General features: G+C 66.8%; 220 protein-coding genes, 5 tRNA genes and 3 pseudogenes (2 of these 228 cut by a window edge). 80 read left to right on the top strand and 148 right to left on the bottom strand.

Annotated elements, in window-relative coordinates:
• The 4 genes from VX037_RS08145 to cobC form a co-directional block, all read right to left on the bottom strand.
• Positions 1-111 carry the beginning of a bifunctional RNase H/acid phosphatase gene (locus tag VX037_RS08145; RefSeq protein ID WP_328713821.1) on the bottom strand. Its footprint begins 558 nt before the window's first position, so 111 of the gene's 669 nt are visible here — the first part of the coding sequence; the start codon lies at positions 109-111; its stop codon lies beyond the left edge, outside the window.
• Between the two features lie 3 nt (positions 112-114).
• Entirely contained in the window at positions 115-852 is a 738-nt protein-coding gene (locus VX037_RS08140; RefSeq protein WP_328713819.1) for a zinc ribbon domain-containing protein, read from the bottom strand.
• Between the two features lie 161 nt (positions 853-1013).
• Positions 1014-2132, bottom strand: a complete 1119-nt coding sequence (locus VX037_RS08135) for a Nif3-like dinuclear metal center hexameric protein (protein WP_328713817.1) — start codon at positions 2130-2132, stop codon at positions 1014-1016.
• Positions 2108-3184, bottom strand: coding sequence for an Rv2231c family pyridoxal phosphate-dependent protein CobC (gene cobC / locus VX037_RS08130; protein WP_328713815.1), 1077 nt, complete (start codon positions 3182-3184; stop codon positions 2108-2110). The genes VX037_RS08135 and cobC overlap by 25 nt, the downstream gene beginning before the upstream one ends.
• A 30-nt stretch (positions 3185-3214) precedes the next feature.
• Here cobC and VX037_RS08125 point away from each other — a divergent pair, with 30 nt between their 5' ends.
• Both VX037_RS08125 and VX037_RS08120 read left to right on the top strand, forming a co-directional pair.
• The gene (locus VX037_RS08125; RefSeq protein WP_235722729.1) at positions 3215-3931 is read left to right on the top strand and encodes an HAD hydrolase-like protein; all 717 of its coding nucleotides are present in this window, start codon (positions 3215-3217) and stop codon (positions 3929-3931) included.
• Positions 3924-4403 (top strand): low molecular weight protein-tyrosine-phosphatase, encoded by a 480-nt coding sequence (locus tag VX037_RS08120; protein ID WP_287016933.1) that lies wholly within the window; start codon positions 3924-3926, stop codon positions 4401-4403. The genes VX037_RS08125 and VX037_RS08120 overlap by 8 nt, the downstream gene beginning before the upstream one ends.
• A gap of 8 nt (positions 4404-4411) precedes the next feature.
• On the opposite strand, the pseudogene VX037_RS08115 reads toward VX037_RS08120, so the two are convergent.
• Positions 4412-4947, bottom strand: a pseudogene (locus VX037_RS08115) (putative zinc-binding metallopeptidase); the annotation flags it as partial.
• A 103-nt stretch (positions 4948-5050) separates the two neighbouring features.
• Between VX037_RS08115 and VX037_RS08110 the strand changes: the two are divergent.
• Positions 5051-6016 carry an SURF1 family cytochrome oxidase biogenesis protein gene (locus tag VX037_RS08110; protein WP_287016934.1) on the top strand — a complete coding sequence of 322 codons (966 nt, stop codon included), beginning with the start codon at positions 5051-5053 and terminating at the stop codon, positions 6014-6016.
• On the opposite strand, the gene VX037_RS08105 is transcribed toward VX037_RS08110, so the two are convergent.
• The gene (locus VX037_RS08105) at positions 5994-6968 is read right to left on the bottom strand and encodes a cobalamin biosynthesis protein (RefSeq protein WP_328713813.1); all 975 of its coding nucleotides are present in this window, start codon (positions 6966-6968) and stop codon (positions 5994-5996) included. The two genes, VX037_RS08110 and VX037_RS08105, sit on opposite strands and share 23 nt — an antisense overlap.
• 60 nt (positions 6969-7028) lie before the next feature.
• Here VX037_RS08105 and VX037_RS08100 point away from each other — a divergent pair, with 60 nt between their 5' ends.
• A complete protein-coding gene (locus tag VX037_RS08100) occupies positions 7029-7844 on the top strand; it encodes a spermidine synthase (protein ID WP_328713812.1) in 816 nt (271 codons plus the stop codon).
• A 127-nt stretch (positions 7845-7971) separates the two neighbouring features.
• On the opposite strand, the gene VX037_RS08095 is transcribed toward VX037_RS08100, so the two are convergent.
• Both VX037_RS08095 and VX037_RS08090 read right to left on the bottom strand, forming a co-directional pair.
• On the bottom strand, positions 7972-8796 hold the full coding sequence (locus tag VX037_RS08095; protein WP_287016937.1) for a maleylpyruvate isomerase family mycothiol-dependent enzyme: 825 nt from the start codon (positions 8794-8796) through the stop codon (positions 7972-7974).
• 90 nt (positions 8797-8886) lie between these two features.
• Positions 8887-10221 carry a family 1 glycosylhydrolase gene (locus VX037_RS08090; RefSeq protein WP_372474974.1) on the bottom strand — a complete coding sequence of 445 codons (1335 nt, stop codon included), beginning with the start codon at positions 10219-10221 and terminating at the stop codon, positions 8887-8889.
• Positions 10222-10317: 96 nt separating this feature from the next.
• Here VX037_RS08090 and VX037_RS08085 point away from each other — a divergent pair, with 96 nt between their 5' ends.
• Together VX037_RS08085 and VX037_RS08080 are read left to right on the top strand one after the other, a co-directional pair.
• The gene (locus tag VX037_RS08085) at positions 10318-11334 is read left to right on the top strand and encodes an alpha/beta hydrolase family esterase (RefSeq protein WP_235722723.1); all 1017 of its coding nucleotides are present in this window, start codon (positions 10318-10320) and stop codon (positions 11332-11334) included.
• A gap of 50 nt (positions 11335-11384) precedes the next feature.
• The gene (locus tag VX037_RS08080) at positions 11385-12263 is read left to right on the top strand and encodes an aldo/keto reductase (RefSeq protein WP_328713811.1); all 879 of its coding nucleotides are present in this window, start codon (positions 11385-11387) and stop codon (positions 12261-12263) included.
• Positions 12264-12274: 11 nt separating this feature from the next.
• Here VX037_RS08080 and VX037_RS08075 read toward each other — a convergent pair whose 3' ends face one another.
• Complete coding sequence (locus VX037_RS08075; protein ID WP_328713809.1) at positions 12275-13045, bottom strand: IclR family transcriptional regulator; 771 nt, start codon at positions 13043-13045, stop codon at positions 12275-12277.
• Positions 13046-13215: 170 nt separating this feature from the next.
• On the opposite strand from VX037_RS08075, the gene VX037_RS08070 reads away from it, so the two are divergent.
• On the top strand, positions 13216-13980 hold the full coding sequence (locus VX037_RS08070; protein WP_287016784.1) for a CoA transferase subunit A: 765 nt from the start codon (positions 13216-13218) through the stop codon (positions 13978-13980).
• On the top strand, positions 13980-14636 hold the full coding sequence (locus VX037_RS08065) for a 3-oxoacid CoA-transferase subunit B (protein ID WP_287016783.1): 657 nt from the start codon (positions 13980-13982) through the stop codon (positions 14634-14636). Before VX037_RS08070 ends, VX037_RS08065 begins: the two co-directional genes overlap by 1 nt.
• A 37-nt stretch (positions 14637-14673) precedes the next feature.
• Here VX037_RS08065 and VX037_RS08060 read toward each other — a convergent pair whose 3' ends face one another.
• The gene (locus VX037_RS08060; protein ID WP_287016782.1) at positions 14674-14931 is read right to left on the bottom strand and encodes a hypothetical protein; all 258 of its coding nucleotides are present in this window, start codon (positions 14929-14931) and stop codon (positions 14674-14676) included.
• 289 nt (positions 14932-15220) lie between these two features.
• Here VX037_RS08060 and VX037_RS08055 point away from each other — a divergent pair, with 289 nt between their 5' ends.
• The 3 genes from VX037_RS08055 to VX037_RS08045 all read left to right on the top strand — a co-directional run bounded on the left by VX037_RS08055 (position 15221) and on the right by VX037_RS08045 (position 18335).
• On the top strand, positions 15221-16207 hold the full coding sequence (locus tag VX037_RS08055; RefSeq protein ID WP_266062915.1) for a helix-turn-helix transcriptional regulator: 987 nt from the start codon (positions 15221-15223) through the stop codon (positions 16205-16207).
• Entirely contained in the window at positions 16204-16998 is a 795-nt protein-coding gene (locus VX037_RS08050; protein ID WP_235722715.1) for a putative protein N(5)-glutamine methyltransferase, read from the top strand. The genes VX037_RS08055 and VX037_RS08050 overlap by 4 nt, the downstream gene beginning before the upstream one ends.
• 344 nt (positions 16999-17342) lie before the next feature.
• Positions 17343-18335, top strand: a complete 993-nt coding sequence (locus tag VX037_RS08045) for a GmrSD restriction endonuclease domain-containing protein (RefSeq protein ID WP_328713807.1) — start codon at positions 17343-17345, stop codon at positions 18333-18335.
• A gap of 72 nt (positions 18336-18407) precedes the next feature.
• Here the strand turns inward: VX037_RS08045 and VX037_RS08040 are convergent, their stop codons facing one another.
• The 5 genes from VX037_RS08040 to VX037_RS08020 form a co-directional block, all read right to left on the bottom strand.
• The gene (locus VX037_RS08040) at positions 18408-18530 is read right to left on the bottom strand and encodes a hypothetical protein (RefSeq protein WP_328713805.1); all 123 of its coding nucleotides are present in this window, start codon (positions 18528-18530) and stop codon (positions 18408-18410) included.
• Between the two features lie 86 nt (positions 18531-18616).
• A tRNA-Val gene (locus tag VX037_RS08035) sits at positions 18617-18691 on the bottom strand.
• 87 nt (positions 18692-18778) lie between these two features.
• On the bottom strand, positions 18779-19297 hold the full coding sequence (locus VX037_RS08030; RefSeq protein WP_235722713.1) for a peroxiredoxin: 519 nt from the start codon (positions 19295-19297) through the stop codon (positions 18779-18781).
• Complete coding sequence (locus tag VX037_RS08025) at positions 19294-19725, bottom strand: DUF3052 domain-containing protein (protein WP_160901083.1); 432 nt, start codon at positions 19723-19725, stop codon at positions 19294-19296. Before VX037_RS08025 ends, VX037_RS08030 begins: the two co-directional genes overlap by 4 nt.
• Positions 19726-19833: 108 nt before the next feature.
• Positions 19834-20451 carry a hypothetical protein gene (locus VX037_RS08020; protein ID WP_235722794.1) on the bottom strand — a complete coding sequence of 206 codons (618 nt, stop codon included), beginning with the start codon at positions 20449-20451 and terminating at the stop codon, positions 19834-19836.
• Positions 20452-20707: 256 nt separating this feature from the next.
• Between VX037_RS08020 and aceE the strand changes: the two genes are divergently transcribed.
• The 6 genes from aceE (at position 20708) to VX037_RS07990 (ending at position 29190) form a co-directional block, all read left to right on the top strand.
• Positions 20708-23524, top strand: coding sequence for a pyruvate dehydrogenase (acetyl-transferring), homodimeric type (gene aceE / locus VX037_RS08015; protein ID WP_235722712.1), 2817 nt, complete (start codon positions 20708-20710; stop codon positions 23522-23524).
• Between the two features lie 71 nt (positions 23525-23595).
• Entirely contained in the window at positions 23596-24867 is a 1272-nt protein-coding gene (locus VX037_RS08010; RefSeq protein WP_235722710.1) for a PucR family transcriptional regulator, read from the top strand.
• A 195-nt stretch (positions 24868-25062) separates the two neighbouring features.
• On the top strand, positions 25063-25971 hold the full coding sequence (locus tag VX037_RS08005) for an ACP S-malonyltransferase (RefSeq protein ID WP_266062908.1): 909 nt from the start codon (positions 25063-25065) through the stop codon (positions 25969-25971).
• A 168-nt stretch (positions 25972-26139) separates the two neighbouring features.
• Entirely contained in the window at positions 26140-26442 is a 303-nt protein-coding gene (acpM, locus tag VX037_RS08000) for a meromycolate extension acyl carrier protein AcpM (RefSeq protein ID WP_160901079.1), read from the top strand.
• Positions 26442-27713, top strand: a complete 1272-nt coding sequence (locus VX037_RS07995; protein WP_328713803.1) for a KasA/KasB family beta-ketoacyl-ACP synthase — start codon at positions 26442-26444, stop codon at positions 27711-27713. Before acpM ends, VX037_RS07995 begins: the two co-directional genes overlap by 1 nt.
• Before the next feature lie 25 nt (positions 27714-27738).
• Positions 27739-29190, top strand: coding sequence for an acyl-CoA carboxylase subunit beta (locus VX037_RS07990; protein WP_287016778.1), 1452 nt, complete (start codon positions 27739-27741; stop codon positions 29188-29190).
• A 153-nt stretch (positions 29191-29343) separates the two neighbouring features.
• Here the strand turns inward: VX037_RS07990 and VX037_RS07985 are convergent, their stop codons facing one another.
• The 5 genes from VX037_RS07985 to VX037_RS07965 form a co-directional block, all read right to left on the bottom strand.
• Positions 29344-29862: a DUF3145 domain-containing protein gene (locus VX037_RS07985; RefSeq protein WP_235722705.1), complete on the bottom strand. Its 519-nt coding sequence runs from the start codon at positions 29860-29862 to the stop codon at positions 29344-29346.
• A gap of 126 nt (positions 29863-29988) precedes the next feature.
• Positions 29989-30813 (bottom strand): serine hydrolase domain-containing protein, encoded by an 825-nt coding sequence (locus tag VX037_RS07980; protein WP_287016777.1) that lies wholly within the window; start codon positions 30811-30813, stop codon positions 29989-29991.
• Between the two features lie 37 nt (positions 30814-30850).
• Positions 30851-31981 carry an NDMA-dependent alcohol dehydrogenase gene (locus VX037_RS07975; RefSeq protein WP_235722701.1) on the bottom strand — a complete coding sequence of 377 codons (1131 nt, stop codon included), beginning with the start codon at positions 31979-31981 and terminating at the stop codon, positions 30851-30853.
• Between the two features lie 216 nt (positions 31982-32197).
• Positions 32198-33802 (bottom strand): fatty-acid--CoA ligase FadD5, encoded by a 1605-nt coding sequence (fadD5, locus tag VX037_RS07970; protein ID WP_287016776.1) that lies wholly within the window; start codon positions 33800-33802, stop codon positions 32198-32200.
• Between the two features lie 98 nt (positions 33803-33900).
• The gene (locus tag VX037_RS07965; protein ID WP_235722699.1) at positions 33901-34713 is read right to left on the bottom strand and encodes an enoyl-CoA hydratase-related protein; all 813 of its coding nucleotides are present in this window, start codon (positions 34711-34713) and stop codon (positions 33901-33903) included.
• Between the two features lie 196 nt (positions 34714-34909).
• Here VX037_RS07965 and VX037_RS07960 point away from each other — a divergent pair, with 196 nt between their 5' ends.
• Positions 34910-36148: a TetR/AcrR family transcriptional regulator gene (locus VX037_RS07960; protein WP_287016775.1), complete on the top strand. Its 1239-nt coding sequence runs from the start codon at positions 34910-34912 to the stop codon at positions 36146-36148.
• Here the strand turns inward: VX037_RS07960 and VX037_RS07955 are convergent.
• Positions 36122-36928 (bottom strand): hypothetical protein, encoded by an 807-nt coding sequence (locus VX037_RS07955; RefSeq protein ID WP_287016774.1) that lies wholly within the window; start codon positions 36926-36928, stop codon positions 36122-36124. The two genes, VX037_RS07960 and VX037_RS07955, sit on opposite strands and share 27 nt — an antisense overlap.
• Positions 36929-37058: 130 nt before the next feature.
• Here VX037_RS07955 and VX037_RS07950 point away from each other — a divergent pair, with 130 nt between their 5' ends.
• The 3 genes from VX037_RS07950 (at position 37059) to VX037_RS07940 (ending at position 39891) form a co-directional block, all read left to right on the top strand.
• Positions 37059-38198: an acyl-CoA dehydrogenase family protein gene (locus VX037_RS07950; RefSeq protein WP_235722696.1), complete on the top strand. Its 1140-nt coding sequence runs from the start codon at positions 37059-37061 to the stop codon at positions 38196-38198.
• Positions 38155-38889 (top strand): GntR family transcriptional regulator, encoded by a 735-nt coding sequence (locus VX037_RS07945; RefSeq protein WP_235722695.1) that lies wholly within the window; start codon positions 38155-38157, stop codon positions 38887-38889. The genes VX037_RS07950 and VX037_RS07945 overlap by 44 nt, the downstream gene beginning before the upstream one ends.
• Before the next feature lie 222 nt (positions 38890-39111).
• Positions 39112-39891 carry a potassium channel family protein gene (locus VX037_RS07940; RefSeq protein WP_372474973.1) on the top strand — a complete coding sequence of 260 codons (780 nt, stop codon included), beginning with the start codon at positions 39112-39114 and terminating at the stop codon, positions 39889-39891.
• A 63-nt stretch (positions 39892-39954) separates the two neighbouring features.
• On the opposite strand, the gene VX037_RS07935 is transcribed toward VX037_RS07940, so the two are convergent.
• The 5 genes and pseudogenes from VX037_RS07935 to VX037_RS07915 all read right to left on the bottom strand — a co-directional run bounded on the left by VX037_RS07935 (position 39955) and on the right by VX037_RS07915 (position 44541).
• Positions 39955-40027: transfer RNA gene (locus VX037_RS07935), tRNA-Asn, on the bottom strand.
• Positions 40028-40138: 111 nt separating this feature from the next.
• Complete coding sequence (locus tag VX037_RS07930) at positions 40139-41737, bottom strand: regulator (RefSeq protein ID WP_287016773.1); 1599 nt, start codon at positions 41735-41737, stop codon at positions 40139-40141.
• Positions 41738-41777: 40 nt separating this feature from the next.
• Positions 41778-42500 carry a cysteine hydrolase family protein gene (locus VX037_RS07925; protein ID WP_287016772.1) on the bottom strand — a complete coding sequence of 241 codons (723 nt, stop codon included), beginning with the start codon at positions 42498-42500 and terminating at the stop codon, positions 41778-41780.
• A gap of 13 nt (positions 42501-42513) precedes the next feature.
• Positions 42514-43749: pseudogene (locus VX037_RS07920) on the bottom strand (amidase family protein); the annotation flags it as partial.
• A gap of 109 nt (positions 43750-43858) precedes the next feature.
• A pseudogene (locus tag VX037_RS07915) lies at positions 43859-44541 on the bottom strand (GntR family transcriptional regulator).
• Positions 44542-44683: 142 nt separating this feature from the next.
• On the opposite strand from VX037_RS07915, the gene VX037_RS07910 reads away from it, so the two are divergent.
• Positions 44684-44760: transfer RNA gene (locus tag VX037_RS07910), tRNA-Ile, on the top strand.
• 447 nt (positions 44761-45207) lie between these two features.
• Positions 45208-46593: a cutinase family protein gene (locus tag VX037_RS07905; protein ID WP_287016771.1), complete on the top strand. Its 1386-nt coding sequence runs from the start codon at positions 45208-45210 to the stop codon at positions 46591-46593.
• 301 nt (positions 46594-46894) lie between these two features.
• Here VX037_RS07905 and dnaG read toward each other — a convergent pair whose 3' ends face one another.
• From dnaG to VX037_RS07885, 4 genes are all read right to left on the bottom strand, one after another.
• Positions 46895-48826 carry a DNA primase gene (gene dnaG, locus VX037_RS07900; RefSeq protein WP_266062896.1) on the bottom strand — a complete coding sequence of 644 codons (1932 nt, stop codon included), beginning with the start codon at positions 48824-48826 and terminating at the stop codon, positions 46895-46897.
• A gap of 50 nt (positions 48827-48876) precedes the next feature.
• Complete coding sequence (locus tag VX037_RS07895; protein WP_372512447.1) at positions 48877-50160, bottom strand: deoxyguanosinetriphosphate triphosphohydrolase; 1284 nt, start codon at positions 50158-50160, stop codon at positions 48877-48879.
• Positions 50161-50170: 10 nt separating this feature from the next.
• Entirely contained in the window at positions 50171-50617 is a 447-nt protein-coding gene (locus tag VX037_RS07890) for a cold-shock protein (RefSeq protein WP_266062894.1), read from the bottom strand.
• A 120-nt stretch (positions 50618-50737) separates the two neighbouring features.
• Positions 50738-52126 (bottom strand): glycine--tRNA ligase, encoded by a 1389-nt coding sequence (locus VX037_RS07885; protein ID WP_266062893.1) that lies wholly within the window; start codon positions 52124-52126, stop codon positions 50738-50740.
• Positions 52127-52298: 172 nt separating this feature from the next.
• On the opposite strand from VX037_RS07885, the gene VX037_RS07880 reads away from it, so the two are divergent.
• Together VX037_RS07880 and VX037_RS07875 are read left to right on the top strand one after the other, a co-directional pair.
• A complete protein-coding gene (locus VX037_RS07880) occupies positions 52299-52676 on the top strand; it encodes an ArsR/SmtB family transcription factor (RefSeq protein ID WP_235722685.1) in 378 nt (125 codons plus the stop codon).
• The gene (locus VX037_RS07875; RefSeq protein WP_266062892.1) at positions 52673-53089 is read left to right on the top strand and encodes a Fur family transcriptional regulator; all 417 of its coding nucleotides are present in this window, start codon (positions 52673-52675) and stop codon (positions 53087-53089) included. Before VX037_RS07880 ends, VX037_RS07875 begins: the two co-directional genes overlap by 4 nt.
• On the opposite strand, the gene VX037_RS07870 is transcribed toward VX037_RS07875, so the two are convergent.
• The 13 genes from VX037_RS07870 to hrcA all read right to left on the bottom strand — a co-directional run bounded on the left by VX037_RS07870 (position 53086) and on the right by hrcA (position 66043).
• Positions 53086-53496, bottom strand: a complete 411-nt coding sequence (locus VX037_RS07870) for a hypothetical protein (RefSeq protein ID WP_266062891.1) — start codon at positions 53494-53496, stop codon at positions 53086-53088. The two genes, VX037_RS07875 and VX037_RS07870, sit on opposite strands and share 4 nt — an antisense overlap.
• On the bottom strand, positions 53493-54323 hold the full coding sequence (locus tag VX037_RS07865) for an isoprenyl transferase (RefSeq protein WP_235722682.1): 831 nt from the start codon (positions 54321-54323) through the stop codon (positions 53493-53495). The genes VX037_RS07870 and VX037_RS07865 overlap by 4 nt, the downstream gene beginning before the upstream one ends.
• Before the next feature lie 13 nt (positions 54324-54336).
• Positions 54337-55095: a DNA repair protein RecO gene (recO, locus tag VX037_RS07860; protein WP_235722681.1), complete on the bottom strand. Its 759-nt coding sequence runs from the start codon at positions 55093-55095 to the stop codon at positions 54337-54339.
• A gap of 48 nt (positions 55096-55143) precedes the next feature.
• Positions 55144-56631, bottom strand: a complete 1488-nt coding sequence (locus tag VX037_RS07855; protein WP_287016770.1) for a YhgE/Pip domain-containing protein — start codon at positions 56629-56631, stop codon at positions 55144-55146.
• A 3-nt stretch (positions 56632-56634) separates the two neighbouring features.
• Entirely contained in the window at positions 56635-57558 is a 924-nt protein-coding gene (era, locus tag VX037_RS07850; RefSeq protein ID WP_287016769.1) for a GTPase Era, read from the bottom strand.
• The gene (locus VX037_RS07845; RefSeq protein WP_235722677.1) at positions 57558-57914 is read right to left on the bottom strand and encodes a cytidine deaminase; all 357 of its coding nucleotides are present in this window, start codon (positions 57912-57914) and stop codon (positions 57558-57560) included. Before VX037_RS07845 ends, era begins: the two co-directional genes overlap by 1 nt.
• A complete protein-coding gene (locus VX037_RS07840; protein ID WP_266062888.1) occupies positions 57911-59341 on the bottom strand; it encodes a hemolysin family protein in 1431 nt (476 codons plus the stop codon). The genes VX037_RS07845 and VX037_RS07840 overlap by 4 nt, the downstream gene beginning before the upstream one ends.
• Positions 59342-59343: 2 nt before the next feature.
• Positions 59344-59910: an rRNA maturation RNase YbeY gene (ybeY, locus tag VX037_RS07835; RefSeq protein WP_235722675.1), complete on the bottom strand. Its 567-nt coding sequence runs from the start codon at positions 59908-59910 to the stop codon at positions 59344-59346.
• Positions 59907-62072, bottom strand: a complete 2166-nt coding sequence (locus VX037_RS07830) for a PhoH family protein (RefSeq protein ID WP_235722674.1) — start codon at positions 62070-62072, stop codon at positions 59907-59909. Before VX037_RS07830 ends, ybeY begins: the two co-directional genes overlap by 4 nt.
• A gap of 124 nt (positions 62073-62196) precedes the next feature.
• Positions 62197-62946 (bottom strand): alpha/beta hydrolase family protein, encoded by a 750-nt coding sequence (locus VX037_RS07825; protein ID WP_235722673.1) that lies wholly within the window; start codon positions 62944-62946, stop codon positions 62197-62199.
• A 26-nt stretch (positions 62947-62972) separates the two neighbouring features.
• Positions 62973-63725 carry a 16S rRNA (uracil(1498)-N(3))-methyltransferase gene (locus VX037_RS07820; protein WP_235722672.1) on the bottom strand — a complete coding sequence of 251 codons (753 nt, stop codon included), beginning with the start codon at positions 63723-63725 and terminating at the stop codon, positions 62973-62975.
• Between the two features lie 29 nt (positions 63726-63754).
• Entirely contained in the window at positions 63755-64921 is a 1167-nt protein-coding gene (gene dnaJ, locus VX037_RS07815; protein ID WP_235722671.1) for a molecular chaperone DnaJ, read from the bottom strand.
• Positions 64922-65008: 87 nt separating this feature from the next.
• A complete protein-coding gene (gene hrcA, locus VX037_RS07810; protein ID WP_235722670.1) occupies positions 65009-66043 on the bottom strand; it encodes a heat-inducible transcriptional repressor HrcA in 1035 nt (344 codons plus the stop codon).
• A 131-nt stretch (positions 66044-66174) separates the two neighbouring features.
• On the opposite strand from hrcA, the gene VX037_RS07805 reads away from it, so the two are divergent.
• Positions 66175-66624 (top strand): type II toxin-antitoxin system VapB family antitoxin, encoded by a 450-nt coding sequence (locus tag VX037_RS07805; protein ID WP_287016768.1) that lies wholly within the window; start codon positions 66175-66177, stop codon positions 66622-66624.
• Positions 66625-66631: 7 nt separating this feature from the next.
• Here the strand turns inward: VX037_RS07805 and hemW are convergent, their stop codons facing one another.
• A complete protein-coding gene (hemW, locus tag VX037_RS07800; protein WP_287016767.1) occupies positions 66632-67843 on the bottom strand; it encodes a radical SAM family heme chaperone HemW in 1212 nt (403 codons plus the stop codon).
• 426 nt (positions 67844-68269) lie between these two features.
• Here hemW and VX037_RS07795 point away from each other — a divergent pair, with 426 nt between their 5' ends.
• Genes VX037_RS07795 through VX037_RS07775 form a run of 5 tightly spaced genes read left to right on the top strand, consistent with a single transcriptional unit; the run spans position 68270 to position 73817 of the window.
• On the top strand, positions 68270-70015 hold the full coding sequence (locus VX037_RS07795) for a nitrite/sulfite reductase (RefSeq protein WP_235722667.1): 1746 nt from the start codon (positions 68270-68272) through the stop codon (positions 70013-70015).
• Positions 70012-70764: a phosphoadenylyl-sulfate reductase gene (locus VX037_RS07790; protein ID WP_235722666.1), complete on the top strand. Its 753-nt coding sequence runs from the start codon at positions 70012-70014 to the stop codon at positions 70762-70764. Before VX037_RS07795 ends, VX037_RS07790 begins: the two co-directional genes overlap by 4 nt.
• Entirely contained in the window at positions 70746-71720 is a 975-nt protein-coding gene (cysD, locus tag VX037_RS07785) for a sulfate adenylyltransferase subunit CysD (protein WP_372474971.1), read from the top strand. Before VX037_RS07790 ends, cysD begins: the two co-directional genes overlap by 19 nt.
• A gap of 1 nt (position 71721) precedes the next feature.
• Complete coding sequence (locus tag VX037_RS07780) at positions 71722-73026, top strand: sulfate adenylyltransferase subunit 1 (protein ID WP_235722664.1); 1305 nt, start codon at positions 71722-71724, stop codon at positions 73024-73026.
• Between the two features lie 23 nt (positions 73027-73049).
• Positions 73050-73817, top strand: a complete 768-nt coding sequence (locus VX037_RS07775) for a sirohydrochlorin chelatase (protein ID WP_235722663.1) — start codon at positions 73050-73052, stop codon at positions 73815-73817.
• Here VX037_RS07775 and VX037_RS07770 read toward each other — a convergent pair.
• From VX037_RS07770 to VX037_RS07750, 5 genes are all read right to left on the bottom strand, one after another.
• Positions 73775-74770 (bottom strand): sulfate/molybdate ABC transporter ATP-binding protein, encoded by a 996-nt coding sequence (locus VX037_RS07770; RefSeq protein ID WP_235722662.1) that lies wholly within the window; start codon positions 74768-74770, stop codon positions 73775-73777. The genes VX037_RS07775 and VX037_RS07770 overlap by 43 nt on opposite strands.
• A gap of 1 nt (position 74771) precedes the next feature.
• Positions 74772-75698, bottom strand: a complete 927-nt coding sequence (cysW, locus tag VX037_RS07765) for a sulfate ABC transporter permease subunit CysW (RefSeq protein WP_287016766.1) — start codon at positions 75696-75698, stop codon at positions 74772-74774.
• Positions 75695-76459, bottom strand: a complete 765-nt coding sequence (gene cysT / locus VX037_RS07760) for a sulfate ABC transporter permease subunit CysT (protein WP_287016765.1) — start codon at positions 76457-76459, stop codon at positions 75695-75697. Before cysT ends, cysW begins: the two co-directional genes overlap by 4 nt.
• Before the next feature lie 18 nt (positions 76460-76477).
• Positions 76478-77557: a sulfate ABC transporter substrate-binding protein gene (locus tag VX037_RS07755; RefSeq protein WP_287016795.1), complete on the bottom strand. Its 1080-nt coding sequence runs from the start codon at positions 77555-77557 to the stop codon at positions 76478-76480.
• Positions 77558-77785: 228 nt separating this feature from the next.
• Positions 77786-77983: a hypothetical protein gene (locus VX037_RS07750; RefSeq protein WP_235722659.1), complete on the bottom strand. Its 198-nt coding sequence runs from the start codon at positions 77981-77983 to the stop codon at positions 77786-77788.
• Positions 77984-78115: 132 nt separating this feature from the next.
• On the opposite strand from VX037_RS07750, the gene VX037_RS07745 reads away from it, so the two are divergent.
• A complete protein-coding gene (locus VX037_RS07745) occupies positions 78116-80146 on the top strand; it encodes a glycoside hydrolase family 15 protein (RefSeq protein ID WP_266062875.1) in 2031 nt (676 codons plus the stop codon).
• 7 nt (positions 80147-80153) lie between these two features.
• Here VX037_RS07745 and VX037_RS07740 read toward each other — a convergent pair whose 3' ends face one another.
• Genes VX037_RS07740 through lepA form a run of 3 tightly spaced genes read right to left on the bottom strand, consistent with a single transcriptional unit; the run spans position 80154 to position 85067 of the window.
• The gene (locus tag VX037_RS07740; protein ID WP_287016763.1) at positions 80154-81077 is read right to left on the bottom strand and encodes a cation diffusion facilitator family transporter; all 924 of its coding nucleotides are present in this window, start codon (positions 81075-81077) and stop codon (positions 80154-80156) included.
• A gap of 8 nt (positions 81078-81085) precedes the next feature.
• On the bottom strand, positions 81086-83131 hold the full coding sequence (locus VX037_RS07735) for a M3 family metallopeptidase (protein WP_328713801.1): 2046 nt from the start codon (positions 83129-83131) through the stop codon (positions 81086-81088).
• A gap of 4 nt (positions 83132-83135) precedes the next feature.
• Positions 83136-85067, bottom strand: coding sequence for a translation elongation factor 4 (gene lepA / locus VX037_RS07730; RefSeq protein WP_287016761.1), 1932 nt, complete (start codon positions 85065-85067; stop codon positions 83136-83138).
• A 46-nt stretch (positions 85068-85113) separates the two neighbouring features.
• On the opposite strand from lepA, the gene VX037_RS07725 reads away from it, so the two are divergent.
• Both VX037_RS07725 and VX037_RS07720 read left to right on the top strand, forming a co-directional pair.
• Complete coding sequence (locus VX037_RS07725; RefSeq protein ID WP_266062870.1) at positions 85114-85776, top strand: alpha/beta hydrolase family protein; 663 nt, start codon at positions 85114-85116, stop codon at positions 85774-85776.
• A gap of 6 nt (positions 85777-85782) precedes the next feature.
• Positions 85783-86187, top strand: a complete 405-nt coding sequence (locus VX037_RS07720; protein ID WP_235722653.1) for a type II toxin-antitoxin system PemK/MazF family toxin — start codon at positions 85783-85785, stop codon at positions 86185-86187.
• A gap of 3 nt (positions 86188-86190) precedes the next feature.
• Here VX037_RS07720 and VX037_RS07715 read toward each other — a convergent pair whose 3' ends face one another.
• The 4 genes from VX037_RS07715 to VX037_RS07700 all read right to left on the bottom strand — a co-directional run bounded on the left by VX037_RS07715 (position 86191) and on the right by VX037_RS07700 (position 91021).
• Positions 86191-87039: a transglutaminase family protein gene (locus VX037_RS07715; protein ID WP_235722652.1), complete on the bottom strand. Its 849-nt coding sequence runs from the start codon at positions 87037-87039 to the stop codon at positions 86191-86193.
• Positions 87036-88019 carry an alpha-E domain-containing protein gene (locus VX037_RS07710; protein WP_235722651.1) on the bottom strand — a complete coding sequence of 328 codons (984 nt, stop codon included), beginning with the start codon at positions 88017-88019 and terminating at the stop codon, positions 87036-87038. Before VX037_RS07710 ends, VX037_RS07715 begins: the two co-directional genes overlap by 4 nt.
• On the bottom strand, positions 88019-89824 hold the full coding sequence (locus VX037_RS07705; protein ID WP_235722650.1) for a circularly permuted type 2 ATP-grasp protein: 1806 nt from the start codon (positions 89822-89824) through the stop codon (positions 88019-88021). The genes VX037_RS07710 and VX037_RS07705 overlap by 1 nt, the downstream gene beginning before the upstream one ends.
• A gap of 66 nt (positions 89825-89890) precedes the next feature.
• Positions 89891-91021: a sulfotransferase family protein gene (locus tag VX037_RS07700; RefSeq protein ID WP_287016758.1), complete on the bottom strand. Its 1131-nt coding sequence runs from the start codon at positions 91019-91021 to the stop codon at positions 89891-89893.
• Positions 91022-91182: 161 nt separating this feature from the next.
• Here VX037_RS07700 and rpsT point away from each other — a divergent pair, with 161 nt between their 5' ends.
• The gene (rpsT, locus tag VX037_RS07695; protein WP_235722648.1) at positions 91183-91443 is read left to right on the top strand and encodes a 30S ribosomal protein S20; all 261 of its coding nucleotides are present in this window, start codon (positions 91183-91185) and stop codon (positions 91441-91443) included.
• Positions 91444-91487: 44 nt separating this feature from the next.
• Here the strand turns inward: rpsT and holA are convergent, their stop codons facing one another.
• The 11 genes from holA to VX037_RS07640 all read right to left on the bottom strand — a co-directional run bounded on the left by holA (position 91488) and on the right by VX037_RS07640 (position 102212).
• Positions 91488-92465 carry a DNA polymerase III subunit delta gene (gene holA / locus VX037_RS07690; protein ID WP_328713799.1) on the bottom strand — a complete coding sequence of 326 codons (978 nt, stop codon included), beginning with the start codon at positions 92463-92465 and terminating at the stop codon, positions 91488-91490.
• Complete coding sequence (locus tag VX037_RS07685; RefSeq protein ID WP_328713797.1) at positions 92458-93972, bottom strand: ComEC/Rec2 family competence protein; 1515 nt, start codon at positions 93970-93972, stop codon at positions 92458-92460. The genes holA and VX037_RS07685 overlap by 8 nt, the downstream gene beginning before the upstream one ends.
• Positions 93969-94973 carry a helix-hairpin-helix domain-containing protein gene (locus VX037_RS07680; protein ID WP_328713795.1) on the bottom strand — a complete coding sequence of 335 codons (1005 nt, stop codon included), beginning with the start codon at positions 94971-94973 and terminating at the stop codon, positions 93969-93971. The genes VX037_RS07685 and VX037_RS07680 overlap by 4 nt, the downstream gene beginning before the upstream one ends.
• 104 nt (positions 94974-95077) lie before the next feature.
• Entirely contained in the window at positions 95078-95926 is an 849-nt protein-coding gene (locus VX037_RS07675) for a DegV family protein (RefSeq protein WP_328713793.1), read from the bottom strand.
• Positions 95927-95935: 9 nt separating this feature from the next.
• Positions 95936-96697: a diglucosylglycerate octanoyltransferase gene (gene octT, locus VX037_RS07670; RefSeq protein ID WP_287016754.1), complete on the bottom strand. Its 762-nt coding sequence runs from the start codon at positions 96695-96697 to the stop codon at positions 95936-95938.
• A complete protein-coding gene (locus tag VX037_RS07665) occupies positions 96694-97407 on the bottom strand; it encodes a histidine phosphatase family protein (RefSeq protein WP_287016753.1) in 714 nt (237 codons plus the stop codon). Before VX037_RS07665 ends, octT begins: the two co-directional genes overlap by 4 nt.
• Positions 97404-97766 (bottom strand): ribosome silencing factor, encoded by a 363-nt coding sequence (gene rsfS / locus VX037_RS07660; protein ID WP_160901019.1) that lies wholly within the window; start codon positions 97764-97766, stop codon positions 97404-97406. Before rsfS ends, VX037_RS07665 begins: the two co-directional genes overlap by 4 nt.
• 61 nt (positions 97767-97827) lie before the next feature.
• Positions 97828-98532 carry a nicotinate-nucleotide adenylyltransferase gene (gene nadD / locus VX037_RS07655; protein WP_235722637.1) on the bottom strand — a complete coding sequence of 235 codons (705 nt, stop codon included), beginning with the start codon at positions 98530-98532 and terminating at the stop codon, positions 97828-97830.
• 52 nt (positions 98533-98584) lie between these two features.
• Positions 98585-100015 carry a vWA domain-containing protein gene (locus tag VX037_RS07650; RefSeq protein WP_266062864.1) on the bottom strand — a complete coding sequence of 477 codons (1431 nt, stop codon included), beginning with the start codon at positions 100013-100015 and terminating at the stop codon, positions 98585-98587.
• Positions 100015-100935, bottom strand: a complete 921-nt coding sequence (locus VX037_RS07645; protein ID WP_287016752.1) for an AAA family ATPase — start codon at positions 100933-100935, stop codon at positions 100015-100017. The genes VX037_RS07650 and VX037_RS07645 overlap by 1 nt, the downstream gene beginning before the upstream one ends.
• Positions 100935-102212: a glutamate-5-semialdehyde dehydrogenase gene (locus tag VX037_RS07640; RefSeq protein WP_287016751.1), complete on the bottom strand. Its 1278-nt coding sequence runs from the start codon at positions 102210-102212 to the stop codon at positions 100935-100937. Before VX037_RS07640 ends, VX037_RS07645 begins: the two co-directional genes overlap by 1 nt.
• Before the next feature lie 227 nt (positions 102213-102439).
• On the opposite strand from VX037_RS07640, the gene VX037_RS07635 reads away from it, so the two are divergent.
• The gene (locus VX037_RS07635) at positions 102440-103714 is read left to right on the top strand and encodes an HNH endonuclease (protein WP_328713791.1); all 1275 of its coding nucleotides are present in this window, start codon (positions 102440-102442) and stop codon (positions 103712-103714) included.
• A gap of 12 nt (positions 103715-103726) precedes the next feature.
• A complete protein-coding gene (locus tag VX037_RS07630) occupies positions 103727-104872 on the top strand; it encodes an MFS transporter (protein ID WP_328713789.1) in 1146 nt (381 codons plus the stop codon).
• Here the strand turns inward: VX037_RS07630 and VX037_RS07625 are convergent.
• Genes VX037_RS07625 through VX037_RS07615 form a run of 3 tightly spaced genes read right to left on the bottom strand, consistent with a single transcriptional unit; the run spans position 104852 to position 109532 of the window.
• Entirely contained in the window at positions 104852-105565 is a 714-nt protein-coding gene (locus tag VX037_RS07625; protein ID WP_287016750.1) for an HNH endonuclease family protein, read from the bottom strand. The genes VX037_RS07630 and VX037_RS07625 overlap by 21 nt on opposite strands.
• Before the next feature lie 41 nt (positions 105566-105606).
• Positions 105607-107865 (bottom strand): ATP-dependent DNA helicase RecG, encoded by a 2259-nt coding sequence (recG, locus tag VX037_RS07620; RefSeq protein WP_287016792.1) that lies wholly within the window; start codon positions 107863-107865, stop codon positions 105607-105609.
• Positions 107865-109532 (bottom strand): DAK2 domain-containing protein, encoded by a 1668-nt coding sequence (locus tag VX037_RS07615; RefSeq protein WP_235722627.1) that lies wholly within the window; start codon positions 109530-109532, stop codon positions 107865-107867. The genes recG and VX037_RS07615 overlap by 1 nt, the downstream gene beginning before the upstream one ends.
• A gap of 240 nt (positions 109533-109772) precedes the next feature.
• Here VX037_RS07615 and rpmB point away from each other — a divergent pair, with 240 nt between their 5' ends.
• Together rpmB and VX037_RS07605 are read left to right on the top strand one after the other, a co-directional pair.
• Positions 109773-109964 (top strand): 50S ribosomal protein L28, encoded by a 192-nt coding sequence (gene rpmB / locus VX037_RS07610; RefSeq protein WP_124706538.1) that lies wholly within the window; start codon positions 109773-109775, stop codon positions 109962-109964.
• 124 nt (positions 109965-110088) lie between these two features.
• A complete protein-coding gene (locus VX037_RS07605; RefSeq protein ID WP_235722625.1) occupies positions 110089-110904 on the top strand; it encodes an enoyl-CoA hydratase/isomerase family protein in 816 nt (271 codons plus the stop codon).
• Between the two features lie 4 nt (positions 110905-110908).
• On the opposite strand, the gene VX037_RS07600 is transcribed toward VX037_RS07605, so the two are convergent.
• The 3 genes from VX037_RS07600 to thiL are packed head-to-tail and all read right to left on the bottom strand — an operon-like array spanning position 110909 to position 113210.
• Positions 110909-111625, bottom strand: coding sequence for a uracil-DNA glycosylase (locus VX037_RS07600; protein WP_235722624.1), 717 nt, complete (start codon positions 111623-111625; stop codon positions 110909-110911).
• Complete coding sequence (locus tag VX037_RS07595; RefSeq protein ID WP_235722622.1) at positions 111622-112143, bottom strand: gamma carbonic anhydrase family protein; 522 nt, start codon at positions 112141-112143, stop codon at positions 111622-111624. The genes VX037_RS07600 and VX037_RS07595 overlap by 4 nt, the downstream gene beginning before the upstream one ends.
• Positions 112144-112187: 44 nt before the next feature.
• The gene (gene thiL / locus VX037_RS07590; protein ID WP_328713787.1) at positions 112188-113210 is read right to left on the bottom strand and encodes a thiamine-phosphate kinase; all 1023 of its coding nucleotides are present in this window, start codon (positions 113208-113210) and stop codon (positions 112188-112190) included.
• A 94-nt stretch (positions 113211-113304) separates the two neighbouring features.
• On the opposite strand from thiL, the gene VX037_RS07585 reads away from it, so the two are divergent.
• Both VX037_RS07585 and VX037_RS07580 read left to right on the top strand, forming a co-directional pair.
• Entirely contained in the window at positions 113305-113550 is a 246-nt protein-coding gene (locus VX037_RS07585) for an Lrp/AsnC ligand binding domain-containing protein (RefSeq protein WP_235722618.1), read from the top strand.
• 33 nt (positions 113551-113583) lie between these two features.
• Positions 113584-114144, top strand: coding sequence for a DUF3515 domain-containing protein (locus VX037_RS07580; RefSeq protein ID WP_266061683.1), 561 nt, complete (start codon positions 113584-113586; stop codon positions 114142-114144).
• Positions 114145-114189: 45 nt separating this feature from the next.
• Here VX037_RS07580 and VX037_RS07575 read toward each other — a convergent pair whose 3' ends face one another.
• Positions 114190-115194, bottom strand: coding sequence for an NAD(P)H-dependent glycerol-3-phosphate dehydrogenase (locus VX037_RS07575; RefSeq protein ID WP_266061817.1), 1005 nt, complete (start codon positions 115192-115194; stop codon positions 114190-114192).
• 118 nt (positions 115195-115312) lie between these two features.
• Here VX037_RS07575 and cofC point away from each other — a divergent pair, with 118 nt between their 5' ends.
• The 3 genes from cofC to VX037_RS07560 are packed head-to-tail and all read left to right on the top strand — an operon-like array spanning position 115313 to position 119238.
• Positions 115313-116098: a 2-phospho-L-lactate guanylyltransferase gene (cofC, locus tag VX037_RS07570; protein ID WP_328713785.1), complete on the top strand. Its 786-nt coding sequence runs from the start codon at positions 115313-115315 to the stop codon at positions 116096-116098.
• A gap of 7 nt (positions 116099-116105) precedes the next feature.
• Positions 116106-118289, top strand: coding sequence for an RNA degradosome polyphosphate kinase (locus VX037_RS07565; protein ID WP_328713783.1), 2184 nt, complete (start codon positions 116106-116108; stop codon positions 118287-118289).
• Between the two features lie 37 nt (positions 118290-118326).
• Entirely contained in the window at positions 118327-119238 is a 912-nt protein-coding gene (locus VX037_RS07560) for an NUDIX hydrolase (protein ID WP_328713781.1), read from the top strand.
• Between the two features lie 88 nt (positions 119239-119326).
• Here VX037_RS07560 and VX037_RS07555 read toward each other — a convergent pair whose 3' ends face one another.
• From VX037_RS07555 to leuC, 3 genes are all read right to left on the bottom strand, one after another.
• Positions 119327-119917: an HU family DNA-binding protein gene (locus tag VX037_RS07555; protein ID WP_328713780.1), complete on the bottom strand. Its 591-nt coding sequence runs from the start codon at positions 119915-119917 to the stop codon at positions 119327-119329.
• A 173-nt stretch (positions 119918-120090) separates the two neighbouring features.
• Entirely contained in the window at positions 120091-120684 is a 594-nt protein-coding gene (leuD, locus tag VX037_RS07550; protein WP_328713779.1) for a 3-isopropylmalate dehydratase small subunit, read from the bottom strand.
• Between the two features lie 42 nt (positions 120685-120726).
• Positions 120727-122163, bottom strand: a complete 1437-nt coding sequence (gene leuC, locus VX037_RS07545; protein ID WP_287016745.1) for a 3-isopropylmalate dehydratase large subunit — start codon at positions 122161-122163, stop codon at positions 120727-120729.
• 58 nt (positions 122164-122221) lie between these two features.
• On the opposite strand from leuC, the gene VX037_RS07540 reads away from it, so the two are divergent.
• Positions 122222-122959: an IclR family transcriptional regulator gene (locus VX037_RS07540; protein WP_235722605.1), complete on the top strand. Its 738-nt coding sequence runs from the start codon at positions 122222-122224 to the stop codon at positions 122957-122959.
• A 34-nt stretch (positions 122960-122993) separates the two neighbouring features.
• A complete protein-coding gene (locus tag VX037_RS07535; RefSeq protein ID WP_328713778.1) occupies positions 122994-123497 on the top strand; it encodes a PPOX class F420-dependent oxidoreductase in 504 nt (167 codons plus the stop codon).
• A 57-nt stretch (positions 123498-123554) separates the two neighbouring features.
• Here VX037_RS07535 and VX037_RS07530 read toward each other — a convergent pair.
• From VX037_RS07530 to VX037_RS07510, 5 genes are all read right to left on the bottom strand, one after another.
• Positions 123555-123627, bottom strand: a tRNA-Glu gene (locus VX037_RS07530).
• A gap of 68 nt (positions 123628-123695) precedes the next feature.
• Positions 123696-123767: transfer RNA gene (locus VX037_RS07525), tRNA-Gln, on the bottom strand.
• Positions 123768-123866: 99 nt separating this feature from the next.
• The gene (gltX, locus tag VX037_RS07520; RefSeq protein ID WP_328713776.1) at positions 123867-125342 is read right to left on the bottom strand and encodes a glutamate--tRNA ligase; all 1476 of its coding nucleotides are present in this window, start codon (positions 125340-125342) and stop codon (positions 123867-123869) included.
• Between the two features lie 22 nt (positions 125343-125364).
• Positions 125365-126186, bottom strand: a complete 822-nt coding sequence (locus VX037_RS07515) for an alpha/beta fold hydrolase (protein ID WP_328713774.1) — start codon at positions 126184-126186, stop codon at positions 125365-125367.
• Positions 126183-126956 carry a fumarylacetoacetate hydrolase family protein gene (locus tag VX037_RS07510; protein WP_328713772.1) on the bottom strand — a complete coding sequence of 258 codons (774 nt, stop codon included), beginning with the start codon at positions 126954-126956 and terminating at the stop codon, positions 126183-126185. Before VX037_RS07510 ends, VX037_RS07515 begins: the two co-directional genes overlap by 4 nt.
• 111 nt (positions 126957-127067) lie before the next feature.
• Between VX037_RS07510 and VX037_RS07505 the strand changes: the two genes are divergently transcribed.
• Complete coding sequence (locus tag VX037_RS07505) at positions 127068-128300, top strand: MFS transporter (RefSeq protein ID WP_328713770.1); 1233 nt, start codon at positions 127068-127070, stop codon at positions 128298-128300.
• On the opposite strand, the gene VX037_RS07500 is transcribed toward VX037_RS07505, so the two are convergent.
• The 4 genes from VX037_RS07500 to serA all read right to left on the bottom strand — a co-directional run bounded on the left by VX037_RS07500 (position 128257) and on the right by serA (position 132343).
• A complete protein-coding gene (locus VX037_RS07500) occupies positions 128257-129258 on the bottom strand; it encodes a hypothetical protein (RefSeq protein WP_328713768.1) in 1002 nt (333 codons plus the stop codon). The two genes, VX037_RS07505 and VX037_RS07500, sit on opposite strands and share 44 nt — an antisense overlap.
• On the bottom strand, positions 129255-129608 hold the full coding sequence (locus tag VX037_RS07495; RefSeq protein ID WP_287016741.1) for a GntR family transcriptional regulator: 354 nt from the start codon (positions 129606-129608) through the stop codon (positions 129255-129257). The genes VX037_RS07500 and VX037_RS07495 overlap by 4 nt, the downstream gene beginning before the upstream one ends.
• Before the next feature lie 132 nt (positions 129609-129740).
• A complete protein-coding gene (locus tag VX037_RS07490; RefSeq protein ID WP_328713765.1) occupies positions 129741-130751 on the bottom strand; it encodes a 3-isopropylmalate dehydrogenase in 1011 nt (336 codons plus the stop codon).
• Entirely contained in the window at positions 130748-132343 is a 1596-nt protein-coding gene (serA, locus tag VX037_RS07485; protein WP_235722587.1) for a phosphoglycerate dehydrogenase, read from the bottom strand. The genes VX037_RS07490 and serA overlap by 4 nt, the downstream gene beginning before the upstream one ends.
• 313 nt (positions 132344-132656) lie before the next feature.
• On the opposite strand from serA, the gene VX037_RS07480 reads away from it, so the two are divergent.
• Positions 132657-133322 (top strand): S1 family peptidase, encoded by a 666-nt coding sequence (locus VX037_RS07480; RefSeq protein WP_235722585.1) that lies wholly within the window; start codon positions 132657-132659, stop codon positions 133320-133322.
• 80 nt (positions 133323-133402) lie between these two features.
• Here the strand turns inward: VX037_RS07480 and VX037_RS07475 are convergent, their stop codons facing one another.
• The 7 genes from VX037_RS07475 to VX037_RS07445 form a co-directional block, all read right to left on the bottom strand.
• The gene (locus VX037_RS07475; RefSeq protein WP_160900992.1) at positions 133403-133786 is read right to left on the bottom strand and encodes a hypothetical protein; all 384 of its coding nucleotides are present in this window, start codon (positions 133784-133786) and stop codon (positions 133403-133405) included.
• Positions 133779-134564 carry a hypothetical protein gene (locus VX037_RS07470; RefSeq protein WP_328713763.1) on the bottom strand — a complete coding sequence of 262 codons (786 nt, stop codon included), beginning with the start codon at positions 134562-134564 and terminating at the stop codon, positions 133779-133781. Before VX037_RS07470 ends, VX037_RS07475 begins: the two co-directional genes overlap by 8 nt.
• Before the next feature lie 20 nt (positions 134565-134584).
• On the bottom strand, positions 134585-135889 hold the full coding sequence (locus VX037_RS07465) for a hypothetical protein (protein ID WP_160900990.1): 1305 nt from the start codon (positions 135887-135889) through the stop codon (positions 134585-134587).
• Positions 135886-136188 carry a type VII secretion target gene (locus VX037_RS07460; RefSeq protein ID WP_160900989.1) on the bottom strand — a complete coding sequence of 101 codons (303 nt, stop codon included), beginning with the start codon at positions 136186-136188 and terminating at the stop codon, positions 135886-135888. The genes VX037_RS07465 and VX037_RS07460 overlap by 4 nt, the downstream gene beginning before the upstream one ends.
• A 188-nt stretch (positions 136189-136376) precedes the next feature.
• Positions 136377-137390: a ketol-acid reductoisomerase gene (gene ilvC, locus VX037_RS07455; protein WP_235722584.1), complete on the bottom strand. Its 1014-nt coding sequence runs from the start codon at positions 137388-137390 to the stop codon at positions 136377-136379.
• A 42-nt stretch (positions 137391-137432) separates the two neighbouring features.
• Positions 137433-137936: an acetolactate synthase small subunit gene (ilvN, locus tag VX037_RS07450; RefSeq protein WP_235722582.1), complete on the bottom strand. Its 504-nt coding sequence runs from the start codon at positions 137934-137936 to the stop codon at positions 137433-137435.
• Positions 137933-139891 (bottom strand): acetolactate synthase large subunit, encoded by a 1959-nt coding sequence (locus VX037_RS07445; RefSeq protein ID WP_328713762.1) that lies wholly within the window; start codon positions 139889-139891, stop codon positions 137933-137935. Before VX037_RS07445 ends, ilvN begins: the two co-directional genes overlap by 4 nt.
• Positions 139892-140163: 272 nt before the next feature.
• Here VX037_RS07445 and VX037_RS07440 point away from each other — a divergent pair, with 272 nt between their 5' ends.
• Positions 140164-140601 (top strand): PH domain-containing protein, encoded by a 438-nt coding sequence (locus VX037_RS07440; RefSeq protein ID WP_235722573.1) that lies wholly within the window; start codon positions 140164-140166, stop codon positions 140599-140601.
• A 127-nt stretch (positions 140602-140728) separates the two neighbouring features.
• Positions 140729-142573 (top strand): dihydroxy-acid dehydratase, encoded by a 1845-nt coding sequence (gene ilvD, locus VX037_RS07435; protein WP_235722571.1) that lies wholly within the window; start codon positions 140729-140731, stop codon positions 142571-142573.
• A gap of 18 nt (positions 142574-142591) precedes the next feature.
• On the opposite strand, the gene VX037_RS07430 is transcribed toward ilvD, so the two are convergent.
• Positions 142592-143824, bottom strand: coding sequence for a DoxX family protein (locus VX037_RS07430; protein ID WP_328713761.1), 1233 nt, complete (start codon positions 143822-143824; stop codon positions 142592-142594).
• Between the two features lie 160 nt (positions 143825-143984).
• Between VX037_RS07430 and VX037_RS07425 the strand changes: the two genes are divergently transcribed.
• Complete coding sequence (locus tag VX037_RS07425; RefSeq protein WP_235722788.1) at positions 143985-145085, top strand: PQQ-dependent sugar dehydrogenase; 1101 nt, start codon at positions 143985-143987, stop codon at positions 145083-145085.
• A gap of 64 nt (positions 145086-145149) precedes the next feature.
• On the opposite strand, the gene gatB is transcribed toward VX037_RS07425, so the two are convergent.
• The gene (gatB, locus tag VX037_RS07420; protein ID WP_235722563.1) at positions 145150-146652 is read right to left on the bottom strand and encodes an Asp-tRNA(Asn)/Glu-tRNA(Gln) amidotransferase subunit GatB; all 1503 of its coding nucleotides are present in this window, start codon (positions 146650-146652) and stop codon (positions 145150-145152) included.
• Between the two features lie 145 nt (positions 146653-146797).
• On the opposite strand from gatB, the gene VX037_RS07415 reads away from it, so the two are divergent.
• The gene (locus tag VX037_RS07415; RefSeq protein WP_235722561.1) at positions 146798-147061 is read left to right on the top strand and encodes a PspC domain-containing protein; all 264 of its coding nucleotides are present in this window, start codon (positions 146798-146800) and stop codon (positions 147059-147061) included.
• Between the two features lie 9 nt (positions 147062-147070).
• Here the strand turns inward: VX037_RS07415 and VX037_RS07410 are convergent, their stop codons facing one another.
• The 3 genes from VX037_RS07410 to VX037_RS07400 all read right to left on the bottom strand — a co-directional run bounded on the left by VX037_RS07410 (position 147071) and on the right by VX037_RS07400 (position 150159).
• A complete protein-coding gene (locus VX037_RS07410; protein WP_235722560.1) occupies positions 147071-148105 on the bottom strand; it encodes a 6-phosphofructokinase in 1035 nt (344 codons plus the stop codon).
• A gap of 121 nt (positions 148106-148226) precedes the next feature.
• Positions 148227-148883, bottom strand: a complete 657-nt coding sequence (locus tag VX037_RS07405) for a response regulator (RefSeq protein WP_235722558.1) — start codon at positions 148881-148883, stop codon at positions 148227-148229.
• 10 nt (positions 148884-148893) lie between these two features.
• A complete protein-coding gene (locus VX037_RS07400; RefSeq protein ID WP_328713759.1) occupies positions 148894-150159 on the bottom strand; it encodes a sensor histidine kinase in 1266 nt (421 codons plus the stop codon).
• Positions 150160-150339: 180 nt separating this feature from the next.
• On the opposite strand from VX037_RS07400, the gene VX037_RS07395 reads away from it, so the two are divergent.
• Both VX037_RS07395 and VX037_RS07390 read left to right on the top strand, forming a co-directional pair.
• Positions 150340-150984 (top strand): hypothetical protein, encoded by a 645-nt coding sequence (locus VX037_RS07395; protein ID WP_287016737.1) that lies wholly within the window; start codon positions 150340-150342, stop codon positions 150982-150984.
• Positions 150981-152171 carry an alpha/beta-hydrolase family protein gene (locus tag VX037_RS07390; protein ID WP_328713756.1) on the top strand — a complete coding sequence of 397 codons (1191 nt, stop codon included), beginning with the start codon at positions 150981-150983 and terminating at the stop codon, positions 152169-152171. The genes VX037_RS07395 and VX037_RS07390 overlap by 4 nt, the downstream gene beginning before the upstream one ends.
• A 4-nt stretch (positions 152172-152175) precedes the next feature.
• On the opposite strand, the gene gatA is transcribed toward VX037_RS07390, so the two are convergent.
• The 3 genes from gatA to VX037_RS07375 all read right to left on the bottom strand — a co-directional run bounded on the left by gatA (position 152176) and on the right by VX037_RS07375 (position 154643).
• On the bottom strand, positions 152176-153663 hold the full coding sequence (gene gatA, locus VX037_RS07385) for an Asp-tRNA(Asn)/Glu-tRNA(Gln) amidotransferase subunit GatA (RefSeq protein ID WP_287016735.1): 1488 nt from the start codon (positions 153661-153663) through the stop codon (positions 152176-152178).
• Positions 153660-153974: an Asp-tRNA(Asn)/Glu-tRNA(Gln) amidotransferase subunit GatC gene (gatC, locus tag VX037_RS07380; RefSeq protein WP_235722549.1), complete on the bottom strand. Its 315-nt coding sequence runs from the start codon at positions 153972-153974 to the stop codon at positions 153660-153662. The genes gatA and gatC overlap by 4 nt, the downstream gene beginning before the upstream one ends.
• A 78-nt stretch (positions 153975-154052) precedes the next feature.
• Complete coding sequence (locus VX037_RS07375) at positions 154053-154643, bottom strand: antibiotic biosynthesis monooxygenase (protein ID WP_235722547.1); 591 nt, start codon at positions 154641-154643, stop codon at positions 154053-154055.
• Between the two features lie 140 nt (positions 154644-154783).
• On the opposite strand from VX037_RS07375, the gene VX037_RS07370 reads away from it, so the two are divergent.
• Complete coding sequence (locus tag VX037_RS07370; protein WP_287016734.1) at positions 154784-155452, top strand: amino acid-binding protein; 669 nt, start codon at positions 154784-154786, stop codon at positions 155450-155452.
• A gap of 1 nt (position 155453) precedes the next feature.
• Here the strand turns inward: VX037_RS07370 and ligA are convergent, their stop codons facing one another.
• Entirely contained in the window at positions 155454-157532 is a 2079-nt protein-coding gene (ligA, locus tag VX037_RS07365) for an NAD-dependent DNA ligase LigA (RefSeq protein ID WP_328713755.1), read from the bottom strand.
• 61 nt (positions 157533-157593) lie between these two features.
• On the opposite strand from ligA, the gene VX037_RS07360 reads away from it, so the two are divergent.
• Complete coding sequence (locus tag VX037_RS07360) at positions 157594-157980, top strand: MmcQ/YjbR family DNA-binding protein (protein ID WP_235722536.1); 387 nt, start codon at positions 157594-157596, stop codon at positions 157978-157980.
• A 46-nt stretch (positions 157981-158026) separates the two neighbouring features.
• Here the strand turns inward: VX037_RS07360 and VX037_RS07355 are convergent, their stop codons facing one another.
• From VX037_RS07355 to VX037_RS07320, 8 genes are all read right to left on the bottom strand, one after another.
• The gene (locus VX037_RS07355; RefSeq protein ID WP_328713753.1) at positions 158027-159049 is read right to left on the bottom strand and encodes a vitamin-B12 independent methionine synthase; all 1023 of its coding nucleotides are present in this window, start codon (positions 159047-159049) and stop codon (positions 158027-158029) included.
• Complete coding sequence (gene mnmA, locus VX037_RS07350; protein ID WP_328713750.1) at positions 159046-160191, bottom strand: tRNA 2-thiouridine(34) synthase MnmA; 1146 nt, start codon at positions 160189-160191, stop codon at positions 159046-159048. Before mnmA ends, VX037_RS07355 begins: the two co-directional genes overlap by 4 nt.
• Positions 160191-161399 (bottom strand): cysteine desulfurase family protein, encoded by a 1209-nt coding sequence (locus VX037_RS07345; protein WP_328713748.1) that lies wholly within the window; start codon positions 161397-161399, stop codon positions 160191-160193. The genes mnmA and VX037_RS07345 overlap by 1 nt, the downstream gene beginning before the upstream one ends.
• A 132-nt stretch (positions 161400-161531) precedes the next feature.
• Positions 161532-162617 (bottom strand): NAD(P)-dependent alcohol dehydrogenase, encoded by a 1086-nt coding sequence (locus VX037_RS07340; protein ID WP_287016731.1) that lies wholly within the window; start codon positions 162615-162617, stop codon positions 161532-161534.
• A 6-nt stretch (positions 162618-162623) separates the two neighbouring features.
• A complete protein-coding gene (locus tag VX037_RS07335) occupies positions 162624-163109 on the bottom strand; it encodes a DUF4334 domain-containing protein (protein ID WP_235722530.1) in 486 nt (161 codons plus the stop codon).
• Between the two features lie 92 nt (positions 163110-163201).
• A complete protein-coding gene (locus VX037_RS07330) occupies positions 163202-164083 on the bottom strand; it encodes a lysophospholipid acyltransferase family protein (protein ID WP_328713746.1) in 882 nt (293 codons plus the stop codon).
• Between the two features lie 178 nt (positions 164084-164261).
• Positions 164262-165218: an electron transfer flavoprotein subunit alpha/FixB family protein gene (locus tag VX037_RS07325; RefSeq protein WP_235722527.1), complete on the bottom strand. Its 957-nt coding sequence runs from the start codon at positions 165216-165218 to the stop codon at positions 164262-164264.
• A 58-nt stretch (positions 165219-165276) separates the two neighbouring features.
• Positions 165277-166062 (bottom strand): electron transfer flavoprotein subunit beta/FixA family protein, encoded by a 786-nt coding sequence (locus VX037_RS07320; protein ID WP_287016729.1) that lies wholly within the window; start codon positions 166060-166062, stop codon positions 165277-165279.
• Between the two features lie 198 nt (positions 166063-166260).
• Between VX037_RS07320 and VX037_RS07315 the strand changes: the two genes are divergently transcribed.
• Genes VX037_RS07315 through VX037_RS07300 form a run of 4 tightly spaced genes read left to right on the top strand, consistent with a single transcriptional unit; the run spans position 166261 to position 170616 of the window.
• The gene (locus VX037_RS07315) at positions 166261-167028 is read left to right on the top strand and encodes a class I SAM-dependent methyltransferase (protein WP_328713744.1); all 768 of its coding nucleotides are present in this window, start codon (positions 166261-166263) and stop codon (positions 167026-167028) included.
• 17 nt (positions 167029-167045) lie between these two features.
• Positions 167046-168620 carry a glycoside hydrolase family 57 protein gene (locus tag VX037_RS07310; protein WP_328713837.1) on the top strand — a complete coding sequence of 525 codons (1575 nt, stop codon included), beginning with the start codon at positions 167046-167048 and terminating at the stop codon, positions 168618-168620.
• A 19-nt stretch (positions 168621-168639) separates the two neighbouring features.
• Positions 168640-169941: a glycosyltransferase family 4 protein gene (locus VX037_RS07305; RefSeq protein WP_266061720.1), complete on the top strand. Its 1302-nt coding sequence runs from the start codon at positions 168640-168642 to the stop codon at positions 169939-169941.
• A gap of 9 nt (positions 169942-169950) precedes the next feature.
• Complete coding sequence (locus VX037_RS07300) at positions 169951-170616, top strand: AIM24 family protein (RefSeq protein ID WP_235722520.1); 666 nt, start codon at positions 169951-169953, stop codon at positions 170614-170616.
• A gap of 17 nt (positions 170617-170633) precedes the next feature.
• On the opposite strand, the gene VX037_RS07295 is transcribed toward VX037_RS07300, so the two are convergent.
• Complete coding sequence (locus tag VX037_RS07295; RefSeq protein ID WP_235722518.1) at positions 170634-171380, bottom strand: acyltransferase; 747 nt, start codon at positions 171378-171380, stop codon at positions 170634-170636.
• 97 nt (positions 171381-171477) lie between these two features.
• On the opposite strand from VX037_RS07295, the gene VX037_RS07290 reads away from it, so the two are divergent.
• Positions 171478-172833 (top strand): outer membrane protein assembly factor BamB family protein, encoded by a 1356-nt coding sequence (locus tag VX037_RS07290; RefSeq protein ID WP_235722516.1) that lies wholly within the window; start codon positions 171478-171480, stop codon positions 172831-172833.
• Positions 172834-172877: 44 nt separating this feature from the next.
• Here the strand turns inward: VX037_RS07290 and VX037_RS07285 are convergent, their stop codons facing one another.
• Positions 172878-174101 carry a class I SAM-dependent methyltransferase gene (locus tag VX037_RS07285; protein ID WP_235722514.1) on the bottom strand — a complete coding sequence of 408 codons (1224 nt, stop codon included), beginning with the start codon at positions 174099-174101 and terminating at the stop codon, positions 172878-172880.
• Between the two features lie 68 nt (positions 174102-174169).
• Here VX037_RS07285 and VX037_RS07280 point away from each other — a divergent pair, with 68 nt between their 5' ends.
• The gene (locus VX037_RS07280; RefSeq protein WP_235722513.1) at positions 174170-174529 is read left to right on the top strand and encodes a hypothetical protein; all 360 of its coding nucleotides are present in this window, start codon (positions 174170-174172) and stop codon (positions 174527-174529) included.
• A 69-nt stretch (positions 174530-174598) separates the two neighbouring features.
• Here the strand turns inward: VX037_RS07280 and VX037_RS07275 are convergent, their stop codons facing one another.
• On the bottom strand, positions 174599-175576 hold the full coding sequence (locus VX037_RS07275) for a class I SAM-dependent methyltransferase (protein WP_287016727.1): 978 nt from the start codon (positions 175574-175576) through the stop codon (positions 174599-174601).
• Between the two features lie 40 nt (positions 175577-175616).
• Positions 175617-176405, bottom strand: a complete 789-nt coding sequence (locus VX037_RS07270) for an enoyl-CoA hydratase/isomerase family protein (protein ID WP_235722509.1) — start codon at positions 176403-176405, stop codon at positions 175617-175619.
• Between the two features lie 57 nt (positions 176406-176462).
• Here VX037_RS07270 and ligD point away from each other — a divergent pair, with 57 nt between their 5' ends.
• Positions 176463-177446 (top strand): non-homologous end-joining DNA ligase, encoded by a 984-nt coding sequence (ligD, locus tag VX037_RS07265; RefSeq protein WP_287016726.1) that lies wholly within the window; start codon positions 176463-176465, stop codon positions 177444-177446.
• Between the two features lie 21 nt (positions 177447-177467).
• Here the strand turns inward: ligD and VX037_RS07260 are convergent, their stop codons facing one another.
• Together VX037_RS07260 and VX037_RS07255 are read right to left on the bottom strand one after the other, a co-directional pair.
• Positions 177468-178283 (bottom strand): NUDIX hydrolase, encoded by an 816-nt coding sequence (locus VX037_RS07260; RefSeq protein ID WP_235722506.1) that lies wholly within the window; start codon positions 178281-178283, stop codon positions 177468-177470.
• 62 nt (positions 178284-178345) lie between these two features.
• Positions 178346-179176 (bottom strand): ABC transporter ATP-binding protein, encoded by an 831-nt coding sequence (locus VX037_RS07255; RefSeq protein ID WP_235722785.1) that lies wholly within the window; start codon positions 179174-179176, stop codon positions 178346-178348.
• Positions 179177-179327: 151 nt separating this feature from the next.
• Here VX037_RS07255 and VX037_RS07250 point away from each other — a divergent pair, with 151 nt between their 5' ends.
• Entirely contained in the window at positions 179328-180323 is a 996-nt protein-coding gene (locus VX037_RS07250) for an LLM class flavin-dependent oxidoreductase (RefSeq protein WP_235722504.1), read from the top strand.
• An 11-nt stretch (positions 180324-180334) separates the two neighbouring features.
• Here the strand turns inward: VX037_RS07250 and VX037_RS07245 are convergent, their stop codons facing one another.
• The 4 genes from VX037_RS07245 to ctaD are packed head-to-tail and all read right to left on the bottom strand — an operon-like array spanning position 180335 to position 184600.
• Positions 180335-180796, bottom strand: a complete 462-nt coding sequence (locus VX037_RS07245; RefSeq protein WP_287016725.1) for a cupin domain-containing protein — start codon at positions 180794-180796, stop codon at positions 180335-180337.
• Positions 180793-181554: an aminoacyl-tRNA hydrolase gene (locus VX037_RS07240; protein ID WP_287016724.1), complete on the bottom strand. Its 762-nt coding sequence runs from the start codon at positions 181552-181554 to the stop codon at positions 180793-180795. Before VX037_RS07240 ends, VX037_RS07245 begins: the two co-directional genes overlap by 4 nt.
• An 8-nt stretch (positions 181555-181562) precedes the next feature.
• On the bottom strand, positions 181563-182792 hold the full coding sequence (serB, locus tag VX037_RS07235) for a phosphoserine phosphatase SerB (RefSeq protein WP_266061732.1): 1230 nt from the start codon (positions 182790-182792) through the stop codon (positions 181563-181565).
• 23 nt (positions 182793-182815) lie between these two features.
• Entirely contained in the window at positions 182816-184600 is a 1785-nt protein-coding gene (ctaD, locus tag VX037_RS07230) for an aa3-type cytochrome oxidase subunit I (protein WP_287016723.1), read from the bottom strand.
• 285 nt (positions 184601-184885) lie between these two features.
• Here ctaD and VX037_RS07225 point away from each other — a divergent pair, with 285 nt between their 5' ends.
• From VX037_RS07225 to VX037_RS07210, 4 genes are read left to right on the top strand one after another with little or no spacing between them, the layout of a single operon-like run.
• Positions 184886-185920, top strand: a complete 1035-nt coding sequence (locus VX037_RS07225; protein WP_442903648.1) for an ABC transporter substrate-binding protein — start codon at positions 184886-184888, stop codon at positions 185918-185920.
• A complete protein-coding gene (locus tag VX037_RS07220) occupies positions 185907-186665 on the top strand; it encodes an isocitrate lyase/PEP mutase family protein (protein WP_287016722.1) in 759 nt (252 codons plus the stop codon). Before VX037_RS07225 ends, VX037_RS07220 begins: the two co-directional genes overlap by 14 nt.
• Positions 186666-186725: 60 nt before the next feature.
• Positions 186726-189671, top strand: coding sequence for a DEAD/DEAH box helicase (locus tag VX037_RS07215; protein WP_328713743.1), 2946 nt, complete (start codon positions 186726-186728; stop codon positions 189669-189671).
• Positions 189668-190456, top strand: a complete 789-nt coding sequence (locus tag VX037_RS07210; protein ID WP_328713741.1) for a hypothetical protein — start codon at positions 189668-189670, stop codon at positions 190454-190456. The genes VX037_RS07215 and VX037_RS07210 overlap by 4 nt, the downstream gene beginning before the upstream one ends.
• 55 nt (positions 190457-190511) lie before the next feature.
• On the opposite strand, the gene nrdF is transcribed toward VX037_RS07210, so the two are convergent.
• The 5 genes from nrdF to VX037_RS07180 all read right to left on the bottom strand — a co-directional run bounded on the left by nrdF (position 190512) and on the right by VX037_RS07180 (position 196520).
• Positions 190512-191486 carry a class 1b ribonucleoside-diphosphate reductase subunit beta gene (nrdF, locus tag VX037_RS07205; protein ID WP_266061740.1) on the bottom strand — a complete coding sequence of 325 codons (975 nt, stop codon included), beginning with the start codon at positions 191484-191486 and terminating at the stop codon, positions 190512-190514.
• An 811-nt stretch (positions 191487-192297) separates the two neighbouring features.
• On the bottom strand, positions 192298-194493 hold the full coding sequence (gene nrdE / locus VX037_RS07195; protein WP_235722484.1) for a class 1b ribonucleoside-diphosphate reductase subunit alpha: 2196 nt from the start codon (positions 194491-194493) through the stop codon (positions 192298-192300).
• Between the two features lie 58 nt (positions 194494-194551).
• A complete protein-coding gene (gene nrdI / locus VX037_RS07190) occupies positions 194552-195058 on the bottom strand; it encodes a class Ib ribonucleoside-diphosphate reductase assembly flavoprotein NrdI (protein ID WP_235722483.1) in 507 nt (168 codons plus the stop codon).
• 103 nt (positions 195059-195161) lie between these two features.
• Positions 195162-195395 carry a redoxin NrdH gene (locus tag VX037_RS07185; protein WP_235722481.1) on the bottom strand — a complete coding sequence of 78 codons (234 nt, stop codon included), beginning with the start codon at positions 195393-195395 and terminating at the stop codon, positions 195162-195164.
• Between the two features lie 555 nt (positions 195396-195950).
• Complete coding sequence (locus tag VX037_RS07180; RefSeq protein WP_266061744.1) at positions 195951-196520, bottom strand: NAD(P)H-dependent oxidoreductase; 570 nt, start codon at positions 196518-196520, stop codon at positions 195951-195953.
• Between the two features lie 108 nt (positions 196521-196628).
• Here VX037_RS07180 and VX037_RS07175 point away from each other — a divergent pair, with 108 nt between their 5' ends.
• Together VX037_RS07175 and hpxO are read left to right on the top strand one after the other, a co-directional pair.
• Positions 196629-197270: a TetR/AcrR family transcriptional regulator gene (locus VX037_RS07175; protein WP_235722478.1), complete on the top strand. Its 642-nt coding sequence runs from the start codon at positions 196629-196631 to the stop codon at positions 197268-197270.
• 129 nt (positions 197271-197399) lie between these two features.
• On the top strand, positions 197400-198560 hold the full coding sequence (hpxO, locus tag VX037_RS07170; protein ID WP_235722782.1) for an FAD-dependent urate hydroxylase HpxO: 1161 nt from the start codon (positions 197400-197402) through the stop codon (positions 198558-198560).
• A 98-nt stretch (positions 198561-198658) separates the two neighbouring features.
• On the opposite strand, the gene eccB is transcribed toward hpxO, so the two are convergent.
• A complete protein-coding gene (gene eccB, locus VX037_RS07165) occupies positions 198659-200152 on the bottom strand; it encodes a type VII secretion protein EccB (protein WP_328713740.1) in 1494 nt (497 codons plus the stop codon).
• A 214-nt stretch (positions 200153-200366) separates the two neighbouring features.
• Between eccB and eccE the strand changes: the two genes are divergently transcribed.
• A complete protein-coding gene (eccE, locus tag VX037_RS07160; protein ID WP_328713738.1) occupies positions 200367-202070 on the top strand; it encodes a type VII secretion protein EccE in 1704 nt (567 codons plus the stop codon).
• Positions 202071-202088: 18 nt separating this feature from the next.
• On the opposite strand, the gene manA is transcribed toward eccE, so the two are convergent.
• From manA to VX037_RS07145, 3 genes are all read right to left on the bottom strand, one after another.
• On the bottom strand, positions 202089-203345 hold the full coding sequence (manA, locus tag VX037_RS07155; protein ID WP_235722781.1) for a mannose-6-phosphate isomerase, class I: 1257 nt from the start codon (positions 203343-203345) through the stop codon (positions 202089-202091).
• A 4-nt stretch (positions 203346-203349) separates the two neighbouring features.
• On the bottom strand, positions 203350-204459 hold the full coding sequence (locus VX037_RS07150) for a hypothetical protein (RefSeq protein ID WP_266061751.1): 1110 nt from the start codon (positions 204457-204459) through the stop codon (positions 203350-203352).
• 120 nt (positions 204460-204579) lie between these two features.
• Positions 204580-205065, bottom strand: a complete 486-nt coding sequence (locus VX037_RS07145; protein ID WP_266061752.1) for a DUF3499 domain-containing protein — start codon at positions 205063-205065, stop codon at positions 204580-204582.
• A 255-nt stretch (positions 205066-205320) separates the two neighbouring features.
• Between VX037_RS07145 and VX037_RS07140 the strand changes: the two genes are divergently transcribed.
• Entirely contained in the window at positions 205321-205767 is a 447-nt protein-coding gene (locus tag VX037_RS07140) for a metallopeptidase family protein (RefSeq protein WP_235722780.1), read from the top strand.
• An 89-nt stretch (positions 205768-205856) separates the two neighbouring features.
• On the opposite strand, the gene VX037_RS07135 is transcribed toward VX037_RS07140, so the two are convergent.
• Positions 205857-206114, bottom strand: coding sequence for a WhiB family transcriptional regulator (locus VX037_RS07135; RefSeq protein WP_171011557.1), 258 nt, complete (start codon positions 206112-206114; stop codon positions 205857-205859).
• A gap of 749 nt (positions 206115-206863) precedes the next feature.
• Between VX037_RS07135 and cofD the strand changes: the two genes are divergently transcribed.
• The 3 genes from cofD to VX037_RS07120 are packed head-to-tail and all read left to right on the top strand — an operon-like array spanning position 206864 to position 209882.
• A complete protein-coding gene (gene cofD / locus VX037_RS07130; protein WP_287016714.1) occupies positions 206864-207961 on the top strand; it encodes a 2-phospho-L-lactate transferase in 1098 nt (365 codons plus the stop codon).
• On the top strand, positions 207958-209316 hold the full coding sequence (locus VX037_RS07125) for a coenzyme F420-0:L-glutamate ligase (RefSeq protein WP_266061754.1): 1359 nt from the start codon (positions 207958-207960) through the stop codon (positions 209314-209316). The genes cofD and VX037_RS07125 overlap by 4 nt, the downstream gene beginning before the upstream one ends.
• Positions 209313-209882: an NUDIX hydrolase gene (locus tag VX037_RS07120; protein WP_287016713.1), complete on the top strand. Its 570-nt coding sequence runs from the start codon at positions 209313-209315 to the stop codon at positions 209880-209882. Before VX037_RS07125 ends, VX037_RS07120 begins: the two co-directional genes overlap by 4 nt.
• 54 nt (positions 209883-209936) lie before the next feature.
• On the opposite strand, the gene glgC is transcribed toward VX037_RS07120, so the two are convergent.
• Positions 209937-211151: a glucose-1-phosphate adenylyltransferase gene (gene glgC / locus VX037_RS07115; protein ID WP_287016712.1), complete on the bottom strand. Its 1215-nt coding sequence runs from the start codon at positions 211149-211151 to the stop codon at positions 209937-209939.
• A gap of 113 nt (positions 211152-211264) precedes the next feature.
• Here glgC and glgA point away from each other — a divergent pair, with 113 nt between their 5' ends.
• Positions 211265-212431, top strand: coding sequence for a glycogen synthase (gene glgA / locus VX037_RS07110; protein WP_287016711.1), 1167 nt, complete (start codon positions 211265-211267; stop codon positions 212429-212431).
• Here the strand turns inward: glgA and VX037_RS07105 are convergent.
• The 9 genes from VX037_RS07105 to dapE form a co-directional block, all read right to left on the bottom strand.
• The gene (locus VX037_RS07105) at positions 212410-213282 is read right to left on the bottom strand and encodes a putative RNA methyltransferase (protein WP_328713736.1); all 873 of its coding nucleotides are present in this window, start codon (positions 213280-213282) and stop codon (positions 212410-212412) included. The genes glgA and VX037_RS07105 overlap by 22 nt on opposite strands.
• A gap of 47 nt (positions 213283-213329) precedes the next feature.
• Complete coding sequence (locus VX037_RS07100; protein WP_076479797.1) at positions 213330-213497, bottom strand: DUF3117 domain-containing protein; 168 nt, start codon at positions 213495-213497, stop codon at positions 213330-213332.
• A 189-nt stretch (positions 213498-213686) separates the two neighbouring features.
• Complete coding sequence (locus VX037_RS07095) at positions 213687-214064, bottom strand: DivIVA domain-containing protein (protein ID WP_235722461.1); 378 nt, start codon at positions 214062-214064, stop codon at positions 213687-213689.
• A 102-nt stretch (positions 214065-214166) separates the two neighbouring features.
• Entirely contained in the window at positions 214167-215234 is a 1068-nt protein-coding gene (locus VX037_RS07090; RefSeq protein ID WP_287016710.1) for a glucosyl-3-phosphoglycerate synthase, read from the bottom strand.
• Positions 215231-216094, bottom strand: a complete 864-nt coding sequence (gene folP / locus VX037_RS07085) for a dihydropteroate synthase (protein ID WP_235722458.1) — start codon at positions 216092-216094, stop codon at positions 215231-215233. Before folP ends, VX037_RS07090 begins: the two co-directional genes overlap by 4 nt.
• 160 nt (positions 216095-216254) lie before the next feature.
• Positions 216255-218051, bottom strand: coding sequence for a long-chain-acyl-CoA synthetase (locus VX037_RS07080; RefSeq protein ID WP_287016709.1), 1797 nt, complete (start codon positions 218049-218051; stop codon positions 216255-216257).
• Positions 218052-218164: 113 nt separating this feature from the next.
• On the bottom strand, positions 218165-218701 hold the full coding sequence (locus VX037_RS07075) for a TIGR00730 family Rossman fold protein (protein ID WP_235722455.1): 537 nt from the start codon (positions 218699-218701) through the stop codon (positions 218165-218167).
• The gene (locus VX037_RS07070) at positions 218698-219531 is read right to left on the bottom strand and encodes a TIGR00730 family Rossman fold protein (RefSeq protein ID WP_287016707.1); all 834 of its coding nucleotides are present in this window, start codon (positions 219529-219531) and stop codon (positions 218698-218700) included. Before VX037_RS07070 ends, VX037_RS07075 begins: the two co-directional genes overlap by 4 nt.
• An 18-nt stretch (positions 219532-219549) precedes the next feature.
• The gene (dapE, locus tag VX037_RS07065) at positions 219550-220653 is read right to left on the bottom strand and encodes a succinyl-diaminopimelate desuccinylase (RefSeq protein WP_328713836.1); all 1104 of its coding nucleotides are present in this window, start codon (positions 220651-220653) and stop codon (positions 219550-219552) included.
• A gap of 104 nt (positions 220654-220757) precedes the next feature.
• Here dapE and VX037_RS07060 point away from each other — a divergent pair, with 104 nt between their 5' ends.
• A complete protein-coding gene (locus VX037_RS07060) occupies positions 220758-221168 on the top strand; it encodes a VOC family protein (RefSeq protein ID WP_328713734.1) in 411 nt (136 codons plus the stop codon).
• Here the strand turns inward: VX037_RS07060 and VX037_RS07055 are convergent.
• A complete protein-coding gene (locus tag VX037_RS07055; protein WP_328713732.1) occupies positions 221150-221854 on the bottom strand; it encodes a DUF6597 domain-containing transcriptional factor in 705 nt (234 codons plus the stop codon). The genes VX037_RS07060 and VX037_RS07055 overlap by 19 nt on opposite strands.
• 38 nt (positions 221855-221892) lie before the next feature.
• Between VX037_RS07055 and dapD the strand changes: the two genes are divergently transcribed.
• The gene (gene dapD, locus VX037_RS07050; protein ID WP_287016704.1) at positions 221893-222861 is read left to right on the top strand and encodes a 2,3,4,5-tetrahydropyridine-2,6-dicarboxylate N-succinyltransferase; all 969 of its coding nucleotides are present in this window, start codon (positions 221893-221895) and stop codon (positions 222859-222861) included.
• A 35-nt stretch (positions 222862-222896) separates the two neighbouring features.
• On the opposite strand, the gene dapC is transcribed toward dapD, so the two are convergent.
• The gene (dapC, locus tag VX037_RS07045; RefSeq protein WP_287016703.1) at positions 222897-224018 is read right to left on the bottom strand and encodes a succinyldiaminopimelate transaminase; all 1122 of its coding nucleotides are present in this window, start codon (positions 224016-224018) and stop codon (positions 222897-222899) included.
• A 9-nt stretch (positions 224019-224027) separates the two neighbouring features.
• A complete protein-coding gene (fdxA, locus tag VX037_RS07040) occupies positions 224028-224357 on the bottom strand; it encodes a ferredoxin (RefSeq protein ID WP_235722448.1) in 330 nt (109 codons plus the stop codon).
• 295 nt (positions 224358-224652) lie between these two features.
• On the opposite strand from fdxA, the gene VX037_RS07035 reads away from it, so the two are divergent.
• Both VX037_RS07035 and VX037_RS07030 read left to right on the top strand, forming a co-directional pair.
• Positions 224653-225198, top strand: a complete 546-nt coding sequence (locus VX037_RS07035; protein WP_287016702.1) for a cysteine dioxygenase — start codon at positions 224653-224655, stop codon at positions 225196-225198.
• 4 nt (positions 225199-225202) lie between these two features.
• A complete protein-coding gene (locus VX037_RS07030) occupies positions 225203-225571 on the top strand; it encodes a rhodanese-like domain-containing protein (protein WP_235722444.1) in 369 nt (122 codons plus the stop codon).
• 52 nt (positions 225572-225623) lie between these two features.
• Here VX037_RS07030 and cofG read toward each other — a convergent pair whose 3' ends face one another.
• The 5 genes from cofG to mshB form a co-directional block, all read right to left on the bottom strand.
• Positions 225624-226868, bottom strand: a complete 1245-nt coding sequence (gene cofG / locus VX037_RS07025) for a 7,8-didemethyl-8-hydroxy-5-deazariboflavin synthase CofG (RefSeq protein WP_287016701.1) — start codon at positions 226866-226868, stop codon at positions 225624-225626.
• The gene (locus tag VX037_RS07020) at positions 226865-228370 is read right to left on the bottom strand and encodes a flavin-containing monooxygenase (protein ID WP_287016700.1); all 1506 of its coding nucleotides are present in this window, start codon (positions 228368-228370) and stop codon (positions 226865-226867) included. The genes cofG and VX037_RS07020 overlap by 4 nt, the downstream gene beginning before the upstream one ends.
• Positions 228367-229488, bottom strand: a complete 1122-nt coding sequence (locus VX037_RS07015; protein WP_287016699.1) for an FO synthase — start codon at positions 229486-229488, stop codon at positions 228367-228369. Before VX037_RS07015 ends, VX037_RS07020 begins: the two co-directional genes overlap by 4 nt.
• Before the next feature lie 66 nt (positions 229489-229554).
• Positions 229555-229929, bottom strand: coding sequence for a facilitated glucose transporter (locus VX037_RS07010; RefSeq protein WP_287016698.1), 375 nt, complete (start codon positions 229927-229929; stop codon positions 229555-229557).
• A protein-coding gene (mshB, locus tag VX037_RS07005; RefSeq protein WP_328713730.1) for an N-acetyl-1-D-myo-inositol-2-amino-2-deoxy-alpha-D-glucopyranoside deacetylase crosses the window boundary here: on the bottom strand, positions 229929-230686 show its 3' portion. Its footprint extends 139 nt past the window's final position; 758 of the gene's 897 nt are visible here — the last part of the coding sequence; the start codon falls outside the window, past its right edge; its stop codon occupies positions 229929-229931. Before mshB ends, VX037_RS07010 begins: the two co-directional genes overlap by 1 nt.

Genomic DNA, 230686 nt, shown 5'->3' with positions numbered 1-230686 from the left:
CTGCACCGACAGCTCGGTCTGACCGTGCCGCAGCAACAACAGCCGCGTCGGCCGCACTCGCTGCCCCTGCCAGGTGGGTGATCTGTCGCCGGTCGCGGTGGCGTTGGTCATCTACTACAGACCCGACTCTGCGGTCCGCACCAGGACCGCGCCACATTCCTCGCAGCGGATCACGTCGTCGGCAGACGCGCCGGAGATCGATGCGATGGTGCCTCGGTCGAGTTCCATTCGGCAGGCGCCGCACCGGCGTGCGCGCAGCAAGCCGGCGCCGACCCGACCGGACGCACGCTGCCGGTCGTAGATGGCGAGCAACTCGGGAGCGATGTCGGCAATCAAGGCCGTGCGCCGAGCGTCGGCCGCCTCGCGGTCGTGGGTTGCCGCGGCCAGCGCACGGTCGCGCCGCTCACGCACCGTCGCAACCTCGGCGTCGACCTGATCGATGGTTGCCGCGGCGCGTTGCTGTTCGGCGGCGACGGCCTCCTGCTGCTCCATCACACCGAGCATGTCGTCCTCCACCGCCGCGCGACGGCGAGCCAAACCGTTGAGCTCGTGTTGCAGTTCGGAGAGCGCCTTGGGTGCGAGCCCACCGGCGGTCAGCTGCGCGGAGTCCTTGGCCTCGCGCGCTGCCATCCCGTTCGCCTCACCCTCCATTCGGCGGTACTCCCGGGTCAGATCCTCCGCGGAGATCTCGGCGCGAACCAGGTCATCGCGCGCCACCTCGACGCGTTTGGACAGTTCAGCGAGCTCGGCATCCTCCGGGAGTGATGCCCGGCGATGGTCGATGCGAGCGATTTCCGCGTCGACGTCGGCGAGGTCGAGCAGGAGCCGCTGCGCTCCCGGATCCGCCTTCACCGTGCCCACCTCCGTCGTTGGCTGTCGTGCTGTGCAGTCGTCACCAGTGCCTCATCCCTGCGCCGTTCACTGTTCTGTTCTCCCGACGCGGGGCCCGCGGTGGGGCGCCGTGCGACGGTCCCCATACCGTACGCGTCCGCCCATGACGCCGGACGCGGCCGTCAGTATCTGGTGACGACCGCGAACGGATCGGTCGGTTCACGGTGAACCGAGACCGTGACATGCAACTCGGCGGCCAACATTCGCGATACCTGACCGCACCACGGGAACTCGGTGGCCCAATGCCCCGCATCGATCAGCGCCGGTCCGCCGCGACGTCGGTTCTCATCGGCCGGATGGTGGCGTAGATCGGCCGTGACGTACACATCCGCACCGGCCGACGCGACCGCCTCGAGCAACGAATCGCCTGCGCCGCCGCAGACCGCGACAGTGCCGACGGCGGTCTGTGACGACCCTGCCACCCGCACTCCGGACGGGGTGTGCAGGCGCGCGGCGACCAGTTCGGCGAAGTCCGCGAGCGTGGTCGGTTCCCGGAGCCGTCCGATCCGGCCCAACCCGGTCGACATCTCGGCGTCGGCGAGCTCGAGGATGTCGAACGCCGGCTCTTCATACGGGTGCGCTCCGCGCAGCGCGGTCAGCACCGCGCGACGCAGTCGGCGCTGGGCAACCATCTCGAGCCGTTCCTCATCGACCCGTGTGCGCGATCCCACCTCGCCGATCGTCGGATCGGCCGATCCCTGCGCCTCGAACTGCCCCGTACCGACCACCGACCAGCAGCAATCCCGGTACTCGCCGATCTCGCCGGCCCCGGCGGCGAACATGGCCTCGCTGACCTGCTCGGCATTGCCTTCGGGCACCATCACCACCCACTTGTCCAGAACAGTGGACGACCGCGGCTCGATGGGGAACGTGTCGACCACGTCGAGTACGTCGGCGAGTGCATCGGAGACTCCGGGGCGGGCGCTGTCGGCGTTGGTGTGCGCGGTGAACAGCGCAATCCCCGACCGGATGAGCCGATGCACGATCCGCCCCTTGTCGGTGTCGGCCGACACCGAATCCACTCCGCGCAGCAACAGCGGATGATGGGCGACGATCAGCTGGGCCCCCATGCCGATCGCGGCCGCCACCACGTCCTCGGTGACGTCGACACAGGTCAGGATCGTGTCGACCGGCTCACCGGAATCGCCGCAGACCAACCCGACCGAATCCCACGGCTCGGCCAGCCCTCGCGGGTAGGCGCGGTCGAGGACCTCGATCACCTCGGCGACGGTTGTGGACATGACGCGATCTCCTCTCGAATGGCCGTGATGGTGTCGACGAGCGTCCGGGTGGTGGCGATGTCCCGCACGGCCAGACGTATGTGGTCGTCGTCGAGGCCGACGAAGTTCGCGGCGCTGCGCACCGCGAAACCCCGATCACGCAGTCGTTGTTTGACCCGCAAGGCCTGTGGCACCCGGATCAGCAGGAATGATGCGCGTGGCTGCCCGCAGACCTCGAGACCCGCCGAAGACAGCATCGCGACCATCTCGGCGCGATCCGCGGCGAGCCGGCGCGCCTCACCGTGCGCGTACTCCTGACCGGTGGGTCCGACACAGGCGGTCAGCGCGGTCAGCGCCAAGGTGCCCAGCGGCCACGGTCGTCGGCCGACCGTCAACCGCGCGATCACCTCCGGGGCGGCGAGCAGGTATCCGGCCCGCAGTCCGGCGAGACCGAATGTCTTCGTGACACTGCGGATGACGATGAGGTCTGGGTGCGACCGGTGAGCGACGGACTCCGGTTCCGGACGGCCCGTGGCGGGATCGATCGTGATGTCGGCGAAGGCCTCGTCGACCACCACGAACCGTCCTGGTCTCCGCAGACGTTCGATCGCGGCGGCGGGGTGCAGCACCGAGGTCGGGTTGGTGGGGTTGCCCACCACCACCAGGTCGGCGTCATCGGGCACGGCGTCCGGGTCGAGTTCCCACGGGTCGGTCAACACGACGTCGGTGATGGGGATCCCGGCGGCGCGCAACGCGATCTCCGGTTCGGTGAAGGACGGCTGGACGAGCGCGGCTTGGCGCGACCGCAGTCGCGGCAGGAGCTCGAAGCCCTCGGCCGCACCGGACAGCAAGAGCACCTCGTCGGAGGTTCGGCCATGGGCCACGGCAATGGTTTTCACCGCCCGCTGCTCGTCGTCGCCCGACGGGTAGGCGGCCAGATCACCGATCCGGCTGGTCAGGGCTTCGGCGACGAACGGTGGCGGCCCGCCCCGCACGTTGACCGCGAAGTCGACAAGTCCCGGTTCGGCGTCGGCATCGCCGTGACGCTCCCGCGCGAACAGCCCCGATGTCATAAATCCCCAGCCTACGTGCACCATGGAACTGTGACCGACACGCCTGGAACACCCGATCTCGCCGCCCCTCTTGCTGATCCTCGTGATCCCTCGACGGTGCTGCTGGTCGACCTCGACGGGACGATCACCGACAGTTTCGACGGCATCGCCAACAGCTTCCGGCATGCGCTGGCCGCGGTGGGTGCCGACGAGCCCTCGCCCGAGGTCGTGGCTGGTATCGCCGGACCGCCGATGATCGACACGCTCACCGGCCTCGGGCTCGACGGCCCCACCGCCGACGACGCGATGCGTGCATACCGGGAGCGCTACACCGACGTGGGCTGGCTGGAGAACTCGGTGTTCGACGGTATGGGCGACCTGCTCGCCGACCTGCGGTCCGGCGGCCGCACCCTCGCGGTCGCCACGTCGAAGAACGAGAAGACCGCCCGCGCGATCCTCGAACACTTCGGGCTCGCCGAGCACTTCCACGTCATCGCCGGCGCCAGCGATGACGGCAGCCGACGCGCCAAATCCGATGTGATCGCACACGCACTCGCCCAGCTCGGTATCACCGCGGATCCCGGTTCTGCCGTGACCGATTCCCCTGTGGTGATGATCGGTGATCGCGCTCACGATGTGGAAGGTGCCGCCCTGTACGGGATCCCAGCAGTGATCGTCGCATGGGGTTACGCTCTGCATGGGGAGGAGGACTCGGCGGCCTGGTCGGTCGGGTCCATTGCAGATCTGCGCGAGGTACTTGGTGTCTGATCAACTACACGTGTGTTTCGTGTGCACCGGCAACATCTGCCGGTCACCTATGGCACAGAACATCTTTCAGTCGGCACTCGACGACTCGGGCCTGGGTGCGCGGGTCCGGGTGACCAGCTGCGGGACCACCGGGTGGCACACCGGCGAACCGGCCGACAACCGCGCGCGGACCGAGTTGCTGGCACACGGGTACCCGGACGCCCACGTGGCATCCCAGTTGTCCCCCGAACACTTCGACGCGGACCTGCTGGTGGCCATGGACGCCGGACACGTCCGCGAATTGGAACGCAAGCGGTTGGGAGAGCGGGTGCGTCTGCTCCGCAGCTTCGATCCCGGTGCGGACCCCGACGACCTGGATCTCAACGATCCCTACTACGGGACCGGCGAGGATTTCGAGGAGACCCGCGAACAGATCGAGGCCGCCATCCCAGGCCTGCTGGCGTGGGTTCATGCGACGCTGGACGGCAACTGAGCCGACCGTCACCCCGGCGACACGAGATTGTGCACGAAACGGATCTTGTCCAACACGCGGTCGGGCAGCAGATACGGGTACAGATCGGGATGTCCCATCGAGCGGTTGATCTGATTCAGCGCCCAGCTCAGCGGTAACCACCACTCCACCAGCTGTTCGAATCCCATGTCGCCGGACATCACGCTCTCCGGCGACGAACCGGCGGGTGCCATCGCGAACGATGCCGCGGTGTCGAGGGTGTCCCGGATGTGCAGGTAATGCGCAAACGTCTCGGCGAAGTCCTCGGCCGGATGGGTGGCGGCTGCGGCCGACACGTAGTCCTGTTCCCAGCCGGGCGGCACTGATGGCGAGAGGCCCCGACCCGACGCTGCCTGATGGTTCTCGTCCGGATCGCCGAACAGCTCGACGAACCGCGCGCGTGCCGCGGCGTCGGTCAGGACCAGCTGGTAATAGTGGCCGACGTCGTGAGGAAGATGCCCCAGCACGGCGCGGTACGGCTCCGACAACTCCACCTCATCTGGTCGCGGTGCACGTCGTCACCTTCGCCCGGTCGCGTTCGAGTGAATTGCGACAACGCTACCGCGGGCCGCCCCCACCGAGCGTCACGCCGGGCCGAGTCGATTTCGTCCGCTCGGTACCGTTGTGGTGTGCATGTGTTGCGGACGTTCCTACGCCCGGGGTGGCTGGCCCTGGGTGTGGTGGTCGTGGCGTTCGCCGCGATGTGCTTCACCCTGCTCGCACCATGGCAGCTGGGCAAGAATTCTGACACCGAACATCGCAACGACCTGATCACGTCCGCCATGTCGCAGTCGGCAGTGCCGATCGACGAGGTCGCACCGGCCGGGGCCGGGTTCGACCCCTCGACCGAATGGCGTGAGGTCACATTGCGTGGGCGCTATCTGACCGATCGCGAGGTCCTGGTACGCCTGCGGTCGGTGGACGAACGGCCGGCCGTCGAGGTACTCACCCCGTTCGCCACCGACGACGGTTCCCGCGTGGTCCTCGTCGACCGCGGGTACGTCCGCCCCGAGCAGGGCGCGTTGCCGTCGATTCCCGCCGCGCCCTCCGAGTCGACCACGATCGACGCGCGAATCCGGAAGGGTGAGGGCACATCTCCGGGCCGCGGCGCCCATACCGAAGCGGGACGAGCGGCCGTCTACACCATCGACCCGGCCGAAGTCGGCCGCGCGGTCGATACGTCGCTGGACCCGTTCTATCTGCAACTGTCGCCCGACCAGCCCGGTTCCCTCGGCGAGATCTCGCTTCCCCAACTGGATTCGGGCCCCTACCTCTCGTACGGCCTCCAGTGGCTGGCGTTCGGGATCATGGCGCCGCTGGGCGCCGGATATTTCATCTATTCCGAGATCCGGCAGCGACGTCGGGCAGCACGGATGGCATCCGAGACCGAGTCCGGCATCGCGGTCGGCTCACCCGACGCGACCGCGGACCCGTCCGCTGCGGCCCGCAGCCGCCGAGAGCGCGTCCGCGCTGATCTGCGTGAGGCGGGCACCGCATCGGGTGCCCGGCAGCGTCATCAGATCGGCAACGCTCCGGAATCGGAAACAGCGGACGCTGACGTGCGCGCCAAGCTCAGTCGCCGCTACGGCGATTGACCAGAATCGCGATCATCGCCGCGGTCAGCGCGGCCGCCACCTGAACCCGGCGCGACAGGTGTACCGCGGCCCGCAGGTCGGTCGTCGTCGGCGCCGCCCCGGTCCCCAACAGCGGGCGGTTCTCGACGCCATGTCGATACTCGGTGCGCCCGCCGAGTCGGACGCCGAGCGTCCCGGCGAAGGCGGACTCGACGACCCCGGCATTCGGGCTCGGATGGCGACCGGCATCGCGACGCCAGGTGGCGACGGTCCGCGTCGGCGCACCGCCGAGCGCCACCACCAGCAGGCCGGACAGCCGGGCGGGCACCAGGTTCGCCAGGTCGTCGAGGCGCGCGGACGCCCATCCGAATCGCTGGTAACGAGGATTGCGATAGCCGACCATCGCGTCGAGGGTGTTGGCGGTGCGGTATGCGAGCAGGCCGGGCACGCCGGCCACCGCGCCCCACAACAGTGGCGCCACTGCGGCGTCGGAGGTGTTCTCGGCGATCGATTCCACTGCAGCGCGGATCATTCCGGCCTCGTCCAGAGCGTCCGGGTGGCGACCGCACAGGCTGGGGACCAAGCGCCGTGCCGCGTCCAGGTCGCCCGCGTCGAGGGCGTCGGCCATCGCCACACCCACCCTGCACAACGTCGTCCCGCCGAGCACCGCCCAGGTGGTTGTGGCGGTGACCAGAACCGTGCCCTTTGCACCCGCCCGTCTCGTCGCGAGCGCGCCGATGCCCCACGCCGCCGCCACACTCAGCCCGGTCAGCCCGGCACCCCGGGCGTGCGCATCCCCGTACAGCTGTTGCTCGAGTACCGCGATCGCGCGGCCGATGCCGGCCACTGGATGCCAGCGCGGCGGATCGCCCAGCAACCGATCGGCGAGGGCGCCGAGCACGAGGCCGCTCGCGATGCCGCGCCCCGATCGGGCACGGCGGATGGGCGCAGGTGGGAGCGATGGATGCGGCACGTCGGCGATCGTATCCGCGCTCGATCCTGCGACCGTCGGCGGCGGCATAGACTCACCGCAATGCCCAGATCCCAGGCCGAGCCCGTCGCCGGCACCTATTCGATCGACACCGGCGTGGCCGAGTTGATGCCGGACACCATTGCCGGTGGGTGGCTGCTCACTGTCAACGGGTCGCAGAGTTCCCACATCCACCCCGACCCCGCGGTCCTCGACTTCGAGTACATGCGGCAGATGAGCGCGGTGATGGCGGAGAGGTTTCCGTTCGACAGCCCGCTGCGCGTTCTGCACCTGGGTGCGGCGGCCTGTGCGTTGCCACGGTTCGTCGCCGGCCGATACCCGGCCTCGAAGCAGGTGGCAGTGGAGATCGACGGTGAGCTCGCGCGCCTGGCCCGCGAGTGGTTCGATCTGCCCCGCGCTCCCCGGTTACGCATCAGGGTCGGCGATGCCCGCGAGGTGGTGACGTCGCTGACCGCGAACACTCGCGACGTGATCGTGCGGGATGCATTCGCCGGCGCCCGCACTCCACGCCACCTGACCAGCCGGGAGTTCCTCGAGCAGGCCCACCGCGTGTTGGCCCCCGGCGGCCTGTACCTCGCCAATTGTGGCGACAACCGGGATCTGGCGCTGGCCCGCGCGGAAGTGTCCACCGCCACGACCGTGTTCCGGCACGTCGCGTTGATCGCCGATGCGGCGATGTTCAAGGGCCGACGCACCGGCAACATCGTCCTTGCGGCCGCCGATCAGCCGATCTCCGCGACCCCGGAACTCGTCCGAACGCTGCTGAGTGATCCACAACCCGCCCAGATCCTCGACGGCCCACGCGCCCGCGAGTTCGGTTCCGGCGCGATCATCACCGACGCCCCCACCGCTGGTTGACGAAACCGGCCAGCACCCCGCCCAACTCATCCGTTCAGACGACACCGGGTTCTCGACAGTGAACCTTCGGATTCCGAACTCGAAACCTGCCTCGCACACACGTTCGCATGCGACGCGCTCCCGAGCGTCAGATCACGTAGTTGAGGGCGCCGACTATGGCTCGACCGATCTCGTCGTCCCCGGCGATCGCGACCCGGCTCGGGTCCGCACTTGTCCGTCCGCCGGCCAAGCGGGCGAGGTCGATCGAATCGACGGTCAGCGTGACATCGGCGGAGTCGTCGCCGTCCGGGAACTGATCGACCTTGGCAGCCCGGTCATCGACGTAGATCCGGATGCGCCGGGCCGCGAGGCCCTCGAGCACGAACAGCACACAGCTGCCCTTTGGAGTCGCGGCTCGCTTCCCGACCACGAACGGCAGCGACGCGGCGATCTCGTCGAGTGCCACACCGGCCGGCCCCTCGTCCGAGGGGGCCGACCCACCGGTGCTGTCGCGTAGGTCGATCTCGTGCATCCAGCAGTCGAAGACCCTGATGCGCATGAATCGCCCATACGTGTCCTGGCCGGCGGGGGTGAGCGCGTCGGAGTCGAACTGCTCTTGTGTCATCGCACGCAGATGTTCGGTGCGGACACCGACGATCTCCCGGAACGCCTCCATCACATCCGCACGCGGCGATTCCCGATAGTGGTCGAGCCATCGTTCGTTGAGTTCACCGATGGGATTGCGGACATGCTCGAGTCCACTGACGTCGCGGGCGGCGGTTACGTCGCGCCCCTCGAGGATGCTCTCGGTTCCGATCACGTGCGCCACGATGTCGGCGATCGACCAGCCCGGCAGTATCGAGTCCGCCGACCATTGTTCGTCGCTCAGCGCAGACACCACATCGTCCAACGTCTGCCACTGCGCGATGAGCGCGTCGACGATGGGCTCCGCGGGCAACACGGTCTTGGCCATGGGTGGCCTCCTTGGTCATCGAAGGGTCTGTCATCGAAGGGTCTGTCATCGAAGGGTCTGTCATCGAAGGGTCTGTCATCGAAAGGTCTGTCATCGAACCGGTTCCAGGCAACTCGAGGGCGCCGCGACCAGCGAACAGACCTCGGCGCTGCGGGTCGGCCGGTACTCGGCCGGAACCCCGTTGGCGGCCGTGATCCGCCGGTAGGCCTCGACCGCATCCGTCGGCCGGCGGGTCAGTGTCGGGTCGGTCCCCACGTCCACCGTGTAGAGCCCGAACCTCGGTGTGTAGCTTCCCCACTCGTAGTTGTCGGTGAGACTCCAGTAGTTGTACCCGATGACGTCGACGCCGTCGCCGCGGGCCCGTTGCAGCCAGTAGACGAGATCGCGCAGATGGTCCCCACGCCGATACCCGTCCGGCCGGTCGGCGCCGTCGCGTGTGGGCATACCCGACTCCACCACATACAGCGGGATGCCCGGGAAGCGCCGGGCATAGTCACGCAGCGCGTAGTAGAGACCGTCGGCCGCAACGGGGGCCAGCCACTGTTCCTCGGTCGCCGCACGCCAAGCATTCGTGTCACCCGGCGACACCGAGTAGTAATAGTCGATCCCGATGAAGTCGAGGGCGCCGCGGAGCCGATCGAGGTAAGCGATGTCGAGAGCCGGCTCCACCGTGGGAATGTAGGCGACATTCGACGACACCATGGCGTTCGGGTCTCGGCGGTGGATGTAGCGGTAGATCGCCCGATGCACGTCGACGAGACCGTCGACCATCGTCGGGACGGCTGCCGGCGTGATCCCCCCGATGCGCAGCTCGTTGGTCACGTAGGTGAACGGTTCGTTGATGGTGATCCAGTAGGGGTGGAACCGGTCGTAGCGGTTCACCACGCGCCGCGCGTTGCGCAGCCAGTCCTCGCGTGTGGCCGGGTCGGCCCACCCACCTCGGTCGGCGATCCAGCCGGGATACACCCAGTGGTCCAGCGTGATCATCGGGCGCATGCCGGCGGCGACGATCGCGGCGACCACATCGTCGTAGTAGGCCAGCTCGTCGTGGTCGATCACGCCCGGCCGCGGCTCGATGCGCGCCCATCCCACTCCGATGCGGTAGACGCCGACACCCAGCCGGGCGGCACGTGCGATGTCCTCGCGGTAGCGGTGCCGGAAGTCCACCGATGTCCCGACCCGGTCGTGCGTGCGGCCCGAGTGGGTGTGGCGCCGCCAGTTGCTGTCGGGCGACGACCCTTCGCTCTGGAAACCGCTCGATGACACGCCCCACGCGAACGTGCTCGGTAGACGCGCCGGCGCTGCACCGGCGGGCGGTGCGATTGTCCCGAGGAGAAGTATCACGGCGACAACGACGATGGCCGACAACACTGTGGTCGAGCGCGCGGCGGGTGGGGCGGCATGGGACGCTTTGCCTCGGAGCACCAGCCAAGGATTCCAGATGCGGCGCGCGTGGGAGGAGGAAACCGCAGTCCGGCCAACACCACCCGATGCCACCGAACCGCGCCGTACTCTGTGGCGATGTCCGGCTCCCGACGTCGCATCCGGCGGCGCCTCTCCGTCGTCTGGTTAGGTCTCATCCTCGCCTCGGGACTGGGTGCGAGCCTCGCCCCCGCAGTGACCGCAACGCCCCTACCGCCGTTCGACGCTCCTGCGCCGCACGGCCACCACGCAGCCGTCCACCCGGTGTCCGGATGCGCCGGGAACTCTGTGCGACCGGGGTCGAGCATGGTGCGGTCGGTGTCGGTGGGTGGTGTGACGCGCCGATTTCGTGTGCACGTTCCCGCGTTCTATCCCGGCACGGTGCCGGTGCCGCTGATCCTCGCCTACCACGGGCGGGCCGAACGCGCCGCTGCCTTCGAGCGCTACACCGGCCTCTCGGGTCTGCCCGCGGTGGTGGTGTATCCGGTCGCCGCTCCCGGCCGGGGTGGCGCGTCGGCGTGGCAGGGCGCACCCTATTCGTCGCCGCGGGCCGATGATGTCGGATTCACCCGCGCCATGCTGCGCGACCTGCGGTCACGGTTCTGCGTGGATCGCGGTCGCACGTATGCGATCGGCCGGTCCAACGGCGGTGGGCTCGTGGCGATGCTGGCCTGTCGGCTTCCCGCGGACTTCGCCGGCTTCGCGACCGTCGGGGCGGCGGTATATCAGCAGGCCGTGGCCGGGTGCGCCCATGGCCCGGCCATCTCGCTGATCGACTTCCACGGCACCGCCGACCGCACGATCGCCTATCGAGGCGGTACGAAACTCGGTGCTTCCTACCTCTCGACCTCGAGTTGGCTACGACGGTGGACCCAGCGCGCAGGCTGCGTGGACGCACCGCTGGTGGTGCCGATGAACCGCGCCGTCGACCGGATCTCGTGGCCGCTGTGTGCACGTCCGGAGGCCGCGGTGGTGCACTACCGACTGGGTGGCGGAACCCATCGCTGGCCGGCGCCGATCCCCGGCCACAGCACCGGCAGCGTCGGCGACACGGTGTCGGCCACCGAGCTGATCTGGCAGTTCTTCCTCACCCATCCGCGCTTGGGTTCGTCGTGATCTCGCAGTCATGTGCCTGGCGTCCCGCGCGGGAACACTAGCCTGAAGTGATGAGCACCGACGTCCCGACCATCGAGTTGTCCACTGGCACGCTGATCCCTCAGCTCGGCCTCGGCGTGTGGCAGGCCGATGACGCCGACACCGAGCACGCGGTCGGCTACGCCATCGGCGGGGCCGGGTACCGGCACATCGACACCGCGGCCGCCTACGGCAACGAGGCCGCAGTCGGACGGGGCATCGCCGGCTCCGGCGTCGACCGATCGGATGTGTTCGTCACGACGAAGCTCTGGAACGCCGACCACGGCCGCGACCGGACACACGCAGCGCTCGACGCCAGCTTGGCGCGTCTCGGACTCGACCACGTCGATCTGTATCTGATCCACTGGCCGCTGCAGAACCGCGAACGGATGATCGAGACCTGGGGCGCGATGGCCGAGCTCCGCGATACCGGTAAGGCACTGTCGATCGGTGTGTCGAATTTCGAACCCCATCACCTCGACGCCATCATCGACGCGACCGGTGTGGTGCCCGCCGTCAACCAGATCGAGTTGCATCCGCGGTTGGCCCAGCGCGAACTGCGCGACTACTGCAAATCACGCGGCATCGCCGTCGAGGCGTGGAGCCCGTTGGGCGGCAGCGGCGCCGGTTGGGGTACCGACTCGTCGCCCAACACCCTGCTGACCGACCCGACCCTGAGCCGCATCGGCGAACGGTACGGCCGATCGGCGGCCCAGGTGATGATCCGCTGGCATCTGCAGAACGGCGTGATCGCGATCCCCAAGTCTGTGCACGACAAGCGCATCGCGCAGAACATCGACGTCCTCGACTTCGAGTTGGGCGCCGACGACCTGGCCGCTATCGCCGAACTGGACACGGGCACCCGCGTGGGGGCCCATCCGGACGAACTGAATCTCGGGGCGCGCGAGTAGCCGCCGGGGAGTCAATCGCGGTTTTGCAGGCGGACCGACAACGTCTGCGCCTGATCGAGGAGCAACTCACCCATCATCGCTCGGCGGTCACGGCCGAACCTCGTCTGCACGCCGGTCACACTCAACGCCCAGGCGGGCCGTCCGGCCCGATCGAACACCGCGGCGCCCAGACCCCAGCTCCCCTCCACCAGCAGCGCCGGGTTGGTGGCATACCCGTCGCGACGGGTGCGGGCGATCCGCCTGCGCACTTCGTTCTCGGAATGCTCGTCCCCCCAGTGAGATTCGAGTGCGCTGCGGGAGAAGTACTCGTTCACCTCCCGATCCGGTAGGTGACTCAGGATGGCCAGTCCCGCGGTGGCCACGCCGAGCGGAAACCGGATGCCCACATACAGCACATGTGAGCGCAGCGGGAAGCTGCCCTCGCGGCTCAGCACACACACTGTCTCGTCACCGCGCCGAGCCGAGAGAAACGCACTCTCACCGGTGTCGCGGGCCAGACGCTCCACGATGTCGGACGCCGCCGCGGTGATGTCATAGCGCTGCGCGGCGCCCGCACCCAGCAGGTACAGCTCGGGGCCCAGCGACCACATCCCGCTGGTGCTGTCCCGATCGACCATCCCCTGCTGGGCGAGCGCAGTCAGCAGACGATGCGCGGTGGGCCGGGCCAGATCGGTGGCGCGCGCCAGCTCGGAGGTGGTGGCACCACCCGTTTCGGTGGCGGCCACAGCACGCAACAACGCCGCGGCGCGGTCGATCACCTGGCTACCGGATGCGCTGGACATGGGCTCGACAATAGCGTTCATAGAATGAACGCGTTACGTCCACCAAGATCATCTGTCGAGCAATAGGCGCAATATTTGGTCAGAAGATTGCGGCATGACGTGCAGATGAGCAGACTCACCCCCAGTAACTTTCGCGTTCATTGAACGAACGCAGGCGCGGTGGAGGTGTCATGGCAACACAGGTGAGCACTACGGTGGGCGAGGCGATCGCCGACATCGTCAGCGGCAGCACGCTCGCTGTCGGGGGCTTCGGGCTGTGTGGGATACCCGACAAGCTCATCGAGGCAGTCGCCGAATCCGGCGCCACCGACCTCGAGGTCTATTCCAACAACTGCGGGGTGGACGACCACGGGCTGGGCATCCTGTTGTCATTGGGCCGAATCCGCCGCGTCACTGCGTCCTACGTCGGCGAGAACAAGGAGTTCGCGCGTCAGTACCTGGCCGGCGAACTCGAGGTCGAGCTCACCCCGCAAGGCACTCTCGCCGAACGACTGCGCGCCGGCGGCAACGGAGTTCCGGCTTTCTACACACCGGCTGGGGTGGGGACGCCCATCGCCGACGGCGGCATGCCGTGGCGCTACGCCACCGACGGCACGGTCGCCGTCGCGTCACCGCCGAAGGAGACGCGGGTGTTCGGTGGCAAACGGTATGTACTCGAAGCGGGCATCCACGCCGACTTCGCGCTCGTGCATGCCCGTGTCGGCGACACCCACGGCAATCTCGTGTTCGACAAGACCGCGATGAATTTCAATCCCCTCGCAGCGATGGCCGGCCGCATCACCATCGCGCAGGTCGAGGAGCTCGTCGAGCCGGGCACGATCGACCCCGCCGACGTGCATCTGCCGGGGGTGTTCGTGCAGCGGATCGTGCGCACCGGACCTCAGGACAAGCACATCGAGAAACGCACGATCAGCACCACCGAAGGAGCCGCCTGATGACCACCACCGTGACCGGCTGGACTCGGCAGCAGATGGCCGCACGCGCCGCCGCCGAGATGATCGACGGCGAGTACGTCAACCTCGGCATCGGGCTGCCCACACTGATCCCGGATCACCTCCCCGCCGACATCCACGTGACGCTGCACTCCGAGAACGGCATCCTGGGCACCGGCGGGTACCCGACCGAGGACGCCGTCGACGCCGACCTCATCAACGCCGGCAAGGAGACCGTCACCGTCAGATCGGGTGCGGCATTCTTCGATTCGGCGATCTCGTTCGGGATGATCCGCGGCGGCCACATCGACACCGCGGTGCTCGGTGGGATGCAGGTCTCGCGCACCGGCGACCTGTCGAACTGGATGGTGCCCGGCAAGATGGTCAAGGGCATGGGCGGCGCGATGGACCTCGTTCACGGCGCGGCTCGGGTCATCGTGCTCATGGAACACACGACCCGCAACGGTGACCCCAAGATCCTCGATACCTGCACGCTGCCCCTCACCGGCGCGGGTGTCGTCAACCGGATCATCACCGATCTCGCGGTGATCGACGTGATGGGCGACGGCACGCTGCTGCTCACCGAAGTCGCTGCCGGCGTGAGCGTCGATGATGTGGTCGCACGCACGGGTGCCGAGCTCACCGTCGACGTGGGTTGAGAGTCACCGGCCACTCACGCACCCGCTGAAGCCGGACTCACCCCACCGGCACGCACACGATCGTGATGCACACCGTCTTGGGTGCGTCCGGGATCGGGAAGATCGGCACCAGCGGCACCGGCAACAACGGCACCGGCAGCAGCGGCACGGGCAGGATCGGCACCGGGATCTCGGGCACTTCGATCGTTGCTGCCTCATGCGTTGTGGGTGCCGCCGACGCGGTGGGCGTGACGGCCAGCGCCGCTGCCGCTGCGAGACCTACCCCTGCTGCCAGCTTCTTGAGATGTGCGGTCATGATTGTGCTCCTGGAGATCCTCGAGAATCAGACCGCTGATTGTGGACCGGCAGGGATTCAACAAGAGCCGACTGATCATTTCGTTACTGACACAAAACAATTGGTCCACCTGACCCGGCTGCGGGCTGCCACACCGTGCGGGTCGGGCTCCACGTCGATTTTCGCACACGGCGATGGCGATATCGAGAGAATCGTCATTCGACGGACGGAGTCGATCGGGGCACAACGGTGTCGACCGCGCCGACCAATGCGGTCAACGCCTGTCCGCAAAAGACGGCAGTATGGTCACATGTTGGAGACCTCTGCCCGCCTGTTGGCGTTGCTGAGCCTGTTGCAGACCCGCCGCGAGTGGTCGGGTTCTGAGCTCGCCGACCGGCTGCACATCACCACCCGCACGGTGCGTCGTGACATCGACAAACTCCGCGAACTCGGCTATCCGGTCGACGCCACCGTCGGTGTCGGGGGCGGCTACCGACTCGGCGCGGGGGCGGAGATGCCGCCACTGCTGCTCGACGATCAGGAGGTACTCGCGGTGGCGCTCGGCCTCAACGAGATCACCACCGGGTCGGTCAGCGACATGGCCGAGGCATCGGCAGGCGCACTCGCGAAGCTCCGTCAGGTGATGCCGTCACGACTGCGCCACCGGCTCGATGCGCTCACCATGGAGGCCGTGCCACGCGAGACCCGAAATCCCGTCTCCGGTGCGACCCTCACCGACATCGCCACCGCGTGCCACCGCACCGAACGCCTGCGATTCGACTACCGACGCGGCGACGGGACCGAGAGCCGACGCGAGGTCGAGCCGTACCGGCTGGTTCGCAGCGGGCTGCGGTGGTACCTGATCGGTTGGGATCTCGGGCGCGACGACTGGCGATCATTCCGGGTCGACCGCATGGAACCGAAGACACCGACCGGTCCGCGCTTCGTCCCGCGTGAGCTCCCAGAGGGCGGTGCCACCGGATACTTGTCCCGGAGCCTCGGGGCGGTGTATCGACGCGCGTCGGCGCGCGTACGTGTCCACGCGCCGCTGGCCACTGTTGCCGCCATGGTGCACGACGAGTGGGGCACCATCGAGGCGGGAGACGAGAACAGCTGCGAATTGGTGCTTTTCAGTACATCTCTGGTCAGCATCGCGCGCTGGTTGCGCGCCTTCGACGCCGACTTCACCATCCTGGAGCCGCCCGAACTCATCGACGAATGTCGGGCGGTGGCCCGCTATCACGACGACGTCGCGGCACGATACCTGCGCGCGGCCGACGCCGCCGAACGATCATGAACGTCGCCGACCTGCCCGCGTTGCTGGCGCAGACCACGCAACGATTGCGTACTGCCGGTTGTGTGTTCGCCGAGGAGGAAGCACAACTGTTGCTGGCCCATGCCGACAACGAGACCCAGCTCGCCGCCTGGATTGCTCGCCGCGTGACCGGAGAACCGCTCGAGGTGGTGCTCGGCCGGATGACCTTCTGTGGGCAGACCGTGTTCGTCGATGCCGGAGTGTTCGTCCCACGCCGACGCACCGAGTGGTTGGTCCGACAGACCGTCGCGGTCACCCGGGCCGGTTCGTCGGTGGTGGACATGTGCTGCGGGACCGGTGCGATCGGTCTCGTGGTGGCGCGCGAGGTCTCTGACATCCGGTTGTATGCCTGCGATATCGATCCGGCTGCGGTGCGCTGCGCGGCCCGCAACATCGAACCGCTCGGTGGCCGAACATTCTGCGGTGACCTGTTCGACCCGCTGCCCGCGGCGTTGCGCGGCACCGTCGACAGCATCGTCGTGAACGCCCCGTACGTACCGACCGCCGAGATCGCCCACATGCCTCCCGAAGCACGTGACCACGAGCCGCGGCAAGCCCTCGACGGCGGGGCAGACGGCGTCGACCATCACCGCCGGATCGCTGCTGCGGCGGGCGAATGGCTACGACCGGGTGGTCACGTCCTGATCGAAACCGGCGCGGCGCAGGCGGGACTGACCGCCGAAGCACTGTCGGAGCACGGTCTGCTGACCTCGGTGGCGTCGTCTGACGAGCTGGCGGCGACGGTTGTGACGGGACGCCTGCGAGGCCGGTGAATCCACAGCGCCCCGGCCGCGGGTGAGCGGTCGGGGCGCGGTGAGTTGTCTGACACCACCCCCGGAGTCCCGCGGGTACGGGGATGTCGACAAAGGTGGTGCGTCCTCGGGATCGCCCGGGGCGAGTGCAACGATCGATCCGTCGGCGCCCTCGACGCTACCGGGCGATCCGGCACCGGTCGAACAGCGCCGGATGAACAACGGATGAAGCATCTGATCAACTGCGCGAACGCGTTTCGCACTGTTCCGCAGCCCGCTCGCATGCGCACCCGACGCACGCCTTCCGACGCTGTCGGCGGCCCGTGACATGCTGTCAGCCGACCGCCTGTGACACGAAAGCGCCGATGCCGAAGACGACACCGATCCGACGACGAACCTGGCTGCTGCTCGGGGTTCTTCTCGTGGCTGCCCTCGGACTCGTGGTGGTCAGCGCGCTGCCCGATGCCGACGACACCACCGCCGGCGGCGACCGCACGGCAGTGGGCTCGACCGTGCCGAGTGCGCCCGCAAGCGGTTCCGCAGCCCGGTCGGTCTCCCCTGCCCCGGAGACCACCGCACCGCCCGCCGGACAGTCGGAAGCCGTCCGACGCTCCCTGACGATGTTGGACACCCTGGCGGTGAAGGGTCGGGCACCCAGGACCGGATACGAACGCGAGCAGTTCGGACAATCATGGTCAGACGACGTGAGCGTCACCGACGGCCATAACGGATGCGACACCCGCAACGACATCTTGCGCCGCGACCTCACCGACGTCGCGCTGAAACCCGACACCCGCGGCTGTGTGGTTCTCGCCGGCACACTCGACGACCCGTACACCCGTCAGACGATCTCCTTCACCCGTGGTCCGGACACCTCCGCTCGGGTCCAGATCGACCATGTTGTCGCCCTGTCGGATGCGTGGCAGAAGGGAGCGCAGCAACTCGACGCCGATCGGCGGCGTGACTTCGCGAACGACCCGCGAAACCTGCAGGCAGTAGCCGGGTCGGCGAACCAACGCAAAAGCGACGGGGACGCGGCCACCTGGCTGCCGCCGAACAAGAGCTACCGATGTACCTACGTATCCCGCCAGATCGAGGTGAAGTCGTTGTATCGGCTCTGGGTGACGCCGGCGGAGAAGGACGCGATGACACGGGTGCTCACGGCCTGTTCCGGCACCGCGATCCCGACATCAGAGACAGCATCGCCCCCGCCGACGAAGACCGACCGGGTCGCGCCGGCCTCCTACTTCCCGAACTGCGCGGCAGCGCGTGCCGCGGGGGCCACGCCGTTGCGGCTTGGTCAGCCGGGGTACCGCGCCGCACTCGACGGCGACGGTGATGGGGTCGCCTGCGAGTAAGCCCGGCGCTGTCGCGGAGGTGTCGCAACATACCTCCTGAGGCAACCCACTCGGCGCGGCCTCGCGGATGGATCAGCTGGCGAACAGCAGAGCCGGGAGCAGCGAGCTCCCGAGCGTCGCGCTCCCGACGATGCCGACCCCGAGCGCTGCGCTGCCGGCTGCGGCAATCGCGCGCCTCGCGTTGATCAATCGCACGTGGAAAGTCTCGTACAACGTCCGCGGATCGAGTGTTCGAGCCCGCGGCACCCTTTTCACACGACCGCTCGACGACACATCCGCGGTGGTGCGCGCAAAGGGATTCGAACCCCTGACCGCTGGTGTGTAAGACCAGAGCTCTACCGCTGAGCTATACGCGCAAGTGACGATCCGGCTATTCAATTACCGCCGGACGCCAACTCATGAATGTAATGGGTATCTCGTCAGAGCCCAAACCGGCCGACCCGTCACCGCGGCGACGGGGCCGCTCCGTCCTCGGCCACGGCGAGCAACGCTTTGTCCCACAGCGAAGAATCGCGCGCCTCCCCGGGCTCGAGCATGTCGCTGAATCGGATGATGCCGTCCCGATCCACGAGGAAGGTGGCCCGGTTCGCGTACCCGGAGACCTCGTTGAAGGCCCCGTACGATCGTGCGACCTCGCCGTGCGGCCAGAAGTCCGAGAGGATCGGGAACAAGAACCCTTGCGCCGAGGACCACACCTTGTGCGTCGGCGGCGGCCCCACCGAGATCGCGACGGTCCGCAACCCCTCGTGGATAAAGCTCGGCTCATGATCTCGGATGTAGCCCAGTTCGCCCTGACACGTGCCAGTGAACGCCAGCGGGAAGAACACCAGCAGCACCTGCCCGTCGGCACGCAGCCGGGACAGCGAGACGCGCTGATTGTTCTGATCACGCAGTTCGAAGTCCGGGGCCGCCTCCCCCACCTCCAGCGGCGACGTCGGCTGTTCGGCGACCTCGCTACTCATGCGCGCTTACGGGATTTGGGCTGAACCAGCCGTGATCCCGACCATCTCCCCAGACTGAGCACATTGGTCTGAGTCAGCCCCGCAGTCGGTGCGGACTCGGCGATCTCACTGGGATCGACGTGACCATCGGTTCCGGTCTTGGGTGAGAACACCCAGACGTACCCGTCATCGGCCAGCGGTCCGATCGCATCCATCAACGCATCAACGAGGTCACCGTCACCGTCGCGCCACCAGAGCACGACCACGTCGATCACTTCCTGGGCGTCCTCGTCGAGCATTTCCTCACCGATGACGTCCTCGATGTCGGCCCGCAACTCGTCGTCGGTGTCCTCATCCCAACCGAGTTCCTGCACGACCATGCCAGACGTGAATCCGAGCTTGTGGGCGCTATTGTCCCCAGCGCTGCTGGACTCTGTGGCGGCTACCACCGCGTGTGACCTCCCTGCCAATGCGTATTCGACTGTCAGCTTAGAGAACAGCCTAAATGCTCGGGGTGCAACCCGAACAGGGGTATGCGGACACCAGGTCGTCACCCGTCATGGCGTCGCCGGGGCCGATGGCGCCGTCGAAGGGGGCGCAACCGTCTGCGGCGCACCCGACCCGGGCGCCGGAGCCGGCGACGCGTCGGAGGTCGGCGGCAGCGGTAGGTACTGCGCGCACCTGTCCAACACGAGGTTCTTGTCTTTCGTCCACTCCGCCGCGATCGGGTTGAGGCCGGTCAACCGCCGCTTGGCGATGGCGTCACCGAGTCGTCCGGTGGAGTCGAGGAACTGCGCGGTCGGATCGGCCACGTCCTCGGGTGTGACAGACGAGAGATGCCCACGGATCACGTCCGAACCCGCGATCAGACTGGCGCGCGCCCGGTCGTCGAGGTCACCCACCCGGTCGTAGCTGTGCACCTCGCTGAGACGTTGGACGAACGCGTTGTAGCCGCGCACCATCACCACCATCGACGACATGGCTTCCCGACACAGGTCCACGCCGTCCTGCCGAATCGACGACGCCACCGAGGCCGACAATTCGGCCTGGTAGGCGGCCACCTGGCCGGGCGCGGCGGAACCCGAGCCGTCGATCGGTGTCGCGCAACCCGCGGTCCCGAAGCCCGCGGCGACGACGATCCCGACCGCGATCGACGACCTACGCACCCGACTCATCGTCGTGCGTGTGACCCCATGATCACCGTCGCCCCGCATCGCTCTCCTGACTCATCAGTAACAAACACCGAAACGCTACCGCAGGTCGCAGCGGGTGGCAGCCATCCGGCGACAACCTCGCCCACCCGGTGCCAACCGTAGTGACATGCGGCACGATAAGAGGGGGACGCCGTGGTCCCGACATCATGGGAGCGGCCCCGTGTCATCGCACGCCGGACACCACCGTGTTCGGCCGACCGAGGGAGTAGGCATCACAGTGACCGAACAGGCAGAACACACGACGACCAAGGAGTCCGGCTCGCAGAAGCCGGCCGAGGGCGCCAACGGCGATGGTCGTAACCGTGTCCGGGTGATCCGCGAAGGGGTCGCCTCGTACCTGCCCGACATCGACCCCGACGAGACCGCCGAATGGCTCGAGTCCTTCGACGACATGCTCGATCACGCCGGGCCCGGGCGCGCCCGGTATCTGATGCTGCGACTGCTCGAACGCGCAGGCGAGAAGCGCGTGTCCATCCCGTCACTGACCTCGACCGACTACGTCAACACGATCCCGACCGAGAGCGAACCCTGGTTCCCCGGGGACGAGGACGTCGAGCGCCGGTTCCGCGCCATGCTGCGCTGGAACGCGGCGATCATGGTGCATCGGGCCCAACGTCCCGGTGTCGGCGTCGGCGGTCACATCTCCACGTACGCGTCGTCGGCGGCCCTCTACGAAGTCGGCTTCAACCACTTCTTCCGCGGACTCGATCATTCGGGCGGCGGCGACCAGATCTTCATCCAGGGCCACGCCTCCCCCGGCATCTACGCTCGCGCATACCTCGAAGGGCGCATCGACGAACACCGGATGGACGGGTTCCGCCAGGAGCACAGCCACGCCGGTGAGGGTGGCGGTCTGCCCTCGTATCCGCACCCACGATTGATGCCGGAGTTCTGGCAGTTCCCGACGGTGTCGATGGGCATCGGACCGATGAACGCCATCTATCAGGCGCGCTTCAATCACTACCTGCACGACCGGGGCATCAAGGACACCTCCGATCAGCACGTGTGGGCGTTCCTCGGCGACGGGGAGATGGATGAGCCCGAGTCCCGCGGCTTCGCCAGCTTCGCCGCGACCGAGGGCCTCGACAACCTCACCTTCGTGATCAACTGCAACCTGCAGCGGCTCGACGGTCCGGTCCGTGGCAACGGCAAGATCATCCAGGAGCTCGAATCGTTCTTCCGCGGCGCCGGCTGGAACGTCATCAAGGTGGTGTGGGGCCGCGAATGGGACTCGCTGTTCCACGCCGACCGCGACGGCGCCCTGGTCAACCTGATGAACACCACTCCCGACGGTGACTTCCAGACCTACAAGGCCAACGACGGCGCCTTCGTCCGCGAACACTTCTTCAACCGGGATCCCCGCACCAAGGAGCTGGTCAAGGAGCTTTCCGATGCCGACATCTGGAATCTCAAGCGAGGCGGTCACGACTACCGCAAGATCCACGCCGCCTACGCCTCGGCGATGGCCCACAAGGGCCAGCCGACGGTGATCCTCGCCCATACGATCAAGGGCTACACACTGGGCAAGCACTTCGAGGGGCGCAACGCGACGCACCAGATGAAGAAGCTGACCCTCGATGATCTGAAGGCCTTCCGCGACTCCACCCGAATCCCGATCAGCGACGAGCAGCTGGAAAAGGACCCCTATCTGCCGCCCTACTACCACCCCGGGATGGATGCACCGGAGATCCAGTACATGCTGGACCGCCGCAAGCAGCTCGGCGGCTCGTTGCCGGCCCGCCGGACAAAGTCAAAGGCCCTGAAACCCGACGTGAGCCGGGCACTCAAAACCGCAGGCAAGGGCTCGGGCAAACAACAGGTGGCCACCACCATGGCGCTGGTCCGCATCTTCAAGGACCTGCTGCGCGACAAGGAGATCGGCGACCGCATCGTGCCGATCATTCCGGACGAGGCACGTACCTTCGGCATGGATTCGTGGTTCCCGACACTCAAGATCTACAACCGCAACGGACAGCTGTACACCTCGGTGGATGCGGAGCTGATGCTCGCCTACAAAGAGGCCACCGACGGCCAGATCCTGCACGAGGGCATCAACGAGGCGGGGTCGGCGGCCTCGTTCACCGCGGTCGGCACGTCGTACTCCACCCACGACGAACCGATGATCCCGCTCTACATCTTCTATTCGATGTTCGGCTTCCAGCGCACCGGCGACAGCTTCTGGGCCGCAGGTGACCAGATGACCCGCGGGTTCGTCATCGGCGCGACGGCAGGTCGCACCACGCTGACCGGTGAGGGTCTGCAGCACGCCGACGGTCATTCCCCGCTGTTGGCCGCAACCAACCCAGCGGTCGTCTCCTACGATCCGGCCTTCGCGTTCGAGCTCGGCCACATCGTCGCCGACGGCCTCCAGCGTATGTACGGCGAGAACCCAGAGAACATCTACTACTACCTGACGGTCTACAACGAGCCGATCTCGCAGCCGGCCCAGCCGGAAAACCTCGACGTCGCCGGGCTGCTGAAGGGCATCTATCGGTTCCAGCCGGCGCCCGACGGCAAGAAGTTCTACGCCAACATCCTGGTGTCCGGGGTCACCATGCCGGATGCCTTGCGCGCGGCCGAGATCCTCGCCGACGAGTGGGATGTGGGCGCCAACGTCTATTCGGTGACCTCGTGGAGCGAACTGGCCCGTGACGGCGTCGAGGCCGACCGGCTCGGTGTCCGCGAACCGAACACGGCGCACCCACAGCCGTATCTGACCGAGGTGCTCGGTCAGACGGTCGGCCCGACGATCGCAGTCAGCGATTTCATGCGCGCGGTGCAGGAACAGATCCGCGCCTACGTGCCGGGCACCTATCTCACCCTGGGAACCGATGGGTTCGGCTTCTCCGACACACGTCCGGCCGCACGCCGGTTCTTCAACGTCGACGCGGAGTCGATCGTGGTCGGGGTGTTGGTCGGCCTGGCACGCGACAACAACATCCCGTTCACTGTCGCCCAGGAAGCTGCCGATCGCTACCAGATCACCGATGTGGCAGCCGCACCCGAGCAGACGAGCGACCCCGGGGTCGCCTGATCAGCCCATCGATGTCCTCGGCCACTCACCGTCTGCGGATCGGTGCGTGGCCGAGGGCATAGATTGAAGTGGTGACCGACGCTCCGCTGAACCCTGAGCCACCGCCGGCCGACGTATTCGGCGAACGGGGGGCGCACGTCCCGGCACCGGCGACGGTGCACGATGCGCTTCCCGACACGCTCTTGCGGCGCGTGAAACAGTACAGCGGTCGCCTGGCCACCGAGGCCGTGCATTCCATGCAGGACCAGCTGCCCTACTTCGGTGACCTCGATGCCGCCCAGCGGGCCAGCGTGCAGTTGGTGGTGCAGACCGCGGTGGTCAACTTTGTCGAGTGGATTCAGGACCCCGAGGGCAACGTCAAGTTCACCGTGCAGGCCTTCCAGGTGGTCCCACAGGATCTGGCCCGGCGCATCACCCTGCTGCAAACCGTCGAGATGGTCCGCGTGGCCATGGAATTCTTCGAGAAGTGGCTGCCCCTGCTGGCCCGCAACGACGCGCAGCTACGTGCGCTGACCGAATCGGTGCTGCGCTACGGCCGTGAGATCGGCTTTGCCGCCGCCTCCATCTACGCCTCGGCGGCCGAGTCGCGCGGCGCCTGGGATTCCCGGCTGGAGGCCTTGGTGGTGGACGCAGTGGTGCGTGGTGACACGGGACCGCAGTTGCTCTCGCGGGCCGCCGCCCTCAACTGGGACTCCGACGCACCGGCGACCGTCATCGTCGGCATACCCCCACCGGAGCAGAACGTGTCGGTGCCGTTGGCCATCCACAACACGGCCAAACAGTTCGACCGATCGGCGCTGTCGGTGGTGCAGGGCAAGTTCCTGGTGGCCATCGTCAGCGGCAGCATCCGGCCGACCGAGCGGTTCGTGACGGCGCTGCTCACCCACTTCGCCGAGGGCCCGGTGGTGATCGGCCCCACCATGCCCAACCTGGGCAGTGCACACACCAGCGCCGATGAGGCGATGTCGGGGATCACGGCCGTGGTGGGGTGGCCCAATGCGCCTCGGCCCGTGCACAGCCTCGAACTACTGCCCGAGCGCGCCCTGAACGGAGACACCACGGCGATGTCCGCGCTGAACGACCAGTTGGTACAGCCGTTGGCCAAAGGCGGAAGCACGTTGAACGCGACTCTGGAGGCGTATCTCGACTCCGGCGGATCGGTCGAGAGTTGCGCCCGCCTTCTGTATATCCATCCAAATACCGTTCGTTACAGACTGAAGAAAATTGCGGAAATCACAGGTCGCGATCCGACAAACCCCCGCGACGCGTATGTACTGAGGATCGCGGGCACTGTGGGTCGATTGACACACTTGCAAAACGAATCACCCTCTCACGCCACATAGGTCACATCAGCCACAGTCCGATTTTCGCGTTTTCGCAGATCAAGGTCATCAGGACACGGTTTCATAACGCATCTCGGAGTGATGACGAACCAGGTACCCCTTCGATGAACTTTGTGGGAACCCTACAAATCAAAGCCACAAGGTTCATGGGCCTCAACACCCGCAAAATGGGCTCCGACGGTGTTCTCTGGTCACGTGCTCACGATGCTTGCGCCCGGCCAGGGCTCTCAGACACCAGGGATGCTGACCACGTGGTTGGAACTCGCGGGTGCGCGTGACCAACTCGCCACGTGGTCGAAGCTGACGGGACTCGATCTCGAGCGGCTCGGAACCACCGCGACCGCGGAGGAGATCACCGACACCGCGGTGACGCAACCGCTCGTGGTCGCCACCGCGTTGCTCGCCTTCGACGAGTACCGCAAACGCACTGATCTGCCCCCCGACGCCATCGTCGCCGGCCACTCGGTCGGTGAACTCGCTGCTGCCGCGATCACTGGTGTGATCAGCGCCGACGAGGCGGTCACGTTGGCGGCGATCCGCGGCGCGGAGATGGCGAAGGCCTGCGCGATGGAGCCCACCACCATGGCGGCGGTCCTCGGCGGCGACGAAGCCGAGGTGCTCGCGCGCCTCGACGAGCTCGATCTGATCCCGGCCAACCGCAACGCTGCCGGACAGATCGTCGCCGCGGGCAAGGTCGAGGCGATCGACGAACTCATCGCCGCCCCGCCGGCCAAGGCGCGCATCCGCAAACTCGCGGTCGCCGGCGCTTTCCACACCCGATTCATGGCGCCGGCCCAGGACGCCGTCGCCGAGGCGGCGGCGAGCATCACACCTGCCGATCCGGTGCGGACCCTGCTGTCCAACTCCGACGGCCGCCCGGTCACCGACGGCGCGGACGCGCTGACCAAGCTGGTCGCCCAGGTGACCAAGCCGGTGCGCTGGGACCTGTGCTCGGCCTTCATGCGCGAGCAGTCCACCACTGCCATCGTCGAGCTGCCGCCGGCTGGCACGTTGGCGGGCATTGCCAAGCGAGAGCTGAAGGGAACGCCGACGTCGGCGCTCAAGGACCCCGACGGCCTCGACACCATCACCGAACTTGGATAGCGGTCGCGGCGTGACGCCGTGACCCCCGGATAACCGGACCCCCGGTAGTCCAAGCACGCATGGGCAGGCGCCCGCGCGTGCTCCGGAGCTGCATCAGCACCGATCAGTCACCCCATGGGTCGACCCAGATGGTCAACCCAGAAGTTCGACACAGAAGGGAGCCACACAGTGGCCGCCACTCAGGAACAACTCATTGCCGGCATCGCCGAGATCATCGAGGAAGTCACCGGCATCGAGCCGTCCGAGGTGACCATGGAGAAGTCCTTCGTCGACGACCTGGACATCGACTCGCTGTCGATGGTCGAGATCGCGGTGCAGACCGAGGACAAGTACGGCGTCAAGATCCCCGACGAGGACCTCGCCGGTCTGCGCACCGTCGGCGACGCCGTGGCCTACATTCAGAAGCTCGAGGCCGAGAACCCCGAGGCTGCTGCCGCCATCCAGGCCCAGGTCGAGGCAGACCAGAACTGATGAGTTCTCCGTCCCTCCGCGAATACTCCACGCTGGGCGGGAACTTCCCGAGTGTGGTGGTCACCTCCATGGTGGCCACCACCTCGCTCGGCGTCGACCTCGACTCCACCTGGCAAGGCCTGCTCGACGGCAAGACCGGTATCCGCGAACTCACCGACGACTTCGTCACCAAGTACGGCGAACTGCCGTGCCGCGTCGGTGGACGCCTGCTGGCAGATCCCGCTGATGAGGTCACCCGGGTCGAAGCACGCCGGATGGCCTACGTCGAGCGCATCGCCCACGTCATGAGCAAGCGCTTGTGGGCTCAGGCTGGCGAGCCAGAGGTCGACCCCGACCGTCTCGCGGTCGTACTCGGCACCGGTCAGGGTGGCGGTGACGCGATGGTCGACGCGGTGAAGGCGATCGAGTCCTCCGGCAACTACCGCAAGGTATCCCCGTTGGCCGTCTCGATGGCCATGCCCAACGGCCCGGCGGCCGTTACCGGCCTCAACGTCGGTGCACGGGCCGGTGTGATCACCTCGGTGTCAGCCTGCTCGTCGGGTGCCGAGGCCATCGCGCACGCGTGGCGGCACATCGTCATGGGCGACGCCGACATGGTGGTCACCGGTGGCGTGGAAGGTCACATCGACGCGATTCCGATCGCTGCGTTCTCGATGATGCGGGCGATGAGCACACGCAACGACGATCCGGCGGGTGCGTCACGTCCGTTCGACAAGGACCGCGACGGCTTCGTGTTCGGTGAGGGCGCCGCCATGTTGATCCTCGAGCGCGAGGAGCACGCCAAGGCTCGCGGCGCACACATTCACGCGCGCCTGCTCGGTGCCGGGATCACCTCCGATGGGTTCCATCTGGTGGCTCCGGATCCCAGCGGCCAAGGCAACGCACGCGCGATGACCCGGGCAATCCAGACCGCCGGTCTCACCAAGACCGACATCACCCACATCAACGCGCACGCGACGTCCACGCCGATCGGCGACACCGCCGAGGCTGCCGGCATCAAGGCCGCCATCGGGCAGCAGGCCGCGGTGTACGCACCGAAATCGGCTCTCGGACACTCCATCGGCGCAGTCGGGGCGCTGGAGTCCGTGATCACCATCAAGAGTGTCGAGGAAGGCGTGATCCCGCCGACGCTCAACCTGGAGAACCAGGATCCCGAATGTGACATCGACGTCGTCGCCGGTGAGGCCCGTCACGGGCAGATCGACTACGCGTTGAACAACTCATTCGGATTCGGCGGGCACAACGTCGCCCTCGCCTTCGGTCGCTACTGACCTCCCGACACCACAGGAGACTGCGATGACCACAGTGGCCCCCATCGTCGGCCATGAGGAGACAGCCGATCCCCGTGATCCGCTGTTGCGGTTGACCAACTTCTTCGACGAAGGCTCGATGTCGCTGCTGCACACCCGCGACAAATCAGGTGTGCAGGCAGCCATCGGCACGGTCGACGGCATTCGCACCGTCTCCTATTGCACCGATGGCACCGTGATGGGCGGTGCCATGGGTGTGGTGGGATGTGCCCACATCGTCAACGCGATCGACACCGCCATCGCCGAACAGGCCCCCGTCGTGGGGATCTGGCATTCCGGCGGTGCCCGATTGGCCGAAGGCGTCGAGGCCCTGCACGCCGTGGGCGGTGTCTTCGAGGCGATGGTTCGCGCGTCGGGCTACATCCCACAGATCTCGGTGGTCGTCGGCTTCGCGGCCGGTGGCGCTGCATATGGTCCGGCGCTGACCGACGTGGTCATCATGGCCCCGGAGGGCCGGGTGTTCGTCACCGGTCCCGACGTGGTCAAGAGTGTCACCGGCGAATCGGTGGACATGGAGTCCCTCGGCGGGCCGCTGACGCACGGTAAGAAATCCGGGGTCAGCCACATCACGGCCGATTCCGAGCCCGACGCATACTGGCGGGCCCGCCGACTCGTATCCACCTTCGGCCGGCAGGGCCAGTTCGATCTCGAACAGGCACGCGCCGGCGACACTGATCTCAAAGCCCTTCTCCCCGAGTCCAATCGGCGCGCATACGACGTGCATCCGGTCCTCCGGGATCTGCTCGACACACAACTCGCCGGCGACGGCGAGACCGAGATCTCCAGTTTCGAAGAGCTGCAGGCCAAGTGGGCACCGAATATCGTGGTCGGGTTCGGCCGACTGTCCGGCCGCAGCGTCGGTGTGATCGCCAACAATCCGCTGCGGATGGGCGGTTGCCTGAATTCCGAGAGCGCGGAGAAGGCATCGCGGTTCGTGCGCCTGTGCGATGCATTCGGCGTTCCGCTGGTGGTCATCACCGACGTCCCCGGTTATCTGCCCGGCGTCGGACAGGAATGGAACGGCGTGGTGCGCCGCGGCGCCAAACTGCTGCACGCGTTCGCCGAATGCACCGTGCCCCGGGTCACCTTGGTGACCCGAAAGATCTACGGCGGCGCCTACATCGCGATGAACTCCCGCGCGCTCGGCGCGACGGCCGTGTTCGCCTGGCCGGGCTCCGAGGTCGCCGTCATGGGTGCCAAAGCTGCCGTCGGCATCCTGCACAAGAAGGCCCTCGCCGCGGCGCCTGACGACGAGCGTGAAGCCCTGCACGAGCGTCTCGCCGCTGAACACGAGGCCATCGCCGGCGGTGTCGGCCGCGCGCAGTCGATCGGAGTGGTCGACGATGTCATCGACCCGGCCACCACTCGCAGCCGTATCGCCGACGCGCTCGCCGCCGCCCCCGCGCGTCGCGGGCGGCACAAGAACATCCCGCTCTGACCCGGCCCAACCCGATCCCCCGGAGCGCCCCAGCGACGATCGATTAGCGGGCGAGCGACAGCGAGAACGCGTATCGAGTTCACCTGTCCAGCTGGAGATCTCGATACGGCTCCTCGCTGCCGCTCGTCACCTACTCGATCAGCAGAGGTGTGCCTACCCCACCCGCTGCTGCAACCAGGTCACCTCGGCGCCGGCGCCACCCATGCGATAGGCCTCCAGCGCGTCATCCCACGCAGTGCCCAACGCCGCCTCGAGTTCGCCGGCGAGTCCGACACTGTCGGGTTGACGCTCGATGAGCGCACGCAGCTGCATCTCGCCGATCACGACGTCGCCGTTGGCGCTCGTCGAACCGCGCCACAGCCCTAGTCCGGGTACGTAGCAGAAGCGTTCACCGTCGACACCGTCACTGGCGTTCTCGGTCACCTCGAACCGCAGGCCCGACCACTCGCGCAAAGCGGTCACCAGACGTGCGGCGGTACCGACCGGCCCCGTCCAGTCAACGGTCGCACGTTGCATCCCGGGGTCGGCCTCTTGCGCGGACCACTTCAGGTTGGCCCGCGCATTCAGGGTCGACGACAGAGCCCACTCCACATGCGGGCACAGCGCCACCGGCGCCGAGTGGATATACACCACTCCAGTCGTCATGTCCGCAAACTGACTCAGATTGCGCACCTTGTTTCACCTCCGGTCTCGACGAGGAACGTCTTCCCCAACACACCTCGCGAATCCGGATATCACACTTGTGTGGTCAATTGTGCCCCATGGTGCCCGTGTTGCGCCAGTTTCTGGTGTGCTTTCTCAGGTTCGAGATCGAGACCGAATCTCGTCGACAACCGAATCGTTGAACTCGCTCCACAGCGGCTTGGCCCAGGCTCCGAAATCGCGGTCGCCGAGCACGACGCACGCTGCGTGCAGTTCGGGGTCAACCCACAGGAACGTACCGGTCTGACCGAAGTGACCGAATGTCTGCGGCGAGTTCTGCTCGCCGGTCCAATGCGGCGTCTTGTGGCCCCGGATCTCGAATCCGAGGCCCCAATCGTTGGGCCGCTGCTTTCCGTAGCCCGGGACGAACCCGTCCAGGCCCGGGAACTGCACCGATACCGCCCGGGCCGCCGACTCGGCAGACACCAGCCGGGGCGACAGCAGATCCGCCGCGAACCGTGCGAGATCGGCAACGCACGATCGGGCGCCGTGACCGGCCGGCCCGGCCAATTGGGTCGACGACATACCCAACGGCTCGCAGACCGCCTGGCGCAGGTACTCCGCGAAGCCGATGCCGGTCGCAGCCTCCACCGTCTCGGCGAGCACTTCGAACCCGGCGCTCGAATAGATGCGCTGCGTCGCAAGGGGCGCAATGACGTCGCGACTGGCGAAGTCGAGCCCCGAGGCATGAGCCAACAGATGCGCGATGGTGGCGCCCGGCGGGCCTGCCGGGTCGTCGAGGGCCACGGCCTCCTCCTCCACCGCCAGCAGCACGGCTTGCGCGACCAGGAGTTTGGTGACCGAGGCGAGTTCGAACACGCGAGTGGGGTCCCCGTACTGCGCGGTGACCCCACTCGGCGTGATGATTGCGGCCGCAACGTTGTCGACCGGCCATTGTGCTAACGAATCCAGAGGCGACACAGCGGCCAGCGTACCGCCGCGTTCTGTCGGTACCGCGTCAGCGGTCCTCGTCGGTGTAGCGGATGACACCCCGGATGTTCCTGCCGTCGAGCATGTCCTGGTATCCCTCGTTGATCTGGTCCAGACGGTACTGACGGGTGATCATGTCCTCGATGTTCAGTTTGCCCATCCGATACATCGACAGCAGCTGCGGGATGTCGAGTTTCGGGTTGGCGCCACCGAAGATGGTGCCCTGCAAGTTCTTCTGCAGCAGGGTCAGCATCGCGAGGTTCAGGGTGACCTCGCTCTCCATCATGTTGCCCATGCCGGTGAGGACGCAGGTGCCGGCCTTGGCGGTGATGCCCATCCAGGTGTCGACGTCCTTGCCGTGTACCTCGCCGACGGTGACGATCACCTTGTGGCACATGTGCCCGTTGGTCAGTTCGGCGATGCTCATCGCCGCCTCTTCGACCGAGGCGAACGCGTGGGTGGCGCCGAACTTCATGGCCTGCTCGCGTTTCCACTCCACGGGATCGATCGCGATCACGTTGCGCGCACCGGAGATGACTGCACCCTGCAACGCCGCGGTCCCCACGCCCCCGACGCCGACGATGGCGACATCCTCACCGGGCCGGACGTCACCGCTACGGGTCGAAGATCCGTATCCGGTCGGGATTCCGCAGCCGCACAGCGCGGCGACCTCGAACGGGATGTCCTTGTCGATCTTCACCGCGGACGCCTCGTGGACCACCATGTAGGGCGAGAACGTACCGAGCAGAGTCATCGGATAGACCGGTTCACCCGAGGCGGTGTGGATGCGGAAGGTGTTGTCAGAGACGGCCTCACCCTGCAACAGCATGGCACCGAAGTCGCACAGGTTGGCCAGACCCGCCTTACACGAAGGGCACTTTCCACACGACGGGATGAAGGAGAGCACCACGTGGTCGCCGACCTCGAAGTCGGTGACGCCCTCCCCCACCTCCTCGACCACACCGGCGCCCTCGTGGCCTCCCAGGATCGGGAAGCCCGCCATCGGGATACCACCGGTCATCAGGTGATGGTCGGAGTGGCACATGCCGGCCGCTTCCATCCTGATCTTGATCTCGCTGCGCTGGGGATCACCGATCTCGATCTCCTCGATCTCCCACGGCTTGTTGTTCTCGCGCAGCAGCGCACCCTTGGTCTTCACTGACTTCCTCCACTTCCGACTACGACTCGTCTGACGTGAATCGCCCCCCGCCAGACGTGGACGATCTAGGAGAGACCCTAGTCACTTTCCCGGAAAAATGGAACGTGTTCTAGTCTGGTATTCGGCGCTCCACAAACCACAAAGGGAACTGACATCCACGGTGGATACAACCAGCGTGGATGTCAGTTCCCCGTGTGGTTACCCACACAGACGTGTTCAGTTGGCCAGGCCGGCATCCTTGCTGCCGTAGGACGACCGCAGCGAAGGCTTGACAACCTTGCCGCCGGCGTTGCGCGGCAGTTCGTCGACGATGACCAGATCCTTGGGATGCTTGAACCGGGCCAGGTTCTCGTTGAGGTAGGGCTCCATCTCCTCCAGCGTGAGGTCGTCGACACCCTCGGCGAGCACCACCACCGCGACGGGCACCTCACCCCACTTCTCGTGTGCGCGACCGATGATCGCGGCCTCGGCGATCTTGTCGTGGCCGAACAGCGCGTTCTCCACCTCGGCGCAGTAGATGTTCTCACCGCCGGAGATGATCATGTCCTTCGCACGGTCGACGACGTAGAGGAAGCCCTCCTCGTCCTCGCGCACCAGGTCGCCGGAGTGGAACCAACCACCGTGGAAGGCATCCGCGGTGCCCTGCGGATTCTGCCAGTACCCCTTCATCATGTTGGGTCCGCGGTAGACGATCTCGCCGACCTCGCCGCGCTTGACATCATTCATCTCCGGGTCCACCACGCGTGCGGTGACGGCCGGCACCACCTTGCCGATGGACCCGATCTTGCGCAGCGCATCCTTGCCCTCGAGGACACAGGTGATCGGCGCCATCTCGGTCTGGCCGAAGACGGCCACGTTGAGCGCATCCGGGAAGGTCTCACTCATGGCCCGCAGCACGGTGTCCGATGCCGGCGCCGCACCCCAGCTGATCACACGCAACTTCAGGTCACGTGGTTTGGCCTGCTGGGCGGCACACACCGCCTGCCACTGTGCGGGCACCAGGAAGATCGAGGTGGTGCCCTCACGCTCGAGGGTGTCGAGCATGTCGTTCGGGTCGAAGGCGCCCAGCGGGTGGATCACCGAGAGCGCACCCATGTAGAACAGCGGGGTCATCGCACCGAGGCCGGCGATGTGGAACATCGGCGCGACGCAGGCACCGATGTCGTCGGACCGGGTCTGCAGCGCCTGCAGACAGGTTACCGCCTGCGCCTGCAGATTCTGATGGGTCAGCATGGCGCCCTTGGGCTTTCCGGTGGTACCCGAGGTGTACATGATGAGCGCGACGGTCTCCTCGGGGATGTCGATCTCGGGAAGTTCCGAGGCATCCTCCGCCATCAGTTCCTCGTACTTGAGATGTGCCTCGTTGTCGGTGTCGCCGACCACGATCAGCGAATCGATCGCTCCGGTGGACGCGCTCACGGCGTCGGCGAGCGGTGCGAGCAGCGACTCGGTGACGATCACCTTCGCGCCGCTGTCGGAAACGAGGAAGGCGATCTCGGCGGGGCTCATGCGGACGTTGACCGGGACCGGGATCGCACCGATGAGGTTGGCACCGAGTGTGGCCTCCACGTACTCGGTGCGGTTCAGCATGACCAACAGGATGCGGTCGCCGAATCCGACGCCCCGGCGGTTCAGCGCAGCGGCGAATGCCCGGGTGCGCTCATCGAGCTCACGCCAGGTCGTGACCTGACCGAAGAACTTCAGCGCGGGCCCGTCCGGTGTCATGAAGGCGTGCCGACGCACCTGGTTGTTCCAGTGGTTACGCCGCGACCGCAGTGGCTCGGTCGTCAGATCGCTGGCCGGGTCGATGGTTGCGGTCATTGGGGATACTCCTCCAGTCGTGCGCCGCTCTCGCAGGTCGCGTTGGGTGTTGTGCTGGTGTCGGTGGCGGTCGGCGACACGGCCGAGGGTCCGACGCGTCAGGATGTGGCGCTGCCCGCAAAGGCCGCCATCGCAGCCTGGAACTCGGCGGACTGCAGCAGCTCGGTCTGCCCGTCGAGTTCCCGGTCGAGCGCGGCCTCGAAGTCACCCATCGTGTGGGCGTCGAGCGCCGCCTTGGTCAATCGCAGTGCGCTGGTCGACGTGCCGGCCAGCTTGCCGATGACCTTGTCGACAGTGGCGTCGAGCGCGGCACGGTCGGCGACCAGCCCGCTGAGCAGCCCTGCACCGAAAGCCTCCGCAGCCGGCAGCTTTTCACCCAACAGCGCCATGGTGTTGGCACGCGCGCGCCCGATCGAGGAGGCCACCAGCATCGATGCCCCGCCGTCGGGCATCAGTCCGATGTTGATGAAGGCCAGCAGAAAGTAGGACCGTTCGGTCGCATAGACGAGGTCCGCGGCCATCGCCAACGATGCACCGATGCCGACCGCCGGCCCGTCCACCGACGCGATGACCGGAACCGGGACCGCACGCACTGCACGGGCGAGCTCGGAGCCGCCGGAGATGACGCCCCGGGCCTGCGTGGCATCGAGGCCACCGGTCGGGTTGCCGCCCGCGGTCTGCGCGATGTCGATGACATCGGCGCCGGTGCTGAAGCTGCCGCCGACGCCGTCGATGATGACCACCCGCACGTCATCGCGCTGGGACCACTCGCCGAGCGCGTCCATGATCGTGCGGGTGGCTGCGCCGTTGAGCGCATTCATCCGATGCTGCCGGTCGATCTCGATCCGGGCCACCCCTCGTGCGTCGACCTCGGCCCGCACTTCGTCCACGGCAGCGTCGTGTTCGCTCACTGTTCGCCTCACTCCTCAGCTCTGTCGCCCTCGCCTGTCACGGGTGGATCGACGCCCACAGTACTACCACAGTGCGACCTAGATCACGAGAATACTCATTAACTTTTCTTTACGTAAATGCCCTGTTTCCTGGTCTTTTGTCTCGAACAAAGAAATCATGGGTGGAGAAGATCGATTCCGGCTAAGCTCGCATCCCATGGCTTCACGTTCGTCGACTCCGGCTGCCCCGCAGGGCCGCACGCCACGGCGCAGGCCGGCCGATCGGCGCGATGTCATCCTGCGCGTGGCCGCGAAGGCTTTCAGCGACAGCGGGTATCACGCCGTGCGTCTCGACGACATCGCCGACGCCGCGGGCATCTCCGCGCCCGCGCTCTACCGGCATTTTCCGAACAAGTACGCACTTTTCGCCGAGACCGCGCGCTCGTTGGCCGGCGCCCTGGCAGCAGCAACCGCCGCGGTGCCGTCGTCGCCCGAAGACCCCGCCGGCGAGCTGCGCGGGTTGCTCGGCGCACTCACGGCCGCGGCCGTGGACAACCGCCGGACCGGCGGGATCTACCACTGGGAGGCCGACTACCTCGTCGACGACGACGCCCGGTATGTCCGGACGGTGGTGGTCGACCAGCATCGTCGTATACGCAGCGTCCTGTATGCGTGCCGGCCGGATCTCGACGGTGCCGCAGCAGATCTCATCACCGCCGCCATGACCAGCGCAGTCGCCAGTCCCGCCACTCACCGGACGGTCCTGGCCGCACGACAGATCGTGACGCTGATCACCGACGCCGCGATGTCACTGACGGATGTGGAGCTCCCGCCCGAATCCACTCCGAGGCTCGGACCCGCCGGCGGGCTGTCCCCCACGTCGAAACGTGAGGTGCTGCTGGCTGAGTCGATCCGACTCTTCGCCGCCCGCGGATTCCGCGAGGTGACCATCGACGACATCGCGCGCGCCGCCGATCTGCCCCCGTCCGGCGTGTACCGCCATTTCGAGAGCAAGGCCGCGATCCTGCAGGCCGCGTTCTGGCGCGCATCGGACCGCGTCACGGCGATGATCTCCGATGCGCTCGCGCGCGCCGCCACCCCCCGACAGGCGATCGTCGCGCTGGTGACCGGTTACTGCGACATGTGTTGCACAAACAACGACATCCTCGCCGTCTACGCCAGCGAGATCGGAAACATCGAACCGCGCCAGCGCACCGAGCTGCGCGCCCAGCAACGGATCAACGTCGAGGAGTGGGCAGGCTGGCTGACCCGCGATCGACCCGAGCTGACTCCGGTGCAGGCACGCTTTCTGGTTCAGGCAGCACTCAATGTCACGATGGACCTGACCCGCCCCCGCCGTCGACCCTCGGCCGAGCGCGTCAGCAGCCTGGGACTGCGGCTACTCCTGGCCGACCACGCCCCCAGGCAATCAGACGGTGTCCAGATCAGCCAGTAGCCATCGGCCGTCGCGTCGCTCCAACGTGACCTTGACCCGAGACTGGTATGGGATACCCTCGGGCACTTGCGAACTCACTTCCGGAGAGGTGACCGTCTGATCGAGTGTCACCAGCACGACCGCGGTGCCGTCGGACAATGACTCCACGCCCGCATCATTGGCAACCGCCCGCGAAGTGCCACTGACCGAGGCGTTGCCGCGCCGCGCATCCGCCGAGGAGGTGATGTAGGCCTTCGCGAATTCCGGAGTGGAGATCTCGCGAATGCGACGGTCGAGATCGTCATAGCGAGCCGGATCATAGGTGGCGACCGTGGCCGCATAATCCCGCGCGATGCGCATGACCTCGGAGCGAGTGGCTGCCGACGGCCCCGCCGCGTCGGCGCGATCCTCGGCCTGCACCCAGGCGTAGGCGAAGTAGGCCGTCGTCACGGCCAGTAGCGCCGAGAGCGCGACCAGAATGATCAAGGCGATGCGCGTGCCGCGGCCGCCGCCGCCGGTGGCAACCCTTCCGGGAACCCGGTCGGCCGAATCCGACCCGCCACGTGATCGACCCCCGCGCCGCCCTCCTTTGGACTCGGCCTCGGCTCGTAGCCGGTCGCGCTTCGAGCGGTTGACGGCGAGGAAGTCATCGCCATCAAGAGAGGTGATGTCCTCCGTCGTCCGGGAATCATCGAGGTCGCGATCGGTGACCGATGACGAGTCGGTGCCGGCAGAATCGGCAGCCGCTGCGACGTCGATGCCGCCTTCGTCGGTCGAGGTCGGCCGTTGAGACTTTGGCATGCGACCAATGTAGCGGGCATCGATTGTGTTGTAGGTCACCGCTATCCTGCTTACATATATTTGATGTGATACTTTCTAGCCCAACATCGAGCATCGCTCGCCCGATCATCACGAAAGGCCAGATCAAGCAATGGTGTCCTTCACCGACGAACAGACCGCTTTTGCCAAGGCCGTCGCCGATTTCTGCCAACGCGAAGCCGGTACCCGTGCACAACGTGACGCGCTCACCGACAACGGTGCGGAACTACATTCGCCCGAGCTCTACGGAAAAATGGCCGCTCTCGGGTGGACCGGCATCGTGGTTCCCGAGGACTTCGGCGGCGCCGGCGCGGGCAACGTAGAGATGTGCATCCTGCTGCAGGAGGCGATGCGCGGGAACGCGCCGATCGGTGGCATCGGCCCGACCCTGATCACTGCCGCCGCTTACGAGAAGTTCGCCGACGAACAGCTGAAGAAGAATGTGCTGGCCGGCGTCGTCGACGGCGATTCGTTGTCCATCTCGATGTCGGAACCCGAGGCCGGCTCCGACGTCGCCAATCTGTCGTGCCGGGCCGAGAAGGTCGACGGCGGCTGGGTCATCAACGGGCAGAAGACCTGGTGCTCCAATGCACACTTCGCCAAGTCCATCCTGCTCATCGCACGGACCGAGAAGACCGACAAGAAGCACGAGGGCCTGACCCAATTCCACATCCCCGCCGGCACTCCGGGTCTGGAGATCAAGGGCATCGACACCCTTGGCGGCCGTGAGGTCAACGACCTGTACTTCACCGATTGCGAGGTGCCCGATTCGGCCGTCGTCGGCGAGGTGGGCAATGGCTGGAACCAGCTGATGGCCGGACTCAACACCGAGCGTCTGATCCTTGCCGCGATGCAACTCGGCGTGGCCGAACGGTCGTTCGCCGACACTTTGGCGTTCATCACCGACCGTAAGCAGTTCGGTCGACCGATCGGCACCTTCCAGGCGCTGCGCCACCGGATGGCCGACCTCGCAACCGAGATCGAGTGCACACGGGAGCTGGTGTACTCGGTGGCCCGGCAGGCCGATGACAACCCCACCAAGCTGTTGCCGCGCGAGGCCTCGATGGCCAAGCTCAAGGCGACCGAGACGTCGAAGCGGATGACGATCGACGCGATGCAGATGATGGGTGGTTACGGCTATGCAACCGAGTTCGACGCCGAGCGTTTGATGCGCGGTGCAATCATCTCGACCGTCTACGGTGGCACAAATGAGATCCAGCGCGACATCATCGGCAAGACCTACGGGCTCTGAGGGTCCGGCGCGCTCGACGTCGCCACGTCTGCGCCGGCGGCCACAGCTCTCCGAGGAGGTCGCCGCCCACCTGCGTGAGCAGATCATGACCGCCACGCTGCGGCCCGGTGATTATGTCCGCATGGACGAGACGGCCGAGCGGCTCGGCGTCAGTGTGACGCCGGTCCGTGAGGCCTTGCTCACCCTACGGGGCGAGGGCATGGTCAACCTCGCGCCGCACCGTGGCTACATCGTCGCCGAACTCAGCCGTACCGATGTCGAGGACCTGTTCTGGTTGCAGGGCGAGATCGCGGTCAAACTGGCGTTGCGTACCGCAGACGCGATCACCCCCGAGCAGATCGCCGACCTCGAATGGCACAACCAACAGCTGCGCAGCGCGTTGACCTCCGGTGACGGCAGTCAGGTCGCCAGCGCGGAGTTCGACTTCCACCGCGTGCACAATCTGATCGCGTCGGGCGGCAAACTGGCCTGGTTCCTGCTCAGCGCTACCCGGTACACCCCGGCGCAGCTGTACGCGACCGACCCGGAATGGGGCGAGGTGGCGGTGGATTCGCATGCGAAGCTCATCGAGGCGTATCGGTCCGGAGACCGAACCCAGGTGGTCGAGCAGACGCGACGACAGTTCGTCGACGGTGCCGCACGCCTGACCAGACACCTGGAGGCCACCGGCATCTGGGATGAACAGAGCTGAGCCCATCACCCGAGCGCCGACTGCACACGACGCGCCGGGGCCGCCCGGCTGAGGTATTCGTCCGCGTCGGGTAGTCTTTGGAAGTGCGCCGCCCAGGGCGGGGCAGGTCACCCCCGACGACCTGCCCCGCCCTGGGCGGCGCGGTCGTTTGAGAGGTCCCGCGAGACCCGCCGCGACCTCATCACGTCGCGGTGCCCCGACGAGACGAAAGGTGCACTCGACATGGACACCGCCGACACCGCCGCGCACCAGCGCCGGGCATCTGCCGTCGGAGGACATGACCCGCTCGCCGGGTGGGAACGACGCGCCGAGTGGCCCCTCGTGGCCATGGCGGTGCTGTTCCTCGCCGCGTACTCATTGCAGGTGCTCGCCGATCCCGGCGAGACGATGAACACAGTGCTCGACGTCGTCATCTTCGCTTCCTGGGCCTGCTTCGCGATCGATTACGTCGTACGCCTGGCCATCACCCCCGATCGCTGGTCGTGGTTCTGGCGCCATCTCGCCGACCTGGCGATCGTTGTCCTGCCGATGTTGCGCCCACTCCGGCTGCTGCGATTGTTGATCCTCATCACCGTGCTGCAAAAGGCGCTCGGCGGCGCCATCCGAGGCCGCGTGGTGATCTACACGGCGGCCAGCGCCCTACTCCTGATCTACGTGGCATCACTGGCCATCTACGAGACCGAGGGCCGCCTTCCCGATGCCACCATCACTTCCTTCGGCGACGCCCTCTGGTGGTCCATGACCACGGTGACGACCGTCGGCTACGGCGACTACTACCCGATCACCACGACGGGTCGGGTCATCGCCGGACTGCTCATGCTCGGCGGGATCAGTGTGATCGGTGTCGTCACCGCCACCATCGCGTCGTGGATCGTCCAGCGTGTCGCCGACGACGACGAGGCCAACGCGGCGGCGACGTCCGCCGAGATCCAGACGCTGCGCACCGAGGTGGCCGAACTGCGCCGTGATCTGGCGCGCCACCGCGAGGCCGCCGAGGTCTGATCCGGGCATCCCGGAGAGCCGAAATCCCCCGCCACCTGGTGCAGGTGACGGGGGATTGTGTTGCTCCCCCAACTGGACTCGAACCAGTAACCGTTCGATTAACAGTCGAATGCTCTGCCAATTGAGCTATGGGGGAATGCTCTCGAACCGAGTGATGACTCTAGCGCATGGACGCGCCGGAGAACAAAACGCCTGCACGCCCGTTCTCCGGCGCCCCCGTACCCGCATGTAGCCGAACCGTGTGAGGTCAGTGCCCGGCCACGACGTCCGCCTCGTCGAAGGTGCGGGGTGTCCGCGCGTTGGGCAGGAACCAGTATGCGATGCACACCAGACCGAAGAAGAGGTAGCCCAGTGCGACTTCCGGGGCGGCCGCCCAGCTCACCTCGGGCGCATGAATGAGCCCGATGAACGACAGCACCGCCCCCACGGCGCAAGCGATCGCGGCGAAGTGGAATTTCTTGTCCAGGATGAAGGTGACGATGGTGCCCAACACCAGGCCGACGAGGACCGCGCCTTCGCCCAGCGTCTTCAGGCCGTCGTAGACCAGACCCGCGTTGCCGAGCGCCTCGGCGCCGACTTCCTCGGCGGTCGTGCCCGCCGCGCTCAGCGCGTTGTCGATCATTCCCCGGCCCCATTCGGCGAGATTGGGCAGAATCGCAGCGACCACCGCGATCGCATGAATCCTGGGAACGGCCTGGAATGCCTGCGCACCGATCAGGAGACCGATGTAGAGCAGGATGGGCACGATCGCGGGAACCGGGAGCAACGCCTCCAACACACCGAAGAGGCCGACGAAGCAGAGGACCCCGATCACCACCCCGCTGGCCAACGAGTAGCCGGCCCGACCGCCGGCGTCTTTCCAGCCAGGATGTCCGATGTAGACCGCGGGCGGAAACGGCGAACCGAAGGCCGCGCCGACACAGGCGCCTGCACCGTCGGCCAACAGCACACTGCGCAGGTTGTAGTTGTCGCCTGCCGCGGTTGCGCTCTCCACATTGCTCATCGCCTCGGTGAAGTTGTAGACGCCCAGCGGTATGGCGGTACCGAGCAGCGGCGCGAGGTCACCGAGTCCGGAGAACAACATGTCGAAGCGTTGATCCGGAATCCCGACCGCGATGTCGGAGACGGCCTGTTCGAGATCGGGCACCGACATGTAGCCGCCGATCCAGCCGATCGCGGTGCCCACCAACAGTGCGGCCAGCCCGACGGGAATGTTGCCGGGCAGCCGCACGTCGGTGAAGAAACCGATCAAGATGATCGCCAACACCGGCAGACCGATCCAGGCGACCTCCCACATCTGGGCGGCCGGGCGCATGGCGATGAACGTGATCGAGATACCCGCGAGCGTGCCGAGCATCGCCGCGCGCGGCGTCAGCTTGCGTACGTAAGGCCCCACGAACGCGCCGATCATCACGATCACACCGATCATGAACGCCCACGCGAGCCCGGCCTCCCAGGCCTGCATCGCATCGTTGGTGGTCAGATAGACCGGCAACATCACGACGAAGACCACGATGAACATGTGCGGCACGCTGGGTCCGTACGGCAACGCGGTGAGGTCGGTACGCCGTTCGCGCTTGGCGAGTCGCCGCGCGAGGAATGTGTAGTACAGGTTGCCGAGTATCAGCGCGACGCCAAGCGCCGGCAGCACCGTGCCCAGTACGTCGCCGGCGGGAATCTGGACGACAGCGATCATGAGCCCCGTCAGCGTGAGCACGTTGACGAGGATGTTGAATCCGAGTCCGAAGAACGCGTTGGTGTCACCGCGGGTCCACCACGGAACGGGCGGTGGCGCCGGCGACGACGCCGGGTCGGCGGGCGGAGCGGGGCCGGTGGTGGTACTCATCGGTGGTTCGATCCTCTCGGCAACAGGTGACGTGCCCGCTTCAGGAGACTGCGGAGTCGGGCACTGGTGACGTCGGCGACGCTGCCGGCTGATCGGTGAGGGCGGCGACGAGCACGCCGCTCGGCGCGGTCCAGCCGAAGATCCCACCCTGCGCGGCGATCATCTCCAGGCCCACTCGCTGGAACTCTGGGAAATACGAACCGACGCAATCGGATACGACGACGCATTCGTATCCGCGGTCGTTGGCCTCGCGGGTGGTGGTGTGCACGCACACCTCGGTGGTGACGCCGGTGACGAGGAGCTGGGTGACGCCATGTTCGGCGAGCACGGTGTCGAGGTCGGTGGCGTAGAAGGCGCCTTTACCGGGTTTGTCGATCACCACTTCGCCACCGACCGGCGCCAGCTCGTCGATGATGTCGTGGCCGTATTCGCCCCGAATCAGGATCCGGCCGTATGCACCGGGATCGCCTATCCGTTTGGCCGGCGTCCCGCGGTTGAGCTTGGCCGGTGGACAGTCGGACAGATCCGGCAGGTGACCTTCGCGCGTATGGATCACCAGCATCCCGGCCGCACGCGCGGCGGCGAGTAGCTCGGCCAACGGTGCGACCACCTGCTGTAGCCGCGACACATCGTTGCCGAGGGTCTCGCCGAAACCACCCGGCAGCAGGAAGTCGCGTTGCATGTCGATGATGACCAGAGCGGTACGTGCGATGTCGAGGTGCAGCGGTGCGGGTAGGGCGGCGATGGTCACGGGTTGGGCCACGGGACAAGCCTTTGCCGAAATGGGTGTAGTGACCGAGCATCGTGTTGGTCTCGATCGGTTGGTCGAGTACCTCCTCGACGGTGAACGTGCGACCGATGGTCGGCGTCACGAGCACGTCCAGGTCGCGCCATGTGCGGGCAACCTGGGCGCGCAGTTGCTGGAGTTCTTGCAGTGCGGCGAAGGCGTCGACGGCGGTGTATTTCTGGCCGCTGCGCAGGATGTCGCGCACCACCGGATGGATGGCGTCGGGCCGCTGGGCGAGGAAGTCACCGAACACCACCAGGCGCTCGGCCACCCACGGTCCGGCATAGAGCAGTTCACCGGCCGCCAGAAACGGCGCCAGCGACACCTCGACGATGTCGACAGCCGCGGCGAACCCGTTGTGCATCAACCTGTCCCGAAATGACAGATGCGCCGCACGCATGGCTTCGTCACCGAAGAACTCCAGTTCGGACAACGGCGGCAGACCCACCCGAATCGGGCCGCCGGCGTACTTCGGTCCCGGGCTACGCGACCACGGATCGTCGTCGTCACGACCCGCCATCACCGCCATCACCCGGTCGACGTCGTCGATGCAACCGGCCATCGTGGTGATGCAGTCCAGGGATTTACACGCGGGCACCAGCCCCACGGTGCTGATGAGCCCTCGCGAAGGTTTGTATCCCAGGACCCCGTTGAGTGCGGCGGGCACTCGCCCGGAGCCGGCGGTATCGGTCGCTACCGCGAACGGCACCTCACCGAGGGCGACTGCGAGCGCCGACCCAGAACTCGACCCACCCGAGATCATCTGTCCGCCGTACACACTGCGCGGCACCGTGTACGGTGCTCGGGTGCCGTTGAGCCCGGTGGCGAACTGGTCGAGATTGGTCTTGCCGACATAGAGCGCCCCCGCGTCGAGCAGGTGCTGCACCGCCGGCGCCGTCATCTTTGGGACGTAGGCATAGTCCGGACACGACAGCGTCGTGGGCACCCCGGCGACGTCGATGCTGTCCTTGACCCCGAAAGGGACGCCGTAGAGCGGGAGCGCCCGGGCCCCGGGACGTCTCTCGAGATCTGCCGCCGCGGCCAGCAGGTCCTCGCGACCGACGGTCGACGGCCAAGTGCCGTCGTCGCCGCGTGCATCGATCGCGTCGGCGACGATCCGCGCAGTCCGTGTCGGCGACCCACTGCCGGACACATGATTAGCGAGGATCTCCGCGACGGACGGGCCGAGTGCAGGTCCCCTAAGGGACCGACCACCAATCTCCATAGCGTCGATTGCCGACAGAATATGTGGCGGCCGCGGATCGTCTGTGTGTCGGTTGTGTTAGCGACGCCGAGGCGGGTCGACGGCGGACGGACCGGTGCACGCCCCGCAGCTACGTCGCGGTATCCCCCGGCGGCGCAGCCAGATCGAGGTACTGAAGATGCTTGTGGTCACGCAACGCGGCCACCGCGGCGACCGGATCGTTGGTCTCCAAGGCCTCGACGATTGCCAGATGACGCCGAAAGCCGTCATCGGGTCCGTGATGGTCCACGGTCTCCGCCCGCAGGTTCACCGCCATCGGCAACTGGAGCTTGAGCAGAATGGGCTCGAGTGCGATGTCGAGCTGCCGATTACCCGCCAGACCCACCACCGCAGCATGGAAATGTCGATGGGCGTCATCCTTGGCGAGGTCATCGGTGGCCGTCTTCATCTCCTCGACCGCCGCCCGCACCGGCGCGAGTTGCTCGACCGGGTCGTTCAGCGGGAGCGCCGACTCCACCGCGAACCTCTCCAACACCTGCCGCAACTCGAAGAGCTGCACGATGTCGCGGGGAGACCATTCCGCGTACCACGCCTCGGCTGATGCTCGACCAGGCCCTGTTGCGCCAGCAGGCGCAGCGCCTCACGCACCGGAGCTCGGCTGATGCCGAGATCGGCACACAGAGTCTCCTCGACGATCTTCGCCCCGGGGGAGAGTCCACCGGAGAGTATCGCGTCGCGGATACGTCGGCCCGCCACGTCGACCAGACTTTCGGGGAGGTCGCGGTCTTCGCTCGCCCCGTCGCCCCCGGCCATGCGCTCCTCGTTTGTCACTGTGCTCGTGTCATCCGCTGTGGATTCCCTGCAGTCTAGTGTGCCGTGTCGCGCCGCGGCGCCGACCAGGTCGACGAGCCGGTGCGGTAATGTGCAGCGTCGGGCATGCGCAGCGCTCATGCCGGGGGCGGTAGCTCAGTTGGTTAGAGCCGCGGACTCATAATCCGTAGGTCGCGGGTTCGAGCCCCGCCCGCCCCACCAGAGACTCCGAGACGTCGGTGCACCAAACTGGACGTTCGTTTCCCAAACGAAGTCAACGACGCCGGATTCGACACTCCGGCACAGCACTTCGCGTGCCCAACCGCGAGGGCTCGGTGGTGCCCCACCGGCACCACCGTCCCCACGAGGCCACTCGGGCAACTCCAAACCCTCTGCACGCCAGCCTGACTCACAGTGTTCACCGCGACGACACGCGCGGTGTCACCCAAAGGGGGGAAAGTTTCCCGATCCAAAACCGGCGCGGGGTAGGGTTCGAGATCATCACATCGACCTTCACCACGACACAGTTGCCCGGATCGGCCCACCGGTCCACCTCCCCCTCCCCCACTCGCGGAAATCTCGATGACGCTTGCCGTTCGTGTTCCCCGAAAGTCGCTCCGAATCAACACAAGTGAAAGCATTACGACCACCCGACGGTGGCGTACGTCCATGCCCATCATCGGCCTCACGGCACTCTCGGTGGTCGCCGTCGGGCTCCTGACCGCCCCTGCGCCCGCGCCCGCTGATGCGCATGGTGCGCCGACGTTCAACCTGTTCATCCCGGGGACCTGGGAGACTGATGAGACCGCTGATCCCAGCACCCCGATCGGCGCCCTCAAGCCCATCGCCGAACGCATCCGTCGCGACCACGGCACCTCTGCGCACATCTACTTCCTGCCCTACCTCGCTCGCGCATTCGACAACGGAGAGAGCTACGGAGTGAGCAAGGCCACGGCTCTGGACAACGCGGCCCGCGTCCTGCGTGACTTCACCGCCCGACATCCGACAGCGAAGGTGACGATCACCGGCTACAGCCAAGGCGCGGATGCTGCCGGGGACCTCGCGTCGGCGATCGGGAACCGGATCGGCCCGGTCACCCCTGACAAAGTGCTCGCCGTCGCACTGCTGGCCGACCCACGTGCGGGTACCCGCGGCGAAACCGTCGTCGGACCACGAGCCGACGGTGTCGGAATCGCCGACCCACGCCCGGCCGGCATGGGCACGCTGGCCGGACGGGTCTCATCGATCTGCGCTCCCGCCGACCTCTACTGCTCGATCGACAAGCGGCAGAACCCATTCCTCGGTCAGCTGGGGTCGGCCTTGGGCAAGACACCGGACCAGGCCGTGCTCGCCGTCCGCCGCGCGGCGACTGCCGCCGGCACACTGGCCTCACTCGATCTGCACGGCATCGCGGCAGGGTTGGCCGCGCTGCCGACACAAGCCGCCGATGGTGACCTCGCGGCGGCGCACGCGACCGCCACCGAGCTCAACGCCGACCTGCGACCCCTGGTGACCCTCGCCGCGGCGGTCGACTTCGCCGAGATCTCTGCCGTTCTCGCACTGATCCCCGACGAGACCGGATTCGCCAAGGCGATGTCCGTGGTCGCGGCGGGACTCTCCCATGTCGACGTGGAACGTACCGCCGACCTGGTGGGCCGAATCCAACAGCTGACCTGGGTGGCCGCCGCCGAGGTGGGACAGCGCGCAGGCGCCAAAACCCTACCGGTCACCGGGCATACGCGCGCCGAGGTCGCCCGCCTCGGCCGCGAGCTCGGCCAGGTCGCCCGTGGCGTCGTGTCCGCCACACCGCAGGCGGGCTCCGGGATGCCGGTCGTGTCACCGGACTTCAAGAACTCGGCGACCGCGGTGACCCGCATCGTCGCGAAGTACGCGATCACCGACCCGGCCACCCTGGTCACCGACGCGGTCTCGGCCGGAAAATTCTATTCCGGTGAGAGTCACGTTCACTACGGGTCACTGGTCGTCGACGCCAACGGCAACAACGCCGTGAGCTGGCTGGCCCAATGGCTCACGACGGCCATCGCCCAGGCCTGACCACCCAGGCGTGACTGGTGAGGAGCGCCACAGTGGCGCCTCGCCGACCTGCCCGGTCGGACAGGTCGGGTGATAATTCTCCCAACGCACGGTCGCGAAGGGGGCACAACATGCGGGGAACCGATCACATCTGGGGACGGCCCAAACCGGCACCCGACCGTTGTCGCGGCCCGCACACCGACGGCGGGGGTTGCACCTTCAACGCCGACGACCCGCACCGGCCACTTTTCCCCGAGCAGCTCCGCCCGGGCGCGAGGAACGCGACCGCCGCGTGATGACCCCGGCAACCTGACCGAACAAGTCACCCGACTCCGGTGTCGGGATCGACGGCCTGCTCGAGCAGACTGCGCCGGTAGGCCTCCAAGGCCACCAGGTCCCCGAACACTGCGTTGTAGCCATCCGGGTCCTCGCCCGGCGCCATCCGACGCAGCCGCGACTTGATGTCGGCGATCTGGGCTCCGACCCAGACCTCCTGCAGCCGCGCCAACACGCTGCTGATGTACCGGGAGATGTTGTCCTCGGTGACCGGCATCGACTCCACGGCGAGTTCGGTCACCAACGGACCGAGAACCGGATCGTCGACGCCGTTGTGCACCGCATCCACCCACTCGGCGCCGCCCATACCGGCCGACGTGCCACCGAGCGCGGACATCGCCGTTCGAATCGAGGCATATGCGGGTTCGGTGAAACACTGCACGGGCAGCGAATCGAAGACGGTCCCGGCGACGGCCGGGTATTGCAGTGCCGCCTTGAGCGCTTCGCGCTGCGGCCACAAACGCGGGTCGGCGGCCAGCGGTCGCGCGGTGGGCGGCGTCGATGCCGCCTCCGGTCGCTGGCGCCGGATGGAGGTGACCTGCCCCGAACGCCCGCTGTTGCGCGCTGCGCCGCCCGTCGCCCGGGCGTATCGCACGCCCTCCTCACGTACCCGTCCGAGCACCTGGGCCACGTCCTCCCAGCCCACCCAGCCGGCAAGCTGCCGCGCGTACTCATCGCGCAGGGCGACGTCCTTGATCCGCGCGACGACCGGAACCGTCTCGCGCAATGCGTGCACGCGCCCCTCTGCGGTGTCGAGATCATGACTGCCCAACAAGGCCTTGATCGCGAACTCGAACATCGGTACCCGCCGAGCGACCAGATCACGCACCGCTGCGTCACCACGTTCCTGCCGGAGTTCGCAGGGGTCCATCCCCTCGGGCGCCACCGCCACGAACGTCTGTCCGGCGATACTCTGCTCGCCTTCGAAAGCTTTGAGCGCCGCGGCCTTTCCGGCTTCGTCACCGTCGAAGGTATAGATCACCTCACCGCGAAAATACGAGTCATCCATCATCAACCGTCGCAACAGCGCCAGATGGTCCTCACCGAATGCGGTCCCACACGAGGCCACCGCGGTGGTCACGCCCGCGAGATGCATCGCCATCACATCGGTGTAGCCCTCGACGATCACCACCTGGTGCCCCTTGGCGATGTTCTTCTTCGCGTGGTCGAGCCCGAACAACACCTGAGACTTCTTGTACAGCATGGTCTCCGGGGTGTTCATGTACTTGCCGAGGTTGTCATCGGAGAACAACTTGCGCGCCCCGAAGCCGATGATGTCGCCGCCGAGATTGCGGATCGGCCACAGCAGTCGGCGATGGAACCGGTCGATGGGCCCTTTCCGCCCCTGCTTGGACAGCCCGGCGGCTTCGAGTTCGCTGAATTCGAAGCCCTGGGACAGCAGCGCCTTCGTCATGGTGTCCCAACCGGCCGGCGCATATCCGCAACCGAACGTCGCAGCGGTGGCGGCGTCGAAGTTCCGTTCGGTCAGGTAGTCGCGGGCGGGTTGCGCCTCCGGCGACTGAAGTTGTTGTGCGTAGAACTTCTGGGCGGCGGCATTGGCCGCCACCAGGCGTGCTCGGGTTCCGCGGTCACGGATGATCGCGGTGCCGCCGCCCTCGTAATGGATCTGGTAACCGATGCGATCGGCAAGCTGCTGCACCGCCTCGACGAATGAGATGTGCTCCTGCTTCTGCAGGAAGCTGTAGACGTCGCCGCCCTCTCCACAGCCGAAACAGTGGAAGTGTCCGTGATTCGGCCGAACGTGGAACGACGGGGACTTCTCATCGTGGAACGGGCACAGCCCCTTCAAGCTGTCGGCCCCGGCCCGGCGCAGCGCCACGTAATCACCGACGATCTCCTCGATGCGTGTCTGCTCACGGATCGCCGTGATGTCACGATCGGGAATTCGGCCTGGCACGCCGACCAGTGTAGTGAGTGCACGCCGCGTCGCCGCAGCCCTACTCACACTCAGCCGAGGTGTGCCTGAGCTCCCGAGTTCTGCCGGTCCGAACGTTCGAGCCTGCCCTCGGTCATCGACGCGATCTGATCAACGATGACCCGCAGCCGCGCAGCGTCATCGGAGGCGTCCTGCCAGAACGGCACGAAGATCGGGTCGAGCCCACCGGGGGCGGCGGCGGTCAACCAGTCCGCAACGCGATGGATTCGTTCGCGCTGGCGCCGCTGGGTGGCCTTGTGTCGTTCGTTGGAGAAGATGAACCGCAGCGCAAGTGTCTTCAAGATGGCGACCTCGGCCGCCACCAGCGGCGAGACGGTGAGGTCGGCGTCATAGCGCGACACCGACCGGTCCCCGACCATCGCGCGGGTGCCGGTGATCGCCGCCGACGCGAACCGGCCGATCAGTTCGCTGGTGAGCCGCTTCAACGTGACCGCGCTGTCGAGGCTCCCGTCGTAACCACCGGCGGCCATGACGATCTCCATCCGGGACAACCGCTGGGCGGCGTCGATGAGTGCGCCCGCCTCGAGGCCCTCGAACTCCTTGACGCCGATGTCGGCCAAGGCACGTTGATCGATGGGATCGGCCAGCGTGCGGAGGTCGATCCGATCGGCGATGACCCCGTCCTCGAGGTCGTGCACGGAGTAGGCGACGTCGTCGGACCAGTCCATCACCTGGGCTTCGATACACTGCCGGCCCGCCGCGGCGCCGTTGCGAATCCAGTCCAGCGCCGACGCGTCGTCGTCGTAGGCGCCAAACTTCACTGCCGGCGGCCGGCGCGTCCAGGGGTACTTCAGGGTGGCGTCCAGCGACGCCCGGGTCAGATTGAGTCCCGCACTGCGACCGTTCGCGTCGAGCAACTTCGGTTCCAGCCGAGTGAGGATCCGCAGATTCTGCGCGTTGCCCTCGAATCCACCGATCTCGGCAGCGACCTCGTTGAGAGCACGTTCGCCGTTGTGACCGTACGGCGGGTGCCCGATGTCGTGGGCCAGACCGGCCAGTTCCACCAGGTCCGGTTCGCAGCCCAGTCCGATCGCGATGCCGCGGCCGATCTGACCGACCTCGAGCGAGTGAGTGAGTCTGGTACGCGGGGTGTCGCCTTCCCGCGGTCCGACGACCTGCGTCTTGTCGGCGAGACGACGCAGCGCGGCGCAATGCAGCACCCGCGCACGGTCCCGCGCGAAGTCGCTGCGATGATCCGTGCGGGTACCGGGCAGACTCGCGACCTTCGGCGCTTCCGGCACGAATCGCTCGACGGCCTCGTCACCGTAGTCGGCCGTGAGCGGAATGGCAGACACGCTGGTCGAGCTAGTCAAGCACCCAGCCCCGGGCGACCGCGAAGTCGGTGATGCGCTGGCGGATCGCCACGATCTGTCCGGCGGTCAGGTCGTCGGAGGAGTCGAGCAGCAACTCCGTGATCTCTTCGGTGAAAGCCGACGCGTCGAGCGAACCCCGTGACCGCCGCGGACGCTCGCCACCGTGCGAACGTCCGTGGTCGTGTGTCTCACGTCGATGCGGACGGCCGGCGGGAGCCTCGTCGGCAGGTGCGGCCTCGGTGACGGCCACGTTGACCGCCTTGGAACCCCGGTCGGTCTCCTCGACGTCGAACTCCACCTTGGCACCGGGTTTGAGCGCCGTCTCGTCGATGTCAATGTCGTTGATGTGCAAAAAGACGTCGGCGCCACCCGACTCCGGCGCGAGAAACCCAAATCCCCGATTTGCGTCGTAGTGCACGACCTTGCCGCTGACGGTCACCGCTTCACTCGCTCTCCTCGTCGCACCACAGTCCGAACCCCGTGCCCGGGCGTGCGACGACAACTCCTCCCACAACTATGACAGATATCCGCAGGTCGCACTGGACGCGCCCTTCGTGAGTCAGGAACCGAGCAGCTTGCCACCGAGGTACTCGACGACCTTGTCCAGAGCCACCCGCTCCTGACTCATGGTGTCGCGCTCCCGAACGGTCACCGCCTGGTCGTCGAGGGTGTCGAAGTCCACGGTCACACAGAACGGCGTACCGATCTCGTCCTGGCGGCGGTAACGCTTGCCGATACCCTGCGCGTCGTCGAACTCGACGTTCCAGTGCTTGCGCAGTTCTGCGGCAAGGTCCTTCGCCTTGGGGGACAGCTTCTCGTTGCGCGACAGCGGCAGCACCGCCACCTTCACCGGGGCCAGACGACGGTCGAGTTTCAGCACGGTTCGGGTGTCGATGCCGCCCTTGGCGTTCGGCACCTCCTCCTCGGTGTAGGCGTCACACAGGAACGCCATCAGCGAGCGGGTCAAACCGGCCGCCGGCTCGATGACGAACGGGGTGTAGCGCTCACCCGAGGCCTGATCGAAGAACGACAGGTCCTCACCGGAATGCTTGCTGTGGGTCGACAGGTCGAAGTCGGTGCGGTTGGCGACACCTTCGAGTTCACCCCACGGGTTACCGGAGAAACCGAATTTGTACTCGACATCGACGGTGCGCTTCGAGTAGTGCGACAGCTTGTCTTTCGGATGCTCGAACAACCGCAGGTTCTCCGGGTCGATGCCCAGATCCACGTACCAGTTGAACCGGTGGTCGATCCAGTACTGATGCCAGTCCTCGTCCTCGCCCGGCTTGACGAAGAACTCCATCTCCATCTGCTCGAATTCACGGGTACGGAAGATGAAGTTGCCCGGGGTGATCTCGTTGCGGAAACTCTTGCCTATCTGCGCGATGCCGAACGGGGGCTTCTTACGCGCCGTGGTCATCACGTTCTTGAAGTTCACGAAGATGCCCTGCGCGGTCTCCGGACGCAGGTAGTGCAGGCCCTCTTCGTCGTCGACCGGGCCGAGGAACGTCTTGAGCAGGCCGCTGAACGCGCGCGGCTCGGTCCACTTGCCCGGCTGGCCAGTGTCGGGATCGTTGATGTCGGCCAGACCGTTGGCCGGTGGGTGGCCGTGCTTGATCTCGTAGGCCTCGAGCAGATGATCGGCGCGGTAGCGCTTGTGGGTGTGCAGCGATTCGACGAGCGGATCGGTGAAGACCTCGACGTGGCCCGAGGCCTCCCAGACCTGGCGGGGCAGGATGACCGACGAGTCCAGGCCGACCACGTCCTCGCGACCGGTCACCATTGTGCGCCACCACTGGCGTTTGATGTTGTCCTTGATCTCGACGCCGAGCGGTCCGTAATCCCACGCGGAGCGGGTTCCGCCGTAGATCTCACCGCAGGGGTAGACCAGACCTCGACGCTTGGCGAGGTTGACGACGGCTTCAACGCGGTTGGACTGGGCGGCCACGGTTAACTGATCTCCAACGATTCGGTGTTCTCGGGATGACGCCACCGGCTCGGCATCATGTCACAGGAACACCATGTCGAAACGGCAACCCTTACAGGGTAGCCACACCGGTATCTGTTGTCGGAATCCACTCCACCGCCAAATGAAAACCACTTCCTTTAGGATGGGGGCGATGGGTTCACCAGAACGAGATTGCGCTCCCGGCGCCGACGCGCGTACTGCGGGTCCGGCGGCATACGAAGCTGCCAGCGACCTGCTTCGCGCGCTGGCCTCGCCCACTCGGGTCGCCATCGTGTTGCTACTGCGGGAGCGTCCGCAATGTGTGCACGAGGTGGTGGGCGCCTTGTCGTTGAGTCAGCCGTTGGTCAGTCAGCATCTCCGTGTACTCAAGGATGCCGGCGTGGTGCGCGGCAATCGCAGCGGCCGGGAGATCGTCTACGAGCTGGTCGACGACCACCTCGCCCACATCGTCACCGACGCCCTGACCCACGCGATGGAGCCGTCGTCGCGGATCGAACCCGCATCCGGAGATGGCGAGGTGTCCCGGTGACCGCACGAACCGACCGGCCCGTCACCGGCGTCCGATCGACTCGCCAGCGCGCCGCCATCGCGGATGCGCTGGCCGCGGGCGACGACTTCGTCTCCGCGCAGGAACTCCATGAGCAACTCAAGGCCCGGGGCGAGTCGATCGGACTGACCACCGTGTATCGCAACCTGCAGGCGCTCAGCCAGGCCGGTCAGATCGATGTGCTGTGGGACGGCTCCGGCGAGATGCGTTATCGCCACTGCTCGTCGGGACATCATCATCACCTGGTGTGCCGTCGTTGCGGCACCACGGTGGAGGTTCAGGCCGAACCGGTCGAACAATGGGCAGCCAAGGTCGCCGCCGAGCACGGGTTCACCGAGATCAACCACACCGTGGAGGTCTTCGGCTACTGCGCCGACTGTCAGCGGTCACGCTAGCCCGAGAGCTGCTGTGCCGCATCAGCTCCCGCCGACAACACCATATGCAGCACGGTCAGCAACGGCATGTCGTCGAGCGATCCGGCCGGGAAAGTGTAGTACTGCAGAACATCGGTGGTCACCCCTTCGGGATCCGATCGACGCAGCGCACCGAAACTCAGCTGCGCATCACAAGTCTCGACGTCGTCGCGCAGCGCGTCGGTGTTGGGGAGGTCCAATGCGACCAGCTGGGTGACGGTCAGCACTTCGAGGCCGGCGGCCAGCTCCAGCGCCCTGATCGAGGCACGAGTCGAACCCACCTGCACAACAACCGAATCGGCGTCGACGGTGACGACCTCACCGAACTCCGCAACCAGCGCCGCAACACGGGACGGCCACGTCGATCGCGGCGCCGAGAGTTCGGTCATGTCGACATCACCCCGCCGAACCGCCGATCCCGCTTGGCATATTCGACACAGGCCGCCCAGAGGTCACGACGATCGAAATCAGGAAAGAGCTTGTCCTGGTAGACCATCTCCGCATACGCGGACTGCCACAGCAGGAAATTGGAGGTCCGCTTCTCCCCTGATGGCCGCAGGAAAAGGTCGACGTCGGGCATGTCCGGCTCGTCGAGGTACTTGGCAAAGGACGCCTCGGTAATGCGTTCAGGGTCGATCTCGCCGGCGGCCGCCCGTCGGGCGATCTCCTTGGCTGCGTCCGCGATCTCGGCCCGGCCACCGTAGTTGACGCACATCGTCAGCGTCATCACGGTGTTGTTCCGCGTCATCTCCTCGGCGACCTCGAGCTCACGGATCACGCTGCGCCACAACCGTGGTCGCCGGCCCGCCCAGCGGACCCGGACACCCATCTCGTTCATCTCGTCGCGCCGCCGACGGATCACGTCACGGTTGAACCCCATCAGGAATCGCACCTCGTCAGGACTACGCGACCAGTTCTCGGTGGAGAACGCGTATGCCGACAACCAGGACACGCCGAGCTCGATGCACCCGCACACAGTGTCCATGAGCACGGCCTCACCGCGCTTGTGCCCCTCCGTGCGGGGCAGACCACGCTCCTGCGCCCAGCGACCGTTGCCGTCCATCACCAGGGCGACATGCTTCGGAATCAGCTCCGACGGCAATTCCGGTGGCGTCGCCCCACTGGGGTGTGCATCCGGTGGACGCACTCCGGCATCTGCCGATCGGGTGACGGCCGGTCGGACCTTCCCGGATCGCGAACCGGGTCGTAACGCCATCGCCCGTCTCCTCTCACGCGGTGTCCACCAGCCTATGGGGTGCTTCACGTTCGATCAGTGGCAGGGTTCGCAACTGTCGTTCCAGATGCCACTGCAGATGCGCCGCGGTCAGTCCGGTGGCCTGCCGCTGCAACGACGAACTGACGTCCACGGTGTGTTCCCACTGGCCACGGAAGAGCGCATCCATCAGATCCAGTACGCCCGGCGACGGAGTCGCCGAACCGGGAGGGCGGCAATGGATGCACACCGCTCCCCCGGCCGCCACGTGAAACGCACGGTGCGGTCCCGGCTGGGCACAGCGGGCACAGACGTCGAGGGTGGGCATCCAGCCCGCGCAATGCATGGCCCGCAGGAGGTAGGCGTCCAGGATGAGTTCGTTGGGTCGCCTACGTTCGGCCAGCGCGTCGAGCGCACCGACAGTCAGCCGGTGCAGTTGTGCGGCCGGTGCACGTTCCTCACCAGCGAGCCGTTCCGCGGTCTCCAGAACCGCACATGCGGTGGTGTAGCGGCTGTAATCGGCCACGAGCGCGTCGGCGTACGCGTGCAGCGTGTGCACCTGGGTGACCACATCGAGTGAGCGTCCTGGATACAGGTGCACATCGACGTGGGCGAAGGGTTCGAGCCGGGCGCCGAACTTGGATCGGGTACGTCGCACACCTTTGGCCACCGCACGCACCAGGCCGTGTTCCTGGGTGAGCATCGTGATGATGCGGTCGGCTTCGCCCAGCTTGTGCTGGCGCAGCACCACGGCCTCATCCCGGTAGAACCTCACCCGATCATTCTTCCACCGTGCACCGACGATGACCGTCGCGACATGCGCTCAGTCCGGGTCGGCGCGCCTGCGCTCGGGCGCCACGCCGGCCACGTGCGCGGGTGACGGCGTGGTGATGGTGGCCGGCCCGCCCCCGTCGACGAACTGTGCCAGACGCGATGGCAACGTCATCCCGCCGGGGAACCGGTGCCAGCCCTTGCGGTCGTAGAGCTTGGTCCCGCCCAAACCCAACGCCACACCGACCAGCAGCCCGACCAGGCACTGGATCACCGATCGCCCCAGTCCGGCATCGAAGTCGGCATCGAAATAAAGGATCGCGCGGCAGCCCAGGTACACCAGATGCATCGGTTCGATCGCGGCGATCCAGGCGAACAGTCGCGGACTGGCCTCCAATGGCACGGTGCCTCCCGACGAGGGCAGTCCGAGGATCACGAAGAAGATCAGGTTGAGGATCAGACCCGGGTTTCCGAAGACCGCCATCATCGAACTCGCCGAGATGCCGACGGCGCTGATCACCAGCACCGAGAACATCCACAGCGAGAACGCGTTGGGCAGCGACGTACCCACCGCGGTGCAGACCGCGATGTAGAGCGCGGACTGGATCACCGCGACGAAGACCATGATGGTCCACTTGGTGGCAAGGGTGCCCCATCTCGAGATCGCCAACCGTTGTCGCAACTGGTAGAACGGCCCGTACTCGATCGGGGTCTGGCCGAGGATGCCGTCGACCACCACGCTGACCATCATCGCCCCGGTGAAACCGGCCAAGATCAGCAGCAACGTGTAGTAGAACGCCGACAACCCGTTACCCGAGCCGTCGGGCAGCGGAGTCGGTTCGATGACCCGCACGTCGACGGGGTTGGCCAGCGCCAGTTGTGCGGCCCCGGAGAAGGGCACGTCAGCGGCCACCAACGTTTGCCGCACCGTCTCCACCAACCGCTCGCCGACCTGTTGATTGACCTGCGCCGACATCTCGTCGGCGAACGTGGTGGTGACGGCCGACGCGAAGGTGCCCGAACCACGGTTGATGAACACGTCGATGGCCATCGGTGCAGGTTTGGCCTGCAGAACCGCCGACCGCCCCAATGCGACGGCGCGGTTGGTGAAGTTGGGCCCGATCACCACGACGCCGTAGGTCTTGCCGGAATTGAGTTCGCCCAGCGCGGTGACGCGGTCGGTGCGCTCGACGGCGATTCCACTCGCGGCCGCGGCCGAGACCACGCCGTCGGCGACCTCGTTGCCGAAGTTCTGGGTGCTGGTGCTGCCGTCGGGGTTGTCGACCTCACCGCCACGATCTTCGTTGATCAGCGCGATCGGGAAATCGTGCAGATTTTTCTGCGGATCGGCGACCGCGCCCATGTAGAGCGCGGCCATCAGGGACATGATCACCACCACCAGAACCAGCGGTGCGAGCCAGAACCGTGGTGAGCGCAGGACTTCGGCGATGGTGCTGCCGGCCTCCGCCTCGTGCTGTTCGGGCAAAACGTCATCAACCGGCGCGCCTGCGGTGTCGTCGGCACTCTCGTGACGCCCCATCGGCTAGAAACCCATCCGACCGAGCTGCTTGGGGTCGCGCTGCCAGTCCTTGGCGACCTTCACATGCAAGTCGAGGTACACCTTGGTGCCCAGTAGTTTCTCGATCTGTGCCCGGGCGACGGTACCGACCTCTTTGAGACGCGACCCCCGATGGCCGATTATGATCCCCTTCTGACTGTCACGTTCGGCGTAAAGGATGGCGTGCACATCGACCATCGTCGGTCCGTCGGACTCTGCGGTGGCGTCGTCGGTGTCGCGCGGGATGATCTCCTCGATGACGACCGCCAGCGAATGGGGCAGCTCGTCACGCACCCCTTCGAGCGCCGCCTCGCGGATGAACTCCGCCATCAGCACTTCCTCGGGCTCGTCGGTGAGCTCGCCATCGGGGTAGAACGCCGGCCCGGGCTCCATCAGGCTCACCAGCACATCGGTCAGCACGTCGAGCTGTTTGCCGGATCTGGCCGACACCGGCACCACCTCGGAGTCGGGCCCGAGTAATTCGGACAACGCGATGAGCTGGGCGGCGATCTTGTCTGGGGTGACGCGGTCGATCTTGGTGACCACACCGAGCACGGTGGTGCGGGGCGCCATCTGCCGCACCTGGGACAGAATCCACCGATCACCAGGGCCGATGGCCTCGTCGGCGGGCACACACACGCCGATCACATCGACTTCGGAGTAGGTGTCGCGGACGAGGTCGTTGAGTCGCTGGCCCAGCAGTGTCCGCGGACGGTGCAGTCCGGGTGTGTCCACCAGGATGAGCTGCGCGTCGTCGCGGTTCACGATGCCGCGGATAGTGTGCCGGGTGGTCTGCGGCCGGTTGGAGGTGATCGCGATCTTCTCACCGACCAAGGCGTTCGTCAGGGTGGACTTGCCGGTGTTCGGCCGGCCGACGAAACAGACGAACCCCGACCGGAATTCGGCCATCAGACCGAACCCACCCGGTCGATCGGCGCACCCTTCAGGTCGGTCAGCACCGCGTAGGCGTCGGCGCTGATCTCGACCAGGGTGGCCATCCCCGGATCGTCGGCCGCGCCGTTGATGAGTACGGCCGCCTCAAAGGCACGCGCTCCCGAGGACAGCGCGGTCGCGATCGCCACCTGCAGTCCGGACAGTTCCAGGGAGTTAGTGCTGACCGGCGCACCGGCGTAGGTGCGCCCATCGCCGTCACGGACGGCTGCCGCCGTACTCGTCTCGGCGCGGGCAAGTGCTCCCCGGGCGAGCACGACGAGTTTATGGTCCTCGTCGGAGAGGTCGGTGTTCTCACCCGGGGCTGTGCTCACGTTCTGTCCTCGCTGCTGTTGGTGTGCTTGGTGCGTTCGCCGCGCGATCGCTGCGACGACCCTCGGCTGGACATGGAGTATTCCCCACCTCGATCCCGATCGGCCACCTCATCATCGGGAATGTCGCTGTCATGGTGCTCACCGCGGCCAGATCGGGTGTCGTCGGTCTCGGGCTCATCCATGCGGGTGACCAGCACGGTGATGATGCGCTGACGCCCTCGACGGTTCGGGCCACCCTCGGCGACCAAAAGCAGTCCGTGCGACTCCACCCGCGCCCCGGGCAGTGGGACACGACCGAGTTCGAGGCCGAGGAGACCGCCGACGGTTTCCACCTCGTCGTCGTCGATATCGATGTCGAACAACTCGCCTAGATCTTCCACCGGCAGCCGGGCCGACACCCGCACCGCATCGTCGTCGAGTTCCTCGACCGGTGCGACCTCGTCCGTGTCGTACTCGTCGGTGATCTCGCCGACGATCTCCTCCAGGACATCCTCGATGGTGACCAGACCCGCGATGCCGCCGTACTCGTCGACCAACAAAGCCATGTGATTGCGGGTGCGCTGCATGTCGGCGAGAACCTTGTCCAGCGGTTTGGAGTCGGGAATGAACTCGGCATCGCGCATCACCTCGTGTACCCGCGCCGTCGTCGAGGATTCGCCTGACACCAAGTCCTTCAGATACACCACCCCGACGATGTCGTCGGGGTTCTCGCCGATCACCGGGATACGGGAGTGACCGGACCGCACAGCCAGACTCATCGCCTGTGCCGCCGTCTTGTCCTGCTCGATCCAGATCATCTCCGGACGCGGCACCATCACCTCGCGGGCGTTGGTGTCGCCGAGGTCGAAGACCGACTGGATCATCCGGCGTTCATCGGCCGCCACCACGCCACTGGCCTCGGCGAGGTCGACGACTTCCCGCAGTTCCACCTCGGTGGCGAATGGTCCGTTGCGGAAGCCCTTGCCCGGGGTGATCGCATTACCGATCAGGATCAGCAGCCGGGTCAGCGGTTTGAGTAGCAACCCGATGGCCTGCAGCACGATCGCCGAACCCAGCGAGATGGTGTACGCATGCTGGCGGCCGAGGGTGCGTGGACCGACACCGACGGCCACGTACAGCACCACCGCCATGCCGAGAATCGCGGCGAACAGTCCCCATCCCACGCCGAGCCAGTCGGTCAAGGCAAGTGCGATGAACGCGACCGAGGCCGTTTCGCAGGTGACGCGCAGCAGCACCGCCAGACCGACGTAGGTGCCCCTGCTCTGGAGCACGGTCGCCAATCGGACGGCACCGGCGCGCTGTTCTTTCATCATGTCTTCGACACGGGCTATCGAGACCGTCGACAGGGCGGCATCCATGGCGGCGAAGATCCCGCCGAACAAGAGCAGCACGATCGCGGCCACGACGAAGATGACGTCGTCAGGCACCGTCACTCGTCCTCGGTGGAGGCGTTGTCGCCCGCAGTGAGATCGGTGAAGCCGATGTTGGTCAGCAGCCGCGTGTCGCGGTCGGACTGTCGACGTTGCTGCGCCTGACGATGCCGGTCGGCATAGAAGTCCTCGAGGATTCGGTTCTGCAGACCGAACATCTCCTTTTCCTCTTCGGGCTCGGCGTGGTCGTAGCCCAGGAGATGGAGCACCCCGTGGATGGTCAGCATCGACAGCTCGTGCTCGAACGACCGTCGCGCCGATTTCGCCTGTTCGGCCGCGAATTCCGGGCACAGTACGATGTCACCGAGAATGGCCGGTCCCGGTTCGGCTGCGTCGGGCCGGCCGCCCGGCGCGAGTTCGTCCATCGGGAAGCTCATCACGTCGGTCGGTCCGGGCAGGTCCATCCACTGCATGTGCATGTCGGCCATCGCGTCCTGATCGACACACAGGATGGACAATTCCGCCGCCGGATGCACATCCATCGCCGCCACCGCGAAACGAGCGGCCGAGATGATCAGATCGGCCGGGACCTCGACGCCGGACTCGTTGGCCAGCTCGATGCTCATGACCGACGCCCGTGGTTGGCGGCGCGACGCGACGCGCGGTTGCCGGGCAATCTATCGGCATCACGCAGGCCACCGGACCGCTGATTCTCCTCGGCCCGGCCGTAGGCGTCGACGATGTCGGCAACCAGGCGGTGCCGGACCACGTCTTGGCTGGTGAGGGTGGAGAAGTGGATGTCGTCGATGCCGTCGAGGATGCGGGTGGCGGCCATCAGGCCGCTCTGCGCCCCGCCCGGGAGGTCGACCTGGGTGGTGTCGCCGGTGACGACGACCTTGGAGCCGAAGCCGAGACGGGTGAGGAACATCTTCATCTGCTCGCCGGTGGTGTTCTGCGCCTCGTCGAGGATGATGAAGGCGTCGTTGAGGGTGTTGTGCGTGAGCAGAAAATCCTCCGTCACATACAGCGAGTCCTCGGCGGCGACCTTGATGCAGACCGCCTCCTCGGTGCCCACCTCGTCGATGCTCTCGATGTAGCGCTTCGGCTCCTTGCATGCGCCCGCCGCGTACTTCTCCACCTTGCGGCCGAGCCGGAACGGCGCCAGGCCGGCCGGCAGCCGGATGTCGAGCACGTGCGCATCATGGCGGTAGGGAACCTCACGTCCGCGTGCCTTGCCCGGAGCACGACCAGCTGCTTTCCGGGTGCGTGAGTACACCACGCCCCCGAGAGAGCGCACGAGGAAGATGACGTCGTCTCGCAGGCGGTCGGACACCGTCGTGTACTGGACGCGGCAGGTGCGTCCCGACTGGCCGACGGGTCCGCCGTCGGTGTCGAGCAGTCCTTGCAATACGGCCAGTCGGACGTCGGCGGAGTTCTGCAGGTACTGGGCGGGCACGAACTTCGTGGACGACTTGCTCCCCCACAGCCCCAGTGCACGCATCGCATGCGTGACCGGGTTCTCGATCGTGATCACCTCGCCCGGCGTGCCGATGCGGTTGAGCACATAGTCGACGTCCGATTTCTGTCGGGCCCGGATGCCGGGAACTGCGGCGACGAGCGCGTCGATGAGTTCGGGGTCTGCGGTGGTGAACGACGGTGTCGTCATGCCCGCCATACATCCGTCACCGAGCATCAGTCCGAGGGCGTACGGGTCGAGAGGTACCGGCTGGGCGTCGATGGAGACCGGCGCAGCCAGCATCGGCAGCTCGTAGCGGTGGTAGTGCGCCGCGCGGAGATTGCCGATCATCTCCTTGGCGGCGAGCACCCGGGGCCCCTTGCCGCGACGTCGGTCGCTGCGGGTGTACACCGACCACAGGTGATCGGTGGAGCACAGAGTCGAGGCACCGTCCTGTGCGGTCACCCGCACGATGTCCTTGAAGCCCTGCGGGTAGATGCCTTGCACCTCGGTGGGCTTGCCGTTCGAGCCGATGACTTGATCGCCGACCTCCAGGTCGCCGATCGGGCGGAACCCCCCCGGTGTCAGCACTCGGGTCGACAAGGGTTGCGCCCGGCCACGCATATACGCCAGCGGCGCCACCTCGATCACCCCGGCCGCCATCAGCTTCGGGATCGCCTCGGGGTCCATCATGTCGTGCAGCGCGTCGTACAGAGGCCGGAGGTAGGGGTCGATCTTCTCGCTGAGCGTGCCCGGCAGGAAGCCGAGACGTTCACCGGCCTCGACAGCCGGGCGGGTCAGGATGATGCGGTTGACCGACTTGGACTGCAGCGCCTGCACGGCCTTGGCCATCGCCAGATAGGTCTTGCCGGTACCGGCGGGCCCGAGGCCGAACACGATGGTGTGGTTGTCGATCGCGTCGACGTAGCGCTTCTGATTGAGCGTCTTGGGCCGGATGGTCTTGCCGCGGCGGGAGATGATGTCCAGCGACAACACGTCGGCGGGCGATTCACTCGAACCTTCCGACAGCATCGACACACTGTGCCGAACCAGGTCGGGGCTCAGCGGGGTGCCGCGACCGACGAGATCGACCAGCTCGGCGATCACACGTTCGGACGCCGCCACATCGGCGGGTGCACCGGTCAGGGTGACCTGGTTGCCCCGTACATGGATATCCGCCGGCAGCAGTTGTTCGAGAGTACGGAGATTGACGTCACTTGCTCCGAGCAGGCCGAACACCACCTCGGAAGAGATTTCCACGTTGGAGGTGACAGATCGGCCCGCGGGTGGTCTGTTCGACGACGTGCTCGCGTCCGGGGTGTCGTCACTCACGTATGAAATCCCTCCTCAGGGTCCATGTTCGGTGCAGCTGTTGCGCCGCGATGGTGCCAGTCTAACGCGATTGAACGGGGCATCAGCAGGCATTATTCCGCTCGTACACAGGCCCGGCGCCGGTTCACACACCCAGCAACCGGATCGTCTGCCGAGTGGAGACGCTGTGCGGATCCACGAACGCGTCGTGGCCCTCACCCGGCACCACCACGAGTTCGGCCGATTGGCCGGCCGCGGTGACCGTCTGCACGTAACGCCGGCTCGACTCCACCGGAATCGCGCTGTCGAGTTCACCGTGCAGTGCCACCACATGCGCCTCGAAGGGCTCCTGACACAGCGGGGATGCCTCCCGATAGCGATGTGGGATCTCGTCGACCGGTCGACCCATCAGCCCACGGATTGACGGCCGGTTCGCGCCTGCTTCGAGGTCCAGTGCCGCCGATTGAGCGATGACCTGGGTGATCGTGGTGCCCGCGGTGCGCGCCCCCAGCTGCGCCACCGCCCAGACGGCGAGTTGTCCGCCCGCCGAATGGCCGACCACCGCGACCGCATCCCAGTCCACTCGCGAGCCGATCTCGGGCGGTACGACATCGCGGACAGGACCGTCGAGAGCCCGCAGCGCGGCCAGCACATCTCGGCCGGTGCCCGGCCAGCCGCCGCCTTCCTCGCCGACACGGCGGTACTCGATGTTCCAGACCAGGCAACCACGTTCGGCGATCAGACGAGCGATCGCGGTCTCGATGGTCAGAGCGAACTCGGTGCTCCAGTAGCCGCCATGGATGAGCACCACCGGCCGCACCGTGTCCTCGGGTCCGACGCCGTCTGCGGGGAGATATACATGCCCGAATTGCGATGGCGCCGTACCGTATTCCACTTTGGTCCGATGAACGGCGCATCGTCTCACCGGGTCACCCACCGATCGGTCAGGACTCCGATCGCGCCGAGCGCGACGGCCGCGGCGCTCGACGTGCGCAGGATCTCCGGCCCCAGGATCACCGGCGTTGCGCCGAGCGCGGTGAGATCGGCGATCTCGGTGTCGTCGACGCCCCCTTCGGGTCCGACGACCAACACGATCTCGGAGGCCTCGGCGATCGGAAGGTCGCGGAGCCCGACGCCGCCATCCTCGTGGAGGATCGCCGCCACACCGCCGCCGGCGATGGCGTCAGCGCAGCGACTGCGGACATCTGTCGTGGACGCCAGCGGTGCGATCGACGGAATCCACGGTCGCCGACTCTGTTTCGCGGCAGCCACCGCAGCCGCCCGCCACTTGTCCCGCCCCTTGTCGGCCTTGCCGGTCCACCGGGCCACGCACCGCGCCGCCTGCCACGGCACGATCTCGTCGGCCCCGGCCTCGGTGGCGAGATCGACCGCCAGTTCCGACCGCTCCGACTTCGGCAGTGCCTGCACCACCGTCACGCGGGGCCGCGGAGGGTCGACGTAGGCGTACGAATGCGCCCGGGCCACCAGTGAGTCCTTGCCGGTGATCGCCACGATCTCGCAGCGGGCGGTGGACCCTCGTCCGTCGCCGGCGATCAACTCCGCACCGACGGCCAGTCGGGTGACCGTGACCGCATGGCGGCCTTCGGAACCAGACACCACGACGTCGGTACCGGCACGCGGTACGTCCTCGACCCAGAACAGTGGTGGACTCACGCGTAGCTCTTGTCAGTTCGTCGTCGGGTTCAGCGTCCGGCGAAAGCGTTACGCAGTCGCGAGAAGAGCCCACCGGCTGCGGCGCCCGTCGCGGAGCTGACGACCTCCGGCTGCTCATGCGATGCCTCGCGGAATTGGTTCAGCGCCTCGGTCTGGGCGGTGTCGAGTTTGGTGGGAACCACCACCTCGAGGTGCGCGTGTAGAGTGCCGCGGACCCCGGTGTTGAGGTGCGGCATGCCCTGGCCCTTCACCTTCACCACATGTCCGGGCTGGGTCCCCGGCGCGATGGTGACGCGCGCGGTGCCGTCGAGGATCGTGTCGACGTCGATCTCGTTGCCGAGCGCGGCGTCGGCGATCGGCACGCGGACGGTGCAGTGCAGGTCGTCCTTGTCGCGGACGAAGACCTCGTGCTGACGCTCGGTGACCTCGACGTAGAGATCACCGGCAGGCCCACCGCCCGGGCCGACCTCACCTTGTCCGGACAGTCGCACGCGCATGCCGTTCTCGATGCCGGCGGGGATCTTCACCGTCATCGTGCGGCGGGAGCGGACACGGCCGTCGCCCCCGCACTTTCGACACGGGTCGGGGATGACCTCGCCCACGCCGTGGCACGTCGGGCACTCGCGCACGGTCATCACCTGGCCCAGGAAGGATCGCTGCACGGCCTGGATCTCGCCCTGACCCTTACAGGTGTCGCAGCTGGTCGGTTTCGAATCGCCGTGGGTACCCGATCCCTTACACAGGTCACACAGGATCGCGGTGTCGACGGTGATCTCCTTGTTGACTCCGGCCGCGCATTCGTCGAGGTCGAGTTCCACGGCGACCAACGCGGGTTCGCCCGGCTGCACCCGGCTGCGCGGTCCACGACCTGAGCCGAATCCCCCACCGAAGCCTCCGCCGCCGCCGGAACCGAAGAATGCCTCGAAGACATCTCCCAGACCGCCGCTTCCGAAGCCGCCGCCCGAGAAGCCGCCTTGGCCCGGACCCGCCATCGGGTCCCCGCCGGCGTCGACGATGCGGCGCTTCTCGGGGTCGGTCAGCACCTCGTATGCGGTGCTGACCTCTTTGAATCGGTCCTCTTCGCCCGGGTTGACGTCGGGGTGCAGCTCACGCGCCTTCTTGCGGTAAGCGCGCTTGATCTCCTGGTCGGAGGCACCCTTGGCCACACCCAGGATTCCGTAATAATCACGTGCCACGGTCGTCTCGGTCCTGTCGTCTCACTGGTCACACTGGGCTCGGGTGGTCCGGCATCGCTCCCGGGCCGCTGCGGGCGGCCGCACGGGTCAGCGATCGGCCAACACCTCGCCGACATATTTGGCAACGGCTGCGACAGACGCGATTGTTCCCGGATAGTCCATACGGGTGGGACCGACCACGCCGACGCCGCCGAACACCGTGCCCGAAGCACCGTACCCTGTCGACACGACCGAGGTGCCACGCAGGTTCTCGGTCTGCGTCTCCTCCCCGATCTGGACGGTGACCCGTCCCATACGCTGGCTCGTGGCGAGCAACTTCAAGACCACCACCTGCTCTTCGAGGGCGTCGAGCACCGTGTCCATCCCGCCGAACACCGGCGCGAAGTCGGCGGCCGAACGGGCCAGATTGGACGTGCCGCCGAGAACGAGACGGTCGTCACCACGCTCCACGAGCGTCTCGACGAGAATCGTGGCCACCGCGATCACCGCATCGCGGATGTCGTCCGGGGCATCGTTGGCCAGTTCGGCGACCGCCACCGACGCCTCTTCCAGACGTTTGCCGTGCAAGGCCGCGGAGAACATGTCGCGCAAGCGGATGTAGTCGTCCTCGTCGAGGTCGTCACCGAGCGCCACCATGCGCTGTTCGACCCGACCGGTATCGGTGATCACCACCAGCAACAGCCGCGACGGCGACAGCGACACCACCTCGAGGTGCCGCACGGTGGCCGTCGACAGTACGGGGTACTGGATGACGGCGACCTGCCGAGTGAGCTGAGCGAGCAATTTGACCGAGCGTCGCAGCACGTCGTCGAGGTCCACCCCGGAATCGAGGACCGACAGGATCGCGCGTCGCTCTGCCGCCGACAACGGCTTGACCTCGCTGATCCGGTCGACGAACATCCGGTAACCCTTATCGGTGGGTACCCGGCCGGAACTGGTGTGTGGCTGGGCGATGTAGCCCTCGGCCTCCAGCACCGCCATGTCGTTGCGGACCGTCGCGCTCGACACCCCGAGCTGGTGGCGCTCCACGAGCGCCTTCGAACCGATGGGCTCCTGTGTGGAGACGAAATCGGTCACGATCGCACGCAAGATCTCGAATCTGCGATCGTCCGTGGTCGACATCCGTCTACACCTCCCGATCGTGCACTCTGCCATACAGTAGGTGACATCCATCTTACGAACCGTTGCGTGAATTCCGTCGGACGCATCGTCCACGCGCCCGTCCCCACGCACGCCGGACCAGGAAGTGCTCGATGATCTTCAAGGGGGTGAGGGACGGGAGGCCCTATCCCGACCACGGGATGTCGGCGAGTGCATGGGCCAAGATCCCGCCCCGGCAGTTCCGACTCGATGAACTCACCACGGTCACCACGGTCCTCGCGCTCGACCGCCTGCTGAGCGAGGATTCGACGTTCTACGGCGATCTCTTCTCGCATGTCGTGCGGTGGCGTGGCGATCTGTATCTGGAGGACGGGCTGCACCGAGCAGTGCGCTCGGCACTCCGTAACCGACACATCATCCATGCCCGCATGCTCGATCTCGACGCCATCGACCTCGACACCGACGCGGACTCGGTGGCCGACCGGCTCGACACCAAACGCCTACCGTCGCCGGGCCGGGCTCCGGTGCCCGGCGGCGCCCATCGCAAGGCCACCCGCAGCACCGGCTGGACCCTCCCGTCGACTACCCCTCCACAGTGGTGAGCCACCGTCACCCGGCGTACAGGATCTCCCGCACCACCCGATCGGCGAGCAGCCGTCCGGCGTCGGTGAGCACCAGCCGTGCGCCCACCGAACCGACGAAGGCGAGCAGCCCGTCGTCGACGAAGCCCGATGCCCGCCGGAACTCCTCGGCGGTGAGGTGCTCGACGGACAGCCCGTTGCGGCATCGCGCGGTCAACATCACCGACTCGACGTGGCGGTCTTCGTCGGTGAGTACTTCGTGACCGCCCACCGGCAGCCGCGCATCGGTCAGCGCGTCGGCGTATCGGGCCGGATGCTTCTGGTTCCACCACCGCACACCATTGACATGGGAGTGCGCACCCGGTCCGATACCCCACCAGTCACTGCTGTACCAGTACGCGAGATTGTGGCGGCAGCGACTGTCCTCACCGCGTGACCAGTTGGACACCTCATACCAATCGAATCCGTCGGCCTGCAGGCGGCTGTCGAGGATCTGATAGCGATCGGCGAGCACGTCGTCGTCAGGTGCGGGCAGTTCGCCACGACGAATCCGACGCGCCAACGCGGTGCCGTCCTCCACGATCAGGGCGTAGGCGGACACGTGGTCGACGTCGGTGGACAGTACGGCGTCGACACTGGCGTGCAGATCCGCATCGGTCTCCCCCGGCGTTCCGTAGATGAGGTCTAGATTGACATGTCGGAAACCGGCGGCGGTGGCCTCGCGGGCGGCGGCCACCGCCCGCCCCGGCGTGTGAGTGCGGTCCAGTGTCGCGAGCACATGCGGTGCCGCGGACTGCATCCCGAGCGAGACCCGGGTGAATCCGGCTGCCAACAAACCGTCGAAGAACTCCGGCGAGGTCGATTCGGGGTTCGACTCGGTGGTGACCTCGGCGTCGTCGGTGAGCTCGAACCGGGCACGCACCGCGTCCAGGAGGCGCCGCAGACCGTCGGCCCCCAGCAGCGACGGCGTGCCACCGCCGACGAAGATCGTCGAGACCCCTCGGGCCGGATTCAGCAGCCGTGCGGCGCTGTCCAGCTCCCGCTCCACCGCCTGCTGCCATGATTCAGGCGACGAGGAGCTGCCCAACTCCCCTGCCGTGTAGGTGTTGAAATCGCAGTACCCGCAGCGCGTCGCACAGAACGGCACATGCAGATACAGGCCGAGTGGTGTCGCCGGGTCGACCGCACCACACGCTACTTCGACGGCGCTGTCGACTGCGGGCTCGGTTTCGAGCTTCATGGGTCCATCATGCGCGCTCGGTGCGGTGTGATGAGCGCCACCTCGTCGGTTTCGGTGTCACTTCGCGGACGCGGAATAGACGTCGCACCGAACGCCTTGACCCCAAAGGAATGGACCTCGAGGTGCACCGGTAACGGACATTTGCCTCATCGTGAGGAAAAATAACCCCAAGTAGACGCGGCAAGGGTGATCGTGGCACTATGAACGACGTGACTTCCCCAGGGGTGTGGCTCGCAGCCCGACGCCACATCGATCTCAAGCGCGTCTGCAGCGCATTCTGTCGTCCTTAGACGACGTGTTGCCCTGTCGTCGGCAGACGACAGTTCGGCCCTGAGAAGTCCCCCGCTCGACGCGGGATGCCGACACGTTTCCAGCCCACCTTTTTCGTGATCGCTGACGTGTGCCTGCGTCAGCTCAGGAGACTTCATGACGTCCACCACCGACGATCTGTCCGTGACCACGCCCTACGCAGCCGCCAAGGCCGCGCCGGCCGCGGACCGCCCCGCTCGTAAGAAGCGCCCGGCCAAGCGCCGCGCCGAGGGCCAGTGGAAACTCGGTTACCGTGAGCCGCTGAACCCCAACGAGCAGGTCAAGAAGGACGACAACCCGCTCAACGTCCGGGCCCGCATCGAGAACATCTACGCCAAGCAGGGCTTCGAGTCGATCGACAAGCAGGATCTGCGCGGCCGGATGCGCTGGTGGGGCCTCTACACCCAGCGCGCCGAGGGCTACGACGGCACCTGGACCGGCGACGAGAACATCGACATCCTCGAGGACAGCCACTTCATGATGCGGGTGCGCTGTGACGCGGGCGCCCTCAACGTCGACCAGCTGCGCACCCTTGGCGGACTGTCCACCGAGTTCGCCCGCGACACAGCCGACCTGTCCGACCGCGAGAACGTCCAGTACCACTGGATTCGCATCGAGGACGTCCCCACCATCTGGGAGCGGCTCGAAAGCGTCGGGCTCTATACCACCGAGGCGTGCGGCGACTGCCCGCGCATCATCCTGGGTTCCCCGCTCGCCGGTGAGGCCGTCGACGAGGTGCTCGACCCCACCCCGGCGATCGACGAGATCGTCCGCCGCTACATCGGTGACCCGCAGTACTCGAACCTGCCGCGCAAGTTCAAGACTGCCATCTCCGGTCTGCAGGACGTCTCGCATGAGACCAACGACGTCGCCTTCATCGGCGTGAACCATCCCGAACACGGCCCGGGCCTGGACCTCTGGGTCGGCGGCGGGCTGTCCACCAACCCGATGCTGGCGCAGCGGGTGGGCGCCTGGATTCCGCTCGACGAGGTGCCCGACGTGTGGGAGGGCGTGGTCGCCATCTTCCGCGACTACGGCTACCGCCGACTGCGCACCAAGGCACGCCTGAAGTTCCTCATCAAGGACTGGGGCATCGAGAAGTTCCGCCAGGTCCTCGAGGACGAATACCTCGGCCGCAAGCTGATCGACGGTCCGGCACCCGAGCCGCTGACCGCTCCGCGCGACCACGTCGGCGTGCAGAAGCTCAAGAACGGCCTCAACTCGGTCGGTTTCGCCGCGATGGCCGGCCGTGTCTCCGGCACCATCCTGACCAAGGTGGCCGAGGCAGCCGAACGAGTCGGGTCCGACCGCATCCGCTTCACCCCGTACCAGAAGCTCGTGGTGCTCGACGTCGCCGACGACAAGGTCGACGAGCTCATCGCCGACCTGGCGAAGCTCGGCCTCAGTGCCCGGGCATCCAACTGGCGACGGAACCTGATGGCGTGCAGCGGCATAGAGTTCTGCAAGCTCTCCTTCACCGAAACCCGCAAGCGTTCGCAGCGGCTGGTCCCGGAGCTCGAGGAGCGCCTCGCCGACATCAACGCCGACCTCGACACCCCGATCACCGTGAACATCAACGGCTGCCCCAACTCGTGCGCCCGTTCGCAGGTCGCCGACATCGGCTTCAAGGGTCAGCTGGTCGAGGACGGCAACGGCGGACAGACCGAGGGATTCCAGGTGCACCTGGGCGGAAGCCTGGGCCAGGACGCCGGATTCGGCCGCAAGCTGCGGCAACACAAGGTGCTCTCCACCGAACTCGGCGACTACATCGACCGGGTGGTCCGCCAGTACGTGGAGCAGCGACACGACGGAGAACGGTTCGCGCAGTGGGCCGTTCGAGCTGACGAGGAGGCACTGCGATGAGCACGTCCACCGACACGACAGCGACCGGCCGACGGTTCAGCGAAGACGAGCTACGCGCGATCGCCGAGAAGGGCGCGGCCGACCTCGGCCCCGACGCCACTCCCGCCGACCTGCTGCGCTGGACCGCCGAAACCTTCGGCGACAATTTCGTGGTCGCTTCCAACATGCAGGACGCAGCGCTGGTCGACCTGGCCACCAAGAACATCGACGACGAGGCGCTGCACGGCAGCAAGCTCAAGGTGCTGTTCCTGGACACCGGCTATCACTTCGCCGAGACCATCGGCACCCGGGACGCGGTCGAGCAGGTGTATGGCGTCGAGATGGTCAACCTGACCCCCGAACACACCGTCGCCGAGCAGGACGAACTGTTGGGCCGCAACCTGTTCGCCCGCGACCCCGGCGAATGCTGCCGGCTGCGCAAGGTGGTTCCGCTCAAGAACGGGCTCGCCGGCTACGACGCCTGGATCACCGGCATCCGGCGCGTGGAGGCACCCACGCGCGCCAACGCTCCGCTGATCTCCTTCGACGAGGGCTTCGGGCTGGTCAAGATCAACCCGATCGCCGCCTGGTCTGACGAGACCATGCAGGACTACATCGACTCCAACGGAGTGCTGGTCAACCCGCTCGTCGACGACGGCTACCCGTCGATCGGCTGCGCACCCTGCACCGCCAAACCCGAACCCGGATCCGATCCGCGCAGTGGCCGTTGGGCCGGTCGCGCCAAGACAGAATGTGGGCTGCACGCATGACCATCGCCGACACCTCGTCCACCACCACCCCCGACACCGCACGGGCCGTGGTCGACTCCGCCGACGACTTCACCACCCTCGACGCCCTCGAATCCGAGGCGATCCACATCTTCCGTGAGGTCGCCGGCGAGTTCGAACGCCCGGTGATCCTGTTCTCCGGCGGCAAGGACTCCACCGTGCTGCTGCACCTGGCGATCAAGGCCTTCTGGCCTGCGCCACTGCCGTTCTCGCTGCTGCACGTGGACACCGGACACAACCTGCCGGAGATCATCACGTTCCGCGACGAGATCGTCGAGCGGTACAACCTGCGCCTGCACGTCGCGTCGGTGGAGGAGTACATCGACGACGGTCGCCTCACCGAACGACCGGACGGCATTCGCAACCCACTGCAGACCATCCCGCTCCTCGACGCCATCACCGAGAACCGCTTCGACGCGGTGTTCGGCGGCGGCCGACGCGACGAGGAGCGCTCGCGCGCCAAGGAGCGGATCTTCTCGCTGCGTAATGCCTTCGGGCAGTGGGACCCCAAGCGTCAGCGCCCGGAACTCTGGAACCTCTACAACGGCCGCCATGCACCCGGCGAGCACGTGCGCGTGTTCCCGCTGAGCAACTGGACCGAGCTGGACATCTGGCGCTACATCGCCCGCGAACAGGTCCTGCTGGCACCGCTGTACTACGCGCACGAGCGTGAGGTCTACTCGCGCGACGGCATGTGGATGACCACCGGCCCGTGGGGCGGACCCCGCGAGGGTGAGGTCGTCGAGAAGCGCGTGGTGCGTTACCGCACCGTCGGCGACGGCTCGACCACCGGCGCGGTGCTCTCCGACGCCGCCGACAACGAGGCCGTGCTCGCCGAGGTCGCCGCCTCCCGACTCACCGAACGCGGCGCAACCCGCGGCGACGACCGCGTCTCCGAGGCCGCCATGGAAGACCGCAAGCGCGAAGGATATTTCTGAGATGAAGCACGCCCCCGACCTCCTGCGTATTGCGACGGCCGGCAGCGTCGACGACGGCAAGTCCACCCTCGTCGGCCGCCTGCTCTACGACACGAAATCGGTTCTCGCCGACCAGATCGACGCCGTCACCAAGGCTTCGGTCGACCGCGGCCTGGAGGGTCCCGACCTCTCGTTGCTCGTCGACGGGCTGCGCGCAGAGCGTGAGCAAGGCATCACGATCGACGTCGCCTACCGCTACTTCGCCACGCCAGCACGCTCTTTCGTGCTCGCCGACACCCCCGGCCACGTGCAGTACACCCGCAACACGGTGTCCGGTGCATCCACCGCCCAGCTGGTGATCCTGCTGGTCGACGCCCGCAACGGTGTCGTCGCGCAGACTAGGCGCCATGCCGCCGTGATGGCGTTGCTCGGTGTGCCGCAGTTGGTTCTGGCGGTCAACAAGATCGACCTCGTCGACGACCCGGCCACCGCCTTCGCGCAGATCTCGGCCGAGTTCGCCGAACTGACCCGTTCGCTGGGCTGGTCGGCCGAGCAGGTCACCGCGATCCCGGTCTCGGCACTGCACGGCGACAACATCGCCACCCGGTCCGAGTCCACCCCGTACTACGACGGTCCGGCACTCATCGAGCATCTCGAGACGGTGCCGAATGTCACCGACCCTCGGCCGGTGGGCCTGCGCTTCCCGGTGCAGTACGTGATCCGCCCGCGCACACCTGAGTTCCCCGACTACCGCGGGTACGCCGGACAGATCGCCGCCGGCCGGGTCTCCGTGGGCGACGAGGTCGTGATCCTGCCTGCGGGCACCCGCAGCACCATCCGGCAGATCGATACCGCCGACGGGCAGCTCGCCACCGCGCACACCGGCCGCAGTGTCACGCTGCTGCTCGACGACGACGTAGACATCTCGCGCGGCGACCTCATCGCCGCTGTCGCCGACGCCCCGGAACCGTTGCAGCAGTTCAGCGCGACGGTCTGCTGGTTGGCCGAGAAGCCGCTGCGCCCCGGTGCCCGTCTGCTGCTCAAGCACGGCACCCGCACCACACAGGCGATCATCGGCGGCCTCGAGGTGCTCTTCGACGAGCAACACCTGTCGCTGATCGACGCTCCGGACACCGTGGAGCTCAACCAGATCGGCCGCATCTCCATCCAGACCGCCGATCCCATCGCCGCCGACGACTATCAGGTCAACCGCGAATCGGGCAGCTTCCTGCTGATCGATCCGCAGGGTGGTAACACCCTCGGGGCCGGCCTCGTCGGTGACGCGCTGGCGCATCTGCACCTGTCGCAGACGCCGGAGCTCGTCTGAATCCCGTTCGGTTGGACAAGCTGATGAACCCGACACTGCTGTTGGTGGCACACGGCAGCCGTGACCCCCGGTTCGCGGCCACCGCCTCGCGCATCCGCGACGCGGTCGGCCGCGTCATGCCGGGAGTCGACACCGAACTCGCCTATCTGGACCTCGACGCTCCGCTGGTCGGTACGGCGCTCGAGGAGGTCACCGGCGACTGCGTGGTGGTTCCGCTGCTGTTCGCGGCGGGCTATCACAGCAAGATCGACCTGCCGACGATCATCGCCGACCACACCGGTCGCGGGCGTGCGGTCACCCAGACCGACGTCATCGGCTCGTCACCACTCGCCCAGGCCTTGGCCTACCGCCTCGTGGAGGCCGGGGTCACCGATCCGGTCGCCGATCGTGTCGGGGTGATCCTCACCGCCGTGGGCTCTTCCGACGCCGCCGCCGACCGCCACGTCCGCCGGCGCGCGATCGAGTTGTCCACGCTCCTGAACCGACCGGTCGAGGTGGTGTTCGCGACCAAACTGGGCGCGCGTGATCATCGTCTGCGGACCGCCATCCGTCGCCTACGATCCGCCGGCGCGGAGCGCATCGCGGTGAGCCCGTACTTCTTGTCCGCCGGCCTGCTGACCGAGCGGGTCGAGGCCGCAGTCGATCGCCACACCAGCGATGCGGTGGTCGCGGGACCGCTGGGCGCCCACCGTGACGTCATCGAGGCCGTCTGCCGTCAATACCGGGCGGTGGCGACCCGCGACTCTACTCAGGAGTCGCTGAGCGCGGCCACCTTCGTCGCGCGGGCGTAGATCACCTCTCCGGGTTTCAGATTCAACGCGTACGCGTCGCCTCGGGTGATCTGCGCCTGGAACTCGTCACCGGTCGTGGCGGCGATCAGCTCCAGCCGCACCTCGAATCCGAGATGCACCACCCGCGTCACCGTCGCCTTGATGACCCCGGTGTCCAATGCCGAGTCTGCTGCCGGCAGTGCCAGTTCGGGGTTGCGCCCGATGCGGATGTCGTGCGGACGGACCAGTTCGCCGTTGAGGCGCACCGTCGACCCCAGAAACGACGCGACGAAGACGTTGGCCGGTCGGTCGTAGAGGTCGTCGGGTGTGCCCACCTGTTCGATACGCCCCTTGTTCAGCACCGCGATGCGGTCGCTCACGTCGAGCGCCTCCTGCTGGTCGTGGGTGACCAGCACGGTGGTGACGTGCACCTCGTCGTGCAGGCGACGCAACCACTTTCGGAGATCCTCCCGGACCTTCGCGTCGAGCGCACCGAACGGTTCGTCGAGCAACAGCACCTGCGGGTCGACGGCCAATGCACGCGCCAGGGCCATCCGCTGGCGTTGGCCGCCGGACAATTGCGCGGGAAACCTCTTCTGGAACACGGTCAGCCCGACCACGTCGAGCAGCTCGTCGACCTTCGCCGCGATCTCAGCCTTGGGACGCTTGCGGATCTTGAGGCCGAACGCGATGTTGTCGCGCACGGTGAGGTGCTTGAACGCGGCATAGTGCTGGAACACGAATCCGATGTCGCGTTGCTGCGGCGATGCGGTGGAGACGTCGTTGCCCTTGATGAGCACGGTGCCCGAGTCGAGGCTGTCGAGACCGGCGATCGCCCGTAGCAGCGTCGATTTGCCCGAGCCGGACGGGCCGAGCAACGACGTCAGCGACCCTTCCGGAATGTCGATGGAGACGTCGTCGAGAGCGGCGAAATCGCCATACCTCTTGTTCGCGCGTATCACCGAGATCGACATGTCACATGCCTTCCTTGTGCGGTTCGGTCGAGGCAGGGCCGTACGGGACAGCCGGCGCGGCATCTTCGGCAGGCGCCTCACCAGTCGACGGTTCGTCACCGGCCGCCTCGTCGGTGTCGCCGACCCGGCTCTGGGCACCGCGTTCGATGAGTGTCATCGCGATCAACACCGCGATGGCCACCAACATCAGCAATGTGGCCGCAGCATACGCGCCGTACTCGTTGTAGTCGTCGACGTAACGAGAGTGAACCAGCAGGGTCAGGGTCTGCGAGATGCCGGGGAAATTCGACGACACCATCATCACCGCGCCGTACTCGCCCAGTGACCGGGCCACCGTCAGCACGATGCCGTACGTCAGACCCCACCGGATGGCCGGCAGCGTGATCCGGCTGAACGTCTGCCAGCCGTTGGCCCCCAACGTCGCAGCCGCCTGTTCCTGCTCGGTACCGATCTCGCGCAGCACCGGCTCCACCTCGCGCACCACGAACGGCAGCGTGACGAAGATGGTGGCGAGCACCAGACCGGGGAAACCGAAGATGATGCGGAACCCGGCGCTCTCGATGCCGCCGAACCATCCGCCGTAGCCCCACAGCAGGATCAATGCGACGCCCACCACCACCGGCGACACAGCGAACGGGAGGTCCACCACGGCCTGCAGAATCCCCTTGCCGGGGAATCGGCCGCGCACCAGGGCCAGCGCGGTCACGATGCCGAACACCACGTTCAGCGGCACCACGATCGCAACGATCGCCAGGCTCAACTGGAGGGCGGAGATCGCGGCGGGTGTGGTGATCCACTCCCAGAACTGCCCGACCCCGTGTTCGAACGACCGCCAGAAGATGAGGGTCACCGGCACGATCAACAGCACGAACAGATAGATGAGCGCGACGGCACGCAGACCGTAGCGGGTCAACGGCGACAATCTCACTGGTCGCGCTCCTCTCGCATCCGTTGCCGGTGACCCACCAGTCGCAACACGAGCAACGCACAGAAGGCGATCAGCAGTAGCATCACCGAGACAGCGGCCGCCCCGACCGGGTCGTCGACCTCGATCTGCTGCTGGATGTATTGCGAGGCGACCTGGGTGTCGCGCGGAATGTTGCCGCCGATGAGCACCACCGAACCGAACTCGCCGATCGCGCGGGTGAACGCCAGGCCTGCACCGGTCAGGATCGACGGGAGCAGCGCAGGCAGCACGATCTTGGTCCAGGTGGTCCAGTTGGTCGCGCCCAACACCGCAGCGGCCTCTTCGACGTCGGTGTCGAGTTCCATCAGCACCGGCTGTACCTGCCGCACCACGAACGGCAATGTGACAAACGTCAACGCCACGACCACTGCGGGTTTGGTGGCGTTGATGTGAACGTCGATCGGGCTGTTCGGGCCGTACAGCGACAACAACACCAGGCTGGCCACGATGGTCGGCAACGCGAACGGGAGATCGATGATGGCGTTGACGAATCCCTTGCCCCAGAACTGGTCCCGCACCAGCACCCACGCGATGATGGTGCCGAAGACCACATTGATCAATGCGGCCACCAGCGAAACGATGACGGTGATCCGCAAAGTGGCCAGCGCGTTGGGGTCGGTGACGGCGTCGACGAACCCAGACCACCCATCAGAGAACGACGAGACGGTGATCGCGGCCAGCGGCAACAGCACGATGACGGTCAGCCACTCTTTGGGAACCACTGTCGATGACCGGCGTGCTCACTGTCGGCCGCCCGTGTCGTAGAGCTCGGTGATCGAACCATCCGAACCGAACAGCACCGTGTCGACCGCCGCCCAGCCGGTGCGGATCGAGCCGTCGGCGGCAGGGCCGGCCTGCGGACCGAGAACCGCGCCGACTTCGTCGATGGTCCACAGCTTCTCGATCTGTCCCGGGAACATCTTTGTGGTCGCCGCCGCGACGGAATCCGTCACCGGCCGGAAACCCTGTTCGGCCCACAGGAGTTGCGCTTCGTCGGTGAACAGATAGTCCACGAAGGCGCGTGCGGCGGGCTCGTCGGAGGTGGTATTGACCACCGCCACCGGGTTCTCGATCTGGAAGGTCTCGCGCGGCACGAAGTACTCCACCTGCTGGTCCGGGCTCGCAGTCGCGTTGGCCCGATCCAGCATGATCGCCTCGTTTTCGTAACTGATCAGGACGTCGCCCTGCCCTTGTTCGAAGGCCGTGGTGGCCTCGCGTCCCGACTTGGGGATCACGGTCACATGGTCGCGGATCAGTTCGGCGATGTAGTCGAGGCCTGCCTGGTTGTCGCGGCCGCCGTTGCTCTTCACCGCGTAGGGGGCGAGCAGATTCCATTTGGCCGATCCGGAGCTGCCCGGATTGGGGGTGATGACCTGCACGCCCGGCTTGAGCAGGTCGTCCCAGCCGCGGATGTTCTTGGGGTTGCCCTTGCGCACCACAAATGCGACCACCGACCCGAACGCAACGCTGTTGTTGGGTTCGCGCTGCTGCCAATCCGCGTCCACCACGCCGGCGTCGACGAGTCGGGTCATGTCCGGTTGCACCGAGACGTTGACGACGTCGGCGGGCACGCGACGGGCCACCTTGCGGGATTGGTCACCGGACGGGCCGTACGACTGGGAGAACCCGATGTCGTGACCGTTCTCGGTGCGGCGGAAGGCCGGGATCACCACGTCGAAACCCGGTTTGGGGGTCGCGTAGGCGATCAGGTTCACATGACGCGAGCCGGTGGAGATGTCCTCGCCGCCGGGCTCATCGGTCGACCCGCCTCCGCAGGCCGCGAGGACGAGCGTCAGGGTTGCCGCGATGGCCACCGCCATCGCGGGGCGCCTCGAGCGCACGCCAACCGACTTCGTCACGCTCACTTCCTCCCACGCTGCGTCACACCGAACTCATAGACGCTAGCAACGGCCGGGGCCGTGCCACCAATGCGTTCGCGCCGGCGCCACCTCACTACCGCGGCCAGGTCAGCGGGTGAGGACCCAGGCCAGGATCACCAGCACGATGAGTGCCACCAACGCCAACGTCACGCGAGAACGGAACATCGCCTACAGCCCCTTTCCATCGTCGTCGGCGAATCGTCGTCGATCGAACACCGTCGAGACCGCGTCGACCAGCACATTGAGCACCGCTGCCACCACCACGGCGAACGGGATCACCACCACGAGGGTCACCAGCAGCTGCGGAACGAACGAGAGACCGGTCAGCCACTCCTCGACCCCGTCCCACCAGGTGAGCAGCGACATGACGTATCACCTCATCGTCTTTCCGGCCCGACTCGTGGGCGCACCTGGGTTTCGCTCAGGCTGATTCAAACCCGGCGAGATCCCGACGTCGGCCGAGTGGCGACGGTCGGGCCTGATCGCAATGATATAGCCATGACTCCACCGGAAGACGCTGCCGTCACTGCGCTGCCCATCGACAACGCCACGCACATCGACGCCGCCGGCAGCACGCATTCCGATGCCACCGGAATCGACCCGGAGGCAAAGGCCTTCTCGCCCGCCACACCAAGCCACAACGCGTTCCCACCCATCGGCGATTACGCCTTCCTCTCCGACACCGAGACCAACTGTCTGATCGCGCGTAACGGTTCGGTCGAGTGGATGTGTGTGCCACGTCCCGATTCGCCCAGCGTGTTCGGAGCCGTCCTCGATCGCAGCGCCGGGCACTTCCGACTGGCCCCGTACGGCGTGAACGTGCCGGTCGATCGGCGGTACCTGCCGGGCAGCCTGATGGTGGAGACGACCTGGCAGACCGACACCGGGTGGATCGTGGTGCGCGATGCCTTGGTGATGGGTCCCTGGCACGACCACGAACGTCGGTCCACCACACATCGCCGCACCCCCACCGACTGGGACGCCGAACACATTCTCTTGCGGACGGTGCGTTGTGTCTCAGGGACCGTGGAACTCGCCTTGAGTTGCGAACCGGCATTCGACTATCACCGTGGCAAGACAGTGTGGGAGTATTCGGGGCCTGCCTACGGCGAGGCGATCGCCACCGGATCGGGTACCACGGCCCCCGGTCCCACGCTCAAACTGACGACCGATCTCCGGCTCGGGCTCGAAGGCCGCGAGGCCCGGGCCCGCACACGTCTGGTCGAGGGCGACAGCAAGTTCGTCGCACTGTCCTGGTCACGACAGCCCGCGCCGCAGAACTACGAGGAGGCGGCGCAGAAGATGTGGTCGACCTCCGAGTGCTGGCGGCAATGGATCAATGCCGGCACCTTCCCCGACCACCCGTGGCGCACGCATCTGCAGCGTTCGGCATTGACTCTCAAGGGCCTCACCTACTCGCCCACCGGCGCACTCCTCGCCGCAGCGACCACATCGTTGCCGGAAACACCAGGCGGGGAACGTAACTGGGACTACCGATATGCCTGGGTGCGTGACTCCACGTTCGCGCTGTGGGGCCTGTACACCCTGGGACTCGACCGTGAGGCCGATGACTTCTTCTCGTTCATCGCCGACGTGTCGGGGGCCACCAACGGCGAGCACCATCCGTTGCAGGTGATGTACGGGGTGGGCGGCGAGCGCACCCTCGAGGAGGAAGAACTCCATCACCTGTCCGGATACGACGGCGCCCGTCCGGTGCGTATCGGAAACGGCGCCTACAACCAGGCGCAGCACGACATCTGGGGCACCATGCTCGACTCGGTCTACCTCAACACCAAGTCCAGCGAGGCGGTCCCGGAGACCCTGTGGCCGGTGTTGAAGGCACAGGTCGAGGAGGCAGTGAAGAACTGGCGCAAACCCGATCGCGGGATCTGGGAAGTGCGCGGCGAACCAAAGCATTTCACCTCGTCGAAGGTGATGTGCTGGGTCGCTCTCGATCGCGGCGCCCGGCTCGCCGCCCTTCATGGCGAGAAGTCGTATGCAAAGACATGGGCGGGCATCGCCGACGAGATCCGCGCCGACATCCTCGAACACGGCGTCGATGAGCGTGGGGTGTTCACCCAGCGCTACGGCGACCCAGCGCTCGACGCGTCCGCACTGCTGATCCCGCTGCTGCGCTTTCTGCCCTCGGACGACTACCGGGTCCGCAACACTGTGCTCGCGATCGCCGACGAGTTGACCGACAACGGACTGGTGCTGCGCTACCGCGTCGAGGAGACCGACGACGGACTCTCCGGCGAGGAAGGGACCTTCACCATCTGTTCGTTCTGGTTGGTCTCGGCGCTGGTTGAGATCGGTGAGTTGCATCGCGCCAAGGTGCTGTGCGAGCGGTTGCTCTCCTACTCCAGCCCGCTCAAGCTCTACGCCGAGGAGATCGACGCCAAAACCGGCCAGCATCTCGGCAACTTCCCGCAGGCGTTCACCCACCTGGCGTTGATCAACGCGGTGATGCACGTGATCCGGGCCGAGGAGGCCGCCAGCCACGGCACGTTCCAGCCCGCCCACCACTGAGGGGACACTAGCTCAGGCGCCAGGACTCGTAGGCGCGCGGATCGTCGACCGGTTCGACGTGGATGGCGACGTCGAGGTGTGACAGGGCGGCCCGCAACTCGCCTTCGACCTCTTCGGCGAGGTCGTGGGCGTGTTGCACCGACCACTCACCCGGCACCAGCATGTGCATCTGGACGAACCGACGATGTCCGGCCTCACGGGTGCGGATGTCGTGGAAGACCACGCCGCGGTCGCGATGTGGGCTCAGCGTCGTGTCGATCACCGCCAGGTCGGATTCCGGTAGCGCCGCATCCATCATCCCCGCCGCGGAGCGCCAGATCAGTCGGCTGCCCACCACCAGGATGTTGATCGCGACGGCCATGGCGATGAGCGGATCGAGCCGAAGCCAGCCGGTGACGGCCACCAGGAACACCCCGAACACCACCCCCACTGTGGTCCAGACGTCGGTCATCAGGTGTTTGCCGTCGGCTTCCAGGGTGATCGATCGATGACGTCGCCCGGCCCGCAACAAGACCACCGCCACTACGCCGTTGATGACCGTGGCCCCGACCGAGATGGCCAGACCGGGGCCCACCGCCTCCAGTTCCGTGGGGTTGATCAACCGGTTGATCGCGGTGACGATGATCGCGCCGGCCGCGACGAAGATCATCACACCCTCGATGACGGCCGAGAAGTACTCGGCCTTGGTGTGGCCGAAGTTGTGACCGGTGTCGGCCGGCCGGGCGGCTATCCGTAGGGCCACGAACGCGCCAACCGCCGCAACGAGATTCACCACCGACTCGGCCGCATCGGACAGCAGACCGACGGAACCGGTGATCTGCCAAGCGATCACCTTCATCGCGATGGTGACCACGGCAGCCGCGACACTGAGCAGAGCGAACCGCGTTAGATCGCCGCGGCTGTCGCGACGAGAACCGGCCCCGGATTCCATCGCCGCGGCTAGCGTTCCTCGGACGCGACGAGTCCGCGCCGGGTGAGCAGCGGTTCGATGCGTGGAGTCCGCCCGATGAGCGTCTCGTGGGCGGCCAACGGGTCGATGCTGTCGCCGCGCGAAAGTGTTGCCTCGGCGAAGCGCCGGCCGTTGTCGCGCAGCAGTCCGCCCTCGGCGAGGAACCACTGTTCGGTCTCGGCGTCGAGTACTTCCGACCAGATGTAGGAGTAGTAGCCCGCGGAATAGCCGCCGCCGAAGATGTGGTTGAAGTACGCGCTGCGATACCGCGGCGGGATCAGGTCACCGGTGAAACCTGCCGCCCGCAACGCATCTCGTTCGAACTGCGCGACATCGTCGACCGTGTCGTCGGCGGTGATCCGATGCCAGGCCAGATCGAGCTGCGCGGCAGCGAGATACTCGATCGTGGAGTGCGCGCTCTCGGTCTTCGCCGCATCGCGTGCCGCATCGGCCAGCGCCGCCGGAATGGGTTCACCCGTGGCGTGGTGCCGGGCATACTGCGACAACACATCTGGATGCAATGCCCACATCTCGTTCACCTGCGACGGGAACTCGACGAAGTCCCGCGGCACCGACGTACCCGATTGCGACGGGTAGTCGACAGCCGACAACAAACCGTGCAGGGCGTGTCCGAACTCGTGGAACAGAGTGGTCAGCTGGTCCATCGTCAGCAGGCAGGGCGCGCCGTCATCGGGTTTGGTCAGATTGGCGACGTTCACCACGATCGGTTGTGTGGACAACACCATCGACTGGTCGACGATGTTGTTCATCCAGGCGCCGCCCCGTTTGGACGGGCGCGCATAGAAGTCACCCAGGAACAGGCCGATGCTGCGCCCCGCCTCGTTGATCACGTCCCACACCCGCACGTCGGGGTGGTAGCCGTGCAGGTCGGTTCGTTCGATGAATCGCAGTCCGTACAGTTTGCCCGCGGCATAGAACACCCCGCGCTGCAACACATTGTCGAGCTCGCAGTAGTCACCGAAGTCGTCGAGCGGAACCGCAGACGCGGCCCGCCGCTCCCGTTCCAACCAGTAGGTGAGGTCGGCCGAGCCGATCTCCTCGTCGGCGAACCGGTTCAGGCGGGTCAGTTCGCGTCCGCCCGCCCGCAGGGCGGACGCGGTGAGCTCGGCCAGCAACTCGACGACCGCGGCCGGGTTGGGTGCGGTCTCCTCGGCGATCACATACTCGGCATGGTCGCGATACCCCAGGAGTCGGGCACGTCGAGCGCGAAGCCCGACGATCTCGAGGACGAGCTCACGGGTGTCGTGGTCGTTACCCCGCGCACAGCGCGAGATCGACGCGTCGAAGACCCGTTGCCGCACCGAACGATCCGTGAGCCCCGTGAGTACCGCCTGGCTGCTGGGTAGTTCCAGGGTGAGCAGGTAACCGGATTCGTGTCCCGCGTCGGCTGCCGCCCGGCGAGCGGCGGCGACCTGTCCCGCCGAGAGCCCGTCGAGCTGGGCGATGTTGTCGACGAGCACCGCCGAGGCATTGGTGTCATCGAGAATGCGTTGCGAGAACGTCGTGCTGAGATATGCCAGCCGCGAAGAGATCTGGCGTATCTGTTCTTGCTCGTCCGGGCCGAGCCCGGCGCCGGCCCGCACCGATTCGCGATAGCGCTTGGCGAGCAACCGTTGCTGCGCCTCGGTCAGGTCGAGTTCGTCTGCGCGGTCGTGCAGCGCCGAGATCCTCTCGAACAGTCGCCGATCCATGGCGATGGTGTTCGCGTGGTCGGTCAGCAAGGTCGAGAGTTGCTGGGAGATCTCGTTGCGCTGCGGGTTGGTGTCCGGCCCGACGAGATTGAAGAAGATCCCGCCGGCCCGAGCGAGATCCCGCCCGGACAGTTCCAACGCCTCTACGGTGTTGGCGAACGTCGCGGGCCGTGGGTCGGTGGCGATCGACTCCACCTCCGCGAGATGGGTCGCCATCGCCTCACCGAAGGCGGGCACGAAGTCGTCGTCGGAGATCGACGCGAAGTCGGGCAGTCCGTGCGGCAGCGGACTCTCGGCCAGTACCGGGTTGCGGCGGTTGTCCAACGGTCTACTTCCCCTTCGGCTTGTCTCCCAGTGAGTCGGTGGACAGCGCGGCGACAAACGCTTCTTGCGGGACGTCGACCCGCCCGATCGTCTTCATCCGCTTCTTGCCCTCTTTCTGCTTCTCGAGCAGCTTGCGCTTGCGGCTGATGTCACCGCCGTAGCACTTGGCCAGCACGTCCTTGCGGATGGCACGGATGTTCTCGCGCGCGATGATCTTGGAGCCGATGGCCGCCTGCACCGGTACCTCGAACTGCTGACGCGGGATCAGTTCCTTGAGTTTGGTGGCCATCTTGTTGCCGTACGCATAGGCCGCATCCTTGTGCACGATCGCGCTGAACGCGTCCACGGCCTCCCCCTGCAAGAGGATGTCGACCTTCACCAGCTCGGCTTCCTGCTCGCCGGCTTCCTCGTAATCCAGGCTGGCGTAGCCGCGGGTGCGCGACTTGAGTGCATCGAAGAAGTCGAAGATGATCTCGGCCATCGGCATCGTGTAGCGCAGCTCGACGCGGGTCTCCGAGAGGTAGTCCATCCCGCCGAGATCACCGCGCCGGCTCTGACAAAGTTCCATGATCGCCCCGACGAACTCGCTCGGAGCGATGATCGTCATCTTCACGATCGGCTCGAAGATCTGCTTGGCCTTGCCCGCAGGCCAGTCCGATGGATTGGTGACGGTGATCTCCTGCCCGTCCTCCATGATGACCCGATAGACGACGTTGGGTGCTGTCGAGATCAGGTTGAGGTTGAACTCGCGTTCGAGGCGTTCACGGGTGATCTCCATGTGCAGGAGCCCGAGGAAGCCGCAGCGGAAACCGAACCCGAGGGCCACCGAGGTCTCCGGTTCGTAGGCGAGTGCCGCGTCGTTGAGTTGCAGCTTGTCCAGCGCCTCGCGCAGCACCGGGTAGTCCGAGCCGTCCACTGGGTAGAGCCCCGAGTAGACCATGGGCTGCGGCTCCCGGTAGCCCGTCAATGGCTCCTCGGCCCCGTGCTTGGCCGTGGTCACGGTATCGCCGACCTTGGACTGCCGCACGTCTTTCACACCGGTGATCAGGTAGCCGACCTCACCGACTCCCAGCCCCTTGGATGCCTTCGGTTCGGGCGAGACGATGCCGACCTCGAGAAGTTCATGTGTCGCGCCGGTCGACATCATCAGCACCTTCTCGCGCGGCAGGACGCGTCCGTCGACGACACGGACGTAGGTGACCACCCCACGGTAGGTGTCGTAGACCGAGTCGAAGATCATTGCGCGCGCCGGAGCGTCCTGATCACCTTCGGGCGGGGGGACCTGCCGGATGACCTCGTCGAGCAGTTCGGCCACGCCGGCTCCGGTCTTACCCGACACCCGCAGCACCTCGTCGGCCTCGCAGCCGATGATGTGCGCGATCTCCGCGGCGTAGCGGTCCGGATCGGCCGCCGGCAGATCGATCTTGTTGAGGACCGGGATGATCGTCAGGTCCTTGTCCATCGCCAGGTAGAGGTTGGCCAGCGTCTGCGCCTCGATGCCTTGGGCGGCGTCGACCAGCAGAATCGCCCCTTCACAGGCCTCGAGGGCACGCGATACCTCATAGGTGAAGTCGACGTGGCCGGGTGTGTCGATCAGGTGGATGACGTAGTCGGTGGTGGCGCCGTCGGTCTCGGTGACCTGCCACGGCAGGCGCACGTTCTGCGCCTTGATGGTGATGCCGCGCTCACGTTCGATGTCCATCCGATCGAGGTACTGCGCGCGCATCTGACGCTCCTCGACCACGCCGGTCAGCTGCAACATACGGTCGGCCAGGGTGGACTTCCCGTGGTCGATGTGGGCGATGATGCAGAAGTTCCGGATCCGCGCGGGGTCGGTGAAGGTGGTGTCAGCGAAGGTGGGAATCGAACTGCTCCTCGGACGTGCGGCATGGTGACGCGGCCGAAGGTGACCACGTCGCTGGGTCCAGTTTCTCATGCCCGCCACGGTCGGCGTCGGCGACGCTCGCCGCTACGGTTGTGCAATGGCTGCCGCGCCCCCTCCGAACAGTCCCGAGTCGCATACGTACGACGCCGACTCGGTGGTGGCCGAGGTCACCGAACCCGGCCACGATCGGATCGGGGTGGCTGTGCTCGCGCACGGCGCCGGCGGCAACCGACACGCGGTCATCCTGCGCGTGCTGGCCGACGAGCTGTCCGCGCGGGGCCTGCTGGTGGCCCGTATCGATCTGCCCTACCGACAACGACGCCCCAAGGGCCCGCCGAGCCCGTCGACGGCGGCTGCCGATCGTGCCGGCATCGTCGCGGCCTGCGAGACGTTCCGGCTCGACGGTGTTCCGCTGATCGTCGGCGGTCATTCCTATGGCGGTCGGCAGGCCTCGATGGCGGTTGCCGAGAATCCGGATCTGGCCGATGGCCTGCTGCTGACGTCCTATCCCCTGCACCCGCCGGGCAAACCCGACCGGCTGCGGACCGAACATCTGTCGTCGATCTCGGTGCCCACGGTGATCGTGCATGGCAGTACCGATCCGTTCGCCACACCTGCGGAACTCGCCGACGCGGTGGCGTTGATCCCGTCGCCGACCCGCGTCGTCGAGATCGAGAAGGTCGGCCACAATCTCAACCCCGATCGCGCACCCACCGCCACGGTGACCGCCGACGCCGTGTTCGATACCCTGATGGGCTGACCCGCGATGCGACTCACTCCGCGTACCGCTGCGACACGTACTCTCGCGCGCGCGATCTGCTACTCCCCTGACCTCGACGGCGCCGCCGATCCGGGCGAGATCGTGTGGACCTGGGTGCGCTACGAGGATGATCCCGATCAGGGCAAGGACCGCCCGGTGCTCGTTGTCGGCCGGTCCGGCGCGAATCTCCTCGGATTGATGCTGTCCAGCAGGGAGTATCACCGCGAGGACCCTGATTGGATGGGTATCGGCAGCGGGGTGTGGGATGCGTCGCGGCGGGAGAGTTTCGTTCGGCTCGACCGGGTCCTGGTCGTTGCCGAACACGGCATCCGTCGCGAGGGCGCCATTCTCGATCGTGCGCGGTTCGACCGGGTCGCGGCCCGTCTACGCGCCGACTTCGGCTGGCACTGACCGCTAGGCCAGCCGGGTGATCTCCACGACGACATCGAGATCGGTTGCCCCGCCACCGGTGTAGATCCCCTTCAGGGGTGACACATCCGAGTAGTCGCGTCCGACTCCGACCGACACGTGCTGCTCGGTGATGCCGGTGGCATTCGTCGGGTCGTAACCCCACCAACCACCTGTCCACGCCTCGATCCACGCGTGGCTCTGCCCCTCGACCGTCTTGTCGATGGCCGCATCGGGTTTCGGGTGCAGATACCCCGAGACGTATCGGGCGGGGATGCCGAGGCTGCGCAACATCAGCAACGACAGGTGCGCGTAGTCCTGGCAGACACCTTTGCGTTCGTTCCATGCGTCGACGGCGGTGGTGTGCACGCCGGTCGTGCCAGGCACGTACTTCATCTCCTCGTGCACGTAGCGGCACACCGCCTCGACGGCCGCATCGGGATCGAGCCCTTTGGCAAGTCGCGTCGCCGCCGAGGCCAGCTGTCGGTTCTTCGGCACGTACCCGGTGTAAGAGAGCATCTCGTCGTAGCGGTCCTCGACGTAGTCGCTGCGCACGTCGTCCCAGGTGCGTTGCTCGGCGACCGGGACCCGGCCACCGGCCTCGGTCTCCACCACCGACATGCCGGACACCTCGAGTTCCTCGTGCGGTGCGTGCAGGTCGAAGGCGGTCACCGCAGTGCCCCAGTAGTCGGTGTAGCGGTAGGACCTCGTGGCCGGCACCGTCTCGACCCGGTTGATGATGACGTTTTGCCGGTTGTCGCTGCGGGGCGTGAGGCGGGCCTCGTTGTACGACGACGTCACCGGACTCTTGTAGGCGAATCCGGTGGAATGGACGACGCGTAGACGCCAGCTCACAGTTCACTCTCCTCGATCATGTGGTCCTCCGAATCGCTCACGCGGGCGTCGGCCCACGAGACATACGGCGACACATGGAAGTATTGGCCGGTCACCGCCTCGTTGACCGCGCGGCAGGTGTCCTGGAGATCGAGCAGACGGTCCTGCAGGTCCTCGAGCAGATTGCCCGGTTCGATGAACTCCAACGAGCTGCGCGCACGGCCGAGGAGCAACAACGCCTCGGCTTGGGTGCCGACGCGGCTCGGCCGCTTCTCCAGGTCGTTCAGATTGTGCTCGGCCACCCGCAGCGCGTGGAACACCGACCGCGGGAACAGCCTGTCCACCAACATGAACTCGACGATGTTCTCCGCGTCGAGCCGTCCTCGGTAGGTGCGCAGGAAGGTGTCGTGTGCACCGGCTGACACCAGCACACTGACCCACGACGGCGACGTGACGCGATCGCCGGCGCGCGACAGCAGCATCCGAATGGTCATGTCCACGCGTTCCACCGACCGCCCGAGCAGCAGGTACCGGTAGCCGTCGTCGTGGCTGAGGGTGGCGTCGGCGAGTCCCGCGAACATGGCGGCCCGGTTCTTCACGTAGGACAGGAACTCGTGCGGGCCGAGCCGGCGAGCCCGACGTTCGGCGTCGTTGAGACCGTTGTAGGTGGTGTTCAGGCACTCCCACATCTCGCTGGACGTGACCTCACGCGCACCACGTGCGTTCTCCCGGGCCGACCGGATCAGGTCGACGATCGAACCGATTGCGTCCTTGTCGTAGGCGACGCGCTCGGTCAGGGCCCACACGTCGATCAGATCGTCGGTACTCGGCGTGTCCAGACCCAGAACCTGGATAACCAGGCGTGCCTGACGGTCCACGTCGACAGTCGCATCCTCGAGCAACTGGTGGATCGCGACGTCGAGAATGCGTGCCATGTCGTCGGCACGTTCGACGTAGCGGCCGATCCAGTAGAGCGATTCCGCGTTGCGCGCCAACATCATCAGTGCTCACCACCCTGCTGTTCGAGGCCCTGCTGCTGTTGTTGGGTCTGGGTGTGCAGCGGGTCGGGAGCGTTCTCGGCCGGGCGGGCGGCGGCGACCCCGCTGGCGTTGACCACCTTCGCCCCGGAGAGTTCACGATCTTCCGACGAGCGCGCCGACGCGAGCACCCACGTGTCCTTGGAGCCGCCGCCCTGACTGGAGTTGACCACCAACGATCCCTCGGGCAGGGCGACGCGGGTGAGACCACCGGGCAGAACCCACACCGACTCCCCGTCGTTGACGGCGAACGGCCTCAGGTCGACGTGCCGGGGCCGCACCTCCCCGTCGATCTTGGTCGGCACCGTCGACAACTGCACGACGGGCTGTGCGATCCATCCGCGGGGGTCGTTGCGTACCTTGCGGGCCAACGTGTTCAATTCTGCCTTGGTGGCGTCCGGACCGAACACGATGCCGTAGCCGCCGGAACCCTCCACCGGTTTGACCACGAGTTCGTCGATCCGGTCGAGCACCTCTTCGCACTCGTCGTCGAGCCAGCACCGCAACGTGTCCACGTTCTGCAACGAGGGTTTCTCACCGAGGTAGTACTCGATGATGTCCGGAACGTAGGTGTAGATGAGCTTGTCGTCGCCGACGCCGTTGCCGACCGCACTCGAGATAACCACGTTGCCGGCGCGGGCGGCATTCAGCAGGCCTGCGACGCCGAGCATGGAATCCGGCCGGAACTGCATCGGATCGAGGAAATCGTCGTCGATGCGGCGGTAGATCACGTCCACCCGCTGCTCACCCTCAGTGGTGCGCATGTAGACGATGTTGTCGCGGCAGAAGAGGTCTCGACCCTCGACCAACTCGACGCCCATCAGTCGCGCCAGCAGCGAATGTTCGAAGTAGGCGGAGTTCGCGACACCCGGGGTGAGCACCACGATGTTGGGATCGGCCTCGTTGAACGCCGCCGATGCCCGCAACGCGCGCAACAGGTGACTGGGATAGTCGGCAACCGCACGCACCCGATGCGAGGAGAACAGATCCGGGAAGACCCGCGCCATGGTGCGCCGGTTCTCCATCACATACGAGACGCCGGACGGGGATCGCAGGTTGTCCTCGAGTACCCGGAAATCGCCGTTCTCGTCACGGATGAGGTCGATACCCGCGACATGGATGCGAACCCCGTTGGGCGGACGGATGTTTGCGGCCTGCCGATGGAAATGCTCACACGAGTGCACAAGCCGTTTCGGCAACACCCCGTCGCGCAGGATCTCCTGTTCGCCGTAGATGTCGTCGAGGAACAACTCCAGGGCCTGCACCCGTTGGGTGATACCGGCTTCCAGCTTGCTCCATTCGCTCGCCGAGATCACCCGCGGCACAACGTCGAGCGGGAACGGTCGTTCCTTGCCGGACAGCGAGAACGTGACACCTTGATCGATGAACGCGCGGCCGAGTGCATCGACCCGCACGTCGAGGTCGGCCGTATCGTAGGCCGACATCGCCTTGTAGATGCCGCGGTATGGTGCGCGCACCTCGCCGTCGGCGTCGAACATCTCGTCGAAGGCCTTGCCGTACGGCCCTTTCGAGTATCCGGCGAAGATCGTGTTGTCGATCGCCTTGGGTTCACGGACCGTGGTCTTGGCACGTTTGGCCGGTTCCTTGGACCGCCCCTTGGTGCCCGCGGCCTTGGTGTCGGACTTTCGCCCGGACGACGACTTGGTGGCCTTGGTCGACTTGTTCGCCGGGCTACCAGTAGTCGTGGTGGACTTCGTGGCCTTGCTGGCGGCTCGCTTGCTGGCGGAGGTCGTCGGCGCGGGACTCATAACTTGACATGGTGCTACAAAAACCGCGATTCGGCAGGACTGTTGGTCACGGGCGTGCCACGCCGATCACCGACGGCGCAGCGCGCGTACCCGACGCCGGGCACGACGCGCCACGTTCATCGCGCGTGTCCGCAGCCTTGGGCGGTCGTCACGGATCGGCGCCTCCTTGACCATCTCCGCCATGGTCGTGACAGCGACGTCGAGTATGTCCTGCGTGGTCGGCGGCTCGGCGTCGGCACCCGCGGCGGTGGACACCTCCAGATCGGCGAGATCGCCGGAGATGACGTAGCCACGCGACCGGACGGCCGCCACCATGTCATCGGCGGCGCTCGCCGCCCAGACACGTTGTTCTGCGCTGAGCCCCAGGGGCGCGCCGTGCGCGCGTTTCAGGATCTGGATGACCTGACCCTTGACCACCCCGTCATAGCGGCTCCAATGCACGTCCGACGGCTGCAGATGGTGATTGAGTCGGCGCAGGTACTCGGCCTGTGCCGCCGGCAACGACGAGTTCAGGTTCGGCACATCCATCGTCAGCGGCGCCGGATCGACGTCGAGTACCCGCAGGAATCTCTCCCAGATCGATTCCCCGGGAGTGTCGCGGCGGGTCGGTACGGTCACCAGATGCACTCGTTGCGGGCCCACCGCGTCGGCCCAGTCGGCGAGGATCCGCACATAGTCCTGGAACTCCCAGAACGGTTCCTCTTCGCCGCCGTCGGTCGGTGGCACGAAGCCGGGCACCGCCGGTCCGTGCTCACGCACCGACGCCAGGAACTCGGCGAAATCGGCACGCCGCTGGTTCTTGATGTTCTCCTGCCACACCGAGGGCAGTTGCCGCGCCAGATCGCGGACGGTTGCGATGACATGGATCTCGTCGGCGAAGGAGAGGTCCGACATCAGTGTGTCGATGTGTCGCGGTGTGGCCGTCGCATACAGCTCGTGGGAGAGCAGCGATTTTCCCGGCCAGGCCTTCATCTGACCCAGAAGGTTGGGCCACGCGTCATCGAAGTCCGGGTTCACCCAGTCCAGGTAGCGCTCGGGCTGCAGATGGGTGGCGGCATGGAAGTGATCGGTCATGTGATTGCCCGGATAGAGCAGTCCCGACGACCGTAACGCCAGGTCACGATTACGCCAGAGGCGGTCCTGGAGGTGGGTGGTGCCGGTTTTGGGCAGGCCGATGTGAAGGAAGACGACTGACATGATGATGGTCAGCCTAATGGTCACCGCCGACGATTTGGGCAGGGTGGGAGCCTACTGGTAATGTCGATCGCTGTCGCAGCGTCGACGTGATCCACCGGATTCACGGCAACAGACCTGCTGGAAACAAGGCAACTACCAACCAGATCAAGAGGGATACACGCGTGGCCAACATCAAGTCGCAGATGAAGCGTAACCGCACCAACGAGGAGCGTCGTCAGCGCAACCAGTCGGTGAAGTCGTCGCTGCGCACCGCGATCCGCAGCTTCCGCGAAGCCGTGGACTCCGGCGACAAGGACAAGGCCGCCGAGCTGTCGCGTGCCGCGGGCCGCAAGCTCGACAAGGCTGCCTCGAAGGGCGTCATCCACGCCAACCAGGCCGCCAACAAGAAGTCGGCGATGGCCATCGCCGTCAACAAGCTCTGATTCTGCTGAAGTCTTTCAGTTCACCCCGGTGACGTCCCACGCGGTCACCGGGGTGAACTTCGTTGTCCGGGCGCCGGACGCAGATCCGCCACGGTTCCGACGGCGTTGGCGAGGCTGAAGGCCGGGTCGGCTGCCTGGCCCTTCACGTCTCCGTTGAGTTGCGCGACCACCTGAACCGCAGCCGCGATGGACGCCGAGTCCCAGGCACGCGCCTGCGCCTGCACCTTCTTGACCCGCCGCGGTGGCATGCCCAGCTCGGACGCGGCCGCATACTGATCCATCGACCCGATCGCGCGTACCCGGGCGATTGCATGCACGGCCTCGGCCAGCGCATCGGCCAGCAGAACACGCGGTACCCCATGGTGTTCGGCCCAGGCCAGCGACTCCAGTGCACCCGGCCGGTCGCCGGTCACCGCCTTGTCGGCAACCTCGAATCCGGTGATCTCCGGGCGGCCCTGATAGTAGAGACGCACCGCGTCGACGGTGACCTTCCCGTCGGTGTCGGCGACGAGTTGAGCGCAGGCCGCGGCCAACTCCCGCAATTCGGCCCCGACTCCCTCGACGACCTGCTCCACCACGTCGTTGCTCACCCGCGCACCGAGTATCCGGAATTCTCTGCGTACGAAGTCCATCCGCTCGGACGGCCATTTGGGCGCTGCGCAATCGTGTTCGGTCGCTCCGGCCTTCTTCAACGCAGGCACCAACGACTTCGCGCGACCACCGCCGGTGTGGATCACCATCAGCGTGATCCCGTCGGGCAGTTCCCCGGCCGCCTGTGCGATCAACGCGACCGGTTCCTTGCCCGCGTCGGCCGCCGACTCCACGACCACGATCCGGTCTTCGGCGAACAGCGACGGACTCAGCAGCTCCGCCAACTCGTGTTCGGTGACATCCCCGGCGCGCACCCGCGTGACCGGGACGTCCGTGCCGGCAGCCGCAGCCTGCGCAGAAGTGATCGAGCTGATCACCCGACCGGTCAGGAAGTCGTCGTCTCCGAGCAGCAGATGCAGGCGTTCACTCACGCCGACAATGCTGCCAGACCACGCCGACAGCACCGAGGGCGCACACGGTCACGATCGACACGACCACCGCACCGGTCAGCCCGGACGGTACAGCCATCGCCGCCCACGACGTTCGCCCAAACACCCGCGCGCAGGTCAGCATCCACCACATCTCCGGTGCCAGTGCCCGGATCATCAACTCGGCGCAGAGAGCACCGAGACCGCCGGGCCCACCCAACGCCCCCACCACGGCGGCCGCGGTCCCGACGATAGCGATCACCCCGACCACCGGGGCCACCGCAATGTTCGCCGGCAACCCGACCACACTGAACCTGCCACTGATCATCGCGACGACCGGGGCCGTGACCAGTTGCGCCACCAACGCCATCGCCATCAACTCGGCCAGCCCGGACGGCACTCCCCACCCCCGCAACCGGTCCCGCACCGGCGCCGACCACAGCACGAGGCCCGCCGTCGCGATCACCGACAGTGCAAATCCCGGATCTGCCGCGAGCTCCGGCCACCACAACACACCGAGAACGACCGCCGACCCGAGCGCCGGCAACGCCTGCGCCCGCCGCGACCTGATCAACGCCAACAATCCGATCAGGCCCATCATCGCCGCCCGCAACACACTCGGCGACGGGCGAACCAGGATGACGAAGCACACCACCACGACCGCCCCGACCACGGCCGTCAACCGCGGCGACGCCCCGAGCATCCGCACCGCCAGCACCGCAGCGCCACAGACGATGGCGAAGTTGCTCCCCGACACCGCGACCAGATGGGTGAGCCCCGCCGCACGGAAGTCGGCCCGCACATCCGCATCGAGCCCGCTGGTGTCGCCGAGTACCAGACCGGGCAACAACCCGGCCGCGTCCACCCCGAGGGCACGTGCGGATATCTGCTGCAGCCGTTGACGGATGAATGTCGCCAGCCGCTGGTGCGGGGGCGGTCGACCGGACAGCCGCGGAGCCGACACCCCGGACAGACGCGCGACGAGCAGTTCGCCTCGTCGCGGTGGACTCACCCGGACGGTGGCCGAGAAGCGCTGGCCCACCGCGAGTTCCGACCAGCTCTCGGCGGGTCCGGTCAACTCCGCGGAGGCCGGGGCGACCGTCCGGCCCGAGATCTCGGTCACGTCGACTCCGACCCGTACCCGCGACGACGCAGCGCCCAGCGTCACCGCATCGTCGCGGATCACACCCTCGACCCACGCCTTCCCGTCGATGTCGGTCAGCGGATGAGTCGCTGCGGCTGCCAGGCGCACCGCCATCGCGCCGGCGGTCACCGTCGCCATCCCGGATGCGATCACCACCAACGACACCGCCGCCCACGTCACCCACCTGCGCGCGACGGCGAGTAGGGCGACCGCACACGCCAGCAGGCCGCCCAGCATCACCGGCCACACCGACCAGCGGGGGCCGAACATGATCAGCAACGTCACCGCCCATGTGGTCAGCCCGGGGACCACCAATCGGTAGTCGCCACCGGGCACGACGTCGCGTGCCACGCGCCCCGCGCTCACACCGTCACCAGCTCGCGCAGCCGGGCGAAGCGAGTGGGACCGATCCCATCGACCTCGGCGAGCTGGTCGACCGAGGTGAACCGACCATGGGTGTCACGCCAGGCGATGATGGCCTGTGCAGTCACCGGCCCGACTCCGGGCAACTCGTCGAGTTGCGCCTCGGTCGCGGAGTTGAGATCCACCTTCCCGGTCGACGAACCGCCGGTCGCGGATACGCCCGGCTGCGCTGCCGCCGATGTGCCCGACCCGGGCGCAGCCACCTGACCGCCGGCACCGACAACAGCACTGCGCAGCGCCATCCGCCCACCGTCACCGCCGTGCCCGACCAACACCTGGTCGCCGTCGTTGAGGCGCTGTGCCAGGTTCAGCGACAGGAGATCTGCGCCCTTGCGTGCTCCGCCGGCCCGGGCGATGGCGTCGGCCACGCGCGCCTCCCCGGCCAGCCGTACCAGCCCCGGACGATGCACCAGCCCCACGACGCTGACCACCACTTCGACCGGCGCCTGCCCTGGCTGCGCCTGCCCGGCCGAATCAGGTTGTGCTGGTGCCGATGACGCAGCCACCTCGCCCGTGGCAGTTGGGCCGGCACTCGCCGGGAATGCCACCGGTGTGGGCGTGTCCGATCCACCGCGCAGGAGCGAGAACCCGGCCACCGCACACGCCGCTATCCCCACCAGGATCAGGGCGATCGCCGCGGGCGGCGCGACCACGAGGCGGCGGCGCACGGCGCCGTTCACCCCGTCGTCCACGTCGTCGTCCATGTCGCCGAACCGATCACCGACACTCATCCGCTGCCCGGCCCGCTCCGCATCGGGGACCGGCGTGAACCAGGTGGGTACCGCCGTCACTCCCCACGGGCCGCCCACACCACCGGAATCGGGGGTTTCGGATTTCGGATCGCTCTGCAGCACAGAGCTTTCCGATCCTGTTCCATCGATCGTCGGTGCACGGGTGTCGAGCCGATCGAGACCGGACCGGCGACGCGAGGAGGTTGTGCCCATGCCAGTGAAGGCTATGGTCGTTTCTCGACGAATCGAACGGCGAAGCGACTGGGGGCGACGATCTGTGGATCAAACCAGCGGCTGTGGAATCCGCCGCGGTACCCTCAGAATTCGATCGGCTCGAGGTGGGTGGCCAGGGTGACCCCGATGGCGCCCGGGCCCACATGACAGCCCAGCACGGGCCCCAGATCGACGATCACCCGCGAGGTCACCTCACGCAGGCGACCGGCCAGTCCGTCGGCGAATTCCGTGGCCAGACCGGGAGATCCGCAGTGCTGAATTCCCAGTGTCACCGGTCGTCCGGCCGCCGACTCGACGGCCGCTTCGGCCATCTTGTCCAGCGCTTTGGAGAAGGTGCGGTGGCGTTCACGCAGGGTCAGCATGCCGTCGACCATGTGCAGGATCGGCTTGATGGACAGCGCCGAGCCCAGCATCTTGCTCGCGGCGCTGATCCGGCCGCTCTGACGCAGATTCTCGAGTTGGTGCACGCACAGCATCGAGTCGATGGTGGCGGCCTGCCGGATCGCGGACTCGTAGACGCGATCACGGTCGGCACCCGTACTCGCCGCCTGCGCCGCACCGATGGCGGTGAAACCGACGGCCAGTCCCACCGACCGGGAATCGACGATGCGGACCTGTCCCGAGAACTTCTCGGCCGCCAGGCGACCGGCGCTCCAGGTTCCCGACAGGCGACGCGACATGTGGACCGCAACCACTCCGTCGCCGTCGCTGTCGGCCAGCGCCTGTTCGTAAGCGGTGCCGAGTTCGTGCGGATTGGCCCCTGAGGTCGTCACACCCGGGTGAGAGACGATGTCGGCGGGCATCTCGTCCACGCCTTCGCGATAATCCTCGTCGTCCAGCGTCAGGTGCAACGGCACCTGCCGGATACCGTAGTGGTCGGCGATCTCGGCGGGCAGGCGCGAAGATGAATCGGTGACGACGACGACTGGCACGCGTCTACGTTAGCCGGTCGGTTTCGGTGCGGCCGGGGGCCCGTCGGCACCGTTGCGGCCAGGTGTGGTCAGCGCCTCGCGCACCACCCCGATGACCTCGTCGGCGATGCGCCGGTGACAGTCGAATCCCCAGTGAATGCCGTCGGGGTTCATCGTCTCGGGTCGCTGCTCGAACGCGTCGCGGGTGACCGGGTAGAAGTCGGCGATGCGCAAATCGTGCGAGCGCCCCCATTCGAGCATCGTCGCCGTGGTCGGTATCCGGCCTGAGTGCACGTATCCGTAGTACGGACTGCGGTGTGTCGGCGGCAGACACAGCACGATGGGCAGGTCGGGCCGGAGCTCGGCGAGTGCTGCGCGGATCTTCTCCAGGTATTCGACGGTGACCGCCGGCGGCAGCGCAAGCGGCCATCCGACCTTCGACAGTCGTGGCTGCAGCCACGAGTAGCCGTCGCGCACCGCTTGGCGCAGTCGCGGCGGACGCACATAGCGGATCTGCTCGCGCAGCGCAGTGGGCAGCGGCGAGGGCAGGCTGTCCATCCCGCCGAACGCCAGCACCACGACCTCGGCGGCGGGCACCGCCGCCCAGATGGCCGGGTCCTGTGTCAACGCCCACCAGACATCGCGGCTGGTCCAGCCGATCCGACCGAACAGCGCCACATCGCGGTCGCAGCCCGCCCCCACCAGCGAGGGCCAGATCCGGGGGTCGTCGGCGGGGAGACCACCGGTCGGTCCGTAGTAGGCCAGCGAATCCGACAGGATCAGAATGGTCACTGCACGCCGGCGTCGGCCACCTCGGCCGAGGCATTCCACACGTCCAGCCGCCACCGCGGCGGGCTGCCCGGTATTCCGTGTCCGGACAGCTGCACCCAGCTGGTGTTCGCCAGTCCCCCGAAAACCGGCCACGACTTCCGGTCCAGATCCAGCAGGGCCGCGGTCATCGCCGCGATGACCCCGCCGTGTGCCACCAGCACGACCGGCGCCTCGGGACGTTCACCGCTGCCCCACTCGTCGACGATGTCGACGAGTTCGTCCACCAGCGGGGTGGCCCGGGTCGCGACGTCGATTCGGCTCTCGCCGTTCGGTGGCGCCCAGGACGCGTCGTCGCGCCAGATGCGCCGCGCCCCCGGCATCTCGGCATCCACCTCGAGGTGGGTCATGCCCTGCCAGTCACCGAGATGTGTTTCACGCAGGCGCTTGTCGGTGGTGACCGTGAGCCCTGTCCGCCGCGCCAACGCCTCGGCGGTGTCGCGGGCGCGGGTCAGATCGGAGGACAGGATGCGCATAGGTGCGCGATCGGCCAACGCGACCGCGGCGTCCTCGGCCTGGCGCCGGCCCAACGTCGACAGCTCCGTGTCCAGCTGCCCCTGCATCCGGCTCGTCGCGTTGTAGTCGGTCTGCCCGTGACGCAACAGGATCAGCCGACGGACCACCGGCGTGAGACGTTCCACGGAGGTGTCGTGACTGTCCGGTCCGCCGCTCACGCGAGGCCGTCCACGTCGATGACCGGGCAGTCCTTCCAGAGCCGCTCCAGCGCGTAGAACTGCCGCTCGTCGGTGTGCTGGATGTGTACGACGATGTCGGCGTAGTCGATGAGCGCCCACCGGCCCTCACGGGTGCCTTCCCGCCGCACGGGTTTGTGACCGGCTTCGCGCAGTTTGTCCTCCACCTCATCGACGATCGCGGTCACCTGCCGTTCGTTGTCGGCCGACGCGATCACGAAGATGTCGGTGATGACGAGTTGTTCGGAGACATCGATGACCGTGACATCGTGGGCGAGTTTGTCGGCGGCGGCGTGTGCCGCCACGGTGGCCATCTGCAGCGCTTCGGCTGAGGCAGTCACTGGAGTCCTTCCGTCGGGGTGCGGTGCGGTGTGTGAGGCAGGTCTGGTCGTCGCAGTGAGATCAGGGCGCGGACACCCCCGGCGAGGACGCCTTCGGCGCACGGTACAGCTTGCGTTTGGCGATGTACTGGACGACTCCGTCGGGAACGAGATACCAGACCGGACGCCCGCGCGCGGCGCGGGCGCGGCAGTCCGTGGACGAGATCGCCAGCGCCGGGATCTCGAGCATCTGCAACGTATCCGGCGGCAGCGAACCGAGGTGCGCAGCGAGATGCTTGGCGTGCAGTTCGTAGCCGGGTCGGCTGACGCCGATGAAGTGCGCGAGTTCGAACAATCCCTCCCAGTCCTGCCAGGACAGGATCGATTCCAGCGCATCGGCGCCGGTGATGAAGAACAGCTCGGCGTCGGGATGGTGCTTGCGGAGATCACGCAGTGTGTCGACCGTGTAGGTGTCGCCGTCACGTTCGATGTCGACGCGGCTCACGCTGAAGCGCGGATTCGATGCGGTCGCGATGACCGTCATCAGGTAGCGGTCCTCGGCCGGACTGACCGCCCTCGCCGCGTCGATGACGTGGCCGTCCTCGTCCTCACCCAGCTTCTGCCAGGGTCTTCCGGTCGGGACGAAGATCACCTCGTCCAGGGAGAACCGATGGGCCACCTCACTGGCGGCCACCAGGTGACCGTTGTGGATGGGATCGAACGTGCCACCCATGATGCCGATGCGGCGTGCGCGCGGTCGCGTGGACGTCTGCCCGTCGGTGGCCATGACGTGTGAGTTTACGCGGTCGACCACACGGCACCCGGTGACCCGCTGCAGATCACACCGGCAGCAGGTCGGCGATCACTCGTCCGAGCTGGGTGGCGTTGCGACATTCGAACATCTCGATGCCCTCGGCATACTCTGTCGCGGCGGAGTCCCCGGTGCCCCAATTGCGCTCGGCCTCGGGATTGAGCCAGTACGCATGTCGGGCACGGTCGACGAGTTCACGGAGCGCTCCCAGCCGCGGATCGTGGTAGTTGTTGCGGGCGTCGCCGAGGATCAGCAGTGCCCCACGGTGGGTCAGCGAGTCGGCGTATTCTTCGACGAAGCCATTGAGCATGTTGCCGTAGTCGGAGTGTCCATCGCGGGTGCTGATCCGGGCCGTGGTGATCATCCGATGCATGCTGGCACCGAAGTCCTCGTCGTCGGAACCCCGGTCGAAGAAGTCGGTCACCTCGTCGACGGTGTCGACGAAGGCGAAGACCCGGACCTTCGAGAACTGTTGACGCAACGCATACACCAATCGCAGCGTGAACTGGGAGAAACCCGCCACCGAGCCCGACACGTCACAGATGACGGTGAGCTCCGGACGCCCCGGTCGGGGTTTGCGATGCGTGAGCTCTATCGGCACACCGCCGGTCGACATCGATGCCCGCAACGTCTTGCGCACGTCGACCGCGCCACGATGCGATCGGCGGCGACGAACTTCCAGCTTCGCCGCCAACAGCCGTGCCAGCGGCTCGATCGTGCGTCGGATTTCGGCGAGGTCCGACGCACCGGCCGACAGGAAATTGATGTTCTCCGGCAGCTGCGGCACGGCATACTCCGCGACCCGTTCACGGCCCTTGGCACCGGCCATCCGCCGCTGCGTCTCCGCCTCGATCGCAGCACGCAGATCGGCCGATCGGGCGCGCGCCGCACTCCGGTAGCGGGGCTCGGTACCCGCGCGGTCGCCGAGCGAGTCGTCGTCGCCACCGCCGGCCATCGCGGCCGCGATCCGCGCGATCAGCGTCTGCGGACTGATCTGCGACAACGCCTGATAGGCCGAGTACGCCTCGCCGCGGGTGGAATCGTAACGTCCGAGCTGGTCGACGATGAGCGCCACCATCTGCGCGAGCCGCGCGTCCGCATCGGGCGACTCGTCGGCGAGCAACTCGGCCAGCTGGTCGCGGATCGCCTCCACATCCACCTCGCCGTCCTGCGTTCTCGGCAATTCGGAGACCGCGGTGCGCGCGCCGGTGCCCAGCGGAAACCACAGGTCGAAGACGGTGTCGAACACCCGGCGATGCATCTGATCGCTGATGAGGGTGGCGGCCAGTCCCTCCCGCAAGGTGCGACGGTCGAGCAGATCGAGCACCTCCACGGCTTGCGCCGCGTCGATGAGCGACGACGGCCCGACGACGATACCGCGGGCCCGCAGCTCGTCGACGAAACCGGTCAGATGATCGATCAACGGCACCTCGGGTGCCGCCTGCGCCGGAGGGGACATCAGCCCAACTTGAGTTCTTTGAACGCCGTCTTCAGATCCGGGCGGTGCTTGAGCACCACACCCAGGGTGCGCGCGATCAGACCGTCGTCAAGAGTCGCGCCGGAGCCCGTAGTCGATTCCCCCGCGCCGAGCGCCAGCAGGGTGTTGCCCCAGTCGATGGTCTCGGCCACCGACGGCTTCTTGCGGATGTCGAGGGTGCGCAACACACCGACGACCCGCACCAGTTCCGCGGCGAGTGCGTCGGGCAACCCGGGCACCCGCGACGCCAGGATCTCGCGTTCGCGGACCGAGTCGGGGAAGTCGATGTAGAGGTACAGGCACCGACGCTTCAGCGCCTCGGAGAGATCGCGGGTCGCATTGGACGTGAGGATGACGATCGGCCGCCGGGTGGCGGCAACCGTGCCCATCTCGGGAATGGTCACCGCGAAGTCACTGAGCACCTCGAGGAGCAGACCCTCCACATCGACGTCGGCCTTGTCCACCTCGTCGATGAGAAGCACCGTCGGTTCGGGTCTCGAGATGGCCCGTAGCAGCGGACGCGGCAACAGGAACTCCTCGGAGAAGATGTCGCTCTTCGCCTCGTCCCAGTCTCGTGTCCCGGTGGCCTGGATGTGCAGGATCTGTTTGGCGTGGTTCCACTCGTAGAGTGCCCGCGCCTCGTCGATGCCTTCATAACACTGCAGTCGGATGAACTCGGCATTCGTCGACTGCGAGATCGCCCGCGCCAGTTCGGTTTTGCCGACGCCGGCGGGGCCTTCCACCAGGAGCGGTTTGCCGAGCCGGTCGGCCAGGTACGTCGACGTGGCAGTGGCGTCGTCGGCGAGATAGCCGGTGTCGCGCAGCCGTGTGGTGACGTCGGCGACGTCGGCGAACGATGGCACGGTGGTGGGCCCGCCGGTCGCGGCGGTCGTCTCGGCCATCAGGCGGGCCTGATGTGGCCGTCGCCCCAGACGGTCCACTTCGTCGAGGTGAGTTCCGGCAGCCCCATCGGACCGCGCGCATGCAGTTTCTGTGTCGAGATGCCGATCTCGGCACCGAACCCGAACTGCTCACCGTCGGTGAACGCGGTCGACGCGTTGACCATCACCGCCGCCGCATCGACCCGCGAGGTGAATTCCCGCGCGGCGGCCAGATCGGTGGTGACGATCGCCTCGGTGTGACCGGTCCCCCAGGTGTCGATGTGGGCGACCGCCGCATCCAGGTCGTCGACGACCTTCATCGCGATGTCCATCGACAGATACTCTTCGGCCCAGTCGGTGTCCGTCGCCGGCTCCATACCGGGTTCATCACCGTGGATCACCACGCCCTGCGCCTGCAGGGCCTGCGAGATCTTCGGCAACGCGTCGGACGCCACGGCCTTGTCGATGAGTACCGTCTCGGCGGTGTTGCACACGCTTGGCCGCCGTGTCTTGGAGTTCAACACGATGCGCGTGGCAACGTCGAGGTCGGCGAGTGCGTGCACGTAGACATGACAATTGCCCGTGCCGGTCTCGATGGTGGGCACGGTGGCGTTGGCCACGACTGCATTGATCAGTCCGGCGCCCCCGCGCGGGATCACCACGTCGACCAGGCCGCGGGCACGGATGAGAGCGGTGACGCTCGATCGGTCCTCGCTCGGCAGCAGCGCAACCGCGTCGGCGTTGACACCTTTGTCGCGCAACACCTCACGCAGGATGCGGACGAGTTCGGCGTTCGAGTTCGCGGCGGACGACGAACCGCGCAGCAGCACCGCATTGCCCGACTTGAAGGCGATACCGAAGGCGTCGACGGTCACGTTCGGCCGCGCTTCGTACACCATGCCGACCACACCGAGCGGCACCCGGAGCTGACGCAATTCCATGCCGTTGGGCAGCGTCTTGCCCGACACGACGGTGCCGATCGGATCCGGTAGGACCGCCACCTGGCGGAGTCCGTCGGCAATTCCGGTGATGCGTTCCGGGGTCAGCCGCAGCCGGTCGATCAGGCTGGCCTCGGTGCCGTCGTTGTCCGCGCGGGTGATGTCGGCGGCATTCGCGGCCAGGATCGCTTCACTGTCGGCCTCGATGGCCTCGGCCGCTGCGAGCAGAACCTCGTTCTTGGCCGCGGTCGTCAACCCGGCCAGGGCCCGCGACGCGACCTTGGCGGCCTTGGCCAGACCCGCGACGACCTGTTCGACGTCGGTCGCCACCACGCCCGAATCGGCGGTGGGTGCACTCATGGAATCCTCGACTTCGCCTGCGGAAATATGTCGCCCACCAGAGTAGCTGTGCGTCCGGAAGTGCCCCAATCCCGGCTGTTGCGCCGATCACGATCGCGGCGTAGCATCGAACGTGAGTTCGAATCAATCGATCGGGGGGGTCGATGTCGGTGGACGTATCGGTTGTGACGCCGGGTAACGCCGAACCTGCTGCAGAGACGCCGGCTGCGCCCGACTTCCTGCGCTCCATGCCGGATTCGATTGCATCGCTTGCCGTAGCCGACACCGAGGCCGCTGCGACCAAGCGTCTGACATTGCTCGAGGAGATCAAGTCGGCGTGCGCTGCCGCACAAGTGCGTGAGACGGCGCGACTCGAGGAGTTGCGTGACGCCGACGAGCAGATGCGCAACGTGCCGGCATCCCGGCGCGGACGCGGCCTGTCGGCAGAGGTCGGTCTCGCACGCAAGGTGTCCCCGCGAAAAGGCAGTCAATACCTGGGTTTCGCACGGGCTCTCGCCCACGAGATGCCGCACACGATGCGGGCATTGACCTCCGGGACGCTCACCGAGTGGCGCGCCACCATCCTGGTCCGTGAAACCGCTTATCTGACAAAAGAAACCCGAACCGAGATCGATCGACGCATGTGTGCCGATCCGGCCACACTCGACGGCGTCAGCGATCGCGCACTCGAGGCCTCGGCCAAAAAGCACGCCTACGAACTAGACCCACACGCCGTGGTCGCGCGGTCGGCCCGGGCGGAGAAGGACCGTCGGGTCGGGGTGCGCCCCGCCCCGGATCTGATGACGAAACTCTCGGCACTGCTACCCCTGAAGCAGGGAGTCGCGGTGTACGCGTCACTCAAGGCACATGCCGACGCGACCGTCGGGGGTGACGATCGAACCCACGCGCAGATCATGGCCGACACGCTCGTCGAGCGGGTCACCGGCCAGGACTGCGCCGAAAAGGTCCCGGTCTCGGTGAACGTGGTCATGTCAGAACGCACCATGCTCACCAACAGCCATGAGGCCGCGGAGATCCCCGGATTCGGCCCGATCCCGGGCAGCCTGGCGCGACAGATGATTGCCGAAGGTACCGACGATACGACGAGATCGACGCTGCGACGATTGTTCGCACGCCCGCGCGACGGCACGCTGGTCTCCATGGACGCGCGGTCGCGCACATTCCCCAAGGCGTTGGCGCATTTCATCGCCATGCGTGACCGACTGTGCCGCACACCGTATTGCGGCGCACCGATCGCCGAGACCGATCACGCCCATCCGCATAGACACGGCGGCGCCACCACCGACGTGAACGGCGACGGCGCGTGCCGCGCGCACAACCTGGCGAAGGAGGCCGACGGCTGGCGATACGCCGTGGTCAACACCCCCGGCGGCCACCGGATGGAGATTCATACGCCGACCGACGGCATTCACCTGTCCGCAGCGCCACCGGTGGTCGGGCATATCCCGGATACCACGAGCGTGGTCGAGTCCCACCTGCTCGCACTGCTCAACGCTGCGTGAAACCCTGGTGCCATGAGCAATCTCGTGGCCTTGATGGGCGCCACCTTCCTGGCCTTCGTCAACTACGCCGCGTTACTTCCCGTGGTACCGATGTGGGCGTCGAACGGTGGCGCCGGAAGTGTGGTGGTCGGTGCCACCACCGGGGCGATGATGGCGGCCACCGTGGCGACACAGCTTTCGATGCCGTGGTTGTTCCGACGCGTACCACTGCGCACCATGATGGTGCTCGGCGCCGTCCTGCTCGGTGGCCCGACGCCGCTGTATCCGCTGGCGACCGACGCCGTACCGATCGTGGTGATCACCGTCATCCGCGGTATCGGCTTCGCCTTCATCGTCATCTCCGGGGCGGTGATCGTGGCCGACCTCGCCGGTCCCCGGAAACTCGCCTCGTATTCGGGCTATTACGGTGCCGCTGCCGCGCTGCCGAACATCGGCGCGTTGGCCGGCGGCGTGTGGGCCGTCGACGTCCTCGGCTATCACCTCGTGTTCTACATCGCCGGAGCAGCGGCCCTGGCAGGCGCGGTCATCGCCTGCCTGCTTCCGAGCGGACTGTACGGGCGTTTCCGACTGCCGTCGATATCGGACGTGCGGCCGATCACGGTCCCGATCGTGGTGTTCGTGATGGTCGCGGGCGCCTTCGGCGCCACCACCACATTCCTGCCGCTGTCCGGACCGGGCGCGGCGACTGTCGCCGCCGCACTCCTCGCCGGCTCCGTCACCTTGGTGGCCGGGCGGCTGGGTGCCGGATTCCACGGTGATCGGCGCGGTGCGGGGCGACTGCTGGTGCTCTCGGTGCTCATCGCCGCCGTGGGCTGCACCATCATCGGAACATCATTGGACGGACCGGGCTGGTCGTTGATCCTCGGTGCCGCGTTGTTGGGCGCCGGTTTCGGTTCCTGCCAGAATGATTCGTTCGTCGTGACAGTGCAACGTCTCGGCCCAGATCGCAGCGGGACCGCCAGCATCATCTGGAATATCGCCTACGACGGCGGCCTCGGTCTCGGTGCCGTCGGATTCGGTTGGTTCGTCGGCCGACTCGGCTACGCCGATGCGTTCCTCGCAATGGCAGCAGCCATCGCTGTCGTGACCCTCGTGTGCGCGCGGTTCGTCTCCCCGCCCAGTCCGTCCGCCCCCGTGTCAGGCACCGCAGGACCGTAGAACCTGCGCCATCACATCACGCGACCGACGATCGACAGGGAGCTGGTAGGCGGCCATCACCATGACGAACTGAGTCACGTACTGGCAGTGGAACCCCCGATTGGGCGGCATCCACTCGGCCGGGGCCTGATCGGATTTCGTGAGGTTCGAGGCCGCGTCGGCGGCGACCAGGTTCGCGGGGTCGTTCGCCAGATTCATCCGCGCCGTTCGCGGCCACGCCCACGCACCCATGTCCCAGGCGTATGCCAGCGGAACGATGTGATCGATCTGCACGGCGCCGGGACGTCGGTCGCGGCGGAAGACGATGAACTCACCGGTGTACGGGCTACGGAACTCGCCGGCGACGACGGCGTCAGGGCAACTGTCGACGACGGCTCGACGCACATCGACCAAGTCACGCGCCAGAACGTCATTTCGGGTATCGCACCCGTTTCCGCCACCCGTCACCGTCACAGCGTCGGTCCAAGCGGCCCCGAATGCCGCACGCTGGTAGTCCGAGCGCTCGGCGCGGCGGTCGGTCACCGACAGGCCCGCGAGTCGCAGCGACGCCGCACCCGCTGCGCTGCCCGCCGCCGAGTCGGTGGACGCTCCGCGCCCGGACAGAGTCAGACCTCCGGCCACGATCACCGCGGTCAGCACGCTGCCGACGAGGATCAGCCACCACCGCAGTGGCCACGCGGCGCCCGACACCATGACAGTTGGACGCGGCAGCCGCGTGTTCGGTTCCGCTCTGGTCAGGATTTGTCGAGGTATTTGACCTTGTTAGGGACCAGCACGGCGTCGACGAGGTCGGCGAGCGGCCTGTGATCGGCCAGGGGCAGGTCGGCCCCCACCACGTCGTCGGCGAGTCCGCGGGCGTCGGCGATCACATCGCCGTCCGCCAGCAGCGACAGGAAGTGCAGCGAGGAGACACCACCGGACTGCAGCGACCCGAGAACGTCACCCTCCCTGCGCTGCTCGAGATCCACGCGGGCCAGTTCGAACCCGTCGGTGGAAGCCTCCACCGCCCGCAGTCGCTGCATCGACTGCGAGATGTCCTTGGCCGAGGTCATCAGCAGACACAGGCCGGGGTGCCTGCCACGGCCTACGCGGCCACGCAACTGATGCAGCTGACTGACCCCGAATCGTTCCGCATCGACAACCACCATCATCGTCGCGTTGGGCACGTCCACGCCGACCTCGATGACAGTGGTCGAGACCACCACATCGATCTCACCACGACCGAACGCGTCCATGATCGCGTTCTTCTCCTCGGCGGGCAGGCGTCCGTGCAACATCTCGATCCGGTGGCCACCGAGCGGCCCACCCAACAACTCGGTGTACTGGTCGAGAACCGAGGTGCTCTGCGGTTCCGATTCCTCGTTGCGTCCCTTCGGCTTCTTCTTGCCGTCGGGATCGTCGCCGATTCGCGAACACACCACGTACACCTGGCGGCCCTGGGCGATCTCTTCGGCCGCACGCGTCCACGCGCGGTCCACCCAGGCCGAGTTGCGCATCGGGACCACTGACGTCTTGATGGGCTGGCGGCCTTTGGGTAGTTCGGTGAGCACCGAGGTGTCCAGGTCGCCGAAAACTGTCATCGCGACGGTTCGCGGGATGGGTGTCGCGGTCATCACCAGGAAGTGCGGCATCAGCCGGTCTTTACCTCTGCCGCGCAACGTGTCCCGCTGTTCGACACCGAATCTGTGCTGCTCGTCGACCACCACCATGCCCAGATCGAAGAATGCGACGTTCTCCTCGAGCAGTGCGTGGGTGCCCACCACAATGCCGGCCTCGCCGGTCACCACGTCGAGCAACGTCTGCCGTTTGCCGGCGGTCTTCATCGATCCGGTGAGCAGCGCGATCTTGGTCGCACCTTCGGCCGCGGTCAACTCGCCGGCCTCCGCGAGGTTGCCCAGCATCGACGTCATCGTCCGATAGTGCTGCGCGGCAAGTACTTCCGTTGGAGCAAGGATCGCACACTGATGTCCGTTGTCCACCACCCGGAGCATGGCCAGCAGGGAGATCAGCGTCTTGCCCGAGCCGACCTCGCCCTGCAGCAAACGACTCATCGGGGTGTCGCGCGCCAGGTCCTCGGCGATCTCGGCCACCACGGTCTGCTGGCCGTCGGTCAGGGTGAACGGTAGACGCTCGCGCAGTCGGTCCTCGAGTCCGCCGGCGACGTGCGGGCACGGCGGTCCGTTCTCGGTGCGGCCGGCGATCCGGCGTTGGGCGAGCACAGTCTGGATGGCCAGCGCCTCGTCGAATTTCAATCGCGCCCGCGCCGCCTCGATGTCGTCCTCGGTCTCGGGCAGATGCACTTTGTGTAGCGCCTCGGCCGTGCTGATCAGCCCGCGCGATCTCTGCTGCTGGTCGGTGAGGGCGTCGGCCTGCGCGCCGCTGCGCTCGACCGCGGCCAGTGTGCGCGCAATTGCCGCCCCGATGGTCCAGGTCTGGATGTCCTTGGTGGCCGGGTAGATCGGGATGATGGACCGATCCACCAGTGCTTCGGCAGCGGTGTTGCCCGACTCGTCGAGCGACTCCGCCTCCGCGCCGAGCATCTGCGCCAGCATCGCCGAACCGACCACGCCGTCGACGCCGGCCTCGCCATCGGGCAACACTGCCCACTCCGGGTGGGACAGCTGTATCTGGCCTCGAAAGATCTTCACCTTGCCCGCCATCAGCACCCTGGCCCCCGGCTTGATCCGGTGTTGAATGAAGCGGGCGTTGAAGAAGTTCGCGACGTAGGTGTAATCGTCGTCGGTCACGGTCACCTTCAAGAACTTCCCGGACCGCTTCTTCATGGGGATCATGCTGGCGCCGGTGACGCGGCCGACGATCGTCAGCCAATCGTCTTCCACGGGCATCTCCTGGTTTGAGAGCTGACCCTGTCGCACGTATCTGCGCGGAGCGTAGCGGAGCAGCTCCCCCACCGTGACGATGCCCAGTGTCGAGATCTGCGAGGCGACCTTGGGGCTCACCACCGTCTCGAGACCGTCGGCCATCGCCACCATCACTCGACCCCCACCTGCAGCAGCTGATCGGGTTGGCCGGTCCGGTAGATGGCGAGTTCCACACCCGCGTAGCTGCGGCGCATCTGCTCGGCGAGCGCATCCAGCGCGGCGTCGTCCACCCCGGAACCCGCCATCACAGTGACCATTTCACCACCGGTGGCGAGCATCAGGTCGACCAGCGCGGTCGCCGCCCCGGTCTGGTCGGGCGCGATCACCAGCACATCGGACCCGATCATGCCCAGGACATCCCCGACCTCACACGTACCGGCGAGCGTCATGATCCGGCTGTCGGCCCGCACCAGCGAACCCCAGCGGGTACCTGCGGCAGCTTCTGCCATCGCATAGGTGTCGGGATCGGGCGCCTCGGTGGGATCGTGTACGGCCAGCGCCGACAGGCACTGCACCATCGACGAGGTCGGCAGAAACACCACCGAACGCTGCGCGGACCGCGTGGCCGCCGTGACCGTGACCAGGTCCTGCGAGCTCAGTTTGCCGTTTGCCATCACCACCACGTGTGCGCTGTCGGTTCCGCGAATCGCCTCGGTCAGAGCCTCCGGCGCGAGTCCGGCGTCTGCGCGTAGTACCGCGGCCCCGGCCTCGGTGAACAATTCGTCGGCACCTTCGCCGGTCACCACCGCGACCACCGCTCGCTTGTGCCGGGGCGGCGGTTCGGCTGTGTCGGTCTGGGCACGAATCGCGTCGAGCGCAAAGCAACTGATCCGGACCTCGGCGACGGGTCCGCGGGCCGCACCCTCCTCGACCGCCCGTCCCGGGTCGCTGGTGTGCACGTGGACCGAGAATCGTTCGCCCCCGGTCGAACTGTCCCCGACGATCACCACGGAATCGCCGATCTCGTTGAGGACCTGACGCAACGACCCGACCTGATCGCCGGCGGCACCGTCGAGGAAGTACATCACCTCGAAGTCCATGTCGCTGCCGCCGGTACAGGCGTCGTTGCCCTGATGCCCCGGGACACCACCACCAATCAGGATCCCCCGGTAACGGCGCCGGCGCTGCGCGACACCGGTCAACACCGCGACCATGGCATCGGCCAGTGCGAGGAATCCCCGCCCACCTGCGTCGACGACACCGGCCTCGGCGAGCTCGGGCATTTGCTCCGGCGTGCGCTCGAGCGCATCGGCGCAGTCATCGGCCACCGCCCGGGCCAGGTCGCCCGCCGACTCGGAGACGTGCGCCGCGGCGGTCTCCGCTGCGGTCCGGATCAGCGTGAGGACGGTGCCCTCCCGGGGTTCGCTGACCGCCCGCATCGCCGCCAGCGACCCGAGCCGCAACCCCGCGGCCCACAGCTGGTTGAAAGTCACCTGGGTCTGGTCGGGCATCAGCTCGGCGGCATCGGCCAGACCGATGAGCACCTGCGAGAGGATGATGCCGGAGTTTCCGCGGGCCTGTGCGATCGCCGCGTCGGCCATCGCCCGGGCCACCTGCGGGGTGCTCGCATCCTCGGACAGCGTTGCCAGGCCGTCGGCAGCGGCCTGCATCGTGAACAGCATGTTGCTGCCCGTGTCGGAGTCCGGGATCGGGAAGACGTTCAGGTCGTTGATCTCGCCCCGCAGCGTCTCGAGCCCGTCGACCGCGGTGTGCGCCCAATCCCGCAACAGCTGCGGATTCATCATCCTGATGCGACCACCGTCGAACACCGACTCCATGAAACCCCTTACCGTTGGCAGTGACGATGGCCGTTGGCCGGATGTGTTCGAGGTTACTCGGACGCCCCGACGGCCACGGTGCCACCATCTGCCCGCTCCTGGCGCCGCGATTTGGCCGGGTCGGGTCCTTCCGGCTATTCTTGCAGGGTTGCCTTGCAACTGTGCCCGTCGACGCCCGTCGCCGATCGTGGAACTGCGGGCAGAACACGACCACTTTCATCAACAAAAGGGAGTTCGACGATGGCTGCCGTCTGCGACATCTGCGGCAAGGGACCGGGCTTCGGCAAGTCGGTGTCACACTCGCACCGCCGCACGAACCGCCGGTGGAACCCGAACATTCAGTCGGTGCGCGTCGAGGTCGCGCCGGGGAACCGCAAGCGCAAGAACGTGTGCACCTCCTGCCTGAAGGCCGGCAAGACCGCTCGCGTCTGACGCTCCCGACGGCCTCGGCCGTCGGCGTCGAACCGACATCCACATTGCACCCGACTCCCCGAGCGAACACTAGCTCGGCCCTGGGAGTCGGGTCTTTGTGCGTTGGCACTAGAGTCTGCAGACCATGACCGCTGACCCTGCCACCGCACCCACTGCCGAGCTCGTTACCGAGAGCGACGGCATCCTGACCATCGCGATCTCCTCGGACGCACCGGGCAATCCGCTCAACGACGACGCCCTGTCCGCGGGCGCCGCCGCACTCCGCGAAATCGCGCGCGGAGAGCGCCGGGTCGGGGTGATCCTGCTCAAGGGTCCGGGCGCGAACTTCTGCGCCGGTGGCAACGTCCGCGACTTCGCCTCGGCCGCCCACCGCCCCACCTTCCTGCGTGAGATCGCCGACAATTTCCACGCCTTCGTCAGCGCCCTCCACGAAGCCGATCGGCCGGTCGTCGCCGCGGTCAAGGGCTGGGCCGCCGGCGCCGGGATGAGCATCGTCACCCACGCCGATGTCGCGATCGGCGGGACCTCCACCAAGATGCGACCGGCATACCGCGGTATCGGACTGTCCCCCGACGGCGGGATGACCTGGACGCTACCCCGCATCGTCGGCGCCGCACGCGCCCGTCAGATCATCCTCACCGACCCGGTCATCGACGCGGACAAGGCGCTGAGCTGGGGACTGTTGTCCGACATCGTCGCCGACGACGAGGTCGATTCCACCGCACTCGCCACCGCGGCGAAGATCGCCGCCGGCCCGTGGCAGTCGGACGGGGCCGCCCGCGCCCTGCTCACCCGATCGGCCACCTCGACTCTGGGCGATCAGCTCGCCGCCGAGGCGCAGTCGATCTCCGCATTGTCCGCGGCACCGGAGGGCATCGAGGGTGTCGATGCCTTCGTCGCCAAGCGCAAACCGGACTTCGCGGCCGCCCGCAACGCCTGAAGCCTCAGGCGGCGGGCAACCGCCAGTCGATCGGGTCGGCTCCCAGATCCTCGAGCGCGTCGTTGGCCCTGCTGAACGGGCGGGAACCAAAGAACCCTCTGCTCGCCGACAGTGGTGACGGATGAGCCGACTCGATCACCGGGACATCGGGCAGCCACTGCTTGAGTCCGGCGGCGTCGCGTCCCCAGAGAATCGCCACCAGCGGATCGGCCGCCCGCGCGACCAGTGCCTTGATCGCGCATTCGGTGACCTGTTCCCAGCCCTTCCCACGATGCGAGGCAGGCTCCCCCGGCGACACGGTGAGGACCCTGTTCAGCAGCAGCACACCGGATTTCGCCCAGGGAGTCAGATCCCCGTTGGCCGGCTGGGGGTAACCGAGGTCCGCGCAGTACTCGCGGTAGATGTTGGACAGCGACCGCGGTATCGGCGAGACGTCTGGCGCCACCGAAAAACTCAGTCCCACCGCATGCCCGGGCGTCGGATAGGGGTCCTGCCCGACGATCAGCACCCGCACATCGGCGAACGGATTGGTGAACGCACGCAACACATTCCTGCCGGCGGGCAGATAACCGCGTCCGGCCGTGTTCTCGGCACGCAGGAACTGTCCCATCGCGGTGATGACCGGTTCCACGGGAGCCAGCGCATCGGCCCAGCCCGGGTCGATGAGATCCGACAGCGGCTTCGCCCCGTCTCCCGTGGATTCGGTTGTGGGTGAGGTCATCCGATCCTCCGCAGCGACTCCCGGAAGTACTTGGCGTTCTCGAAGTACATCTCGACGTTGAGGTCCACGTGACCCTCCGGCACCTCGAAGCCCTCTCGGACCTTGGCCGGCACACCGAGGGCCATCGTGCGGTCCGGCACGGTGAACTTGAACGGCACGACCGCACCTGCCCCGACGATCGCGCCGCTGCCGACCGTCGATCCATTGAGCACCACCGAACCCGACGCGATCAGGCAGTGATCGCCGATCGTCGCGCCCTCGATGTGCGCGTTGTGCCCGACGACGCATTCGGCGCCGATGACCGTCGCGTCGATCGGGGTGCAGTGGATGATCGTGCCGTCCTGAATGTTGGTCCGTCGGCCCACGGTGATGGTCCCGGAATCGCCCCGCAGAACCGCGGTCGGCCAGATCGACACCCCGTCGCCGAGGGTCACATCCCCGATGACGACCGCATCGGGGTGGACGTACACATCGTCACCGATGGTGGGTTCACGATCACCGAGCGCATAGATAGCCATGCACCGAATCTAAGGCATGCCGAGCGCAGACAATTGGCACGGGCTCAGGACCCGAACGATTGCCACCCCCGCAGATCCTGCACCGCCCGACCGTCCACCCGCACACCGGTGCCGTCGCGGACCTCGCCGATCGTGGTCCAGCCCGGCGGGACCGTACCGGCTGCGAACGCGCCCAACAGTTCGTGATCCTCTCCACCGGCCACGGTCCACTCGCGCAGATCCACACCCAGACGGCGCGCCGCGGAACGCATGTCGCTGCCCACCGGGATGCGATCGCTCGACACCGCGAGCGCCACACCGGAGGCCGCGGCCATGGTGATCAATTCCTCCACGAGCCCGTCGGAGATATCGGTCATCGCATGCGCACCAGCATGCGCCGCCGCCGGCCCCTGTCCCAGGTCGGGCGCCGGAAGTCGATGAGCGGCGACCAGATCGGCGAACTCGGCGAGCAGTTCATCGTTTCCACGGTCGTGCGCGTCGAGCAACAAGGCGAGCCCGGCCGCGCTCGCACCCACCGCCGTGCCGGTGACCGCGAGCACATCGCCAGGCCGCGCGCCGCCGACCACGATCGGCGTCGCACCGTCCAGAGCACCCACGGTGGTCACGGTCAGCACCACCTCATCGGCACCGACGAGGTCACCGCCCAGCACCCGACCACCGAGTCGGTGGGTGGCGTCGAGGATTCCGTCGTTAAGGTCGAGCACGGTGCCGACGGTGGTGTCGGCGGGGCACGCGATGGACACAACGGTGCCGGTCACGCGCCCGCCCATCGCTGCGATGTCGGCGGCACTCTGGATCACCGCGCGGGCCCCGACGGTGCGTGGATCCGACCAATCGAAGCGGAAATGCCGGCCCGCGACCGCGGTGTCGGTGCTGATGACGGTCGGCCCGGCGGTGTCGATCACCGCCGCATCGTCGCCGGAACCGATCACCACATCGGCTGTGCGGTGGGTGGCATCCAACGCTCTCGAGGACCTGGTCAACTCGACGATCAGACGTCGCTCTCCGACATCGCCGACCGACCTCGACCGATCGACCGGCTCCCCGGCACCTCCGACGGACTCCACAGCTCCTCGATTCGCTTCCAGTCGCGCTTGGACGGGGTTGTCAGCGACAATACTGACACCGGGTCGACAGCCGGACCCCGGTGCAGACGAGAGGATGGGCGTGGTTCAGGCATACATTCTGATCCAGACCGAGGTCGGAAGGGCCGCGCTGGCAGCGGCAACGATCGCGGAGATCTCCGGTGTCGCCACATCCGAAGAGGTCAGCGGCCCCTACGATGTCATCGTCCGTGTGGACGCAGCAGATGCGGCGCACCTGACCGAGAACGTCGTGCCGCAGATCCAGAAGGTGGACGGAATCACCCGCACCCTCACGTGTCCGGTGGTGCAGTCCTCGCACTGATCTCGGGCGACTCCGCGCACTAGTGTGTTCGTCGTGACCGACGAGAACCAGGCCGGCGAGGCCTCCGGCGACGACGCGCAGGCACGCTACGGCAGCGGCCCGAGACTGAGCCCGGCACTGATCGCCACCCTGGTGGCGATTCCGGCGATGGTCATCGTCGGCTTCATCACCTTCGCGGCGTTGCGACCGGATCCGTCCACACCGATCGAGTCCTACGCATCCGATGAGGCGGCCCCTGCCGATTGCGACAAGCTCATCGCCGCACTGCCGCAGACCTTCGACGGCTTCGGCGACAAGCAGGTCACGGGCACGACGGTGACGTGGTCGTCGGACGGTGACACCGACCCCGTCACACTGCGGTGCGGTATCTCACGTCCCGACGAGCTGTCGCCGACGAGCAACCTGCAGGTGATCAACCCGGTTCAGTGGTTCATCACCGACACCGTCGAAGGTGCCGGCCAGGCATACGTGTGCGTGGACCACCGCCCCTATGTGGCGATGTGGATCCCCGAGAACGCCGGCAACGCACCGATCACCGACGTCAGCGCGGTGATCGACCAGACGTTGCCGCGGGCACCATTGGACTTCGGCTGATATCGGTCGGACGGATCGCGGGTGCGCGGCTGATCCCGGATCGACTCAGTCGTAGATCTCCGGCTTGGTCCGGCGGCCGAGCAACGAGCTCACTGCGTCGGCAACCGACAGTCCCGAATGGCAGACCTGGTGCACTGCGTCGGTCAGCGGCATCTCCACATCGAATTTCACCGCCAGTGCCCGCACCGACGAACACGATTTGACGCCTTCGGCGACCTGCCCGTGTGTGGCATCCTGCGCCTCCTGCATCGTCGCGCCCTGACCCAGGTGCGCGCCGAAGGTCCGATTGCGCGACAGCGGTGACGAACAGGTGGCGACCAGATCGCCGACGCCGGCCAGGCCGGCGAGGGTCTCGATCTGAGCGCCGACCGCCACGGCCAAGCGGATGGTCTCGGCCAGACCGCGAGTGATGATGGTCGCCAGCGTGTTCTGCCCGAATCCGACGCCGCTGGCCATTCCGCACGCCAGGGCTATGACGTTTTTCACCGCACCGCCGATCTCGCAGCCGACCACATCGGTGTTGGTGTACGGGCGGAAATACCCGGTGTTGAAGGCCTGCTGCAGGTCCTGCGCTCGGTGTTCATCGCGACACGCGATGACCGTAGCCGCCGGCTGCCCCTCGGCGATCTCGCGGGCGAGATTGGGTCCGGACAACACCGCGACCCGTTCTACCGGCGCACCGGACACCTCGGCGATGACCTCGCTCATCCGCAGCAGGGTGCTGGTCTCCACCCCCTTCGCCAGCGAGACGAAGGTCGCATCGTCAGCGACGTGTGGCATCCACTCGGTGAGATTGGCCCGCAAGGACTGTGACGGCACCGCACACACCACCACGTCGGCGCCGGTGACCGCGTCGACGACCGAACTCGTCGCGCGCAGACCATCCGGCAGGGTGATGCCGGGCAGATAATCGCCATTGGCGTGGTCGTGGGTGATGCGCTCGGCGAGCTCGGGCCGCCGAGCCCAGATCGTCGTCTCCGTCCCGGCGTCCACCAACACCTTCGCGATCGCGGTTCCCCAGGATCCCGCACCCATCACCACCGCACGCACGATCACTCCTTCGCCGACCACACTTCGCACCTCACACTAGTGGTATGTCCACGAGCGCCGGACCGGATCAGACGGGTGCGCGTCACACTCCGCTCGCGCGATCGGCATCATGGATGCCATGGAATCGACATCGCACACCGACGCGGGCGCCCCACGCCCAGGTGATGTCGTGGCCGTCTTGGCGGTCAAACGCCTGGCCGAGGCCAAGTCCCGGTTGGCGGCCAGCCGCGGACCGGCGTCCGACGGATTGCACCGCGACCTCGTGCTGGCGATGCTGCTCGACACCATCGATGCGCTGCGAGGTCCACGCGTCGAGGGCATCGCGGTCATCAGTCCCGACGACGAGGTACTCGCCGCCGCCCGCGCGGCGGGAGCGATCAGTGTGGGCGAGGATCGCGGCGCCCGGCCCATCGACACCGATCGACTCAACCAGGCCTTCGCCGAAGCATCCGCAATCGCGCGCCGCCGCTGGCCGACGGCGCGGACGGTGATGCTTGTGCAAGCGGATCTGCCTGCGGCGACGGCCACCAGCATGCAAGCGGTGATCGCCGCGGCGGACGGATTGCGACAGGCGGTCCTGACCGATCGGGACGGACGCGGCACCACGGTGTTGCTCCGTGATCGCAGCATCACCGAACCGCCACGGTTCGGGCCCGATTCCGCGGCCGCCCACCGCGCCGCCGGAGCGGTCGAACTCGATCCCGGTCACGTCCGCTGGGCGGATCTGCGCACAGACGTCGACACCGCCGCCGATCTCGACGCCGCCCGATCGCTGGGAGTGGGCCGCCACACCGCGGCAATCCTGGGTGAGACGAGGCCGCTGGGCCCCACACCCTCCTCGAATCGCCGCACACCATCGGATTCGGCCACCAAACGTCTCAGCGCCACCCGCGATGCGTCATGATTGAACGGTGAGCCCTGCCGACGACACCGCCACCCAACCGATCACATCGATCCCCGGGGCGCCGCCCGCCGCGACTCTCGTCCCCGAAGAAGCCACGGACCTTCCCGACGACCGGTACCTCAATCGCGAACTGAGCTGGCTGGACTTCAACTCACGTGTCCTGGCGCTGGCCGAGGACACGTCGATGCCATTGCTGGAACGAGCGAAGTTCCTGGCGATCTTCGCCTCCAACCTCGACGAGTTCTTCATGGTGCGCGTAGCCGGGCTGAAGCGACGCGACGAGACCGGGCTGTCGGTGCGCTCGGCGGACGGTTTGTCGCCGCGAGAACAGTTGCGTCGCATCGCCGCGCGCACCCAAACGATCGCCGAACGGCATGCCCGGGTGTTCCTCGATTCGGTGAACCCGGCCCTGTCCGACAACGACATCCACGTCGTCACGTGGGCGCAACTCTCCGACGATCAGAAGACCCGGCTGATCGACTATTTCCACGAAGACGTGTTCCCGGTGCTGACCCCGCTGGCGGTGGACCCCGCGCACCCGTTCCCATATATCAGCGGGCTCTCGCTGAACCTGGCCGTGACGGTCAAGGACGCCAACACCGGTGGCGAACACTTCGCCCGAATCAAGGTTCCCGACAACGTCAGCAGGCTGATCCGGGTAGACACCCTGATGCGCCGCCACGACCCCTCGCAACAGGACGAATCGAAGACGATTCTGCTGCCGCTGGAGACACTGATCGCGGCCAACCTCGGGCATCTGTTCCCGGGCATGGAAATCGTTGAGCATCACGCGTTCCGGATCACCCGGAACGCCGATTTCGAGGTCGAAGAGGACCGCGACGAGGACCTGTTGCAAGCGCTCGAACGCGAACTCGCCCGCCGGCGTTTCGGCTCCCCGGTGCGACTCGAGGTCGCCGACGACATGAGCGAGCACATGCTCGAACTGCTGCTGCGTGAACTCGACGTCAACCCCGATGACGTCATCCAGGTTCCGGGATTGCTGGATCTGTCCTGCCTTTTCGAGGTCAACGGACTCGATCGGCCCCATCTCAAGGACCGCCCGTTCGTTCCCGCGACACATCCGGCGTTCGGCGAACGAGAGACCCCCAAGAGCATTTTCTCCACGCTGCGCGAGGGTGACGTACTCGTGCACCACCCCTACGACTCGTTCTCCACGAGCGTGCAGCGTTTCATCGAACAGGCAGCAGCCGACCCTCATGTCCTCGCGATCAAGCAGACGCTCTACCGGACCTCGGGCGACTCCCCGATCATCAACGCACTCATCGATGCCGCGGAGGCAGGCAAACAGGTGGTCGCGCTGGTGGAGATCAAGGCGCGATTCGACGAGCAGGCGAACATCAAGTGGGCCAGGCAACTCGAGCAGGCCGGCGTACACGTGGTGTACGGCCTCGTGGGTCTGAAGACACACTGCAAGACGTGTCTGGTGGTGCGCCGCGAGGGCTCGTCGATCCGACGCTACTGCCACATCGGGACCGGCAACTACAACCCCAAGACCGCACGGCTCTACGAGGACGTGGGTCTGTTCACCGCCGCACCCGACATCGGCGCCGACCTCACCGACCTGTTCAACACCCTCACCGGGTACTCGCGGAAGAAGGAGTACCGCAATATCCTGGTGGCGCCGCACGGAATCCGTTCGGGCATCATCGAACGTATCAACGGTGAGATCGACCGCTTCCTCCAGGGCGATACCCGGGCCCGCGTGCAGCTCAAGGCGAATGCCCTCGTCGACGAACAGGTGATCGACGCCCTGTATCGCGCATCCCAGAACGGTGTCCCCGTCGAAGTCGTGGTCCGCGGCATCTGCGCCTTGCGGCCGGGCATGCCCGGGGTCAGCGAGAACATCGTGGTCCGCTCGATTCTCGGCCAATTCCTCGAGCACTCCCGCGTACTCCACTTCGGTGCGCAGGACGAGTATTGGATCGGTAGCGCCGATATGATGCACCGCAACCTCGACCGTCGGGTGGAGGTGATGGTGCAGGTCCGCGATCACCGCCTGACCACCGAGCTCGGGGACGTCTTCGCCTCCGCCCTGGATCCGCGGACACGGTGTTGGGAACTGCGATCCGACGGCAGCTGGGTGGCATCACCGGCCGCCGGCGAAGAGGTCCGCGACCACCAGCGCCAGATGATCCGACGCAACCGCCGACGACCCGACCACCATTCGTGAACCTGCCGGCAACCTCGAGAACCTAGGATTCTCTTCGATGTCCAAGACAACGAAGACGGTGTGGGCCGCGGGTGCCGTGCTGTGGCGCCCGACCCGCGACGGCGTGGAGATCTGCCTCGTCCACCGACCGCGCTATGACGACTGGACCCTTCCCAAGGGCAAGATCGACGACGGGGAGACACTGATCTCCACCGCGGTCCGCGAGATCCGCGAGGAGACCGGACAGTTGAGCCGGCTGGGTCGTCATCTGATGGATGTCGGCTACCAGATCCCCAGCGGGTACAAACGCGTGCGCTATTGGTCCGCCCGCGCGCTGGGCGGTGACTTCACCGCGAATCACGAGGTCGATGACCTGCGCTGGCTCGACCCGGCCGCCGCGGCCGGGCTGCTCAGCTACGGGCTGGACCGGAAGGTACTCAAGGAGTTCGAACGCCTCCCGGCCGACGTGCACACCCTGCTGCTGGTGCGTCACGCGCGCGCCGGCCGTCGTTCGCGGTACAAGGGCGACGACCGATTGCGCCCGCTGGACAAATTCGGTCGAGCCCAGGCACGTGACCTGTCGACGTTGCTGGACGCCTTCGGCGCCGAACGTCTGCACTCGGCCGACCGCGTGCGCTGCGAGCAGACCTTGGCTCCTGCGGCCGAGAAGTTGGGTGTGGCGATCGTGCCGGAGACCGCGCTGTCCGAGGAGGCCTACCGCGCCAACTCCGACGCCGCTCATCGCCGCATACGGGAGATCGCGACCGACACATCGGCGATCCACGCGGTGTGCAGCCAGGGGAAGGTGATTCCGCCGCTGATGCAGTGGTGGGCCCACGAGGATGACCTGACCTTGCCCGTCAAGCGCAACAGAAAAGGCAGTGTGTGGGTGCTGTCGACGTCGAATGGCCGACTGCTCGCCGCCGACCACATCGACAGTCCGCTACCGCACACCGACCGCCAGGGCTGATCCACACGCACTGATCGGTCACACGCTTCGGCCCCCGACGAGGGAAGGACGTCGAGGGCCGAGGCGAGCAGATGAAAGTACCGGCGCCTCAGCGGCGGCCGGTGGTCTTCTTGGCTGCGGTCTTCTTGGCTGCGGTCTTCTTGGCCGGAGCCTTCTTGGCCGCGGTCTTCTTCGCCGGAGCCTTCTTGGCCGCGGTCTTCTTGGCCGGAGCCTTCTTGGCCGCAGTCTTCTTCGCCGGCGCCGCCTTCTTGGCCGGTGCTGCCTTCTTGGCTGCGGTCTTCTTGGCCGGAGCCTTCTTGGCCGCGGTCTTCTTCGCCGCGGTCTTCTTGGCTGCGGTCTTCTTCGCCGGCGCCGCCGTTGCACTGCCCCGCTTCACCGCGGGACCGCTGGCGGACAGCTTCTGCTTGCCCGCCACGACCGCCTTGAACTGCGCTCCCGGACGGAACGCGGGAACCGAAGTGGCACGCACCTTCACGGTCTCGCCGGTGCGCGGGTTACGCGCCACACGAGGAGCGCGCTTGCGCTTCTCGAAGACACCGAACCCGGTGATCGTCACGCTCTCGCCCTTGTTCACGGCACGCACGATCGTGTCCACCACGAGCTCGACAGCGGCCGTCGCAGTCTTGCGATCCGCATCGAGCTTCTTCGTCAGCTCATCAATGAGCTCTGCTTTGTTCATTGAAACCTCCGCAAGCTGTTCTGACCCATCGGTAGGCCAGCTAACCCCACACGGTAAACGTCGAATTCGAAAACGTCCATCTTCCACGCCAATTAACCAGGCATGTTGCGAAATCGAAAGCAGCGATCAGATTCCGGGGACAGGCCAGAACAACCCGTAGACGAGGTTCTCGGTCAGCTGTGCAGCGTCACCGGCTTGAACGACGGCCGCTGTTTTTCGAACTCAGAAATCGCCTCTACCTGGCGTAACGTCAATCCGATGTCGTCGAGACCCTCCATCAGACGCCACCTGGTGTAGTCATCAATTGCCAACGGCACCACGAGGTCTCCGGCGGTCACGGTCCGATCGGCAAGACTGACCGTCAGTTCCAGCCCCGGCTGCTCCTCGAGGCGCTTCCAGATGAGTTCGACGTCGGATTGCTCGACCTCGGCGGCCACCAGTCCCGCTTTTCCGGCGTTGCCGCGGAAGATGTCGGCGAAGCGCGACGAGATGACCACTCGAAAGCCGAAGTCCGACAGCGCCCAGACCGCGTGTTCCCGCGACGACCCGGTACCGAAGTCCGGGCCGGCGACCAGTACCGACCCCTGGCTCCACAGTTCGTTGTTCAGAATGAAATCCGGGTCGGCGCGCCACCCGGCGAACAACCCGTCCTCAAAGCCGGTGCGGGTCACTCGCTTCAGATAGACCGCCGGAATGATCTGGTCGGTGTCGACATTGCTGCGGCGCAGCGGCACGCCGATCCCGGTGTGGGTGATGAATGGTTCCATGATGTGTTCCGATCCTATGCGTGTGGTGACGAGGGACGAGGGTCAGCCGAGATCCGCGGGGGCCGACAGCGTTCCCCGGATGGCGGTGGCGGCCGCGACCGCCGGCGAGACCAGGTGGGTGCGGCCACCCTTGCCCTGCCGCCCTTCGAAGTTCCGGTTCGACGTCGACGCGCACCGCTCACCTGGAGCGAGCTGGTCGGGGTTCATGCCCAGACACATCGAGCATCCCGCCTGACGCCACTCGGCGCCGGCTGCGACGAAGATCTCACCGAGCCCTTCATCTTCGGCCTGCGCACGCACCCGCATCGAGCCTGGCACGATCAGCATGCGCATCCCGTCGGCGATGCTGCGCCCCTTCAGGATGTCGGCCACCGCCCGCAGGTCTTCGATCCGCCCGTTGGTACACGATCCGACGAACACGGTGTCCACCTTCACATCGCGAAGCGGCGTTCCGGGCTCCAGGTCCATGTATTCCAACGCTCGTCGGGCCGCGACGGCGTCATTCTCGTCGACGATCTCGGCGGGGTCGGGCACCCGAGCCCCGAGTGGCGCACCCTGGCCCGGGTTGGTTCCCCACGTGACGAACGGCGTCAGCGCAGAGGCATCGATGTGAACCTCGGCGTCGAACTCGGCATCGGGATCGGTTCGCAGACTGTCCCAGTAGGTCACCGCGGCGTCCCAGTCCGCTCCCGTCGGAGCATGGGGGCGCCCCTTGAGGAAGTCGTAGGTCACCTGATCCGGCGCGATCATCCCGGCCCGGGCGCCCGCCTCGATCGACATGTTGCAGATGGTCATCCGGGCTTCCATCGACAACTTCTCGATGGCCGCTCCGCGGTATTCGAGGATGTACCCCTGGCCGCCGCCGGTCCCGATCTTGGCGATCACCGCAAGAATGAGGTCCTTGCTGGTGACACCCGCCGGCAGCTCGCCGTCGACGGTGATCGCCATCGTCTTGAACGGGCGCAAGGACAATGTCTGCGTGGCCAACACGTGTTCGACCTCGGAGGTTCCGATGCCCATGGCGATCGATCCGAACGCACCATGTGTGGAGGTGTGACTGTCACCGCACACCACCGTCATCCCAGGCTGGGTCAACCCGAGCTGCGGGCCCACCACGTGCACGATGCCCTGCTCGGCATCGCCCATGGGATGCAGGCGAATCCCGAACTCCTCGCAATTGCGCCGCAGAGTCTCGACCTGAGTGCGTGACACCTCGTCGGCGATCGGCTTGAAGATGTCGACCGTCGGAACGTTGTGATCCTCGGTGGCGATGGTCAGATCCGGTCGGCGCACGGGACGCTCGGCGAGCCGGAGGCCGTCGAAAGCCTGCGGGCTGGTCACCTCGTGCACGAGATGGAGGTCGATGTAGATCAGGTCGGGATTACGATTCCCGGCACCATCGGTGTCGCCGCGTGCGACGACGTGGTCGTCCCACACTTTTTCGGCAAGAGTACGCGGCGCGTTGGGGCTGGAGCTCATGGCACTACTCGCATCTGTCGGGGGTGCATCTCATTATCTGGGACGCTAGTATCGTCCTATGGGAAAGGATAGCGCATCGCCGACGACGAGCGGAATCGGCGTGCTCGACAAATCTGTGGTGGTACTCCACGCGATCGCCGAGGCTCCGTGCAATCTGACCGAGTTGTGCGACCGCACCGGATTGCCGCGGGCGACGGCGCACCGACTCGCAGTCGGGTTGGAAACCCATCGCCTCCTGGCGCGCAACTCCTCGGGCCGCTGGTATCCCGGTCCCGCGCTGGCGGAACTGGCCGCCGCCTCCTCGCACGACCCGGTCCGCGAGGCGGCCCTGATGGTACTGCCGCGACTGCGGGAGATCACCGGCGAATCTGTTCAGGTCTACCGTCGCGAGGGCGCCGAACGAGTGTGTATCGCTGCCATGGAACCGCCGACCGGGCTACGCGACACCGTCCCGGTGGGTACCCGATTCCCGATGAGCGCCGGATCGGCCGCCAAGGTCCTGCTCGCCTGGACCGACTCGAGCACCCAACGCGCTCTGGTGCATGACAGCGTCTTCAGCGAGCGGGCACTGCACGAGATACGACGCCGCGGCTGGGCGCAGAGCGCCGGTGAACGTGCGGCCGGGGTGGCCAGTGTGTCCGCGCCGGTCCGCGACGCCACCGGAGACGTGGTCGCGGCCATCTCGGTTTCCGGGCCGATCGACCGCATGGGGCGACGCCCCGGAGCACGCTGGGCAGCCGATCTGCTCGCCGCCGCCGACGCGATCCACAAACGGCTGCAACCGACCCGCACCTGACCCGCCGGCACCCGCGGTCGGTTAGCGTCACTGCATGGGAGTCAATCAACGCAGCCAGATCGTCATGTCCGACGCCGAGATCGAGACCTTCGTCGCCAACAGCCGCACCGCGACGCTGGCGACCACGGGTCCCGATGGCGGCATCCATCTCGTGGCCATGTGGTACGGCGTGGTCAACGGCGAGATCTGGTTCGAGACGAAGGCCAAATCGCAGAAGGCGGTCAACCTGCGCCGCAACAGTCGCTGCACCGTGATGATCGAAGACGGGGACACCTACGACACCCTGCGCGGGGTGTCCTTCGAGGGGAGCGCCGAGATCCTCGACGACCCGGACTCGTGCCTGCGCGTCGGCATCAGCGTCTGGGAGCGATACACCGGGCCGTACACCGACGAGATGCGGCCCTTCGTCGACCAGATGATGCACAAGCGGGTGGCCGTGCGCCTGATCCCGGTAAAGGTGCGATCGTGGGATCACCGCAAGCTCGGCCTCGACCCGATGCCCGTCGCGGGCAGCACCGCCCCATCGGCCGACGACTGACGCCCCGCACACCGAAGAAGGCGCCTCCTCCGAAATCGGAGGAGGCGCCTTCCTGTGTAGCCCCGACGGGATTCGAACCCGCGCTACCGCCTTGAGAGGGCGGCGTCCTAGGCCGCTAGACGACGGGGCCATGGACACGCTATTCAGTTGGAACCATCAGGATATTGCCTCGGTCAGAGATCGTATCCCAACAGCTCGCTGGGGTACCAGGACTCGAACCTAGAATGGCTGAACCAGAATCAGCTGTGTTGCCAATTACACCATACCCCAAGGTTTTCCCTTCTCCGATTCGGCGTCCCGGCCGGAAAAGAACCGAGGAGAAGACTACCAAAGGTATCCCCCTAGACCACAAATCGGCAGGTCAAACCCCTATTCTGCGATCATCTCGCGGGCCGCGCCCAGCCGCGCGAGGCTCTTGTCACGACCGAGCAGCTCCATCGACTCGTACAGCGGGGGGCTCACCTGCGACCCCGTGACAGCCACCCGCACCGGCCCGAACGCCTTACGGGGTTTGAGCCCCAACTCATCGACGAGGGCCGTTTTGAGCGCCTCCTCGATCGCCGGCGCCGTCCAACCGTCCACCGCACCCAGCGCCGCCGACGCGGCATCGAGCACCGGTCCCGCATCGCCTCCGAGGTTCTTGGCCGCCGATTTCTCGTCGATCACGAAATCGGCGTCGGAGAGATAGAGGAACGACATCAGCGGCCATGCGTCGCCGAGCACCTGGATGCGGGTCTGCACGAGTTCGGCCAGGGCGGCGAAGGCGCTGTCGTCGACCGACTCGGCGAGCTTGCCGGTCTCGACGAGATAGCGCCGCAGGCGAGCGGTGAAGTCGGCCGGGTCCAGCCGCCGGATGTGTTCGGCGTTGATCGCGTCGGCCTTCTTCTGGTCGAACCGGGCCGGATTCGAGTTCACCTGGCGCACATCGAAAGCCGCGACCATCTCGTCGAGGGTGAAAATGTCGTTGTCACCGGAGAAGCCCCACCCGAGCAATGCCAGATAGTTCAGCAGACCCTCCGGGATGAATCCACGATCCCGATGGTGGAACAGATTCGACTCCGGGTCGCGTTTGGAGAGCTTTTTGTTGCCCTCCCCCATCACGAACGGGAGGTGCCCGAATTCCGGCACCCGGTCGGCGATCCCCACCCTGATGAGCGCGTCGTACAGGGCGATCTGCCGTGGGGTCGAGGAGAAGAGATCCTCCCCACGCAGCACATGGGTGATCTTCATCATCGCGTCGTCGACGGGATTCACCAACGTGTACAGCGGGTCACCACTCGCACGGGTCAACGCGAAGTCCGGGACCGTGCCCGCCTTGATCGTGGTGGTACCCCGAACGAGATCGTCCCAGGTAATGTCACGGTCCGGCATACGCAGTCGCACAACAGCTTTGCGTCCTTCTGCACGAAAATCCGCACGCTGCTGATCAGTCAGCTCACGATCGAAGTTGTCGTAGCCGAGCTTGGGGTCCCGTCCCGCGGCGCGGTGCCGGGCCTCGACCTCCTCCGGAGTGGAGAATGCCTCATAGGCCTCCCCAGCCTCGAGCAGCCGAGCCACCACGTCGAGATGGAGGCCACGTCGCTCCGACTGCCGATAGGGCGCATAGGGGCCTCCCACCTCGGGCCCCTCGTCCCAGTCGAGGCCCAGCCAGCGCAACGCATCGAGAATCGCGTCGTAGGACTCCTGGGTGTCGCGCGCCGCGTCGGTGTCCTCGATCCGGAATACGAAGGTGCCCTTGTCGTGGCGCGCCTGCGCGAAGTTGAACAGCGCCGTCCGGGCGAGCCCCACGTGGGGGGTACCGGTCGGAGACGGACAGAAGCGAACGCGCACATCGGAACCACTCATGGTGGTCAGCGTATCGAACGGCTCAGCGATGGGTTCCGAGGAACTCGATCAGCAGCCGGTTCACCTCGGCGGGCTGTTCGAGGTATCCGAAATGGCCAGCCTTCGCGATCTCCTCATAGCGCGCCCCGGGGATCGCGTCGGCGACCTCGCGGGCCAGTTTCGGCGGGAGCGTGCGATCGTCGGCGAAACCGATCACCAAGGCGGGACGCGCGATGGCCCGGTACGCGGCAAGCCGATCCGACTCGCGATCGTGCAACCCCAGCTGCGCCCGGACACCGGCGGTGACCGTCTGCGGCGAGAATCCGATCACATCGAGCCAGTCCTTGGCCGACCGGTCGTCGTCGAGTGTGTGCGGGGAGAGGTTGAGATGCGCGGTGATCGCCGCCGCATACTCCGGCGGCAACGTGATCTTGTTGTCGTAGAGCGCCCGCTCCCCCGCCGAGATCGCCTGCTGGAGCGGAGTGTTGCGACCGTAGGTGGCGATCATCACCGCGGCCTTCACGATGTCGGGTCGCACCAGGGCCAACTCCTGGGTGATGCGCGCACCGAGCGAGGTTCCGACCACCAGCGCCGGACCGGCCGCGAGATGCTCGATCAACGCGGCGGTGTCGGCGACCATGTCGTCGGCGGTGAAGCCCTCGACGCACTCCGAGGACGGCGAGATGCCACGGTTGTCGAAGGTGACCACCCGATACCCGGCCTTGACCAGCGCAGGCTGCTGGTGGGCCTGCCAGACCCGGCCCGGGCTGCCGGTTCCCATCACCATCACCACCAGCGGCCCACTACCGACATCCTCGTAGGCGAGCTCGATCCCGTTGACGCGCGCGATGTTCGGCCCCTTCACGGTTTGTCCACCACCGGGTTGGACAGCGTGCCGATCCCCTCCACGGTGACCGCCACGCGCTGGCCCGCAACCATCGGGCCGACGCCCTCGGGGGTGCCGGTCAGGATCACATCACCTGGTAGCAGGGTCATGATCCGCGAGATCCACTCGATGACCTCACCGACGCCGTGGAGCATCAGCGAGGTCCGCGAGCGTTGTTTGACCTCCCCGTCGAGTTCGGTGGTCACCTCGACATCGTTCGGGTCGAACTGGGTCTCGATCCAGGGACCGAGCGGACAGAAGCTGTCATAACCCTTGCCACGGGTCCACTGGCCGTCGGCCTGCTGCTGATCACGGGCGGTGACGTCGTTGGCGACGGTATAGCCCAGGATCACCTCCGCGGCCTTGGCCGCTGCGACGTCCTTGCAGGGCTGCCCGATGACGAGCGCCAGTTCCCCCTCGTAGTCGACCCGCTCGGAGTTCGGCGGACGCACGATCGGAACCTCCGGACCGATGATCGAGGTGTTCGGCTTGATGAAGATCACCGGATCGGCCGGTTGCTCACCCCCCATCTCGGTGACATGTGCGGCGTAGTTCTTACCGATGCAGATCACCTTGGAGGCCAGGATCGGCGCGAGCAGACGGACGTCGGCCAGCGCCCACGATCGTCCGGTGAACGACGGTGTGCCGAACGGATGCTCCGCGATCTCACGCGCCCGAGGGCCGTCCTCGGCGTCCTCGATGGCGACAAAGGCGACCCCGTCCGGGCTGGCTACTCGACCTAAACGCATGGCACGACACTATCGCACCACCTTTTCTCAGCACTCGGGACGCGGGTTGGACCAGCCCACGCCTCGTTCTACAATGTGGACGTTGAGTTTCACATATTGAGATGGAGTGACATGGACCGCGTCGCCGAAACCCCTGTGCGGACGCAGCCGACGATGACCGCGGCGCGCCGATGGACGATGCTGTGCTGCGCATTGGTCGCCGCGATGACCACCACCTGCGCGGTCAGCGGCGTTGCGTATCTCATCCCGGCCCTGCACACCGAGCACGGCATGTCGCTCGCTGCGGGTTCGGTGCTGGCCACGGTGCCCACGGTGGGCCTGATGCTGCTGATCATCCCGTGGGGCGCACTGTTGGACCGATACGGTGAGCGCCGCGTCCTGACCATCTCCCTGTGCATCACCCTGGCCGGCACCATCGCCGCCGTGGTCACCTCCGCCGTCGACGCCCCGTTGTGGGCCTTGGGCGCAGCACTGTTCGTCGGCGGATTGGGCTCCGGGGCAGCCAACGGCGCCAGCGGTCGAATCGTGGTGGGCTGGTTCCCGGCTCGACAACGCGGCACCGCGATGGGGGTACGTCAGATGGCACAACCGCTCGGCATCGCGGTGTGCGCGCTCACCATGCCGCTGACCGCGCAGGCACTCGGCGTCACCGCGGCCCTGGCGGTTCCGATGGTGGTGACCGGACTCGGACTCATCGCGTGCGTCGTCGGGATCGTGGATCCACCATCGTCGCCGCGACGCCCGGCCGACGTGACGGAGTCGAGCACTGGTCGAAATCCCTATCGAACCAGCGGATTCCTGGCCCGAGTCCACGGTGTGAGCGTGCTGCTGGTGATTCCGCAGGCCATGCTGTGGACCTTCGTGCCCACCTGGTTGATCGTCGCGCATCAGTGGCCGCCGGCCGCGGCGGGCGTCCTGGTGACCGTGACACAGGTGATCGGCGCCATCGGCCGCATCGTGGCCGGACGGGTGTCGGACGCGTGGGGTTCGCGCATGCGTCCGATCCGGTTGATCGCCCTGATCGCCGCCCTGGCAACGATGGCGCTGGCACTGACCGACTGGTTGGGGAGTCCCGTCGCACCACTGGTGATGGTGATCGCCTCGATCGCCTCGGTCGCCGACAACGGCTTGGCTTTCACCGCCATCGCCGAATACGCCGGCCCGTCATGGAGCGGGCGCGGTCTGGCGATTCAGAACACCGCCCAGTACCTGGCCACCTCGGCGAGTACCCCCATACTCGGCGCATTGATCGCCGCGTCCGGCTTCCCGATCGCCTTCGCGCTGACCGCCGTGACACCACTCATCGCCATTCCCCTCGTCTCGCGGGATCGACAAATCGATTGATCAGCCCTGCGGCGGTGCGAGCGTCGTCCACCACGACTACGTGGCGTGCTCCACCGCGCCGGAGGATCAGCAGCGCGTCTCCGGACCGGAGCACGAAACCCTTGGCCCCCTTCAGATCCCCATGCATCGCCACGCGATAGCCGTAGCCGCCGAAATCACGCAGTGCCCGAACCTGCACGTACTCGGCGTGATCGATCTCCGCCATCGGAATCACGGTGCGCGGCCAGCCGAGTCGGCCGCGGACCGCCACCGCGCGACGGTCGACCGTCACCCGGACACTCCACATCGCGACAGACACGACGAGTACCCCGACCGCGATGAGGATGACGGGCCATGAGCGCACCAGCAGTGCCACCGAGATCAGGATCATCAAGGCGATGGCGATGATCGCCGTCGCCACGCCGGACGTGGTCGCGACCCGTGTCCACAGTGCCCGCTCGCCGGGGGCGAGCGCGACGTCGGGCCGTTCGCCGACATCTGGCGGTTGCTCCGTCGACGTCCACTTCGGCACGAGCGCAGCCGTTCCCGCGCCCGCCGCGAGTCCCAGGAGCCAGCCGGCCGGCAGCTGCCACGTCGGGGTGGCGGCGTCACCGGCATCCGCGAGACCGCGCTGCGTCCCGGTCGCCAAGACGATGATGGCGATCGTCGACACTGTAACGCCCACAACGATTCCGAGCGTGAGACGAAGGGCGGTGCGATCGCGCAGCAGCACCGACAGTGCACCGAGGACGGCACCGAGGATCCCCACGACCGCCGGCAGTGCAACCACCACCGGAACGCTGGTGAAACCGTCGGCGCCACCGCCACCCCAGTGCGTGGCCACCGGATCGGGTAGGCCGTCGGCCCATGCTGCCACGAGCAGGGACCCCACGACTCCGGCGATCATCGACGGAAGCACACCGAGCGCCCCGATCAACCACCTGTTCATGCTGTCCCCCTGTTCGTCCGGTCCACTCACAGCGTCCACCTCCCGTGGATCTCGGCGGCCGTCGCGTCGGCCGACATGCCCAGTCGCCGCGCCACCCGGATCAGACCCTCCACCGCCTCGGCGAGTTCGGCGCGCCCGGCGGCCGAGTGTGTGACGACCGCACCTCGCCCCCGACGTAGTTCGACGACCCCGTCGTCGCGGAGCAACTGATAGGCACGCAATACGGTGTGCAGGTTGATGTCGAGCGACGCGGCCAGATCGCGTGCGGCAGGGAGCCGCTCACCACCTCCGATCTCCTCGCGTGCGATCGAGCCGCGAAGTGACGAGGCGATCTGTTCGTACAGCGGCACGCGCGAAGACGGGTCGATGCGGATCAACACATGCTGATCATATAGTTCTATTGAAAATAGAACAATGGACCGGCGTCGTGCGAGGCACGACGGCCACGACGACGAAGCCCCGCCCGGATGACTCCCGGGCGGGGCTCTGTCGCGACGGTCGCGCGATGGAGATCAGACGCGTTCGCGGATACGGCGCCCGATCTCGGTGGTGCTCAACGCCTCCGACCCGCGATCGGCCACATCGTCGGCGACGGCCTTCTCCACTCGCTCGGCCGCGTCGGTCTCACCGAGATGAGCCAGCAGCAGGGCGGCCGACAGGATCGCAGCGGTCGGATCTGCCTTGCCCTGCCCGGCGATGTCGGGCGCGCTGCCGTGCACCGGCTCGAACATCGACGGATTGGTCCCGGTGGCGTCGATGTTGCCCGACGCGGCCAACCCGATGCCGCCGGTGACCGCGGCCGCGATGTCGGTGATGATGTCGCCGAACAGATTGTCGGTGACGATGACGTCGAATCGCCCGGGATCGGTGACCAGGTAGATGGTCGCCGCGTCCACGTGGCAGTAATCGGTGGTCACGTCGGGATATTCGGCGCCGACCTCGGCAACCGTGCGACTCCACATCGCACCCGCAAAGGTCAACACGTTGGTCTTGTGCACCAACGTCAGCTTCTTGCGGCGCACCCGGGCACGTTCGAAGGCGTTACGCACCACACGTTCGATACCGAACCGGGTGTTCACACTGACCTCGGTGGCGACCTCGTTCGGTGTGCCGACGCGGATCGCGCCACCGTTACCGGTATAGGGACCCTCGGTTCCTTCCCGCACCACCACGAAGTCGATGTCCGGGTCGCCGGCGAGCGGCGAGGTGACACCGCGAAGCTTGCGGGCCGGTCGCAGATTGACGTGATGGTCGAGGGCGAAACGCATGTTCAGCAGCAGGCCGCGCTCGAGCACACCCGACGGCACCGACGGGTCCCCGATGGCGCCGAGCAGAATCGCGTCGTGTTCGCGCAACGACGCCAGGTCGTCGGCGGTGAGCAACTCTCCGTTGCGGTGGTACCGGCGTGCGCCCAGGTCGTAGTCGGTGGTCGTCACCGCGGGCACCACGGCTTCGAGAACGCCGATGGCCTCGCCGACGACCTCGGGACCGATGCCGTCCCCGGCGATCACTGCGAGCTTCACGACAGATCCACCTGTTCGATCAGGGTGGCGCCGACGGCCTCACCGATCGAAGCGACGAGATCGTCGGACAGCTTGGCGCTGACCCGCAGCACCACGGTGGCTCCCGGGCCGTCGGCATCCTGCGACAGACCCGCCGCCTGGATGTCGATGTCGGCGTTGCCCAGCAGGGTGCCGATCCGTCCGAGCGAGCCGGGCTTGTCGGCGTAACTGACGATCAGATTGTGGCCCTCGGCCCGCAGGTCGAAGTTGCGGCCGTTGATGTTGACGATCTTCTCCACCAGGCGCGGTTCGGTGAGCGTGCCCGATACGTTGTGCACCGACCCGTCGGCGAAGACGGCCTTCACGTCCACCACGCTGCGATGGTTCGGGCTCTCCGGCGCGGTGGTGACCTCACTGGTCACGCCACGATCGGCGGCCACAGCCGGGGCATTGACGAAGGTGACGGGTTCGTCGAGGACCGCAGAGAACAGCCCGCGCAGTGCCGAGAGGCCGAGAACCTCCACGTTGTTGGCGGCGAGCTCGCCGCGGACGTCGACGACGAGCGAGGTCGGTGGCTCGTCGCTGATGACTCCCACCAGCAAGCCCAACTTGCGCGCCACCTCGAGCCATGGCGCCACCTCTTCATCCACCGCACCGCCGGTGATGTTCACCGCGTCGGGCACGAAGTGTCCGGCCAGCGCGAGCCGGACACTCTTGGCGACGTCGGTGCCGGCACGGTCCTGGGCCTCGCTGGTGGAGGCGCCGAGGTGCGGGGTCACCACGACCTGCGGCAGCTCGAACAGCGGCGAATCGGTGCACGGCTCGGTGGCGTAGACGTCGAGTCCCGCGCCCCGGACGTGCCCGGAGTTGATCGCATCGGCAAGCGCCTGCTCGTCGATGAGGCCACCGCGCGCGGCGTTGACGATGACGACACCCTTCTTGGTGCGCGCCAGCTGGTCTTTGCCGATGAGTCCCAGCGTCTCCGGAGTCTTCGGCAGGTGCACGGTGATGAAGTCGGCGCGCTCGAGCAGTTCGTCGAGGCTGACCAGTTCGATGCCGAGCTGAGCGGCGCGGGCCGGCGACACGTACGGGTCGTAGGCGATGATCGAGGTCTCGAACGCGGCCATCCGAGCGGCGACCAGCTGGCCGATGCGGCCGAGGCCGACCACTCCGACCGTCTTGTCGAAGATCTCCACACCGTTGAACGCCGAGCGCTTCCACGTGTGCTCCCGCAGCGTGGCGTCGGCGGCGGGGATCTGTCGGGCCGCGGACATCAGGAGCGCGACGGCATGTTCGGCCGCCGTGTGGATGTTGGAGGTGGGGGCGTTCACGACCATCACGCCGCGCTTGGTCGCGGCCGGGACGTCGACGTTGTCGAGGCCGACACCTGCGCGCGCGATGATCTTGACTCCGGGTGCGGCGTCGAGCACTTCGGCGTCGACGGTGGTGGCCGACCGTACGAGAATGGCGTCGGCGTCGGCCACGGCTTCGAGCAGTTTCGGCCGGTCGGGGCCGTCCACCCAGCGGACCTCGACGTCGTCGCCGAGCGCTTCGACGGTCGAGGGAGCCAGTTTGTCGGCGATCAGAACGACCGGACGGCCAGCTGAGGTCACGATAGTCTCCATGGTCGGGGGCCAAAGTCAGTGAGAAGGCGGAGATCGCCGCAGGCGGCGCAGAGGCGACCACGGGGACTTCCGCGGACAGCTTAGTCGTCGCCGCATGTCGGATTTGCAGGCGGTATCCGCTGCTCGGGTCCGCCCCCGGAATTTCACGGTAGATTGTGATCGGCATTACGGATAGGTTGCAAACCGACCCCGGGACGATTCCGCACCACGCATCACGCGGCTACCGCCCGGTACCGTGTGCTTGGCCCCGGGCTCGGCTCCGGGGCCGTTGATTCTGTGCGCATCGATGAGCGGAGAGTGGATGATGAGGAAGCTGACAGCACTGTTGGCTGTTCTGGCTGCAACAGTGCTGGCCGGCTTGGGGGCTGGCTCAGTGGATGCCGCACCGGCGAAGATCTATCTCGGTGGTGGATCGGGAATCCTGGTGCTCAAGGGCGGCAATTCCGCGGCAGCGTGCACGCTGACCACCATCGGCAAGTCCAACACCGGCAAGCTGATCGGTATCACCGCCGGTCACTGCGGCAATCCCGGCCAGAAGGTGTACTCCGAGACCTTCCAGGACCGTGGTCAGGCCGGCACCATCACGTACTCCGCGAGTGATCTCGACATCGCGGTCATCGAGTTCAATCCGGCCAAGGTCGTGCCGCTGCGCTCCGTGCGCGGATTGACCATCCGCAGCGTGGACCCCCGGCCGCTCGCGTTCCCGGCCGTCGCCTGCAAGCAAGGCCGCACCACCGGCAACACCTGCGGTATCAGCTGGTTCTCCGACGGCGATGTGCACTTCAGCCAGCTGTGTGTGGTCGAGGGCGACTCCGGCAGCCCGGTGGTCGTCGGCGACCGCCTCGTGGGCATGGTCAACGCCTACTACTTCCTCGCCTGCCTCGGACCAGAGACGGGCACCAACATCGCCCCGATTCTGCGCCGGGTCGGTTCGCTGCCGCAGTACGGCGGTTTCCGCCCGATCTGATCGTCAGCTACGACAGTGGCCCCGAGACCATGGTCTCGGGGCCGCTGTCGTTTCTACGAGGAGTAGGTGTGCAATCGAAATCAGCGCTCATAGGTGACAGAGGGATTGACGCGCAGCCACGCGCGCAACTCACGCTCGAATTGGTCGCGAGTCCACGCCTCGATTGCTTCACGCTCCTCTGTTTGCACACCCGCCAGATGTGTCCGCGCGCCCCACTCGATCGAATCATCGACAGCCTGATTGACTCGTCGAGCCAATTCCGCGTGACGAACCCGTCGATCCTCACAGAACAATCGGTAGTCGTCCGAACGCCACGAAGTCGGCATCGGTATCACCGAGTCGGTGAGTGATTCGGAGTTCAGATCGAAAACGGCCTCACGAACGAGAGGCCGGATTGTGGGGTCGAGGGCGAGGCTGCGAAGGACCTCGAGGTACTCGCGGGGCATGCCGTCCGCGTCAGACATACCGCGACTCTTCCTCGACGATCGAACCATTCCGCAATCGGGCGATCGCGGCTGTCGAAGAGAGTTCCTCACGAAGTTCCGGATGACGAATGTAGAAGTCAAAGAGCCAGAGCGAGGCTGTTGCGCCGATCGCAGTTTCGTCTACTCGCAATTCATCGCGTCGATGACCGGGCTCGAGGGCCACCCATGCGCCCATCCTCTTGTCTCCTGCGATGACCGCAGGCACTGCGCAACCGATCGTTCCCCATTCGCGCGCGACACCGGTCTGACCGCGTCGGATCCCGCTGGGCGAGAGTACGTACTCGCAAGATTGAGATTGTGAAACCCTGAGGGCTCGACCGACGTACAGGGAACCGAGGACAAGCGCAACAGGTGAGTAGATACCAAGCTGCCCCATACCGGCCACTGGAACGGTTACCTTCTCCTGCCACACGCCATACGCGAACATCAAGAAGCCGAGGCCCGTCGTCGCCGCTGCCGCGATCTCATAGCCGCGAATCAGCGTATCGCGGCGTAGAACCAGGACACCTTTTCGCAGATGCACGCCAGAATCTAGATCGAGTTCCTGGCTATCGCGTCGACGCCGCACAGATCGAAGTACAGATAGCGCTTCGAACACAAAGCCGACGGAGACCAGGGAAGCACAAACAAGACCGAGAAGCTGACCAGAAGTCGCGGCGGCGATACCGATTGCTCCGATCGCAGCCGACAATCCGATGTAAATGCAAAGGGTGCCGCGATCACCCTTCGAAAATCCTATGCCCCACCGACTGGGCACAGGAAGCAATCTGCGGACCGTCACTTACACACCGCCTGTCCCACCAGGTTACCGACCACTCCGAATACCAACCCGCTGACGGCGCCCACACCAAATAGCCTCGCCGCACCTGCGGTTTCGGACATCATCGCGCTGACAGCCAGGTCGCCCGTCAGAGTCACTGCCCCTGTGGTTCCCGCCACACATCTGTCGTACCCCGACTTCGCGTCCACAACTGCAACTGCAGTGCCGAGGATATTCAGCGCTGGCCCAGCCGCCTTGGCACCCACCTGCAACTTCTCCGCCTGTGCTGCAGAGAGATATGGAAGGCCGTCACTGACGTGTGGTTCGAGTGCCGCCAACCCGCCGCCGGCGAGCGCCTGAGCAACCTGATCGGAATTCGGAACCTGCACCCGCACGCCATCCACCTCGGCGGTCGCTTGCCTGCCACGAGTCTCGGTGACGACGACGGGACTCTTGCCCTCGCGCATCAGCGTCGTTGTTGTCGATCCATCGGAGTTCGTCACTCTCGACGAGATGAGCATTCCCTTCTCGTTGTACAGATCGAACGTATCGCCGCTACCTCCGTGATGGGCGTCGGTATAAACCTGTCGACTACCGTCCAGCATTCTCAGAGTCGTCACCGTCGTCCCATCCTTGGCAACTGTTTCCTTGTCGACAACGGTGCCCAGCATGTGCTCTGCGAGCCTCTTACGCTGGTTCTCTCGACCTAGGGTCGGGTCCTCGGCTCGACTATCGTCTGAATACGCATCGGTCGTGAAGTCCTTGGGCGCGTGTGCGTCGCCAGGCAGATCCGGTAAATCCGGGTCCGCGAGCTGAATTTGTCGACGAATGTAGTTGCCGAGGTCGTAGTCGGCATGTCCCAGATCCATGAGATTGGGATTCAACTGATCCTGGAAACCTGTTGCTGCCAGAACCATGAGTTTGGCCATCGCCGGCGACATCAACTTTTCCCGGACCAGCACGACCCAGTCATCGGTGACAAACAAGTCCCCGGATTCGATGGTTCGAACCAGATCGCTGATGACACGCGCGGAATGTGCGAGCGCGGGTCCGTACTTCTCTATGCCGACTACGCTCGACGTGGCAATATTCGAAACCGCCCGCGCGCTTCCTTCCCCGCGCTCCACACCGTCGACTGCCGCCTCATAGGCCAGTCCGGTCCAATGTCCGCTCGGGCCTCCAGCCGGTCCCATTGCGCGAATCCTGTGACCGAGTCCCGATCCGAGATCGTCGAGATCAGCGGCCTTCGTTTCCAGGTCGTCACCACAAGCGACGAGCTGGTCGACTTTCCACGTCTGGAAGACCGGCCGACTGGGAATCATTTCGACTCCAGCACGCCGCGGAGCTTGGCGGCGATGTCGTCGTCGGTCCCTTCGAATTCGCCGGCGGCATTCCTGACCGCTGATGACAGGTCGGAGTAGTAATCGGCGAGGTCATCGAGTGCCCCTCGAAGCACCGGCACTGAAGTGTTCGATGCGTAGGCAGTTGAGGAACCTGGCATACATGCAGCGAGATCATGAAATCCATCGGGCAAGCGAGAACGAGACACCGCACCTGATGCATCGTCTACAGCGACCGAGTATTCGCGCAGAGCGCTTGGATCGACTTCTGCATCCGCCATCGAACTTCCCCCGTACGTTCAGTGCCCGATTCTGGAAGATCGTAGCGCACGAGCGCGCCGCCACCGTGGACCCAACCTGACCGTCAGAGCGCTCATACAGTTCTTCCCCCGGGTCTCCGTTCTTCCTACCGTTGTTCACGGGGGAAGAAACGAGACCCGGGGGAAGAACCCTAGGGACGTGAAGTCGCTCAGGCGGTCTCGGTGATCGGCCGGTCGACCCAGCTCATCAGATCGCGCAGCTTCTTGCCGGTGACCTCGATCGGGTGCTCGGCGTTCTGCTTACGCAGCCCCTCGAGTTCCTTGTTGCCGCCCTCGACGTTGGCGACGAGACGCTTGACGAAGGTGCCGTCCTGGATGTCCTTGAGGATTCCGCGCATCCGCTCCTTGGTGTCGGCGTCGATGACGCGCGGCCCCGAGAGGTAACCACCGAACTCCGCGGTGTCGCTCACCGAGTAGTTCATGCGCGCGATGCCGCCCTCGTACATGAGATCGACGATGAGCTTGAGCTCGTGCAGCACCTCGAAGTAGGCCATCTCCGGGGCGTAACCGGCCTCGACCATGACCTCGAAGCCGGTCTTGACCAGTTCCTCGGTGCCACCGCAGAGCACGGCCTGCTCACCGAACAGGTCGGTCTCGGTCTCTTCCTTGAAGGTGGTCTTGATGATGCCGGCACGGCCACCGCCGATGGCGCTGGCGTAGCTCAGCGCGAGAGCCTGACCCTCACCCTTGGGATCCTGGTCGATGGCGATCAGGCAGGGCACACCCTTGCCGTCGACGAACTGACGACGCACCAGGTGGCCGGGGCCCTTCGGCGCAACCATGCCGACGGTGATGTTCTCGGCCGGCGTGATCAGGTCGAAGTGGATGTTGAGGCCGTGTCCGAAGAAGATGGCGTCGCCATCTTTCAGGTTGGGCTCGATGTCCTCGGTGAAGATCTTCGCCTGCGAGGTGTCCGGGGCGAGGATCATGATGACGTCGGCCCAGGCAGCGGCCTCGGCGGCGGTCATGACCTTCAGGCCCTGCTCGGCGGCCTTATCGCGCGACTTGCTGCCCTCGCGCAGGCCGATCGCGACGTCGACGCCGGAGTCACGCAGCGACAGCGAATGTGCGTGTCCCTGGCTGCCGTAGCCGATCACCGCGACCTTGCGGCCCTGAATGATCGACAGATCGGCGTCGTCGTCGTAGAACAGTTCGATCGCCACAGTTGGATTCCCTTCGATTTCTTCTCGTGTGATTCGTTCGTGTCAGCGGTTGGCCGACATGCTCTTGGGTCCCCGACCCAATGTGACCGCGCCCGACTGCGCGATCTCCCGGATGCCATACGGATCGAGCATCCGCAGCAGCGCCTCGAGCTTCTCACTCGTGCCGGTGGCCTCGATGGTCAGTGATTCCGGCGAGACGTCGATCACCTTCGCGCGGAACAGGTTCACCACCTCGATCACTTCTGATCGCACCGCCGAGTCCGAGCGCACCTTGATCATCATCAGTTCTCGGGACACCGAACTCTCCGGGTCCTGTTCGACGATCTTGATGACGTTGATCAACTTGTTGAGCTGCTTGGTGACCTGCTCGAGCGGGAAATCGTCGACGGTGACCATGATGGTCATCCGCGAGATCCCCTTCAGCTCGGTCGGTCCCACGGCGAGCGACTCGATGTTGAAGCCGCGCCGCGAGAACAGGCCCGAGACACGGGCGAGCACGCCGGGCCGGTCCTCGACCAGAACGCTGAGGGTATGGGTGGTGCTCACTGCTCGTCCTTCTTGTCTGCGGAACCGGCCAGCACCGCGGCATCCGTGCGGCCCATGGCCTCATGGATCTCCGGTGTGTCGACCGAGGCGGATTCGTCATCATCGAAGAGCGGACGGATGTCGCGCGCCGCCATGATCTCGTCGTTGCCGGTACCCGCGGCGACCATCGGCCACACCTGCGCGTCGGCACCGACGATGAAGTCGATGACGACCGGCCGGTCGTTAATCTCGCGGGCCTTGGCGATCACCTCGTCGACGTCGGCTTCGTCCTCCACCCGGAATGCCGCACAGCCCAACGCCTCTGCGAGCTTCACGAAGTCCGGGATGCGACGTGAGTGCGTCGCCAGGTCGGTGTTGGAGTAGCGCTCCTCGTAGAACAGCGTCTGCCATTGGCGAACCATGCCCAGATTGCCGTTGTTGATCAGGGCGACCTTGATCGGAATGCCCTCGATCGCGCAGGTGGCCAACTCCTGGTTGGTCATCTGGAAGCAGCCGTCACCGTCGATGGCCCACACCTCGGTGTCCGGCGCAGCGGCCTTGGCGCCCATCGCGGCCGGGACGGCGTAGCCCATGGTGCCCAGACCGCCCGAGTTGAGCCAGGTCCGTGGCTTCTCATAGGAGATGAACTGCGCGGCCCACATCTGGTGCTGCCCGACGCCTGCGCAATACACCGCGTCGGGCCCGGCGGCCTTGCCGATGGCCGAGATGACGAACTCCGGCGACATCGAGCCGTCGGCCTGACGGTCGTAGCTCAGTGGATACGTGCGCCGGATGCCGTCGAGGTACCGCCACCACGTCGACAGGTCCGGCGCCTCGGTGGTGGTCGCGCGCTCGTTGCGGATCGTCTCGAGGAGGTCGCCGATGACCGCCTTGCAATCGCCGACGATCGGCACATCCACATGCCGGTTCTTACCGATCTCGGCCGGATCGATGTCGGCGTGGATCACCTTCGCGTCGGGCGCGAACGACGACAGCTGACCGGTCACCCGATCATCGAAGCGGGCGCCGAGGGTGATGAGCAGATCGCTGCGCTGCAGCGCCGCGACCGCGGCGACGGTGCCGTGCATACCCGGCATACCCAGGTGCTGGGAGTGGCTGTCCGGGAATGCACCGCGCGCCATCAACGTGGTGACCACCGGGATACCGGTCAGCTCGGCCAGCTCACGCAGTTCCTCGGACGCGTTGGCCTTGATGACACCACCACCGACGTAGAGCACCGGCGCCTTGGCCGACTGGATCAGCCGTGCCGCCTCGCGGACCTGCTTGCCGTGCGGCTTGGTCACCGGACGGTAGCCGGGCAGGTCGATCTGTGGCGGCCACGAGAAGGTGGTCTGACTCTGCAGGATGTCCTTGGGGATGTCGACGAGCACTGCACCCGGGCGTCCGCTCTCGGCGATGTGGAACGCCTCGGCGATCACGCGCGGGATGTCGGCGGGGTTGTTCACCAGGAAGTTGTGCTTGGTGATCGGCATGGTGATGCCGGAGATGTCGGCCTCCTGGAAACCGTCGGTTCCGATGAGCGCGCGACCCACCTGACCGGTGATCGCGACCACCGGGACCGAGTCCATCTGCGCGTCGGCCAGCGGGGTGACCAGGTTGGTCGCGCCGGGGCCCGACGTGGCCATCATGACGCCGGCACGTCCGGCGACCTGGGCGTAACCGGTGGCCGCGTGACCCGCGCCCTGCTCGTGGCGCACCAGGACGTGACGCACCTTCGCTGAGTCGAGCAGCGGGTCGTAGACGGGCAGAACGGCTCCGCCCGGGATGCCGAAGACGATCTCGACGCCGAGTTCCTCGAGCGAACGAACCACCGATTGCGCCCCGCTGACGCGTTCGGGAGCAACCGTGTGCTGACCTACCGCGCGCAGATTCCCGCCCGCTGGTGACTGTTGACGCGGCGCCGCTTCGCGCGCGGTTCCCCGCGCGTCGTCGGTACGTGCTGTTGGTGCGCTCACTGCACGATCCTTTTGCTCTGGTGTTCGTTCAATTGACAAGAAAAAACCCCCGACAGCTGAGCTGTTCGAGGGTGGCGCGTCGATGCTGGAGGTCTACGAAGTGACCCGTCAGGCGACGACGCGCCGGCCGAGTACTACGAGAATCTGATGCTGCATCACGCCTTCACGGTAGGACCGGCGCATGTCAAGAGTCAAACCGCGCCCATCGGCATCCCACATCGTGGGAACATACTGGTGAATCAACGGGATGCGTGAAGTGAGACAATGGTCGGGTGTCAACTCCATCGCCCGCCTCTCATGATGCACCCGCCGTCGAACTGCCGCAGACGTTCCGGATTCAACGTCTCGCCTACTTCGCGGTGCCGATGATGTTTGTGGTCACGGTGATCCTCGCCGGTGCGTCGCTGGTCTGGCTGGGCTGGACCCTCATCCTGCCCGTACTGCTGGGCTGGTGGATCGTCCGGATCCGGACCGTCGTGACCGAAGACGGCCTGCGGGCCGTGCACACCTTCTCCACCCGTGAGATCCCATGGAGCGAGATCGACGGCCTGCAGTTCCCCCGGTGGAGTTCGGTGCGGGCGGTACTGGCCAACGGCACGCGGGTCCGCCTGCCCGCCATCACCTTCGCCGACCTGCCCCGGCTCTCGGCAGCCAGCCGCGGTCGCATTCCCGATCCGTACGCCGCGGCAGCTGCCGACGACGAGAACTGACCCAACGAAATCATTTTGTTCGCGCTCGTCGCCGCGGAGTAGCCTCGTCAATCGTGTACGGCCCCATGCGGTGGCGTTCACGAGTTCGCCCGAGTCCAGGCGGACATGTCGACACAAGGAAACAGCGATGCCAGCTCTGAGGTCCCGAACCACCACCGTCGGCCGCGAGGCCGCAGGAGCCCGGTCCCTGTGGCGGGCCACAGGTATGACCGACGATGACTTCGGCAAGCCGATCGTCGCGATCGCCAACTCCTACACCCAGTTCGTACCCGGCCACGTGCATCTCAAGGACGTCGGCGAGATCGTCGCCGACGCGGTGCGCGCGGCGGGCGGGGTGCCGCGTGAGTTCCACACGATCGCCGTCGACGACGGAATCGCGATGGGGCACGGCGGAATGCTCTACTCCCTGCCGAGTCGCGAGATCATCGCCGACTCCGTCGAGTACATGGTCAACGCCCACACCGCCGATGCACTGGTGTGTATCTCCAACTGCGACAAGATCACTCCTGGCATGCTCAACGCCGCGATGCGGTTGAACATCCCGACGGTGTTCGTGTCGGGTGGACCGATGGAGGCCGGCAAGGCCGTGGTGGTCGGCGAAGTCGCCCACCCGTCGTCGGATCTCATCACCACGATCTCGGCGTCGGCGAACAGCGCCGTCGATGAGCAGGGCTTGTCCGAGGTCGAGCGATCGGCGTGCCCCACCTGCGGATCGTGCTCGGGCATGTTCACCGCCAACTCGATGAACTGTCTCACCGAGGCCCTCGGCCTGGCCTTGCCCGGCAACGGATCCACGCTGGCCACCCATGAGGCCCGCCGCGCGCTGTTCGAACGTGCCGGCACCGTGATCGTCGAAGCGGCCCTGCGCTGGTACCGCGACGACGACAGTTCGGTGCTGCCCCGTAACATCGCCACCCCCACCGCATTTCGCAATGCGATGGCGCTCGATGTCGCGATGGGCGGCTCCACCAACACGGTCCTGCACATCCTTGCCGCCGCGCAGGAGGGCGAGGTCACCGACTTCGACCTCTCCACCATCGACGAGATCAGTCGCAACGTGCCGTGCCTGTCGAAGGTCTCACCGAACTCCGACTACCACATGGAGGACGTGCATCGCGCCGGTGGAATCCCCGCGATCCTGGGCGAACTGCGCCGGGCCGGTCTGCTCGACGACACCGCCGCAACCGTGCACAGCCCGACGATCGGGCAGTTCCTCGATGACTGGGACATCCGCGGCGGCACGGCGATCGACGCGGCCGTCGAGCTGTTCCACGCGGCGCCCGGCGGTGTGCGTACCACCACCCCGTTCTCCACGGCGAACCGGTGGACGTCGTTGGACACCGATGCGGCCGGCGGCTGTATCCGCGATCTCGAGCACGCTTATACCGTCGAGGGCGGTCTGTGTGTGCTGCGCGGCAATCTGGCGCCCGACGGCGCGGTGCTCAAGACGGCGGGCATCGACGAGGAACTCTGGCATTTCCAGGGGCCCGCGCGCGTCGTGGAGAGTCAAGAGGACGCCGTGCAAGTGATCCTGTCGAAGACCATCCAGGCCGGCGAGGTGCTCGTGGTGCGGTACGAAGGGCCCGCCGGTGGACCCGGTATGCAGGAGATGCTGCACCCCACCGCCTTCATGAAGGGCACCGGCATGGGTCGTAAGTGCGCGTTGATCACCGACGGCCGGTTCTCCGGCGGGTCGTCGGGGCTCTCGGTCGGACACATGTCGCCCGAGGCGGCATCGGGTGGCGCGATCGGGCTCGTCGAGGATGGGGACCCGATCCTGATCGACGTCCGGACTCGGCGCCTCGAGGTGCTCGTCGACGACGACGTGCTCGCCGAGCGCCGCGCGAAGATGGAGGCGTCCGAGCGACCGTGGCAGCCCAAGGACCGACAGCGACCGGTCACCACCGCACTGCGTGCCTACGCGAAGCTGGCCACCTCGGCCGATCGGGGCGCGGTGCGCGTCGTCGACTGACCGACCGGCAGCGGGCGCTCAGCCGGTGGGATTGCCGGGTGACTCGAACGGGTTGGTCCCGTTGAACAGCAGCCACACGGCGACCGCGGCGCCGACGCCGACCACCAGCAGCGCCAGCGACCCCCACGCGGGGCGGCGCGCCCAACCGCGTGGTGCATCGACGGAGATCCGGCCGGGACCGGTCAGGATGATGACCGCCGCGCACACCGCGAGCAGCAGTTCGTATTCGATCCCGGCTCCCCCGCCACCGGAGACGAAGAACCATACGCCGCCGGCCAGAGTGGCCTTGTATGCCGCGGCCACGAGCATCACACCGAGCACCGCCGACGCCGCCAGCGGGGCGAACAGCCCGACCACCAGCATCAACCCACCGAGGGTCTCCGAGAGCGCGCCGACGATGGCAAGGGGCCGCGCGGCGTCGGCCTGAAAGCCGATCGCCGGATTGGGCGCGTTGACGAGCATGTCCTGAAAGCCCGACAGTCGCGGGCCGTTCCACCACCCGAACAGTTTCTGCGCTCCGTGTGCCATCGCGATGAGTCCCACCGCGACCCGAAGCAGCAGCAGGCCGAGGTCGATGGTGCCCCGTCGAGCGCGCCGCTCGGAGTCGGCGAGATCCTCTTCCACCGACCGCAGACGTTCATCACCGGTCGGGTAGCTGTCGCCGACGGGGTACGGCTCCGCGATCGGCGAGGTCTCCGGCGTCGGATACGGATCGGCTCGGTCGTCGCCGGCCGGCTCGGCCGCATAGGCGGTGGTCCGCGGTGCCGCGGACGCACCGAAGGCGGTGGTGGGCGCGCCTGCGTCGCCGAGGGTCGGGGCCTGCGCGGCGAACGGGGTGGTCGGATCCTCTGCGGCCGGCGGCCGGGGATCCACCGCCCCCGCCGGTCGACGGTCGATGGCCTCAGTGGCCGGGGTCGGATCGGCCGGGGTCGGATCGGCCGGGGTCGGATCGGCCGGGGTCGGATCGGCCGGGGTCGGATCGGCCGGGGTCGGGTCTGCCGACTCTGGGTCGGCCGGGGCGGGATTTGTCGGCGTCGACACAGATCGGGTCTGTACCTCGTCGGGTGCGATGTCATCGAGATCATCGACCCGCTTGCGACCCGCCGCAGCGTGCCGGTCATAGAAGGTGTCGCGATCCTCGGTGGGAACCGGCCGGCGGCGCCCGGATGCGGCCGCCCCGAGATCGATCTCGCCCGTTGGTTCGTCGTACGGACTGGAGCCGCCGCCTGCGGCTGGGTCACGTTCGCTCACGGTTCCGACTGTAGGCGCCAACACCGTTGGACGCCTCGAGCAGCGCGCGGTGAGTCGGCAACGATCGCCTACGCTGGACGCCATGCGTATGGGGTGGCCGAGGTCAGAACACGACCGCGAGCGGTCGACCGCATCGGCCCGCACCCGCCCCGGTCGCCTGATCACTCTGGTGGTGCTCGGTGTGCTGATGCTGGCGGCGAGTGGATGTGCCGATTTCACCGAGCAGGATCGCGCGAAGGACGCCGGTGCGTTCAGCGCCAACAACGAGTCACCGGCGCAGCAGCAACAGCCCCGTCCCTCCCCCACCGAACCACCGGTACCACCGCCCCCCGGTCCGTGTGTGGACCCGGACCCGGCGGTGATCGCCACCTGCCTGCAGTCCACCGCAGCGGTGATGCCCGGCGACGATCAGGGTGAGGTCACCGTGGTGGCCGAACGCACCACCGGAAAGATCATCACCACCAAACGCTATGGACCGCAGCGTGTTCTGGCCACAGCGCCGGTCGACGCATCCGGCGACGGCGGACTGATCGACTTCGCCTTCTCCCCCACGTACGACCAGGACCGGTTGATCTACGCATTGATCACCACCGCGTCGGACAATCGGGTGGTGCGCCTGGCACCGGGCGACGTGCCCAAACCGATCCTGGTGGGTATTCCCAAGGGTGCCAGCGGGAACATGGGCGCGATGTTCTTCAGGTCCCCGACGGAGCTGGTGGTCGCGACCGGCGACGCCGGCAACCCGGCCGCCGCCAATGATCCCTCGTCATTGGCGGGCAAGATCCTGTCGGTGACGTCGCTGAGTTCGGGCGCGAACCCGCGCCCGCGAATCCTGGCCTCGGGTTTCGGTTCGAATGTGTCCCTGTGTCCGAGCGCCACCACCGGCTCGCTCTATGTCGCCGACCAGACCGCGACCGAGGATCGCATCCAGGTCCTGGAGCCATCGGGCCCGAAGGTGTTGTGGACGTGGCCCGACCGCCCGCAGATCGCCGGCTGCGCGGTCACCTCCGGTGCCATCTTCGTCTCGACGACTCGCACCCAGCACATCGAGGCCCTCACCGAACCGACTCGGGAGAAGCCGGCGATCACCCCACCCGCAGTGGTGTTGGAGAAGCGCTACGGCGCGTTGGGTCGGATGGTGGCGCTCGAGAACGGTGTGATCCAGTTCGCCACGGTGAACCGCACCTCGGGTGAGCCGGTCAGCACCGACGACCGCGTGGTCCGCTGGCTGCCGCCGTCGTCGACCGAGGACCGGACCTGACCGGGTAGCCTCGCCGGCAGATTGCACCCCGTTGCCGGAGGTAGTCTGCCCGGAGCGGGCCCGATCAGGAGCAGGCGGCCAGGACGAGTTCCTTGACCCGAGCCGGGTCGGCCTGACCGCGGGTGGCCTTCATCACGTCGCCGACGATCTTGCCGGCCGCAGCGACCTTGCCCCCGCGGATCTTGTCGGCGATGTCGGGGTTGTTGGCCAGGGCGTCATCGACCGCCTTCTGCAGAGCCGAATCGTCGCGCACCACCTCGAGGCCGCGATCGGCCACCACCTGATCCGGCTCGCCTTCGCCGTCGAGCACCCCCACCGCTACCTGCTGAGCGAGTTTGGTGGTGAGCTTGCCCTCGTCGACGAGGCCGATGATCCGCGCCACCTGCGCCGGAGTGATCGGCAGGTCGGCGAGTTCGGTACCGCGGGTGTTGGCCTGTTGCGCCAGGAACGACACCCACCACCCGCGGGCGGCTTCCACGCCGGCGCCGGCGTCGACGGTCGCGATCACCAGGTCGATCGCGCCGACGTTGACGAGGTCACGCATCACCTCGTCGGAGACACCCCATTCGTCCTGGATACGGGCGCGGCGCACCCACGGCATCTCCGGCAACGTCGTACCCAGCTCGGTGATCCACGACGGGTCCGGAGCGACCGGCGGCAGGTCGGGCTCGGGGAAGTAGCGGTAGTCCTCGGCGGTCTCCTTGCGACGTCCCGCCGACGTCGTGCCGTCGGCCTCATGGAAGTGCCGGGTCTCCTGCACGACCTCGCCCCCGGCGAGCAGCAGCGCGGCCTGCCGCTGCATCTCGTAACGCACCGCCACCTCGACACTCTTGAGCGAGTTGACGTTCTTGGTCTCGGTCCGGGTGCCGAACTCGGTTGCGTCCTTGCGCATCAACGAGACGTTGGCGTCGCAGCGCAGCGAGCCCTGATCCATCCGGACATCGGAGACGTCGAGGGCCTTGAGCAGATCTCGCAGAGCCGACACGTAAGCACGGGCGATCTCCGGTGCACGCTCACCGGCGCCGACAATGGGCTTGGTCACGATCTCCACCAGCGGAACGCCGGCCCGGTTGTAGTCGAGCAGTGAATGACTCGCCCCATGGATGCGGCCGGAACCACCGATGTGCAGGGACTTGCCGGTGTCCTCCTCCATGTGCGCACGCTCGATCTCCACCCGCCACGGGGTGCCGTCTCCCAGCAGCACCTCCAGGTGGCCGTCGTAGGCGATCGGTTCGTCGTATTGGGAGATCTGATAGTTCTTCGGCTGATCGGGGTAGAAGTAGTTCTTGCGGGCGAACACGCTCGACGGCCGGATACTGCAATTGAGCGCCAGCCCGATCCGGATCGCCGACTCGATGGCCTTGACGTTCGCGACGGGCAGCGACCCCGGCAGGCCGATGCACACGGGACACACCTGGGTGTTCGGGTCGGCACCGAACGCGGTCGGGCAGCCGCAGAACATCTTGGTCGCGGTGCCCAGTTCGACGTGCACCTCGAGGCCGAGGACGGGGTCGAACTCTGCGATGACCTGGTCGTAGTCGAGCAGTTCGGTGGCAGCGGCAGTCATGGATGCCATCTTATTGCTCCCGTGATCCGTCGGCCCCCCGGGTCGTCGGACGCAAGCGATGCGAACCCGGGTGGAGATCAGGGTCATCCCCGATGCGACCGGGACGAGCAATCCGTAGCGTCGATGTCAGACGAAAGGAACAACCATGACCACCACGACTCCGGCTCCCACCCGACTGATGCGTTCACGCGACGACGCCTGGCTCGGCGGAGTGTGCGGCGGTATCGCCAAGCGCTTCGGTTGGGATGTCACCGTGATCCGGGTGCTCTTCGTGGCGTCGATCCTGCTGCCCGGCCCGCAGGTGTTGTTGTACCTGGTGCTGTGGCTCATCATCCCGCGCGAACCGGCGCAACCGGCGCAACCGTCGACACCGCCGGTCTACCCGGCGACGCCACCCGCAACCCGCTGACCCGTCGGGTCAACCGAAGATGACCCGGATCTCCTGGTACTGATCGGCGGGCACCGACTTCTGATTGGCCAGCGCATCGGAGAAATCGACGCGCACGATGTCGGTGCCGTTGAGCGCCACCATCTTGCCCCACCCCTTGTCGGCGCAGAGGTCGGTGATCGCCATACCGAGTCGGGTCGCGAGGACCCGGTCGAATGCCGTGGGGACACCGCCCCGCTGGATGTGGCCCAACACCGTGGCGCGCGTCTCGATACCGGTACGTTCCTCGATGAGCGGGGCGAGCACCTCGGCGATACCGCCGAGGCGCGGACGGTTGAAGCCGTCGAGCCCCTTCACCGAATAGGCCTCATCCATGTCCGGGAACTTGAATCCCTCGGCGACGACCACCATCGGGGCACGACCACGGTTCTTGACGTGGGTGACCCAGGCGCAGATCTGATCGAGGCTCTCGGGCTGCTCAGGGATGAGGATCGCGTGCGCGCCGCCGGCGATGCCGGAGTAGAGGGCGATCCAACCGGCGTGCCGTCCCATCACCTCGAGGACCATGCACCGCTTGTGCGAGTTGCCGGTGGTGCGCAGGCGATCGATGGCCTCGGTGGCGATCTCCACCGCGGTGTTGAATCCGAACGTGTAGTCGGTGGCGTCGAGATCGTTGTCGATGGTCTTGGGAACGCCGACGATGTTGATGCCGTCCTCGTACAGCCGTCGCGATGCCGACGCGGTGCCCTCTCCACCGATGGCGATGACACCGTCGATGCCGAGGTTCTTCATCACCTTCTTGATGTTCTCCGCGCCGCCGTCGGGTTCCTGATACGGCCCGAACCGGCTGGTACCCAAGATTGTTCCACCCTCGTGGGACAATCCGCGAACCGTGGAGCGATCGAGTTCCATGATGTCGCCGTACACCAGCCCGTACCAGCCGTCCTTGAAGCCGACGAACTCGTGTCCATAGACGGTTTCGCCCTTGAGTACTGCGCCGCGGATCACCGCGTTCAGTCCCGGGCAGTCACCGCCGCTGGTGAGAATGCCGAACCTCTTGGCCATCGCCCTGAGACCTTCCTGTCGACCCTGCAGACACCTACCCCTGCCAATCTAGTGGTCCGGGCGGGCCTGCGCCGGGTGTCGCGTCCGCGTCGTGAGGTCGAAGAGTGAACTTCCGGTGTCCTCACTTCAGCCCGTTCTCGTAGGCGAACACCACCGCCTGGGCGCGATCGCGCAGACCGAGTTTGTTCAGCACACTGCTGACGTGGGTCTTGACGGTCTGTTCGGAGACGTAGAGCCGGCCGGCGATCTCTCCGTTGGACCGTCCGTCGGAGACGAGGTCGAGCACCTCCCGTTCCCGCGGGGTGAGTTGGTCGGCCGCGCGGCTGCGCGGTGTGCGCGATCTGCGTGCGGTCACCTCTTCGATGAGCCGCCGGGTGACCGACGGAGCCAACAGCGCCTCGCCATCGGCGACGACCCGCACAGCACGGACGAGTTCATCGGCGGGTGCGTCCTTGAGCATGAAGCCCGACGCACCGATGCGCAGGGCCTCGTAGACATAATCGTCGATGTCGAAGGTCGTCAGCATCAGTACCCGGGTGGCGCCCTCGCGTCCGGCCGACGCGCGGAGGATCTCCTCGGCCGCGCGCAGGCCGTCCTTGCGGGGCATGCGCACGTCCATCAACACCACGTCCGGCCGGACCCGGGCGCACAGCTCGACGGCGGCGACACCGTCTGCGGCGTCGCCGAGGACGGAGATGTCCGGTTGCGCCCCAAGCAGCGCGGAGAATCCTTGGCGCACCATTGCCTGATCGTCGACAACCACCACCGTGACAGCCACGCGGATAAGCCTATTCGCTCGCACCCACCGCCGACCCGACGGCAGCCACCATGTTTCCGGGGTGGTCCGGGATCAACGCACGTACCGCGAACCCGCCGTCGGCGGTGGGCTCGGCGGTGAGTGCGCCGCCCACCGCCGCGGCACGCTCGACCATGCCCACGATGCCGGTGCCCGCACCCGGCAGACGCACGGGTTCGGCGGTCGGTGCGGTGTTGCGCACACACACCTCGATGACCCCCACCTGCGCCGGGAGTATCGAGATCTGCACTGTCGAACCCGGCGCATGTCGGGTCGCATTGGCCAGGCTCTCCTGCACTATCCGATAGATGACCAGACCCGCTGCTGCGCTGATCTTCTCGTGGGCGACGGTGTCGACGAGATCCACTGTCGCGCCGGTCAGCCGGGTGTGGTCGACGAGCGAACCGAGATCGTCGAGATCCGGATTGGGTGCGGCAGTCGACTCCCCGTCGGTACGGAGCACGCCGAGCATCTGGCGCACCTCGTCGAGCGATGCGCGAGCTGACACAGCGATCGCCTCGAACTCCGCCGCCGCCTCGTCGCTGACGTCGACCAGCCGGTAACGAGCCGTCTGCGCCATCACCACGACCACCGACATTCGATGGGCCACAACGTCATGCAGATCACGAGCGATTCGGGCCCGCTCCTGCAGGATCGCCTTCTGGGATTCGACCACCTGCTTCTGCTCGGTGCTGACAGCGAGTTGGCGGCGCGACCTGGCCAGCACCCGGATCAGCGCGACGACGACCGCACCGAAAGTCAGCCCGAACACCCAGCCACCGCGGGCGTCGGCGGGGGCCGCCAGCACGAAGACGATGCAGGTACTGACCCATACCACCGGAATCCATCGCAACGAGCACCGCAGATACGCGGCGAAGGTCAACACCAGCAACGAGATGATGTGGACGACCTGAACCGACCACGGCCAGCCGTTGACCGTCGGGATCAGCAGCCCGATCAGCTGAGCCGACACCACGGACACGGCCCACCCTGCCACCGGCGCGCAGTAGACCAGCGCCACCGGTAGCGCGGCGAAGGCCGCGACAACCGGCTGCGCATACGCCGGTACCGAATGCGTCAATGACAAGGTGGGCCACGACACCGAGAACAATACCGCCGCAACAAACAGAAAGAACCAGTTCATCGGGGACCGCACGTAGCGTTGCACGGCCGGGTCGCGGGCAGCCGGATGTTCGGCCACCTCCCGCAGCGCCACCGTCGCCGCCCGGCCCGTCAGCCTTCGCACTGTTCGAAACATCTCCATCACCTCGTCCACTCACCGTAGGGCGCGCGGGACCGCACGTCCTCATACTTTCGGGGGATTCCACGCTCACTCGCCGGGATGAGGAACCGCATCACGTGACGATCTCGCGATGGTCGGGGTGATCACCGATTCGGCCGATGTGGGGCGGCGAGGCCGATTCCTAGCGTCGAGCACATGAAACGACAGCATCGGCGGCCGAGCCGACCAAGCCAACGACTGATCGCCGGTTTACTCTCGGCGGCAATAGTTCTCGGAGTCGGCTACGGTCCGGCGTCGGCCCACCCGAGCACTGTGCACGCCGCGCGGGAACCGACCGCGAGCGCCCCCGCGCCGGAGGACCTGACGAGCACCGCCGGCCGGATCGTGTGGCATCTGACGAGCGGTCGGCAGTATCGCGCGGCCGCCGAGACACCGTCGGGCTTCGTCGCCATGTTCGGGTATCGCCCACAGATGCAGGCGGGCTATCCGGTGGACCCCGCTGGTGGGTGTTCGTCCCCGATCGCGCTGCCACAGCGCTTCGAAGTGCTCTGCCGCTCCCACGACTTCGGTTACGACGTGCTGAGATTCGCTGACCGAACCGGTCATCGCCTCGGCGGCTGGGCGCGCTTGCGACTGGACCGGATGTTGGTCGAGCGGATGCACACGGCGTGCACGTCTCCGCTGTGTCAGGCCGCCGCGACCGCCGCCGATCTCGGGCTGCGGCTGAACACCTGGCGGCAGTTCGACGGCCCGCCGGCACCGACCGAATCAACCGCTGCGATCGTCACATCCGGCTTCGGCCGCGGCTGGGCGGCCCTGCACGAGCGCGGTGCGCGGTGACCGCGCCCGGGGCTCGCGGGCCGCACCCGGTGGTCTCGGTGGCGGCGGGCCTCGCAGCGATCGCAGCGCTGTGGCCATCCGGACTGCCCCGACCAGCGGCGGTGTCGGCTGCACTCACGGCCGGGTGCGTCGCCGTCGTCACCGTGTGCGCGCTGCTGGCAACCCGCAGATCGCCCGCCCGGCCTGCCCCGACGGCGGCAACCGCGGCCGCGTCCCTCGGCGCGACCAGTTGCGCGGCGCTTCTCAGCATGTCCTGGCAGAACGGATTACGCGGCGCTCTCGGTATGCCCGCCGTTGGCCTCGGCTGGGCAGCCGCGTCGGTCGCGGCAGGCCTGCTCGTCTTCGTGATGATCGTGTGGTTGCCGCGCACCACAACGTTGTTACTCGCAATGGTCGCTGCTCTCGCCACAGGCATGCTGCCCGCGGCCACGGCCGATGAACCGGCGGACCGTCGACCCGACGTGCCCGCCGACGTCTTCTACGCCGACGCCGACGGCGCATCGGTGACTCATCGCGGCGACGAGCTGGTGGCCCGGTGGGTGCGGGCCGGCGGACTGGACCGGCGGGCCGTGGTGATCGCGGTGCCAACGGGTTCCGGATGGGTCGACGAGGCCGCGGTCCACGGCTACCGCGAGCGATTCGCCGGCGACGTCGCGGTGCTGGCGATGCAGTATTCGGCTCGCCCGTCGTGGCAGACCTTCGTCGCCGATCGGGCAGCGGCCGGACGAACCACGATCACACTGCTGCGGGCCGTCCTCCACCGGACCGGCACACGTCCGCCGCCGCAACGACCGCAGATCCACATCTACGGACAGAGCCTCGGCGCGGTGGGTGCCGAGGCGGCCCGTTCATGGGCCGACCGCACTCATCCCGGCGACCTCGCCGAGACCGTCCTCGTGGGCGTGCCAGGGGATTCGGTGGCCCGACGTCCCGGGATCGGGAGTCGCCGCATCATCGTGGCCAACCGCACCGACCCGATTCCGCGATGGTCAGTGTCGTTGCTGTGGCGGCCATCCCGGCCACCACACGACACCCGGGCCGTCGGACGTGATGCGCCACAACCACCCTGGCTGCCGCTCATCGGGTTCCTTCAGACCTCGGCCGACCTGCTCGGAGCGCTCGACGGAGCCCCCGGCGTCGGGCACCGCTACGGTCTCGAACAGGGCACCGGGAGTCTGTCCTCGTGATGTGCTACTCGATCGGCCCGCGCGCCGCCTCGTAGGTGGCGCCCACCCGATACAGCCGGTCGTCGGCCAGCGCGGGGGCCATGATCTGCAGGCCGACGGGCATGCCGTCGTCGGCCGACAGACCCGACGGCACCGACATCGCGCCCACTCCGGCCAGGTTCACCGGCAGGGTGCACAGATCGAACAGATACATCGCAAGTGGGTCGTCGACCTTCTCCCCCAACGCGAACGCCGTGGTCGGGGTGGTCGGCGAAACCAGGACGTCGACCTTCTCGTAGGCTGCAGCGAAGTCGCGCGCGATCAGGGTCCGCACCTTCTGGGCCTGACCGTAATAGGCGTCGTAATAGCCCGACGACAGCGCGTAGGTGCCGATCATGATGCGCCGCTTGACTTCTGGACCGAAGCCGGCGTCGCGGGTCATCGCCATCACCTCTTCGGCGCTGTGTGTGCCGTCATCGCCGACGCGCAGCCCGTACCGCATCGCATCGAAACGAGCGAGGTTCGATGACACCTCAGACGGCAGGATCAGATAGTAGGCGCCGAGGGCATAGCTGAAATGCGGGCACGACACCTCGACCACCTCGGCGCCGCGGTCGGTGAGCACTTGCAGCGCTGCCCGGAACGACTCCAGGACACCGGACTGATAGCCCTCACCCTGCAGTTCGGTGACCACGCCGATGCGCACACCGGTCAGATCCTGCTCGGCACCGAACCGCGCGGCCGCCACCACGTCGGGGACGGGCGCGTCGATCGACGTGGAATCGCGCGGGTCATGGCCGGCGATCACCTCGTGCAACAGCGCGGTGTCGAGGACCGTCCGGCCGCATGGACCACCTTGATCCAGCGACGATGCACAAGCCACCAGGCCGTAACGGGACACGGTGCCGTAGGTGGGTTTGACGCCCACCGTGGCGGTGACCGCCGCCGGCTGCCGGATGGAGCCGCCGGTGTCGGTGCCGATGGCCAGCGGCGCCTGATACGACGCGAGTGCGGCCGCGCTGCCGCCGCCGGATCCACCGGGGATCTTGTCGGTGTCCCATGGATTGCGGGTGACCTGATAGGCCGAGTTCTCCGTGGAGCTACCCATGGCGAACTCGTCCATGTTCGTCTTGCCGAGAATCGGGATGCCTGCCGCCCGGAGCCGCTCGGTCACCGTGGCGTCATACGGCGGCACCCAGCCTTCGAGGATCTTGGAACCGCAGGTCGTCGGCGCATCGGTGGTGGTGAACACATCCTTCAGCGCGATCGGGACACCGGCGAGTGGCGAAGGCGCCTCGCCACCGGCGATGGCGTCGTCGGCGGCCTTGGCGGCGACCAACGCCTCAGCGCTGCTGATGTGCAGGAAGGCGCCCAGGTCGGTGTCGACCTCGGCGATGCGGTCGAGATGGGCCTGGGTGACCTCCACCGACGACAGCTCACGCGCTGAGATCTTGGCGGCGAGGTCGGCGGCCGAGAGCCCGGTGATCTCGCCGGCGGTGCGGGCTGATGTCACTGTTCCTCCCCGAGGATCTGCGGGACGGCGAACCGGTCCTGTTCCACACGCGGCGCACCGGAGAGCGCCTGATCGGTGGTCAGGCCGGGGACCACCACGTCGGGGCGCAACACGTTGGCCAGCTCGGCCGGGTGTGCGGTGCCGGGCACATCGTCGGCCGCGACCTCGGACACCTGCGCCACATGAGCCAGGATCGAGTCGAGTTGCTGGGCGTACTGATCGAGTTCCTCATCGGTCAGCGCAAGCCGGGACAGCCGAGCCAGGTGCGCGACCTCCTCCCGGGAGATGGCCGACTCCGATCCGCTGGACATGCCAGGTCCTTTCTCGCCGAGTGCTCAGGTGTGCCCCACCAGCCTATGGGAGTCGATTGCGCGCGCGCGACGCGGTGCTCAGTGCAGCCACCGAGCCAATCGAACGGTGATCCACGGCAACACGACATACACCATGATCGGCGTGTTGATCAGCGTGGCGATGAGCGTGGTGAGCACCAGCGGGAGCCCGTCGATTCGGCTGACCACCACCACATTGATGAGCAACGACATCGGGAAGAATCCGAGCCAGATCGTGATCGCCTGTTTCCACCGCGGCGGCGCCGCCCCGGCGACCCGGACGGCGTGGGTCAAGTGCTGCTGCGGCTCGAACCAGCCTTCGATGCCCGACAAGCGGTGCGTCGCATACTCCACCGCGACGCCCTCACCTCGCGACAGCCAGGCCTTGCGCACCGGTGAGGACACCCAGTCGTCCATGGTCTTCTCGTCGGCAAACCGATAGACCACGTAGTACTCGTCATCGATTCGGGAGTTGCGCAGCCAGCCACCACCGAGGAATCCCGGAAACGTTCGCGCCAACGCGATGCCCGCATCGGTCCAACTCACGAAGTCGTGCTCACGCCCCGGCTCGATCCGGCGGGCGACTGATGCGGTGACCTGGGTCGAGATCTGGGGCTGATCTGCTGCGGCGCCTGTGTCGTCGGTTGCCATGACATCATCGTGACCCCCGACCATCACCGGCGCAGTACTCGCGCACCCGCGCGGCGGCGCGGTGGGCCTGCGCCCACGGCACCTGCGCAGACCGGCCGCGGCCCCCTCTCGTCACACGGTGGTCACACCTCGGTGCAACAATGAGCCGCGTGTCGTACCTGCTGCGCGTGTACCTCGAGGACCGCCCGGGCAGTCTCGGACTGCTCGCCGTCCAGCTCGGTTCGGTGGGCGCCGACATCCTGTCGCTGGAAGTGGTCGAACGCGGCGAGGGCTATGCCGTCGACGATCTGGTCGTCGACATCGCGCCCGGTTCGCTACCGGACGGTCTGATCACGGCGGCCGAAAAGCTCAAGGGGGTGCGCGTCGACTCGATCCGACCGTATGCGGGGGTTCTCGACACCCACCGCGAACTGGAGCTCGTCGATCAGGTCGCGACCACCGACGACCACAAGCTGCAGGTCCTCGTCGACAACGCACCGCGCGTCCTGCGGGTTTCGTGGGCAATGGTGATCACCAGCGCCAGCAACGGGGTGTTGCAGCTGTTCGGCAGCTCCGGCGCGCCGGAGACACCACTCACCCGGGCGGACTGGCTGCCCATCGATCGAGCCGCGCAACTCGATTCCACCGCCGACTGGGTGCCTGAGGCATGGCAGGACATGGACACGCGCCTGGCGGCCGCGCCGCTGGGGGACGGCGCACGAGCGGTTCTGCTCGGCCGTATCGGCGGCCCGGACTTCCGTCCTTCCGAGATCGCCCGGCTCGGCTATCTCGCCGGCATCGTCAGCACCGTGCTGCGCGCCGACAGCTGACTCACTCGGCCTCTGGTGCTTCCCCGGTCTGCAGAAGATGGGTGAACGCCTGCTCGTCGAGGATCGGGACACCGAGCTGTTCGGCCTTGGCGGCCTTGGTGCCCGGTGAGTCTCCGACGACGACGTAATCGGTCTTCTTCGACACCGACCCCGACGCCTTACCGCCACGTTGCAGGATGGCCTCCTTGGCGCCGTCGCGCGAGTAGTCCTGGAGAGACCCGGTCACCACGATGGTCTTGCCCGTCAACGTCCGGACGATCGAGTCGTCGCGTTCGTCCTCCATGGAAACGCCTGCCGCGCGCCACTTCTCGATGACGTCGCGGTGCCAGTCGACGGCAAACCAGTCGTTGATGCTCTGCGCGAGGGTCATACCGAGCCCCTCGACCTCGGCCAACTGGTCGGTGGACGCGTCTTCGATTGCCTGCAGCGAACCGAATTCGGTGGCCAGCGCACGAGCTGCGGTGGGACCCACATGCCGGATCGACAACCCGACCAGCACGCGCCACAGCGGTACCTTTCGCGCGCCGTCGAGATTGGCGAGTAGTCGCTTGCCGTTGGCGGAGAGTGCTCCGGCCTTCGTGCGGAAAAGATCGGTTCTGGTGAGGTCGTCTGCGGTGAGCGAGAAGAGGTCTCCTTCATTGGTCAGGACACCGGAAGACAACAGCGCCGTGGCTGCCTCATATCCCAGCGCCTCGATGTCGAAGGAACCGCGGCCGGCGAGATGGAACAGCCGCTCGCGCAGCTGCGCCGGGCACGATTGGGCGTTGGGGCAGCGGATGTCGACATCGCTGTCCTTCTCCGGACGCAACGCGGTGCCGCATTCCGGGCAGTGCGTGGGCATTTCGAACTCTCGCTCACTGCCGTCGCGAACGTCGACGACGGGACCGAGGACCTCAGGAATCACGTCGCCGGCCTTACGGATGGTGACGGTGTCGCCGATGAGCACCCCTTTGCGCCGCACCTCGGATTCGTTGTGCAGAGTCGCTCGCGACACCGTGGAGCCGGCGACGAGTACCGGCTCCATGAACGCGAATGGGGTCACCCGGCCGGTACGCCCCACCCCGACCTTGATGTCGAGCAGAGTGGTGGTCGCCTCCTCCGGCGGGTACTTGTAGGCGATCGCCCAGCGTGGGGCGCGCGACGTGGAACCGAGGCGCCGCTGCAGCGCAACGTCATCGAGTTTCACCACGATGCCGTCGATCTCGTGTTCCACGTCATGGCGGTGCTCGCCCCAGTAGGCGATCTTGTCCAGGATCTCGTCGGCGCCGGCCACCTTGGTGGTATGGGCGGACACCGGCAGCCCCCACGCTCCCAGCGCCAGATAGGCATCGTGCAGCGACGCGGGGCGCCACCCCTCGGTGTGGCCGATGCCGTGGCAGATCATCCGCAGTCGCCGCCGGGCGGTGACCTGTGGATTCTTCTGACGCAGAGAGCCGGCCGCCGAGTTGCGCGGATTGGCGAAGGGAGGTTTACCGTCGTCGACCAGTGAGGCGTTCAGCGCCTCGAAATCCTCGACGCGGAAGAACACCTCACCGCGCACCTCGAGTTCGTGTGGGATCGGGAAGCCCTCGGCGGCGGTGAGCCGACGCGGTACGTCCTCGATGGTGCGCGCGTTGAGTGTCACGTCTTCGCCGGTGCGTCCGTCCCCGCGAGTGACCGCCCGGGTCAGCGTTCCGTCGACGTAGACCAACGACAGCGCCACGCCATCGATCTTGAGCTCACACAGGAACTCACCGTGACCGCCGGTGTCGACGTGCACACGATCCACCCAGGCGCGCATCTCGTCGGAATCGAAGACGTTGTCCAGCGACAGCATCCGCTCCAGATGGTCGACCGGGGTGAACGCCGTGGAGAAGCCTCCACCGACCAGCTTCGTCGGCGAATCCGGGCTGGTCAGTTCCGGGTGCGCGTCCTCGAGTTCCTGCAGTCGTCGCAGCAACCGGTCGAATTCGCCGTCGGAGATGATCGGCGCGTCCTTGACGTAATAGCGGAACTGGTGATCGCGGATCTCGTCGGCGAGAGTCGCCCATTGCTCACGCAGGTCACCGCCGGCGTCGGTGGGGTTGCCTTGTTCTGCCACGTCACGAGCGTATCGAAGGTGTCCGACACATCCGCAGTGCCGATCGTTCTAGGCTGAGCCCATGCCGCATCCGATCATGTTCTCCGACGACGACCCGTACCTGGGACGGATTCGCGAGATCGCGCTGGCACTGCCCCACACGACCGAGGTCATCGCGCACGGGCGCCCGACGTTCCGATGCCCCAAGATGTTCGGCAACTACGGCGGCAGTGTGAAGGGCAGTCGGGAACGCCATGACCAGTCGGTGCTGTTCGTCGCCGACCCGGCCGAACGCGAGGCGCTGCTCGCCGATCCGCGCTTCTACCTGCCCGCCTACCTCGGGCCGGCCGGTTGGCTGGGGATGCTGCTGGACGAGAGGACCGATTGGACCGAGGTCACCGAATTGCTCGACGCCAGCTACCGCCAGATCGCGCCCGCGAGATCCGTCGCCGAACTCGACGCGCGCTGAATCTGGGTCGCCGTCTGGCGCCTCGGAGCGCGTGCGGTGGCTCCGATCACAGCGCCTCTGAATCGGTGCCGAGGAGTTCGCCGGTCGCCGCACAGACCCCCAGCGCCGCCTTCGCCCAACCCGGCTCGGCCCCGGCCAACCCACAGGTGGGGCTGACCACAACGCTGTCCGACAACACTTTTCGGGGTAGCCCGATGCGGTCGACGAGGGTGGCCAGGCGGGTGGCGACGGTCTCGGCTCGCACGCGGCGATCCCCGCCGGTGCCGGGCACTACACCAGCCACCAACACGTCACCGCGGTCCAGCAGCATTCCGAGCCCGTCGAGATCGTCACTCGTCACGCTGGTCACATCGAGTGACCAACCGACTCCGGGCATGCGCGTGATGAGGTCCCAGCGCGGGGCGGCGCAGCTGTGCACGATGGCCGGACAGTCGACGGCGTCGATCAGCCCGCGCAACGCATCCACGACCTCGACGACCGGGACCGCCGGAATGGTGTCGAATCGGGTCAGCGGTACCACCGCGCCGTCGATGACCTGGCCGACCATCGGCTCGTCGAGCTGCACGATGATCTCGGCCCCGAGCCGGCGGGTCACCTCCCCCGCCAACTCGCGGGTCCCCTCCGCGGTCGACGCGACCACGTCTCGCCACGCCCCGCGATCGCGCAGCACCTTGTGACCGGACGGCAGTTCGACCGACGCCGACAGGGTGAAAGGCCCGCAGACCTGGATTTTGAAGGGGCGCGAGGTACCGATGAATCCTGCAGCGTCCCAGATCTCCTCGACGGCATCGAGGTCGGCCTGCAGATGATCGCGGGCACGCCGGGCCGACCCCGCGCCCCGTGACCCGAGCCGGTAGCCCCAGGTGTCGGCATCCATGGGTAGATCGACGAGGACGGCGGCCATTCGTCCGATCATGTCGGCGCCCACGCCACGGGCGGGCAGCTCGACGAGATGGGCGAGGTCGAGTTCACCGTTCACAACGGCCGCTGCCTCGCGGGCGTCGGTGCCGGGCATCGAGCCGATGCCGGTCCCGGTACCGCCGAGCTGGGTTCTCGCGGCTGCGTTCACCGGTGGGCGCCGGCCGGAACCCGTGCGTCGGGGGCGCCGGACGCGGGATCGGAGTCGGTGGCACGGATTCGTCCGGAACCCAATACGAGGTCACCGTGTTGCGCGTCGGGTGCGTAGAGCACTGCGGCCTGACCTCGCGCCACGCCGGTGAGAGGTTCGGCGAGGGCGATCTCGATCGCGGGTTCGTCGTCGGCGAATATCGGGGTCGCGCGGGCCGGGGCGAGACCGCCGTGGGCGCGTACCTGCACCATCACGTCGATTGGCCCGTCGGGCACCACTCCGGATGTCCACACGGCGCGACCGGCGGTGATGGACCAGACATCGAGGTGGGCGGCCGAACCGACTGTCACCGTGCCCGAGGTCGGATCGATATCGGTCACGTACCGCGGTTGCCCGTCGGCGGCCGGTGCGTCGATGCCGAGTCCCTTGCGTTGGCCGATGGTGAAGCCGTGCACGCCCTTGTGGTCGGCGAGTCGTTCACCACTGTCGGCGTCGACCACCGCCCCCGGCCGGATGCCGATCCGTGCGCCGAGGAAGGCGCGCGTGTCTCCGGTCGGGATGAAGCAGATGTCGTGGGAGTCCGGTTTCTCGGCGACGGCCAGTCCACGGCGGGCCGCCTCCTCACGGATCCCGCTCTTGGGGGTGTCCCCCACCGGGAACATCGCTCGCGCCAGCTGCTCGGCGGTCAACACAGCGAGCACATAGGACTGGTCCTTGTCCTCGTCGATCGCACGCCGGAGCTCACCGTCGGCCAGGCGCGCGTAATGTCCGGTCGCGAGCGCGTCGAAGCCCAGCGCCACCGCTTTCTGAGCCAATGCGGCGAATTTGATCTTCTCGTTGCATGTCAGACACGGGTTCGGGGTCTGACCGGCTGCGTAGGCATCGACGAACTCGTCGATCACGTCGTCTTTGAACCGGTCGGCGAAATCCCAGACATAGAACGGGATGCCGAGAACGTCGGCGACACGACGCGCGTCGGACGCGTCCTCCCGCGAACAGCAGCCACGCGATCCGGTGCGCAGCGCACCTGGAGCGCTCGACAGTGCCAGGTGGACGCCGACCACCTCGTGTCCGGCGTCGACGGCGCGGGCAGCGGCGACCGAGGAGTCGACGCCACCACTCATCGCGGCGAGTACGCGCATCAGCTGACCTCTCCACTCGGTGATGACACCAGGCCGGCCGCACGAGCGCGGTTCACGACCTGGCCGATGACCTCGCCGACCGCGTCGACGTCGGCAGTTGTCGACGTCGGGGCCAGCGAGAAGCGCAGTGACCCGCGCGCAGTCGGGACGTCGAGTCCCATGGCCAACAACACGTGACTGGCCTGTGCCACGCCTGCGGTGCACGCGGATCCGGTGGAACACTCGACACCGTTGGCGTCGAGCAGCATCAGCAGCGAATCCCCCTCACAGCCGTCGAAGGAGACGTGCACATTGCCGGGCAGGCGGCGTTGGTCGCGCGGACCGTTGGCGGTGGTGCCGGGCAACGCGAGGAGCCCGGCGAACAGCTTCTCGCGCAGCGCCGTCACGGACTCGATGTTCGTCTCGAGATGGTCGGTCGACCAGCGCAATGCCGCCGCCATGCCGACCGCGCCGGCCACATCCTGCGTACCCGAGCGCACGTCACGCTCGTGCCCGCCTCCGTGCAGCAGCGGGACACAATCGACGTCGCGGCGCAGCAGCAAGGCGCCGACGCCCTGGGGCCCACCGAACTTGTGGGCCGCGAGACTCATCGCGGCCAGCCCGGCGGCACCGAAATCGACCGGGATGTGGCCGACCGCCTGGATGGCATCGGAGTGGACCGGAACCCCGAACTCCGCCCCGATGGCGGCGAGCTCGTCTATCGGCTCGATCGTGCCGACCTCGTTGTTGGCCCACATCACCGAGATGACCGCGGTCTCGTCGGCATGCTCGGCCAGCTCGGCCTGCACCCACGACGGTGATACGAAACCCTCGCCATCCACCGGCGCGATCACCAACTCGGCATCCTCGACGTCCGACAACCATAGGGCCGGATCGAGGATGGCATGATGTTCGACCGCGGACACGATGACCCGGCGCCGACGGGCATCGGCTCGCCGCCGTGCCCGGTAGATCCCCTTCAGAGCGAGGTTGTCCGCTTCGGTACCCCCACCGGTGAAGATGACCTCCGAGGGTCGGGCCCCCACCGACGCGGCCACCGATTCGCGTGCCTCCTCGAGTCGGCGACGCGACCATCGGCCCGACCCGTGCAGCGACGACGCGTTGCCCGGCTGCGCGAAGACAGCGGTCATCGCCTCGATGGCGTCCGGCAGCATGCCGGTCGACGCAGCGTGATCGAGGTAGATCGGGGCTCGGGATGGCGTGGACATGTCTTAGCAAGGATAAACGCGCATCGACGGCCCACCAATTCCCGCACGGTCCGACAGTGAGGTGATCGACACGAGCCGGGCGGCTGTCGGTGGGACTCGCCCACCGCCGGAGCGCCGGTGGGCGTCCGCGCGTCAGGAGTCGAACAGCAGCACCGGCTTGACGGTCGTGCCGGTCAGCGAGTCGGCCGCGGCCCGCTCGATGTCGGCGAACGGGTAGGTCGTGATGAGCTCGTCGAGCGGCAGTTCCCCGGCGAGATAGAGGGTGGCGAGTTCCGGGATGATGTCGGCCGCGACCACATCACCCTCGATGACGCCGCGGATCGTCAGTCCTTTGTAGAGAACGCTCATGACGTCGAACTCGAGGGTGCGACCGATCCCGACGAGCGCGATGTCGCCGCGGGGTTCGGCGGCCTGCACCGCCGCCGCGACGACATCCTGCCGGGCGGTCGTGTCGATGCCGTGATCGGTACCGCGCCGATGGATCGACCGCACTGCGCGGGCCACATCGTCGGTCGCGGCGGGATCCACGCTCCCGATTGCGCCGAACTTCTCCGCCAGTTCCCGGCGTCGGGCGATCGGATCCACCGCCACCACGTCGGCACCGGCGCGGACGGCGGCGAGCACCGCGCACAGCCCGACACTGCCCGCCCCGTACACCGTCACCGTGGAGCCCGGCGCCGGACGGATCACCTGAGTGACGGTGCCGTACCCGGTCTGCACACCACACCCCAACGGTGCCGCGACACTGGCCGGAACATCGGCCGGTATCGGTATCGCGTTGTCGGCGTGGGCCATCGCGTAGGTCGCAAAGCTCGACTGGCCGAAGAATCCACCGAAGACGGGGTCGGAACCCCGCCGCAACGTCGGGGAGCCATCGGGTCGGCCGGCCATGTTGAGTCCGGCCGTGCAGTACGCCGGGTGACCGCTCGTGCACTGGCCGCACCGCCCGCAGCTGCGGAAGGTGAGACTCACCGTCTGCCCGGCCTGCAGGCCCGTGACATCCGGTCCGACCGCGGCCACCACCCCGGCGCCCTCATGCCCGAAGACCTGCGGCAGGCGACGCCGTGACCAGGTCGCCTTCATGCCGAGATCGGTATGACAGATACCGACCGCCCGCATCTGTACCAGTACTTCGCCGGCGCGCGGCTCGTCCATCTCGATCTGCATCACCTCGAAGGGGCCGCCCGGGGTGGAGACGACCGCGGCGTCGATCTGCACCGGCGCTCAGTCCCGCTCGAGATAGAAGTAGAGGTGCCGGCCGTCGACGACACCACCCTTGCCGTTCATGATGCCCATCACGGTGTTGGCGTCGACGCGCTTGAAGTGGTCGATGACCGGCTGACCGTCGTAGACCATGGACGCGGTCACCTCACCGCGGAACTCGATGGCCCAGAGACTCGCTTCGCCTTTGCCGAGTTTCTTGTCGGAGAACAGCTTTCCGTCCTCGCCACGGCACACCAGCGGCTGGACATCGCTGCGGGAGACGAAGGTCTTGCCATACCAGCCGGCCTTCTCGAGCATGCCGTTGACCGGATGGCCGGTGGTGAACTCTCCTCCCTTCCACGCACCGAACATCTCTTCGGGGCGCATGGTCTCCAGTGCCGCCCAAACTGCGTCGAGTTCGGCATCGTCGACGACGCCGGTGGCGGCGACGAGGGCGGCGAATCGCTTCTGCGCCTCAGCGCGGGACAGGGCCGGTGCGGACGTCATTGCTCGCAGTCCTCCTGATGTTGGATCACCACGCCGACGGGTCGTCGTGCGTTCGGGATACAACATATATGAGATATATCAATGATTTCATCTCAACCTGCGGCCCCGGAGACCAGCCGCTCGCAGCGCAGTGCCAGGGCACGACGGTCGGCATCGGGTAGTTGCGCCTCGTGGACGGTGGCCCGCACGACGAGACCGCGCACGGCCAGCACCCGGCGCAGCGTGTCCAACGGCGAGTCGTCTCCGATCAGGCTGGCCGCTGCCGTGACCGAGCCGTCGTGGGCGGTGAAACGCAGATGAACCGGGATGATCGGCACACCGGCGTCGATGGCCGCTTGGAAGAAGGCCGGGCGGAACCGACCGGCCTCGCGGCCACACCACGTCGTGCCTTCGGGGAACACCGCCACGGAACTGTCGCGATGGAGTCGCTCCACCGCCTCGGCCACGGTGGCCGGCAGGCGGCGCAGCGCCGCACGGTCGATCGTGATGACGCCGAGTCGGCGGGCGATCCCGGAGATCACCGGCATCGCGGCGACATCGGATTTCGCCACGAAGTGCGCGGGGCTGATCACGGCGAGCGCGAAGATGTCCAGGAACGACGTGTGATTGGCCACGATGAGACCACGCGTGCCACCCACGAACGGGCGGCGGTCGTCCACGCGCACCGACACACCGATCGACCACAGCAGTGCGCGGGCGGCCCGCACGAGGTACCGACGACGGACCAGGCGCGGACACACCGCCGCCAGCGGCCCGGTCAGGGCGAGCAGCACGACCGTGGCGAGCAGACCCGTCAGCCGGATCGCGACGAGCAGATATCCGCCCGCTGCGGCCGGATCGAGTTGGCGGCACCGATCCCCACACGCGCTGTCGGGGTACCACGCATGCTTCGACCCGACGACGGTGAGCGCAGGCGCATCGAGCGGTGGCAATGCGACGACCGGTTCGGCGGGCAGACTCGACGTGATGGTCATGACCTGATGACACCGACGTCGAACGACCTGATCGCCACATCGACGTTGCGTGTCGGTGCGCGCGTGGTGAACACCCGGCACTCGCCCCGGGTAGACGACGGTGGCCCCCGACGTGTCGGTATCGACACGTCGGGGGCCACCGGGGTTCGCTTGGCTCAGCTTCGTGAGCCGATCAACCTCACTTGCGCTTCTTGACCTCTTCGGTCAGCTGCGGTGCGACGTTGAACAGATCGCCGACGACACCGTAGTCGGCGATCTCGAAGATCGGCGCCTCTTCGTCCTTGTTGACCGCGACGATGGTCTTCGAGGTCTGCATGCCGGCACGGTGCTGGATGGCACCGGAGATGCCGAGCGCGACGTAGAGCTGCGGCGACACCGTCTTACCGGTCTGACCGACCTGGAACTGACCGGGGTAGTACCCGGAATCCACCGCGGCACGCGATGCGCCGACGGCGGCACCGAGGGAATCGGCGAGCTCCTCGATCACCGAGAACTTCTCGGCGCTGCCGACGCCACGGCCACCGGAGACCACGATCGAGGCCTCGGTGAGTTCCGGACGGTCGCCACCGACGTTCGGCTCCACCTTGGTGATCTTCACGACGCCGTCTTCTTGCGCCGGGACCTCGACGTCGACGCGCTCGCCGGCACCGGCCTGCGGAGCCGCCTCGACGCCACCCGGACGGACCGAGAAGACCGGGACGTCGCCCTTGGCCTGGGCGTCGACGGTGAATGCGCCACCGAAGATGGAGTGGATACCCACCGCACCCTCCTTGACGTCGACCACGTCGGCGAGCACGCCCGAGCCCAAGCGCACGGCCAGCCGTCCGGCGATCTCCTTGCCGTCCGGGGTGGCCGCGACCAGGATGCCGGCCGGCGAGGCCTGCTCGGCGACCGACGCGAGCACGTCGACCTGCGGGGTGACGAGGTAGGCCGCCGCATCGTCGGATTCGGCGACGTAGATCTTCTCCGCGCCGGCTTCCTTGAGACCGTCGACGATACCGTCGGCCGATCCCGGCTTGCCGACCACGACGGCCGACGGGGTGCCGAGCGCACGGGCGGCGGTGATGAGTTCGCTGGTGACCTTCTTCAGGGCGCCTTCGGCGTCCTGCTCCACGAGCACGAGTACTTCAGCCATGTTTCTTCTATCTCCTGAATGTCTGGGTTGTCGCTGGTGATGTCAGGGCCCGTGCGGACTAGATGATCTTCTGCGACACCAGGTACTCGGCGACCTTGGTGCCACCATCGCCCTCGTCGCTGACGCGCTCACCGGCGGTCTTCGGCGGTTTCGGAGCGGAGGCGGTCACCTGGCTGCCGGCGTTCTCCAGGCCCACGTCGCCGGCCTCGACATCGATCTCGGCGAGGGTGACGACCTGAACTTCCTTCTTCTTCGCGGCCATGATGCCCTTGAACGACGGGAACCGCGGCTCGTTGATCTTCTCGTTCACGCTCACGATGGCCGGGAGATCGGCCTCGACGTGGAAGATGCCGTCGTCGGTCTCGCGCTCACCCTTGAGGGTCTCGCCCTCGACGGTGAGCTTGCGCAGATGAGTCAGGTGCGGGAGCTCCAGGTACTCGGCGATCATCGCCGGGATCGCACCCACGCGGCCGTCGGTGGCCTCGTTGCCTGCGATGACCAGCTCGACACCCTCGACCGTGCCGAGCGCACGGGCCAGCACATAAGCGGTCTGGACGGCGTCGGAGCCGTGCATCTGATCGTCCTTGATGTGGATCGCCTTGTCGGCACCCATCGACAGCGCCTTGCGGATGGCCTCGGTGGCGCGCTCAGGGCCGGCGGTCATCACGGTGACCTCGCCGCCGTCGGCTTCCTTGATCTTCAGGGCCTCCTCGACCGCGCGCTCGTTGATCTCGTCGAGAACGGCGTCGGCGGCCTCACGGTCCAGGGTGAAATCCCCATCGGTCAGCTTGCGCTCGGACCACGTATCAGGAACCTGCTTGATCAGAACGACAATGTTTGTCATGGGTCTGCGTCGACCTCCTGCGTCGGTTTCAACATCTTACTGCCCAGTAAGTTGCTATCGGTCTCCCCTACTTTAGCGTCTGCTCGGTTGGCACAAAACATCGCCTACCTCACATAACGCGCGGGCCGATCGGCTGCGGCGGCGGTCGCGGCAAGCATGAACGTTGAGTGGGGATGCCCACCTACTACTGTCGTGGGGATGAGCGAGTCACACGACACCCTCGCGGTGACCGGCGAGCGGACCGTCCCAGGGATCGCCGAGGAGAATTACTGGTTCCGGCGGCACGAGGTGGCCTACGCCCACGTCCTCGATCGCTGCGCCGGTGGCGATGTACTCGAGGCGGGTTCCGGCGAGGGCTACGGCGCGGCGATGCTCGCCGAGGTGGCGCGGTCGGTGGTCTGCGTCGACTACGACGAGGCCGCGGTCTCCCACACCCGTCGCCGCTACCCGGGCCTGACGGTGCACCAGGGCAACCTGATCGATCTGCCGCTGCCCGCCGACTCGGTGGACGTGGTGATCAATTTCCAAGTGATCGAACACCTGTGGGATCAGGGCGCATTCGTCGCCGAGTGTCGCCGGGTCCTGCGACCGGGTGGGCGACTGCTCATCTCCACCCCGAATCGCATCACCTTCTCGCCGGGCCGCGACACCCCGCTCAATCCCTTCCACACCCGCGAGCTCGACGCCACGGAACTACGCGAACTGCTGATCGAGGGCGGACTCGCCGTGGAGTCGATGCACGGGGTGTACCACGGCGCCGAATTGGGCGCGCTCGACGCGAAATGGGGTGGGTCGGTGATCGATGCTCAGATCGACCGTGCGCTGGCCGGTCAGCAGTGGCCTGCCGAGCTCGTTGCCGATGTGGCCGCAATCCGCCTGACCGACTTCGAGATCCGCGATGCGGCGGCACCTGAGGTGGACATCGACGCCAGTCTCGACCTCCTCGCTGTCGCCGTACGACCGTGACCCGCAGTACCGTCGACGTGACCTCGTCCGCGCAACCGGTTCCGGGACAGTTTTGCCTGGTGCTGCACTCGCATCTGCCGTGGCTGGCCAACCATGGCCGCTGGCCGGTCGGCGAGGAATGGCTGTACCAATCGTGGGCCGGTTCGTATCTGCCGCTGTTCGCGATGCTGCGCCGCCTCGCCGATGCCGGTGCCACCGACCAACTCTCGCTGGGCATCACACCGGTGCTGGCCGCGCAGCTCGACGACCCGCAGTGCACCAATTCGATGCACGAGTGGCTCGCGGACTGGCATCTGCGGGCCACGGCGGCCGCGGCCGATGGTGACCGGACCCGCCGCGATCTGGGCACCCGGGAATTCCGTGCCTCCCGAGCCGCCCTCACCGACTTCGAGATGCACTGGCGCCACGGCGGCAGCCCGCAGATCCGCGCGTTGGCATCGGCGGGAGTCGTGGAGATCCTGGGCGGGCCGCTGGCCCACCCGTTCGCGCCGCTGCTCGACGGCCGGCTGCGCCAGTTCTCGCTACGCGAGGGGCTGGCCGACGCACGCACGCGCTGGGCCATCGACCCGGCCGGGATCTGGGCCCCGGAATGCGCCTTCGCCCCCGGAATGGAAGCCGAGTACGCCGCAGCCGGGGTCGGACACTTCATGGTCGACGGGCCGACGCTGCGTGGCGACACTGCCCTCGGCCGACCTGTCGGCGGCTCCGACGTCGTCGCATTCGGCCGGGACCTGGCCGTCAGCTACCGGGTGTGGTCGCCCCGATCGGGCTATCCGGGACATGCTGCGTACCGGGACTTTCATACCTACGACCACCTGACCGGCCTCAAACCGGCCCGGGTGACCGGACGCACGGTGGTCGCCGAGGACAAGAAACCCTACGACCCCGCAGGCGTGGACCCGATCATCGACCGACACGTCGATGATTTCGTCGACCACGTACGTCGTCGGCTCATCGACGAATCGGCTCGGTTGGGCCGTCCCGCACTGGTGGTGGCCGCGTTCGACACCGAGTTGTTCGGACATTGGTGGCACGAGGGTCCGGTCTGGCTCGAGCGGGTGCTGCACCGCCTGCCGCAGGCCGGCATCCGGGTCGGCACCCTCGACTCCGCGCGACGGAACGGTCTCGTGGGTGCCCCCGTGGATCTGGCCGCATCGTCGTGGGGATCGGGCAAGGATTGGCGCGTCTGGAACGGTCCCCAGGTCGACCACCTGGTGGCGCTCAACGCCGAGGTCACCGAGACCGCGTTGGCGGCGGTGGACAAGCTGATCGAGCCGGTGGCCCTCGGCGCGGGCGCCGGGTATCGGGGCGGACGCAACCGCGTCGCCGATCAGATCGTGCGGGAGACGCTGCTCACGGTGTCATCGGACTGGCCGTTCATGGTCTCCAAGGACACGGCTGCGCATTACGCTGTGGAACGGGCGCACAAACATGCGCACGCAACCCGGGAGATCTGCGACGCCGCACTCCGCGGCCGGGTCGACCTCGCCGAGCGACTCGCCCGCAACTGGTCTCGGGCCGACAATCTGTTCGCCGGGCTGGACGCGCGGCGACTGTACACCGCCACGCCGCCGGGTGGCTCGGGCGCGTGAGCGCGATGGGGGATGCCAGATGAGGGTGCTGATCGTCTCGTGGGAGTACCCACCGGTCGTGGTGGGTGGCCTCGGTCGGCATGTGCATCAGCTGACCACCGAACTCGCACTCGCCGGCCACGATGTGGTGGTGTTGACGCGGCGCCCCACGGGCACCGACGCGGTCAGCCACCCCACCACCGACACCCGGACCGACGGCGTTCGGGTGATCGCCGCCGCGGAGGATCCGCCGGAGTTCGATTTCGGCCAGGACATGATGGCCTGGACCCTGGCGATGGGACATGCGCTGATCCGAGCCGGCATGACCGCGTTCGGCGGACGCCGAGATCCGACCGGCGCATCACCGTGGGTACCCGATGTGGTGCACGCTCATGACTGGCTCGTCGCCCACCCGGCTGTGGCCCTGGCCGAGTTCTTCGACGTCCCCCTGGTGTCCACGATCCATGCCACCGAGGCCGGCCGGCACAGCGGCTGGGTGAGCGGGCCAACCAATCGGCAGGTGCATTCGGTGGAGTGGTGGCTTGCGCACGAATCGGATTCGCTGATCACCTGTTCGACGTCGATGCGCGACGAGGTCGGTCGCCTCTTCGGTCCGGACATCGCTGATGTGTCGGTGATCCACAACGGCATCGACATCCGCACCTGGCCGTTCGCCCCGCGGCCACCGGTATCCGGACCGCCCGAGCTGTTGTTCGCGGGCCGCCTCGAGTACGAGAAGGGGGTGCAGGATCTCATCGCCGCGATGCCCCGCATCCGGCGCACCCACCCCGGCACCACCCTGACCGTTGCCGGCACCGGCACTCAGCTGGACTGGCTGGTCGACGAGGCCCGACGCCACCGGGTCGCCAAGTCGGTACGTTTCCTCGGCGCCGTCGACCACGACGGACTCGTGGATCTGATGCACCGATGTGCCGCCATCGTGTTGCCGAGTCGATATGAGCCGTTCGGCATCGTGGCTCTGGAGGCAGCGGCCACCGGTATCCCGCTGATCGTGTCGTCGGCGGGCGGCCTGGGTGAGGCGGTGTCGGATCCCACCACCGGGCTCACCTTCGCACCCGGTGACATCGCCGGGCTCTCCGCTGCCGTGCGGGCGGGTCTCGCGGACCCGGCCGCGGCAGCCGTACGCGCTCGCCGTGCACGGGAACGACTCACCGTCGAGTTCTCCTGGGCGGAGGTGGCCGAACGGACCGCCGGGGTGTATCTCGCCGCCAAACGACGCGTTCGTCATCCGGTCGGTAGACCACACATCCCGCAACGACCGTTGCCCGAGCGTGATCCTGCACAACCGACAGTGAGCGCCGACACCGCACCCGACAGCTGAGGAGTCATCGTGCGCAGTCCCATCTTCGATCAGGTCAACCAGGAGAAGCAGAGCGCGCAGCGCTGGACCTTGCAGTCGGACAAGATGTTGCGACTCGGCTTCGGCCCGGAGGCATTGGCCGCCAAGGGTGCGATGGTGGCCTATCAAGGTCAGTTCGACTTCGCCCACGAAGGCTCGGGGTCGATGTCGAACTTCCTGAAGAAGGCGGTCACCAACGAGGGTGGGCAACTGATGCGGGTGCGCGGGCAGGGCGAGGTCTTCTTCGCCCGATCCAACAGCACTGTGTTCACCATCGACCTCGAGGGCGACTCCCTCACCATCAACACGTCGAGTCTGCTCGCCTTCGACGCGTCTCTCGACTGGAAGATCACCTCGATCGGAAACGCCGGCATGCTCGCCGGCGGGTTGTTCAACCTGACTCTCGGCGGCCACGGCACCGTCGGAATCGCCAGCGATGGACCGCCGATGATCCTCGACTGCTCGGTTCAGCCCACCTTTGTCGACCCGCAGGCGGCGGTGTGCTGGTCGAGCACCCTGTCCCCGGGCCTGAAGAACGACTTCAAGCTCGGTTCGCTGATCGGTCGCGGCTCCGGGGAATCGTTTCAGCTGGCGTTCCACGGACCTGGGTTCGTCGTCGTCCAACCGAGTGAAGGTGTGGCACCCGGAGCTCACTGACCCCGGGGGCATCGGGCTCACGAATCGTGTGTTTGCGCCTTCTTGCGTTCGATGTCGGCCAATGCCCGCTCGAGTTCGGCCCGCTGCTGCGCTGACTGCGCCCAGTCGTCCTGACGATTCTTCACGACCCGTGCCGGGGCGCCGACGGCGATCGAATAGTCCGGGATCACCCCACGCACCACCGCATGTGAGCCGAGTACACATCCCCGGCCCACGATCGTGTTGCGCAGCACCGACACCTTCGCCGCGACCCAGGTGTCCGGGCCGATGCGCACCGGTCCCTTGACGATGCCCTGATCCTTGATGGGCAACGTGATGTCGTCCATCTTGTGGTCGAAGTCGCAGATGTAGCACCAGTCGGCGATCAGGGTGGACCCGCCGATCTCGAGGTCGAGGTACGAATTCACCACGTTGTTGCAGCCGAAGACGGTCTTGTCGCCGATGCGCAGGCTGCCCTCATGACAACGGATCGAGTTGCCATCCCCGATGTGGACCCAGCGGCCGATCTCCAGCCGTGACATCTCCGGGGTCGCATGGATCTCCACGTTGCGTCCGAGAAACACCATGCCCCGCAGCACCACGTGGGGGTTCGCGAGCCGAAATCGCGCCAGCCGGTAGTAACGAACCAGGTACCACGGGGTGTAGGCACGATTGCGCTTCACCCAGCGCAACGAGTCGAGGGTGAGGAAACGGGCCTGCGCCGGATCACGCCGGCGCCCTGCCCGCAGGCGCGAGCGGTAGGAGGCATTCCACATCGTGGTCATGTCGACAAACCCTAATCGAGAACCGTTCGGGCCCACGTTAGGCTCTGAGACTGGCACGTCGACCGACGGGGCAACCGCGACCAGAACAGGAGCGCCGATGGCTGCAGCAGCCCCGGTGGGTGAGGGTGCTCGCACCGAGAACGCACGCCGCACGCCGATGATCGTCGCGACGATCCTGGCGAGTGTGGTGGCGGTGCTGGTGACCTCGTGTTCGGACGGCCACATCGACATCCGCTCGGTGGCGAGCGCGGGATGGTCGAGCTATGGCGGCAACGCCGCCAACTCCAACTTCGCCTATCCCGCGGTGCCCGAAGATCTCGAACTGAGCTGGACGCGCCCCACCGGCGGCCCGGTGACCGCACCGCTCACCATCTCCGGCAACGGCAACGTGGGTGTCACATCGAGCACCGCGAACGGCTGCAACCTGCTGATCCTCGATCCGCGCAACGGCCGCAAGAACTTCTGCAAGAGAATGCGGACGGGCACCGAGGTGAACTCGCTGCTCGTCGACCAGTTCGATCAACCGTACGTCGGTGAGGAGTCGATGTTCCTGGCGTTCAGCGCCGGTGGCGCGATCCGCTGGCGGATGCCGATGATCGGGGTGCCGCTGTCGGCGAAGTTCGCCGCTCCCGGCGAGGTTCTGGTGGCGACCACCCAAGGTCAACTCCTGCTGTTGAATTCGCAGACCAGCGACTTCACCGCCCCGGAGGTCCGGTTGCGTACGGACATGAACCCCGACGACCCGACCTTCGGGTTCGGCGAATGCGTCACCAACGGACCGCGCTGCGCCATCCCCGCACCCCCGGCGGTGGACACCGCCAATGAACGCTTCTTCGTGAACTTCTGGCCGCAGGGTGCCATCGCCTCGCAGATCCGCGCGATGAGCTACGCCACCGAGGACGGTGGGCGCACGATGCGCGAGATCTGGCATGCCGATGTGCCGGGCGGTGTGATCGGGGCGCCGACGCTGTCGGCAGACGGTTCGACCGTGTACGCGTTCAGTCGCCTCGGCCGGATCGTGGCCATCGACGCGGCGTCGGGCGCCACCCGGTGGACGTACGACAACGGCGGTTACGGCTTCGCGACGATGAGCGTGTCACCCGACGGGCTCATCATCCCCACGGGCGTTCTCGGCGCACCGTTGACCCTGCTGCGCGATGCCGGTGATCACGCTGAACAGGTGTGGCAGCGCGACGATCTCGCTGTGGTCAGCCTGTCCACCCTGACCGACCAGGACACCGCATGGACGGTGGTGCGCGACGAGGGCAAGGACTCGTTGTCGCTCACCGAGGTCTCCGCAGCGGACGGCACCACCATGCGCACGCTGCCCCTGCCCGAATCCGTCGGATTCGCCACCGGAGTCGCGGTATCGCCGTGGGGCCAGATCGCCACCGCGACCAATATCGGCAAAGTCTACTTCTTCGACAGCAAGGCATCGATCGAAAGCCGGTAAGGCCGGGAACACAGCGGCTTGGCGGGCCGCTCTGGCGTCGCAGCCTAGATGAGGCCAGGTGTTCGCACGCCCGGTTCACACAGGTAGGCGACACCACGACGCCCTACCCTCGTGAGAATAATGGCCAGCGCGCGTGCACCCTTGAGTTTGAGCCGTTTTCGTAGCTCGTCGGGGTTCACGTCGAGTCCGCGAACGAGGATCTCGAGGGTGCCACAGTCGTAGGCGGCAAGGCGACGTCGCAACTCCTTGTCCGCTACGCCGCACGCCTCGAGGACGCGGAAACCACGTTCACCCGACGGGACTCGGGTCCCGGTCAGGTACGCGATCTGCGGATCGAGCTGCCACAGACCGTGGCGCCGAGCGTAATGACGCACCAGACCGGCACGCACAATGGCACCGTCGGGATCGATGATCCACTCCCCCACCTCGCCGCCGCCGATGTCGTCGGCATCGGCGTCGGTGACCTCGTAGGACTGCACGGAACCATCCGGCTCGGTGCGCATCACGGTGGCACGGCGGCGCGGCTCACCGTCACGGTCGGTCCACAGACATGCCTCACGGACTGCGCCGTCGAGCGACGAGAGCTGCACCTGCCCGTCGAAGCCGTACAGGTCCCGCAACGTCTGGTAGTCAAGTCCCGGAGCACATTTCACCGCAAGGGGACGCCCCGAATACGTTGTCAACACGTCGAGCAGCGGCGGCGTGAGCTGGTCGAGCCGGAACACCCGTCCGGCGCCCGAGCGCCGGCCCGGATCGGCGACGATGACATCGGCGGTCGAGGTCGGCGAGAGCGCGTCGGCGACGAGTAGGGTGGCCGGCGGACCGTCGAGGCCCGTGTTGTGCTGCGCCATCGCGAGACGTGTGTGGTCGAGATCGCTGCCGATGACACCCGAGATCTGTCGTTGTGCAGCAAGTTCCATCATCTCCGCGCCGATCGAGCAGGTGATGTCGTGTACCACTGCACCGGGATGGCGTGCCGCGATCTCCGTCGCGCGGTGCGCCGCGACCGGAGAGGCGGTCGCCTGCTGCACTGCGTCCTCCGTGAACAACATCCGTTCGGCGACACGTAGTTTCGCCTTCCCCCGCCGACGACACAACACGGTTTCGACGATGGCGCCGTCGCGCGGCGCGAATCGCGCACGGAGGTCGGCGACGTCACGCAGCATCGACGACGCAGATAGCTCCAGCGCAGACGCACTCGCGAGAGCCTCGGCGCCGTGACGCGACCGCAGGAACGACACATCATCGTCCGTGAATCGATATCCCATCGACCACCATCTTTCCCGAGGAACCGACGAGTTGACGAGTTAGGTTAGCCTAAGGAAAGATCCGTGCCATGAGACGTTCAGTAGCCGTATCCTTTCTCGCCGCCGCCGTAGCCGGGACTGCACTCGCCGCCGGCTCCGGACCCGCACACGCACAGGTCGAGGACGGCACCTACGAATTCTGTGTGCAGACCCGCTACGGCAGTTCGGTGGAGCCGGGACCGTGTCAGATCTATCGGGTCGTCGGCGACGAGCTCATCGGCCCGGCCGGGACACCCCTGGCTCTCACCCACACGCCGACCGGTGGATACGCGGAGATACCACCGGTCAGCCGCCTCGTCCTGATCAAGACCCGGGACGGTTACCGTGCCATCAACACGGTGCTCGGAGTCCCGGTTGCGTCGTCGACCCTCAATCCCGTCGACAACTGACACCACGCGAGAGGTTCCCCACACCTGCCGCAGGTGTGGGGAACGTTCTGCGCGGTACCCGACCGATGGTCAACCACCCGGCTTGATACCGGTGACGATCGCGTTGTAGAAGAACTTGGGCGGCAACACTTTCCGGAGGACCTTCTCGTCCAGCCAGGACAGTCGCTTCCACCCGTTGAAGGCAAACATCGCCCAGCCCCAGCCGAGCTTGCCGGGCGGGACGGCCGCCTCGAAGGTGCGTACCGGCCAACCGAGCATCGCGGCGGCGAGCTCCTCGGTGGCGGTGTCGACCTGGGTCGCGCCTGCGCTGCGTGCCATCCGTTCGAGATCGGCCGGATCGAAAGTGTGGATATCGACGACGGCCTCCAACGCGGCCGCTCGCGACGACTCGTCGAGTTCCTCCTGCGGTCGGCGCCACGACTTCAGGGGCCCCAGTTTCGTCACGTTGGTCGCCGCTGCCCAGGTGGCGCGACTCATCCAGCGTGCGTAGAAGTCACCGATGGTGGTGGGTTCGCCGGCGAACACGAAACGCCCACCGGGCTTCAGCACCCGCAGTACCTCCCGCAAGGCCTGTTCGACATCCGGGATGTGATGCAGCACGGCATGGCCGACGACGAGATCGAAGGTGTTGTCGTCATACGGGATTCGCTCGGCATCGGCCACTCGGCCGTCGACGTCGAGCCCGAGGTTCTCCGCGTTGCGCAGGGCGACCTTCACCATGCCCGGCGACAGGTCGGTGACCGATCCCTTCGTGGCGACCCCCGACTGCATCAGGTTCAGCAGGAAGAAACCGGTGCCGCAACCGAGTTCCATGGCCCGCTCATACGGCAGTGGTTGATCTGCGGCGACTGCGTCGAATCGGCCGCGCGCATAGTCGATGCAGCGCTCGTCGTAGGAGATCGACCACTTGTCGTCGTAGGTCTCGGCCTCCCAGTCGTGGTAAAGCACTTGCGCGAGCTTGGTGTCGGCCAGGGCGGCGCGCACCTGCTCCTCAGTGGCGTGCGGGTTGGGTTCGGGGTCGGTCCCCGGGGTCACGTCGGTGGTCATGTGTGGGTTCTCCTGATGGTGGGGCGGGGGCGAAAGGAGCTCACTTGCCGGTGAATGCCGCCTTGCCGGGGCCGTTCTCGACAAACGACGCCATGCCGATCGCGCGGTCCTCGGTCGCGAACAGCGCCGCGAACAATTGCTCCTCGATCTTCAAACCCGTGGTGAGATCCACTCCGAGTCCCTGGTCCACGGCCTTCTTGCCGGCGGCGAGTGCGATGGCTGCTGCGTTGGCGAACTGTCCCGCCCAGGCGAGTGCGGTGTCGTAGACGTCGTCGGGTGCCACGACCTCGTCGACGAGCCCCATCTCCAGCGCCTCATCCGCGGCGACGAAACGCCCGGTGAAGATCATGTCCTTGGCCTTGGCCGGACCGATCAGCCGCGCCAGCCGCTGGGTTCCGCCGCCACCGGGGATCACACCCAGCAGGATCTCCGGCACGCCGAGCTTGGCGTTGTCGCCGGCAATGCGCCGGTCGGCGCCGAGTGCCACCTCGAGCCCACCGCCGAGTGCGTAGCCGGTGATGGCCGCGACCGTCGGTTTGGGGATCTCCGAGATGGCACCCAGCGCCGACTGCAGGCGGCCGGCCACCTTGCTCATCTGGGCGTAGGTCATCTCGTTCATCTCTTTGATGTCGGCACCAGCGGCGAGGACCTTCGGCCCGCCGTAGATGACGACGGCCTTGATGTCGTCGCGCACTGTCGCCTCGTCGGCAACAGCCGCGAGTTCGTTCTGTACCTGCCGGTTCAGCGCGTTCATGGGCGGACGGTTCAACCGGATGGTGCCGACTCCGGGATGATCGTCGGATGTCTCGAGTGTGACGAACTCAGCCATGGTCGAAGGCTACCGTTCGTCCGTCGCGACCGGGTGCGGAGGCCATACAGTTGGTCCATGGCCAAGGCCTCGAACGATGCCGGTGAACCGATCGAACTGCCGGTCGGTGACCGGATCATCCGGCTGTCCAGTCCGGAGCGCGTGTATTTCGCCGAGCGTGGCGAAACCAAGCGTGACCTCGCCGAGTATTACCTGGCAGTCGGCGACGGCATCGTCCGCGCGCTACGCGAACGACCATGCATGTTGCACCGATTTCCCCAAGGGGTCGACGGCAAGAAGGTGCACCAGAAGCGCATTCCGGCCGGTGCGCCCGACTGGCTCGAGACGGTCGAACTCTGGTTTCCGCGGTTCGGCCGTACCGCCGACGAACTATGTGTCACCGAGTTGGGCAGTGTGATCTGGGCGGTGCAGATGTCCACCGTCGAGTTCCATCCCTGGAACTCCCGACGCGACGATCTTGAGTCCCCCGACGAGTGGCGGATCGACCTCGATCCCATGCCCGATTGCCCGTTCTCTCGCATCCAGCGGGTCGCCCACGTCGTCGAAGAAGTGCTCGACGAACTCGGGATGCGCGGCTTCCCCAAGACCTCGGGCGGCCGTGGCCTGCATATTTATGTACGAATCGAACCAGAGTGGGGCTTCGCCGACGTACGTCGGGCCGCCCTGGCGTTCGCCCGCGAGATTGAGCGACGCGCACCCGACGACGTCACCACCACCTGGTGGCGCAAGGATCGCGACCCGACCGCGGTGTTCGTCGACTACAACCAGAACACCCGCGATCACACGATGGCCTCGGCTTACTCGGTGCGCGGCAACCCGCGCGGCACGGTGTCCGCACCGATTAGGTGGGACGAGATCGATGACATCGCTCCGGACGACTTCACCATCGCGACGATGCCGGACCGGTTCGTCGAGATCGGCGACCTGCACGCCGAGATCGACGACGTCGCCCACCGCCTCGACACGCTGCTGGAATGGGCCGACCGCGACGACATCGGCGTCGGAACCGATGAGCCCGACGTCATCGATATGGATCGGTGATCGCGCGGACGCGATAACCCGTCACCGACTCAGTCCGGGTACCTTCCGCTCGGCAGCGACGGCGAAATAGCGCTCCGAGCCGTCGAACTTGAGGCCGGCAAGACCCGCACCCGGCTCCACCGACGGTTCGATGGCCGCCACCTCGCGCTCGGCGGCGAGAATCTCGGTCACCGAGCCGAACTCACTGAGATGGGTCAGCTGCGCCCAGGTCGGCGGCAACAGAACGTGCTTGTCGGCGACCCAGAGGTCGAGCGCAGCGCGCGGGGTGGCCCACCCGGCCACCTCGGCCTCGGAGGTCTTGTCGTCGGCGGTCTGCCCCGACGGCAGTGCGGCGATGAAGAACCGCGTGTCATATCGACGTTTCTCGATGATCGGGGTGATCCAGTGCGCCAGCGGGCGCAGCAGGTCGGCCCGCAGACTGAGTCCGGCATCGCGGAGGAACTGCGCGAACGACAACGACTTGTCCACGAGGCCGGTCCGTTCGGCGCCGAAGCTGTCCGGATCGGGAAATGAGCCGTCGGGCCGGGACGCCAGCAGGACACCACACTCCTCGAACGTTTCGCGGACCGCCGCGCACACCAAAGATTGCGCGGTCTGTTCGTCGGTGTGGAACGCGTGGGCCCACCAGTCGGCGCCGGGCCCCGTCCAGTCGATATCCGCTTCGGCGTCGCGCGGGTCGACGCCCCCACCGGGAAAAACCGTGACGCCGCCGGCGAAGGCCATCTGCTGCACTCGACGCTGGAGGAAGACCTCAGGCCCGTCGGCGGTGTCTCGTACGAGGACCACCGTGGCGGCGTCTCGCAGCGGGGCGGGTTCGGTCGGCTGCGATGAACTCATGATGGTCGTCTCCTGTCTGACGTAATCGGTGGTCCGATTCCCCTGACAGTAACGCCCTCGGGTCAACCGGCTGCGCGCCGATGCCCGCCGGCCCGCCGCGCACGGCGGGCGAAGTACCGGCCGCCCGGTCGGCTCAGAGTGATGCGCTGCCGAAACGCGGTCGACAAATTCTCACTGGTGAGCACGTCGTCGAGTAGTCCCTGCGCCACTATTTCCCCCTCGGAGAGCAGCATCGCATGGGTGAACCCGTCCGGGATCTCCTCAACGTGATGGGTCACGAGCACCATCGCCGGCGCCTCCGGATCCGCGGCGAGACGCCCGAGCCGATCCACGAGTTCCTCGCGGCCCCCGAGGTCGAGGCCGGCGGCCGGTTCGTCGAGCAGCAACAGCTCGGGGTCGGTCATCAGCGCGCGTGCGATGAGCACGCGTTTGCGCTCCCCCTCGGACAGCGTGCCGAAGCTCCGGTCCGCCAGATGCTCGGCACCCATCGATTCCAGCGATTCCACGGCCTGGCCACGATCCATGTCGTCGTAGCTCTCCCGCCACCGCCCGACCACCGAGTAGCCGGCGGAGATCACCAGGTCGCTGACGATCTCGTTCGGCGGCACCCGCTCGGCGAGCGCCGCGCTCGAGACTCCGATCCGGGTGGACAGCTCGCGCACCTCCACTCTGCCGAGCTGCTCGTTGAGCACGAACGCGGTGCCCGAGGTGGGATGCTCCTGCGCCGAGGCCAGCCGCATCAGCGACGTCTTGCCCGCGCCGTTGGGCCCGATGATCACCCAGCGTTCGTCGAGCTCCACCTGCCAGGTCACCGGGCCCACCAGGGTGTTGCCACCCCGCACGAGAGTGACATCGCGGAAGTCGACCAAGAGATCGGGATCGGATTCGTACACGTCGTCGGCGCCACTGCGATCACTCGGTTTCGTCACCCCCCTATCGTGCACCACGTCTCGCGTACCCGTCGTGAGCAGGGCGACACATCCTCGGGCAGAACACAATCGGGCAGCGTGGAATACCCGACGGGACCGCCGCCTTGAGAAGGACATGAGTGTTGACTTGTCCATCCTCGACCTGGCTCAGGTCGGCTCCGGTGAAACGGTCGGTGAGAGCTTTGCCGCCAGCGTGGACATGGCGCAGCGCGCCGAGGCCTGGGGCTACCGACGCATCTGGTACGCCGAGCACCACAACATGTCCAGTATCGCCTCGGCCGCGCCGGCGGTACTGATCGCGCATATCGCCGCACACACCGAAACCATCCGACTGGGCGCGGGCGGGGTCATGTTGCCCAACCATTCGCCGCTGGCCATCGCCGAACAGTTCGGCACACTCGCCGAGTTGCATCCCGGGCGCATCGACCTGGGGTTGGGCCGCGCGCCCGGCGGAGACCAACAGACGTTTGCCGCCCTTCGTCGGAGCATGGCTTCGGCGGATCGGTTCCCCTCCGACGTCCTGGAGCTGCAGGCATATCTGCGCGGCCGCTCCCGGGTCGAGGGCGTTAATGCCACTCCCGGCGCCGGCACCGACATCCCGCTCTACATCCTCGGGTCGTCGTTGTTCGGCGCGCAGTTGGCCGCCGCCCTGGGGCTGCCGTACGCGTTCGCATCGCACTTCGCCCCGCAGGCGCTGGAAGAGGCGGTGGCCCTGTATCGACGGGAGTTCCAACCGTCCGAGCAGCTCGACGCTCCGTACGTGATCGCCGGGGTGTGTGTGATCGCCGACGAGGACGAGGCCGTGGCTGCCGAACAGCTCCGCAAGGCCAAGCGGGCCCGGGTCAACGCGTTGTTCGCCCGGGATCGCCGGTTCTCCGACGAGGAGGCCGATATGGTGCTCGACATGCCGCAAGGTCGGCAGATCGAGGCGATGATGACGTACTCCGGCGTCGGCACCCCGGCGCAGGTCACCGACTACCTGGACTGGTTCACCGGCCATGCGCACGCCGACGAGCTCATCGTCGCGTCGATCGCCCCGGACCGCGACGTCTGGCTCAACACCTTGGCCCACATCGCGCCGGCACGGGCGTTGTCGGCGGCTGGTGACTGACCACCGGCGTGTCAGACCCCGGGTCCGGCCAGGCGGAAATCGGCGAAGTCGAAGCCGGGTGACACGACGCAACTGACCAGCGCTGGTTCATCCCCGACCGGCCGCGCGCGTTGCCACGTCGCCGGGGGCACCACGGCTTGGGGCTGCTGCCCATTCGCGACATCGGAACCGACGACGATCCCGGTCGGTGTCCTCGGCTCCTCGGCATCGCCGCCGAGTTCGAGCAGGACCGGTGATCCCCGATGGTAAAGCCACAGCTCGGTGCTTCTGACGGTGTGCCACGCCGACCGTTCTCCCGGCAACAGCAGGAACAGGATCGCCGTGGCCGCAGCGCGGTCGCCCGAATAGCTCTGCGGCAGAACGCCGGCGGGTACGGTCACCGGGCTGCGCCAGGTCTCTCGGTACCAGCCGCCTTCCGGATGCGCCACCAGGCCCAGTTCGCGCGCCCACGGCGGTAGCAGGTGCTCGTTCATGAATCGATCACCTCCGCGATCACCGTCACCGAACCGGGCGCGATCTCGGTGAACCCGGCATCGCGCACCGCCACCGCGTCACCGCGGGCATCGGCGTCGAGTAGTGCTGCGAACGACTGCGGGGTGGCCGCGCGGACCGTCAACGGACAGCCCGCGCTCCGCCAGGAGCGTGCCCGCTCTGGTTCCATCAGCTTCACCGCGAGCATCGCCGCGTGCCCCACCTGTGCGGCCGCCTTGCCCACGGTCATCGTCACTCCCGGGTTGAGCCAGAGGACGACCCCCGCGTGATCCGGGTCTGACGAGAGCTCACCTGGCAGGTCCGTGCCGCCGATCTGCAGGCGCGAGATCCGGCGATCAACATCCCCCACCCGCCCGGGTACCAGCGCGCGTGCCTGTGCCCCGCCCTCGGTCACAGTCAGACCCCAGACTTCTTGCGCCGCAGCCCATTGTGCACCTCGAGCACGCCGCGCGATCTTCCGGATGCGGGCGGCACACCAGTCGTCCATCGGCGTCGCCCAGGGGCCGTAGCCACCGCAACGATCGTCGAGACACAACAACGCGACGGCGCGCGCCGCGGCGATCAGTACGTCCGCACGCGCCGGTGGCTCGGTCTTCTCGATGCGCAACACCATCTGCATGGCCAGCACGTCGGCAGGGTCCGCCGGATCCGCACCGCCGCCGACATAGGTCTGCAGGCGCCGGAATGCGTCGTCGAACGGATCGTCAACGCCGCCGTTGATCGCGAGATTCTCCGGCATGACGGCCGTCAGCTGAGCGGTACTCGACGCAGCACCCCGTCGGCGGCGTCGGCCGCCTCGATCTCGTCGCGGGTGACACCGAGGATGAACAGGACCGCATCGAGGAAGGGGTGACTCAGCGCGGCGTCGGCGACCTCACGCAACGCAGGTTTGGCGTTGAAGGCGATCCCCAAGCCGGCCACGCTGAGCATGTCGATGTCGTTGGCACCATCGCCCACCGCGATGGTCTGCTCCATGGCGACCCCGACCTGATCGGCGAACGCCCGCAACGCCTTCGCTTTGCCGGCCCGGTCGACTACCTCGCCGATCACCCGGCCGGTCAGTTTGCCGTCGACGATCTCGAGCGTGTTGGCCCGCACGAAGTCCAGTTCGAGTTCGTGCGCCAGGCCATCGATGACCTGTCGGAAGCCGCCGGAGACCACACCGCAGTGGTATCCGAGCCGGTGCAGGGTACGGATGGTGGTCCGGGCGCCCGGCGTCAGCTCCAGCGAACTAGCGACGTCGTCGATGACGCTGGCGTCGAGTCCGGCGAGGACAGCCACGCGCTGATGCAGCGATTCGGAGAAGTCCAGTTCGCCGCGCATCGCGGCCTCGGTGACCGCCGCCACCTCGGCTTCGCGGCCGGCACGCGCCGCGAGCATCTCGATGACCTCGCCCTGGATCAGGGTGGAGTCGACGTCGAAGACGATGACCCGTTTGGCGCGTCGCGCCAGACCGCCGCGTTCCACCGCGATGTCGACGCCGTGATCGGCCGCGACCGCGGCGAGGCCCTTACGCAATGCGGCATCGGCGGCCACGTCGTCACGTCCGGTGCTGACCATCAACTCGAGTCCGGTGAGTGGGTAGTCGGCCACCCCCCGGATGGAGTCGATGTTGACGCCCTGCTTCGCCAGCGCTCCGGCCAGCGCCCGGAATGCGCGCGCGGTGACCGGACTTCCCAGCACCACCACCGCGTGACTCGACGGACGACGGCCGGCACTGGCTGCACCCACTTCGACGATGACGTCGATCCCTATCGAGGCCATCGCCTGTTCGACGACATCTTGGACTTCCTCGGCATCGCCGGCGGCGGACACCAGCACGCCGAGGGTGAGGCGGCCGCGGATGACGACCTGTTCGACGTCGAGCAGGCTGACCTGCTGACCGGCCAGCGCACCCATCAGCACCGAGGTGACGCCGGGTTTATCCGGTCCGGTGACGGTGATCAGAACTGTTGTGTCGCTCGATTCGTTGACCACGTGTTTCGCAGAGTGCGTGCGCGTCAGCGCGGATCCGGGTCCGGCGAACCCTCGTGGTCACCGACCGTCAACGGACTACGTCGCGCGTCTTCCATGTGGCGGTCCTTGCCCGAGTTGTGACCGGCCCCGACGTGCGCCTCGGCGCGCATCCGTTCGATCATGTGCGGATAGTGCAGCTCGAACGCCGGACGTTCGGAACGAATCCGGGGCAGCTCGGTGAAGTTGTGCCGCGGGGGCGGGCAGCTGGTGGCCCACTCGAGCGAGTTGCCGAAGCCCCACGGGTCGTCGACGGTCACGACCTCGCCGTAGCGGTAGCTACGGAAGACGTTCCACAGGAACGGCAGTGTCGACAGGCCCAGGATGAACGCACCGACCGTGGAGATGACGTTCAGCGTGGTGAACCCGTCGGACGGCAGGTAGTCGGCGTAACGGCGCGGCATACCCTCGTTACCCAGCCAGTGCTGCACCAGGAAGGTGGTGTGGAAGCCGATGAACGTCAGCCAGAAGTGGATCTTGCCCAGTCGTTCGTCGAGCATGCGTCCGGTCATCTTGGGGAACCAGAAATAGATGCCGGCGTAGGTGGCGAACACGATGGTGCCGAAGAGCACGTAGTGGAAGTGCGCGACCACGAAGTAGCTGTCGGACAGGTGGAAGTCCAGCGGCGGGCTCGCCAGCAGCACACCGGTCAGACCACCGAAGAGGAAGGTGACGATGAAGCCCACCGAGAACAGCATCGGTGTCTCGAACGTCATGTGACCGCGCCACATCGTGCCTATCCAGTTGAAGAACTTCACACCGGTCGGCACCGCGATCAGGAAGGTCATGAAGGAGAAGAACGGCAGCAACACCGCACCGGTGACGTACATGTGGTGCGCCCACACCGCGACCGACAGGGCCGCGATGGCCAGCGTCGCATAGATCAGACCGGAGTAGCCGAAGATCGGCTTGCGCGAGAACACCGGGAAGACCTCGGACACGATGCCGAAGAACGGCAGCGCGATGATGTAGACCTCGGGATGTCCGAAGAACCAGAACAGATGCTGCCAGAGGATGACGCCACCGTTGGCCGGGTCGTAGAGGTGAGCACCGAATTGGCGGTCGACCTCCAGGCCCATCAGTGCGGCGGTCAGCAGCGGGAAGACCAGCAGGATCAGCACGCTGGTGACCAGGATGTTCCAGGTGAAGATCGGCATGCGGAACATCGTCATACCGGGCGCGCGCAGACAGACGACCGTGGTCACCATGTTCACCGCACCGAGGATGGTGCCCAGACCACTGACGGCCAGACCCATGATCCACAGATCAGCGCCGTAACCCGGCGAGTGGATCGCGTCGGTCAATGGCGTGTATGCGGTCCAGCCGAAGTCGGCGGCACCACCCGGGAGCAAGAAGCCGCTGAGCGCGACGCAGGCACCGAAGACGAACAACCAGAAGCCGAACGCGTTGAGCCGCGGGAAGGCGACGTCCGGCGAGCCGATCTGCAGCGGCAGCACGAAGTTGGCGAAGCCGATCACGATCGGGGTCGCATACAGCAGCAGCATCACCGTGCCGTGCATGGTGAACAGCTGGTTGAACTGCTCCGTCGACAGGAACTGCATACCAGGGTGGGCGAGCTCACCACGCATCAGCAGCGCCATCAGTCCGCCGATCAGGAAGAAGGCGAAGCAGGCGGTGATGTACATCATGCCGATCAGCTTGTGATCGGTTGTGGTGATCAGCTTGTAGATGAACGAACCCTTGGGCTGGTAGCGCTCCGGAAAGGGACGCACTGGAGCCACTTGCGTGGTGGGCTGGTCAACCGCGGTCACAGATCCTCCTCGTTGCACAACCGCCGGGGTCGGTCACCTGCTACTTCCCCGCGGTCGCCACATGAACAAAACGAGCGCTGGTAACTGATCCTAAACCCTCATACAGACGGTGGCCGAGTGGGTCCTACGATCTGTCGTATTCGAGCTCATCCATCCACTGTAGCCGCAGGTCAGTGAGCTAGGGGAGGCCGACGCGCGGCGCGCTGGCGAGCGCGTGGGCACCCATCGGGACCGACCGGATCCGCCGCGGGAGGTCGACGGGTCCGCCGGTGCTAGCGTGATCGCGTGCATCGCAGTGTGGTGACCCCGCTTCCGACCGGCCGCCATCGAGCCTCGTGGCCCCGGCGGGTTCCGCGCGTGGGCGGCGTCGCGGTGGCGGTTCTGCTGGCCGGCGCGCTGGCAGCGTGTGCTGGCGAGGAACCGTTGACGACGCCGGACGGGTCACCCATCTCGACGGTGACCACCCGGGTCGCCGAGGTCAACATCGTCAACGCCGATCGCGATCTGACACGCACCTGCCTGGCACCGACCGCACCCGATGCCGGGCAGACCGACGTCGCGCGCATCGCGGTGACCGACCCGGGCCTGCTCGATCCGATCTGCGCACTCGGCATCGGACCCAAGGTGGTCGCGGTGACGTCCGACGCAGGCTCGATACCCACCTACCTCGGCCCCCAACTCGGATCTGTCGCGACCATCGGCACCTCGCCGGACCCGGCGACGGCCGGCGAAGCAGACCCCGACGTCGTGCTCACCACCGACCGATCGGCGGCGTCGGCCGAGGCCTTCGCCGATGCCCGCGTGGTGACAATCCCGACCGAGGGCGATTGGCAGGCGCAGTTCCAGGCGGTCGCCGACGCGCTCGGGCGCAGCGAGAGCGCCACCCGACTCCTCGAGGAGTTCCGGACCGAGACCCGCAAAACCGGCCGTCGGATGGACGCCGCGCACAACCAGGTGTCGCTGGTCCGGTTCACCGGAGACTCGGAGATGATCGCGGGCACCGACAGTTTCGCCGGTCAGATCTTGTCGATGGTCGGAGTACAACGACCGGAGCCGCAGCGCTCACCGCGATCGTTCACGGTGACCGACCAGAACTTCACCGATGCCGACGCCGACCTGATCTACGTCAGCTTCGTCGGCGACGAGGGTCAGGCGCACGGCGAAGACGTCCTGCTCAGCGATCGTTGGCTGGACATGGGCGCACCGACCTGGAAACGGGTGCTGTCGGTGAACGACGACATCTGGTATCGCTCCTCCGGCCTCGCGGCCGCCTGGCTGGTGCTCAACGACCTGAAGGGATCCCTCGATGGCAACTCGTGACCTCGCCCAGCTCGCCCAGACCCTGCTGGATCTACACCGTCCCGGCGATCCCGGTGTGTTCCCCACCGTGTGGGACGCCTGGTCGGCACACATCGCCGCCGACGCCGGCTTCGCCGCGCTGACCGTCGGCAGTCATCCGGTGGCCGACTCGATCGGTCGTGCCGACAACGAGGGAATGACCTTCGACGAACTGCTCACCCGGGTGCGTCAGATCACCGCGGCGGTCGAGATCCCGATCTCCGTCGACATCGAGTCAGGCTATGCCGAGGAGCCCGCGCGTCTCGTGGACGGTCTGCTCGAGGCCGGAGCCGTCGGCCTCAACATCGAGGACACCGTCCACTCCGAAGGTGGTCAGCTGCGGTCGGCGACCGAACACGCCGACCTGGTGGGAGCGTTGCGGGCCGCCGCCGACGCCGCGGGTGTCGCGGTGGTGATCAACGCCCGCACCGACGTGTTCCTCAAACAGGTCGGCGAGGAGTCCGACCGGGTGGACCTTGCCATCTCCCGGCTCCGGCTGTGCGCCGAGGCCGGGGCACGATCGTTGTATCCGGTGGGCTTCCACAGCGACGACGTCCACCGTCGCCTGGCGGCGGAGTTGCCGTTACCGGTCAACGCGATCGGTCATCCCGCGCAGGACAATCGGGCACATCTCGCGGGACTCGGCGTCGGACGCGTCAGTTTTGGCCCGCTGTGGCAGATGAGCCTGGCCGAGCGGGCTCGCGAGTTGTTGACAGCCTGGCGCTGAGGCGGCCGGCGTCGGGGCGAGCATGTCCGACGGAGCGATTAGGCTCATCGGTGATTTGTCATGCCAGTCGATACACACCGAACCACTTCCTCCGGGCACCCAGGTGCCCTGCCCCTGCATGCGCTGTGGCGACCGGGGGTAGGACTGGCACTGTGGTGGTCGCGATCCGATGTCGGGCCCGACGACCTTCCCGAGGCGATCGGGGATCAATTGGCACGGCGGCGTTCTCGGCGGGAGATCACGATTACCGGGCCTGGCTCCGGCCGTGAGTTCATCAGCAGCATGACCTTGAGCACGTCGTCGGCGGTCGCACTGCTCGATCTGACCCGCCCGTACCCGGTCAGCGGCGAGATCGCGTGGTATCGGTATCTACTCGACGGCGTCCGCCGATCGGTCGCCGCCGGTTCGGTGGCCCCCGGCGTCGCCGACATCGCCGGCGAATCGCTTCTGCGTTGGCAGTCGGTACCGACGCCGGCATGGCGCAGTTGGCTGGCTGTGGTGGCGGCGGCCGCACCAGGGTTGGTCGCGGCCAACGGTGGCGCCGAGGCGATCACCGACATGATCGCCGAACTCGTCGACCACGAGTGTCGCGGCCGAATCGCGGCCGCCGGGCCGTTGATCGCCGACGATCCCCCCGCGGCATGGCTGATACGAGCACTGGCCACGGAACCACCGCCGCTATCACCATCGATGCGATCTCGACTACACATGGCGCAGTCGGCCTGGATGCAATGGAATCAGGCTGCACCGCAAGATGATTCGATGCTGATACTGCGACTGCACGAACCTGACGACGATGATGTGGAGTACGCCACCCGGCGGGCCGCCGATCAGCCCACCCTGTGGCGTCTACAGGTGTGCCGTCGCCATGCCGACGGTCGCATCCACGCGGTGGAACCGCAGCATCTCGACCAGCACGAACTCGATCGTGTCACCAGTGGCCTCGCCACCGCCGTCCGCGCCTTTCCCGAGTTGGCGCAGGCAGAACCCGACCGGCACTCCCTCGACTTCCTGCTGACCACACCCACCGTAGAGAAGCTGTTCGTCGAGGGCGCTGCCGCGTTGACCGAGGCCGGCTGCCCGGTGCTGCTGCCCCGGACTGTGGCCGAGGTGCGCCCGACGCTGGGGCTGCGCGCCCGGCCGGTGGCCACCAGCACCGGGCGCGCCGCGCAGATCGGCGTCGCCGAGATCGACGAGTTCGAATGGCGGTTGGCCCTGGGTGACACACCCGAGGCGATGACCCTGTCGGAGGCCGATCTCACCGACCTCGCCCGTCGTCAAGGCGACCTCGTCAAGATCCGCGGCACCTGGGTTCGCGCCGAAGGAGGTGCCCTGCACCGGGCCGCCGCGTTCATCCTCGGCCAACGTGCGCACGGCACATCGGACCATCCGGCCGACATGGGTGAGTTGTTCAATCTCGTCGTCGACTCCGTACCGGTACCGGTCACCTCGATCGACGGCCTGGCATGGCTCGACGACATCGCGGCCGGCGGTCGGCTGCGGCCCGCGGAGCTGCCCCCGCCGGCGACGCTGTGCGCACAATTGCGGCCCTACCAGCACCGCGGACTCGAATGGCTGGCCTACCTGTCCGACCATCGGATCGGCGGGGTGCTGGCCGACGATATGGGCCTCGGCAAGACGATCCAGATAATCGCACTTCTGTGCCATGAGAGAGGCGATCATCACGATCGAGCCGAGCCCGCGCCTGCTGCCGGTCCCACGCTGGTCATCTGCCCGATGTCGGTCGTCGGGAACTGGGAACGGGAGATCGAACGCTTCGCCCCGCATCTGCGGGTGGTGGTCCATCACGGGACGTCGCGCGCGGGGCACGCGACGATCGGCGAGGTCCTCGCCGGCGCGGACGTCGTGCTCACCACGTTCGCCATCGCCACCCGGGACCGGGAGATCCTCGGCCAGCGGACCTGGCGCCGGATCGTCGTCGACGAGGCACAGCATCTCAAGAACGTGGCCACCAAAGCAGCGAAGGCCGTGCGGGGCTTACCCGCCGAGCACCGGATCGCGCTCACGGGGACGCCGGTGGAGAATCGGCTGGAGGACCTGAGAGCAGTGATCGATCTGGTCAATCCGGGCATGCTGGGGTCGGCATCGCGGTTCCGCGCCCGGTTCGCCGAACCCATCGAACGCGATCGCGACCCGGCCGCGCTGCGGCGCCTCAACGCATTGACGCAACCGTTCATCCTTCGACGCGAGAAGACCGATCCGTCGATCATCACCGATCTACCCGAGAAGACCGACATCACGGTGCGTGCCAACCTCAGCCTCGAGCAGGCGGCGCTGTACCGCGCGGTCATCGACGAGCTGATGGAGGCGCTGCGCAGCAAACAGCAACGCACCATCCGTCGGCGCAACATCCTTGCCGCACTGACCCGACTCAAGCAGGTGTGCAATCATCCGGCGCATTATCTGGCCGACGGATCCGCGATGATGCGTCGTGGCAGGCACCGGTCGGGCAAGGTCGAGTTGGTGCTCGACATTCTCTCCACCGCGGCGGCCGAAGGCGATCGGGCGCTGGTCTTCACCCAGTTCGCGGCGTTCGGTGAATTGTTGTCATCCTGGCTCGCCGAATCGCTGGGCACCGATATTCCGGTGCTGCACGGTGGCATCAACCGCATCGACCGCGATGCGATGGTCGCCCGTTTCCAGAGCGGCGACGGTCCGCCGGCCCTGATCGCCACCCTCAAGGCCGGGGGCACCGGACTGAACCTGACGGCCGCGAACCATGTGCTGCATGTGGATCGCTGGTGGAATCCCGCGGTCGAGGACCAGGCCACCGATCGTGCCTACCGGATCGGCCAACATCAGCGCGTCCAGGTGCACCGATTCCTGTGCGTCGGGACATTGGAGGAGCGGATCGACGAGATGATTTCCGCCAAGCGTGAGCTGTCGCGACTCACGGTGCGGTCCGGCGAGACCTGGTTGACCGAGCTCGGCAACGACGAGTTGTTCGACCTGTTCGCACTGCGCGACGAGGCGGTCAGCGAGTGAGCCCGCGCGGCAGTCAACGTCGGACGCCCAGGGCCTCGGCGGCTCGCGCGTACGGCGCGACCCGGTGGGGCCGTAGTTTTGTCGACGTCGTCGAGGGCGCGCACACCGGCGATGCGGATCATCGGCGGATCACTCAGGCGCGGCGGTACTTTCGCGACCACCACGCCGAGCGCCTGCAGATCGGCGTGGCCCGCGTGACCGCATCGGTGCGTGGTAGTCAGCTCGACCCGTTCGAGGTGACCCTCACCATGCGAGCCGTCGATCCGGCGACCGTGGTCGCCCTGTTGCGTACGAACGACGCGACCGGAGAGCTGATGGCATTGACGCGCGGGGAGCAACCGTCGGCAATCGGCGAGTTGATCATGCCGACCGAGTCGGCCGACATCGCCGCCGACTGCACGTGTCCGGATGAGTCACCGCGGTGCATACACGTGTTGTGCGTCGCCTACGAGGTGGCCGCCGAGATCGACCGCAGTGCCGCGACCCTGCTCACCGTGATGGGTACCGACACCGTGCAGTTGCTGGCCGCGGCAAGCGACGCCACGGCGCCGGCGGACGACTCACCGGCGGCCGACCGCGACACGGCGGTGGTTCCGGCCGTCGACTTCTACGGCACCAACGCCACGCTGCCGCCGCTGCCCACTCCCGGGCGGATGAACCCGATCATGGACCTCGATGCCGATGCGCTCCGCAAAGCGTTGCGCGCCTCGGGTATCGCGCCTGGCGACATCGGCGAGGCCATCGACCTGCTCGACGATCTCTACGACCGCATCCGCGACCGCTAGATTTCGTAGTACGGACCGGCGAAAATCGCCGGTCCGTACTACAAGACGCAAGGTGTCAGAAGTCCCAGTCCTCGTCCTCGGTGTTGACGGCCTTACCGATGACATACGAGCTGCCCGAGCCGGAGAAGAAGTCGTGGTTCTCGTCGGCGTTGGGTGACAACGCCGACAGAATCGCCGGGTTCACGTCGGTCTCGTCCTTGGGGAACATCGCCTCGTAGCCGAGGTTCATCAGCGCCTTGTTGGCGTTGTAGCGCAGGAACTTCTTGACGTCCTCGCTGAGGCCGACCTCGTCGTAGAGGGCCTCGGTGTAGTCGGACTCGTTGTCGTAGAGCTCGAACAGCAGCTCGAAGGTGTAGTCCTTGAGCTCTTGGCGACGTTCGGGGCTCTGCACCTCGAGACCGCGCTGGTACTTGTAGCCGATGTAGTAGCCGTGCACGGCCTCGTCGCGAATGATCAGCCGGATCAGGTCGGCGGTGTTGGTGAGCTTGGCGCGGCTGCTCCAGTACATCGGCAGATAGAAGCCGGAATAGAACAGGAACGACTCGAGCAGCGTGGAGGCGACCTTGCGCTTGAGCGGGTCGTCGCCACGGTAGTAATCCATGACGATCTGCGCCTTGCGCTGCAGCTGCTCGTTCTCCTCCGACCAGCGGAACGCCTCGTCGATCTCCTTGGTGGAGCACAGCGTGGAGAAGATGGAGCTGTAGCTCTTGGCGTGCACCGACTCCATGAATGCGATGTTGGTGAGCACCGCCTCCTCGTGCGGCGTGGTCGCATCCGGGATCAGCGAGACCGCACCGACGGTGCCCTGGATGGTGTCCAGCAGCGTCAGGCCGGTGAAGACCCGCATCGTCAGCTGCTTCTCGTACTCGGTGAGGGTGTGCCACGACTGGATGTCGTTGGACACCGGCACCTTCTCCGGCAACCAGAAGTTGCCGGTGAGGCGATCCCAGACCTCGGCGTCCTTCTCGTCGGGGACGCGGTTCCAGTTGATCGCGGAGACGCGGTCGACGAGCTTCAGTTTCTCAGGCATTTCAACTTCCGCTTTCTTCATTCGTTGTTGTGGCCGCGTCCTCAACGCAGTATCGACAAGTGTCTTTGAACACGCCTTTGTTCGTGTGATAGCGAGTGTGAGCACTTCGCTTGCTGGATGGCTGCGGTCGTCCCTTTCGAGTTGCCGACGTCTTGGCACGTGTCTCATCGCTCGCTCGGCGTCCGAAGTTCGGATTCCCCGAGCCTCGTCGCTGCTCGGAGAGACGCTGCCTGGATTCGGCAGACATCGTGTGTCCGTAGCCTGGATGGTCGATCCCGAACTTACCGAAGTTCGGGTTGGCCGCTCCTGTAATGGAACCTCGTCGCTCGACTGACCACTTCGCTCGCTGTTCGTCCGAGTGCGTTCGCCCGAAGAATGGATTTTCTTGTGCGAACCGACTTACTCCCTTCCGACCGGTTGACCGAATTCGAGCTGCTTCGCGCATCTCTTCGGTCCATACAACGCCGGTAGGACCCAGCCCCCCGGAGGCCAGATTGAGTAACGGCTGACCGTCACGACGTAGGTAGGCAATCCACGCGATTTCAGCCTGCCCCAAGTCGTCCAGTCCGTCGATCCAATCGAGCTCATCGGCTATTACATTGTCGCGATCTTGCTTTCGCAGCCAGTCGTAGAACGGAGTCTTTCGGCCAGCTGCAGCAACCTTGAAATGTTGCTGTAAGCGTCTGGACGCAGTCTTGGTTGTAAGCCCGATATAGCGATAGTCGTACTCTGGCCGCAAGCGGACTCCGTATATGACACCGTACTTCGCGATTGTCATGGTCACACCATCCACGAACAGTTGGTCAGGCTGTCACAACATGCAGGAAACGCAATTTTCCACCTCAGTCCCCTCGAGAGCGAGCTGACGCAGACGGATGTAATACAGCGTCTTGATCCCCTTGCGCCACGCGTAGATCTGCGCCTTGTTGACGTCGCGGGTGGTGGCGGTGTCCTTGAAGAACAGGGTGAGACTCAGCCCCTGGTCGACGTGCTGGGTCGCCGCGGCGTAGGTGTCGATGACCTTCTCGTACCCGATCTCATACGCATCCTGGTAGTACTCCAGGTTGTCGTTGGTCATGTACGGCGCCGGGTAATAGACGCGGCCGATCTTGCCTTCCTTGCGGATCTCGATCTTCGCGGCCACCGGGTGGATCGAGCTGGTCGAGTGGTTGATGTAGGAGATCGATCCGGTCGGCGGGACGGCCTGCAGATTCTGGTTGTAGATACCGTCGCGCTGCACGGCGGCCTTCAGCTCCCGCCAGTCGTCCTGGGTGGGAATGTGAATTCCGGCCTGGCCGAACAGGTCGCGTACCTTCTGGGTCTCCGGCTCCCACACCTTCTCGGTGTACTTGTCGAAGAACTCCCCGCTGGCGTACTTCGACTTCTCGAAGCCGCCGAAGGCATGGCCACGTTCACGCGCGATCTTGTTCGACGCCCGCAGCGCGTGGAACAGCACCGTGTAGAAGTAGATGTTCGTGAAGTCGACACCTTCGTCGCTGCCGTAGAAGATCCGTTCGCGGGCCAGGTAGCCGTGTAGATTCATCTGACCGAGGCCGATGGCGTGGGAGTCGTTGTTGCCCTTCTCGATCGAGGGCACCGAGGTGATCGAGGTCTGATCGCTGACCGCGGTGAGACCGCGGATCGCGGTCTCGATGGTCTGCCCGAAGTCGGGTGAGTCCATCGCCTTGGCGATGTTGAGCGACCCGAGGTTGCACGAGATGTCCTTACCGATGTGCGAGTAGGACAGATCGTCGTTGAACTCTGACGCGGTGGAGACCTGCAGGATCTCCGAGCACAGGTTGGAGTGGGTGATCTTGCCGTCGATCGGGTTGGCCCGGTTCACCGTGTCCTCGAACATGATGTACGGGTAGCCCGACTCGAACTGCAACTCGGCGAGGGTCTGGAAGAACTCGCGGGCCTTGATCTTGGTCTTGCGGATGCGCTTGTCCTCGACCATCTCGTGGTACGTGTCGGTCACGTTCACGTCGGCGAACGGCACTCCATAGACGCGCTCGACGTCATACGGGCTGAACAGGTACATGTCGTCGTTGTCCTTGGCGAGCTGAAAGGTGATGTCGGGGATCACCACGCCGAGCGACAACGTCTTGATACGGATCTTCTCGTCCGCGTTCTCCCGCTTGGTGTCGAGGAAGCGGTAGATGTCGGGATGATGGGCGTGCAGATACACCGCGCCGGCGCCCTGGCGCGCGCCGAGCTGGTTGGCGTAGGAGAACGAGTCCTCGAGCAGCTTCATGATCGGGATGACGCCCGAGCTCTGGTTCTCGATCTTCTTGATCGGCGCGCCGTGCTCACGGATGTTGGACAGCAGCAGCGCCACTCCTCCGCCGCGCTTGGAGAGCTGGAGAGCCGAATTGATCGACCTCCCAATGGATTCCATGTTGTCCTCGATGCGAAGCAAAAAGCAGCTCACCGGCTCACCACGCTGCTTCTTACCCGAGTTGAGGAAGGTCGGGGTGGCCGGCTGGAAACGCCCCTCGATGATCTCGTCGACGAGATGACGGGCCAGCGCCGTGTCACCGTCGGCCAGCGTCAGCGCGACCATGCACACCCGGTCCTCGAAGCGTTCCAGGAACCGCTTGCCGTCGAAGGTCTTCAGTGTGTAGCTGGTGTAGTACTTGAACGCGCCGAGGAACGTCGGGAATCGGAACTTCTTCGAGAACGCATGCCCGAACAGGAGTTTCACGAACTCGCGGTCGTACTTCGCGAGGACCTCGGGCTCGTAATAGTTCTCCTCGAGCAGGTAGTCGAGCTTCTCGTCGAGGTCATGGAAGAAGACCGTGTTCTGGTTGACGTGCTGCAGGAAGTACTGGTTGGCCGCCTCGCGGTCCTTGTCGAACTGGATGTTGCCGTCCCTGTCGTACAGGTTCAGCATCGCGTTGAGCGCGTGATAGTCCAATTCGCCGGGTTCGTGCCCCGACGGGCCGGGATGCACTCCGGACTTGCTGGCCGAGGCGGTGTCCGAGACGGGTGCGGCGGTTGGCGACACGAAAGACTCCTGCAGCTAGATGATTGTGGGCGAAACGGTACTCGTGGGGTCTGACAGTTCAGGCGCGCGAAACGCTCAGCGCGTCCCGGTCCGGATGGGTGAACGCCGAGCTCAGCGCGAAATCGGCCAGCCCGTCCCGTACCCGCTCGACATCGTCGACAGTGCCCATCAGCTCGAACCGATAGAGATAGGGCACCCGACACTTCCGCGAGACGATGTCGCCGGCGAGACAGAACTCCTCGCCGAAGTTGGTGTTCCCGGCCGCGATGACGGCGCGGATCAGCGAGCGGTTGTGGATGTTGTTGAGGAACTTGATGACCTGCTTGGGCACGTACCCGGATCGGTCGCCGGTCGCCTTGCCACCGCCATAGGTGGGCAGCACCAGCACGAACGGCTCATCGACGGTGAACACCGCAGGATCGCCGAGGACCGGGATACGCTGCGCGCGCAATCCGAGCTTCTCGACGAATCGATGCGTGTTCTCCGACACCGAGGAAAAATAGACGATCAGTGGCGCCGGGTGGGACGCCCGGACCGAAGCGTCGGGATTCGAGGCCTGGGTCACGATCGACCTCCAAACTCCTGACTCGTGTGCTACCTCGTGATCTCGCTTACCCCGATCGCACCATGATCGAACCCGACTTCCCCATCAGGCCGACAGAGGGGGATCAGGCAGCCGATGCGGCGAGGGCCTTGATGCGGTCCGGGCGGAAACCCGACCAGTGTTCGTCGCCGACGACCACCACGGGGGCCTGCAGGTAACCGAGCGCCATCACATAGTCGCGCGCCTCATCGTCGGTGCTGATGTCAACCACCTCGTAAGCCAGGCCCTGCTTGTCGAGGGCCTTGTAGGTGGCGTTGCACTGGACGCAGGCGGGCTTGGTGTAGACGGTGATGGCCATCAAAGTTCTCCTCGTGCGGTTCGATGCGTCTGTTGGATCAGGCTGGTCTGGTCGTCGTGTGTGCTGTGGCGTCCACCGCTGCCCGGGTGTCCACCATGTCGCCGGCATCGACCCATCCGGGCCGTCACCGTTCGGCCCTTGTCAGAGGAAACCGAACCCGCCACCTTCGCGCTCGACATCTGCATTCACGCTCTACATCTGTCTTCAACGCAGTGCGGTGGCCGCACTTTCCCAACGTGAAGATGGTGACCTATATCACCGTCTTCGAGGCGCTTTCCGCAGAATCACATTCGTGTAGGTAATCCGCCCTGCCGGTCTCCCAAACACTACACCTAGTGGCTGACAATTCGCACCACCACTAGAGGTTGTGAATAACATTCGTGAAAGTCGCAGGTCGCAGGCATACGAGATCGTGAAGTCGGGCGTGTCCGGCGTGTCGTCCACATGTTGTCCCCCGGCAGTCCACAAGGTGTCCCACGGCACTCCACAACCCCGCAAACGACCAACGCCGCCGCGAGCCCTTGCTCGCGGCGGCGCATCGTCACCATCGGTTGATCAGACCGACACCGACACCTCATCGGCCAGACGGCGAACCGCGTCCACCACCCCGGTGACGAGCTCCGCGTCGGCGAGTCCGTCGTCGGACATCGAGGAGGTCTGCAGCCCGAACTCGACCTCCTCGACGACGTGGCCGCCGGCGATCTTCACGGACTTACGGGTGTCTTCACGTGACCAGGTACCCGCGAACCGGCCCAATGCCGCGCCGATCACGCCGACCGGCTTGCCCGACAGGGCACCGGCACCGTACGGGCGCGAGAGCCAGTCGATGGCGTTCTTCAACACCGCGGGCATGGTGCCGTTGTACTCCGGGGTGACCAGCAGCACGGCGTCGGCCGCAGCGACCGCCTCACGCAACCCGGTGACGCCGTCGGGCAGAGTCGCACCTGACTCGATGGAGGGGTCGTCGTCCTCGCTGTAGAACGCCAGCCGGCCCAGACCATCGACCACGGTCACGGTGATGCCGGCCGGAGCCTTGTCGGCGGCGAGTTGGGCGAGACCTCGGTTGATCGATTCGCGGCGCAGACTGCCCACCAGCGCCACGATCTCCACATTGCGTTCGCTCATGGACGCTCCTCCTGTTATCCACGCACTCGATGGTTAGCCATTCGAAGTATCAAACGGCAGGCCGATCCCACCGATTCCCGATCCGCCCGAACCGTTACCCTCGTCACTGTGTCGAACGGTCCCGACGGCGGTTTCATACCTCTGAGCATGTCCGTCGGCGTCGGCGAACGGGCGGACACCGAACGGGCCGATGCCGCGCGGAATCGCCGCTTGCTGCTCGCGGCGGCCCAGAACCTCATCGACAATCACGGCGCCGCCGCCGTGACGATGGACGCGGTCGCCCGCGAAGCAGGTGTCGGCAAGGGCACCGTGTTCCGGCGCTTCGGCAGCCGGACGGGCCTGATGTTCGCGCTACTCGATCATTCAGAGTCGGAGATCCAGCGCGCCTACATCTCCGGGCCGCAACCATTGGGGCCGGGCGCTCCCCCGTTGGATCGCCTGCTCGCCTATGGCCGGGCCCGGCTCAAGCTCACCTCGAGCCATCTGGACATCCTGCTCGAGGCCGGCGGCGCCGGCGGCGACTTCATGAACCACCCGGTGTGGTCGGCGTCCAACCGCCATGTCCAGATCTTGCTGCATCAGTTGGGATTCGGCGATCGCCTCGACGTCATCTCGGTCGCGGTGCAGTCTCCGTTGAATGCGGCGGCGGTCAAGCATCTCGTCGAAGTCGCCGGCCTCGACCTAGAGACCATCACCGCCGAGTGGGAAGAGATGGTCCGCACCCTGGCGCGCGGCGTGACCGGCGACTGACCCCCACGTTCACGGAGCCCGCGGTCACCTCGGCCGTTCTGCGGTGGTGCGGCAACCGTCATAGCCTTGACTGACCTGTCGCCCCGGCCCCGCACGGATGGCGATACCGGAGAGAAGGGACCCCACGAGGTGAAGGCTGTCATCATCGGCGCCGGAATGGGCGGACTCAGCGCTGCCATCGCGCTCAAGCAGATCGGTCACGAGGTCGAGGTCTATGAACAGGTGACCGAGAACAAGCCGGTGGGCGCCGCGATCTCGGTCTGGTCCAACGGCGTCAAATGCCTCAACCACCTCGGACTCGAGAAACAGACAGCGGCGCTCGGCGGCATCGTCGACTCCATGTCCTACGTCGACGGGTTCACCGGCGAAACCATGTGCCGCTTCAGCATGCAACCACTGATCGATGAGGTCGGGCAGCGCCCGTACCCCGTCGCCCGGGCCGAGCTGCAGATGATGCTGATGACCGCGTACGGCATGGCGGACATCAACTTCGGCAAGAAGATGGTCAGTGTCGCCGACGGCCCCACGCAGGCCACGGTCGAGTTTGCCGACGGCACCACCGCCACGGGCGACATCGTCATCGGCGCCGACGGTGCCAAATCCCTGACGCGCGAATATGTCCTGGGCGGACCGGTGGAACGCCGATATGCGGGCTATGTCAATTTCAACGGTCTCGTCGAGGTGGATGAGGCCATCGGGCCGGCCACCGAGTGGACCACCTACGTGGGCGACGGAAAGCGGGTGTCGGTGATGCCCATCGCCGACAATCGCTTCTACTTCTTCTTCGATGTGACGATGCCAGAAGGTGAACCCTACGAACGCGGTACCGCGCGCGAGGTCCTCGCGGACAATTTCGCGCGTTGGGCCCCCGGGGTCCAGCGGCTTATCGAGAAGCTCGACCCGGCGACCACAAATCGCGTCGAGATCCTCGACCTCGATCCGTTTCACACCTGGGTCAAGGGCCGGGTCGCGGTGCTCGGCGACGCCGCCCACAACACCACTCCCGACATCGGACAGGGCGGCTGTTCGGCGATGGAAGACGCAGTGGCACTTCAGTTCGCGTTCACAGAGCACCGCGACGATGTCCACGCAGCGCTGGCCGCCTACGAGTCGTCGCGCACCGAGCGGGCCGGCGATCTCGTCCTGCGCGCGCGCCGGCGGTGCGACGTGACCCACGCCAAGGATCCGGCGGCGACTGCCGCTTGGTACGACGAGCTGCGCTCCGAAGACGGGACCCGGATCATCCGCGGCATCGTCTCCAACATCGTCGGCGGCCCACTGACGTCCTGAACGGCAGCCACGCCCAGTCGACCGAAAACAGCGCCCAGTCAACGGATAACAGCGCCCAGTCGACGCACAGGTTCAGTTGGCAGTTTGCCGACGGTGGGTCAGTTGCCGGGGTCGGCGACGGCCCGGCCGTCCTGATCGGGCACCATGCCGTCGTGGGACACCAGCGCGGCGGTCCGGGACAAGGACGGACCGGCGGCCAGCAGCGAGATCACCGACCATGGCGCCTGCATGGGACGCTCACCCAATCCCAGGATCTGCCCGGCTTCGGCATCGGCCACCCCGAAGCGAATCCCGAAATCGCTGACGAAGAACCGTGATTCGACGCGTTCGCTGTCCGGTTCGGCGCCGGTGACCTGGAGGTACTCACCGGTGCCCGGACGGAGGTACACCTGATCGACGCCCGGGCCCGGACCGTCCGCCGAGGTGAGGGATACCGGCTCGGCACCGTCGGGTAGGGGCAACGTCCGACCGATCAGGAACCCGGTGGTCGCCGCGGGATCATCCGCACCGCGCGACCAGGATCGACACAGCGTGCCACCGGTGTCGACATCCACCAGATTCGGTGCGCGATCGGGGAAGTCGTCGACAGGTAGGCGTGCGGACGTCGGCGTGGCCGCGATCTCCCCCGGCGCCACCGTCTGGACGGGAGCGGTGCCGTCGCGATCGGCGAGACGCAGGATCTCTGCGGTCGCCTCGGTGATCTGTTGCACACCGTCCCGCAACACGACGTAGTAGCTCGTCTGATCGTCGATGCCGACGGACTTCACCACCGAGCCCACGCGGATGTCGTCGTCGCGCATTCCCCCGGGCCGACCTTCACCGCTGATGTCGGGCACCTCGATCGGGTCGACCTCGGGGAAACTGTTCAGTAGTCCGGCACTCATCTCACGCGGCGCGACCCCCTCGAGGCCCAACGCACGCATCACCGGAACGCTGTCGGTGTCCACGGCTGCCCGCACCGTGCGCGGCGTGCCATCACGCATCACCGTGTACACGAGGTAGGTCTCGCCACCGGTGGTCACCATGACCGCGTCATCGCTGTCCGCGGAGTCGATCGCTCCGCCGAGCACTGGTCGCTCCCCGATGACGGTGAGAGTGATCGACTCTCCGGAGACGTTCGGGTAGACGGCCGCGGTGTCGCAGACGGTCCAGAACGACTCGCCGGGGTGGCCCGACGACGGCAACGCGCCGGGCGCGCCGGGGATACCGAGTAAGGGTCCGCGCGGATATGACGCGAGTTTGCCGTCGCTGACCGACGCAGGCGACTCACTGCTGCCGGTGATCAACCGAGCCGACGCGAGATTGAGGACCGGATGCAGGGTGTCATCGATGACGACGTAGTTGCCGCCGCCATCCTTGCTGACGACGATCTTCGCGTCGCCCACCGAGCCCTGTGGCCGGATGAGCCCCCACACCCCGCAACCACCCAGGACCAGCAGGCCCAGTACGGTACCGACGAGTAGTGCTTGTATCTGCGAGCGCATCGGGTCGTGCAGCATCCGCACGTCCCGCCGCACCAGCGCATGTTCCAGACGGCGCAGCAGGAAACGGTAACCGTTCACCTGCGCCCTGGTGGTCAGCTGCCGGGCCATCGTTCCCCCATTCCGACTGCGTGGCAGACACGGCTCATCCTCGCCTCACCGAGTATCACGTGGTCACCGACGATTCGCCGCGTAGTAGCGTAGCCGATACGTTTCCGCGGGTGTCGTGCCTGTCACCCGGAGAACTGAGGGGGGTTCCATGGTGATGCGGGGCGCACCGCCACCGACTGCGACGAGCGCGGGGGCGACACGGTCGGCGGCGCGCGTGGACACCGATCATCCCGCGGGCGCACACCGGCACCGTCGTGGCCTGCCGCTGGGCACCCTGGTGCTGATCGAGACCGTCCTCGCCGCCGGACTCGTCGGATGGGCCGTCAGCGGGTCCACGCTGGGTGCGATCGCGCTGATACTCGCCGCACTCGCCTCACTCGCACTGATCCCGCTGCGTGGGCGCAGGTCGATGGTCGCTGCCTGGTCGCACCGCATCGGCTTCCGCTGGGCGCGGGCACAGCGGGGCGCCGCCGACCTCGTTCCGGCGTCCTTCGACATTCCGGCCGGACCACAGACCGGCCGCACCCCCCTGAGGACACCGACGTCGGTGACCGACACCATCGGCGCCCGGTGGGTGGGCGACACACTGATCACCGTGCTCCGGGTGTCGCCCGCAACGCCTGCGGTGACCTATCTGACCCCGGCCGGGGCCGCGGTGAACGACCCGACCGGCCAGGTGGTGCCACTGGATGCGCTCGCCGAGTGCATCAACCCGTTCGACATCCGACTGGATTCGATCGAGGTGATCAGCCACGGCGTGCGTAGCTGGGGCGGCGGCACGATCGCGCAGACCTACCACCGCACCCTGGGCCCGCTGGCGGCGACGGCGCACCGCTCCGTGCTGGTCGTGCTCCGCCTCAACCCCCTCGATTGCGCCGACGCGGTGGCGCGTCGTGGCGGAGGTGCCGTCGGCGCCCTGCGCACGGCGACGATCAGCACTCGCCGCGTGGCCAACCGGCTCTCGGAGAGCGGCCTGCGCGTCTCGATCCTCAACGCCGCCGAGATCACCACGGTCACCACCCAGTTGTCCGAGGGCGCACCGATCGACGACATGGGCGAGGAGTGGGATTCCATCGCCGCAGGCGAACTGCGGTTTCGTAGCGCGCTCATCGACCCGGACCTACTCGCGTCCGTCATGTCGACGATCTGGGTCAACACCGCGTTGTCGACCACCACGACGGTGCGCCTGCGCCATGATGCCGAGGGCGCACTCGAGGTCAGCGGCATGGTGCGATTCGCCGAGTTGCCGACGGCGGGCCGAACGGCCGATCCGCTCCCGGCAGGTCTGACCGTGCTGGAGGGACACCAATTCGACGCTCTGGCAGCCAGTCTGCCGATTGCCGTACCCGGCAGGCTCGATCGCCGCCTCCGGTGCGCTCACGGCGACGACGCCCTCGCGTTGCTGCGGTCGATGCGGATACCGGCCGGCGGATGTGGACAACTTGTTGGTGCCGACCACAGCGGGCGAGCCGTCGCGGTACCGCTGCTCGGTCCCGACGTCCGGGCGGTGGCGCTCTGCGCTGGACCACAGGTGGTCGGTCAGGTGATCCTGCGGGCGATCGCGATCGGCGCTGCGGTCACCGTGCACTCCGTGCGACCGGCCCACTGGCACAACCTGATCGCCCAGGTCGGCGATCTGCGGCGACTCGCATTGAGCTCCGACCGGGTCCAGGCCCCGCTCGGGCACCGGGTGGCGGTCTACGACGGACTCACCCCGCCGCCGGCCGAACCCCACACCACGCATCTGACGGTTCTCGCACCCGACGACCCACGCGTGACCGACCTAGTCCCCGACGCAGCGGTCATCCTCCGGCAGAACCCGCGGGCGCCCCAGGACATCTCGGTCACCACGGCGAACGAGCGAGTGGCCGTCACGATGGTTGCGACCCCCGACGAATGGAAGATGCTGGGGCGGTAGCGAAGCGCTGGCACGGCGCTACTGCTCGCGCCCCGCACTCACCGGGACCAGTGCCCGGAAGAACACCGCACGCGACGACGATGCGTGCACCACCACATCGGGCTCGGAGTCGGCGATCCACACCGCCTGCCCGGCCCGAACCGTGATGGGCCGGCCACCCATCGGACGGACCTCGATCGAACCGGTCAGCACGGTCAGGATCTGTGGACCGGGCATGTCGAAACAGATCGAGGAGGCATACAGCAGGCCGGTGCCGTCGAGCTCCACCCGCGACAACCGGAACTCGGGAGCGGCGGTCACATAGATGCGCTCGGCGCCGACGGTGTGTACCGCAGGCACGAGATCATCCACGGCGGCGGGTGTGAAATCGAGCACGCGCAGCAATTCGGGGACGTCGATGTGTTTGGGTGTCAATCCACCGCGGAGCACGTTGTCGGAGTTCGCCATGATCTCCACCCCGGTCCCCCGCAGATACGCGTGCAGGTTTCCCGCGGGCAGGTAGAGTCCGTCCCCCGGCTCGAGATGAATCCGATTGAGCAGCAAGGACGCCAGGACTCCCGGGTCTCGCGGGTAGACCTCGCCGAGTTCCAGCACGGTGCGCAGCTCCGCGGCGAACCTCGGCCGTCCCGAGCTGAGGAGTTCTACCGCCGCGGCCAGCACCGCGGGCACCAGCGTGGTGATGGACGCGTCGGGCAGGGTCAGCCATGTGGTGAACAGGGCGCGTAGACCTTCGGAATCCGGTTGCCCGGCCAACATACCGAGATACGGATCGAGTTCAGCGACCTGCAGTTCTCGCAGCAAGTCCACGGTCGCACCCGGATCGCGGAAACCGGCCAACGCCTCGAACTCGGTGAGCGCCACGATGAGTTCGGGTTTGTGCCACGGGTCGCGATAGTTGCGATCTGAGGCATCGAGTCGCAGGCCCTGTGCGTTCTCGCGCTCGAAGCCGTCGCGCGCCTGGTCGGCACTCGGATGCGCCTGCAACGACAGCGGTTCCTCGGCCGCGAGGACCTTCATCAGGAACGGCAACCTACCGTCGAATCGGTCGATCGTGTGTTGACCCAGCATCCCGGGTGGGTCTGCTTGGATCGCCGTCAGCAAGTCGACGTCGATCTGACCGTCCGCGCCGAGACAGGACGCCGGTCCGGCCGGATGAGCCCCGAACCACAACTCGGCCTCCGGATGCGGGGACGGCACCGCCTTGCCTCGCATCGACGCGATCGCGGTCCGCGACCCCCACGCGTAGGGCCGCACCACGCCTTCCAGGGTTCTCATCACCTCAGGTCCTGATCAGCCGGAGATAGACGGCGGCCATCTCGATCCGCAACACCAGTACGAGCAACGCTTCGATGTCTGCGGGTGCGTCGGCGGCCGCCTCATCGGGCATCTGCGTCGGGCTCGGTGGCGTCGGGGTGCCCGACTCGCCGGTCAGCACGTCGAGATCGCCGATCCCGTCGAGCCGCCTGCGCAGATACCAGTCGCGCGCCGGCGTGGTGACCGCCATGACCCGCGGTGGCGCCTCCGCTGCCGGACCGTCGAAGTCCGGGTCGTAGAAGATCGAATCGGTGGGGGCCGATCCGGTGCGTGCCGAGAACTCCCGATGCAGCCGCATGACGTCACCGATCTCGGCGGTCGCAGAGATCACGCCCGCCAGAGCCACCAGCGCCCGGGACGCCTGCGCGGCCACCACCGCGGTTGCCGCGGAGTCGCCGACCCAGAGGATCGACCGGCCATCGAGTCGTCCCGCGATCGCCTTGGCAAGGTTGTGGAAACTCTCCTGACGCGGATGGTTGGCTCCGGCCTCGGCGTCGATGGCGTCCGCGAGGTCGGCCAGCCCGGGAGCGCGACCGGTGAACCGCACCTGCGACAGCGAGACCACGACGGCCAACAGCGCCGCGACAAACCCCGGGAACCGGAAACGCGGGTCCACGCCGACGCGCGGCGACAGATCGATACCGTTGCCACCCAGCGCTTCCCGCAACGGACCCTCGATCGGGGCGGCGACCACGACCTCCGCGCGGCGGCGCAACGATCGGGCTGCGGCGTCGGCCAGCATCATATCGCCGGCGTCGTCACCGGCGATCACCACCACGTCGAGCGGACCGATCCAGCCCGGCAGCACCGAGGCACACACGATCGGCACGTCGACGCGCGCGCCGACGGCCGCGGTCACCAGGGCGGCCGCAGGCGCAGCGGCACCGGTGGGCGAGCACACGATCACGACGCTGCGCGGACGCAACTGCTTGAGGGGCTCCAACACTCCCTCACGCTGCGCCTCCGCGACCGCACGCACCTGGGCGCCGGCCAGGGCAACCGTCGGCAGCAGTCCGTCCACGTCGGCATCGATCAACTCCTCGACGTCATCGAGGTCGAGGGAACCGGTGCGCATGCCATCTAGATTAACCACGGAGCCGACTCGTCAACCACTTCGCCGACGACCCGAGCGCCACGTTGCGACCACACGCAGGCCGACGCGAATGACCGGTACGGCCGCCGCCGCGCACCCCGATCAGTCGATGGGATCGGGCAGCACCCGTAGGTGACCTCGACGTCCCGGTCGTGGCCGTGCGGAATGCGGCGAGCGACGTGTGGGCTCATCGGCCGACGGTGACGATTCCGATGACGCCACCCCGGGACGTCCGCGACGATGTCGGCCCGGCGGCCGCGTGTCGTCGAGGGGATCGAACAGATCGGGGAATCCCGGTGTCACATCGACACGGTCGGCGCCGCCGACCTCACGGACCGCCTCGGCCAGCGCGGTGAGCTCGTAGTCCTCGGCGACCGGCGCGGAGAAGCCGCTCTCGCTGCGCAACATCTCCCAGCCCCGTGGCACGGTGATCCGTCGGGCATGTTCGTCACACAGGTCCCACGAATGCGGCTCGGCGCTGCTGGCCAACGGTCCGATCACCGCGGTCGACTCGGCGTAGACGAAGGTCAGGGTAGCCACCGCGGAACGGGCGCAGCCGGGCCTGCAGCACTGTCGGGGGAGCTTCACGCAGTCGAGGTTATCCCCGCGGGGCCTTGCGCGCCGGTGGCGACACGCGCGCACGCCCAAAGACACCTCACCCGAGACACCGACGTGACAAATACCTACACTCTCGACATGCGCTTCGATGCTCCCCGCCCCTCGCGTGGCCGTGGCGACGATCCGCGCGGCCGCGGGCAGGACGCGCGGGGTCGGCTGAACCAAACCCGCGGCCGGGCCGCGGAGTCTCGGTCCGGGGCACCCACACGGCGATCCGGTCGGCGAATCGGGGTCCGCGACCGCCGTGGACGCGGTCTGCGTTCGCCGCTGCTACCCCAATCCGTGCCGGCATTCGCCAGCCGATCCGACTCGTTCGACGTGACCGCTCTCGAAGCGTTCGCGGAGATCGATGCGCACTGGCACGAACAGCTCATCGGGCTCGACATCGCCGTCGACGACATCCCCCGCATGCTCCCGCGCGACCCTGAGTCGATCCAGTGGCCCGACGAGGTCACCGCCGACGGGGCCATACCGCTGGCTCGACTCATCCCGGCCGGCGTCGACGTGACCGGTCAGCCCACGCGGGCCCAGATCATATTGTTTCGGCGACCACTGGAGATCCGCGCCAAGCGTGGCGCCGATCTGCTGGAACTCGTCCACGAAGTCCTGGTGCAGCAGGTGGCGACCCACCTCGGCGTCGATGAGGACACCGTCGACCGCGGGCCGGAGTGATCGGCGCCGTGACGGTGAACAGCACTCGGTGACACCGCAGGAGCTGTGACCGCCCTACTGTTCGGCCCGCTGAGCGGACCGGCGGACCCTCAGATGATGCCGCGCTTGAGGCGGCGGCGCTCACGCTCGGAGAGACCGCCCCAGATGCCGAACCGCTCGTCGTTGTGTAACGCGTACTCGAGGCATTCCGACTTGACCTCGCAGCCCTGGCAGATGCGCTTGGCCTCGCGGGTGGACCCGCCCTTCTCCGGGAAGAACGCCTCCGGATCGGTCTGCGCACAGAGCGCGCGGTCCTGCCACTGTTCCTCGACCGCGTCGAAGAGATCATCGAAATCGTTGGGCACCAAGGAGAGGTGGCGACGCTGAGGCCACGGCGAATTCTCTACCGGCTCAGCGGAATCCACACCGATGATCGGCGACATGAATGAATCGCCGGGCACTCCAATGGGATTGACGCCCACCTCGGCACCGGCGAGCTCTTCCGCCCGATCGATCGGTGCGGCAGGGCTGTGTTGATCGGAAATATTGCGTGGTTCAAGGGGATTGCCGATCGGGTTTTCGAAAGCCATCGTCGGCGCCTCCTAGCTCGAGAGTCTGTCAGTTCCAGTTACCGCCGGATGCGGCCGGCCACCCTGCCGCTCCGCCGCATCTGCCCACACCGTCGATCTCACCGCGTGTCCGGGGCCAACCCCCACCGGGCTCTTCGAACATATGAGCGAAAGCCTTGCGCTCCATCGATTCTCGATCTCGAAACCCGGAATGACACTGATGTGATTACACACGGCCGAGGCCACCGCGGTCAAGTTAAACCGAAAGATTCCTTCATACCACCAGTCTTCGGGATCTCTCGGTCCGACACGGACCGGGTCGGTGGAGATCTGCAATCTCACAGATCGCCGATCCCCTCCCCCCAGAGTGCCACCCATGGTAGCGAACCCGATGCCACCCGGTCGCCACGTCATCGGCGTACCGACGGTGACCTCGGACTTCGCGTCCTCGCAGCACGTTCGCGATGCATCGCCGACGACGCGTCAGTCATGTGACAGCAGCCAACGCCCGCCAAGGGCGTTGGGAGACATGGCCTAGAGTGAACGAGGTGAAAGTGACGGTCCTCGTGGGCGGTGTCGGTGGCGCGCGGTTTCTCTCCGGCGTGCGGGAGGTATTCGAGCCCACCCCCTTTCCCGATCCGGCCGAGCAGCCCTCGCACCGGGACACGGCCGATGGCGACGTCATCGGTAGCCCGCCACATGCCGGCGCCAGCGCCGGTACGCATTCGGTGACCGCAGTCGTCAACGTCGGCGACGATGCCTGGATGCACGGGGTGCGTATCTGCCCTGACCTCGACACGTGCATGTACACCCTCGGCGGCGGAATCGACACCGCCCGCGGTTGGGGCCGGGTCGACGAGACGTGGCACGCCAAGGAAGAGCTGGCCGCCTATGGCGCCGACCCCGACTGGTTCGGTCTGGGTGACCGCGATCTCGCCACACACCTGATCCGCACGCAGATGCTGGACGCGGGCTATCGACTGTCCGACGTGACCGCAGCCCTGTGCCGGCGTTGGCAGCCCGGGGTGCGCTTGCTGCCGGCCACCGACGACCGACATGAGACCCATGTGGTGGTGGCCAAACCCGACGGTGACGAAGGTGAGCGCGTGGCCATTCATTTCCAGGAATGGTGGGTGCGCCACCGCGCCCGCATACCCACCTTCGGGTTCGCGCAGGTGGGCTCCGACGACACCCGAGCCGCGCCGGGAGTTGCCGAGGCGATCGCCGACGCCGACGTCGTGTTGCTCGCGCCCAGCAACCCGGTGGTCAGCATCGGCGCCATCGTGAGTGTGCCCGGCATCCGAAGTGCGCTCCGGACCACGTCCGCACCGGTGGTCGGGATCTCGCCGGTCATCGACAACCGGCCCCTGCGTGGGATGGCCGACGAATGTCTGTCGGTGATCGGCGTGGAGACCTCGGCGGAGGCGATCGCGGCCCACTACGGCGCTCGCAGCGGCAACGGAATCCTGGACGGCTGGCTGGTGGCCGAGGGCGACCGGGCCGCCGTCGACGGGATCACCATCGGCTCGGCTCCCCTGCTGATGACCGATCCCGCCGCCACCGCGCAGATGGTGCGCGATGCGTGCGCACTCGTCGGAGTCGGCACTCCCGACCTCGACGACGGCTCCGTTGGCGGACCCGCATGACCGCCGGCACCGGTCGACCCGACCACGGCGCGAGCGGCGGACTCGAGATCCGGCCGGTCACCGGCCTCGGCGAGTTCGGGCCGGGCATGGACGTCGCCGCCGAACTGCTCACAGCGGCGCCCTGGCTCGCCGACGGCGACGTGATCGTGGCGACCAGCAAGATCTTCTCCAAGGTCGAGGGACGCATGGTCGATGCGCCGACCGACCCCGACGAGCGAGACGCTCTGCGCCGACGACTCATCGACGCCGAATCGGTTCGCGTGCTGGCTCGCAAGAACCGCACGCTGATCACGGAGAACCGCAACGGTCTCGTCCAGGCCGCCGCCGGCGTCGACGGTTCGAATGTCGCGACCGATCAGCTCGCGCTGCTGCCCGTCGACCCGGACCTCAGCGCGGCCGGACTACGACGGCGCATCCACGAGCTGGCCGATCTCGACGTGGCGGTGGTGGTCACCGACACCATGGGTCGGGCGTGGCGCAACGGCCAGACCGATGTCGCGATCGGGTCGGCAGGGGTCGCCGTCTCTCACCCTTATGACGGGTCGGTCGATGCGCACGGCAATCCGCTGATCGTGACCGACATCGCCGTTGCCGACGAGATCGCCGCCGCCGCCGATCTCGTCAAGGGCAAACTCGGCGGGATGCCCATCGCCGTCATCCGTGGCCTGCATCCCGTCGACGACGGTTCGCGGGCGGCCGACCTGGTCCGCCCCGCCGACGAGGACCTGTTCCGACTCGGCACCGCCGAGGCCATCGAACTCGGACGGCGCGAGGCACTGCTGACCCGCCGATCGGTGCGTTCCTTTGCGCCCGAACCCGTCGAGAGCGAGATCATGCACGCCGCGTTCGCGGATGCGCTGACCGCCCCGGCCCCGCACCACACCCATCCCGTCCGCTTCGTGTGGGTGCGGTCCGGCGACCGCCGTGCACACCTGCTCGACGAGATGAGACAGGCCTGGCGTATCGATCTCGAGAGCGACGCGAAGTCACCGGAGTCGGTGGCCAAACGTCTGGGCCGCGGTCAGATCCTGTACGACGCACCGGAACTGGTGATACCGTTTCTGGTTCCCGACGGGGCTCACGAGTATCGGGATGCGCGACGCAACGCTGCCGAACACACGATGTTCACCGTCGCAGCCGGCGGCGCGGTGAACGCGTTACTGGTCGCGCTGTCGGTGCGCGGGATCGGTAGCTGCTGGATCGGGTCGACGATCTTCGCCCCCGAAGTGGTGCGCCGGGCTCTCGACCTCGACGACGGGTGGGAGCCGTTGGGCGCCGTCGCCGTCGGGCGGCCCGCGACCGAGAGCCCGACCCGCGCACCGGCCGACACCACGGGACTGGTGATCGAGCGATGAGCGCACCGTCGTTGAAGGCCTCGACCGAGCAGGCCCTACGCTCGTGGGCCGCCCCCGATGCCGAACAGGACTCCCTGCGCCACACGTATCTCGCATTCCTGGCCGCAGCCCCCGACGGGTGCCTGCGTGCCAGCGAACCCGGCCACATCACCGCGTCGGCGATCGTGTTCGACGCGTCCCTGCGCCATGTGTTACTGACCCTGCACCCGCGCGTGGGTAAGTGGATTCAGCTCGGCGGGCACTGTGAGCCGGACGACACGACGATCGCCGATGCCGCGCGTCGGGAGGCTATCGAGGAATCCGGTATCGCCACCCTGCGACTCTCGCCGATGCCGGTCCATCTGCATACCCATCCGATCACCTGCTCGCTCGGCGTACCCACACGCCACCTCGACGTGCGCTACGCCGCGATCACCGAACCGACCTCCGACGGAGATCCGCCACCGGTGATCCGCAGCGACGAGTCGGTCGACCTGGCATGGTGGCCGATCGATGCCCTCCCCGCGGACACGGACACCGTCGACGTCCCGATCCTCATCGACCGGGGCCTCGCCGCGATGCGGTGACGCCGACGGCAGCGGTAACGGTGGCGATGCGTCGGTGAACTCCCGCATGCTGCGTCAGACGCGGAAGCCCTTGCCCACGGTTACGACACCACCGCTGCTCACCGAGAACCGCTCTCGGTCGGCCTCGGAATCGACGCCGAGCGCTACGCCTTCGCCGACCGTCACGTTCTTGTCGAGGATCGCGTGGCGCACGACCGCTCCCTTACCGATCCGCACACCGGGCATCAGCACACTGCCCTCGACGATCGCGCCGTCTTCGATCACCACGTTCGCCGACAGCACCGAGTCGCTGACGGTGCCGGCCGACACGATGCAACCCGCACCAACGACCGAATCCTGGGCCGTTCCCCCCTGGACGAACTTGGCGGGCGGCAGGTTGACGGTCTCGCCACGGATCGGCCACCGCTGGTTGTAGAGGTTGAAGACCGGGTGTACGGACACGAGATCCATGTGTGCGTCGTAGAAGGCGTCTAGCGTACCGACGTCTCGCCAGTAGCCCTTGTCCCGCTCTGTCTCCCCGGGTACCTCGTTGTCCTTGAAGTCGTAGACATAGGCGCGATCCCGGCGGACGAAGGCGGGGATTATGTCGCCGCCCATGTCGTGGTCGGAATCCGAGTCGGCGGCGTCGGCGCGGATCGCGTCCACCAGCGCATCAGTGGTGAACACGTAGTTGCCCATCGACGCGAAGGTGACCTCGGGATCGTCGGGGGTGCCCGGCGGCTCGGCAGGCTTTTCCAGGAATCGGGTGATCCGTCCCGTCGAATCGGAGTCGATGCAGCCGAATGCGGTCGCCTCCGCGCGGGGCACCCGGATGCCGGCGACGGTGACATCGGCACCGGAATCGATGTGGGCCTCGACCATCTGCGAGGGATCCATCCGGTACACGTGGTCGGCGCCGAAGACGACGATGTACTCGGGCCGTTCGTCGCTGATGAGATTCATCGACTGGAAGATCGCGTCGGCGCTGCCGGTGTACCAGCGTGGCCCGAGCCGCTGCTGGGCGGGCACCGGGGTGATGTACTCACCGTGGAAGCCCGAGGAGAACCAGGTCTGCGAGATGTGACGGTCAAGTGAATGCGACTTGTACTGCGTGAGAACACAGATCCGTTCATAGCCGGCGTTGACCAGATTGGAGAGCACGAAGTCGATCAGCCGGTACGAGCCGCCGAACGGAACCGCCGGTTTGGCGCGATCCATCGTCAAGGGGTACAGGCGCTTCCCCTCGCCGCCTGCGAGAACGATTCCGAGCACGTGCGGCTGTGATCTCACATGCTCCAACTTAACGGGCATCGAACGTCGCGGCTAGGCGAATGGCCCTCTCCCGAAGCCGAGTTTCGCCACACCGATGGCGAGCCGGCGACGATCCGGTTAGCGTCGTGCGCATGAGGGTGGCGATGATGACCCGGGAGTATCCACCCGAGGTGTACGGCGGCGCCGGCGTACACGTCACGGAGCTCGTCAGACATCTGCGCGCACTCACCACGGTGGATGTGCACTGTATGGGCGCCGACCGGGAAACCGCGCAGGTCTATCAGCCCGATCCGGGTCTGGCCGGAGCCAACGCGGCGATCACCACGCTGTCCACGGACCTGCGGATGGCGATCGGGGCGCATGGCGCCGACCTGGTCCATTCGCACACCTGGTACACGGGCCTGGCGGGCCACCTCTCGGCTGCGCTGCATGGGGTTCCGCATGTGCTCACCGCGCACTCACTGGAGCCGATGCGCCCATGGAAGGCCGAACAACTCGGTGGCGGCTATCGCGTCTCGAGTTGGGCCGAACGCAATGCGGTCGAGTACGCCGATGCGGTGATCGCGGTCAGCTCGGGGATGCGCACCGACGTGTGCAACACCTACCCTCGGCTCGACCCCGAACGGGTTCACGTGGTGCGCAACGGTATCGACACCACCAGCTGGTTCCCGGTGGACGATCCGTTCGGACCGGAATCGGCGCTCACCGGACTCGGAGTGGACCCGAGCCGTCCCATCGTCGCCTTCGTCGGGCGGATCACCCGTCAGAAGGGCGTGGCACATCTCGTGGCAGCGGCCCACCAGTTCCATCCCGACATCCAGTTGGTATTGTGCGCAGGCGCTCCCGACACCCCGGAGATCGGCGCGGAGATCGAAGCGGCGGTGGCCGAACTGGCCACGTCCCGCGACGGCGTCTTCTGGGTGCGCGACATGCTGCCTCAGCCGCGAATTCGCGAGATCCTCACCGCCGCACACGTTTTTCTGTGTCCGTCGATCTATGAACCGCTCGGCATCGTGAATCTCGAGGCTATGGCTTGCGGGACCGCCGTGGTGGCCTCTGCCGTCGGCGGAATCCCGGAGGTCGTGCGCGACGGCGTCAGCGGGCGCCTGGTGCCCTACGACCCGGTCGATCCCCGCGCGTTCGAGTTGGGCCTGGCCGAGGCGGTCAACGCCGTCGTCTCCGATTCGGCCGAAGCCGAGGCGATGGGCACCGCCGGCCGCGAACGTGCGCAGGCCGAGTTCTCGTGGGCATCGATCGCCGAGCAGACGCTCGAGGTCTACCGGCTCACCCTGCGGTGATCACCGGTCGTCGGCCGACAGACCGTCACCGTGACCGACACCGTCACCCCGCAGGGCCCGGAGATCTCGGTCATCGCCGCGGCGGCTGACGCGATCTCGTCGGCGGTGCGATGGAATGCGGAGGGACCCATGCTCACCAGGTCGCCTATGCCCGCCGCATCGAGCTCGCGGCGGTGCGCCACCGGGTGTTCGCCGATGACCTCGAAACGGTCGCCGAGTGCCGAGCGCAGTCGTCGGTCCTTGTCGTCGGCGATGCCCAACATGTCCATCGGTCCGACGATCTCGCCGAGGTGATCGGCGTTGGGTGTCACCACCACCAACACCCCGCCGGGATGCAGCACCCGGGCGAACTCGTCGATGTTGCGGGGGGAGAACACCGACAGCACCGCACCCACCGAGGCGGTGCGGATCGGCAGGGGACGCCAGACGTCGGCGACCACAGCGGCGGCACGCGGGTGTCCACGAGCGATGGCACGGGCACAGAACTTCGACAGGTCCAGTCCGATGCCCCACAACTCGTCCGAGCCGGCGAGAGTCGCGGCCAGGTAGTGGCCGGTTCCGGCGCCCGCATCGAGCACCATCGGCGGTCGGTTCGATTCGAGGTCGCTTCCGGGTACCGGCCACGCGGCATCGGCGACCGCTCGGAAGACCGGGTCGAAGAGCCCGGATTCATGCACCCGCCGTCGCGCGCCGACCATGGCAGCGGTGTCGGAGCGATGCGGTGTCGAGCGACCGTCGAGAAGCGAGACATACCCCTGCCGGGCGATGTCGAATCGATGTGACGTCACACAGATCAGGGATCGGTCGTCGTCGGCGACCTCGAGTGCGACGGAACAGACCGGGCACCGCAACGCGGATTCGACGACGCGCAGCGGAACCTGCCGATCAGCTGATCGACTCAGCCGGTGACCCCGCGCAGTTCCTCGCCGAGGGCGGCAGCCTCGTCGGCACTCAGTTCGACCACCAGGCGCCCGCCGCCCTCGATCGGAATCCGGACAACGATTCCACGTCCCTCCTTGGCCGCTTCGAGGGGGCCATCCCCAGTACGTGGCTTCATCGCCGCCATTCTCGAACTCCTTTCAGAGCATCCGCCACACCGTGTGGAACGACACCCGGCGCAGCGATCGGACTGCCACAGGTGCCAGGACAATGATACGTGGTGGCGAGATGATCACCCGCGCACTCTGCGGCGACGTGCCGAAAACGCCCATTCGACGCCCGGCACGGAGGTCCGATCGGATGATCGACGCGTCGATCACGTCCTGTCTGATCGGGGCTCGTCGACCTCTGGGCCGGCCGCGACGGAGTGGCCCGGAATGCCGTTGACGCTCGGCATGTCGGCTTCCTCGCGTGCCTGCAGGTCGAGCACGACGCCGCGCAGTTCGTCGAGTTCACGGGCGAGCTTCTCCATCGCCCAGTCCACCTCCGACGGCGAGTACCCGCGCAGGGTCTGCCGAAAGACCAGGCCGCGAACGTGATCGCCGGTGATGCCGGCACGCGGCAACCGAGTCAGCGTGGTACCGCGGTCGATGGGCGGCACCTCCTCACCACGGCCGAACACGAACCAGACCACGGCGAACACCGCCGCGACCACCACGGCCATGATCAGCAGATACAGCAACATCGTCTGCATGGCACCAATAGTGGCAGACAGCCTGCCGCGCGTGCCCCGACGGTCATCGACCCCGTAGAGGCGTACTCGTTGTCACCAGGGGCGTATGTCACCTGGGGCGTGCTAGGACGCCATCTCCGCGTCGTCGGACTCCTCGACGAGAATCGAACTCATGGGTGGTCGATCCTCGAGGTAGACCTCGGTGGTGTGCGGGGTGAACGAACCGTCGGGCTCGGCGGTGAATTGGGTCAGTCCGATCCCCGAGTCCTCGATTCCGCAGCGCCGCATCAGCGTTCCCACGATCTGCCGACTCATCACACCGAGCTCGATCAGCGGACGGTTCCGGTGGGTCCGCACGCCAAGATTCACCTGGCCGATGCCGTCGAGTCCGTAGCGGTCGAATGTGTCGATCAACAGCCCGATCTCGACGCCGTAGCCAGGCGCGAACGGCACCGACGACAAGAGTTCGCGCGTACCGGCGTACTCACCGCCGAGCGGCTGGAGAACTCCGGTGAGATCGGGACGCTGGGACGCGAGCAGCGGACGCGCGACCAACTCGGTGACCCGTCCGCCGCCGTTGGCATCCTGCTGGCCGCCGGTCCGAAGCGGCCGCCGGTAGTACCCCTTCACCAACTGGATCTTCGGGTCGACGAGCAATGGGCCGAGCATCTTCGGCACGAACATCGGATCGGGGTCGATGAGGTCGGAGTCGACGAAGGCGATGATGTCGCCGGTCGCGACCGCGATCGACCGCCAGAGCACCTCTCCTTTGCCCTTGACGGGCTCGAGACCGGGTACCGCCTGTTCGCGGCTGACCACCGTGGCGCCGGCTTCCCGGGCACGCGCGGCGGTCGCGTCGGTGGACCCGGAGTCCAGCACGATCAGTTCGTCGACCAGCGTGCCGTACAACGGCCGAATCGACGCGATGACGTCGGCGACGGTCTCTTCTTCGTTCAGCGCCGGCAGCACCACAGACACTGTGCGCCCGTCCTTGGCGGCCACCAACTCGTCGATGGTCCAGTCCGGCTGTTCCCAGGTGTTGGTGGCAGACCACCGCTGTTTGGCACCCATGGTGTCCGCGCGAGTCGGCCACATGGTGGTTTTGTCCCGATTGTTGGCAACGGTCGCGGTGCGACCCCCGGCACGAGCCGGCCGACGTTGTTGTTGGGTTCGACGAACCTGTTTGGTCATGCGAGTCCCCTGACTGTTCGGGCGGGTGGGCGTGTTCCCGCAATGGCAGCGACCATGTCGACCACGCGACGGGTGGCGGCAACCTCGTGGACGCGAAAGATCCGGGCGCCGGCAGCGGCACTCAGAGCGGTCGCGGCCAGGGTTCCCTCCAGCCGTTCATCGAGATCCACACCCAGAGTCTCCCCTACAAAGTCCTTGTTGCTCAGCGCCATAAGCACTGGCCAGCCGGTATTAACAAGAACGTTCACCTGGCGTAACAAGGCAAGGCCGTGATGGGTGTTCTTGCCAAAATCATGTGTCGGATCGATCACGATCGAATCACGCGGCACCCCCGCATCGGCAGCTCGACGGGCGGCTGCAGTGACGTCGGCCACCACATCGGCCACCACATCGGCGTACGCCACCCGATGTGGACGGGTCCGTACGGTGGCGCCTCCGGTGTGCGAACACACGATGCCGGCACGGTGTGCGGCCGCCACCTTCACCAACGCCGGATCGGCGCCGGCCCAGGTGTCGTTGATCAGATCGGCTCCGACCTCGCAAGCCTGCTCGGCCACCTCGCTCCGCCAGGTGTCGACGCTGATCAACACCTCGGGGAAACGCTCACGGATCCAGCCGATCATCGGCACCACCCGGGTGGTCTCGGTGGCCACGTCCACCTCGTCGCCCGGCCCCGCCTTGACGCCACCGACGTCGATGATGTCGGCGCCCTCGGCCACCGCTTGCTCGATCCGCTCCTGGGCCGCCGTGTCGGTGAAGCTCGAACCCCGGTCGTAGAAGGAATCGGGCGTCCGGTTCACGATGGCCATCACCAGAGCCCGGTCGGTGGCGACGGACTTGCCGCACAGCGTGGAGAGCATGGTGCCAGGGTAACGAGGGTCTCGATACGGCTCCTCGCTGCGCTCGTCACCTACTCGACCAGCAGAACAACACCCACCGAACACGACGCTCGTCACCAACTCGACCAGCAGAACAACACCCACCGAACGCTCGACACCTACTCGACCGGCAGGGAGCGGTTCAGCCTTTCGGCGCCTTCGCGTTCGCGACGTCATCGGGATAGTCGGCATAGAACTCGACGTACCCCTTGTCGCGACCGGCCAACACGTGCAGCGGGTCGTCGCCGGTGTCGGAGTAGCCCTCGTCACGCAGCTCCACCTTGCGGTTCTTGAAGGTCGAGGTCTGCTCGAAATCGTCGACCACCCGGATGAACAACGGCACCGCATAGGACGGCAGGTGTGAGTACAGGTGCGCGGCGAGCTCACCCTGGTCCAGATCGGCGCCCTCGCGCAGTTTGACCGCGGCCATGCCCGCGCGGCCGTCGGTGCCGGGCACTTCCACGCCGTACACCACCGACTGGGCGATCGCCCCGAAGGAGTCGAGGGCACCTTCCACCTGCGTGGTGGCCACGTTCTCGCCCTTCCATCGGAAGGTGTCACCCAGCCGATCGACGAAGGCGATGTGTGCGTATCCCTGATCGCGCACCAGGTCGCCCGAATTGAAGTAGGCGTCGCCCGGCTTGAACGCGTCGCGGATGATCTTCTTCTCGGTCGCCTCGGAATCGGTGTAGCCGTCGAGCGGCACCCGTTCGCTGATCTCGGCGATGAGCAGACCAGTGCCACCCTTGCCCACCTTGGTGAGACGCCCGTTCGCATCGCGGCGGGGTTCGCCGTGGTCGTCGTATTCGACGATCTTGTACGGCAACGGACAGAATCCGGCGGTGCGCTTCACACTGAAGGCGTTGACGAAGGCGACGTTGAGTTCGCTCGCGCCGTAGAACTCGACGATGCGGTCGATGCCGAACCGCTCGGCAAACTCGTCCCAGATCTCCGGCCGCATCCCGTTGCCGATGATGACCTTCACCGCGTGCCGGCGATCGGTCGGCTTCTCCGGCTGCGCCAACAGGTATCGGCACAGCTCTCCGATATAGCAGAAGGCCGTCGCCCGGTTCAGGATGACGTCATCCCAGAATTTCGATGCCGAGAACGACCGGCCGATCGCAATACATGCCCCGGATGCGAGGACCGAACCGAGCGCGACCGACAACGCGTTGTTGTGGTACAGCGGCAGTGGCACGTACATGGTGTCGCTGTGGCGCAGGCGCACTGCCAGTCCGCCGATCCCGGAAAGATTCGCGAGCCAGCGGTTGTGGCTCATCACGCTCGCCTTGGGCATACCGGTGGTACCCGAGGTGAAGATGTAGAACGCCTTGGTCGACGCCGGCAGCTCCTCGGTGACGGCGGGATTGTCCTCGCTGCGGTCCGCGGACGCCGCGTCGAACTCGGCGAAATCGAAAACGTGCGGCGGCTGCACGTCGGCCGGGATCGACCCGAAAGCCTCGGCGCAGTCCGGGTCGTGCACGAGGACCTTGGCCTCGAGCAGTGACACGCTGTGCGCCATCACCTTGTCGCGCTGGTTGTAGTTCAGCATGCCCGCCACGGCACCGAGTTTCACCGTGGCCAGGATCAGCATCAGATCGGTCGGGTTGTTCTTCGACAGGATCGCGACAACATCACCGGTGCCGACGCCGTTGTCGGTCAACAAGGATGCGTACCTGTTGACCCGGCGGTTCACCTCGCCGTAGGTCATCGACCGACCCTCGAACCGGATGAACGGTCGATCGGGGTGAGCGGCCGCGTGCTTCTGGAAGATCGAGCCGATGGTCCGCTTCGCCTGCGGCGGACGGTGGATGAGTCCCGGCGCATGCTTGATCATGTTCAGCGCATGCGGCGCCATCTTGACCACGCCCCGGGCCAGGTCCCCCAGGCCGACCGGCTCGGCCGCGGAGGTGTCCGTGTGGGTGTCACTGCTCGGCATCAGATCTCTACTCCACATCTTTGTGTTGACGCCGCTCGGTGTTCGCGTTGTTCGGCGTTCTCGCTGGTCTGCGGCGCGCACCACACGCACGTGGACACGCCGTGCGCCCTACCTTACCGAGCAGTAGCAAGTTGGATGGCGGTCGGTATGGATTGGGCGACGAGAAGGCGGTCCAACGCGCGGCGGGAGACGAAGCCACGCCCACACAGATCATCCAGCCAGCCGAGCAACGGCGCATAGAAATCGACCGGGTCGAGCAGCACCACCGGTTTGGCGTGCATCCCGAGATATCCCGCGGTCCAGGTCTCGAAAAGCTCTTCGAGGGTTCCGATCCCGCCCGGCAGCGTGATGAAGCCGTCGGCCCGCTCGTCCATCAATCGCTTGCGTTCGCGCATGGTGTCGGTGACCACCAATTCGTCGGCACCGAGATCGGCCACCTCGCGCTCCATCAGCGCACGCGGGATGATGCCGACGGTCCTACCGCCGGCGGCCCGCGTCGCCTCCGCAAGCGCGCCCATCATGGAGATGTTGCCACCCCCGGACACCACCGTGTGTCCCGCGTCGGCGATCGCGGTCCCCAGGTCGGCGGCGAGATCGAGAAAGCTCTGATCCACCGGGCCGGACGCACAGTACACACAGATCGCGCTCATCGACCACCCCGCCCGGCAGCCGCAGCGGCGATGATCTCGACCGCTTCGGCGGGTTCGTCGACCAGGTGGAGCAGGTCGAGGTCGTCAGAGGAGATCATCCCTTTGGCCAGCAGAACCTCGCGCATCCAGTCCAGCAGGCCCGCCCAGTGCTCCCGCCCGACCAGCACGATGGGGAATCGCACAACCTTCTTGGTCTGGACCAGCGTCAGCGCCTCGAACATTTCGTCGAGAGTGCCGAAGCCGCCGGGCAGACAGACGAAGGCCTGCGCATACTTGACGAACATCGTCTTACGCACGAAGAAGTAGCGGAAGTTCATGCCGACGTCGACCCACTCGTTGAGGTGCTGCTCGAACGGCAGCTCGATGTTGAGCCCGATGCTCTGCGCGCCGGTGTCCCAGGCGCCCCGATTGGCTGCCTCCATCGCGCCGGGACCGCCACCGGTGATGACCGCGTAGCCGGCCTCCCCAAGCGCCCGTCCGAGCCGGATCGCCAGATCGAACTCGGCGCTACCGGGCACCAACCTGGCCGACCCGAAGACCGTGACCGCCTCGGCCACCTCGCTCAACGCGTCGAACCCGGCCACGAACTCCGACTGGATTCGCAGTACTCGCCAGGAGTCGCGCATGGTGCGCTCGGCACGTAAGTCACGATCGCGCGGATCCACCCACTCGAGCAGGCGTCGGTCGGTGGTCTCGGACGCCTCCCCGGGGTCCCGGCGGACCCGGATCGGGCCCACATAGCAAGTCTCCAGCTCCGCCGACGGATTGTCGGAGCCACGAGGACCCGTCTCGCCTGAGTTGTATTCGGAGTCGTACTCGGTGCGCGCCATCGAAGATCTCCCTATCGGTCAGCCGGACAGGAACGCACGCAGCAGATCTGCGACCTGGCCGATCTGACTCACCGGAACGCGTTCGTCGACGCGATGGGCCAGACTCGGGTCTCCGGGCCCGAGGTTGACCGCCGGGATGCCCAGCGCCGAGAAACGCGAGACGTCGGTCCACCCGTACTTGGCGCGGAACCGGCCGTCGGCGGCTTCGACCAATGCGGCCGCGGCCGGGTTCGACAGCCCCGGCAAGGCGCCCGCGGCCGAGTCGGTGACCTCGACACCGAGTTCGGCATCGGCGATGGAGTCGGCGAACACGTCACGCACGTGCTCGAGGGCCTGCTCGATGCTGCGATCGGGTGCAAAACGGAAGTTCACGTCGACATACGCCGCGTCGGGTACGACGTTGCCCGCGACACCACCGCCGAGTCCGACCGCCGACATCCCTTCGCGGTACTCACAGCCGTCGATGTCGACCGTCCGCGGCCGGTAGCGAGAGAGGGTGGTGAGCACCCCACCGAGTTTGTGGATGGCGTTGTCGCCCATCCACGACCGCGCCGAGTGTGCGCGGACGCCCGAGGCCGACAGCCGAACCCGCAGGGTGCCCTGGCAGCCGGCCTCGATCAGGCCACCGGTCGGTTCGCCGAGGATGGCAACGTCGCCGCGTAACCAGTCGGGTAGCTCCCGCTCGATCACGCCGAGCCCGTTGTACTTCGCAGCGATCTCCTCGCAGTCGTAGAAGATCAGCGTCAGGTCGTGGGCCGGATCAACCAACGTCGCAGCCAGATGCAGGAACACCGCGTCGCCGGACTTCATGTCGACGGTGCCGCAGCCGTGCACCACATCGCCCTCGTCGTCGTCGGTGGTGCGTCGATGCGGCAGATTGCCTGCCACCGGCACGGTGTCGAGATGACCGGCCAGGATGACTCGGCTCGGTAGCCCCCGATCGGTGCGCGCGAGAACCCGGTTGCCGTCCCGGACGATCTCGAAACCGGTTGCCTGGGAACGTAATGCACTCTCCACGGCATCGGCGATAGCGGCTTCGTCGCCTGATTCGCTCGCGATGTCGACGAGTGCCGCGGTCAGCTCGACCGGGTCGGCGCGTAGATCGAGGTCGGCAGCAGTCACCCCATCACCGTAGCCGTCGGCCGAGCTCACCGACCGCTCACCACCCGCAGCAATTGTCCGAAACGTTCAAGACCCTCACCGCCGACCGCGGTAGCGTCACCGCCATGACCTCTGTCGACGACACCCCGGTTCCCGCGCTCAACGCACTGTCCATCGTCACCCGCGACATGGGCGCAGCTCTCGGCTTCTATCGGTTGTGCGGTCTCACATTCCCCGAGGGGGCAGAGAACCAACCGCATGCCGACACCACTGCCGGTGGGTTGCGGATCATGTTCGACACCCGCGATGTCGTCTCGTCGTTCACCCCCGACTGGACCGAACCGTCCGGCGGCCACCGCATGGCCGTGGCCTTCGAGTGCGCCTCGCCGGCGCAGGTCGACGCGCTGCACCGGCGGCTCGTCGACGCCGGCCATTCTTCGGCCCACGAACCGTTCGATGCATTCTGGGGTCAGCGGTACGCCGTGGTCCGCGATCCCGACGGCAATCCCGTCGACTTCTATTGCCCGATCAAGTGATTCGGGCGCTGTGGGCCGCACCGAAAGGTATCCGGGCCGCGGCCCACCAGGTCGAGAAACTCCCGATGCATATGCGGTTGATCGGCGAAGTGCCGGTCGGCCGCGACCTGCGCCGGCTCGACCCCCGCAGCGAGGTCGACCCGCGCTGCACGTACCCGGAGGATGCGCTGCAACGTTTTGGGTCCGTAGCCGAAATGTCGCAGGGCATGGCGGTGGAAGGTGCGCGTCGTACCACCGAGCAGACCGGCGACCTCGTCGACGCGGCGACCACCCGCCAACGCATCCGCGACCGGAGTGACCCATCCGGGCACCTCCCATCGACGCGTGTCGGCGAGTCGACGCAGCACCGCTGACGGCTCGGCGGCGGCGCAGAGCGCGTCGAGCCAGGGCGCCGCTTCCGCCGACGACCAGAGATCGGTCAGATCGACCCGCAGATCCCGAACGTCATGCGCCGGGACGCCGAGCACGCATGGCACGACGCCCGGCGCCAGCCGGATGCCGACCATGTGCTCGACCGACTCGCAGACGTGCTGGTGTGGGTGGGTGTCGGGACCGGCGACCAGCAGACGCCGTCGGTCCCAGATCAGATCCATGCAACCGTCCGGCAGGATCTCGGCCGTCCCCACCTCGTGTTCGGCCGACCACACGGCACCACGTGCGGTCTCCGATGTCGATGCCCCGGCCATCGATCGAGTATCACCCTCCCCCGGTAGGCTGTGCATCCGTGACGACTAACGGCGCTTTCGCAACCGGTATTGCCACGGTGACCAACGGCGGGTCGGCTGACCCGGGCGTGGTCCTCGACGTCTGGTTCCCCGAGCCGGAACTGAACAGTCCCGCCACGAGCGAGACCGTCGTCCTCGACGGTGACGCCGTCCCGCACGATCTGCGTGACCTGATCGGCGAGGACGCCGCGCGCGGAGTCAAGACGGTGGCGGTGAAGACCACGACCACGGACCTGTCGTCGGCGCCGATCGACGCCTACGACGTGTATCTCCGTCTACACCTGCTGTCGCACCGTCTGGTGACACCGCACGGCACCAACCTCGAGGGCATCTTCGGCCTGCTGACCAACGTCGTGTGGACCAATCACGGACCCTGCCCCATCGACGGTTTCGAGACCACCCGCGCGCGCCTTCGCTCGCGCGGTCCGGTCACCGTCTACAGCATCGACAAATTCCCGCGCATGGTCGACTACGTGCTGCCCGGCGGCGTACGGATCGGGGACGCCGACCGGGTCCGTCTCGGCGCTCATCTCGCTCCCGGGACCACCGTCATGCACGAGGGTTTCGTCAACTACAACGCCGGGACGCTGGGCTCGTCGATGGTGGAAGGTCGCATCTCGGCCGGTGTGGTGGTCGGCGACGGCTCCGACATCGGCGGCGGTGCCTCCACGATGGGCACGTTGTCCGGCGGCGGCAAGGAGATCATCGCACTGGGCAAGCGGTGCCTGCTCGGTGCGAACTCGGGTTGCGGCATCCCCCTCGGCGATGACTGCGTGATCGAGGCCGGCCTCTACGTGACGGCCGGAACCAAGGTCACCGGTCCGGACGGCACCGCGGTCAAGGCCCGCGAGTTGGCCGGGCAGTCCAACCTGCTGTTCCGACGCAACAGCCTCACCGGGGCCGTGGAGGTCGTCCCCTGGAAGGGCGACGGCATCGCCCTGAACGAGGCGCTGCACAAGAACAATTGACCGCTGGCTGTGCCCGGTTTTGCACCGGGCACACCTCAGTGGTTCAGACGTTCGGCGGCCGCGGCGACGCGTTCGTCGGTCGCGGTGAGTGCGATGCGCACATGCTGCGCGCCCGCGGGACCGTAGAAGTCGCCGGGTGCCGCGAGGATGCCGCGGTCGGCGAGCCAGTCCAGAGTGGTTCGTGAGTCCTCGCCCCGGGTGGCCCACAGATAGAGTCCGGCTTCCGAGTGGTCGACCCGGAATCCGGCCGAGATGACCGCGGCGAGCAACGCTTCGCGGCGGGCCCGGTAGCGCTCGCGTTGAGCGTGCGCGTGATCGTCGTCGTCGAGCGCGGCGACCATCGCCCCCTGGATGGGGAACGGCACGATCATCCCGGCATGTTTGCGAACGGCGAGTAGTTCACCGATCAGTTCTCGGTCACCGGCGAGGAAACCCGCCCGATAGGACGCGAGATTGGAGACCTTGGACAAGGAGTGTACCGCGATCAGACCACGGTGATCGCCGCCGCTGACCCGGGGATCGAGGATCGAGTATGCCTCCCCCTCCCACGTCAGACCGAGGTAACACTCGTCGGAGACGACGATGGTGCCCCGGTCACGGGCCCAGTCGACGACCTTGCGGAGGTGATCGATGCCGAGCACCTTGCCGGTCGGATTGGACGGCGAGTTGACATACAGCAACGCAGGTGAGGTGGGGCCCAGCGCGACGGTCGAATCCGCCCGTACCGCCGTGGCACCGGCCAGCAGCGCCCCGACTTCGTATGTCGGGTAAGCAACCTCGGGAATCACCACGACATCGCCTGCGCCGATACCGAGCATCGACACCATGCCGGCAATGACCTCTTTGGTGCCGATCACGGGCAGGATGGCCGACTCGTCGAGACCGGTGGTGCCGAACCGACGGGCCAGGGCGCCGACCGCAGCGGTACGCAACGCAGACGTGCCGATTGTCGTCGGGTAGCCCGGGAACTCCGAGGATGCGGCCAGCGCCTCCCGGATCACCGGATCGACCGGATCGACCGGTGTCCCGACCGACAGGTCGACGATGCCGCCGGGATGTTCGGCGGCTCGCGCCCGGGCGGCGCCGATGGTGTCCCACGGGAAGTCCGGGAGCACCGAGCTGACCCGCCGTCGTGTCGCGAAACCAGACGTGCTCACGGCGTCAGTTCATTCCTCTTCGTTCATCGGCGGTAGACCCTTGATGAACGCCGGGTCCGCCTCGGTCTTGCCGACCTTGCTCGCACCGCCCGGTGATCCCAGGTCGTCGAAGAAGTCGGCATTGGCGCTGACGTAGGGCTCCCACTCGTCGGGCACATCATCCTCGTAGAAGATCGCCTCGACCGGGCACACCGGCTCGCAGGCACCGCAGTCGACACACTCGTCGGGCTGGATGTAGAGCATCCGGCCACCTTCGTAGATGCAGTCCACCGGGCATTCCTCGACGCAGGCCTTGTCCAAGACATCGACACAAGGCTCCGCGATGATGTAGGTCACCACACTCTCCTTCGCTGCAAAACACTCGCGGCCCGGCAACGATCGCGGTCGCGGTGTCGTCGCCGGGGTCGGTGCGTGGGCTGAACGCACCGGATCACGGACCGCGCGGCGACCCCGAACGAACGGGCCACATACACATGAGTCCGTGTCCAAGAGTATCGGGCGGGCGTCCCCCTGTTCGACACCCGCCCCCGTTCCACGAGCTCAGACGTAATGCGGATCACATACTCTGCCGTCGTTGTGATCTGCGCGCGTCCAATCCTCGACGCCGTGGCCCGCCGACGCGACTCTGGTGCACGTGATCACACATGCCGACCCAGTGCGCACCCGAACCACCACGCTGCCGACGCGGCTGCGGCCCGCAGACCTGCGCCGGATCACCGATCAGGGTGTGGCCGACGTCCTCGACGGGGTCTACGACCACCTCCTCCCGCCACAGTGGGACGCCGTCGAGCGCTGGGCGGCACGGTTGGAGACCACCGACGAGCTCGACCTGTGGTTGATCAGCTGGACCCCGGACCGTTCCACCGAACTGCACGACCACGCGGGGTCGATCGGCGCCCTGACGGTGTTGTCCGGGGCGCTGCGGGAGTACCGATGGACCGGCCAGGACCTCGCCGTGCGGGTGCTCGCCGCAGGCGATCAGGCATCGTTCCCCCTGGGGTGGGTCCACGATGTGCAGCGCCATGACCCCGGCCAGACGGCCGGCACCGCCGGGGCCACCGAACCGACGCTGAGTGTCCACGCCTACTCCCCACCGCTGACGGCGATGTCCTTCTACGATGTCCTCGAGCCGGGCCGATTACGCCGTACCCGGACCGAGCTGACCGACCAACCGGAGTGACGACGTGCCCACCATCGACGATCTGCTCGCCGCGGCGCGTCGCGGCCTGCACCGCATCGAGGCGGCCGATGTCGCGGCGGAGGTGGCGGCAGGCGCGGTCCTGGTCGACATCCGCCCGGCCGGCCAACGAGCCGCGGAAGGTGAAGCCGACGGCGCACTCGTCGTCGAACGCAACGTTCTGGAATGGCGCTGCGATCCGGCCAGTGACGCGCGCCTACCCGAAGCGGTCGATCACGACGTGCGCTGGATCATCCTGTGCTCGCAGGGCTACACCTCCAGCCTCGCCGCGGCATCGCTGCAGCAGCTCGGCTTGCACCGGGCCACCGATGTCATCGGTGGTCATCAGGCGCTGCGCGCACTCGACGGCGACTGAGCCCGCTTCTCCTCGGCGGGATGCCGGGTTCTTCTCGGCGGGAGGGCCGAGATCAAGCGACGGCCGGCCAGGGACGGCCCTGCGGGTGGACGTCGGCCGCCAGACCCGTCGACGGGTCGGCGATGGCGGCGACGTGCCCGGCCAGACCCGGATCGATCCACTCCGAACCGGCGAGCACGTACGGCGGCTGCGCGGTGATGCGTTCGCTGAGTATGTAACCCGACTCCGCGGTGATCTCCGCGAGCGCGTCCAGGTTGGGCCAGGGGCGTTCGGGGTTGACGTGATCGGGCGTCAGCGGTGACACGCCACCCCAGTCGTCGACACCGGAGGCGATCAACGCCGCACACTCCCGCGCCGACACCAGATTCGGCGGCGCCTGCACTCGCATCTGCGGTCCGAGCACCACACGGGCCACCGCCACCGCCGCCAGGAATTCGGTCATCTCGGCATCCGGGGTGCCGCGCATCGCCGTATCCGGCTTCGCGCGGAAGTTCTGCACGATGACCTCCTGGATGTGTCCGTGCGCCCGGTGGATGTCGCGGATCGCGATGATGGATTCGGCGCGCTCGGAGAGGGTTTCCCCGATCCCGACCAGGATGCCGGTGGTGAACGGGACGCGTTCGGCCCCTGCGTCGTGCAATACCTGCAGCCGCACGCGCGGATCCTTGTCCGGACTGCCGTAGTGCGGCTGCCCCTTTTCGGTGAACAGCCGACGCGAGGTGGTCTCGAGCATCATGCCCATCGACGGCGCGACCGGGCGCAGCGCCCGCATCTCGGCCGCACTCATGACCCCCGGGTTCAGGTGCGGGAGCAGACCCGTCTCCTGCAATACGGCAACCGCTGCCGCCCGGACATAGTCGAGGGTGGAGTCATACCCCCGCGCGGCGAGCCACTCACCCGCCTGCGACCAGCGATCCTCCGGGCGGTCACCGAGGGTGAACAGTGCTTCCTTGCACCCGAGCGCGGCACCGTTGCGGGCGATCTCGAGTACCTCGTCGATCTCGAGGTACATGCCCTGCCCGGCGCGGACGAGTTTGCCGGGGACGGTGACGAAGGTGCAATAGTGGCATCGATCCCGACACAGCCGGGTGAGAGGGACGAACACCTTTCGGGAATAGGTGATTCGCCGGTCGCGTCCGGCCCCGGCGAGGCCGTCGTCACGCAGCCGCGAGGCGATCTCCTGCAGTGCGATCAAGTCGTCACCGGAGCAGGCGAGCAACGCGGCGGCCTGAGTCTCATCGAGGTCGGCGCCGCAACGAGCGGCGTCGAGTGCATCGGCGATCGTCTCGTCTGTCACGGGTATCGACCTCCTTCGTCGACGGGTCGGGATTCGATCTCATAGGGCGTCGGATCGAAGGTGCCGTTGCGTTCGCGGAACGACACCGCGGTGCCGGGCCACAACAGGGTGAGCCGACCGCTTCTGGGATCCACGTACCAACTGTTGCATCCGGTCAACCACACCGTCGAGGCGCTGCGCTCGTCGATCTCCCGGGTGTAGGCCTCTTCGGCCGCCGCGGTCACCTCGATGGCGACGATGGCGTTGCGCGCCATGTGGTCCAGAGCGCCCACCACATAATCCAACTGCGTCTCGATCATGTAGATGGCCGAATTGTGTCCCAGGGCGGCATTTGGACCGTCGAGGACGAACATGTTCGGGAAACCGTGGACCGCCGTGGAGGCGAATGACACCATGCCCGCCGACCAGTGGTCGGCCAGGACCTCCCCGTGGCGGCCCCGCACCCGTACCGCGGCAGGTAGCCGGGTGGCCTCGAAACCGGTGGCCATCACCAGCACATCGAGGTCGTAGGTCTGTCCACTGACCGCGCGCGCTTTGCACTCGACGACCGAGTCGAGCGCGCTCGGTTCGAACACCACATTCGACCGTTGCAGCGCCGGGTAGAAATCATCGCTGAGCAGGATGCGTTTGCAGCCGATCTCGTAGTCCGGGGTCAGCGCCGCGCGCAGGCCCGGGGCGGCGACCTGCCGGCGGAGATGACTCGAGGCGCGCTCGCGGATGGCATCGATGTCGGGCCGCAACCCCAGGCGCTGCCGGAAGGCCCGGTCGGCGTCGGCGAGCATGTCCTGCCGGACTGCCTGCGCACGTTCAGGCACCGCGAGTTCGGCTCGTTCCTCGGCGGTGAACCGGCGATCGTCACGCGGCACGACATACGGTGGTGTGCGGGAGAACACGACGAGCTCCTCGGCGTCCGCAGCGAGGTGCGGAATCACCTGAACCGCGGAGGCACCGGTACCCACGACCCCGATCCGCTCGCCTCCGGCGAGCAGGTCGTCACGCCATTGCGCTGTGTGAACGACTGTGCCGGTAAAGGATTCGAGTCCGTCGATGTCGGGTATGTGCGGTTCAGACAGTCGCCCGACGGCCATCACCAACACCCGCGCGCACACGGCACCCGCGCTGGTCTCGATCTCCCAACGAGATTCGGCGTCCGACCATCGCGCGTCGCGGAGTTCACAGCCGAGCCGGATGTGCGGTGTCAGCCCCTCGTCGACAACCGTTTGTTCGAGATAGCGGCGGATCTCGGCACCCTGCGGATACAGCGTCGCCCAGTCCCACGGAGGCCGGAAGGAGAAGGAGTACAGATGTGCCGGGATGTCGCAGGCGATGCCGGGATAGGTGTTGTCCCGCCAGGTGCCGCCCACGCCACCGGCCCGTTCGAGGACGACGAACGAGTCTCGTCCGCGCCGCGCCAATTGCGTGGCCATGCCGATGCCGGCGAATCCGGCACCGACGATGGCCACGTCGATCACGAGCGGCTCGGCAGTAGACGTCCTGCTCACCGACGAACCTGGGGTATCGGTGTCAATCGCTGCGCCGGCGGATCCGCATAGCCGGTGGTTCGCTGGCGAGGATTGCGTCCCAGCCGTGCGCCGAGGTCGGCGATCGCGTCGACGCCCAGTACCCGTCCGGCCTCCTGGCCGGCGTCCGGCATCAGGTCGCCGTCGATGAGCAGGCCCCCGATGTCGTCGGCTCCGCCTCCCAGCAACACCTCGGTGGTGTCGGCGTCATGTTTGGTCCAGGCGACCTGAATGTGGTCGAAGGTGCCCAGGGTGAGCAGCCGGGCCACCGCATGCACGGCTCGGGTCTCGCGCCGGGTGACCGGCGTCGTGGCCACCTCCCGCAGATGCGGTGGGGCGTTCTCGGGCAGCAGTGGCATCAGGATGAGCTCACTGAACCCTCGCGTGCGGCGTTGCATCTCGCACAGCGCACGCAGATGGTCGAGCTGATGCTGCGCGGTCTCCACGTGTCCGTACAGCATCGTCGCCGTCGAGAACATTCCCACCTGGTGGGCCGCCTCGATGGTCGACACCCACTCGGCCACAGGTGGGGCGGCGCCACCGGCAAGATGCGCTCGGACGTCGTCGTCGAGAATCTGGGCGGCGGTGCCGGGCACGGAGCCGAGTCCGGCCGCGTGTGCACGGCGCAGGAACTCGGTCACCGACACCCCCATCCGGATGGCGGCGTCGCGCACCTCGGGCGGGCGGAAGGCGTGCAAATGCATTTGCGGGGCCGCCGCGTGAATGGTGTCGACCAGGCGCAGGTACCCGTCGGTGGGAGCGTCGGCAGGCAACGGTCCCTGCAGGCAAATCTCGGTGGCACCCAATTCCCATGCCTCGACGACCAGATCGCTGACATCGGGAACGTCGGGCCGACCCGAGCCGACGACCGAGGTGTCGAGGTTGCGGTTGACGACGAAGGTGAGCTCGTCTCCGGTGATCGTCCGGCGGGCGTCGTCGGCCAGCGCACAGAGCTCGTCGAGTTCGGCGCCGGAGGCACCGAGCAACGCCAGCCACTCGTCGTCGCCGAGCGACGACGGATCGTCGGCGACGTGACGCACAGCTGCCCGGACGGCCTGCACAGTGGCGTGCGCGTCCCGAGCCCACTCCCGCAGGACCATTCCCTCACTCTAACCGCACCCGGCGAACCGGCCTCGACGCCCCGACGGGCCCGGGACCGGCGCTGCTCAGCGGTCGTCGGGAGCGGGCAACCGCCGGGTCCAGGCAAGCAGGAAGGGCACGCCTGCGCCAATGGCGAGCAGACCGAGGGTGGGCAGCATCAACGTTCCGTCCGGCACCAGCACGAGATCGCCGCCCGGGCCGGGCAGCGCGCCGGCGACCAGCACCAGCAACCAGGCCAGCAGCGGGAGGAAACGCAACGGTCCGTCGGTGATGGCCGCAGCCAGCCAGAGCAGCACCGCGTTGACGATCCCGGCGAGCACCGCCGCCACCGGGATCGCGATGCCGCCGAAACGCAGGTAGACGAACGCCACCGACAACACACCGACGACGAAGCCGTTCACCACCAGCAAGGCCAGCAATGCGCGGTCGACGGGACGCATCAGTCGATCCCGGCGAACAGGTCGGTCTCCCGTCGCCCCGGCTCGGGCCGGTGGCGCGCGGAGATCAGCACGAAGTGCTCCCGGTCGAAGACGGGCTGCAAGATGTTGTTGGACAGCGCGTATTCGGATCCGGACGGCGCCACGGTCACCTGAGTCGCATGTGCGCGCAGTCCGGCAACCTTGCGATCGACGACGTCGCCGACGTCGATCTCGGTGGTGATGGTGTGGTCGGGGTGGCTGGGCAACTCGTCGGCTGCCGGTAGTCGCCAGCCGTCCGGCACCCGGCCTGCCGCCGCCAACAACCCGGAACGCAGCGCGGAGCGTTCGGTGATCGACTCGTAGACCTTCACCGGCTCGGGCAGCGACCCGCCGGCCATCCGAGCATGCACCCGTGGCAGGGCCGCCACGGTCGACGCGTGGACCAGTTTGTGGTCGGGGTGGCCGTAGGTGCCCGCGTTGTCGTAGGTGACGACGACCTGCGGTGCAAACGACACGATCTCGTCGACGAGGGTGTCGACGAGATCGTCGAACCCGGCCCGGACCAACGCGCGCGGATGCTGCGCAGACGGTGCGCCGGCCATGCCGGAGTCCCGCCAATGCCCCGCTCCGCCGAGAAATCTCGGCCGCAGCGCCGGTCGCCCAGCCGGACTCAGCGCGGCCAGCGCGCTGCTCAGTTCCGCAATTCGGTATCCGCCCAGTTGATCGGCTCCACCGTCGGCGGCCAGCTGCGCCCATTCGTCGCCGATGACCTCGCCCT

The organism is Gordonia sp. Z-3 (assembly GCF_036233855.1).
GTDB lineage: Bacteria > Actinomycetota > Actinomycetes > Mycobacteriales > Mycobacteriaceae > Gordonia > Gordonia tangerina.
This window is presented reverse-complemented; position numbering and strand designations above follow the sequence as displayed.

Coding starts and splice junctions, on each gene's coding strand:
- VX037_RS08135 (WP_328713817.1), bottom strand. CDS start 2,132: ATGTCCACAACCGTCGCCGAGGTGATCGAGGTCCTCGACCGCGCCTAC.
- cobC (WP_328713815.1), bottom strand. CDS start 3,184: ATGACATCGGGGCTGTTCGCGCGGGAGCGTCACGGCGATGCCGACGCC.
- VX037_RS08100 (WP_328713812.1), top strand. CDS start 7,029: ATGCCCAGATCCCAGGCCGAGCCCGTCGCCGGCACCTATTCGATCGAC.
- VX037_RS08095 (WP_287016937.1), bottom strand. CDS start 8,796: ATGGCCAAGACCGTGTTGCCCGCGGAGCCCATCGTCGACGCGCTCATC.
- VX037_RS08085 (WP_235722723.1), top strand. CDS start 10,318: ATGTCCGGCTCCCGACGTCGCATCCGGCGGCGCCTCTCCGTCGTCTGG.
- VX037_RS08080 (WP_328713811.1), top strand. CDS start 11,385: ATGAGCACCGACGTCCCGACCATCGAGTTGTCCACTGGCACGCTGATC.
- VX037_RS08075 (WP_328713809.1), bottom strand. CDS start 13,045: ATGTCCAGCGCATCCGGTAGCCAGGTGATCGACCGCGCCGCGGCGTTG.
- VX037_RS08070 (WP_287016784.1), top strand. CDS start 13,216: ATGGCAACACAGGTGAGCACTACGGTGGGCGAGGCGATCGCCGACATC.
- VX037_RS08065 (WP_287016783.1), top strand. CDS start 13,980: ATGACCACCACCGTGACCGGCTGGACTCGGCAGCAGATGGCCGCACGC.
- VX037_RS08060 (WP_287016782.1), bottom strand. CDS start 14,931: ATGACCGCACATCTCAAGAAGCTGGCAGCAGGGGTAGGTCTCGCAGCG.
- VX037_RS08055 (WP_266062915.1), top strand. CDS start 15,221: ATGTTGGAGACCTCTGCCCGCCTGTTGGCGTTGCTGAGCCTGTTGCAG.
- VX037_RS08050 (WP_235722715.1), top strand. CDS start 16,204: ATGAACGTCGCCGACCTGCCCGCGTTGCTGGCGCAGACCACGCAACGA.
- VX037_RS08045 (WP_328713807.1), top strand. CDS start 17,343: ATGCCGAAGACGACACCGATCCGACGACGAACCTGGCTGCTGCTCGGG.
- VX037_RS08030 (WP_235722713.1), bottom strand. CDS start 19,297: ATGAGTAGCGAGGTCGCCGAACAGCCGACGTCGCCGCTGGAGGTGGGG.
- VX037_RS08020 (WP_235722794.1), bottom strand. CDS start 20,451: ATGAGTCGGGTGCGTAGGTCGTCGATCGCGGTCGGGATCGTCGTCGCC.
- VX037_RS07995 (WP_328713803.1), top strand. CDS start 26,442: ATGAGTTCTCCGTCCCTCCGCGAATACTCCACGCTGGGCGGGAACTTC.
- VX037_RS07990 (WP_287016778.1), top strand. CDS start 27,739: ATGACCACAGTGGCCCCCATCGTCGGCCATGAGGAGACAGCCGATCCC.
- fadD5 (WP_287016776.1), bottom strand. CDS start 33,802: ATGACCGCAACCATCGACCCGGCCAGCGATCTGACGACCGAGCCACTG.
- VX037_RS07960 (WP_287016775.1), top strand. CDS start 34,910: ATGGCTTCACGTTCGTCGACTCCGGCTGCCCCGCAGGGCCGCACGCCA.
- VX037_RS07955 (WP_287016774.1), bottom strand. CDS start 36,928: ATGCCAAAGTCTCAACGGCCGACCTCGACCGACGAAGGCGGCATCGAC.
- VX037_RS07950 (WP_235722696.1), top strand. CDS start 37,059: ATGGTGTCCTTCACCGACGAACAGACCGCTTTTGCCAAGGCCGTCGCC.
- VX037_RS07945 (WP_235722695.1), top strand. CDS start 38,155: ATGAGATCCAGCGCGACATCATCGGCAAGACCTACGGGCTCTGAGGGT.
- VX037_RS07940 (WP_372474973.1), top strand. CDS start 39,112: ATGGACACCGCCGACACCGCCGCGCACCAGCGCCGGGCATCTGCCGTC.
- VX037_RS07930 (WP_287016773.1), bottom strand. CDS start 41,737: ATGAGTACCACCACCGGCCCCGCTCCGCCCGCCGACCCGGCGTCGTCG.
- VX037_RS07905 (WP_287016771.1), top strand. CDS start 45,208: ATGCCCATCATCGGCCTCACGGCACTCTCGGTGGTCGCCGTCGGGCTC.
- VX037_RS07880 (WP_235722685.1), top strand. CDS start 52,299: ATGGGTTCACCAGAACGAGATTGCGCTCCCGGCGCCGACGCGCGTACT.
- VX037_RS07870 (WP_266062891.1), bottom strand. CDS start 53,496: ATGACCGAACTCTCGGCGCCGCGATCGACGTGGCCGTCCCGTGTTGCG.
- VX037_RS07865 (WP_235722682.1), bottom strand. CDS start 54,323: ATGGCGTTACGACCCGGTTCGCGATCCGGGAAGGTCCGACCGGCCGTC.
- VX037_RS07855 (WP_287016770.1), bottom strand. CDS start 56,631: ATGGGGCGTCACGAGAGTGCCGACGACACCGCAGGCGCGCCGGTTGAT.
- era (WP_287016769.1), bottom strand. CDS start 57,558: ATGGCCGAATTCCGGTCGGGGTTCGTCTGTTTCGTCGGCCGGCCGAAC.
- ybeY (WP_235722675.1), bottom strand. CDS start 59,910: ATGAGCATCGAGCTGGCCAACGAGTCCGGCGTCGAGGTCCCGGCCGAT.
- hrcA (WP_235722670.1), bottom strand. CDS start 66,043: ATGTCGACCACGGACGATCGCAGATTCGAGATCTTGCGTGCGATCGTG.
- VX037_RS07805 (WP_287016768.1), top strand. CDS start 66,175: ATGATCTTCAAGGGGGTGAGGGACGGGAGGCCCTATCCCGACCACGGG.
- hemW (WP_287016767.1), bottom strand. CDS start 67,843: ATGAAGCTCGAAACCGAGCCCGCAGTCGACAGCGCCGTCGAAGTAGCG.
- VX037_RS07795 (WP_235722667.1), top strand. CDS start 68,270: ATGACGTCCACCACCGACGATCTGTCCGTGACCACGCCCTACGCAGCC.
- VX037_RS07790 (WP_235722666.1), top strand. CDS start 70,012: ATGAGCACGTCCACCGACACGACAGCGACCGGCCGACGGTTCAGCGAA.
- cysD (WP_372474971.1), top strand. CDS start 70,746: ATGTGGGCTGCACGCATGACCATCGCCGACACCTCGTCCACCACCACC.
- VX037_RS07780 (WP_235722664.1), top strand. CDS start 71,722: ATGAAGCACGCCCCCGACCTCCTGCGTATTGCGACGGCCGGCAGCGTC.
- VX037_RS07775 (WP_235722663.1), top strand. CDS start 73,050: ATGAACCCGACACTGCTGTTGGTGGCACACGGCAGCCGTGACCCCCGG.
- VX037_RS07770 (WP_235722662.1), bottom strand. CDS start 74,770: ATGTCGATCTCGGTGATACGCGCGAACAAGAGGTATGGCGATTTCGCC.
- VX037_RS07755 (WP_287016795.1), bottom strand. CDS start 77,557: ATGGCGGTGGCCATCGCGGCAACCCTGACGCTCGTCCTCGCGGCCTGC.
- VX037_RS07750 (WP_235722659.1), bottom strand. CDS start 77,983: ATGTCGCTGCTCACCTGGTGGGACGGGGTCGAGGAGTGGCTGACCGGT.
- VX037_RS07745 (WP_266062875.1), top strand. CDS start 78,116: ATGACTCCACCGGAAGACGCTGCCGTCACTGCGCTGCCCATCGACAAC.
- VX037_RS07740 (WP_287016763.1), bottom strand. CDS start 81,077: ATGGAATCCGGGGCCGGTTCTCGTCGCGACAGCCGCGGCGATCTAACG.
- lepA (WP_287016761.1), bottom strand. CDS start 85,067: ATGAGAAACTGGACCCAGCGACGTGGTCACCTTCGGCCGCGTCACCAT.
- VX037_RS07725 (WP_266062870.1), top strand. CDS start 85,114: ATGGCTGCCGCGCCCCCTCCGAACAGTCCCGAGTCGCATACGTACGAC.
- VX037_RS07720 (WP_235722653.1), top strand. CDS start 85,783: ATGCGACTCACTCCGCGTACCGCTGCGACACGTACTCTCGCGCGCGCG.
- VX037_RS07710 (WP_235722651.1), bottom strand. CDS start 88,019: ATGATGTTGGCGCGCAACGCGGAATCGCTCTACTGGATCGGCCGCTAC.
- VX037_RS07705 (WP_235722650.1), bottom strand. CDS start 89,824: ATGAGTCCCGCGCCGACGACCTCCGCCAGCAAGCGAGCCGCCAGCAAG.
- VX037_RS07700 (WP_287016758.1), bottom strand. CDS start 91,021: ATGTCAGTCGTCTTCCTTCACATCGGCCTGCCCAAAACCGGCACCACC.
- VX037_RS07680 (WP_328713795.1), bottom strand. CDS start 94,973: ATGGGCACAACCTCCTCGCGTCGCCGGTCCGGTCTCGATCGGCTCGAC.
- nadD (WP_235722637.1), bottom strand. CDS start 98,532: ATGGCCACCGACGGGCAGACGTCCACGCGACCGCGCGCACGCCGCATC.
- VX037_RS07650 (WP_266062864.1), bottom strand. CDS start 100,015: ATGTCCCCTCCGGCGCAGGCGGCACCCGAGGTGCCGTTGATCGATCAT.
- VX037_RS07645 (WP_287016752.1), bottom strand. CDS start 100,935: ATGGCCGAGACGACCGCCGCGACCGGCGGGCCCACCACCGTGCCATCG.
- VX037_RS07640 (WP_287016751.1), bottom strand. CDS start 102,212: ATGAGTGCACCCACCGCCGATTCGGGCGTGGTGGCGACCGACGTCGAA.
- VX037_RS07635 (WP_328713791.1), top strand. CDS start 102,440: ATGCCGGATTCGATTGCATCGCTTGCCGTAGCCGACACCGAGGCCGCT.
- VX037_RS07630 (WP_328713789.1), top strand. CDS start 103,727: ATGAGCAATCTCGTGGCCTTGATGGGCGCCACCTTCCTGGCCTTCGTC.
- VX037_RS07625 (WP_287016750.1), bottom strand. CDS start 105,565: ATGGTGTCGGGCGCCGCGTGGCCACTGCGGTGGTGGCTGATCCTCGTC.
- recG (WP_287016792.1), bottom strand. CDS start 107,865: ATGGTGGCGATGGCCGACGGTCTCGAGACGGTGGTGAGCCCCAAGGTC.
- VX037_RS07615 (WP_235722627.1), bottom strand. CDS start 109,532: ATGGAGTCGGTGTTCGACGGTGGTCGCATCAGGATGATGAATCCGCAG.
- rpmB (WP_124706538.1), top strand. CDS start 109,773: ATGGCTGCCGTCTGCGACATCTGCGGCAAGGGACCGGGCTTCGGCAAG.
- VX037_RS07605 (WP_235722625.1), top strand. CDS start 110,089: ATGACCGCTGACCCTGCCACCGCACCCACTGCCGAGCTCGTTACCGAG.
- VX037_RS07600 (WP_235722624.1), bottom strand. CDS start 111,625: ATGACCTCACCCACAACCGAATCCACGGGAGACGGGGCGAAGCCGCTG.
- VX037_RS07595 (WP_235722622.1), bottom strand. CDS start 112,143: ATGGCTATCTATGCGCTCGGTGATCGTGAACCCACCATCGGTGACGAT.
- VX037_RS07585 (WP_235722618.1), top strand. CDS start 113,305: ATGGGCGTGGTTCAGGCATACATTCTGATCCAGACCGAGGTCGGAAGG.
- cofC (WP_328713785.1), top strand. CDS start 115,313: ATGGAATCGACATCGCACACCGACGCGGGCGCCCCACGCCCAGGTGAT.
- VX037_RS07560 (WP_328713781.1), top strand. CDS start 118,327: ATGTCCAAGACAACGAAGACGGTGTGGGCCGCGGGTGCCGTGCTGTGG.
- VX037_RS07555 (WP_328713780.1), bottom strand. CDS start 119,917: ATGAACAAAGCAGAGCTCATTGATGAGCTGACGAAGAAGCTCGATGCG.
- leuD (WP_328713779.1), bottom strand. CDS start 120,684: ATGGAACCATTCATCACCCACACCGGGATCGGCGTGCCGCTGCGCCGC.
- leuC (WP_287016745.1), bottom strand. CDS start 122,163: ATGAGCTCCAGCCCCAACGCGCCGCGTACTCTTGCCGAAAAAGTGTGG.
- VX037_RS07540 (WP_235722605.1), top strand. CDS start 122,222: ATGGGAAAGGATAGCGCATCGCCGACGACGAGCGGAATCGGCGTGCTC.
- VX037_RS07535 (WP_328713778.1), top strand. CDS start 122,994: ATGGGAGTCAATCAACGCAGCCAGATCGTCATGTCCGACGCCGAGATC.
- gltX (WP_328713776.1), bottom strand. CDS start 125,342: ATGAGTGGTTCCGATGTGCGCGTTCGCTTCTGTCCGTCTCCGACCGGT.
- VX037_RS07510 (WP_328713772.1), bottom strand. CDS start 126,956: ATGCGTTTAGGTCGAGTAGCCAGCCCGGACGGGGTCGCCTTTGTCGCC.
- VX037_RS07505 (WP_328713770.1), top strand. CDS start 127,068: ATGGACCGCGTCGCCGAAACCCCTGTGCGGACGCAGCCGACGATGACC.
- VX037_RS07480 (WP_235722585.1), top strand. CDS start 132,657: ATGATGAGGAAGCTGACAGCACTGTTGGCTGTTCTGGCTGCAACAGTG.
- VX037_RS07475 (WP_160900992.1), bottom strand. CDS start 133,786: ATGTCTGACGCGGACGGCATGCCCCGCGAGTACCTCGAGGTCCTTCGC.
- VX037_RS07465 (WP_160900990.1), bottom strand. CDS start 135,889: ATGATTCCCAGTCGGCCGGTCTTCCAGACGTGGAAAGTCGACCAGCTC.
- VX037_RS07460 (WP_160900989.1), bottom strand. CDS start 136,188: ATGGCGGATGCAGAAGTCGATCCAAGCGCTCTGCGCGAATACTCGGTC.
- ilvD (WP_235722571.1), top strand. CDS start 140,729: ATGCCAGCTCTGAGGTCCCGAACCACCACCGTCGGCCGCGAGGCCGCA.
- gatB (WP_235722563.1), bottom strand. CDS start 146,652: ATGACTGCCGCTGCCACCGAACTGCTCGACTACGACCAGGTCATCGCA.
- VX037_RS07415 (WP_235722561.1), top strand. CDS start 146,798: ATGACCACCACGACTCCGGCTCCCACCCGACTGATGCGTTCACGCGAC.
- VX037_RS07410 (WP_235722560.1), bottom strand. CDS start 148,105: ATGGCCAAGAGGTTCGGCATTCTCACCAGCGGCGGTGACTGCCCGGGA.
- VX037_RS07400 (WP_328713759.1), bottom strand. CDS start 150,159: ATGTTTCGAACAGTGCGAAGGCTGACGGGCCGGGCGGCGACGGTGGCG.
- VX037_RS07395 (WP_287016737.1), top strand. CDS start 150,340: ATGAAACGACAGCATCGGCGGCCGAGCCGACCAAGCCAACGACTGATC.
- gatC (WP_235722549.1), bottom strand. CDS start 153,974: ATGTCCAGCGGATCGGAGTCGGCCATCTCCCGGGAGGAGGTCGCGCAC.
- VX037_RS07375 (WP_235722547.1), bottom strand. CDS start 154,643: ATGGCAACCGACGACACAGGCGCCGCAGCAGATCAGCCCCAGATCTCG.
- VX037_RS07370 (WP_287016734.1), top strand. CDS start 154,784: ATGAGCCGCGTGTCGTACCTGCTGCGCGTGTACCTCGAGGACCGCCCG.
- VX037_RS07360 (WP_235722536.1), top strand. CDS start 157,594: ATGCCGCATCCGATCATGTTCTCCGACGACGACCCGTACCTGGGACGG.
- mnmA (WP_328713750.1), bottom strand. CDS start 160,191: ATGCGCGTACTCGCCGCGATGAGTGGTGGCGTCGACTCCTCGGTCGCC.
- VX037_RS07345 (WP_328713748.1), bottom strand. CDS start 161,399: ATGTCCACGCCATCCCGAGCCCCGATCTACCTCGATCACGCTGCGTCG.
- VX037_RS07335 (WP_235722530.1), bottom strand. CDS start 163,109: ATGACGTCCGCACCGGCCCTGTCCCGCGCTGAGGCGCAGAAGCGATTC.
- VX037_RS07330 (WP_328713746.1), bottom strand. CDS start 164,083: ATGACCATCACGTCGAGTCTGCCCGCCGAACCGGTCGTCGCATTGCCA.
- VX037_RS07325 (WP_235722527.1), bottom strand. CDS start 165,218: ATGGCTGAAGTACTCGTGCTCGTGGAGCAGGACGCCGAAGGCGCCCTG.
- VX037_RS07320 (WP_287016729.1), bottom strand. CDS start 166,062: ATGACAAACATTGTCGTTCTGATCAAGCAGGTTCCTGATACGTGGTCC.
- VX037_RS07315 (WP_328713744.1), top strand. CDS start 166,261: ATGAGCGAGTCACACGACACCCTCGCGGTGACCGGCGAGCGGACCGTC.
- VX037_RS07305 (WP_266061720.1), top strand. CDS start 168,640: ATGAGGGTGCTGATCGTCTCGTGGGAGTACCCACCGGTCGTGGTGGGT.
- VX037_RS07295 (WP_235722518.1), bottom strand. CDS start 171,380: ATGACCACGATGTGGAATGCCTCCTACCGCTCGCGCCTGCGGGCAGGG.
- VX037_RS07290 (WP_235722516.1), top strand. CDS start 171,478: ATGGCTGCAGCAGCCCCGGTGGGTGAGGGTGCTCGCACCGAGAACGCA.
- VX037_RS07285 (WP_235722514.1), bottom strand. CDS start 174,101: ATGGGATATCGATTCACGGACGATGATGTGTCGTTCCTGCGGTCGCGT.
- VX037_RS07280 (WP_235722513.1), top strand. CDS start 174,170: ATGAGACGTTCAGTAGCCGTATCCTTTCTCGCCGCCGCCGTAGCCGGG.
- VX037_RS07275 (WP_287016727.1), bottom strand. CDS start 175,576: ATGACCACCGACGTGACCCCGGGGACCGACCCCGAACCCAACCCGCAC.
- VX037_RS07270 (WP_235722509.1), bottom strand. CDS start 176,405: ATGGCTGAGTTCGTCACACTCGAGACATCCGACGATCATCCCGGAGTC.
- ligD (WP_287016726.1), top strand. CDS start 176,463: ATGGCCAAGGCCTCGAACGATGCCGGTGAACCGATCGAACTGCCGGTC.
- VX037_RS07260 (WP_235722506.1), bottom strand. CDS start 178,283: ATGAGTTCATCGCAGCCGACCGAACCCGCCCCGCTGCGAGACGCCGCC.
- VX037_RS07250 (WP_235722504.1), top strand. CDS start 179,328: ATGAGTGTTGACTTGTCCATCCTCGACCTGGCTCAGGTCGGCTCCGGT.
- VX037_RS07245 (WP_287016725.1), bottom strand. CDS start 180,796: ATGAACGAGCACCTGCTACCGCCGTGGGCGCGCGAACTGGGCCTGGTG.
- VX037_RS07240 (WP_287016724.1), bottom strand. CDS start 181,554: ATGCCGGAGAATCTCGCGATCAACGGCGGCGTTGACGATCCGTTCGAC.
- VX037_RS07220 (WP_287016722.1), top strand. CDS start 185,907: ATGGCAACTCGTGACCTCGCCCAGCTCGCCCAGACCCTGCTGGATCTA.
- VX037_RS07215 (WP_328713743.1), top strand. CDS start 186,726: ATGCCAGTCGATACACACCGAACCACTTCCTCCGGGCACCCAGGTGCC.
- nrdF (WP_266061740.1), bottom strand. CDS start 191,486: ATGCCTGAGAAACTGAAGCTCGTCGACCGCGTCTCCGCGATCAACTGG.
- VX037_RS07185 (WP_235722481.1), bottom strand. CDS start 195,395: ATGGCCATCACCGTCTACACCAAGCCCGCCTGCGTCCAGTGCAACGCC.
- VX037_RS07180 (WP_266061744.1), bottom strand. CDS start 196,520: ATGAGCGAACGCAATGTGGAGATCGTGGCGCTGGTGGGCAGTCTGCGC.
- eccB (WP_328713740.1), bottom strand. CDS start 200,152: ATGGCCCGGCAGCTGACCACCAGGGCGCAGGTGAACGGTTACCGTTTC.
- manA (WP_235722781.1), bottom strand. CDS start 203,345: ATGAGAACCCTGGAAGGCGTGGTGCGGCCCTACGCGTGGGGGTCGCGG.
- VX037_RS07150 (WP_266061751.1), bottom strand. CDS start 204,459: ATGCGCACCGGTTCCCTCGACCTCGATGACGTCGAGGAGTTGATCGAT.
- VX037_RS07125 (WP_266061754.1), top strand. CDS start 207,958: ATGACCGCCGGCACCGGTCGACCCGACCACGGCGCGAGCGGCGGACTC.
- VX037_RS07120 (WP_287016713.1), top strand. CDS start 209,313: ATGAGCGCACCGTCGTTGAAGGCCTCGACCGAGCAGGCCCTACGCTCG.
- glgA (WP_287016711.1), top strand. CDS start 211,265: ATGAGGGTGGCGATGATGACCCGGGAGTATCCACCCGAGGTGTACGGC.
- VX037_RS07100 (WP_076479797.1), bottom strand. CDS start 213,497: ATGGCGGCGATGAAGCCACGTACTGGGGATGGCCCCCTCGAAGCGGCC.
- VX037_RS07095 (WP_235722461.1), bottom strand. CDS start 214,064: ATGCAGACGATGTTGCTGTATCTGCTGATCATGGCCGTGGTGGTCGCG.
- VX037_RS07090 (WP_287016710.1), bottom strand. CDS start 215,234: ATGACCAAACAGGTTCGTCGAACCCAACAACAACGTCGGCCGGCTCGT.
- folP (WP_235722458.1), bottom strand. CDS start 216,094: ATGCTCTCCACGCTGTGCGGCAAGTCCGTCGCCACCGACCGGGCTCTG.
- VX037_RS07080 (WP_287016709.1), bottom strand. CDS start 218,051: ATGCCGAGCAGTGACACCCACACGGACACCTCCGCGGCCGAGCCGGTC.
- VX037_RS07075 (WP_235722455.1), bottom strand. CDS start 218,701: ATGAGCGCGATCTGTGTGTACTGTGCGTCCGGCCCGGTGGATCAGAGC.
- VX037_RS07070 (WP_287016707.1), bottom strand. CDS start 219,531: ATGGCGCGCACCGAGTACGACTCCGAATACAACTCAGGCGAGACGGGT.
- VX037_RS07060 (WP_328713734.1), top strand. CDS start 220,758: ATGACCTCTGTCGACGACACCCCGGTTCCCGCGCTCAACGCACTGTCC.
- VX037_RS07055 (WP_328713732.1), bottom strand. CDS start 221,854: ATGGCCGGGGCATCGACATCGGAGACCGCACGTGGTGCCGTGTGGTCG.
- VX037_RS07015 (WP_287016699.1), bottom strand. CDS start 229,488: ATGGTCCTGCGGGAGTGGGCTCGGGACGCGCACGCCACTGTGCAGGCC.
- VX037_RS07010 (WP_287016698.1), bottom strand. CDS start 229,929: ATGCGTCCCGTCGACCGCGCATTGCTGGCCTTGCTGGTGGTGAACGGC.